We start from the raw sequence: 227,429 nt of genomic DNA on the forward strand, positions 1-227,429 counted from the left end.
GACTTTCTTCACAAAAATAAATGCGACTCGCCCTAGTTGAAACTGCGAGTAACGCCCCTCTTGGTGCAAGCTTGAGGACGCTTACGCGCAAACAAAGTTTGATTGCCAGTGAAACCAACTTTCGCTTTTTAGCTCGACTAACAGCACGTCGCGGCGGATTGCTTTGTACAGCGAAAATCTAGCCGCTTGATGCATCGGTTGACAGCGTTCATCGCCAGGCGCAAGGTCGAGGGACCGCACAGGTTGACTGTCCTAGCTGCGGCCCATGTCCGTGCAAATAGGGAGTTTTGCAATGAAACACTTTCTAGGAAGTTGCTGCATCGCAGCGTTGGCGAGTGTAAGTTTCGCAAGCAGTGCAACTGAGCTCACGGTAGCGAGTTTCGAGCCCGGGGTCATGCCAGTGCTTGTATCGGTTGACAAGCATGGAGATGTCACCCGTATTCAGAGCTCGCAGACTTTGAAACCGTCGCTCAACAGATTGCTGAGAAAAAATCTCAAGGAGATGATCACAGGCCCTGGTGTGAAAGATGATCACGCAATCAATACCCAGATGGTTCTGCGCATGACGCTTAAGCGCACACCGCTGGAAGATGGCCGAGTCGCGGTTAGTTTCGTCCCTGTAGACGGCAAGGTCGTCCCAAGAGGCGCTTGGGCATGGAAGCTGGATGATGGGCGTTACGCGCTGGTCGATGCTACGGATCCCAGCATTCGCAGCTTCATGAGCCCGGGCGATCCTCGTCTCGGGCCGTCGCCGTCGCAACCCGGCTTTTCTTCGCCTCCCTCGCAAGGCCCCTCCTCACCCTCTGCAAGTTCGACACCAAGCTCGCGCGGAACCTAAGCATGTAGGTGCTATCGCAAAGTGTCTCAAAGGCATGACCTTCGCACCTAACGATGGTCATGAGACGCAGGCACACTGGGGGCGCTCCGCGAGGGGCGCCTTCTTGCTTTTATGAGTGTGACTTGATGAGCCAGCACAACGACGACACGTCCAATCTTGACCGTCCTTTGGATCCACAACGCCGGCGCCTGCTCGGCGGTCTGGCGGCCGCAAGTGCGGCGCTGACGGTTGGGGCTGAAGCCAGCGCGGGTCCTGCCGCGCGAGGCACAAAGCGCAGCGCTCGCACGCCCGTCACCGATGCCCAACTGCGCGAGCACATCGACACGGTGGTGGTGCTGTTCGCGGAAAATCGCAGCTTCAACAACCTGTTCGCCGACTTTCCGGGGCTGGAGCAGCCGCTGGCGGATCTTCCGCCCGAGCGCGCCATCCAGCGCGACCGCGATGGCACGCCGCTGAAGACCCTGCCGCCGATCTGGGACGGCATGGTGCCCGAGGCGCAGGTGGTCAATCACCGCAGCTACCAGATCGGCGAGGAGGCGATCGTCGGCCTGCCCAACGCGCCGTTCGCACTGAAGACGCCCGAGGGCGCGCCGTTGCCGCACGGCCTGGTGACGCGCGACCTGGTCCATGAGTTCTATCGCAACCAGATGCAAATCAACGGCGGCAAGAACGACGGCTTCGTCGCCTGGGGTGACAGCGGCGCGCTGCTGATGGGCCACTACGCCGATTCGGCTGTGAACATGCGCCTGTGGCGCCTGGCCGAGCAGTACACGCTGTGCGACAACTTCTTCATGGGCGCCTTCGGCGGCTCGTTCCTCAACCACCAGTACCTGGTCGCCGCACAGCCGCCGTTCTATCCAGATGCGGACAAGAGCCCGGCGCGCCTGCACATCGCCAGGACGGCCGATGGCAAGCCGGATGGCAAGGCCCTGATCCCGGCCGACAACAGTCCTACCAGTGCGATGCAGGGCGTGGCCAAGTTCACCTCGCGCCCCACGCTGACCCCGGACTTCTTCACGGTCAACACGATCGGTCCGCCCTACTCGCCGGGCTTCAGCGTGGACCAGGCCAACCCGGCCCTGGCCGATGCCAGCAGCCCCAACACCTGTCCGCCGCAGACCCACGCACACATCGGCGACATGCTCAACGCGCGCGGGGTGGACTGGGCCTGGTACGGCGGCGCGTTCCAGGCCGCGCTGGACGGCGGAGGCGACAGCAATGACGGCAGCTTCCCAAGCCATCCCAACTTCCAGGCGCACCACCAGCCGTTCAACTATTTCGCCTCACTCGCACCCGGTTCCGAGGCGCGCAAGCGCCACCTGCGCGATGGCGGCACCGGAGAGACCGCAGCGACCAACAAGTTCCTGGCCGATGCCGCGGCCGGCAAGCTGCCGGCAGTGAGCTACTACAAGCCGCAGGGCAACCTGAACATGCACGCCGGCTATTCGGACGTGGAGGCCGGGGACCGCCACCTGGCGGCGGTGGTCCACGCCCTGCAGAAGAGCCCGCAGTGGAAGCGGATGCTGGTGGTGATCACCGTCGACGAGAACGGCGGCTGGTGGGACCACGTGGCCCCACCCAAGGGCGATCGCTGGGGGCCGGGCACGCGTATCCCGGCCATCGTGGTCTCGCCGTTTGCCAAGCGTGGGCACGTGGACCACACGATCTACGACACCGGCTCGATCGCACGCTTCCTGACCCGGCGTTTCGGGTTGGAAAAACTGCCTGGGCTGAAGTTGCGCGAAGACGCCATGGTCGCCGCCGGCGGCCCGCCGCCGGGCGACCTGACCGGCGCCCTGGACTTCAACCAGGGCTGATCCAAAGGACGGGCGCCAGGCCGTTCAATACAAAGGCTTGTCGAAGATGTCGTAGCCGCGTTCGCTCGCAGCGTCGTGGAGGCGCTGCGCGTCCTCGGGCAACAGCAGGCGCTGGCGGACCAGCGCCTGGGAGGCGGCATCGACGCGCCGGATCCACGCTTGGACCGTGCCATAGCGCTCCTCCAGCGAGAGGCGCGGATCGCCCGTGCGTTCGCGCTCGGCCCGGGTCCGGGCGAAGGGCAGGTAGCTGCCATCCAGGCTGGACAGCTCGCCTTCGGCAAAGCCTGGGCGGCGCGGGTTCCAGCCGGTGTGGGTGCCCAACGGCTCGGCCAGCAGCGGGTGGCGGATGCCGGCGATGTTGTTCCCGTCGGCGTCGTGGGCGGCCACCCAGACCGGATACGCCGCGCCGACCGTGCGCACGGCCGGATCGGTGTCGTCCTTCACCCGCAGGACGTTGGTGACGCCGTGATAGGCGAATCCCGGAATGGCGGAAAACGCCGCGCGCGGGTCCAGCGGTGGCACGAGCGTGCCATCGGCCACGCTGGGATAGCGGCTGTCAGGCGGCGGCACGTCGTCCACCACCCAGGCCTGCAGGTCCGACAGCAGCGCGCGGACCAGGTCACCGTTGTCCAGCGGGTTGGTCAGCTGCTGGGCCACTGGGTTGTGCGCGGGATGGTCCGAGGCCCCGTGCTGCGAGCCGCCGGTGAAATACAGGCGCACGTTCGATGGCTGCACGATGGGTTTGCCGTCGGCGGTGGTGCTGACCAGGGCCGCGCGCGCCTGGTAGATCTCGGTATCGGAGTCGATATGGAAGAGCCGGGGCTGGTCGGCCGGGGCCATGGCGGCCATGATCCCGCCGCTTCGTCCACTGACCGGATCGGTGGTGGTCGCGTAGGTGAAGGGGAACTGGTCACCGCGGGCCAGGTGGGTCTCGTGCTGGCGCGAGAAGTCGCCCGCCTTGGAGAAGGCCGCGTTGGCCATGGACTTGCGCGAGCCGGCGATGATCGCCATGACCCCGTCGAACACCCGCTGCCCGCTTTCGCCGTGGTTGAAACCCTGCGCCAGCACATCGCGCAGGAAGCGCCCGCTCTGCGACACGCCCAGGCCGATCGCATGCTGCACGCCGATCTGCCCGTGCGCGTCGAGCAGTGGGTTAGGCGTGCCGGCGTCATCGGCCGCACTGCGCCGCAGGAAATCGACCACATCGCGCGTGGCCGCCAGGCCGATGCCGGTGACCACCGGGTCGCGGGCCGGATAGATCAGCTCGTAGATGGCCCCGGCATCGAAGCCCTTGGGCCGATGGATGCGCAAGTGGGTCGCGTCGATCCATTCGAAGCCCAGGTCCTTCGGCGTCTGCTCCGCGTCGTCGACGCGCTCGCGCACAGTCAGGTGGGTGCGTGCTGGATCGAGATCGGCGGCCGGATAGGCCACCGTATAGACATCGCTGGTCGCGGTGTCGAAGACGATCTCCTCGCGCACGTCGGCAGTGACGCCCACGGCGGTGGGGAAGTGCCCGGCCAGCATGTGCGAGACGCTGCCATCGTCATGGCCGATGGCCCCGGAGGGCACGCCGTCCTGCCAGCCGCTCCATACCATCGTGTAGCCCTGGCGCATCAGATAGCCGGTGCCGATGGACGAAGCGAGCGCCGGGTCGCCCGAGCCGCGGCCATTGACCTGCCGGGTGAGCAGCAGTTGGCCGCCGCGGTTGGGCACGTCGTAGAGCAGCGTGCCGTTGCCACGCGCCAGGTCGACCGGGCGCACGAGCATGACGTCGGCGCGGTAATGGACCAGGCCCTGCGCGTCGGTGGCCACCTTGTCCAGGTTGACGATGCCGCGGTTGAGTGGCGAACGTGGGTCCAGCGCGCCTTCGACCTGCCCGGTCAGCAGCTGGTAGCGGCCCACGCCGGGGAAGTCGGTATTGCCGAAGGCCGGCTGCGGCGGCCCATCCCAGTGCAGGCCCGTCACCCGGGCCTGCGCCGGTGGCGCCAGCATCAACACGGTCAATGCGATCCACTTTCCCCACCCGTGGCGGGCCATCGCGCCGCCCGATGCCATCTCCATGCCAGCCCTCGCTTCATGCAACCGAAAAGGCGGGCCATCGCAGCCACGCCAGAGCCGCACACCTTGCCTGCCGCAGGCGCGCAGGTCGAGTGCGCGCGCTTTAGCACCAAGGTGGGCTGGACTGGGCCTAAAGCGCCGGAGCGTCGGCCGCGGAAGCGCGTAACGCCGCCAGGTCGGCATGCTGGCCAAAAATGCCCCAATTGGCTTCGGGCACCTCGTGGATCACCAGATAGACCGGGACACGCGCACCGATACGGGTATACCGACCGAAAATCTCGGTGACCCCCTGGATCATCTGGTGCTTGGCGGCGGCGTCCAGTCCCCCCTGTATGGTGTAGATCTGCGCCGAGACCACGTGAGCCGTGGCCTGCGCCTCGCCCATGAAAACCGCCGAGACAGGATAGTCATTGAAATACGTCCAGACCGTGCTTTTGACGAATGGCGAGGCAGGCAGCGCCTCGCACTGCAGACAGAAGACGGTCAATTCGGCCGCGACCTGCTGCTTGGCCTGGGCATCGAAGGTGCCCGCTGGACTATGGATGATGAGCTTGGGCATCTGCGGCCTTCTGGTCGGGGTTGACGCCGGACCCCCGCATTGAGCGGGGGATCCGGAGACGCAAAAAAGTGCCGATGGCGTCAGATGACCTGGCCGCCGGAGACCTCGATCCGCTGGCCGGTGACCCAGCGGTGTTCCGGCCCAAGCAGGCTGGCGATCATGGGGCCGATATCGTCTGGCACACCGACCCGCCCCAGCGCGGTCATGCCGGCGAACTGTGCATTGAGGTCGGGCATGTCGCGCACCGCGCCACCGAGGAAGTCGGTTTCGATCGCGCCGGGTGCCACGGTATTGACGGTGATCCCGCGCCCGCCAAGCTCCCTGGCCAGATAGAGGGTCAGGATTTCGACCGCGCCCTTGGCCGCGGCATAGGCAGAAAAGCCCGGGAAGGAGACCCGGGTCAGCCCCGAGGAGAAATTCACGATGCGTCCGCCGTCGGCCAGGACCGGCAGCAGCGCCTGGGTCAGGAAGAACACGCCCTTGACGTGGGTATCGAACAGACCGTCGAACTGCGCCTCTGTGGTCTCGGCCACACCGGCCATTTCGCCGTGGCCCGCGTTGTTGATCAGATGGTCCAGCGAGGACCGGCCCCAGTGGGTGGTGAGGGTATGGCGCACCGTGTCGGCGAACGTTGGCAGTGACCCGACCTCGGTGACATCCAGCGGCAGCGCCACGGCCTTGCGCCCCAGGCCCTGGATTTCCTGGACCACGGCCTGGGCCTGCTCGGCGCCGCTGCGGTAGGTGAGGATGATGTCGCCGCCGTGGCGGGCGATGCTCAAGGCGGTGTTGCGGCCCAGGCCGCGGCTGGCGCCGGTGACGAGCGAGATGGTGTTCATGGGCGTTTCCCGATGTGGTGGTGTTGGGACGCACACTGTCGAACCCAGGCCACGTGCCGTTTTGCAGGATTCCGGGCGATGTTTGCCTATTCGTGCAAACCTGGAACAGCCAGCGCCCGGTCCGCCACGCCTGCCGTGCTTCCGCCCGGCCCTATCGGCATCCATGCCCTGTTGCGTCCACGCACCTCTGCGTAGCCAGGATGGGAATCCACGGGCGCTGATTCCGCGCCGTCATGGTGCGGCCACGCGCCGCGAGTCGCTGCAACGCACAGATTGCTCGATGCTCCAGCCGAGCATTGCTGGACCGCCTGCCGCGCCCTAAGCTTGCCGGATGTCCCCGTCCCTGCTCGATCTGGCCCGACGCCACGCCGAGGCTTTCACCGATCCCGACGGCGTCGCGCCGACGCCAATCCCGGGACTGACGATCATCCGCCAGACCCGGCCCACCGCGTTGCAGTACGCGATCTCCAAGCCACTGGTGGCCCTGATCCTGCAGGGCGAAAAGCGGGTCAGCTTGGGATGCCAGACCCTGGAGTTCGGCGCCGGCCAGTCGCTGCTGATCGCCGCCGACGTGCCCAACGCGAGCCAGGTCACCCGCGCCGACCTGCTGCAGCCCTATGTCTCCCTGGTGATCGACCTCGACCCGGCGATCATCGAAGGGCTGGTGGTGGAGATGGACGGGCCGTCACACCCTGCACCAGGTCCGATGCGCGTGGATCCCACCGAGCAGGAGGTCGCCGGGACCGCGCTGCGCCTGCTCGGTCTGCTGGACCGTCCGGCCTCTCTGGCGCTACTGCAGGCCGCCCTGCTGCGCGAGCTGCACTACTGGCTGCTGGTGGGCCGCCACGGGCAGGCGATCCGTATGTTGGGCCTGGCCGATAGCCACGCGCGGCGTGTGGCCCGCGCGGTGAACATCATCCGCGCGGACTACGCACGCCCGCTCAGGATCGAGCACCTGGCCCAGGTCGCGGACATGAGCCCGTCGTCCTTCCATGCGCACTTCCGCGCCGTCACCACGCTCACGCCACTGCAGTTTCAGAAGCAGGTGCGCCTGATCGAGGCCCGGCGGCTGATGCTGGCCGAAGGCGCGATGATCGCCCAGGCCGCCAACGCGGTCGGCTACGAGAGCATCCAGCAGTTCACGCGCGAATACGGCCGGATGTTCGGGCTGCCGCCTGCGCGCGACATGCGCCAGGCACGCAGCCGGTTACAGCCAGCGGCCTGAGGCGCGCGAGTGCTCCAGCGCGCGCCGGCCGCCGACCGAACGGTTGCCTGATGCGGTGATGCGCCTGGCCTGCGTGACGACCGCACAGCCCAGGGAGCCTGGATCACCGACGCGACTCGGCTTGCTCATGGACCATGATCGCCCGCAGGAAGGCGACGATGCGCTCGCCCTGGCCCTGCTGCACCAGCTGCGCGGCGGTCATGCCGTCCAGCCCCTGGATCGGATCATGGTGGTACCAGTCCAGGACCATGGCCGGATCACAGCCCAGCATCCGCGCCAGCGACACAATCCGCTCGTACAGGCGCGCGTGCCGCGCTTGCGCGATCGGATGGATCACGTGACGGGCTCCGGCATGGGGATGCGCACCACGAAGCGCGCACCCGATGCGTCCGGATCCAGCGCGATGCACCAGCCGTGCGCCTCGCAGATCTCCTTGCAGATCGCCAGGCCAAGGCCCGCCCCGCCGGCATGGGCATCGGCGCCGCGCCAGAAGCGCTGGAACAAGTGCGGGCGATCCTGGGGACGCACCCCATCGCCCTGGTCCTGCACGCTGATTTCACCAGCGCCGACACTCAGCGTCACCACCGTCGCCGGGGGCGCATGGTGCAAGGCGTTTTCCAGCAGGTTCTTGAGCAGCACGAAGACCGCCCCGGCATCGGCCTGCAGCGTCGGATCCGGTCCTTGCTGGCGCAGGGCGATGTAGACCGCGCGCTGGTCCGCCAGGCGGGTCAGATACTCCGCCACGTCGGCGGCGGCGGCATGGAGCGAGAGCGGCGCCAGCGTGTAGTTGTGCCCTTCGCTGACTTCGGCCAACTGCAGCAGCTGATGCACCTGGCGCGCCATCAACCCGGTGTCGCGCAGCAGCAGTTCCGGATTGGACACACCTCCCAGCTCGATCTCGGCCTGGAGCAGGGCCAGCGGCGTCTTGAGCTCGTGCGCGGCGCAGGCCAAGAAGTCCTGCTGCACCCGGTAGCCGTTTTCCAGCCGGGCCAGCGCGGCGTTGAAGGCATCGATCAGCGGAATCAGCTCGGTGGGCAGGCCATCGGTCTGCAGTCGCGCGGACAGGTTGCGTGGGCCGATCCGCGCCGCGCTCTCCGAGGCGCGCCGCAAGGGGCGCAGCATCCGGTTGATCATCGCGAACGCCACCACCAGGAAGAGCAGCAGGGTCAGAAACGCGGTGAACACCACGGCCCGAAGGTAGCGCTTCCCGGTGTATTCCTTGAGCGTCAGCACCAGGCGGTCGCTGCGTGCCGCACGGATCACGTAGCGCCTGCCTTCCCGGACCACCTCGCGCTGGGCCACCTGCAGGTGCACCGCGCGGGTCTGACTGCGCACGGTCAGTTCCCGGGTATCGGCCGCCATGTGGCGCAGCGCCTGCAGGGCTGGGCCTTGGACACTGCGGGCCAGCTCGCGGCCGGACACGTCGGTCACCGTGTAGGCCGAGTCCACCGGCATGGCGTCGTAGAGATCGGCGTCACTCTGGGCGAGAACCAGCGCTACCCGGCCATGCGCGACACGCAGGCTCCGCTCCAAGTCATCCAGCTCACCGATCAACTCCTCACGCAGCGTCTTCTCGCGCGCATGCGGCCAGACCCGGATGGCGATCAGCGCGGCGCCAACCGCCAGCGCGGACAGGGACGCGACCAGCGCCGCCAGCATCAGCCGTTGGCGCAGGCTAGTGCGGCGCATCGACACCGCGCAGGGCGAAGCCCTGGCCGCGCAGGTTGATCAGGTCCAGGCCGGTGCCGATGGCGACCAGCTTCCTGCGCAATCGGTGCAGGGCGACATCCAGCGCATTGGGTGTGACCGCTTCGCCGAGGCCCCAGGCGGCCGCTTCCAGTGCGCCGCGCCGGACGGTCTGGCCGCCGGCGTGGACCAGGCAGATCACGATCTGGAGCTCGGCCGGGGCCAGGGTGATGGTCTGGCTGCCGCAGCTCATGCAGCCCAGCTCGGGCTTCACGCACAGATCCAGGTAGTCCAGCTGGAGATCACGCAGCACCGGCGGGCGCCGCATCAGCGCGCGCACCCGCGCCACCAGTTCCTCCAGGGCGAAGGGCTTGGGCAGGTAGTCGTCGGCGCCGGCCTCCAGCCCATCCACGCGATCGCGCAGGGCATCGCGCGCGGTCAACATCAGGCACGGGACGCGGTTGCCTGCCGCACGCAGGCGACGCACCAGCGCCAGTCCATCGCCGTCGGGCAGGCCGCGATCCACGACCGCCGCGGCATAGGCCCGCTCGACCAGCGGGTGCCAGGCCGATTCCATGCTCGGAAAGGTATCCACCGCGATCCCGGCCGCCCCCAGCCCACGCTCGACCAGGCCGGCCAGGCGCGGATGGTCTTCCAGCAGGGCGATGCGGTTCATCGGGTCGGGACCGTGTGGCTCGGGATGGAAGTCAGGGTAGGACGCGGACGTGGGCTAAACAGCGCCGCGAGGCTCAAAAGGTTCGGCTGATGCCGATCATCAGGCCGGCCGAGCCATCGGTGTCCGGTTCGATCAACGGGCTGTCGGTGATCTCGCTGGGCAGGAACTTGTAATCGATCCTGCCGAACAGCTTCCACTTCGGGCTCAGCGGCCGGGCCATGCCCACGCTGACCTCGGGCACCACCGCCGAGCCGGGTTGATAACGCGGTGCGCCGCGGGCGATCTCCTGGTCCAGGGTGCCGTAGTAGTAGTCCACCAGGTCGCCGGACATCCAGCGCACCCCGACCCCCGGGACCACCGTGGTGCGGCCCCATCGCCAGGCATAGCCGTAGTCGACCGCCAACTCGTAGCCGCCGCTGGTATCGGTGACATCGGCCAGCGCGCGCAATTTGAACTCGCCGGCCGGGCCGCGCCATGTCGCGGCCAGTCCGGCGTCCAGCCCGTTGTCGCGATCGTCCAGCACGCGGGCGTCCACGCCGTTGGCGGCCAGTTCGCTGCGGCCCAGGTCGCTGATATCGAACCCATCGAAGCGGCCGGCCACGATCGCATCCAGGTCGAAGCCCTCGCGGCGCAGCAGGTGCACGCCTCCGTAAAGGCCGCTCCAGAACAGGCGCTCGCCGCTGTAGCTCACCACGGGAAAGGGCTGGGTGCGGTTGCCTTCGCCCGCGTAGGGGCTGTCGCTGATCGACACCCCCAGGCCCAGGGTCCAATGCGTGTCGGACGACTTGGAAACCAGTTCCGCGCTGTTGGAGGCGATCTGGGCCAGGGCGGTACAGGGCAGCAGCAACGGAAGCAGGACGGCATAGCGTCTGGACATGGCGGAGGTCGGTTTGGTGGAGGGCCCGCAGTCTTGTCGCCCCCCTCTTACCGGCGCCTTACGGCGTCCGTGCCGTTTGCCCCTGAGCCAGGGCGAGCAGGTGCTGCAGCGCGGGCGAGGCCTGCGCCTGCCCGGGCATGGACGCCAGCGCCAGACGCGCCATCGGGACCTGGCCTTCGATCTCCAGATAGCGCACGCCCGGCAGCTGCACCTGAGCGGTGGACTCGGGCACCACCGACACGCCCAGTTCGGCCGAGACCAGGTTGACGATGGAGGACATCTGCGGCGCTTCCTGGGTGATGGCCAGGCTGAAGCCGGCCTGGCGACAGGCGCTGAGGATTTCGTCGTACAGGCTGTTGCCAAAGCTGCGCGGAAACAGGATGAAGGGTTCGCCGACCAGCGCCGACAGCGGCGCACGGGTCCGGGTCGCCAGCGGATGCGCGGCCGGCACGGCGATCTTCATCGGCTCGTCCGGGAACTTCACCAGCTCCAGCTCGGACGGGGTGGAGACGCTGTAGCGGATGAAGGCCGCTTCCAGGCGGCCGCTGGCAAGGGCCTCGAGCAGGCCGGCGGTATTGGTTTCCTCCAGGGCCAGCTCGACCGCCGGGCGGGCGCGGCGGTAGTCACGGATCAGCGCCGGCACGATCGGATTGAACGCCGCCGAGGCGGTGAACCCAAGGCGCAGGCGGCCACTTTCGCCACGGGCGGCGCGACGTGCCGATTCGGCCGCGCGGTCCACGTCGACCAGCACCCGGCGCACCTCGACCAGGAAGGCCTGGCCGGCGTCGGTCAGGCGCGCGCCCTGCGGGGTGCGCACGAACAGGGCCGTGCCCAGCTCCTTCTCCAGCGCCTGGATCTGCTGGCTCAGCGGCGGTTGGCCAATGCCCACGCGGGCGGCGGCGCGGGTGAAGTTGGCTTCCTCGGCCACGGCCAGGAAGTAGCGCAGGTGTCGCAGTTCCAATGTGGGGGTTCCGGTTGTGCGGCGCGGGCCCTAGGCCTGCCCGGGCAATGGCGCAATAGCCCGAAGTCGCTAAAGGCGTCCACGGCCGGCATGCGTACCTTACGAGGCTGCCATTGGTGACCTGGGAGGGACGCATGATGCAGCAAGACCTTGGAATCGAACCGCGCGGCCGTGGCCGCATCCGTGCCGGCAAGCTGGCCCTGGCCCTGTGCGGCGCATTGGCCGGCTTGACCGCGAACGCTGCCACCACCAAGCCGGGCGACGCGCCCGGGCTGGTGGATGTCTCCGGCGAAGCCGCGCCCAAGCCGGCGCCCTGCCCGTCCGACCTGCCCGACACGGTGACCTGCCTGTCCGGCCAGGACAGCGCCGGGGCGTACTACATGATCGCCAAGCCCCGCGACTGGAACGGCGTGCTGGTCATGCATGCCCATGGTGGCCCGACCCTGGGCGATCCCAAACTGGCACGCGCGCAGGCCGACCTGAAGCGCTGGGCGGTGTGGCCGCGCAACGGCTATGCGGTGGCGATGTCCAGCTATCACCAGGGGGGCGTGGAAGTGCACGCCGCCGCGCAGGACACCGAGCGACTGCGCAGGATCTTCCTGCGCGATGTCGGCAAACCGCGTCTGACCATCCTGCACGGCCAGTCCTGGGGCGGGAACGTGGGCGCGATCGCCGCAGAGCTGTACGGCACCGAACGCGACGGGGGCAAGCCTGCCTACGACGGCGTATTGCTGACCAGTGGCGTGTTGGCTGGCGGCACGCGCGCCTACGACTTCCGCATCGACCTGCGCGTGGTCTACCAGGCGCTGTGCCACAACCATCCACTGCCCAGCGAGCCGCAGTATCCGCTGTGGATGGGCCTGCCGCCGGACTCGACCCTGACCAAGGAGGAGTTGGCCAAGCGCGTGGACCAGTGCCTGGGCGTGGACCATCCGCGCGCCGAGCGCACCGCCGCCCAGCAGCAGCGCCTGGACACGCTGACCCGGGTCATCGGCATCCAGGAGGACAAGGTGGTCTCGCATCTCAACTGGGCGACCTGGCATTTCCAGGACATCGTCCAGCACCGCACCGATGGCAAGAACCCGTTCGGCAACATCGGCGTGCGCTACACCGGCTCGCCCGACGACGCCAAGCTCAATGCCGAGGTGGCCCGCTACCGGCCCGATCCGCAGGCCGTGGCCAAACTGCGCGCCGATACCGACCCCACCGGCAAGATCACCCTGCCCGAGCTGACCATGCACGCAGCCAACGACCCGACGGCCTTCGTGGAGATGGAGCACACCTACCACGACATCGTCGCCAAGGCCGGGCGCAGCGAGCACCTGGTGCAGGTGTTCACCAGCGACCACGAGCACAGCTACCTCACCGACGCCGATTACCTGGCGGCGATGGGCGCATTGCTGGACTGGGTGGAGCACGGGCACAAGCCCAACCCGCAGTCGGTGGCCCAGCGCTGCCAGGCCGGCGCGCCCTACGATCCGCCCTCCGAGTGCACCTTCCTGCCGGACTACCACCCGGCGGCCCTGGAGACCCGTTCGCCCGCGCGCGGCGGGTGAGCGTCGGCGGACGCCATATTTTTTGAGTATGGCGTCCGCCTGATCCATCTATTGGACCGGGGGTCTGGCCGGGGCAGATACTGCCCGCCCCTCCGTGGAAGCCCCACGTCATGCCCGGCCCTTCGGCTCCCACTTCCTCTCCCGCTCCCGCCTCGGTGGCGCCCGACGACACCGCCGCCCTGCCGATGGGCCGCATCCGCCTGGCGCTGTTCCTGGCCGGGTTTGCGACGTTCTCGCTGCTGTACTGCGTGCAGCCGCTGTTGCCCGAGTTCGCCCGCGACTTCCACGTCAGCGCCGCGGCCAGTTCGCTGCCGCTGTCGCTGGCCACCGGGGGGCTGGCCATCGCGATCTTCTGCGCGGGGGCGGTGTCGGAAAACCTGGGCCGGCGCGGCCTGATGTTCGCCTCCATCGCGCTGGCCGCCGTGCTCAACGCGGTGGCGGCCTTCATCCCGCACTGGGGGTCGCTGGTGCTGGTGCGCGCGCTGTCCGGCGTGGCCCTGGGCGGGGTGCCGGCCGTGGCGATGGTCTACCTGGCCGAGGAACTGCCCGCGCACAAGCTGGGCGCGGCCACCGGGCTGTACGTGGGCGGCAACGCCTTCGGCGGGATGATGGGCCGGATCGGGATGAGTTTTTTGACCGATCACTTCGACTGGCGCACCGCGCTGGCGGTGATCAGCGGCCTGGACCTGCTGTGCGCGATCGGCTTCGTCCTGCTGCTGCCGCCGTCGCGGCACTTCGTGCGCAAGGCCGGGGTCAACCTGCGCTACCACCTGCAGGCCTGGGCCGGGCACCTGCGCCATCCCCACCTGCCGTGGCTGTTCGCCATCCCGTTCCTGCTGATGGGCACCTTCGTCAGCGTCTACAACTACGCCGGCTTTCGCCTGGGGGGCCCGGAATTCGGCCTGAGCCAGAGCCAGATCGGCCTGATCTTCTCGGCCTATGTGTTCGGCATCGTGTCCTCCTCGATCGCCGGGGCGGCCTCGGACCGCTTCGGGCGCGGGCCGGTGGTGCTGGCCGGGACGGTCTCGGCCATCGGCGGGGTGCTGCTGACGCTCTCGCACACCTTGCCGGTGGTCATCGTCGGCGTGGTGCTGCTGACCATCGGCTTCTTCATCGCCCACTCGGCCGCCAGTGCCTGGGTCGGCCGGCTGGGCCAGGCCAGCAAGAGCCACGCCGCATCGCTGTACCTGCTGGCCTACTACGTAGGGTCCAGCGTGGTCGGCTCGGTCAGCGGCTGGTTCTGGGAACACGGCGGCTGGGGCGCGCTGGTGGCCTTCTGCCTGGTGCTGCAGGCGCTGGCGCTGGTCGCCGCGCAGGTGCTGCGCCGGGGCGCGGACGATTCCAGGCCCTACGGTCGCTTCGCCCCGCATCCTCCGCGCGGGGAGTGAGGGCCTGCCGGCCGCACGCGGCGGCCGGCAGGCGCGTGGCGCAGTTCAACGCGCCGCGTTGGCATCCATGACCGCATTGCGGCTGGCATCGAGGTACTGCGCCGGATCGCGCATCCCGCTGGTGTGGCACTGCCCGGTGGTATGCCCGCGGTTGATCGCACCGGGCAGCTGGCCGTAGGCCTTTTCGGTGGTGCCGTCCTCCGGATCGCTGAGCACCAGGTCCGAGGCGATGTTGCAGTAGTCGTTGACCCACCAGTGCGTGGTCTTGAACGAGGTCGTGTAGTAGTTGACCTTGGCCCGCGCCCAGTCCGGGATGGCCGCCAGCCAGTTGGCCGCCCCGTCGTAGGTCATGTCGCTGTTGGCCCCGCAGGCGATGCCGAACCACGAGCCCACCGTGGCCAGGATCCCCGACAGGTTGGTGCCCTGGTAGGGCGTGCCCACCGACTGCATCAGCCGCGCGCCGCTGGCCTGGTCCAGGCCGCTCCAGTAGTAGGTGTACAGGTGCAGCGCCGCCGCGCCGCCCTGGCTGTGGGCCACGGTGCCGAACGAAGTCCACTGGCTGCCAAACTGCCCCAGCAGCTGGGCGAACTGGTCATGGCTGCGGTTCTGGTTGGCATCCAGGAAGGTCGAGGCGTTGCTGAACTGGCTCTGCGGCCACACGCCCTCCGAGCAGTAGCCGTGCACCAGCAGCAGGCGGCCACCACTGGCCGCCTGGGCCTGCAGCCGGCTGGCCTGCGGTCGCGGGCCCATGCGCATGGCCTCGTCGATGGTCACCGCCGTGGCCGGCGTGCGCAGGGCCGTGGCCAGGGCGCGGCTGGCCGGCAGGGTGACCGGCAGATCAGCGGCCTGGTCCAGGACCACGAACTGGTCCGGGTCCTCGATCCGCACCTGGCGCAGGGTGAACGGCGCCCGCGCCCCGGCCCGCGCCGCCCAGCGCGGATCGAAGCCCACCGGCAGCCGCCCGTCGCGCGGCGCCACCATGCCGCCGACCCAGGCCACCGGCACCTGAGCGCCATCCCGCGCCGTGCCCCAGACCTGGGCATAGACGCGGTAGTGGTCTGTGGCGGCGGCCGTGGTCGCCACCGGCAGGTCCAGCAACAGGCGGCCACCGGCCGCATCGGCCGCCAGTGCGGTGTCGCCGGCCAGGCGCAACGAACGGGCAACCACCGGCACCACGTGCTCGGCGGTGCGCACGAAAGCTTGGCCATCGGCGCTGGTGCCGCGCACGACCACCTGGGCCACGTAGGTGCCGGGCGCCATCGCCGGGAAATCCCCGCCATAGCGCCCGTCCCCGGCCGCGCCGTCGGCATGGCGTCCATCGTCGAACATCGGCCAGGCGGTGATGGCGCCATCGGGCGCGATCACCCGCAACTGCGCGCTGCCGATCCTCCCGGCCTGCAGGGCCATGCGGGTACGGCCAGCCGCATCGCTGCCGGTCAGCACCGCGTCCAGGCCAATGCGCTGGCCGGCCCACTGCCCGCCGGCCTGGCGGTAGGAGGCCAGCTGGGTGCCGGCATCGCCTTCGGCCAGCACGTAGCCGTGGCCTGGCGCGGCGCCGCGCAGCTGCAGCGACCAGGTGCCGGGCGCGGCCTGGTCGAGGCGGAATTCGGTGCCGCGCTGGGCCTGCGGCCCCTGCCCCAGCACGGTGGAGGTGGCCGACAGCGCGCCAGCGCTCGCCGCAGCCCCGGCACGCGGTGTCATGACCTGGCCATCGGGTCCGCGCAGCGTGGACTGCCACGACGCATCGCCGGTGAACATCACCCATCGCAAGCGGCCGCCTTCGGCCGGCAAGTCGACTTGCGCCCGCGCCGGGGCGCTCGCATCAGACGGATCTGCGGTCAGTTCGACCGGCAACAGCGCGCTGCGCGAGAGGATCGGCGAGGCGGCCGGATCCGGGCGCCGCATCGCGGCGAAATCCTCCGGCGGGCCGGACAGCTGCTTGGGCACCAGGGGTGCCTGCTGGGCCAGCGTCGGGGTGGACAGGCATGCCAGCAGGCATGCGGCGGACAGGTTCCAGGTCCTGGACATCGGGCTCTCTCCTTTTGCGGATGTCCGGTGCGCAGGCGGGCACGGCGGCAGCCGGCCGGTGCGTCATCCGGGCAGCGCCCCCTCGCCACGCCCGGTGTGATACGCAGGTGCGCCCCCTTTTGCACGGCGCGGCGCAACACGCCGCGCCAGCGCGGCTGTGCTTGCGTTGCCATCGGCCGCGCCCAACATGCAAATGATCTTCCCGCGCCAAACCCCACCCGCGCGTGCGCTTTTTAACGCCTCGCGGGCGCGCGAGCCGCCGCTCCAGTCTCGAAGGCCAGGGATCGCGCCTTGCCCGGATCAACCTATTCGACGATGAAGCGCACTTCGACCCGGCGATTGGGCAGCAGGCATTCCAGCAGCGCCGCACGCGGCTTCACCCCGGTGCATTGCTGTACCTGCTGGGTGTCCCCGCGGTATTGGTCGTGGATGCGCTCGGCGGGGATGCCGCGGCCGATCAGCAGCGCGCGCACGGTGCGCGCGCGGCGCTCCGACAAGCGCTGGTTGTCGTCGTGGCCGCGGCCGTCCATCCGGTCAGCATGACCGACCAGTTCCACCCGCTGCAGGGTCAGCTTCTCCTCGGCGATACGCGCAAGCGCGCGGTCCAGGCTGTCCAGCGAATGGGTCCGGATGTCCCGGTATCCATCGCGGTCGAACTCGAACAGCACGTTGGCCACCAGCGGGATCGGCGCGGCGCCCGGTGCATCCGGCCGTTCGGGCCCGTCGCACTGCCGCGCCAGCGCCTCGGCGTCGTTGACCAGGTCCTCGGCGATCTGGATGTAAGGCTTGGCGTGGCGCCATTGCTGCTGGTTGAACTCGTTGCCGGCATGCACCAGTTCCACCTCGCCGCAGGCGGCCACCTGCTGCGCGCAGCTGAAGCCGGCGTTGCCATGCAGCGCGCGCAGGCGCTGCCACAGGTCGTCGCGCAGGTACTTGGCGTCGTTGACCAGCGGCGTCTCGGTCGGGATCGTCGCGGCGTCGTGCTCCATCAGTTGCACCAGCTTCTCCGATTCGCTCAGCGCACCTTGCGGAAACGCACTGCGGTCGTTACGCGTGTACTCGTGGAAGGACACATCGAGCCAGCACTGCGCCTTGGCCATGCCGTAGTCCCGGATCGGGCGCCCTCTGTCGTTGAGTCCCTGGATCCGGTCCTGCATCGCCTGATAGGCCTGCAGGTCGGCATCGATGGCCTGGTCGGTGATGCGCGCCTGCTGCGGCGACAGCCGGGTCTGCTGCGCGCTCGTCCCGGCGCACACGCCCAGCAGCAGGATCGTAGCCACGGTCCGCGACAGGGGAAGCGATTTGCGAGTGGTCGTCATGTCATGGCTCCTCAGCGCGCCGGGTCGCGGTAACGGACGGGATCCCGGCGGAACAGGTCCTCGTCGAATTTGAAACGCAGTCGCAGGAAGACGCCCTGCTGGGTGTACTCATAGCCGGTCAGGTCGGCGTCGCCGGCGAAGCCCGACCAGTTGTAGCCAGCCGACAGCCACAGGTTCTGACGCAGCAGCCGCCCGACCTCCAGGCCGTACGCGTACTGGTTGGCACCGCGCTGGCCGCGGAACGCGGAGCCCAGCACGCCGACGTCCCAGTTCTCGGTGAGGTCGTAGACCACGCGCCCCGATACCAGCACGGCGTGGAAGCGGCTTTCTACGCGCGCGCCGTCGGCGTAGGCGAACTGGTCGCGCTGCAACTTGCCGGCCACGCGGCCGGTCAGCCACCACGGGCGCGACGGATGCCAGTCGGCAAGAGTGGAGACGATGTGGGCACGTGTCCGCACGTCCTGGCTGGTGCCCTCCACCGCCTGACCATCCAGCAGGGTCAGCCCGCTGTCGTCGCGCTCGAGCTTGTACTCGTAGCGCGCCAGCAGGTTGATCCGGTTGGTATCGGTGTCGCGATAGGCGGCGCCCAGTTGGAACCGGTTCTGCAGGACATCTCCGCGCGCGGCATAGTCGGTGCTGAGCAGGTAGTTTCGCCCCAGCAAAGTCCAGTCGCGACTGAGCTTGCGCGCCACCATGAACTGCAGCAGCGTGGTGTCGAACGCTTCGTCGGTGTCCGTGGAGCCAACATCACCGGAGATGCGGTACTCGACGCGAGCCGAGCCATGCCACAGCGGATTGGCGCTGTAGTCCAGCGCCAGCGCCAGGCCGGTGGCATCGCCGGTGTTGCCGTCGTAGACCTTCACGTGCTCGGCCGAACTGCTCAGGCGCAGGCCTTCGCGCACGTCCCAGGTGTTGCGCACGCCGGAGGCGGCCTGCACGTCGCGGCCGCTGATCGCATCGCGCAGCCGGTACTCCGAGAACGCCTGGGTGTCGCGCATGTAGCTGCTGTCGATGCCGAACACCAGCGCATCGGCCTCACGGTCGGTGGTGGTGATGCCATAGGCGCTGGTCAGGCCAGTCTGCTTCTCGTAGCGGCCGTACACGCGGCTGCGCTCCAGGACCTGGTAGTCGACGCCGGCGGAGATGCGATTGCGGTCTTCCCCGGACACGCTCTGCTCGTATTCCGCGCCCAGCGACAGCTTCTCGCCGACGCGGTACCCGGCGCCAAGACGCGCGCTGTCCGATTCCAGCCGGGTCCCGATCGGAAGATCGCTTGCGGTCCCGGTCAAGGCGCTGCTGGCGCCGATGACCGGCAGGCCGGTCAGGGTATCCAGCGGCTGCTGGCCATAGCCCAGCGCTCCGCCGCCCGAACCGGTGGCAAAGCCGCCCGTCAGCCCACCGGCATCGCCATAGCCGGGAGAGGAGGACCAGGGTGAATATGCGCCGACCGTCTCGCGGATCGAACGCAGGCCGACATCCAGAGTCAGCTTCTCGGTCGCGCCGACGCGCACACCGGCGCCGCCGGCATCGCGCTTGCCGCCGTCCGGATTGCGATCCTCGCTGCGCAGTCCCTCGGCGTAGAGGTCCACGCGCTCGGTCAGGTGGTATTCGACCTTGCCGTTGTATTCGCCACGCCCGCCGTACAGCGGCGAGGCCGCGTTGTTGAACGCCGGATCGGTGCGTGCGGCAAAGACATTGGCATCCAGCTTCTCCCCATCGTGGCCGAACTCCAGGCGCCAGGCATCACCGCTGACCTTGCCGCTAAGATCCTGCAGGCCCGGTGTCACCGCCTGGTTGATGGCGTTGGTATTGATCTCGCTGCGGGTCTGGGCGAACTCGGCGACCAGGAACGTGTTGGGTCCGAACCGGTAGCCGGCATTGGCGCTGCCCATCTGGAACTCGGCGAACGGATTGCGGTCGTCAACCAGGTTGGCGCCCACTTCGAGCTTGTCGGTGACCTTGAATTGTCCGTCGGCGCCATACACCCAGAATTTCTCGGTGCCCTGGTCCAGTTCGTAAGTGATCCGCAGCGACACCGGATTGAGGCCGCTATCGAAGCTGGGCAGGAACTGGTTGAGCAGGATGCGTCCGGAGAACGGCTCGAAGCTGTAGTCGACCAGCCGCGCCAGCGGCTGCACCGAGACGATGCGCGAGGGCTGGTTGCGGTCGCGCACGATCACTTCTACCCGTTCGCTGCCTTCCAGCACGGCGTTGTTGCGTAGCGCATAGGGGCCGCTGCCCTGGCTGGCGAACTCCTCGATCACCTGCCGCAGCGAGTCCTGGATGGCGAACACGTTGGAACGCAGGCGCGCGTCCTCGTAGTGCCAACCCAGGCCGGTGGCGGTGCGGTTGTAGGTGCCCAGGGAGCGCTGCGGGATGCTGCCGCGCGTACCGATTCCGGTGGCCGTGGCCAGGGTGTCGCCGGTCTGGAAGTCTCCATACAGCAGGTAGCTGCGGCGGTTGTCCACGCGCACGTACAGGCGCTCGGCAGAGCGCGCATCGAAGCCACGCAGCGAGGCATCGCCGTAGACCGGATAGAACTCTTCGGGCTGGATATCGCGCAGCAGGCGCCCACGCACCTGCTTGTCCGAGTCGTAGGCGGCGGTGAGCAGGTACTCGCCCTTGATCCGGCCCTTGACGAAGAACGCGGTGCGCGCGGCGGCGCTGGCCTTGCCGTTGTTGAACTGCTTCTCCCAGCGGCGGATGTCGCGCTCGAAGACATCGTCGTGATCGACCGGCGCGAGGATGCCGCTGTTGTCGCGACGGCCGAAGTTGATGACCCCCTCGATCAGGCCGGTGGCGATCATCTCGCGCATTTCCGGCACGAACCCGATGGTGCCCTCGGCGCTCTGGCTTCCGGCGGTGACCCGCAGCACCACGTCCTGCGGCTGGTCGGGCGCAAGCAGATCGAACTCGGCCACGCCATCGTCCACCGGCAACTGCACCCCGGGAGTGACCTTGTCGGCGTCGGCAGCGCCCGGCCCCAACTCGTCGGTGCGCGAGCCGGGCAGCAGGATCCTGCCGCCGCTGTTTTCGATGGTGGCGAAGGAGCGTCCGGCCAGCGGTTGGCCGTCGGCACCGAGCAACTGCACCTTGACGTGGACCGGCGTCTGCCCGTCGGCCGGCGCGCCGTCGCGGTCCACCTCCACCAGTACTTGGTCCACGCCGTGATTGACGCGGTAGTCCACCTTGCCCGACCGCGTCGCCACGGCCTGCGGTGCGGCATCGACGGTCGTCGGCGAGCGCGGGTACAGCGTGCCGGCCTCACCCAGCACCGGCGTGAACCGGCTCGTGCCCACGTTCTGCTGGGCCATGGCCGGAAGCGCCGCGAGCACGCAGGCGAGCAGGGTCAGCCGCGGCAGGCGGCGCGTGGTGACAGGCCGGCTCATGGCTGCACCTCCGCAGGAACGGATGCATCGGGCGGTGGCGTGCCCCGCGGTTTGACGATGGGCTGCTGGTTGGATGAATCGGTGGCCTGCTGCGGCGCGCGCAGCGGCTTGCTGCTGAAGCGCAGTGGCGCCTGCCCGGTCTCGCTCTCCGGCGCGCGCACCTCGCCCTGCGTGCGCCGCGCCTTGACCTGCTCGATCACCGGGTTGGAGCAGCTGCCCTCGACGAAGTCGGCGCGATGCAGCTCGCCGTTCTTCAGATCGATGAACAAGCTGTCGGCATCGCCCAGGTTGCGGTTGCTGCTGGTGGTCAGGCGCGCGCCGACCGGCAGCGTGGACGCATCGACCTTGAGGGTGTGGCTCTGCGGCGGCAGGCCGCAGTAGCTGTACTTGCCTTCCGAATCGCTGACGACCCACGTGCCGTCCTCGAAATACAGGCGCACGCCGGGGATGCCGAGTTCCTCGCGGTCCTGGACGTGGTTGGCATTGCAGTCCACGAAGACCTTGCCGAGCACGCAGCCTTCATCGGTGAACACCCCACCGGTGACCCGCACGTGGTACTGGGCCTGATTGGAGGGCAGCGAGCCGGACAGGGGCTGCATCGTGACCGGATCGATGCAGCCACCGGCGATGGAGCAGCCGTGGGCCTGGGCGCGGTTGATGCCGTCGCCCTGCTGCGCGCCGACGCCGACGCGGACCCGGTAGGTCAATGCGATCTGCTGGCCGACCTGGATCGGCCCAGTGGTGAAGCCCAGGATCGGGCCCGGCTTGCCCAGCGGCTCGGGCGCGGCCGCGCCGTTGGCGCGCGCGGTGCCGTCGATGTAGGTAAAGCCGCGCGGCAGGCGATCGACCACGTTCACCGTCTGCAGCGCACTGCCGGCGGTCTGGCGGATGGTGATGGTGTATTGCACGGTGTCGCCCACTTCCGCGGTCTGCCGATCGCCGGTCTTGGTGATCGCCAGGCCCGTGGTCACCGCGGTATCCAGCGGGATGTGGTTATGGACGATGCCGGCGGTGGCCGACCCGGCGAACAGCCGCAGGTAGTACTGGGTCGCCGTGCCGACCGGTCCGGTCGGCGCCAGCGCGTTGGGCTGGACCTGGTAGTTGCTGCCCACCGCGCCGGACGGCGACAGCGAATTGCCTTCTGCCGGGATCAGCGTGGAGACGAAGACGTAGCCGCCCGGCGGGGTCACCGTCAGCGCGAACTCGCAGCGTGCCGGGGCCGCCGGGCCGAACAGGAACTGGTAATAGCCGTCGTTGCCGACGGTCATCGACACCGCATTGCCTTCGATGCGGTAGCCGCCGGCCGTGGTGTTGAGCAGGCTGGTGGCCGGGTCGTAGCCCGCGCAGACACCGACCGGGGCCAGGGTGACGATCGAACCGGGGACAGGATCGCGGGTGACCGCGTCATAGACCACGCCCGACGGATCCACCGGCAGGCTTTGCTGCGGCAGGTTCTCGCCGGCCTTGAGCACCACTTCCAGCTGGCTGACGCCGCCGTCGCTGACCCGGCACGAGCTGGTGCCGCCGTTGCTGATCGCCGCGTCGGCCGCGCACGAGGCGGCGGCGCCGGAAGCGGTCTCGCCGCTGACCGGGAACGCCCAGATCACCCCAGAGCTTGGATCGCGGAAGCGGATGTGCCACTTCTTCGCGGGAATCACATCGCCGAAGCGGTAGCTGCCGTCGGCGGCGCTGAGCGTGGTCTTGACCACCTGGCCGCTGGCCGGATCGACCAGTTCGACGATCCAGCTCTGCAGGCGCTGATCGCCCCCATCGAGCATGGTGTCCTCGTTGCCGATGTCGAACCACACCGTGCCCGACACCGAGGCGGCCAGCTGCACCTGCGTGGGCAGGCGGCAGGCGTTCTGGGTGATCGCCGGGTCGCACACCGGCAGCTGGGTCACGTCGCCGTCGAACGCGCCGCGTTCGGCCGCGCTCGGGCTGTGCGCGGCGTCTTCGCCGCCGCCCTGCACCAACACCGCGTTGTTGACCGGGCTGCCAGTCGCCGCCGCCGCACCGACCGCGACCTGCACCTGGATGCGGTCGCCTGCGGTCTGCCCGGGCGCGATCAGGGTGGTGGCCTCGCAGCTGAAGCGATCGGCGCCGACTGCGCCGGTGCAGGTCCAGCCACTGCCGGTAGGCAGCGCCGCCAGGGTCACGCCCGGCGGCAGGCGGTCCTGCACCTGATACACGCCCGCGGTCGGACGCGGGCCGATGTTGCGCACGCTGATGGTGTAGGTGGCGGCGTTGTTGACGGTGAACTTGACCGGGTCGGCGAGCTTGCTGACGACCAGGTCCGGGGTATTGGCGATCTCGCCGAAGTTGTTGTCGGTCGACTGCGCGCCCGGTGCCAGGACCACTGCGGAAATCGCAGACGGCACGGTCTCGCGCGGGGTCGCAGTCCCACGCGTGACGCTGCCGACGGTGCCGGCGGTGGTGAGACCATTACGGGTGTCGGCCGGCTGGTCCGGTTCGGTCACCGTGTAGGTGCCAGGACGCAGGTTCTCGAAGCGGTATTGGCCCTGCGCATCGGTCTGCACGCTCAGCTGCACCGCGGCGCCGAGGTCGTCGGTGCCGGTGAGTACCACGCGCACGTTGGCGATGCCCGACTCGTCGCTGCCGACCACGCCGTTGTCGTCGTTGTCGTAGTACACGCGACCGGACAGCGACGCCGCCGCCACTTCGCCGAAGTCGTAGTGCTGGCCCTGCTGGTTGGCGCCGAGCACAATGCTGGCGATCGCCGACGGGATGGTGGTCACGGGCGTGGCGGTGCCGCCCCTGTCGCCGGGTACGGTCTCCCCATTGAGGGTGCCGCTGGGTTGGTTCGGCTCGGTCACCGTGTAGGTGCCCGGCAGCAGGCCGAGGAAGCTGTAGTTGCCGGTCGCATCGGTCCGGGTGGTCAGGTTGACCGCTTGGCCGTTCTGGTCGGTGCCGGTCAGCACCAGCTCCACGTCGGCCAGGCCGGTCTCGGTCGGGTCGATCACGCCGTCGTCGTCGTCGTCGCGCCACACCCGTCCCTGGATCGCGCTGCCGCTGGGGTTCTCGCCGAAATTGAACTCGGTGCCGTCCAGGCCCGCGCCCAGCTGGATCTGCGAGATACGGTCGGTGCTGGCCGCGTCCGGGCCGCCGGGCGCGGCCACCGCCGTGCCGACCACGCAGCTGCCCGACGCGCACGCAGCGCCGCCGATCTGGCCAGGATTGATCGCGCTGGGACGGTTGCTGTACTGCCCGCTCGGCAGCGGCTCGCGCACGCTGTAGGTGAGCGTCGGATCCAGGTCGTCGAAGCGGTAGGCGCCGTTGCCGTCGGTGCTGGTGGTGGCCAGCACGGCCCCGGTGGAGGCATCGAGCAATTCCACGGTGGCGCCGGCGATCGCCGGATCGCTGCCGTCATGCACATTGTTGAAGTTCAGGTCCACATAGACCCGGCCGGACAGGCTTGGGCGACGCACTTCCGGGAAGTCATAGCGCAGTGCCGCGTCCGCCGCGCCGACCGGGATGGTGGTGTAGCCGGAATCGGGATTGCCGGCGGCGTAGGTGCCGCCCAGCGACGGCGCGCTGGCGCCCGCGGTCGGCGGGTCCACCGGCCCGTTGCGATAGCCGGTCGGCTGGGTCTGGGTCAGCGTGTAGCCGCTGACGCCCGCCGCGGCCAGGTTGTCGAAGCTGTAGCGGCCGTCGGCTGCGGTGGTGGTGCTGCGGTTGACCGCATTGCCGTAGGCATCGGTGCCGCTCAGCACGAGGGTGACGCCGGCGATACCGGGTTCGCCGTTCTGCTGGATACCGCCGTTGGCGCCGGCGCGGTCGCGGTCCTCGAACACGGTGCCGGCCAGCGACGCGCGGGTGACCAGGATCGGCGCGGTGGCGGTGTTGTTGCCCGGAACCCGATCGACCTGTTCGGTGGCGATGGTCGCGGTGTTGTTGATCGACGCCGCGCCCGGATAGGTATCCCAGCGCACCGGCACCACGATGCGCAGCTTGCCGCCGACGGTGATGTCGCCGAGGGTGCAGGTCAGCGTGGCCGAGGCCTGGGTGCAGCTGCCGGTGCCGTTGGGCACTTCGCCACCGCCGCCGCCGGGGACCGGCCCCTTCTTCTGCCAGGTGACCTGGCCCACGACCACCAGCCCGGCGGGCAGCGTGTCGCTGACCACGGTGCCGGTGCCGTTGAGCGGACTGCTGCCGCTGCGGTCGCGCGACAGGCTGGCGCCGGGGCCGTTGTTGATGCCGTCGATGACGTAGAAGAACGGCTGGCGCAGGCCCACCGAGGTGGCGTTGGCCGGCAGCGCCACGTCCGGATCGGCATCGGGCGCCGTGGTGACCACATGCTTGCTCACGCCCATATCGGCCGACGCGCGGATGGTGGTTTCCTGGCTGGCGCTGTTGTTGGCGGTATTGCTGTCGGTTTCAGCCGATGTGGCCTGGGCCAGGTTGGTGACCGTGTCGCCGGACGCGCCGGGCGCGGTGTCGTAGCGATAGCGCAGGTACAGCGTGCTGGTCTGGCCGGAGGCGACCACGCCGGCGACATTGGTGCTGAAGCCGATGCCGGGCATCACGCACTCCAGCACCTGCGCCACGCCCACGGTGGGATTGCTGCCGGAACTGATCGCGCAGGCGGTGGGATCGAAGCTGCCGGTCGGCGTGGGCGAGGCACCGATGAAGGTCACGGTGCGCCCCGACGGCGGGGTGAAGGTATCTGTCAGGCGCACATCGGTGGCGACCGACGGGCCATTGTTGCGAATGGTGACCCGGTAGGTGATCAGGTTCGCGCTGGGATTGATCGCGTCGTAGCCGAGCGGATCCACGCCGCCGGTGAAGCCGGTGTCCACCTTGTTGGTGATCAGGTCGACCTGGCCGGCCTCGAACGGCAGCTGCGCGCTCTTGCTGTCGTCGCTGGTGTCGGTATTGAAGTCGTAGGTGTTGCCATCGCCGTCGGTGCCCGCGGTGGCATCGCCGTTGCCGTCGCCATCGAGGTCAATCACGAAGTCGGCGGTGTTGTCGAACTGGCGGCCGGTGTTGCCGCTGTTGACGTTGGGCCGGATCACCACCTGCAGGGTTTCGGTCTGCTCGTTGGTGAGTGAGGCCAATGCCGGACACTGCACGGTGACCTGCGCCGGCGTACCAGTCGGGTTGGCATAAGAGGTGCCGCCGGCATCGACGGTGACGGTCACCCCGGCGCCGGCAGTGGCGGTGCAGGTGCGGTTGCCGGCACCGGTGCGCTGGGCAGACACCAGCACGAAGCCCGAATCGTTGGCCGGCAGGGTGAACACGTCGCGGAAGATCACCCCGGGCACCGTCGACGGGCCACGGTTGATGTAGGACATCACATAGGTGGTATTGACGCCGGCGCGGCCGGGCGTGCCCGAGGAAATGGTCTTGGCGGTGGTGGCGACGTTGGCCACGCGCGCGATGCGGATCCAGTCCGAGGCCTGGTTGTTGGCCCCATTGAGCTCGCCCACCGAGCCGGCCACGGCCGCGTCGATGCCCACACCGGCGGTGTTGCAGAAGGCGCCGCTGATGGCCACGCCGCCGCAGGTGCCGGCGGCCTGGTTGTAGCTATCGAACAGCGCGCGCTTGACCTGGATGACGATCTGCGCGGTGGCGCCGTTGCCCAGTGCGGTCGTGCCCGAACGGCACACGACCGAGGCGTTGTTGATGGTGCAGTTCCAACCCGCCGGGGTGGTGGTCACGCTGATCTGGGTGCGGCCGTTGACGAAGCCGGGCACGGTGTCGTTGACCACCACGCCGGTGGTGCTGTCCGGACCGTTGTTGGTCACGGTCAGGGTATAGCTGAGCGTGTCCTGGTTGGCCGCCAGCACGTTGTCACCGTCGCCGGGACCGTTGGTCTGCTTGGTGATGGACAGGTCGGCGCGCTCGTCGGTGGTGCGCGTGCCCGCGCCCGAGCAGTCGTTGCCCGTTTCCGGATCGCGGTCGATGCCGTTGCCGGTCAGCGGCTCGATCGAGCCGCCGGAACCGCCCGTACAGGCATTGTTGAGCAGGTTGGCCGACGAACTGCGTGCGCGCGTCAGCAACTGCAGGGTCGGTGCCTGGGCGCCCACCGCCAGCGGCAGCGAGCCGGCGCCCAGGTCGCAGCTCACGTGCTGCACGCTGGAGCCGCTGTAGGCCTGGTCCACGACACAGGTCCACGCGCCTGCGGCGAAGGCCACACCCGCCTGCGCCACAGTGCCGTCCGGCTGCAGCAACTCTTCGCCGCTGGCCAGCGTATCGACCGCCTGCACCTGGCCGGTCGCCGCGCGCGGGCCCAGGTTGCGGACCACGATGGTGCTGGTCATGCGGCTGTCCTGGTCGCTGCCGACCCCGCTCCACACCGGCACCAGCGCCGGAGTCTTGGTCTTCTGCAGCGACAGGTCGGCGCCGTCGGCGAGCACGGTGAAGGTGGTACTGCCGGTGTTGTCGACGGTGTTCGCATCGGGCGTGTCGGAGGTGACCGTGGCGCTATTGGTGACATCACCGCTGCTGTTGGTACCCGACGCCGGCACCATGCTTTCGATGGTGAAATCGGCCACGGCGCCCACGGCCAGGCTGCCGTTCAACGCGCAGGCGCGAGTGGCGTTGCCGTTGCTGTCGGTACAGGTCCAGCCGGTCGCGGCGGTGCCGCCGGTGACCACAAACCCGGTCGGCAGGTTGTCCACGAAGCGCGGGTTGACCGCCGCGCTGGGGCCCTGGTTACGTACCTGGATGTTGAAGGTGACCGGTTGGCCGGAGATCGCCGGCGAGGGATTGACGCTCTTGCTCAGCGCCAGGTCGGCGCCGGCGGTGACCGCAGTGGTCACGCTGCCGGTGTTGTTGTCAGGCAAGGGATCCGGCGTGCCGCCGGCCTCCACCCGCGCGGTATTGATGATGTTGCCGCTGGCGGCGGTGACGCGGGCGCGGAAGGTGAAACTACTGCTGCCACCGTTGGCCAGTGCGCCGGCATGGGTGGCGGTCATGCTGCCGCTGTTGAAGGTCCAGCCGCTGCCGTTGAAGCTGTTGGCCACGTACTGCACCGCCGCCGGCAACGTATCGACCACCCTGAAGCCGGCTGAGCTGCTGGGGCCGGCGTTACGCACGGTGACGGTATAGGTGACCTCGGCGCCGGCCACGACCGGATTGGGCGTGGCGGTCTTCTCCACGCTCAGGTCGCCTGCCGATTCCAGCGTCGTGGCTTCGAGGCGCCGGTTGTTGGCCGCGTTGCTGTCGCCGGCGAAGAACGCATCGGTATCGGCCAGGGAGGCGATCGGCGTGCTCGCCGCGGGCAGACCTGCTTCCACGCCAATCGCGCCGCGGATCTCGATGGTGCCTGGAGCCAGACCTACTGTGCTCACCGGCAACTGGAAGGTCACCGGCGCGCCGTCTGAGGAGAAGGTGCCGACCAGCGTGCCGACCCGGCATTCGATGCGCTGCGCGTTGCCGGCGGCGACGCTGCAGGTGCCCGGCAACGGCGTACCGGCCTGGGAGCCGGCGGGCAGGTCGAAGATCACCACCGCGTCGTTGACCGTATCGGCAGCGCTGTTCTCGACGGTGACGCTATACACCACCGTCGCACCTGCCGGACTGGGGTCATAGCCGGTGTCGGACAGATTGGTGAGCTGCAAGTCCGCCGCCGCGGCCAGGCTCGGCGTGGTCAGTGCGAACAGGGCCAGTGCAGCGCTCCGGAGCCACGTTCCGCGCTGCGCACCGGCCGCGGGGAACCCCGCACGCAGCCACGCACGCAGCGCCGCCGCACGGCAGCCGCTCATCAAATCCACCATGTCCCCGTTCCCCGCGTTCCAGTTCCTGATCGCGATCAGCGCAAAGGACCAGGCTCGAGGGAGTCCGGTCAGTCGTGATCGAAGATCAATCCGGGAACGGCGTGCCCCCCGCCCCGATTGACGGCGGCGATCTTGAGGCGAGGCAGCGGTTCAATCAGTAGCAGTCGCTGACACTTGCTCTCACTCGCTCACGGACCGCGCGATCAAGTCGCCTTGGCAGAGCAGCGGCCAACGCGCGGGGCGAGACCGCGACGGTGGACTCAGCGGATCGTCGATGGTGTGTCGTAGCGACGCGTCAGACAGGCGCATCGCATGGCCGAGGCGAATGCGACCTACTGCTTGCTCAGCATGTAGCCCTGACCACGGACCGCGCGTAGCGGCAGTGGTTGATCGAGCGTGCTCGCCACGCGGCTACGCAAGCGGTGGACGAGCACTTCCAGGCGATGGGGATCGAAGTCCAGGGGATGCTCGGTCAACGAGGCGATCAGCACTTCCCGATCCACGGGTTGACCACGGTCGGCGAACAGCACGGTGAGCAATCCGCGTTCCTGCTCGGTCAGGGCCAGGCCGCGCCGATCGGGGCCGTGTAGGGTCCAACCGTCCTTGCTCAGGCGCCAGTCCGATCGATCTGGCTGCGGGTCACGTTGCACCCGCCGCATCACACTCTGGAGCGCGGCCACCATCAGCGCGTGGTCGTGTGGCTTGAGCAGATAGACGTCGGCCCCCTGCCGCAGGCCAAGCGCCATGTCATTGACGGCGGCCCGCCCGGTCAGCATCACGATGCCGAGTTGCGGCGCGATCTGGCGCAGGTATTGGGCGGCCTTGTAGCCGTCCTCTCCCGGCAGGGACACGTCGAGGATCACCGCATCGCAGGGATCGCCCAGAAGATGGCGATAGAGCGCCTCGGCGCTCTCCAGGCCGAACGCCAGCGCGCCCTCCTGCCGCAGCTCGGCAACGAGGATGTCCGCCAGCTCCCGATCGTCCTCGACGATGGCGACCTTCAGGCCGGCCAGCGCGCCACCACGCTCGCCCGCAGGCGCATGGTCCTGTCCGGGCACGCTCAACCTCCGACTCCTGCCGGCAAGCGGGACCGGGTATGCAGGCAAGGTCCCTTCCCTGCGCAGCTGACAGCGCTAGACGGGCTTGGACGGGAGACAAACATGGGTCAGGCCTGCTCCTCGACCGTCGGGCTCGGCAGACGCGCCGCCTCGGACGAAAACTCCAACAGGAAGGCGCTGCCCACCTCGGTGCTGTCATCGAGCCAGATGCGGCCGGCGTGGCGCTCCATCAGGCCCTTGGCCATCGCCAGGCCCAGCCCCGTGCCGCCACCTTCAGGCTTGGTGGTGAAAAAGGGCTCGAAAATCTTCTCGCGGATGTCCATCGGAATGCCGCCACCGGTATCGGCGCAGCGCAGACGCACCCCGTCTCCCATCGGGGCTGCACTGATCTGGATCGTTCCACCCTGCGCCATGGCATCGTCGGCATTGGTCACCATGTTGAGCAGGATCAGTTCCAGCTGATGCGGATCGAACCAGACCTGCAGTCCCGCAGGAATGTCGCTGACGAGCTTGACGCTCGGCTTGGCCGCCTGTTTGAGCAATGGCAGCACATTGTCGACCAGCTTGGCCAGGTCCATCAGCTGGGGCCGCTCATCGCCCTGGCGGGTGAAGTTCAACAGCTTCTGGCTGACGGCCTGCGCACGCCTGGCGGCCGCGTCGATCCCATCCAGTGCGGCTTCGCGCGCCTGGGCGTCGGGTGCCTTGCGCGCCTGCCGCGCATAGCCCGACACCAGGCTCAGCAGGTGATTGAAATCGTGATTGAGTCCAAGGGCCAGGCGTGCAACCGCCTTGACCTTCTTCGTGTTGACCAGGTGGTCTTCCACGCGGTGGCGTTCTTCGATCTGGTGCTGCAAGCTGTCGTGTGCCAGACGCATCTGCTCCGAATAGCGTTGCGACTCGCGCAGGCTCTGTCGCAACGCTGCGGACGTTCTGTCCATGACGATGGCCAACAGCAGGAAGATCACCGCGCTGATCACGCCATCGCCAACCGTATCCGCAATGCCGAAGCTGCGCGCATCTGCCCGTACACCGATGACAAAAGCCAGCATGATCGACAGGAACATGCTCCACAGTGCCGCACGCCCCAGCGCAAGGGCGGCGATGGCGAGCGGGACGGCCAGGATGGGCTGTTCGAAGCGCTGTCCGGTGAAACCACTGGCGGCGTAACTGGCACACACCGAGATCGCGAAGACGGCCAGGAGCTGGTAGGTGGCCCAACGAAAGCGGCCGGTCCTGATGAGCCAGAAGCTCAGCAGGCAAACCGCACTGAACAGCAGGCTCAGACCGAGGCTTGCCAACTCTCCCTCGCGCCAGGGCACGGGCACGGCGATTCCCCTGTATAGCCACGCCATCGGCGGGAGCGTGACGAACAGCAGCAGCACAATCTGGAACATGGGCGCATTGCGCCGGTCCACCGGGTCGGAGACCGGAACGCTGCGCAACCAATCGCGCATCGATGCCACGGGCTTGTTCAGCATGCAGAAAATCCCATCGTGTGGTCGCGACCCTCGCGCCATTCCAGGCAACCCACCTGCGTCAACCTCGCCAGCACGAACGTCGGACCGCGCCAGCGCTGCGCTCGTAAGCTTAACCGCCTGCCGGCTGTTTTCATCGGCGGGACTGTATCGTTCCGCTCCATGATCACGCCGCCGTTGTCCCCATCGTGGGTCCATCATTGGGCCATGGTGTTTCGATTGACGCGTTCGACCGTGCATCCCGCGCTGCTCGCGCGCAGATGCGCCCATTGCCCGGAGACGCGAAGGTGAGCGCGCCGCAGGCACTGCAGGCGTTCGTCGAGCGCCACGACCGGATCTTCGTGCTCACCGGTGCGGGCTGCAGCACCGGCTCGGGCATCCCTGACTACCGCGATGCCGAGGGCCAGTGGAAGCGCGCCCAGCCGGTGACCTTCCAGGCCTTCATGGGCGAGGCCGCCACGCGCCGGCGCTACTGGGCGCGCAGCCTGGTGGGCTGGCCGCGGTTCCTGGCCGCCCGGCCCAATGGCGTGCATCGAGCGCTGGCTGCGTTGGAATCGCGCGGCCAGGTCTCGATGCTGCTCACGCAGAACGTCGACCGCCTGCACCAGGCCGCCGGTAGCCGCGAGGTCATCGACCTGCACGGGCGCCTGGACGTGGTGCGCTGCATGGGCTGCGAGCGCCGCACCCCGCGCGAGGCGTTCCAGGCCGAGTTGATCGCACGCAACCCCGGGTGGCTGGAACTGGAGGCCGGGATCGCCCCGGATGGCGATGCGGATCTGGAAGCGGACTTCGACGCCTTCGACATCCCGGCCTGCGCGCACTGCGGCGGCATCCTCAAGCCGGACGTGGTGTATTTCGGCGAGAACGTACCGCGCGAGCGCGTGCAGGCGGCCCGGCACGCGCTGGACGGCAGCGATGCGATGCTGGTGGTGGGTTCGTCGCTGATGGTCTATTCCGGCTTCCGCTTCGCCCAGTGGGCGCACCAGGCCGGCACGCCGATCGCCGCCGTGACCCTGGGCCGGACCCGCGCCGACGATCTGCTGACGCTGAAGGTGCAGCATGACTGCGCCGAGGCGCTGGGCTTCCTGCGCGACGACGTGCCCGCCTGACCGCAGGCGCCGCCATGGCGGTGTGAGCGCACCAGGCGCCGCCGCCTGCCGCACCGCATGCGGATCCGCGCCACACGCTGCCGTGCGCCCACCGCCAATGGCGCCAAAGTCCCTCCAAGCGTTCCGGATTCGGCGCGGCCGGGCCCGCGCCACGGCCTATACTGCGGTCCACCCGCCCGACGATTCGCCATGCGCCTTCGCGCCACCGCGGTCATCCTCGCTGTCGCCCTCGCGCTGACCACGCCGCGGGCGCATGCCGGCCAATCCGATCCCAGACACTGGGCCGACACCACGCTGAGCTACGACGGCGCCGCCATCGACAACCTGCATGGCGGGAGACGGACCGGCGGCACCTATGTCGGCAACCTGCACCTGCGCAGCCTGCTCGACCTGGAACACGCACTGGGCTGGCAAGACACGCACGTCTTCGCCGACGCGCTGTGGATTCACGGCGGCCAGCCCGACGCCCGAGTCGGCGACGCGATGGGGGTGAGCAACCTGGCTGCGCCGCCAAACCTGCAGCTGGAGGAACTCTGGCTGGAGCACAACGTGCAGACAGCCAACGTCTCGATCCTCGGTGGGCTGTACGACGTCAACAGCGAGTTCGACCGGCTGCAGTCGGCCGGGCTGTTTCTCAACAGCTCGTTCGGGATCGGCCCGGAATTCTCGCAGACCGGCATCGACGGTCCGTCGATCTTCCCGCGTACCGCACTGGGCCTGCGCTTGGCCTACAAACCGCTGGCCAACGTGGTGCTACGCGCCGCCGCCATGGATGGCGTGCCGCTGATCCGCGACCACGACCGGCTGCGCGCCTTCCAGCCCGGAGACGGCTGGCTCTATGTGGCCGAACTCGCCCTGCTCGAACGCCCCGGCGCGCGGCCCCCACCGGACGCGCGCCTGCGCATCGGCCGCAACGCCATGCTGCCGATGTACGCCGGCAAGTTCGCCGTTGGCGCCTGGCACTACACCACCACCTTGGACCGCTTGGTGCCCGACGAGGGCCGCACTACCCAGCACGGCGCCACCGGCTATTACGCCGTGGTCGATCGCACCGTCTGGCACGCACCGCATGATGGCGAGCGCAGCGTGTCGCTATTCGGCCAGTTCGGTGCCGGCGATCCGGAGGTCGCGCGCTTCGGTCGCTATTTTGGCGCGGGCGCGGTGCTGGCCGGTCCGTTTGTCTCGCGCCCGCAGGACGAGCTCGGCCTTGCCCTCGCGGTGGCGCGCAATGGCCGTCCCTGGCGGCAGCAGGCGGCGCGACCGACCACGGCCACCGAGCGCTCGATCGAGGTCACCTACCTGGCCCAGGTCTGCGACTGGCTGGCCGTGCAGCCGGACCTGCAATACGTGATGCACCCGGACACCGACCCGACCGTGCGCAACGCGCTGGTCTTCACCTTGCGCTTCGAACTGTCGACCTCGTTGTAGCGTGCCTGGCGCGATGGGCCCAGCTGCCTGAAATTGGCGCGTCTCGCCGCTCACCGTGCAGCACCGGTGCGCTGGTATGCGCGACAAGGCGACCACCTGGGAGGTGTCGCCACGCGGCCTGAACGCTTCGTCTTCATCGATGGGCTCTGGGCGTGACGCAGCGATCCAGCCGTCCCGGTTGATGCGTCGACGCGCAGCGTGCCCAATGGCACGCCCCCCTCGCTTCTGGAACCGCCCGTGAGCCAGCTGTTCTCGCCCCTGTCCCTTGGCCCCTTGACCCTGCCCAATCGCGTGGTGATCGCGCCGATGTGCCAGTACTCGGCCGAGGAAGGCCAAGCCACCTCGTGGCATGCGCAGCACCTGGGCAACCTGGCCCAGTCCGGCGCCGGGCTGCTGATCCTTGAAGCCACCGCCGTCGAGGCGCGCGGCCGCATCACCTGGGGCGACCTGGGCCTGTGGGACGACGCCACCGAGGCGGCGTTGCGCGGGGTGGTCGACAACCTCCGCGCCTGGTCGCCGATGGCGCTGGGCATCCAGTTGGCCCATGCCGGGCGCAAGGCCTCCACCCACAAGCCGTGGGAACACGGCGGCGCGGCCATCGCGCCCGAGGCGGAGCATGGTTGGCAGACCGTCTCGTCCAGCGCGCGCCCGTTCAACGCCGGCGACCCGGCCCCCGAGGCACTGGATCAGGCCGGCATCGACGCCATCGTGGCCGCCTTCGCCGACAGCGCGCGCCGCGCGCATGCGCTGGGGTTCGACCTGATCGAACTGCATGGTGCCCATGGCTATCTGCTGCACCAGTTCCTCTCGCCCCTGAGCAACGACCGCACCGACGGTTACGGTGGCGCGCTGGAACACCGGATGCGATTGCCGCTGGAGGTGTTCGACGCGGTGCGCGCGGCGGTGCCGGAAAGTGTGGCGGTGGGCATGCGCATCTCGGCCAGCGACTGGGTCGAGGGTGGCTGGGATGTCGCCCAGAGCACGGTCCTGGCCCAGGCGCTGGAGGCACGCGGTTGCGATTTCCTGCATGTCTCCAGCGGCGGCCTGGATCCGCGCCAGCAGATCACCCTGGGCAATGGCTACCAGGTGCCGTTCGCCCGTGACATCAAGGCCCAGCTCAAGGCGATGCCGGTGATCGCGGTCGGCCTGATCACCGACCCGCAGCAGGCCGAGGGCATCGTCGCCAGCGGCCAGGCCGATGCGGTGGCCCTGGCCCGCGGCGTGCTCTACGACCCGCGCTGGCCGTGGCACGCCGCCGCCGCGCTGGGCGCCAGCGTGCGCGCCGCCCCGCAGTATCTGCGCTGCCAGCCGCGCAGCGCGAAGGACTTGTTCGGCTGATCCCAGGCCGACGTCCGCGCATCGCTCACGGTGCGCGGATCACAGTGAGGCTTTCTCTTTGTTGGAGTCATGAAGATGCAGATCGGATTCCTGGGCCTGGGCAACATGGGCGCGGCAATGGCACGCAACCTGCTCAAGGCCGGCCACACGGTACAGGTGTGGAACCGCAGCCCCGCCTCGCGCGAGACGCTGGCCAAAGACGGCGCTCAGGCCTGCGACACCCCGCAGGCGCTCGCTGGCGCGGAGGTGATCGTCTCGATGCTGGCCGATGACGCGGCCGTGCGCGAGAGCGTGGTCGACAGCGGCCTGCTCGCGGCGCTGCCTCAGGGCACGGTGCACGTGAACATGGCGACCGTCTCGGTCGCCTTCGCCCGCGAGCTGGCCGCCCAGCACGCCGCACGCGGCGTGGGTTACGTGGCCGCCCCGGTGATGGGCCGTCCGGACATGGCCGCCGCGGCCAAGCTCAACATCATCGCCGCAGGCAAGGCCGACGACCTGGCCCGCGTGCAGCCGGTGCTCGACGCGCTGGGGGTGAAGACCTGGATGTTCGGCGAGGCCCCCGAGCAGGCCAACGCGATCAAGCTGGCGGTGAACTTCTGCCTGGCCAGCGCGGTGGGCACGATGGGCGAAGCCAGCGCCTTCGTGCAGGGGCATGGGCTGGCGCCGGCGGACTTCATCGAGCTGATCACCAGCACGGTGTTCGCCGCGCCGGTGTATCAGGGCTATGGCGGCCTCATCGCGCGCGAGCAGTACGCCCCGGGCGGTTTCAAGCTGGCCCTGGGACTGAAGGACGTGGGCCTGGCGCTGGCGGCGGGCGAAGCCGTGCGCGTGCCGATGCCGCTGGCCAGCACGCTGCGCGACGGCCTGCTGGAAGGCGTCGCACAGGGCGACGGCGACCTGGACCTGGCCGCGCTGGCCAGGGTCAGCGCGCGCCGCGCCGGGCGAGGATGATTTCGCTCCCTGGACCTGTTCCCTCGGGCAAAACGATGAAGTGCGGGAGTCTCCGCTTTTTGCTGTTGGCGGCGCCCGCCGGTTGCCCGACGCATCTTGATGCTCGCGCCGCCGGACAGCCGCGGTGGACCGCCGCCAGCGCGCGAGGCCGCAACCAGTGAACGCCTGCCCACGCTGTGCGCCGCGCCACGGATCGCCGCGGCGCGGCTTGAGCATGGCCATGCCCTGCCGCTAAGGTGCGATGCGGCGCGCACTAGGCGCGCGAGGTGTCAATGGAGGACACATGCACCATCGCCACGCCAGCCCCTGCCCAGGGCGAACGTCGCAATGACGGCGGCCACACCCGCGCAGGCCCACACCTCCGAGGTGATCGGCCCGGACCATCCCGAGCATCCCGAGCACCGGCTGTACGCGCAGATCGCACGCGGCGTGCACCAGCTGGATGCGGAAGTCGGGCGCGCGCCGGACGAGGCCAGCGCGCGCATGATCGCGCGGCTGATGCCGCTGGCCCGCGAGAAGGGCTTCCGCCGCGTCGACCACGTGGTGCTCAGCCGCCACATCGGCCTGGTCGAGCAGGGCGAGAACGTGTTCCTGGTGCAGGGCCGGCTGGACGATCCCGCGCACAAGCGCGCTTTCATCAGCACCGACGAGGCGACCGGCACGCCGGTGGCCGATTCGCTGCGCCGGCTCGATGCCGCCAACGCGCGGCGACGCCGGCGCAACAAGCGCGGCCACGCCGAAGAAGACGACGACTGAAACCGTCGCGACCGCGCGCGGGGTCCGCGTAAGATGCGCGGCCTATGCGTGACCACATCCTCACCCTGTCCTGCCCGGATCGCACCGGCATCGTCTACCGCGTCAGCGGCCTGCTGTTCGAGTCCGGCTGCAACATCCTGGACGCGCAACAGTTCGGCGACGCCGAGAGCGGCCGGTTTTTCCTGCGCGTGCATTTCGATCTGCCGCAGGCGCTGGACATCGAGGCGCTGCGCGCGCGCTTCGCGCCGTTGGGCGAGGCGTTCGGCATGGACTGGCAGCTGCACGACGCCAACGCCAAGGCACGGCTGTTGGTGCTGGTCAGCAAGCAGGGCCACTGCCTCAACGACCTGCTGTTCCGCACCCACAGCCGGCAACTGAAGGTGGAGATCGCCGCGGTCGCCTCCAACCACGCCGACTTCGGCCCGCTTGCGGCCTCCTACGACGTGCCGTTCCACCATCTTCCTGTCGATGCGTCCAACCGCCAAGCCCAGGAGCAGGCGATCATCGACCTGGTCGAACGCGAGCGCATCGACCTGGTGGTGCTGGCGCGCTACATGCAGATTCTCTCCCCGCATCTGTGCCAGGCCCTGGCCGGACGCGCGATCAACATCCATCACAGCTTCCTGCCCAGCTTCAAGGGCGCCCAGCCTTACCACCAGGCGCACGCGCGCGGGGTCAAGATCATCGGCGCCACCGCGCACTACGTAACCCCGGACCTGGATGAAGGCCCGATCATCGAACAGGACATCGCCCACGTGAACCATGCCATGACCCCGCGCGACCTGGTCCGCCTGGGCAGCGACATCGAGTCGGTGGTGCTCGCGCGCGCCGTGCGCCGCCATGTCGAGCACCGCATCCTGCTCAACGGCCACCGCACCGTGGTGTTCCGATGATGGGCTGGGGACAGCTGCTGAGCCTGGCCTTGATCGCGATGGCCGCCGGGCTGGTCATCGCCCTGGTGGCGGTGGGAATCAAGCTGCTGCTGGAGAAGCGCGGCAAACGCTGACCGCAATGCGCGTGGGAGTCGCCATGGCAGCGATGAGGCTTCCCCGGTGGGGCCTTTCGCCGCCATGGCGGCTCCCACACCGCGATCGCGCTAGGCTGGGGCATCCACGTCGTCTACGAGGATCACATGCACGAGCCGGTCTATCACATCGTGGGCAGCTACATCTCGCCCTACGTGCGCAAGGTGCTGGTGGTGATGGCCCACAAGGGCCTGCGCTACAGCATCGATCCCATTGCCCCGTTCCTGGGCGGCGACGCCTTCCAGCAGCTCAGTCCGTTGCGGCGCATCCCGGTGCTGATCGACGGCAAGCGGGTCATCAACGACTCCACGGTGATCTGCCAGTACCTGGAGGAGCGCCATCCGACGCCGTCGCTCTACCCGGCCGACCTGGGTGAGCGCGCGCAGGCGCGCTGGCTGGAGGAATACGCCGATGCGCGCCTGGGCGAAGTCATCGTCACCGACATGTTCTACCAACGCGGGCCCAAGCGATTCCTGTTCAAGGAGCCGCTGGACGAGGCGCGCTTCAACCGTGCGCGCGATGTGGAATTGCCGGCCAGCCTGGACTGGCTGGAGGCACAGATGCCGTCCGATGGCTTTGTGCTGGGGGCACTGTCCATCGCCGACATCACCATCGCCAGCTTCTTTCGCAACGCGGCGATGGTGCGCGTGGAGGTCGATGCCACGCGCTGGCCGTTGACCGCCGCCTGGCTGCAGCGGGTGCTGTCCCTGCCGGAGTTCGCGCGGCTGGCCAGGATCGAGGACGCCGTCGCCCGGGTGCCCCTGCCCGAGCAGCGCGACCTGCTGCTGTCGATGGGCGAACCGCTGAGCGCGGACACCCTCGGCACCATGACGCCCCGCAAGGGCGTGATGCGGCTGGATTGAGCGGGCCGGGAAGGCGTCGGGTGTTTCGGGGCCACGCGGGTAGCTGACCCACGGGCCACGACGCCGGAAGCAGAAGCCGGTCAATCGCAACCAAGCGTGGAGCGTGGCCTAGCCTGAATCTCCTGCCTGATTGACAGCCACCTCGACGAACTCCGCAAATGCGCGGGCCTTGGCCGTGGCCATGCGGCCGCTGGGGAACACCGCCCACAGGTCGATGTCCGGCAGCGACCAGTCCGACAGCACCGCCTGGACGCGGCCATCGGCGAGCTCGGGCGTGAACATCCATTCGGATGCGATGGTGAGGCCCATGTCGGCCAGCACCGCGGTGCGGATGCCTTCGGCGGCGCTGAAACGGGCCCGGCCGCGGACGCTGACCGAGACGCTGCGGCCGGCGCGCTGGAACTCCCAGGTGCTGTCCTGCTGGCTGAAGACCAGGGTCTGGTGCGCGGCAAGATCGGCCGGGGTCTTCGGTCGACCGGCGCGCGCGAGATAGGCCGGACTCGCGATGACCAGGCGTCGTGTCCTGGCAAGTCGACGTGCGACCAGCCCGGTGTCGGCCAGTCGGCCCATGCGCAGCGAGACATCGATGCCTTCGCCGATGAGGTCGATCGGCCGATCGTCCAGCACCACGTCGATCTCAAGCTCGGGATGTGCCTCCAGGAACCTGGGCAACGCCGGGATGACGTGCAGCCGCGCAAAGGTGGTCGCAGCCGAGACGCGCAGCCGGCCGGACAGGTTGGCGCCGGCACCACGCGCGGCCAACTCGGCTTCTTCCACCTCCTGCAGCACCACTTGCGCGTGCTCGTAGAAGCGCAGACCCGCTTCGGTCGGCGTCAGGCCCTGGGTCGAGCGCATCAGCAGGCGCACCTGCAGGTGCTGTTCGAGCTGGGCAATGGTCTTGGAGACCGCGGGCTGGCCCAGGCGCAACACGCGGGCGGCGGCGGAGAACGATCCGGTCTGGACCACCTGGACGTAGGTGGACATGGCCTGCAGACGATCCAATGGTATTCCTGCCGGGAATGAGGATTATCGATTCTACCTGTCTGCCATTCCGAGCACGTGGTGTCCAGACTTTGCTGCACCGGGCGCCCGCCGCCCTTCAAAGCACACGAGCCGGTCATGATCGAGGTCTACGCATTCGCCACCCCCAACAGCGTCAAGGTCCCGATCGCGCTGGAGGAACTGGGGCTGGACTACGCCCTGCACACGATCAACGTGAAGCAGGGCGCGCAGCGCCAGGACGCGTTCCGCGCGCTCAACCCCAATGCCAAGGTGCCGGTGCTGGTGCAGACCGATGCCGCCGGGCGGCGCCAGGTGCTCACCGAGTCCGCCGCGATTCTGGTGCACCTGGCCGAGACCGCCGGGCAGCTGCTGCCCACCGAGCCGCAGGCGCGTGCACGGGTCTTCGAACAATTGTTCTTCCACGCCTCGGCGGTGAGCCCGGCGTTCGGCAACGCCGGCTACTTCCGCACCCTTGCCCCCGAACCGCAGCCGCTGGCGCTGCAGCGCTTTGCCGACGAGGCCCGCCGCGTGAGCGCGCTGCTCGACGGCCTGCTGGCCGAACGCACCTGGGTCGCGGGCGACACCTATTCCATCGCCGACATCGCCCACTTCGGCTGGTTCTGGCGTCGCGCGTTCGCCGGCATCGCGCTGGAGGACTTCCCGCATTTGCAGCGCTGGTACGCCGCCATCGAGGCGCGTCCGGCCGTGCAGCGCGCCATCGCCCGCGTCAACGCCCTCGTCCCCGCTCCCTGATCCGTTCCCACCCCCAACCCCCACCAACCAAGGCACACCCATGTCCCGCTTCGATCGCTACCGCAACGCCTATCCCAATGCCCGCCTGACCCGTACGCCTGCCGGCGTGCTGGAGGTCGCCCTGCACACCGACGGCGGCAAGCTGGTCTTCAACGGCCACACCCACGAACAGTTCGTCGACCTGTTCCATGACATCGGCTCGGATCCGGACAACCGCGTGGTGATCCTCACCGGCAGCGGCGATGCCTTCATGGATGCGATCAGTCCGGATGGCTTCGACTTCTTCACCCCACGCGGCTACGACAAGATCTTCCGCGAGGGCAAGAAGGTCCTGATGAACCTGCTCGACATCGAGGTGCCGCTGATCGCCGCGCTCAACGGTCCGGTCCTGCTGCACTCCGAGTACGCGCTGCTGGCCGATATCGTGCTGGCCACGCCGGAGACGGTGTTCCAGGACAAGCCGCACTTCGACTTCGGCATCGTGCCGGGCGATGGCGTCAACCTGCTGTGGCCCGAAGTGGTCGGCAGCATCCGCGGCCGCCATTTCATCCTCACCCGCCAGGTGCTGGACGCGCAGACCGCAAAGGAATGGGGCGCGGTCAACGAGATCGTGCCGGCCGACCAGCTGCTGGTCCGCGCACACGACATCGCCGCCTCACTGGCAGCGCTGCCGCCGCTGACCGCGCGCTACACCCGCATCGCCCTGACCCAGAAGCTGCGCCGCATCGTCGATGAAGGCGCCGGCTACGGCCTGGCGCTGGAAGGCATCAGCGCCGCCGAGGTCGCCCGCAACGCAGCGCAGGCCGGCTGACCTCATGCGCGGCGTGGCTCCGCGCCATGCCGCGCGCTTCCCGTCCCGAGATCCCTGGAGTACACCCATGACCCTGCAAGACAAACTCGACGCCTTCAAGGCGGATTTCGAAGCCGGCAAGCCGCCTTACAGCGTGCCGCGCTCGGTCATCGACACCATGCACAAGGCCACGGCCGAGCTGATCGCCTCCGGCGCCGCACAGCGGGCACGCAAGGCCGGTGACCGCGCACCGGACTTCATCCTCAACGACCCCGATGGCAAGCAGGTCTCCTCCGCCGAGCTGCTGCAGCGCGGCCCGATGATCCTCAGCTTCTACCGCGGGGTGTGGTGCCCGTACTGCAACATGGAACTGCAGGCCCTGCAGGCGGCGCTGCCCGAGCTCAGTGCCACCGGCGCCAGCGTCGTGGCCATCTCGCCGCAGATTGCCGCCAACAGCCGCAAGTCGGTGCGACAAAACGGCCTGGACTTCCCGATCCTGTCCGATCCGGGCAATGCAGTCGCGGCTGCGTTCGGTTTGCGCTTCGCCCTGCCGGATTACTTGGTGGACCTGTATGCCTCCATGCGCAACGACCTGCCGGCGTTCAATGGCGACGACAGCTGGACCCTGCCGATGCCGGCGCGCTACGTGATCGCCCAGGACGGCACGATCGTCTATGCGGAGGTCAACCCGGACTACACCTTGCGCCCGGATCCCTCCGAACTGCTGCCTGTCCTGCGCCAGCTCGCCAGCCGCGTCGCCTGATCCATCAAAGGCACGCCCGCGGCATCGCGGGCGTGCCGCAAGGAACCCTCATGTCCCGTACTTTCCTGATTACCGGCGCCGGCAAGGGCATTGGCCTGGCGCTCGCCGGGCGGCTTGCCGCCGATGGCCACCATGTCATCGGCATGGCGCGGAACGCGCCACCCTCGTTTCCGGGAGCCTTCATCCCCGTCGATCTGGGCGACGATATCGCCGCCGCGGCCGCCTTCGCCGTGGTCGCCGAGCGCTTCGACCTGGATGGCGTGGTCAATAACGTCGGGCTGGTGCGTCCGGCACTGCTGGCCGACACGACGCTGGCCGATCTCGATGCGGTCATGCAGCTCAACCTGCATCCGGCGCTGCTGGCCGTCCAGGCCACGCTCCCAGGCATGCAGGCGCGTGGCTGGGGCCGTATCGTCAACATCGCCAGCCTGACCGTGCTCGGCACGACGCAGCGTACCGCCTATGCGGCCGCCAAGGCGGCGCTGGTCAGTTTCAGCCGCACGTGGGCGCTGGAGCTTGCGGGCACTGGCATCACCGTCAACACGGTCGCGCCCGGACCCACCGAGACTGAACTGTTTCGTGCCAACAATCCCCAGGGAAGCGCCGGCGCACAACGCTATCTCGCCGGTGTCCCGATGGGGCGCTTCGGGACACCGGAGGAGATTGCCGCAGCAATCGAATTCCTGTTGACCGAGGATGCGGGCTTCATTACCGGGCAGACGCTGCATGTCGATGGCGGCGCCTCCATCGGCAAGCTGGCAATTTAGCTGCGCTCGGTCATGACGTCTGCGCCCGGCGGGCTTCTTCGCAAGCCCCATGTTGAAGCGGTGGATCCGTCGAGCCGGACGCGTCCACGCCGCACCGGTGGCCGCTTCGGCCACGCATCAGCCTATCGGTCAATAGAACGCAGCCAGGCGCTTGCGATCGCGATGGCGTCCTGACCGTCATCGATCAGGACATCGGGGGTGAGCCCGCTCGGAAAGGCCTGACCGGTTCGGTCGACGTCCACGGTCGAGGTCAACAGGAGCCCGCTGCCATCAGGGAGCGGGAAAAGTCGATTCCCGGTGGAAAGTCCCGCGCTGGGTTTCCCGAAGAAGCGGGTGCCGGGACGCCCTTTGAACGCCGTCGCCACTGCCTCGCCCGAACTCACCGTGCCTCTCCCAATCAATACAGCCACGGGCATGGCCGTCATGTCGTCGCTGCAGGACGCCACGATCCGATCTTTCCAAGGCATGAGGTCCCCGTCCGCATCGCGGAAGGCACCGATGTCGCCGCTGCCAAGCAAGGGGAACAGGCCATTCATCATGGGCCACATGTTCCCGCCAGGATTCTGGCGAAGATCCAGGATCATTCCCGATGACGCCTCCCCCGCCATGTCCTCGAGTCCGCGGCAGACACGGGCGGAAAAGGCGCGGCCGGCGGCAGGGCCCTTCCCCATCAGTCCTGGCAGCCGTAGATAGCCGATCTCGCCCAGGACTTTTGCCTCGAGTTCCTGGGTCGGTCGCGCATCGGTCCGATACTGCTTCACCCCGCTCGTCGTCATTAGGGAACTGTGGCGATCGCCCAACTTTGCCAACACGATGTGGATCCTCGGATAGGCCTCCTGGGCCGGCAGTGCCTTCAGATCGGATGTCAGCAGTTGGGCACGCTCGGCTTGCCAGTCGACCTTGGCCCGGTTGAGCGCCTTGCTGCCCGTGATGGAGAGCGCCGCGTCCAGCACGTCGTATGCCGAAGCAGCACTCGTCGATGCCACCTCGTCGCGCAACATGAGCGAAGCCACGTTGAGGCTTCCCACAGCGTCGAGCGTGACACCGAACACCAGCCTCGTTGCGGACAACGGGACATACAGGCGAACCTCCCGTCGCTGTGCGCCGTCCTGATGGATCAGGGGGCTGTCGCGCGTGTTTTGAAAATTCAGCGGCTTTCCCGCCTGGTCGGCGCGAATCCAGATCGCGCCATTGCCCGCACCGCGCTCGACCTGGAGCAGGCCTGAGATGACCATGTCCCGGCCGCGATACGCGGTGGCATCCAACGAGGTGATGGATCCGGAGAATCCGGATTTGCCGATCTGCGTCGAGACCAGTACAAGGCTTGAGCCCGCGTCATCGAGCACGTCGCCCGAGCCATTGACCTGGGTCTCCACGCCAAGTGCGCGCCAGACCGTCTGCGCATTGGCCGTGGCATGCACGACGAGCAACATCAACACCCACAGCGCACGCGCCATCGCTCCAACTTCCTTGTCGTCGGGGAAGGGCATCGTAGGGGCGTTGTTTAGGATTGGCCAGCTTTCAAGGACAGTCCCCGGCGGGGCATCGATGCGCGCGGTGCCTGCGTGGGCGCGTCGACGAGGCGAGCCGGGTTGCCTCGGTGGAGATCGCGTTAGCGTCGACAAGCGAATGGGAACGTCCCTGACCGCGCACCGCCGTTGACGAGACGCCTGAGGCTTGTCGGCCGCTAGGGCGTGTGGATCTTGCCGGCGATGGTGCGCGTCCACATGGCCCGGCCGCTGCCGTCAGCGAACTGCGTCAGCGACCGGAGACCCACCGGCTCAAGGGGCCGATCAGGACTTGGGCGGCAAGCCCATCTTCTCCAGGGTCAGGGTCTCGTCGGCGCGACCCCAGCCACCGTCGGCGACTTCGTCGACCAGCACCATGGTGTAGGGGCGGACACCTTCGCCGAAGTATTCGACGAACATGGCGGTGGTGCGGTGGATGATCTCTTCCTTGCGGTCGGCATCGAGGAGGCCTTCGGGGAACTTGTAGTTGGCAAAGGGCATGGTGGTGAATTCCAAAGAGGGATTAACGGAAATTGCGCATGGATGCCGCCTGTCATGCGCCCTGCGCGGCCGGCGGCGTGCGCCGCGCAGGGCATGGCGCTCAGGCCGCCGTGCTGTTGTTAGGCACACGATGCGGAAGGCTTGCGGCCAACCAGCCGGCGATCGAGCCCAGCAGCACCGCTGTGGCCAGTTCCAGCAGCAGTCGCACCGAGGGCGGCTGGTGCGCGGCGAACCAGCAGACCAGGCCGAGGAAGTAAGCCAACGGATTGTTCAAAGGCGTCACGCGCGAGGCGGTCAGCACCACCAGCGCGACCACGAACACCACCATCGGCAAGGTGGCCGCGCCCAGTGACGGCACCAGTGCCGCCAATGCCATGGAGGCCACGACGCCGATCAGGAGGCCCGCCAGCACGCAGCTCAGGTTCGACAGGCCCTGGCGTAGGTTGAGACCGCGCGAGAAGTAGCCGATCCAGCCGATGAACATCGCCCAGACCGGGACCTCGATCAGCAGCGTGGCCGTGCCGGCGGCGGCCGCGGCGATCGCCGATTCGCCCAAGGTGCGCGGCAGGCGCTGGGCAGGTGCGGACATCACGCCACCTCGCGCGGGATCTGTGGGCGCAGCAGATCGCCTAGACCGATACGGCGCAGGAACTCGGCGCGCACGCGGTCGGCCACGGCATTGACCACCGCCGCGCCGTCATCGGACGGATCCACGTGCACGCGGAACGGACGCTGCCCCGCCGGCGTGTTGACGATGCCGACCATCGCGCTGGCGACCTCGGCCACGTCGCTGTCCGGTGGCTCGGCCGCCGCGAGACCGTCGTTGGCCTGCTGCGCCAGTCCACGCGTGGCGCCTTCGGCGTACTCGGCCGCGCGTGCGGTGTCGGCCGGTGTCCCGCTGTGGGCGAAGTGGTTGGTGCCCTGGGTGAAGGCGCCCGGGACCAGGATGCTGGTCTCGATGCCCCAGCGCGCCAGCTCGCTGGCGTAGCTCACCGCCAGCGCATCCATGCCGGCCTTGGCCGCAAAGTAAGGCGCCAGGAACGGCGGCGTGCCGCCGCGGGTGCTGGAGCTGCCTACCCACAGCAGCAGCCCGCTGCGCTGGCCGCGCAGGTGCGGCAACGCGGCGCGGTTGACCCGCTGGGTGCCCAGCACGTTGACGTCGTAGAGCTGAGCGTACTGCTCGGGCGTGAAGGCTTCGGCTGGACCGAACACCATGTGCCCGGCGTTGTGGACCAGCACGTCCAGGCGGCCGTGGTCGGCGATGACCTGGCCGATGGCGGCATCGGCCGATGCCTGCGATTGCACGTCCAGTTCCAGCGCGCGCAGGTCGACGCCGTGGCGGCTGGCGTGTTCGCGCAACGCCTGCACCTGCGGCGCGTTGCGGCCGGCGATGTCGCGCATGCTGGCGTAGACGGTATGGCCGGCGGCGGCCAGGGCACGGGCGCCCAGGGCGCCGAAGCCGCTGGAAGCGCCGGTGATCAGGATGACCTGCTTGTCTTGGTGCGTGTTCATGGCATGGGGACTCCGTCGACGCTGCCTGGCGGCAGCGCCTGTGTGGAATGCAGCGGTAGGAAGCGGCGTTGGTGCTTAGGCGAAACCGCCGTTGGCGCGCAGCACCTGGGCGTTGACCCAGCTGCCGTCGGTGCCGGCGAGGAAGGCCACGACCGCGGCGATGTCCTCCGGCGTGGCCAGGCGCTCCAGCGGCGGCAGCTTGGCCAGCTGGGCGATCTGTTCCTCGCTCTTGCCGGTCAGGAACAACTCGGTCCCGGTCGGGCCGGGGGCCACGGCATTGACGGTGATGTTGCGGCCGCGCAACTCGTTGGCCAGAACCTTGACCAGGCCTTCCACACCGGCCTTGGTCGCGATGTACGGGCCGTAGCCAGGGAAGGACTTGGCGATCACGCTGGTGGACAGCGCCACGATGCGTCCCCCCTCGGCCACGTGTTGGGCGGCCTGGGCCAGCACCAGGAAGGCGCCACGCAGATTGGTGGCGACCATCGCGTCGAACTTGTCCAGGCTCTCGGCCGTGACCGGCGCCATGTCCATCACCCCGGCGCTGTTGACCACCACATCCACGCGTCCGAAGCGCTCGACGGTCTGCGCGAACAGGGCCTCCACGGCCGCCGCGTCGGCCACATCGGCCTGCACCGCGATGGCCTGGCCACCGGCGCCGACGATGGCATCCACCGTTTCGGCGGCCTTGGCCGCGTTACCGGCATACCCCACCACCACGTTGAAGCCGTCGGCACCCAGGCGCTGGGCGATGGCGCGGCCGATGCCGCGGGAGGCGCCGGTGACCAGCGCGGTCTTGTTCGAAGTGCTCATGGCGAAATCCTCATCGTGTGCCGGTCGGGCCGGCGGGATGGGCACAGTCTGGCCATTGGCCCTGCTTGGATAAACCAGCGGCAGTTGCCAGAACCATTCAATCTGGGACAACAATAGTGCGTATGGACCGCTTCGATTCCCTGCACCTGTTCGTCCGCATCGTGGAGCTGGGCAGCTTCACCCGCGCGGCGGCCGAGCTGGACCTGCCCCGGGCCACCGCCACCCATGCGATCAAGCAGCTGGAGGCCCGCCTGGGCAGCCGCCTACTGGAGCGCACCACGCGCCAGGTGCGCACCACCGTCGATGGGCAGGCCTTCTACGAGCGCTGCGTGCACCTGCTGGCCGAGCTGGAAGAGGCCGAAGGCGCCGTGCGCAACGTCGCCGCCCGCCCGCGCGGTCAGGTACGCGTGGAGATGCACGGCAGCCACGCGGTGCAAGTGGTACTGCCGCGCCTGCACGAGTTCCACGCGCGCTATCCGGACATCGCGCTGGTGATCAGCAGCGGCGACCGGCTAGTGGACCTGGTGCGAGAAGGCGTGGACTGCGCGCTGCGCAGCGGGCCGCTGCGTGACTCCTCCCTGGTGGCCCGGCGCGTGGCCACGCTGCACGAGGTGGTCTGCGCCAGCCCGGCCTACCTGGCCGAACACGGCACGCCCACCCATCCCGAGCAACTGGCCCAGCACCAGGCGGTGGGCTTCTTCGCGCCCAACCACGACATCGACTATCCGTTTGCGTTTCTCGTCGACGGCAAGCCGCGCGACTTCCCCATCGGGGGCTGGTTGAAGGTCAACGAGTCGCGCAGCTACGTGGCCGCCGCCGTGCGGGGATACGGGCTGATCCAGATCCCGCCACTGGGCGTGGCCGATGAACTGGCCAGCGGCGCACTGGTGCAGGTGCTCGCCGATTGGGCCCCGCCGCCGATTCCCGTGCACCTGCTGCTGCCCAGCCGCAACCCGCCGCCACGCGTGCGGGTGTTCGTGGATTGGATCACCCAGGTGTATGCCGAGGCGCTGGGCTGACCGGCGCGTCGTTTGAGCGCAGAAGCGCACTGCCACGTGCAACGACGCGGCGGCGCCCACGGTCAGCGCGTGAGGTTGCGATCCAGGAATTCCAGCATCGCCTTGGCGATCGCATCGCCGTGCGTCTCGATCGCGAAGTGCCCCGTGTCCAGGAACTGCACCTGCGCCTCGGGGAGATCGCCCTTGAAGGCTTCCGCGCCCGCGGGGACGAAGAACGGATCATGCTCGCCCCAGATGGCCAGCAACGGCGGCTGGTACTGGCGGAAGTACGCATGCAGCTGCGGGTACTGCTTGACGTTCTCGCCGTAGTTGGCGAGCAGGTCGATCTGCGGCGCCTCGCCGATGCGGGCGATCGCCGCCGAGGCCAGCTGATACGTTTCCGGCGCGATCAGCGAGGGATCCTTGACCCCTTCCTCGTACTGCCACCGGATCATCTCGGGCGTGTTGAAGTGGCGAAGCGCCTCGCGGTTTTCGGCGGTCGGGTGCGCCCAGGCGGTGCGCGCATCGGCCCAGCCCTCGCTCAGACCTACTTCGTAGGCGTTGCCGTTCTGGCTGACGATCGCGGTGATCTTGTCCGGATGCTGCACGGCCAGCCGCCAGCCCACCGGCGCGCCGTAGTCGAAGACATAGAGGGCATAGCGGTCGACGCCCTTGGCTGCGGTAAAGGCGTCGATGACCGAGGTCAGCCGGTCGAACGTGTAGTCGAAGCGCGTCCCGGCCGCGACCTCGGTCTGGCCAAAGCCCGGCAGGTCCGGTGCCAGCACGTGATAGCGCTGCGCGAGCACGGGAATCAGGTTGCGGAACATGTAGGACGAGGCGCCGAAGCCGTGCAGCAGCAGGACAGTGGGCGCGTTCGCAGGTCCGGCCTCGCGATAGAACAGGCGAACGCCCTGCACGTCGAGCGTGTGGTGGTGCACCGGAACGGCGGCAGCCAGAGCGGGGGTGATGCTCATGAGGAATTCCTTTGCGGATGGGTTGAGAGTAACCTTTCAAAATCACTTTTTAAGGTTACTTGCCCGCAGTCTAGGCGTGCCCGTGATAACCTGTCAATCGGTATTTAAGAGGTTATGTTGATGAGCGAGGCACGACGCGATCCCGCCCCGGGTGAACCGCCGCTGGTGGGCGATCACTGGGCGATGGATCTGCTCAACACGCAGGTGCGCAGCCAAGGCCAGGACGTCGATCTGTGGCGCACGGGCGCGGACGTGAGCGCATGGCTGTCGCGCCTGGGGCTCGAAGCCGCCGAGCCGGACGCGCGCGGCCAGGCGGCGTTGCTGACGCAGGCCCGGTCGCTGCGCGCGCTCACGCGCGCACTTGTCGTCAGCCGCAAGGCGGGCCAGGCCGTGCAGCTCGATGACCTCAACCAGCATCTGCACGCGTACCGCAGCACGCCGCATCTGGCGCACGACATCGACGGCCACCTCGTGCTGCAGCGACGGGCGGCGGGTGACGATGCAGCGGCACGGCTTGGGCCGGTTGCCGAGTCAGTGGCCACGCTGCTGGTCGAGGGGGATTTCGCGCTCGTCAAGCAATGCGAGCACCCCGACTGCATCCTCTGGTTCTACGACCGCACCAAGTCGCACAAGCGCCGCTGGTGCAGCATGGCCCAGTGCGGCAACCGGCATAAGGCCGCACAATTCAGAAAACGCAACAGCGACACCGCGTCGTAACGGCGTCCGTTGCCGCAGCGCGTCAGTCGGTCGACGGCGCCTCAGTCGCCCACGCGCACCTTGCGTCCCAGCGCACGCAAGACGCCGTAGATCAGCACCAACACGAGCAGCGCGACGCCGATGGCGTGCCATTCCTTCGAGGAGAGCGTGGTGACGATGGCGGCCATCGCGGCCACCGCCAGCAGCGGGATCAGCGGGCCGCCCCACAGCACGAAAGGTTCGCCGCGCTCGCGCAGGTCCAGGCGCTGCGCCTGCCAGGCGGCGATGGAGACCAGTAGGTAGACCAGGCAGTTGGACCCGCCGGACACCAGCGCCAGCGCATCGAAGCTGCCGCCCAGCGCCAGCGACCATGCCAGCAGTGCGTGCACCACCAGCGCCAGCAGCGGCACGCGGTGGCGCGGCGTCACCTTGGCGAAGGCCGAGGGCAGGAAGCCGTCGCGGCCCAGCGCGAACAACGAGCGCGAAGAGGCCAGCAGGTTGCCCAGCAGGAAGCCGGCCATCGAGACACAGGCCGTGATCAGCAACAGCACCCGCGCTGGTGCCCACAACGCCGCGGCGGTCTCGGCCAGCGGCACGCCGCTGTTGGCCAGGGCCGGCCCGAGCAGGCCCTGGCCCACGATCTGCAAGCCCAGGTAAAGCGCCACCACCAGCAGGATGGCCACCATCGTCGCGCGCGGCACGTTGCGCGAGGGATCGCGCACTTCACCGGACGGAATCAGCGCGGTCTCCACGCCCGAATAGGCAAAGATCACCAGCACCATCGACATGCCCAGCGCGCCCCAGGACGGCACCTCCCCGGGCAGGAAGCTCACCTGGCTCCAGTCCACGAACCAGATCCCGCACGCCACCAGGACGAACAGCGGCGTCAGCTTGATCGTGGCCAGCGTGGCGATGGCGCGCGATCCCAGCTTCACCCCGAACGCGTTGAGCGCGAACATCAGCCCATAGACCGCGGTCAGGAATGCCATGCGTGCGGTCGGCGTGCCCAGCGCAGGGATCAGGTTGGCGACCTGGCTGGACAGGGCCGCGGCCACCCCCGCACTGGAAGCGACATTGCCGATCCACATCAGGGAGCCGGCGATGAACCCCGCAAAGGGGCCGAACGTGGTGCCCACGTAGGTATACGGCCCGCCGGTGGCGCTGGCGCGGCTGCCGATGGCGGCAAAGCACAGGGTCACCGGAATGATGGCCAGCGCCCCAGCCAGCAGCGCCAACGGCGCGGCCGCGCCCATCTGCAGCGAGAGGGTGGCCGGCATGCGGAAGATGCCGCCGCCGATGATGATGTTGATGACCGCCGCAGTCAGGGCGAAGGCGCCCACGGCGCGGATCAGGGCGGCGTCGCCCTGCAGGGGTTTGGTCGGCGTAGGAGCGGACATGGAGGGCGTGCGAAGAAGGACGCCGCAGCGTCGCACGCGCACGCCGTCGAAGGCGAGCGCTCAGGCTTCCAGCCGGTAGCCCATGCCGTTGATCGAGCGGATCGGGTCGCCGGCCAGGCCGGCCTCGTGCAGGTTGCGCACGTGGCTGTCGACGGTGCGGTCGGTGACGATGCGGTGGTCGCCGTCACGCGGCTCCAGCAGAGCTGCGCAGCATGCGGAACTCCGCTGCGGTCAGGTCCAGCGCCTGTGCAGCAATGCGCGGTTGCCGGCGGACGTCGATAGCCAGGCCACGCACCGGCGGGTCGAGCTGCCCATGGTGGATCGGGCGCGGCTCTTGTCTGGCCGATGCGCGCTGGCGCACTGGCGTGGACCGCGACCTGGACGCAGCGCTCGCTCTACAGCGCCCAGCAGAACCTGATCGGCCAGCGCCTGACCGAAGCCGACAACCGGGTGACGCTGGACGAGGTGCTCGGCGGCGACGCCGACGCGCAGGCCGGCGTCTGGCCCAGGCCACGCCGGGCACGCCCGACGAGGACGCCGCCTCAATGCTGGTCGGTCGGGCCATCATGGTGGCTGGAGTCATCGTGTTGATGGTCGCGGCCGCCGTCATGGCGTGGCGGCGGCAGGCAGGCAGGCAGGGTCATCACCGTGGCGGCCGACGACAACAAGGGGTGCGGGAACTTCATGGAGGTCTTGCCCGGGGTTGAGGTCCCCGATCCTGGCGGCACACGGTGGATGCGACATCACGCCGGTGTGGCCGCCCTTCGCCCGAAGCCGCCTCACGGCTGGCGTTCCGGCCCACTGCGGCGAGCGCCCGGGCTCGCTATGATGGCTCGCTTTGATCACGGAAGATCGGCGCATGTCGTCCCCCTCCCCGCCTGCCCTCGGCGTCCGCATCATCAGCAGCGGGATCTATGTCCCGCGCGAGCGGGTGGACTCGTCCCGGTTCGACCAGTCCTTGGGAAAGCCCGCCGGGTGGACCCAGCGACACATGGGCATGACCGAGCGGCCGCATGCCGGCCCTGGTGAAACATCTTCCTGGATGGGCGCCCAGGCCGCGCGCCAGGCCCTGGGCAGCGCCGGCCTGGAAGCGAACCAGGTGGATGTGGTGATCTCGGCCTGCGGCGTCATGGAACAGGCCCTGCCCTGCACTGCCGCACTCATCCATCGCGAACTGGGACTGGCCGGCAGCGGCATCGGGGCCTTCGATGTCAACGCAAGCTGCCTGAGCTTTCTGTCTGCGCTGGATCTTGCGTCGCTGGCCATCGCCGGAGGGCGCTATCGCCGCGTGCTGATCGTGTCCAGTGAGGTCGCCACAGCCGGTTTGAACTGGGACGATCCCGACACCGCACCGTTGTTCGGCGACGGCGCGGCCGCCGTCGTGCTGGAAGCCGACGCCACCGGCCGCTCGGCGGTGCTGGCCGCCCACCTGCAGACGTTCTCCGAGGGCGCCGACCACTGCCGCGTGCGCGCCGGGGGCACCCGCCTGCGCGTGGCCGATGACCCACAGGCCTATCTGGCCGCGGCGCGCTTCGAGATGGCCGGCAAGCCGACCTATCGCCTGGCCGCGCAGAAGCTGCCGAAGTTCATCGATGGGCTGCTGCAGCGTGCAGGCGTCGCACTGGGCGAGCTGCGGTGCATCGTGCCGCACCAGGCCAGCAGCAAGGCGCTGCGCCACCTGGAGCGCGCGCTGGGCCTGCCCTCGGCGCTGCTGGTCCGCATCCTGGACACCCATGGCAACCAGATGGCCGCTTCCATCCCCACTGCGCTGCATCACGCGCTCAGTGCCGGCCGGGTGCGACGCGGCGACACGATCGCCTTGGTTGGCTCGGGCGCGGGGCTTTCGCTGGGCGGCGTAGTGCTGCGCTACTGATGGGCGCGGTGCTGGTGACCGGAGCGTCGGGCTTCATCGGCCGGCACATCGTGCTGGCGTTGCAGGCGCGCGGTGAACAGGTGGTGGCCAGCGGGCGTGACCCGCAGGCGCTGGCACGACTGCCGGGCGGCATCGCGGTGCGCCCGGTAGACCTGTGCCGCGACGACCTGGACGCCTTGCTGCGCGGCTGCGAGGCGGTCATCCACCCGGCCGCGCGCTCGACGCCATGGGGCCCTGCCGCGGCCTTCGAACGCGACAACGTGCTGGCCACGCAGCGGCTGCTCGACGCGGCCAGGCGCGCCCAGATCAGGCGCTTCGTGCATTTCAGCTCGCCCAGCATCTACTTCCGGTACGCGGACCAGCACGCCGTCACCGAGGACTTCGCCCCACCCGCGCGCTGGATCACCGACTACGCGCGCACCAAGTGGGAGTCGGAGGTGCGCGTGCGCCAAGCAGCGGCCGAGGGCCTGCCCTGCGTGGTGCTGCGCCCGCGCGCCGTGTTTGGCGAAGGCGACCGTGCGATCTTCCCGCGCCTGCTGGCCGTGGCCCGGCGTGGGTGGTTTCCGCTGGTGCACGGCGGCCGCGCGATCATCGACACCACCCACATCGACAATGTGGTCGATGCCGCGCTGGCCTGCCTGTCCCCTGCGGTGCCGGGTGACGGACGCGCGTACAACCTGAGCAATGGCGAGCCGATCGCCGTGGCCGCGCTGCTACGGCAGGTATTCGAGGCTTGCGACCTGCGCGTGCGCATGGTGCCGGTGCCGCGCACGCTGGCGGTCGGGCTGGCTGGGGTGGGTGAAGCCATTGCACGGCGCCGTCGCGATTGCCCGGAGCCCCGGCTGACCCGCTACAGCGTGGGCGTCATCGGCTGGTCGCAGACGCTGGACATTGGCCGGGCGCGCCAAGAACTGGGCTACACGCCACGCGTCAGCATCGCCGAAGGCCTGGCGCGATTCGCGCGGAGCGTGCGGGCATGATCCGCTGGCGCCTGTTCGAGGCCGGGCACTGCCGGCACCCGGAGATCGCCACGCGCCGCGACGGTGCGTTGGGCGCTTGCGAATTTCCGTCCCTGGCCGCCCTGCTGCAGCATCCGCGGCAGGGTTGGATGTTGTTCGATACCGGTTACGCCGCGCATTTCCTCACCGCCACGCAGGCCTTCCCCGAGCGGTTGTATCGCTGGGTGACGCCGGTGCATCTGCAGCCACACGAACCGCTGGTCGAACAGCTGCGTGTCGCGGGCATCGGCCCCGATGACATCCGCTGGGTCGTGCTGTCGCACCTGCATGGCGACCACGTGGCCGGCATCGCCGATTTCCCGCGTGCGCGCATTGCGCTGTCGCAGGCAGCGTGGGACGACCTGCGCGGACGCAACCGCTGGTCGGCCACGCGCCAGGGCTTCCTGCCGCGGTTGCTGGAAGGCGCCACACCGCGCATGGACTGGTTCGAGCAGCGCCCCGCCTGCTCGCTGCCCGCGGCCCTGCAGGCCTTCGGCCAGGGATACGACCTGTTAGGCGATGGGCGCCTGCTGCTGGTGCCGCTGCCGGGCCACGCGCCGGGGCACTTCGGCCTGTGGTTCGAAGACGCGCAGGGGCCAGTGTTCCTCATTGGCGATGCGGCCTGGTCCAGCGATGCGCTGGTCGATGCCGCGCCGCCGCCGCGCCTGGTCAGCAGCTGGCTGGGCGACACGCCGCGCTACCTGGAGACGCTGGCGCACCTGCGTGAACTGCGCCGCGCACACCCACGACTGCGCATCGTGCCCTCGCACTGCCGGCAATGGCGCGAGCACACGCATGGCTAGGGCGCCAGGCGTGCTGATGACCGGCGCACGCGCGCCGATCACGCTGGACCTGGCGCGCAGATTCCATGCGGCCGGCTGGCGCGTGCACGTGGCTGACAGCCTGCCGGCGCACAGCACGGGCAGCTCACGCGCGGTCACGCAGCGGCATCGCCTGGCGCCGCCGCGGCAAGCGCTGGCGGCCTTCGCGCACGACCTGTCGCGCATCGCCCGCGAGCACGCCATCGACCTGCTGCTGCCCACCTGCGAGGAGGCGCTGTACGTGGCCCACGTGCGTCCGCAGCTGCCCGCGCAGCTGAGCGTGGCCTGCAGCGAATTCGCGCTGATGCGCCAGCTGCACAGCAAATGGGAGTTCCTGCAGCTGGCGCGAGATTGCGGCGTAGGCGTGCCCGACAGCGCGCGCGTGCAGATACTCGACGAGGCACGCGATTTGTGTGGACACGCGCCGGTGGTACTGAAGCCGGAGTTCTCGCGCTTCGGCACGTTCGTGCGGGTGCTGCCCGGCGGTATCACCGCCACTACCCCGCCGCTGGCCGGACATGGGCCTTGGGTCGCGCAGCAGCTGGTCCGGGGCAGCGAGTACTGCAGTTATGTGGTGGCCATGCGCGGGCGCCTGCTGGCGCATGCGGTCTATGCGCCGCGGTATCGCCTGCGGCGCAGCGCCAGTTACTACTTCGATCCGGTCACGCGGCCGGCCCTGCAGGCGTTCGCGGCCACGCTGGTCGGCAAGCTTGGTTACACCGGCCAGATCGCCTTCGACTGGATTATCGATGACGCCGGCACGCCGTGGGTCCTGGAATGCAATCCACGCGGCACCAGCGGCGTGCATCTTTTCGCGCCGCACGACCCGCTTCCTGCCGCGCTGGCGGGCCAGCGTGAGGGCGTGCTGACCCCCGGTCACGGCCGCGCCGCGATGCTGGGCGCGCTGATGTGGCTCGAAGCGCTGCCGCGTGCGCTGCTGCAGGGTGCGCTGCCCGCCTGGCGCGTGGACATGGCGCGGGCCGATGACGTGCTGGCCGTGCCCGGCGACCGCGCGCCGCTGCCGATGGTCGTGGCCGATCTCGCGGCCATCGCGGGCACCGCACTGCGCCAGCGCACCAGCCTGCGTGCCGCCGCCACCGCTGACTGCGAGTGGGACGGGGACCCGCTGGCGCCATGAGCCGCAGCTATCGCGAACAGGCCGAGGCCTTCGCCGCACTCCATGACGGCGGCGATGCCACGCAGCTGGCCGACAACCTGCACGCCCGCATCCACGTGCTGCGCGGCGGCGGCCTGCCGGTGCCGGCCATGGTCGCTGCGGTCGGGCGTGGCAATGCCTGGGTGTGTTCACCTCGCACCACCTATGCCGACTACGCCGCCGAGGAGGCGCGGCGCCTGCTGCCGCCTTGGCAGGCACGGCCGTTGTCGATGCTGTGCGCGGGCGTGGGTCGGCTGCTGGATGCCGCGCGCATCGACCGCGCGGTCTCGCTCAACAACTGGGGGCTGAGTACCAACCTCTACCCGGCGCTGGATCAGCTCGATCTCGCCGGTCTGATCGATGAAGCCCGCACGGGTTGGCCGGACCACGCACTGTGGTTCCGCTCGCTCAACCCGGTGCACGACGCCGACTGGCTGACCGCGTTGCGGGCGCGTGGTTTCCTGCTGGTGGCCAGCCGTCAGGTCTACCTGCGCGAAGCAGGCCTGCCGGCGTGCGGACGCGATCTGGTGGCCGATCTGCGCCTGCTGCAGCGCCAGGACCTGCGGCATGTCGCGGAGACCGCATTCGTCGAGACCGACTACCCACGGATCGCCGCGCTGTACGCGCAGCTGTACCTGGACAAGTACTCGCGGCACAACCCGGCCTACCACGCCACCATGCTGCGTGACTGGCATCGCAGGGGATTGCTGCAGCTGCGCGGCTTCCGCGACGACGACGGCCAGCTGCTGTGCATCGCCGGCATGTTCGGCACCGGGACCACCATGACCACACCCATCGTCGGCTACGACACCTCCCGGCCACAGCGCCTGGGGCTGTACCGCACACTGACCGCCTGCGGCTTCGACGAGGCGCTGCGCAGTGGCCGCCACCTCAACCTCAGTGCGGGTGCAGCGGGCTTCAAACGGCTGCGCGGTGCGACGCCTGCGATCGAGTACAGCGCGGTGTGGCTGCCACCGGCGGCGCGTGCCAGCCGCGCCGTGGTGTCGTTGCTGTCCAGCCTCACCTGTCGCCTGGGCGTGCCCTTGATGCGGAAGTACCAGCTGTGAATGGCTGGCATCCACGGTTGTTCCGACAGTGGTACGCGGTGGCGGGTGGTGCACGGCTGCGCACGCGTCCGCTGGCGATCCAGCTGCTGGGCCTGCCGCTGGTGCTGGCGCGCGACGCGCACGGCCGCCCCTTCGCGCTGGAAGACCGCTGCCCACACCGGCACGCGCCGCTGTCCTCCGGCTGTGTCGAACACGGCCAGCTGCGTTGCCCGTACCACGGCTGGCGCTTCGACCACGATGGCCGGCTGACCGAAGTGCCCGGCCTGCCAGCGGACCTGCAGGCGCCAGCGATCCGCGCCAGCGCATTTCCCGTCATCGAACACGACGGCCTGCTGTGGCTGCGGCCCTCACAGGAAGGCGAACCGGCGCCTTCCGCGCTGGTAATGGACGCGCGGCCAGAACATCGACGATTCCTGTGGCAGACGCGTTGGCAGGCGCACGTGCTGGAGGCGATGGAGAACTTCCTGGATCCGCTGCACACGCATTACCTGCATCCCGGACTCGTGCGGCGTGGTGGCGCGCGCGCGCCGATGCAGGCCCGCCTGCGCTGTGACCCTTCTGGCTTCGTGGTCGACTACCAAGGACAGCCGCAGCAGAGCGGGCTGCTGTATCGGCTGTTCGAATCGCCTCGCAGCCAAGAGCGCGCGTGCTTCGCGCTGCCCGGCAGCGCACGCATCGAGTACGGCTACGTCAGCGGCGCCGCGGTGCACATCACCCTGCACTTCAGCCCACGCGACGACACGCACACCGAGGTGTTCGCGTCCTTGCACGTGCAGGGACGTTGGGCACCACGCTGGGCGGTGCGTTGGCTGTTGTGGCCGTTCCTGCACCGCGTCGGCGAACAGGACAAGCGGATGCTGGCCCTGCAGTCCTGGAACAAGCAGCGCTTCGATGCGCGCGGCAGCGCCAGCACGCCGCTGGACCTGGTGCGTGCGCCACTGGAACGCTGGTGGCTGCATGGCGAAGTCCCGCACGCGGCGCAATCGCGCACGCAGGCGCTGCTGCTCTAGCACAGTCCTTCGCACATAAAAGCCACGAACACCCGCAGCTTGGGCGGCAGGTGCTCGCGCGCGGGGTAATAGAGTGGAAGCCGGCGAACGGTTTCTGCCAATCATCCAGATCCCGCACGCCAGTGGTCCCTGGGCGCCGACTAGGGGTCTACCCTCATCGGCAGGGAGCTGCCTCGACAGCGGCATCTTTCATCTTGGCTTCGTCGTGAAATGCCCGGCCGCAGGAAGGATGAAAATTCTTTCTCGAAAGTACTAGACGACCGGTCTACTTGAGTGTAAGGTAACCCGCATGGACGCCACTGCCACCCCCGACAACCACGATGTACGCGAGAGCTTGCTGGCCATCGGTCAGCAGACCATGGCAGCCAAGGGCTTCTCGGCGGTCGGGCTGAAGGAGATCCTGGCCAGTGCTGGGGTTCCGAAGGGCTCGTTCTATCACTACTTCGCGTCCAAGGACGCGTACGGCGAAGCGCTCCTCGAAAAGTATTTCACTGATTATCTGGCCGAGATGGACGCGACCCTGCACCAGCCTGGGCTGACCATGGCCCAGCGCCTGATGCACTACTGGCAGGCTTGGCAGGACAACCAGTCCGTCTCCGACTGCCAGGGCAAATGCTTGGCCGTGAAGCTGGGCGCTGAAGTGGCAGACCTGTCCGAATCCATGCGCCTGACCATGCAACGCGGCACCACTGGGATCGTTGATCGGCTGGCGTTGGCCATCAAGGCCGGTGCGGCCGAGGGATCGCTCAGTATTGAAGGCCAGCATCGCGATGTTGCCCAGAGCCTTTACCAGCTTTGGCTGGGCGCCAGCGTGCTGGTGAAGGTCACACGCACAACGGCCCCTTTCGACTCAGCCATGAACACGACCCGGCAGATCCTCCACATCGCGCCCTGATCTGGGCGCTGTGACCCGCACTTCTGACGAAGTGTTTTTTTATGGCCGATTACTAGACGACCGGTCTACTTGTAAACAAACCACCGACAGGAGCACCACCATGAAGATCCTCATCGTCCTTACCTCCCATGACACCCTGGGCAACACCGGCAAGAAGACCGGCTTCTGGCTGGAAGAGCTGGCCGCCCCGTACTACGTCTTCAAGGACGCCGGCGCCCAGATCGTGCTGGCCTCGCCCAAGGGTGGTCAGCCGCCGCTGGATCCCAAGAGCAACGAGCCCTCCTTCCAGACCGACCTGACACGCCGCTTTGAAGCCGACGCCGATGCCAATGCACAGCTGGCCACTACCGTCCGCCTGGACAGCGTGTCGCAGGCAGACTTCGACGCGGTGTTCTACCCGGGCGGCCACGGGCCGCTGTGGGACCTGGCTGAAGACGCCAACTCCGTCGCCCTGATCGAGTCCTTCATTGCTGCCGGCAAGCCGGCCGCACTGGTCTGCCATGCCCCAGGCGTGCTGCGTGACGTCAAGGCCGCCGATGGCCAGCCACTGGTCGCCGGTAAGCAGGTCACAGGCTTCACCAATACCGAAGAGGAAGGCGTAGGCCTGACCGAGGTGGTGCCGTTCCTGGTGGAAGACGTACTAAAGGCCAAGGGCGGCCTCTACAGCAAGGGCGCTGACTGGGATTCCTACGTGGTCAGTGACGGCCTGCTGATCACCGGCCAGAACCCGGCGTCCTCGGCAGAAGCCGCAGACGTGCTGATCAAGCAGCTGACCGCCAAAGCCTGAGCGCCCACGCTGCGACCTGCGAGCGCCCGTGCCCTCCGCACGGGCGCCTCCAGGCCACATCACAAGGCTTTGCTGGTACGGCCGGTCAATCCGATGACTGAGCGACCGTCCGTGCCGACGAAGCACATTCCACTTTCGAGCAGAAACAGGCCATGACCATGTTGAACCAACTCAAATCCGCAGGCTGGCTGCGCGAAGCCAACTACATCAACGGCGCCTGGACCGGTGCCGACGACCAGCGCACGCTGGCCGTCCAGGACCCCGGCACGGGGCAGGACATCGGCACAATCCCCTGGTCGGGCGCATCGGACACCCGGTGTGCCATCGATGCGGCGGACAAGGCCTTCAAAGACTGGTCGACGACCACCGCCGCCGAGCGCGCCGGATTTCTGCACAGGATGGCCGCGGTCATTCGCGAACACAGCGAGCAACTGGCCAGCCTGCTGACCCTGGAACAAGGCAAGCCGCTGGCCGAGGCCCGGGCCGAAATCGCCCTGGGCGCCGACTACGTGCAATGGTTTGCCGAAGAGGCCCGCCGCATCAACGGCCAGATCATTCCGTCGCCGTGGAAGGGCCGCCAGCTGCAGGTGACCTGCGAACCGGTCGGCGTGGTCGGCGCTATTTCTCCATGGAATTTCCCGTTCTCCATGCTCTCGCGCAAGGTAGCGCCGGCTCTGGCCGCGGGCTGCACCATTGTGGTCAAGCCGTCCGAGTTCACCCCGTACTGCGGCCTGCTGTGGGGCGTGCTGGCCGAGAAGATCGGCCTGCCTGCCGGCGTGGTCAATGTCGTCACCGGCGATGCGGCCGCCATCGGCGGCGAGCTGACAGGCGATGCGCGGGTACGCAAACTCACCTTCACCGGTTCCACCCGCATCGGCAAGCTGCTCTACCAGCAGTCGGCGGCCAGCATGAAAAAGCTCTCACTGGAGCTGGGCGGCAACGCGCCTTTCATCGTGTTCGACGACGCTGACCTGGAGCAGGCCGTGGAGGGCGCCATCGCCGCCAAGTTCCGTAATAGCGGGCAGACCTGCGTGTGCAGCAATCGGATCTACGTGCAGGACAGCATCTATGAGGTGTTCGCCCAGCGCTTGGCCGAACGTGTGGCAACCCTGCGCGTGGGCAACGGCTTTGATGCCGATGTCAAGCAAGGCCCGCTGATCAACGAGGCCGCCGTGACGAAGGTACAGGCCCACGTGGCCGATGCGCAGGCCAAGGGTGGACGCGTCCTGGTGGGCGGCAAGCGCCATGCGCTGGGCGGGACGTTCTACGAGCCAACGGTCATTGCCGGCGCCACCCACGACATGCTGATCGCCCACGAAGAGACCTTCGGCCCGGTCGCCGCGTTGTTCCGCTTCACCAGCGAGCAGGAGGCCATCGACGCCGCCAACGCCACCGAGTTCGGACTCTCGGCCTATTTCTACAGCCGTGACCTGGCCCGCGCCCATCGCGTGGCCCGCGCGCTGGAGAGCGGCATGGTGGGCGTCAACGTCGGCATCATCACCAGTGAGGTTGCGCCCTTCGGCGGCGTCAAGGACAGCGGCCTGGGTCGTGAAGGCGGCCGCTTCGGCATCGATGAATACCTCAACCTGAAGTACATCAGCCTGGGCGGTCTGTAACCGCGCCTTACCCCCGCACGCCGCAGCTGCAGGGCAGCGCCAGCGCCCCCTTCTGCTTGCTCATCTCTCCCAAGGGCATTGCTCATGACCACACTCACCACGCGCGACAGCACCCGCATCTTCTACAAGGACTGGGGTCCGAAGGAGGCGCAGCCCATCGTCTTCCATCACGGCTGGCCGCTCAGCGCTGATGACTGGGACAACCAGATGCTGTTCTTCCTGGCCCAGGGTTACCGCGTGATCGCCCACGACCGCCGCGGCCACGGTCGCTCCGATCAAACCGATTCCGGCAACGACATGGACACCTACGCCGCCGATGTCTTCGACTTGGCCAAGGCGCTGGATCTGCACAACGCGGTCCATATCGGGCATTCCACTGGCGGTGGCGAAGTGGCGCGCTATGTCGCACGCGCCGAAGCCGGCCGCGTGGCCAAGGCCGTGCTGCTTGGCGCGGTCACGCCGATCATGCTGCAGACGCAGGCCAATCCTGAAGGTCTGCCGATGTCGGTGTTCGACGGCTTCCGCAGTGCACTGCAGGCCAACCGCGCGCAATTCTTCACCGACGTGCCTGCAGGCCCGTTCTACGGCTTCAACCGCCAGGGCGCCAACGTCAGCCAAGGCTTGATCAACAACTGGTGGCGCCAGGGCATGGCTGGTGGCGCCAAGGCCCACTACGACTGCATCGCGGCTTTCTCTGAAACGGACTTCACCGAAGACCTCAAGGCGCTCAACCTGCCGGTACTAGTCATGCATGGCGAAGATGACCAGATCGTGCCAATCGCCGACTCGGCGCTAAAAGCGATCAAGCTCCTGCCGCAGGGCACCTTGAAGACCTATCCCGGCCTGCCGCACGGCATGTTTGCCACGCATCCGGAGCTGATCAATACCGATCTGCTGGCCTTCGTGCAGGCCTGAACGACCGATCACCTCGGCTGCCCTGGCCCGCTACATGGCAGCCGCCTGATGCACATACCTGCAAAACGCCCCGCGCACGGGGTTCGTGAAGCAGATCGCCCTCCAATGCCCCTTCAACGGCACCTCGCCGTTCCTCGGCCATGCGCGGCGCCTACAACCCACCCCAGGAGATTGTCATGAACAAGCGTTTCCCCGTACGTCGCACGTTGGTCGCACTGCTGCTCGCGCTGGCTGCATCCGGCACCCAGGCGGCCATTGCCGCGCCGATCAACAACATCGTGCTCGTCCACGGCTATTTCGCCGATGGCTCGGGCTGGAAAGCCGTCGCCGACCTGCTGACCCACGACGGCTACAAGGTTTCCATCGTCCAGGAGCCTGAGACTTCGTTCCAGGATGACGTCAAGGCCACCACGCGCGTGGTCGACATGCAGGATGGGCCGAGCATCCTGGTCGGCCACAGCTATGGCGGCGCCGTGGTGACCCAGGCCGGCAACAACGCCAAGGTCGCCGGCCTGGTCTACATCAATGCCTTCCAGCCAGACGCTGGCGAAAGCCTGAAGACCCTGGTCGAACAGATGCCTGGGGCCACCAAAGCGATCAAGCCGACGCAGGACGGCTTCCTGTACCTGGACCCGGCGGATTTCCACGCTGATTTCGCCGCTGATATCCCGGCACGTGAAGCCAAGTTCATGGCAATCTCGCAGGTGATGCCATCGGTTGAAACCTTCGGCGCGCCGGTCACCACTGCAGCCTGGAAGACCAAGCCAAGCTGGGCGCTGGTGTCCATGTCCGACCGCACCGTCAATCCCGCGCTTGAACGCTTCATGGCCAAGCGCGCCGGCAGCACGACAGTCGAGATCGACTCCAGCCATGTCGCTTTTCTTTCTCACCCAGCGGACGTGGCCAAGTTGATCGAACAGGCCGCCGGCCACCTCACCAAGTAAGCGCGGCGATGTCCCGATGTGCTTCGCCCCGGGCGGCGCACATCGACGCAGATCCTCCACCCACCCGTCGCCATGACCACAACGGCCGCCGTCCTGGCCGGGCAACGCTGCGCGCTGCTGAATCCCACGCCTCCGCGCCCCCCATCCCATCTCGGAGTTCCAGATTCGCCATGCAACATCCTAGCCTCTTCCAGCCGGTCACCCTCGGCCCGCACACCTTGCGCAACCGCATCGTCCTGCCACCGCTCACCCGGCAGCGCAGTGGCCAGCCCGGTGACGTGCCCACCGACCTGATGGCCGCCTATTACCGCCAGCGCGCAAGTGCCGGTCTGATCATCACCGAAGGCACCCAGATCGAACCGCGCGGCAAGGGCTATGCCTGGACGCCGGGCATCTACAGCGCCGCCCAGGTTGAGGGCTGGCGCAAGGTCACCGACGCTGTCCACGCTGAGGGCGGCACCATCTTCGCCCAGCTGTGGCACGTCGGCCGCGTGTCCCATGCCGAACTGCAACCCGATGGCGAAGCACCGGTGGCGCCCTCGGCACTGCAGGCCCAGCGTGTCAAGGCCTTTATCGAGACCGCACCAGGCACCGGCACGCTGGTGGATCCTTCGGTGCCACGCGCACTGAGCGTGGCCGAGATCAAGGACCTGGTCGAGCTGTATGCACAGGCCGCGCGTAACGCGCTGGCGGCCGGGTTTGATGGCGTGGAAATCCATGCGGCCAACGGCTACCTGGTCAACCAGTTCATTTCGGCACACGCCAACCATCGCACCGACGAATACGGGGGCTCGCTGAGCAATCGCTTGCGCTTCCTGCGCGAGGTTGTGGCCGCGCTGGCCGCCGTGGTCGGACCAGACCGGCTGGGGGTGCGCTTCACCCCACTGTTCACTAGCACCGACCAGGACAGGGTCTATATCGGCTTTGTCGAAGACGATCCGCATCGCACCTACATCGAAGCGATCAAGGTGCTTGAAGCGGCTGGCGTCGCGTATCTGTCCATCGCCGAGGCCGACTGGGACAACGCCCCCGACCTGCCCGCCGATTTCCGCCGCGACGTCCGCCAGTGTTTCAGCGGCCGGATCGTCTACGCCGGCCGCTACACCGCCGAGCGCGGCGCAGCGCTGGTGGACGCAGGCCTGGCGGATCTGATCGCCATCGGCCGTCCCTTCATCGCCAATCCGGATCTGCCCGCGCGGATCGCCAACGGTTGGCCACTGAACGCACTCAATCCGGCCACGCTTTACGGCGGCGCCGAACAGGGCTTTACCGATTACCCGGCCTATGCCGGCTCCACTGTCCCCACATCCAACGAGGTCCTGTCATGAGCAATGGCATTGAAGACAAAGTCATCCTGATCACCGGCGGCAGCACCGGCATCGGCGCCGAAACCGCACGCTTGCTGGCCGCCCGCGGCGCGAAAGTCGCCATCGCCGCACGCCGCAAGCAAAAGCTCGACACGGTCGTGGACGAGATCACCGCGCAAGGCGGGTCGGCCAAGGCCTACGCGCTGGACGTGACCGACAAGAACCAGGTCGAGGCAACCGTGGCTGCGGTCGTTGCGGATTTCGGCAAGCTGGACGTGCTGATCAACAACGCCGGCCTGATGCCGATCCGCCCGATGTCGGAAGTGAACACCGACGAGTGGGACGCGATGATCGACGTCAACCTGAAAGGCACGCTGTACGGGATCGCCGCGGCGCTGCCGCGCTTCATCGCCCAGCACAGTGGCCACATCATCAACCTGAGCTCGGTGGCCGGCATCAAGGTCTTTGCGCCGGGCGGCACCGTGTATTCGGGAACCAAATATGCCGTCAGCGCGATCACCGAAGGCCTGCGCCAGGAAGTAGGCGAGACGATCCGGGTGACCGCCATCGAACCGGGCGCGGTGGAGAGCGAGCTCAAACATGGCACGTCGGGCACCGCAAAGGACACCGTGCTGGATTTCTACAAGACCGCCATCCCCGCCGCGTCGGTGGCGCGGGCCATTGCCTTCGCGATTGAACAACCGGCCGATGTGGACATCAACGAGATCGTGCTGCGTCCCGTGCGCCAGGTCTTCTGAGTAGCGTAAGGCGCGACGATCAGGCAAGGATCTGGCGTCATTCCGTTTCGGCGGTGCGCGCAGGCGCGCCGCCGCCAGGGACACATCAGGGCCCGGCGGGCCCTTCGCGCAAAAAATCCACGAACACCCGCAGCTTCGGCGGCAGGTGCTCGCGCGCCGGGTAGTAGATGTGGAAGCCGGCGAACGGCTGCTGCCAGTCCTCCAGTACGCTGACCATCCGACCGGCCGCCAGGTCGGCCTGCGCGAATTCGCTGAAGGATTGCACCAGCCCCATGCCGCCGCGCGCGGCCGCGTAAGCGACCTCGCTGTCGTTGCTGATCAGCGGCCCGTGCACCTCGACCTCGAAATCGCGTCCGTCGCCGGTGAACTCCCACGGCATCAGCCGACCACTGGTGAGCCGGTGCACGATGCAGGCGTGATGCACTAGGTCGGCCGGCGTCTGCGGCACGCCGTGACGGGCGAAGTAGTCCGGCGTGCCGACCACCACCTGGCGGTGCATCGGTCCGATCGGCAGCGCCACCATGTCGCGCGCCAGCGACTCGCCCAGGCGCACGCCGGCATCGAAGCCCTCGGCCACCAGGTCGACCATGTAGCGGTCCACGAACAGCTCCACCTGCACCTGCGGATAGCGCGCGTGGAACTCGGGCAGGCGCGGCATCACCAGGCGTTCGGCCACCAGCCGCGGCAAGGTGATGCGCAGCAGCCCGGCCGGCGTATCGCGCACGGCGTCCAGGTCTTGGAAGGCCGCATCGATCTGGTCCAGCCCCACCCGCACCTGTTCCAGGAAGCGCGCGCCGTGTTCGGTCAGGCCCACCCGGCGCGTGGTCCGGTTGAGCAGGCGCACGCCCAGCTGGCGCTCCAGCGCGCGCACGGTCTGGGACAGCGCCGATGGGCTGATGCCCAGCTCGTCGGCCGCACGGCTGAAGCTGGCATGGTGGGCGACGCGGCTGAAAGCGACGACCGCGGGGAGCGGGCTGGGCGACATTGTGAAGCTGGACTTCAAGGCAGATGCGGATTGACCCAGTTTATCCACATGGCGCCCGGGGGCGATCCTGTTCACCCCTCCCCACGCGGTGACCGCCATGTCGCTCGACCATTACCGCCTGCTGGGCCGCTCCGGCCTGCGTGTCAGCCCGCTGGCCCTGGGCACGATGACCTTCGGCCAGGACTGGGGCTGGGGCGCGGATGAAGCCGAGGCCGGCCGCATCCTCGACGCCTATCTGGAACGCGGCGGCAACTTCATCGACACCGCCAACTTCTACACCTTCGGCAGCGCCGAAACGCTGCTGGGCAAGCTGCTGCGGCACCGGCGCGAGCGCGTGGTGCTGGCGACCAAGTACAGCCTGAGCATGGACGCGGCCGACCCCAACGCCGGTGGCAACCATCGGCGCGCGATGCTGCGCGGGGTCGAGGCCAGCCTCAAGCGGCTGAACACCGATGCCCTAGACCTGCTCTACCTGCACGCCTGGGACGGCACCACGCCGGTGGAGGAAGTCATGCGCGCCTTCGATGATCTGGTGCGCGCCGGCAAAGTCATGTACGCCGGCATCTCCGACACGCCGGCCTGGCAGGTCGCGCGCATGCAGACCCTGGCCGACCTGCGTGGCTGGAGCCCGCTGGTGGCGCTGCAGGTCGAATACAGCCTGCTCCAGCGCAGCGTCGAGCACGAGCTGCTGCCGATGGCCGCAGCGCTCGGCCTGGGCGTGGTGGCCTGGTCACCGCTGGGTGGTGGCGTACTGACCGGCAAGTACGGCGCGGCCGATCTCACGCCGCCGGCCGAGGCCGGACCGACCGGCACGCGCCGCGAAGTGGCCATCGCCAACGGCGCGCTCACCCCACGTGCGCTGGACATCGCCGCGGTGGTGCGCGCGGTCGCCGCCGAGACCGGCCACAGCGCGGCACAGATCGCCCTCGCCTGGGCCCTGCAGCGGCCCGGCCCGGGCGCGATCCCCATCATCGGGGCGCGCACGCTGGCGCAGCTGGAAGACAACCTAGGCGCGTTCGAGGTCCACCTCACGCCTGCGCAATGCGCGCGCCTGGACGATGCCAGCGCATGTCCGGCGCCATTTCCGCACGACTTCCTGCGCTCGCCCCTGGTGATGCGCAACCTGTTCGGCACCGCGCGGCTGCAGCCGCGTGCCTGATTCCGATTCCACGCAAAGGAGCATCGACATGAAGACCCGCACGCTGGGCCGCAACGGCCCCACCGTCTCCGCCCTGGGCCTGGGCTGCATGGGCATGAGCCACGCTTACGGCGGCTACGACGACACCGAGTCGCTGGCCACGTTGGACCGCGCGCTGGAGCTGGGCATCAACTTCTGGGATACGGCCGACATCTACGGCCCGCATAGCAACGAGCAGCTGGTTGGCCGGGCGCTGCAGGGCCGGCGTGAGCGCGTATTCCTGGCCACCAAGTTCGGCTTCATCGCCAACAGCGGCCAGTTCGGCACCGCGCAGGGGCCGAAGGTCGACGGTTCGCCCGCGTACGTGCGCCAGGCGGTCGAAGCCAGCCTGCAGCGCCTGGGCACTGACCATATCGACCTGTACTACCTGCATCGCCTGGACCCGGCCACGCCGATCGAAGACACGGTCGGGGCGATGGCGCGCCTGGTCGAGGAGGGCAAGGTGGGCTACCTGGGACTTTCGGAAGTCTCGGCCGACACCTTGCGGCGTGCGCACGCCGTGCATCCGATCACCGCGCTGCAGAGCGAGTACTCGCTGTGGACGCGCGAGCTGGAAGGCAATGGCGTATTCGACACGGTCCGCGACCTGGGCATCGGCCTGGTGCCGTTCTCGCCGCTGGGGCGCGGCTTCCTCACCGGCGCGATCACCGCGCAGGACCAGCTCGGCGAGGGCGACTTCCGCCGCAGCAATCCGCGCTTCCAGGCCGAGGCGCTGGCCGCCAACCTGCGTCTTGCCGACACGGTCAAGGCCATCGCAGCCGACCTGGGCGCCACGCCAGCCCAGGTCGCCCTGGCCTGGGTCCTGACGCAGGGCGAGCACATCGTGCCCATCCCCGGCACCAAGCGCCGCAAGTACCTGGAGGACAACGCCGGTGCCGCCACGCTGGTGCTCGATGCCGACGCGCTGGCGCGGCTGGACGCGGTGTTCCAGCCCGATGTCGCCGGCCCGCGCTACGGCGCGACTGAGCTGGCACTGGTCGATCGCGGCCATTGAGCTGCCCTTCCCCCTTTTCGTTCCGTCAGGAGTTTCCGCATGAAGACCCGCACGCTGGGCCGCAACGGCCCCACCGTCTCCGCCCTCGGCCTGGGCTGCATGGGCATGAGCGCCTTCTATGGCGGCCGTGGAGAGGACGCTGCGTCCATCGCCGTCATCCACCGCGCGCTGGAGCGCGGGGTCACCCTGCTCGACACCGCCGACATGTACGGCCCGCACACGAACGAGGTGCTGGTCGGAAAGGCGATCGCCAACCGGCGTGACCAGGTGTTCCTGGCGACCAAGTTCGGCATCAAGCTCGACCCGGACGATCCGTCGGTGCGCGGCATCGACGGCAGCCCGGCCTATGTGCAGGCCGCCGCCGAGGCCAGCCTCAAGCGCCTGGGCGTGGATCACATCGATCTGTACTACCAGCATCGCGTCGATCCGTCCGTGCCGATCGAAGACACGGTCGGCGCGATGGCGCGCCTGGTCGAACAGGGCAAGGTGCGTTACCTGGGCCTGTCCGAGGCCGGGCCGGAGACGATCCGCCGCGCGCATGCCGTGCATCCGATCACCGCGCTGCAGACCGAATACTCGCTGTGGTCGCGCGATCCGGAGGACAACGGCGTGCTGGACACGGTGCGCGAACTGGGTATCGGCTTCGTGCCGTACTCGCCGTTGGGCCGCGGTTTCCTCACCGGCGCGATCCGCTCGGTGGAGGATTTCGACGCCGATGACTACCGTCGCCACAGCCCGCGCTTCCAGGGCGACAACTTCGCCGCCAACCTGGCGCTGGTGGACCAGGTCAACGCCATCGCCGCCGACAAGGGCTGCACGCCGGGCCAACTGGCCTTGGCGTGGGTGCTGGCCCAGGGTGAGGATCTGGTGCCAATCCCGGGCACCAAGCGCCTGCAGTACCTGGAGGAGAACCTCGACGCACTGGACGTGCATCTGAGCGCGGCAGACCTGGCCGCGATCGAAGCGGTGTTCCCCACCAACGCCGCGTCCGGCACGCGCTATCCCGAGACGATGATGTCCTCGCTGAGCCGGTGATACCGGGTGCAGGCACGCGAACGCCCCGTGCTTGCGCGCGGAGCCGCGTGTTGCCGGTTTCGCCATCGATCAGCGGCGTGATGCCTGCGGATCCGGCCCGCAGGCACACCGGGTCCGGCCGCGCCACGCGCACCATCTGGAACAATGCGATTCGCGGTGATCGCCTTGCCTCGACGTCACCGGTCGGCGCGCGGACGGACAATACGCACCGATCCGTTCGACCCACAGGAGTTACCGCGATGAAGACCCGTACCCTCGGCCGCAACGGCCCCACCGTCTCCGCCCTGGGCCTGGGCTGCATGGGCATGAGCCAGTCCTACGGCAACCGTGTGGACGATGCCAGCGCGATTGGGGTGATCCACCACGCGCTCGACCACGGCGTGACGCTGCTGGACACCTCGGACATGTACGGCCCGCACACCAACGAAGTCCTGCTGGGCAAGGCCATCGCCGGCCGGCGCGACCAGGTGTTCCTGGCGACCAAGTTCGGCTTCACCTTCGCTCCCGGCGCGACGCGCCCCAGCGGCGTCAGCGGCCGGCCCGAGTACGTCCGCGCCAGCCTGGAGGCCAGCCTCAAACGCCTGGGCACCGACCATATCGATCTGTACTACCAGCACCGCGTCGATCCGACCGTACCGATCGAGGACACCGTCGGCGAGATGGCGCGCGCGGTCGAGGCCGGCAAGGTGCGGTTCCTCGGCCTGTCCGAGGCCGCCCCGGCGACCCTGCGCCGGGCGCATGCTACCCATCCGATCACCGCACTGCAGACCGAGTACTCGCTGTGGTCCCGCGATCCGGAGGACAACGACGTGCTGGCCACCGTGCGCGAGCTGGGCATTGGCTTCGTGCCGTACTCACCGCTGGGGCGCGGTTTCCTCACCGGCGCGATCCGCTCGCCCGAAGACTTCGACAAAGACGACAACCGCCGCAACCATCCGCGCTTCCAGGGCGCCAACTTCGCCGCCAACCTGGCGCTGGTGGACAAGGTCAACGCCATCGCCCGCGACAAGGGCGTCACCCCGGGCCAGCTTGCCCTGGCCTGGGTGCTGGCGCAGGGCGAGGATCTGGTCCCGATCCCCGGCACCAAGCGCATCGCCTACCTGGACGAAAACCTGGACGCGCTGAACCTGAGGCTGGACGCGAAGGACCTGGCCGCCATCGAAGCGGTGTTCCCAACCGGCGCAGCCTCGGGCACGCGTTATCCGGAAAGCGGCATGGCGGCGTTGAACCGCTGAGTGATGGCCGCGCTTTCGGACCTCAGAGGCCGGGCAGCATGCCGCCATCCACGCGCAGGTTCATGCCCGTGATGTAGGCGGCCTTCGTGCTGGCGAGGTAGGCCACCGCGTCGGCGACCTCGTCCAGCGTTCCCACACGGCCAACCGGCACTTGGGCGAAGTGCGGCAGGGCCATGCGCTCGACCTCCTCCCACGGTGCGTCCTCCGGCACCCCGCCGTCCCGCGCGACCTCACGAAAACGCTGGTCGAGCGCCGCACTGTGAATGGTGCCGGGTGAGATTGCATTGACCGTGATGCCCTCGCTGGCAACGGCCTTGGCCAGCGAGGCGGTCATGGCATTCATCGCCAGCTTGCTGGCCGCATACTCCGGCCGCGATGGCGGCGGCATCAACGCAGCCAGGCTCGAGATGTTGATCACCCGTCCCCAGCGTGCCTGGCGCATGTCCGGCAGGATGCGCGTGATGATGCGTACGGCAGCCAGTACGTTGCGGTCGTAGGAGGCCTGCCACGTCGCGGGCTGCGTGTCTTCCCAGGTTTGCTGCACGCCACCGGAACCCCCGGCGTTGTTGACCAGGATGTCGATTCGGCCGGCCTGCCGTCGTGCCGCGCTGAGCAGTTGGTCCACCGCCGCCTCATCCGTCAGATCACCGGTGACCACATGCGCCCGGCCACCTGCCTCCACGATCCCGCGCGCGATACGTTGCGCCTGGACCGGATCGCGCCCGTGCACCACCACCGTGGCGCCTTCATGGGCAAGCGTCCCGGCAATGGCGGCGCCGATGCCCTTGCTGCTGCCCGTCACCAGGGCCACCCTTCCAGCGAGTTGTAAATCCACAGGCCTGCTCCAATGTCTTCCGCTTCGAGACGCCATGGTTGGGTGATGCAGTGGGTGGGACAAGTACGCACGAAAAAGTGCCTATCGCGAGCGCGGCCCGATCCGCCTGCCTGGGGCCAGACGGCTCGGTGGCCCATGTCACCCGGGTGATCCGCATGATCCAGGGGCGATGGAAGTTGCCGATCCTGTTCCGCCTCTATGCCGATCCATCGCTACGCACCGCGCAGCTGCTGCGCGACGTGTTAGGGGTCTCGCAAAAGATGCTGACCCAGCACCTGCGCGAACTGGAGCAGGACGGGCTGGTCGAACGCATCGACTTCAGGGAAAAGCCGCTGCGGGTCGAATACCGCATTTCGGAGACCGGCAGGCAGCTGATGCCGGTCCTTAGTGCAGCGCGGGCGTTCTCGCAGGGCTGTCTGCCCTCGCTCCAGTCAGCGAAGCGCTCTCGTAAAATAAGCACATGAACACCCCCGAAGATTCCTTGCTCGGCCGTGAGGTCGCCTATCCGTCGCAGTACGACCCTGACCTGCTGTTTCCCATTCCCCGCGCCGCGGCACGCGCCGAGATCGGACTGGAGGCCGACGCCCTGCCCTTCACTGGCCACGACCGCTGGCATGCCTACGAGCTGGCCTGGCTGGATCTGCGTGGCAAGCCGCAGGTGGCGACAGCGACGCTGACAGTGCCAGCACAGGCGCCGAACCTGATCGAGTCCAAGTCGCTCAAGCTCTACCTCAACTCACTCAATGCTGCGCGCTTTGAAGATGTCCAAGCGGTCTGCGCGCGCGTGGCCGCCGACCTGTCGGTCCGCGCCGGTGGAGAGGTCACGGTGCAGGCTGGCCTGCCGCCGTTCGGTGAGCAGCCGGGCACGCTGATCGACACCCTGGATCTGGACATCGACGATTACGGGCCGCCGAATCCAACGCACCTGGTGGCCGACGCCGGGGACGCCGCCAGCGAAACCCTGGTCTCGCACCTGCTCAAATCCAACTGTCCGGTCACCGGCCAGCCGGACTGGGGCACGGTGGTGCTGCGCTATGACGGGGCGCGCATCGACCGTGCCGGTCTGCTGCGTTACCTGGTGAGCTTCCGCGACCACGCCGGCTTCCACGAGCAGTGCGTGGAGCGCATCTTCGCCGACGTGATGACGCGCTGCGCCCCGCAGCGGCTATCGGTGGAAGCGCGCTACACGCGCCGCGGTGGCCTGGACATCAACCCGTGGCGGATCACCCCAGGCTGGGACGCGGGCATCACCGCGCCAGTACGCGAGCTGCGGCAGTAGGTTATGGGGTGGGAGCCGCCATGGCGGCGATGAGGGCTTGCCGGTAGAGCTTCATCGCCGCCGTGGCGGCTCCCACGATCGCATCAGCGCAGGGATTTCCCACTGCGCGCCATGCTGGAAAACACGCCGTCGCGGCGCACCCAGGCATGGAACAGCGCCGCGCCCAGGTGGCCCAGCACGGTGGCGAACAGCACATAGGCCAGCACCGTATGCGCCGGCCGCAGCACGGCGTACAGGTCCGCGCTGTGCGGGGCGATGGCCGGCAGGTGCACGCCGCCGCCCAGGGTGATCGGGTAGCCGCCGGCCGACAGCATCGCCCAGCCGATCAGCGGCATGGCGAACATCAACCCGTACAGCACCCAGTGCGAGGCGTGCGCGGCCAGCTTCTGGATCGTCGGCAGGTCGGCCGGCAGCGGCGGCGGTGGGCTGCGCAGGCGGTTGACTAGGCGCACGACGACCAGCAGCAGGATGGCGATGCCCAACGGCCGATGCAGGTCAAGCAGGGTCGGCCGCCACGCCAGCGAGACCACCATGCCGGCGCCAATGAACAACATGGCCAGGATCGCGGCGGCCATCAGCCAGTGCAGCGTGCGGGCCAGCGCGTCGAAGTGTCCGTGGCGGTTCATTTCGCTTCTCCTTTGGCGCCCGTGGCGTCGGGCGCCTGGCCGGTGCCGATCTCATGTTCGCGGCGGTTGAAGGACACCGAGTACACGGCCGAGCGTGCGGCCAGGATCGGGTCATCGGACGGCGCCATGCCATCGGGCAACACGGTCGGGTCGTAGTTGAGGTCGCGGCAGGGGCCGGTGTCCTGCGGCTGCATCGCATTGACGGTCAGGGTGCCGGCCACCACCTGCGGACGCGCGTCCGGCCAGGGCTGAGACGGGTCGTCGATGGCATCGCCGTCCTGGGCCAGGGTTACCACCAGATCCCACTGCTGCGGGCCCTGGGCCAGGCGCGTGGCGAACTCCTCGCTGAGGAAGTCCGCGTCGGACTGGGCGCGCTGCTCGGCGCTGAGGTCCTGGAACGGCGCATGCGGCCGCATCGACCAGCGCACTGCGCGGCGCAGTCCCTGCGCGTTGGTGAACCAGAAGCTGTCCACGCCGTTGAACTGGGTGTTCGCCCAGCTGTTGGACCACGGCGCGGACTTGGCCCAGGCGATGAACTTCTTGGCTTCCGGATACTGCTGCAGGAAGGCCGCCATCTTGGCCGGGTCCGGCTTGCCGGTGGCCGGATCGGGCCGCGAGGCCAGGTTCTGCGCCTGGAAGCCCTGCGGGGTGGCGACCACGAAGAACGGGAAGCTATTCATCGCCGTGCGCCATTCCTGGCCATCGTCGGTCTTCAGCAGCAGCGCCAGGCTACGTACGCGCGCCTGCGCATCGGCGCCATGCGGGTCGCCGCCGGCGATGGACAGGCGCCCGACCACCGGCGTACTGGGCTGAGTGAAGATGCGCGCGCGCGACAGCTGCGGCGCCTGCGCGCTGGGCTGGAAGTTGCCCGCCACGCACACGCCTTTGCTGTGGGCACGGCGGAAGCCGGGATGCGGCTTGCCGTTCTCGATGGTGTCGGTCATCTGCTGCGGGGTCAGGCCGCGCCCGCCCAGCCAGCCGCCGACCCAGGCAAAGGCGCCGGCGATGACGGCCACGATCGCGGCGATGCCCAGCAGCGCAGGCCATGCGCTGCGCCGGGCCGGGGGTGGATTGGGGGGAAGAGGCTGCGACATGCGGGTTCCTGCCGTGGGGTGGGATATGGGTATGACGCGCCTGCGTGGACATTATTCCCGCCGCTGCACACGGCCCCGCGATCCACCGGCGGGAAGCGGGCGATGGAATATCCTGAGTGCCTGCGCGTCTCACCCAGGACGCCCCCTTCGGCCCCGACGATGCCTGCCGCCCACGACCTCGATGACGCCACCCTGCGCGCGCTGATTCCGCGCCTGCGCCGCTTTGCGCGCTCGCTGGTGCATGAGCCGGCCGCGGCCGACGATCTGGTCCAGGGCACGCTCGAACGCGCGCTTACCCATGGACGCACGCGGCACACGCCCGACGCGCTGCAGAGCTGGCTGTTTTCCATCCTGTACCGGCAGTTTGTCGATGAGCACCGCCGTGGGCAGCGCTGGCGCCGGCTGGCGCAGCTGTTTGGCGGGGGCGAGGCGGACACCGCGCCGTCGGCCGAGCGCGTGGCCAGCGCGCACGCCAGCCTGGCCGCCTTCGACACCTTGCCCAGCGAGCAGCGCGCGCTGCTGCTGCTGGTCAGCGTGGAGGGCTTCAGCTATCGCGAGGTCGCCGACACGCTCGGCGTGCCGGTCGGCACGGTGATGTCGCGCCTGGCCCGCGCCCGCCAGGCCCTGCGTGCGGCCAGCGAGACCGATCCCAAGCCGGCACGTCCCACGTTGAAGGTGTTGCGATGATCCACCTGGCCCCCAGCGAAGCCGACCTGCACGCCTACGTGGACGGGCAGCTTTCGCCCGAGGCACGTGCCGATGTGGAACGCTGGCTGGCCGCGCATCCCGCGCGCGCCGCGCGCGTGGCCGACTGGAAGCGCGATGCCGAACACCTGCGTGCGCAGCAAGCCTTGCCCGAGCATTGGCCGGCCAACCCGCAGCTGGACCCGGCGCGGGTGCGCCGCCAGGTGCGCGCACGTCGACGCACCCGGCTGGGCATCGCCGCCAGCGTGCTGCTGGCGCTGGGCGTCGGCACGGGCGTGGGCTGGCAGGCCAAGCAGGCCCAGGTCGCCGCGGCGCGGTTGCCGATGGCCGATGCGGTCTCGGCCTACCGCATCTTTGCCGCCAGCGACACCGTCCCGGCGCTGGACACCGCCTCGCGCGCGCAGCTGCAGGACTGGCTGGAACGGAACTTCGGCGCTGTAGGCACGGTGCCCAACCTGCAGGCGCAGGGCTTCCACCTGGTCGGCGGGCAGCGCCTGTCCACCGAGCAGGGCGCGGCGGCGATGCTGGTCTACGCCGATGCCCAGGGCGCGCGGATCGGCGTGTATCTGCGGCCCGGCGGCTGGTTCCGCGAACCGGGACAGCGTCGTGATGGTGACCTGCTGGCCCAGTACTGGTCCCATGGCAACACCAGCTTCGCGGTGGTCAGCCCGTTCGACGATGCGCGCGCACGCAATGTTGCCTCGGTCCTGGGGCCGCGCGGCTGAAGGCTGTTCCCGTGGGAGCCGCCATGGCGGCGGTGCGACTTCCCCGGTGGAGCCTTTCGCCGCCATGGCGGCCCCCACAGGAGGCCGACGGGCTTTATGTCGCCGGGGCTGCGTTGATCTCCACGGTGACGTGGACCAGTTCCTCGTGCACCGCCAGCGCCGCGCGCACGCCCTGGGGCGACAGCGGCACGCTGCTGACTAGGCTGACGATCACCGCGTACTGACCACGCCCGACGCGCCAGACGTGCAGATCGCTCAGGGCGGTGGGCTGCGGCAGCGCGGCGACCACTTGGCGTACCTCGGCCACGACGGGGGCGTCCATCTCCGCATCGAGCAGCACCCGCCCGGTGCTGCGCAGCAGGCCGATCGCCCACACCGTCACCAGCACCGCGCCGACGATGCCCATCACCGGGTCCAGCCACACCACGCCAAACAGGCGGCCAGCCAGCAGGGCCACGATGGCCAGGACCGAAGTCGCCGCGTCGGCCAACACATGCAGGTAAGCCGCACGCAGGTTCAGATCGGCGTGGTGGTCGTGCTCGTCGTGGGCGTGGTCATGCCAAGGGTGGTCATGGTGGGGATGTGCATGGCCGTGATCGTGCCCGTGGTGGTGATGGTGGTGGTCGTCTTTCAGCCACCACGCGCAGACCAGGTTCACCGCCAGTCCGACCACGGCCAACACGATGGCCTGGTCGTAGTGGATCGGCAGTGGCGCCACCAGGCGCTGGGCCGACTGCCACGCCATCAGCAGCGCCACGCACAGCAGCAGCACGGCGCTGGTGTAGCCGCCGAGGATCTCGATCTTCCACGTGCCGAAGGCAAAACGCCTGTCGCGCGCATAGCGACGCGCCGCCGCATAGGCCAGCAGCGACAGGCCCAGCGCCAGCGCGTGCGAGCTCATGTGCCAGCCATCGGCCAGCAGCGCCATGGAGTTGAACACCCAGCCGCCGACGATCTCCACCACCATCATCACCGCGGTCAGGATCACCGCGCGGCGGGTGTTGCGCTCCGCGGCGCTGTTGCCGGTGACGTACTGGTGGTCGTGGCGGTGGGCGGCGAGCGCGGCGTCGAGGGACATGGGGACCGGGAGGCGGGTGTAGGATACCCCCCCATGGTATGCGGAGCGGCCGCGCGATGTCCCACCTGATCCACGATGCGCCGCGCCTGTCGCCGCGCGTCAAACGCCTCAAGGGCCAAGTCGCCGCGCTGGAGCGCGCGCTCGCCGGCGAGCCGGAATGCCTGGCCGTGCTGACTCAGATCGCCGCGATCCGTGGCGCGGCGCAGAGCCTGTTGCTGGAAGTGCTCGAGGGCCACATGCAGTCCCATGTCGCCGACGAGCAGCACGCCGCCACGCGCCGCGAAGAGGTGGCGGCGGTGAACAAGCTGCTGCGCTCGTATCTCAAATAGCGGGACACCGGAAAGCAGCGTTGTCGGCATCGACGCGTGGGCACAGGCATCCTGTCGGCCTCCCCTGCGTTCGTGGATCCACGCGTGACCGACCTGCACTTCTATCGCCCTGCCGAAGGCCACCGCCTGGCGCACGACCCGTTCAAGGCCATCGTCGCGCCGCGCCCGATCGGCTGGATCGGCTCGGTCTCGCCCGACGGCGTGCGCAACCTGGCGCCCTACAGCTTCTTCGGCGCGTTCGGCGATACCCCGCCGCTGATCGGCTTCAGCAGTTCGGGCTGGAAGGACAGCGTGCGCAATATCGAGGCCACCGGGGTCTTCACCTGGAACCTGGCCACTGCCGCGCAGGCCACGCAAATGAACCAGAGCTCAGCGCCCTACCCGGCCCAGGTCGACGAGTTCGAACGCAGCGGCCTGCAGGCCTTGGACGGGCAGGTGGTCGACGCCCCGTTCGTGGCCGGCACGCCAGCGGCCTTCGAGTGCCGCCTGACCCAGCTGCTGCAGCTCACCGATGCACGTGGCCAGGCCCTGGAGCAGTGGCTGGTGCTGGGCGAAGTGGTCGGCGTGCACATCGACCCGCGCTACCTGGTCGACGGCGTGTACGACACCGCGGCGGCCGCGCCGATTCTGCGCGCCGGCGGCCCGGGCGCTTATGCGCGCATCGGCCCGGAGGCGATGTTCGACATGCGCCGGCCTCCTTCCGCATGAGTGCGCGCCCCGACCTGCTGCTGTTGCCCGGCCTGCTCAACGATGGCGAACTGTGGCGCGACCAGCTCGAGGCGTTGGCCGACATCGCCGACTGCCAGGTCGGCGACCTGACCGGTGCGGACACCCTGGGCGAGGTCGCCGAACAGGTTCTGGATGCCGCGCCGCCCGTGTTCGCCCTGGCCGGGTTCTCGCTGGGCGGCTATGTGGCCCAGGAGATCCTGCGTCAGGCGCCGCAGCGCGTGACGCGCCTGGCCCTGCTGGATACCTCGTACAAAGCCGACACGCCGGCGCGGGCGCAGCAGCGGCGCGCGCAGGAGGCCGCCGTGCGCAAGGGCGCCTTCCACGGCTTTGGCGACAGCCTCATGCGCGCGTACACCGATCCGGTGCACCACGGCGATACCGCCTTGATGCACCGCATCCGGGCCATGACCCAGCGCCTGGGCGCCGAGGTGTTCCTGCGCCAGAGCGGCTTGGAGCGCCGCGACGGCAGCGCGGTGTTGCGGGCCTTCGACCGGCCCGCCCTGGTGCTGGTGGGCGAGCACGACGGCATCACCCCGCCAGCCGTGCACGAACAGATGGTCGCCCTGCTGCCCGACGCCACGCTGGTCCGCATCCCGCAGTCCGGGCATCTCAGCCCGATGGAGCAGCCCGGGGCGGTCAGCACGGCGCTGCGCGACTGGCTCCTGCGCTAGCCACGCCGGCTCAGGTCCCGGGGACGGCGGCGAACGCCTGTCCGGTGATCGGGTCGCACGCCGGGTCCGGCACCGCGGCGATGACCGCCCGCACGTCGACACCGGGCACGTCGAGGTGCAGGTCCCATCGCTGGCCGGGTGGATACGCTCCCACCGCGCAGAAATCGCGCGTGGCCTGCAGGCTCCGATGTAGGGTGCCAGCGGGCAGCAGAAGCGCATCGCCCGGCCCCACGCGCAGCTCGATGCCCTCCGGGCCGCCCAGCTGCAGCAGTGCCTGGCCGGCGAACACACCCAGCGCCTCGTGCGCGTTGGCGTGATAGTGCTGCTGGCGGTACAGCCCCGAGCGCCACTGCGGACACCAGCCGTGGGCGATGAAACGCGCCTCGAAGCCGGCCGCATCCAGCGGCTCACCACCTTCGTCCAGCACGCCGCGATACAGGCGCACGGGCAGCCGTAAGTGGTCCGGCATCGGCACCGGCAGGAATTCGATCTGCATGCGGCAAGGCCTTCGATCGTCGAGGAAGGGGCCGCTCAGTCCAACGGCATGTCGGTCTCGATCCAGCGGGTGACCGAATCGTGGCGTGGCGCCCAACCCAGTTCCTCCCGCGCCCGCTTGGCGCGGACCCGCGCATTGGAGCCGAACAACGCAAGCGCCTGGTCATGGCCCCACTCGGCAGCCGCCTGTTCGAGCGTCCAGGGCTGCACCGGCCCCAGGTCCAGCCGATTGGCCAAGGCGCCGCCGATCTGGGCGAAGGAGGCCTCGCCGTTCTCCGCGAAATAGAACGCGCCGTTCGGGCCGTGTTCCAACGCCAGCAGGTAGAGCTCGGCCAGGTCGTCCACGTGCACGTTGGACCAGCGGTTGGCCCCTGCGCCCAGCACATGGACCATGCCATCGCGCTGGGCCGGCTTGAGCAGGCCGGGGATCTGGGTGCTGTGACGCTCCAGGCCACGCCCCTCGCCGTAGACCATGGCGTTGCACAGCACGATGCCGCGCAGGCCGCTGTCACCGCCGGCGAGTACGGCCTGGTCCAGCGCGCGGCGTGCCTGTCTGCCCGGCGCGACCGGCAGCGGGTCGTCCTCGTCGAAGATCCGCGCATCGCCGGCCTGGCCGCGTGCGTCGTCGGCGATCACGCCGATGCCGCTGGTATGGATGAGGGTCTTGCCGGTGTCCTGCAGCGCGGCGAGCAGGGCGGTGATGGCCGGGCGATGGTCGCTGCTGGCGGCATTGATCACCGCGTCGGCGCGGCGCGCCTCGCGGGCGAGGATTTCGCCGTCGTCCAGGGTGCCCAGCACCGGGGTGATCCCCGCCGCGCCGAGCCGCTCGGCCAGATCCGAGCGCCGGACCAGGCCACGGACCCGATGCCCGGCCGCCAGCAGCCGCTCGGCGACGGTGCCGCCGATATAGCCGGTGGCGCCGGCGATGAAAATGTTCATGTGCACTCCCATTGCAATGATCGGCCGCGTCCTGGCGGCAACCCGCACGGGTGCGACGCACGACGGGCGGCGGCCCGAGCTTCAAGCTTGGCCGCTCGTGCGTGATCGCGATGCGCAGGCGCGACCTGACCGGGAGCGCCCGGCCAGGTCGTGATCAGTCAGCCCTTGGGAGGCGGCAACAGCTCAAACTGCGCCGGTGTGCCGCTTGCCGAGCACTGGCTGACCCACAGGTCGAACATCCCCGGCTCGGCACCAAAGCTCAAATCCGCGCCGGTGAACGCCAGCAGGCTGCGGTCCAGGGTGAAGCTGACCTCGGCCGATTCGCCCGGCTGCAGGGCCACCTTGGAGAAACCCTTCAGTTCGCGCACCGGGCGGACCCGGCTGGCGACCTTGTCGTGCACGTACAGCTGCACCACGGTCTCGCCGGCGACCTGCCCGGTGTTGGTGACCGTGGCGGTGACGGTGAGCGTGTCGTTCCAGCCCAGCGTGGCGGTGGAAAGCCGCGGTGGGCCGTAGGCGAAAGTGGTGTAGGACAGGCCATGCCCGAACGGGTACAGCGCATCGGCGGTGATCTCGCGCCAGCGCGACTTGTATTCGGTCACGCCGGGCAGCTCGGGGCGGCCGGTGCGCGGGCGGTTGTAGAACAGCGGCTGCTGGCCCGAGTCCTGCGGAAAGCTCACCGGCAGCCGGCCGGCGGGGTTGTAGTCGCCGAACAGCACGTCGGCCACGCCATGTCCGGTCTGGCTGCCCAGGTACCAGGTCACCGCGATTGCCGCCGCCTCGCGCACCGCACCAGACAGCGCCAGCGCGCGGCCGTTGCGCAGCAGCACCACCAGCGGCTTGCCCGTGGCGGCCAGGGCCTCGGCCAGGGCCTGATGGGCCGGCGGCACGACGATCTGGGTGCGCGACTGGGCCTCGCCGCTGTAGCGCTGCGGCTCGCCGATGGCCAACACCACCACGTCGCTGGCCTGGGCCGCGGCCACAGCGGCCTCGATGCCGCCCTCGATGGGTGCTTCCAGTCCGCAGCCATCCTCGACCAGGAGCGAGGCCTGGTCACCCAGGGCGGCACGGACCCCGGCCTCCAGGGTGACGTAGCGCGACTTGTCGCCGAACAGCGTCCAGCAGCCCTCGATATTGTCGGTATCGCGCGCGAACGGCCCGACCAGGGCGATCTTCTGCCCGGTCTTCTTCAACGGCAGCACAGCGCCTTCGTTCTTCAGCAGCACGATGGAGCGGCGCGCGGCCTCACGACTGAGGGCCTCATGGGCCGGCAGGTGCGAGGTATCGGCCTCGCGCGCCGGGTCGAGCGAGCGGTATGGGTTGTCCAGCAGGCCGATGCGCTCCTTCACATGCAGGACCCGGCGCACGCCCTCGTCCAGCTGCGCCATCGACACCTCGCCGGTCTCTACCAGCTCGCCCAGGTGCTTCTCGTAGAAGCCGCTCTGCATGGACATGTCCAGGCCGGCGGTGAAGGCCTTGCGGGTGGCGTCGCGGTCGTCGGCGGCGTAGCCGTGGGCCACCAGCTCCATGTCGGCGGTGTAGTCGCTGACCACCAGGCCCGGAAACTGCCAGGCACCGCGCAGCAGATCGGTCATCAGCCAGCGGTTGGCGCTGGCCGGCACGCCGTTGATGTCGTTGAAGGCGCTCATCACGGTGATCGCACCGGCATCGAGCGCCGCCTTGAACGGCGGCAGATGGACATCGCGCAGGGTCTGCACGGAGATGTCCACGGTGTTGTATTCCATGCCGCCCGCCACCGCGCCGTAGGCGGCGAAATGCTTGGGCGTGGCCAGCAGGCAATCCTCGGCCTCCAGCCCGGCCTCGCCCTGGAATCCCTGGACACGCGCGGCGGCGAAGGCGCAGCCCAGCACCACGTCCTCGCCGGCGCCCTCGGCACCGCGGCCCCAGCGCTGGTCGCGGGCGATGTCCACGGCCGGCGCGAAGGTCCAGTGGATGCCCGCGGCCGTGGCCTCGACGGCGGTGGCGCGCGCTGTGCGGCGGGCGAGGTCCGGCTCGAAGCTGGCCGCCTCGCCCAGCGGGATCGGGAACACCGTGCGCATGCCGTGGATCACGTCCGACCCCAGCAGCAGCGGGATGCCCAGGCGCGACTCTTCCACCGCGATGCGCTGGGCCTCGCGGCCCAGGGCCGCGCCCACGCCGTTGAACAGCGCGCCGATGCGGCCGGCCCGGATCCCCTCGCGCACCTCGGCCACGCCCTGGGCGTTGGCCTCGGGATTCACATCCGGTGCGAACGGGCGCAGGGCATCGGCAAAGATGCCGAGCTGACCGACTTTTTCCTCGACCGTCATCTGTGCGATGAGGGTTTCAATCCGTTCCGAGTTTGACATCCCATCCCGCCGTGAAAACGTTTACATACATTCTAAGCCACGCTCCGTCGATGCCAAGCCCCGTGGGCTGGCAAGCATGGAAATCTGAACTGCTCCGCCTCGTCTGTCGAGCCCGGCGGGCGTGTTCAGTGAAGCTGGCCAGGATTGTCGGGATCGGTGGCGGGCGGGTCGCCGGCCTGGATCGGAGCGGGTCGCTCCTGCGCGCCGGGTGGCAGGCGCGGCAGTTCGCCCGGGTCGGACGGTGTCGGTTCGGTGCGGGGTGTGGGCATGGCGACCTCCATCGCCGCCCATGCACGGCCGGACGGCCGCAGGCACTCTCGCGCGCGCCGGGTAAGCGCGCGGTGGAGGCCGCGCGCCCTGGATCATGACGGGACATCAACCCGCGCTGGCCTGGTCCAAAGCCTGGAGTTGGTCGGCAGTGAGCTGCAGGGCGGCCGCCTTCATGATGTCCTGCAGCTGCTCGACGTTGCTGGCGCTGGCAATCGGGGCGGTGACCGAATCGCGCGCCATCAGCCAGGCTAGTGCGACCTGGGCCAGGGTGGCCCGCTGCGCGGCCGCCACCTCGTCCAGGGCGGCCAGGATCGCCTTGCCGCGCGGGTTGAGATAGCGCTTGACGACCTGCGCGCCGCGCGCGGCGCTCTTGGCGGCGTCGCTTTCCTGTCGGTACTTGCCGCTGAGAAAGCCGCTGGCCAGCGCGTAATAGCTGATGACCGCGATGTTTTCGGCCTTCACCAGCGGCTCCAGTTCGTCCTCGTAGCCGGCGCGATCGTAGAGGTTGTACTCCGGCTGCAGGCTCTCGTAGCGCGGCAAACCCTGCTCCTGGGAAACCTTGAACGCTTCGGCCAGGCGTTCGGCGCTGTAGTTGGAGGCACCGATGGCGCGCACCTTTCCCTTCTGGATCAACCTGGAGAATGCGCCCAGGGTCGCCTCGAGTGGGATGGAGGTGTCGTCCTCATGGGCCTGGTAGAGATCGATGTAATCGGTCTGCAGGCGACGCAGGGAATCGTCGACCGCTGCCTCGATATTGTCCGGCGATAGGCCCGGACGCTCCCCCCACTTGGCCACCTTGGTCGCCAGCACCACCTGGTCGCGCTTGCCGCTGGTCTTGAGCCACTGGCCGATCAGTGCTTCGGATTCACCCCCTCGATTGCCCGGCACCCAGGCGGGATACACATCGGCGGTGTCGATCAGGTTGAAGCCGCCCTCGACGAAGGCATCGAGCAGCTTGCCGGCGCCGGCCGCGTCCTTGACGCTCCAGCCGAACACATTGCCGCCGAGGGCCAGAGGCGCCACGGTGATGCCAGAGGCGCCCAGGGGACGCTGGATAGGCTTGGACATGAAGGATCTCCTTGCAACGGGGGGAAGCAACACCGCTCACCGTAAGACGCCTGCGTTTAACCTGACGTGCATGCAAGGTCTGACGCGCCCTTGCGTGCTAGCTTCGGATCCCACCATCTTTTGAAGGAAACGGGTCATGCGACGATCACTCGCGGCCTTCGCGCTGTGCGCGCTGATAGCTCCGACCAGCCTCCCGGCACAGACCCCCACCCCCGCTTCGGCCTCGCTGCAGGCGGCGGTGGACGGGCCCTGGCGCCCCGCCGATGAAACCGCTCGCGACCGCTACCGCCATCCGGCGCAGACGCTGGCCTTCTTCGGCATCAAGCCCAGCGACACCGTCGTGGAGATCACGCCCGGCAGCGGCTGGTATTCGGCGATCCTGGCCCCGTACCTGAAAGACGCCGGCCACTACGTGGCGGCGGTGGTCGACCCGGCGGCGGTGGCCGAGGGATCGCGGGCCTACCAGCAAAAATCCCGGGACAGCCTGCAGGCCCGCTTCGACGCGGCACCGGCGCAGTTCTCCGGCGCGCGGATCGTGGGCTACGCTCCGGCCACCCCGGTGTTCGGCCCGGCCGGCTCGGCCGACGTGGTGCTGACCTTCCGCAACGTGCACAACTGGCGCATGTCCGACAACGCCGAGGCGATGTTCAAGGCGTTCTTTGCCGTGCTCAAGCCCGGCGGCACGCTGGGCGTGGTCGAGCACCGGGCCAAGGACGACGTCGCCGACGATGACAAGAGCGGCTACGTCGGCCAGCAGCAGGTGATCGCCCTGGCGACGGGCGCCGGCTTCAAGCTGGCCGGCCAGAGCGAGGTCAACGCCAATCCACGCGACACCAAGGACTATCCGGGCGGCGTGTGGACCCTGCCGCCGACCAATCGCCACGCGCAGGCCGAGGACGCCAAGTTCCAGGCCATCGGCGAAAGCGACCGAATGACGCTGAAGTTCGTCAAACCCTGAGCGATGGCGCAGATCCAGTTCAGCACCGAAGAGAAGGCCGCCATCGTTCGGCGCATCCAGCTGTATTTCGACCAGGAGCTGCGTCAGGAGATCGGCCGCTTCGATGCCGAATTCCTGCTGGATTTCTTCACCGGTGAAATCGGCGGGTACTTCTACAACCGGGGTCTGTACGACGCCCAGGCCGCGGTGTCGTCGCGTCTGGACGACCTCAACGAGGCGATCGTGCAACTGGAGATGCCGACCGAGTTCCCGCGCTGACCCCAGGCCGGTCAGGGGCCGCCGCGGACCGGCGGCGCCTGGCTCGGTGACTCGGGTTGCCCCAGCGCCTGTTGCGGTGCGCTGGTGTGCTGGGCCGGCGCAAGCGACTGCAGCTGGCGCATGGATTCCTGGATCGGCGGAGCCGGCTGCGACAGGTCGATCTGCGCGCGGTAACCGGTCGTGGTGCCGACCACCCACAGGCGACCTTCGCGCTCGACCGCGCCGCCCAGCGCCCCCGACACGATGCCTTCGCGGCGCGCCTGCACGGTGGCCTGCATGACCCGCTCATCGGCCATCGTGGCGGGCAGCTGCGCACGCAGGGCCTGGTAGAGCGCGGCATCGGCATGGGCCATGCCAGCGGTGGGCGACGCCGGGACCGGCGCGGGGCGCAGGTCGCTGGACGTGGGCGCCGGCACCGGGACACCGACGCCGACCGCCTGGCGCTCGAAGCGAGCGCGCAGGGCCGCATCGACCGGCTCGGCGTTGTAGGCGTCGGGCACCTTGTCCACCTCGCGCTTGGGGACCAGCCGCTCCACGTAGCCTTCCGGTTGCAGCCGGTCGACCTTGCTGCCGATCCGGTAGATCAGCATGCCTTCCTCGGAGCGGTGGATGACATCGCGGCGCGGGTCGTCCATCACCGGGCGCTTGTCCAGGTAGGGCCGGTCGCTGAGCGCGTTGAGGTAGTCGATCATCAGATTGCCGCTGCGCGTGGACAGCCCGTCGCGGTGATAGCCCCCGCCAACATCCGAATGCGCACCCGGCACATAGACGCCCAGGAAGCGTCCATCGGCTGTCTGCCCCGGATCGATGATGTGCGTGGACTTGAACAGACCGCGCCGCTCATCCTCGGAGATCAGCTGGAAGCCGGAGATCACCGAAGGCGGCAGGCGTCGATCCTGATGCTTGACCGGATCGCCCGTGCCCACCGGGTCGAACAGCCCCACCGCCTGCGCCACCTGCCCCGGCGCGACCAGCGGCGGCTTGGTGTAGGTGACGCCCTTGATCTGGCCATCGCTGTCGCGCTCATAGCGCGCCCCGGACGGATCCTGGATGCCGCGCTCATCCACCAGACGCGAGAACCCCGCCGCCTGCTCGGCGCCGCGGCTGAAGCCGATGTCGGCGACACGGATCTGCGCGTTGGGATTTTCCAACTTCCACTGCGCGGCCTGCTCGATGAGCTGGCGATACATGTCTTCCGTGCGCGCGTGGTATGTGTAACCGCGTGCGCCGTCCAGGGTCCGTTCGAGGAAGTTGTCCTGGGTCCCGGGACCGGCGACATACCCGACGCCGATGGACTCCTGGCCCAAGCGCTGGGCCTTCATGAGTTGCGCCCTGATCAGCGCAACGTTGGTCGCATGTTCCGGATCGTGGATCGCGTCGTTGCCGGTGCCATCGAATGCTGCGACAAACAGCTTTTCGTCAGGGCTTTTACGATGCACCAGGATCGGCGCGGGGAAGTCAGCTAGGGCCCGCCCCGCGCTGGAAAAGCGCTCCATGTCCCCGGCATTGGCCGGACGAAAGGACACCCCGTCCTCCAGCAGTCCATCGTTTGCGCGCTTGTGGTCTTCCGCCATCTCCTTGGCCTCCCCGCGTCCTAGTAATTCTGGTGCCAGACCTCAACGAGGTCATTACGGAAGTGACTGCGCGGGTTCCCGGGGATCTGCTCCTGCTTCGTCGCCAGAAACGCGCGGGTAAACAGGGAAAGCGTGTGATCGTTCACTTCAAGCACGATATCCACACTACCGCCAAAGGACCCCTCCGCGTAATCGTCCCGGCTCACGTGGTGGCGAACCAGCTCATCGCCGAAGAGCGCGGCAATGTCCACCTGCGCCTGATGCTGGGTGCCATCCAAGGCGGTCCAACGGACCTGTGCCGGCGGCGGAAAGTTCTGGATGCCCAACACCGAGGCGCGCGGCCAACGCTCCCGATAATTCGTGCTTGGAGGCGCCGCGCTCGGCTGATCGACATCCATCGCCGTGACGTTCATGCCGTTGTAGAGGACCGAACAACGCTGGGTGTTGTAGCAGAACGCATCAAACGCGTGGCGCTTGAAGCGCAATGGCCATTGAGCGCTGGTGGATTGATTTGGCATGGTCTCGGCGTATGCGGGCATGGTGGCATGACATCCTGTGAGAGCCGCGGTCAGCGCGAGCGCGGCGGTCCGTAAGAACACACTGGAGGATCTCCGCGAGCACTGTTCATCACCTTGCCCGACCCTGCGTGCTCGCAGATGCATGGGCAGGGCAGCAGTGCTGTGAAGCGATGATGTCGAATCGATCGGAGCCATTGGAGATCCTTGGCGAAAGCGTGCGGCCGGTGTGACGACGTGCGTCGTTCCTGGACGCCAAGGAAAGCTAAAGCGTCGACGGCGAAGGGTCAATGGCAGACGCTGTGATGGAGGCCGCCACTTGATCACCGCATCATGTCTATCGAATCCGCGCGCCTCACCGCTGCCAGACATCGGCGCCCGCCACATCGGGACGGATCCCGCTGCTTCAGTACGTCCTGCTCCACGCCTTGATGAGGTCATCGCGGAAATAGCTGTTCGCGTTTCCCGGAATCTGTGGTTCCTTGGTCGGGATCAGCATCTTCATGTAGACCGAAACCGTTCGGTCGTTGACCTCGATGAAGATATTGGGTTCGCCGGCCGGACCTTCGAAGCTATGGTCGGGAATCTGCGCATCCGGCACGGAGTACAGCACGCGTTCGTTGGCAAAGATCTTGCTCAGATCAATGCTGTCTTCGTGCGTCTGCCCGTCGAGCGAAGTCCATTTCAGCTGCGCAGGCGCGGGGAAGTTCTTGACGTCCAGATACGAGGCTCCTCCCCAGGTTCGCTCCTTGTCATTGGCCGAAGGGGGTGGACCAGAGCGCTGGCCGGTCGAAGTGCGCGTGTGATTCGTGCCGTCGTAAACGACTTGGCAATCCAGGGTGTTGTAACAGTACGCGTCGAAGTTGTGTCGTTTGAAGCGCAGGGGCAGCGTATTGCTGGATGCAGACTTAGACGCGTAAGCGGTCCGCGCGTAGCTTTCCGACTGACAGGCAGCGATTATCAACAGACCGGCGATGAACACCCGCGATGCACACCATGCTGGCGGGCTGGCGCGCGCAGCGCTTCTTTTCGTCGATTGATACATGCAGGTCATCCCAATCCTTCGAAACATCCCTGGCGCCGAAGGGGCGCGAGGTGCGGGCTTCTCCGAGCCGGGAAGCAACGCTAGGAGCCTTCCACGTACAGGTCAAATCCACGCCCCTGGCCTTGACCGATAATGCGGCGCCCGTCCCACCGAGCCCGCAGCGCGTGCTGATTGCCTTCAACAAGCCCTTCAATGTCCTGTGCCAGTTCACCGACCGCAGCGATCCGCCACGGCGCACGCTGGCCGGGTTCGGCTTGCCAAAGGACGTGTACGCCGCCGGACGACTGGACTACGACAGTGAAGGCCTGTTGCTGCTCACCGATGACGGCGCGCTGGCCCACCGGCTCACCGATCCACGCCACAAGCAGCCCAAGACCTATCTGGTGCAGGTGGAGGGCGCGCCCAGCGAGCCGCAGCTGCAGGCCCTGCAGCAGGGTGTGCAGCTGAAGGACGGCCTGACCCGGCCGGCGCACGTGCGCCTGCTGGCCGAGCCCCCCACGCTATGGACGCGCGACCCGCCGGTGCGCATGCGCAAGACCGTGCCCGATGCCTGGCTGGAGCTGACCATCAACGAGGGACGCAACCGGCAAGTGCGACGCATGACCGCAGCCGTCGGCCTGCCCACGCTACGCCTGGTGCGCGCGTCCATGGGCGAAGTGGCACTCGGCAAACTCCAGCCCGGTGAGTGGCGCTTCGAGCAGTCCTAGCGGCTCTGCACAGCACAACGCCCCGCTTAGGCGGGGCGCCGGGATGGTCATGACACTGGCTCGACCACGTCGCCCCGCGGTGGCGAAGCGGCGTGGTCGAGGACTCAGTTGCGATGATCAGGCGTCGGTCGGGGCCTTCGGCGCCGCCCGCGTATAGCGGGTGGCCCGGGCTGCACGCACGCCCGCGTTGCCACGCGTGGTCGCCGGCTCAAGGCGGCGCGAGGTGCTCTCGATCGCCTGCGCCTGCTTCTGTTTGTAGCGCCGGAACACGGCATACCCAAGCAAACCAACGCCCACTGCCGCCACGGCGCTGACAGCCACCGGATTGCGCTTGACGAACGTGCCGGCGGCCTTGCTGCCTGTGCGCACCGCGCCGATGGCGGCGCTGTTGCGGATGAATTTCTGCGTCTTGGAGCGACGCGACGGGATCATGTCGCGCACGCTGCTGCCCGCACTGCGCAGACCGCCGCTTGCCTGGTGGACCAAGTCCAACGCGGTTTCCAGCGCGCGGTCGCTGATATTGGAAAGCTTGCTCATTGCCGGGCCCCGTGAGGATGGAAGAAGTTCAGTCTCGCCCCGGGTGTGTGGACAAGGCGTGTGCGGGCACGGGCACAGCCTTCCGCAAGCTGAACCGGCCCGTCAGGTGCCGCGTGGCTTGGCCCGGTGCGTGGCCGTTGCACTCCAGGGGTCATCGGGCCAGGGATGCTTGGGATAGCGCCCCTTCATTTCCTTGCGCACCTCGGCGTAGGTGTTGGCCCAGAAGCTGCGCAGGTCCTGGGTGACCTGCAGCGGCTTGCCGCCGGGCGAGAGCAGATGCAGGGTCAGCGCCACGCGACCGTCGGCGATCCGCGGGGTGTCGCCCAGGCCGAACAGCTCCTGCAGCTTGACCGCCAGCACCGGTGCGCGCGGGCTGCCGTCGTGCTCCACCCCATAGTCGATGCGGCGCTCCAGGCCGGACGGCACGATGATGCGCGTGGGTGCCAGTGCGTCGATGCGCTGGCGCAACGACCAGTCCAGCCCAGACCGGAGGGCTTCGCCCAGTTCGCTTTCGTCCAGGGCATCCAGTCGGGTCTTACCGGCGAACGCGGGCTTGAGCCAGTCATCCAGCGTGTCCAGCAAGGTCGCGTCGGACAGGTCGGGCAGGTCCAGCTCGGGCATCCACCGCCGCAGATTGCGCACCCGGGCGCGCCACTGCTGCAGGCCTTCGGTCCAGGGCAGCGCGTCGATGCCGAGCTCGCGCACCGCCGCGGTCAACGCGTCGGCGGCCTGCGCCGGGTCGACCCGACCGGCCGGTCGTGCATCCAGCACGATCGCATCGAAGCGCGACTCGCGCTGCGCCACCAGCGCCCGCCGCTCCGCATCCCAGCGCACGTGGTCGCCAATGGAGAACCGCGCGGGAAAGGCGTCGCGCAACGCCGTTTCGTCCACCGGCGCACCGCGCAGGATCAAGCCATCGCGCGCTTCGAAACGCAGTTCGCTGGCCACGATCCACGGCTCGCCGCGCAGCGTGCTGTCGTCGAACAGGCGCGCGGTGCGGCCGTTGCTCAGGGCATAGCGCAGCGGATCGTTGGCATGGCGGAAACCGATGCGATCGGGAAAAGCGTGGACGAGCAGGTCGCCCAGGACGTGCGCGTCCAGTTCGCGTGGCGCGACGGCATCCTCGCGCACCCGGCGACGCCATTGCCTGGCGGCGGCATCGATGGCCGCCAGGCCGCCGCGATGCGCATCGCCGGGCACGCGCCCGCCGCTGAATGCGGCCAGCGCACGCCAACGTGCGGCCAGGCCGTCGCCGGCTTGGCGCAGCGGATCGCGCGCCTCGATGAGTGCGGCCAGATCGCACGCTGCTGCACGCTGCGGACCGGCCGGTGCAGCCAGCAGCATGGCCGCCAGGCGCGGATGGGTGCCCAGGCGCAGCATCCTGCGGCCGGTCTCGGTGATGGTGCCGGCGTCGCTCAGCGCACCCAGCTTGCGCAGCAGGTCGCGCGCGGCGGCCAGGGCGCCAGCCGGCGGTGCATCGGGAAAGCGCAGGGCATCGCTGCCCCAGGCCGCCAGTTCCAGCGCCAGCGAGGCCAGTTCCACCTGGGCCAGTTCCGGACGGCGCTGCGGCTCCAGCCGCTGCGAGGCAGGCCACAGTCGCCAGGCGACGCCTTCGGCCACACGCCCGGCGCGGCCGGCACGCTGGTCGGCCGAGGCCTGGGCGATGTGGACCACATCCAGCCGCGAGAAGCCGCTGTTGGGGTCGAAGCGCGGCTCGCGCGCCAGGCCGCTGTCGATCACCACGCGCACGCCGGGGAGGGTGACGGAGGATTCGGCCACATTGGTGGCCAGTACCACGCGGCGGCGACCGTCCGCATCGGGCTGCAGGACTTCGGACTGGCGCTCGACCGGCAGCTCACCGTGCAGGGCCAGCACGCGCACCTCGCCCAGCGCGCTGCTGTGGCCCAGCGCGGCCTCAACGCGGCCGATCTCGCGCTGGCCGGGCAGGAACACCAGCAGGTCGCCGGGCTGCTCAGCCAACGCCTGTTCGACCGCGCGGCGTACCTGCGACTCCAGGGCTTCTTCGCGACGCGCGGGGAAGTGCGACACCGCCACGGGAAAGCTGCGGCCGGCGCTGGTCAGGCGCGGGGCGTCCAGCCATTGCGACAGGCGCTCGCCATCCAGCGTTGCCGACATCACCACGATGCGCAGGTCTTCGCGCAGGCCGGCCTGCACGTCCAGCGCCAGGGCCAGGCCGAGGTCACCGGCCAGATGGCGTTCGTGGAACTCATCGAACAGCAGCGCGCCAACGTCTTCCAGCAGTGGGTCGTCCTGCAGCATGCGGGTCAGGATGCCTTCGGTGACGACTTCGATCCGCGTGCGCGGCCCGACCTTGTTCTCGAAGCGGATGCGATAGCCGACGGTCTCACCGACCGCCTCGCCCAGCTGCTTGGCCATGAAGCCGGCGGCCGCGCGCGCGGCCACGCGGCGTGGTTCGAGCATCACGATCCTGCGATCCTCCCGCCACGGCGCGTCGAGCAGGGCCAGCGGTACCTGGGTGGTCTTGCCGGCGCCGGGCGGCGCTTCCAGCACCAGGCGCGGATGCGTGGCCAGCGACGCGGTGATCTGCGGCAGCAGCGGGGAAATGGGAAAGGACGGCGCGGACATTGCGCACAAGGATAAGGGGCGTGGCGCCGACGCCCTACAATTGGGCACCCCACGTCACGTTTCGCCCTGCATGCAGCTCATCGATATCGGCGCCAACCTCACTCACGATTCCTTCGACCGCGACCGCGACGCCGTGCTACAGCGCGCACGCGAGGCCGGCGTGGCCCAGCTGGTGGTCACCGGCGCCAGCCGCGAGCACTCGCCCAAGGCGCTGGAACTGGCACGCGCGCATCCGGGGTTCCTGTTCGCCACCGCCGGCGTGCATCCGCACCACGCGGTGGAATACACCGAGGAGTGCGATGCCGAAATGCGCGCCTTGCTCTCCCAGCCCGAAGTCGTCGCGGTGGGCGAATGCGGCCTGGATTACAACCGCGACTTCTCCCCGCGCCCGGCGCAGCGCAGGGCGTTCGAGCGCCAACTGCAGACCGCGGTGGACACCGGCAAGCCGCTGTTCCTGCACCAGCGCGATGCCCACCAAGACTTCATGGCGGTGATGAAGCAGTTCGACGGCCAGCTGCCGCCGGCCGTGGTGCATTGCTTCACCGGCACCCGCGAGGAGCTGTTCGACTATTTTGACCAGGACTGGCACATCGGCATCACCGGCTGGCTGTGCGACGAGCGCCGCGGCGCGCACCTGCGCGAGCTGGTGCCGCATATCCCGACGCACCGGCTGATGATCGAGACCGACGCGCCCTATCTGCTACCGCGTACGCTCAAGCCCCTGCCGAAGGATCGTCGCAACGAGCCGGCGTTCCTGGCCCACATCGCCGAGGAAGTGGCGCGTGATCGTGGTGAGGCACTGGCGGTCACGGCCACGCACACCATGGAGACGGCGCGGACGTTCTTCGGACTGCCGGCCGCCTAGCGCGGCACCGGCATCGGCTCACTCCACCTCGTCATCTTCGCGCTTGGCGTCTTCCATGGCTTCGGGCTCCAGCGCTTCGGCGGCGCAGTTGAGCTTGACGAACACGCCCCAGGCGATCAGCAACGCCGCGGCGGCGAGGCCAATGGCCCCTGCATAGGGCAACTTGCTGGGGTCCTCGTGGACCAGTTCGAAGGTCATGACCAGCGTTTCGATCGACAGCGCAATCACGACGACCACCATGAAACGCGACAGGTAGCGACGCACACGGGTCGGCCCGCTGACCTTGACGTCGCGCATCACCTCTTCTTCGAAGATGGTCTGGGCCAGCTCCATCGACACCAGCGCGATGGTCAGCAGGCCGATGCATTCCAGCACCAGATTGAAGCGCGCGCGGGTGTTTTCCACATCTTGCTGGAAGGCGTGCAGCAGCTCGGCGCCGGCCATCCACATCAGGCCCACGCCGCACAGCACGAACAGCGCGATCACGGCCACGTGGCCGATCAGAAACACCTTCTCGAACGCCTTCATTGCCGTGCTCCACGCCGATCTTGGCGTCGGAGCATCGGCAGTGCAGCGTCACCGCCGCGCGAAGACCTCAGCGGGCAGCCGCCGCCTGGAACACCTGCAGATGGATCCAGGCGGTTTCAAGGCGCGGCGTGCGCAAACCCGCATGCGCGGCGCGATGGACCATGTCGCCCACGATATGCGCCGCCTCCACGCGCTGGCCGCTCTGCAGGTCGCGCAGCATCGAGGCGCTCAGCGGGGAATCGGGCTGGGTCAGCAGTTCCAGCATCGCGGCCCGGGCGCTTTCCGGAATCGGCGAGCCAGACGCATCGGCCACCTCCAGGCACTCCCCGTATAGACCGGTCATGAAGTCGTGCCCGCCCTCGCTGGCCACGATCTGGCCGATGCTGCCGCGCATCAGGCACGTCGCCGCCGCCAGCGCGGTGAGGAAGCTGTACTTGGTCCATTGCGCCACCGCGATATCCGTGCGGTATTCGTAGTCCACGCCCGCCTGCTGGCAGGTGCGGGCCAGGGCCTGCAGCCGTGCATCGGCTGCGCCGTGCCGCTCGCCGAAGGTGAGCGAAGCGCGCTTGCCCAGGTGCAGCACTTCGCCGCGCTCGCCCTTCGTCGCACTGATGAAACACAGCCCACCCAGCACATGGTCCGCGCCGAAGCGCGCATCCAGCGCGGCGTAATGCAGCAGGCCATTGAGGATCGGCAGGACGGCGGTGTGCGGACCGACGGCCGGAGCGATGGCGTCGATCGCGCTGTCCAGGTCATAGGCCTTGCAGCTCAGCAGGACCAGGTCGAACGGCTGCTCGGCCGCCAGCGCAGGCAGCGCATCGGCGGTGACATGTGCCACCGGGAACTGTGCATCGCCCAGCGGGCTGCGGACCACCAGCCCATCGCGTTGCAGCTGGGCCGCCCGCGCCGGCCGCACCAGGAAGGTCACGTCCACACCGGCCTGGGCCAGTCGCCCACCGAAATACCCGCCGGTCCCACCGGCGCCAAGAACCAGAATGCGCATGCACGTGCCTTGCTGTAGGGGACTCCCATGGAATCACGCAACGGCGGCCAGGGCGACCTGCTGTGTTCAACACAGCGGGCCACCACACATCATGCTCAGCGCTTGACCAGTTCCACGCGCCGGTTCTGGGCCTTGCCCGTTTCGGTCGTGTTGTCGGCGACCGGATCGGCATCACCGAAGCCGGCCGCGCTCAAGCGCGAGGCGTCGATTCCCTGAGCCGTCACGGCGGCCACGACGGCCTTGGCCCGGCCTTCGGACAGGTGCGTGTTATGCGCCGGGTCACCGGTGTTGTCGGTATAGCCGTTCACCGCCAGCTGCAAGGCGGGGTCATCCTTGAGCAGCTGCACCACCTGGGCGATCTGCGGCTGCGAGTCGGGCAGGATGTCGGTCTTGTCGGTGGCGAAGTTGACGCGCAACGCGACCTTGCCGGCCTTGTCGATCTGCGCCTTCATCTCCGCCGCCGGCAAAAGACCTGCAGTGATCTGGAGCGGCTTGGTCTCGGCGATGACCAAGCCGGCGCCGAACTGATAGCTGGCCAGATTGATCCAGATGTCTCGGTCGGCACGATGGACCACGAAGACCTCGACCTGGTTGCCCAGCACGTTGCCCAGGCCATCGTTGAACCGCACGAGCGGCTCGCCGGGCCAGGACTGGAGCTTGTCCTTCGCTTCGTCGGGAATGTTTCCGTCGAAGATTTTCTGACCGCCCATCATGGTGACGGCACGCTCGATGTTGCGGATCAGCTCCAGGGGGGAAAACGTCTTGCCATCGACTGCACTGACGCCGCTCCACCAGATCTTTCCCTCGACGGGTTCAAGTCGATCGCCGGTCCACAGCGGCACTTGATCAAAGTCCGCCTGTTCGGTCTTGTTGGTCGGCTGATAGCCATCCGGCAGCCTGAGATAGGGAAATTCCCCCAGCGCCACGGTCGACACGGGCAGGCTGGCTGGATCGAAGGGCTTGGCGGCAGGCAGCGCGGTGTCCTTCGACGCGGCAGAGGCCGGCTCGGCCGGTGCACTGGCCGCGGGTGCGGCAACGTCCTGTGCTGGCGGGCGCTGCGGCTTGCACGCGGCCAGCGCCAACGCGCCGCCCAGCACCGCCATGGTCATGACCAGTTGCCTCATGTCGCACTCCTTTGCCTTTGGGGATGGCCGGCAAGTGTAGTGCGCTGCGGCGCGGCACTGACAGGCCGTGCGTCCAGGACGCGCGGCGCTGGGCGGATCTCAGCTACGCAAGCCCACGCCGCGCTTGAGCAGCCACAGGCCCAACGCGCCCAGCGCGACCACGAAGCCCAGCATCAGGGTGTAGGCCACCCACAGCGGCACGTCCGAGGTGCCTAGCAGGCCGTAGCGGAAGGCGTTGACCATGTAGAAGATCGGGTTGAGATGCGTGGCGGCCTCAGCCCAGCCCGGCAGCAGCTTGACCGAATAGAACACGCCGCCCAGGTAGGTCAGCGGGGTCAGGATGAAGGTCGGCACGATGGCGATGTCGTCGAACTTGCGCGCGTAGGCGGCGTTGACGAAACCGGCCAGCGAGAAGATGGTCGCGCCCAGCAGCACGGTGGTCAGCGTCACCAGCGGATGCGGCACGCGCACCGGGGTGAAGAACATCGCGATCACCAGCACGATGGCGCCAACCATCAGCCCGCGCAGCACCGCGCCGGCCACGTACCCCAGCAGGATCACCCAGTTGGGCATCGGGCTGACCAGCAGCTCCTCGACGTGGCGGCCGAACTTGGCCCCGAAGAAGCTGGAGGAAATGTTGCCGTAGCTGTTCTGGATGACGCTCATCATCACCAGGCCCGGCACGATGAACTGCATGTAGGTGAAGCCGCCCATGTCGCCCACGCGCGAGCCGATCAGCCCGCCGAAGATCAAGAAGTACAGGGTCATGGTGATTGCCGGCGGCACCAGGGTCTGGCCCCAGATGCGCAGGATGCGCGCCACTTCGCGGCGGGCGATGGTCCATAGCGCGGTCAGGTTGCGCTGGGTGTTGCTTGGGCTTGGCGCCAGCTGTTGGGAATTCATGCGGTGGCCTCCTGGGCGGTGGCGGGCGTGGCGGTCATGCGCACGAACAGCTCCTCCAGCCGGTTGGACTTGGTGCGCATCGAGCGCACGCGAATGCCGGCATCGGCCAGCGCAGCGAACACGCGGTTGAGATCCATCTGTCGCGGCATGTCCAGGTCCAGGGTGTGCGGATCGGCCGCGATCAGCACGGCGCCTTCGATCTGTGGCAGCTGCGCGGGCAGTTCGCCATCGATGTCCAGCAGGAAGCCTTCCACGTCCAGCTGCGCCAGCAGCGCGCGCATGGGGCCCTGCTGGACGATGCGGCCGTGGTTGATGATGGCCAGGTTGCGGCAGAGGCTTTCGGCCTCTTCCAGGTAGTGCGTGGTCAGGATGATCGTGGTGCCGGCGGCGTTGATGTCCTTGAGCGTCTTCCACATGCCGCGGCGGATCTCGATGTCCACCCCGGCGGTCGGCTCGTCCAGGATCAGCAGGCGCGGACGGGTCATCATGGCGCGGGCGATCATCAGCCGGCGCTTCATGCCGCCAGACAGGGTGCGGCTCATCAGGAAGGCCTTGTCCCACAGCTGCGCGCGCTTGAGCTCTTCCTCGGCCCGCGGACCGGCCTCCGCGCGGGGAATGCCGTAGAACCCGGCATAGTTGACCAGGATGTCGTAGGGCTTTTCGAACAGGTTGAAGTTGATTTCCTGCGGCACCAAGCCAATCAGCTGCATGGCCGCGCCGCGGTCGGCGTTGATGTCCACGCCGAACACCTTGGCCGAGCCGGAGGTCAGGTTCACCAGCGAGGAGACGATGCCAATGGTGGTGGACTTGCCCGCGCCGTTGGGACCGAGCAGAGCGAAGAAATCGCCGGGCTCGACATTGAGTGATACACCCTTGAGCGCCTCTACACCGTTGTCGTAGCGCTTGGTGAGATCGACGATGGACAGCGCCGGCACCGTGCCGGCGGCGGGGGAAACAGTCATGAAAGAGGCCTTTGCGCGGGCGCCGCGGCCCGCTTGACAGTCGACCGCCTATTATAGGCGTCCCGTCCGGCGCGCCCGGGCATCACACCGTTCCATCGCCTTGGCCATCGTCCAGTTTCCGCTCAAGCTCGTCGAACGGCGCATGATCGCGCCGAGTGTGGGCCATTACGTGTTCGCGCGCGATGACGGGCAGCCGTTTGCCTTCACCGCCGGGCAGTTCCTGCAGGTGCATTTCGACTATGCCGATGGGACCGCGACGCGGCGCAGCTATTCGCTCGCCAACGTCCGCGCGCCGGACGCCACCGCCGATCCCCAGGTCGAGATCGCGGTGAGCTATGTGCCTGGGGGTGCGGCGACGGCCTTGTTCGAGGGCCTGGAGATCGGCGAGACGATCCAGGCCAGCGGGCCATTCGGACGGTTCTGCCTGCAGCCCGGTGACCAGAACGCACGTTACGTGCTCATCGCCACCGGCACCGGCGTGACGCCCTATCGCTCGATGCTGCCCGCGCTGGACGCGCTGATGTCCACGCGCGAGGTCGAGGTGGTCCTGCTGCAGGGCGCACGAACGGTGCAGGAGATGCTCTACCACGACGAGTTCCGCGCCTTTGCCGATGCGCATCCGGGCTTCCGTTACCTGCCCTGCCTGTCGCGCGGCCTGCCCGGCCAGGCCCATCCGGAGATGCGCCACGGCTACGTGCAGCAGGTTCTGCCGGAGATTGCACCGGACCCGGCCCGCGATATCGCCTACCTGTGCGGCAATCCGGACATGGTCGATGCCTGCTTCGAGGCGCTGAAGGAGGCCGGCCTGCCGGTCCCGCAGGTCCGTCGCGAGAAGTACGTCAGTTCGAAGTAGTCGGCGACATGTAAAGCACACTTGACACGCGCAGAGAGCGGCGTGCAGGATGGTGTCAACTTTCCTTGACACGGCGATCTTCCGCACATGCTCTCCGGCAGCACACTCCATCTCCATCAAGTCCTGGTCGGGCTTGCGCTTGCCGCGGGCGCCATCAAGCTGGCTTCGACGGGTTATCTGGTGCGCCATGCGGCGCATGCGCCGCAACGCATGCAAACTGCACGTGGCGTGGCCATCTGGCATGCAAGCAAGTGGTCGGCGCTCGTCTTGGTGTTGGCGGCCTTCCTGGACGCATGGCTGAGCGGAAGCCACGCAGACGCGCTGCGCTTTGGTGCCTTGCTCGCTGCTGTGATCGTCCTGATGCCGGTTCTGCTCCAGCTGCGCAGGCGCGGCCGGTGGCTCGGAATTGCGCATGCACTGCAGCGCACCTTCGCACGGGCGCGCCGTTGATGGACCTGTTGTTCACCCGTCTCCCTGCCCTTCGGATGACCTCCCGTGAATGACATCCGTCCCCCCCGCTCGCTGCGCTGGCGCCTGCCACTGATCGCGGCCTGCGTGGTGCTCAGTGCGATCTTCGCGTTTGTGCCGGGCCTGCTGCCTGCCTCCCAGCACGAAACGATGCGCGGCATGGCCGCCGGCATGGCCAGCGTGTTCGCCGTTGTGCTGCTGGTGCTGGCCGTGCCAGCCGCGCGCCGTACCTACTTCCAGCTGTTGGAGACGCGCGAGTCGGGCTGTGCACGTGACAGGCGCGTGGCCTGGCTGTCCTGGGCCGCGGTGGCGCTTTACGTGGCCACCTTGGTGCTGGCGCGGTGGGCGGTGCCGCACGCGGCCACGCCGGCCACGGTCATCGGCCTGGGCCTGCTGCCGCTGCTGGCCATGGGCCTGTATACCGCGGCCATGGTGCTGCACCTGCGCCAGCTGGACGAGTTGATGCGCAAGATCGAGATGGAAAGCTGGGCGTGGGCGGCGCTGGTGGTGGCGCAGGTCTACTTCGCCGCCTGGGTGTTGCTCAAGGCCGGCGTGGTCCATGTGGATGCCAGCAACGCGTTACTGTGGCTGGGCGTCTGGCTGTTGATCGTGCGCACCGGCTTCTACGTCCGCTTGATGCGGAAGTACCTGTGAACAGCCGCGTGCGCGAACTGCGCGAGGCACGGGGCTGGTCGCAGGCGGCGCTGGGGGAGCGCCTGGGGGTTTCGCGCCAGACCATCAATTCCATCGAGACGGGCAAGTACGACCCCAGCCTGCCGCTGGCCTTCCAGATCGCCCGGCTGTTCGGGGAGCCGATCGAGGCGATCTTTCTGTTCGAGCCGTAATCCGCGGCCGGGCCTTCTGTCACATCTGCCGGTCCGCGGCGTCATGTCAGCATCCAACACCGGATCGTGATCTACCAAGGAGAGAGTCCCATGCAGCAACGATGGTGGTTTCCCGTCCTGCTTCTGGCCGCCTGCGCGCCCGCGGCCCAGGCCAGGACCCTGGGGAAACTGGAATTCAAGCCCTGTGCGCTCAGCAGCCCGCTGATGCCCACGGTGGTGGAGGCGCAGTGCGCCACCCTGCAGGTGCCGGAGGATGCCAAAGCCCCCCAGGGCCGCAAGATCGGCCTGCGCATCGGCTGGATCCCCGCCGAGCAGGACGCCTCGGCCGCGCCCGATCCGGTCTTCATGATTGCCGGCGGCCCCGGGCAATCGGCGCTGGACAGCTATCCGCAGGTGCAACCGGCCTTCGCCAAGGTCACCAAGCTGCGCAACATCATCCTGGTCGATCAGCGCGGCACCGGCGGCTCCAATCCGCTGCAGTGCCCCGAGCCTGAGAAGGCCTTGAACACCGACACCGCACAGGGCGCTGCTGACTATGCGCGGACCTGCATGCAGATCCTGGAAAAGAAGGCCGACCTGCGCGACTACACCACCGGCGATGCCATCGCCGATCTGGACGCCGTGCGCCAGGCGATCGGCGCGGACACCATCGACCTGGTCGGCGTGTCCTACGGGACGCGCGTGGCGCAGCAATATGCGGCCACCTATCCGACTCACACCCGGGCGGTCGTGCTCGATGGCGTGGTGCCCAACTCGCTGGTGCTGGGCAATGAGTTCGCCAAGAACCTGGAGGACGCGCTGGACCTGCAGTTCGGCCGCTGCGCCAAGACGCCGGGCTGCACCGCCAAGCTGGGGGATCCGCGTGAGCGGCTCAATGCCTTGATGCGCACCCTGAAGGACGCGCCGCCAGAGGTGGATTTCCGCGACCCCGTCACCGGCCAGGCACGCCACGAGACCCTGCATGCCGGCGACGTGGCGATGCTGGTGCGCATGTCCGCCTACATGCCGCTGATGTCGGCCACCTTGCCGCTGCAGTTCGCCGAAGCCGCGCAGGGGCGCTACGACACCCTGGCGGCCACGGCCAGCATGATCGGCGGTTCGCTCTCCGATGCGATGGCCATGGGCATGCAGTTGTCGGTGATCTGCGCCGAAGATGCCGACGAGCTCAAGGAGGATCCGACCCAGGACGGCTCGCTGCTGGGCAATACGATGGTCGATGCGCTCAAGGCGCAATGCGCGGTGTGGCCGAAGGGCACGCGCGCGGCCGACTTCCGCAAGCCGCTGTCCGCCGACGTGCCCACGCTGCTGCTTTCAGGTGAGTTCGATCCGGTCACCCCGCCACGCTACGGCAACGAGGTGGCCAAGGCGCTGCCCAATGCCCGCCACCTGGTGCTCAAGGGCCAGGGTCACAACGTGATCGCGGTGGGCTGCACGCCGCAGCTGCTGGGCGAATTCCTCGACAAGCGTGATCCCAAGGCGCTGGATGCCAGCTGCCTGGACAAGCTGACCTATACCCCGCCGTTCACCGGCTTCTATGGATGGGATCCATGATCACCCTGCAGAACCTGCACAAGACCTTCAAGACCAAGAAGACCGAGGTCAAGGCCGTCAGCGGGGTGGACTTCACCGCTGCCGATGGCCAGATCACCGGTCTGCTCGGCCCCAACGGCGCCGGCAAGACCACGACCCTGCGCATGCTCTACACCCTGATGCAGCCCGATAGCGGCCAGGTGCTGGTCGACGGCGTGGACGTGGCCGCCGACCCGGAAGCCGCACGCCGCGCCCTGGGCGTGCTGCCCGATGCGCGTGGCGTCTACAAGCGCCTGACCGCGCGCGAGAACATCGCCTACTTCGGCGCGCTGCACGGGCTGGACAAGGCCACCATCGATGCACGCACCGAGCGCCTGGTGCAGGCGCTGAACATGCAGGACTTCATCGACCGCCGCACCGAGGGCTTCAGCCAAGGCCAGCGCACCAAGACCGCCATCGCCCGCGCCCTGGTGCATGACCCGCGCAACGTGGTCCTGGACGAACCCACCAACGGCCTGGACGTGATGACCACCCGCGGCCTGCGCGAATTCCTCAAGCAGCTGCGCGGCGAAGGGCGCTGCGTGGTGTTTTCCAGCCACATCATGCAGGAGGTCGCCGCGCTGTGCGATCGCATCGTGATCATCGCCAAGGGCACCGTGGTGGCCGCCGGTACGCCGGACGAGCTGCGCGCGCTCTACGGCGAGGACAACCTGGAGGAGGCCTTCGTCAAGGCGATCGGTTCTGAGGAGGGCCTGCTGGCATGAACAGTCTGAAGACACTGTGGGTCGTGATGCGCAAGGAGCTCAAGGACTTCTTCCGCGACCGTCGTACCGTGATGCTGTCGTTGGGCTTGAGCCCGATCCTGGTGCCCGTGTTGTTGATCGGGATCTTCACCCTGACCGAGCACCGGATCAACGACCTCACCGACAAGCCGTTGGACCTGCCGGTGATCGGCCGCGACAACGCCCCCAACCTGGTGGCCTGGCTGGAAGGCCAGAACGTGGCCATCAAGCCGGCACCCAAGGACGTGGCCGATGCCATCGGCTCGCAGCGGGCCGATGTGATCCTGCGCATCGGCGATGACTACGGCGAGAAGTGGCGCAAGAGCGAGCCGGCCCCGGTGGAAATCCTCAGCGACTCGACCCGACAGAACGCCGAGGTGCCGGTCAAGCGGTTGAAGGCATTGCTTGGCGCCTACAACGGTCAGGTCGGTGCGCTGCGCCTGCTGTCCCGCGGCGTTAGTCCCGCCGCCGCCGCGCCGCTGCAGATCAGCGATACCGACATGGCCTCCGAGGCCGCCAAGCGCGGGCGCCTGGTCGGTATCCTGTTGCCTTACCTGCTGATCCTCAGTGCGTTCATCGGTGGCGCCTATCTGATCATGGACGGCACCGCGGGCGAGCGCGAGCGGCAGTCGCTGGAACCGCTGCTGGCCACGCCGGCCGCACGCGGCGCGGTGGTCAGCGGCAAGGTCGCCGCGGCGTGCGCGGTGGCCTTGCTGTCGCTGGCGCTGACCCTGCTCGGCTTCAAGCTGGCGGCGGTCTTTTCGCCCACCGTGGGGCGGCAGCTGGTGGTGAGCTTCGGCACGATCGTGGTGCTGCTGCTGATCCTGATGCCGATGGTCTTCATCGGCACCACCCTGCTGACCTTCCTGTCGGCCACGGCCAAGAGCATGAAGGAGGCGCAGAGCCACATGAGCTATCTCATGCTGCTGCCGATGCTGCCTTCGATCATTCTGATGGTGAATCCGGTCAAGACCCAGCTGTGGCAGTTCGCCGTGCCGTTCCTGGCGCAGAACCAGCTCATCCTCAAGGTGGTCCGTGGCGAGGTGGTCAGCGTGGTCCAGTGGGCCATCTACCTGGGCGCGAGCTTCGGCCTGGCCGCGGTGATGTGGCTGCTGGCGGTGCGACGCTACCGGGGCGAGCAGTTGGCCATCTCCGGCTGACAGCGCATCGGACTGGGGAACAAAAAAGGGCCGGGGAATTCCCCGGCCCTTTGCGTTGATCGGCGCGGTGCGCGGCGCCTCAGCCCGGCTTGAACACGATGGTGCGCCGCGTGGTCATGGTGCTGCCGATCGGCTCGAACTTCCAACGGCGCACGGCGTTGATCGCCTCGCGATCGAACACGCGCGTGGGCGTGGCCCGGACCACGCGGGCATTGGACACCGACCCGTCCGGGCCGACGGTGATCTCCACGACCACCTCGCCACTGGTCCCGGCGCGGAAGGCGTCGGGCGGATAGCGCGGCGCCGGCGCACTGACGATGCGCAGTTCCTGCGCGGCCTGGGCGGCGGCCACCGGGGCCGGCGGCGGTGGTGCGGGCTGGGGTGCTGGAGTGGCGGGCTGTTTCTGCTGGGCGGTCCGCTGCGCTTCGGCGGCACGGGCAGCCGCGGCCTGACGCTCCTGTTCGGCCTGTTGCGCCTGCTGAGCGGCCAGCGCCGCGGCAGCCTGCCTCTGCTGTGCCGCCTGTTCGGCCAAGCGCTGAGTCTCCTTGGTCTTGGCTTCAGCCGCGGCCTTGGCCTTGGCCTCGTCGCTGACCACTTGCTGGGCGGCAAGCTTCTCCCCGGCCTCGATGGCATGGGTCAGGCGCGGCAGCGACGGCGCCTTGGGATCGGCCTTGGCGATCAGCCCGGCCAGACGCTCGGCTTCGCCGAAGTCCTTGCGGTTGATGCTCTGCTCGGCGGCAATGACCGTGTAGGGCATCAGGTCGGTCAATGCGCTGGCGGTGGCCGCATCGTCGGGCTGCTTGTCGCGCAGGACCAGGTAGTACTCCACGGCGTTGTCGCCGCCCGGCGCGTAGATACGGTTTTCGCTGAGTGCCTTGCGCGCGGCTTCGCGCAGGTCGTCGACGCTCATCGCCTTGACCTGGGTGGAGGCCTCGGCGGCGGGGCGGGTGGCATCGGCCGGGGCAGGCGTGGATGAGGTCTGCGCTGCGGTCGGCGTGCTGGCTGCCTCCCCCGTCGCGGTCTCCGGCTGCTTCGGCGAACAAGCCGCCAACAGACCGAGCAGCGAGAACGCTGCCACGGGCCGCAGAGCGGTCGGTGTGTGCTTGGACATCTGGTGATTTCCCCTGGGTGCGCACTTCTTGACGAATGCCTGCGCCTGAAAAGTCGCGGCAAGCACCTGGTGTTGTCAACAGGCGAGGGCCAGCTACTTGCCGATGCAGAACGTGGAAAAGATCCTGCCCAGCAGCATGTCCGGCGAGATCTTCCCCGTGATCTCCCCCAATGCATCGTGGGCAAGCCGCAATTCTTCAGCGGCCAGCTCAAGAGTTTCGTGATCCACTTCGCGTTTTGCATGATGCACGTGCGCCAACGCCTGGTCCAGCGCCAGCACGTGCCGGGCCCGGGCGGAGAACTCGCCCTCCGCCGCGTCGCCGGCCTCGCCGGTGACCAGCGCCTGCAGCGCGTCCACGACCTGGCCGATCCCCTCGCCGCTCCGGGTCGACATTCCGTAGGCGCCGTCCGGCACGCGATGAGCCGGGAGCAGATCGAGCTTGTTGTGCAGCCAGAGCTGGCGCGTCGTCGGATCCAGCACATCGGCCACGGCGGCCGCGCCGGCCTGCGGGTCGGCGGCGTCGACCACCACCAGGGCGACATCGGCCCGCTGCAGTTCCTCCCCCGCGCGGCGCATGCCTTCGCGTTCGATCGCATCGCCGCCCTCGCGCAGTCCGGCGGTGTCGACCAGGGTCAGCTCCAGGCCATCCAGGCGGATGGTTTCGTGCAGGGTGTCGCGCGTGGTGCCCGCCACGTCGGTCACGATCGCCCGCTCGCGCCCGGCCAGTGCGTTGAGCAGCGAGCTCTTGCCGGCGTTGGGCGGGCCGACGATGACCACGTGCAGGCCATCGCGCAGGCGGCGGCCACGCTCGGCCTGCGCCAGCAAGGTCTGCAGGTCCTGGGTCAGGGCTTGGAGCCCGCGCTGGACGGCGGCAAAACCCAGGGTGTCCAGCGACTCATCGACGAAGTCGATCGCCGCCTCTACGTGGATCCGCAGGCGCACCAGCTGTTCGGAGGCGGCGTCCACCTTGCGCGAGAACACGCCGTCCAGCGACCTGCGGGCCGCGCGTGCCGCGCGCAGGTCGGCGGCGGCGATCAGGTCGGCCACGGCCTCGGCCTGGGCCAGGTCCAGCTTGCCGTTGAGGAAGGCGCGCTCGGAAAACTCGCCCGGCCGCGCGGTGCGCGCGCCCAGCGCGCAGGCCCGCTCGACCAGCGCCCGCAGCACCACCGGACTGCCATGGGCTTGCAGCTCGACCACGTCCTCGCCGGTAAAGCTGGCCGGGGCCGCGAATGCCAGGGCGATGCCGTCGTCGATCACCGTCCCGTCGCCATCGAGCATCCGGACGTAGCGCGCCTGGCGCGGCTGCAGTCCTGGCGCGCCCATGGCCGCGGCAATCTGCAGTGCCTGTGGCCCGGACAAACGCACGATGCCGACCCCGCCCGCACCGGCGGCGGTGGCCACCGCCGCAATGGTGTCGGTGTGCATCACAGCTGCTCGAGCTGGCTGCGCACATGCGCCGATGCGTCGCCATCGGGCTGCAGCGCCAGGTACGTGGTGTAGGCCTTGCGCGCACGCACGGGGTCGCCCGCCTTGGCGTAAGCGTCGCCCAGGTTGAGGTAGGCCACCGCACGCGAGGGATCGATCTTCAAGGTGTTCTCCAGCCAGCGTGCCGCTTGCGCGTATTGACCCTGCCGGTAATACACAAAGCCCAGGTTGTTGGCCGCCAGGGCGAAGTCCGGACGCAGCTTGAGCGCTTCGGTGAACTGGGCCGCGGCCTCGTCGTAACGCTTTTCGCGATAGAGCTGCAGGCCGCGGTCGTTGGCGCGCTGGGCCAGCTGCCGGTCGCTCTGTTTGACCGCAGTGGGCAGGACCAGACTGGCGGTGCCGCCTTGCAGGTCGTTCACCTTGACCGGTGCCGGACTGGGCTGGCCGGGCTCGGTTGCGGCAGCGGGGCGCGAGGCATCGACACGGTCGTTCAAGGCGATGGCCTCGGCCGACAGCTGGGTGGTATCGGCGGTCAGGAACTCCTCGCCTTCCGGCACCTGGAACACGAACTCCCCTCCTTGCGAGCCCGGCAAGCTGCCAAACGCGGGGGTCTGCGCCGACACCGCCGACACCGCGGGCGCAACATAGGCGGCCAGCTCGGTGCCGGTGATCAGGCCATCGCCGTTGAGATCGCCCTTGCCCGACAGTGCCTGCAGCAGCACCCAGGTAAACACCGAATGGCCGCTGGGTCCGCTGTCGGCCACCTGCTGGTCGGCACCGCCGGCGGTGAGCATCTGCCGGGCGATGCGGCGGGCGTTTTCGCGCAGGTACGCCGATGACGACGGCCCGCCGCGGGTCAGCCCCAGGCCGCTGTAGCAGGCGTCCATCACGAACAGCACGTGCTTGGCTTCCAGGCTCTCGGCGATGTTCTGGATCTCGGTCATCGGGATGGCGTCGGTGGCCAGTTCATCAGGCTGCGCGTCGGCCGGGATGATGTAGCCCAGGTCGCGGCCGGAGGCCAGCTTGCGCGTGGCGCCGTGGCCTGCGAAGAACACGAACACCCGGTCGTTCTTCTGCGCGCGGCCATCGGCCAGGCGGTCGTGGAAGGCGGCCAGGATGTTGTTGCGCGTGGCCTGCCCGTTCTTCAGCACGATCACCTGCGAGCTCGGAAACTTGAAGGCACCGGTCAAGGTCTCGGCCACGGCCTGCGCGTCGTTGGCGGCGTACTCCAGCCTGGGCCAGTGCGCGTAGTCGTCGATGCCGATCACGATCGCCCAGGATTTTTCGTAGCCGGTGGTGACCGTGGCCGTGCTGGCCGCGCGATTGCGCGCACGCGGCACGGTGAACTCGCGGCCGTTCCAGCCGGCAAATTGGTAGCCGTCGGCGATCAGCCGGTCCAGGATCTGCGGCAGCGCCTTGACCGCGCGGTCGTGGATGTCATGGAACAGGATGATCCCGCGCTGCTGGTGGTTCACCTGGTCCAGCACGCGCTGGACGATGGACTCGGGCACCGGGTCGGCCCAGTCCAGCGAATCGATGTTCCACATGATCGATTTCAGCCCTGCCGCGCCCAGCACCTGCAGGCCTTCGGCATTACGCGCGCCATAGGGAAAGCGGAACAGGGGCGCACGCTTGTCGTCTACCGCGCGCAATAAAGCATCGGTATCCAGGACCTGATGCTTGAGCGCATCGCCGGTCTGCTTGGAGAGCTGGACATGGGTCAAGCTGTGGTTGCCGACCGCGTAACCGGCCTCCATGAGGTTGCGGCTGACCTTGGACAACGGCGCCAACTCGGTCTTGCCATCGGCATCGAGCTTGCCTAGGTTGCGGCCGACTTCAAAGAACGCGCCGGGCACGTCGTAGCGCTGCAGGATGGCCACGATCTCATCGGTGTATTCACGATGCGGGCCATCGTCGAAGGTCAGCACCACGGTCTTGGCCGGCAGGTCGGTGCCGAAGATCTCGCGGTCGCTGTCCTTCATCGACATGGGATAAGGCTGGATCACCCCGTAATCGCGCAGGATGCGGTCCCGGTCATAGATCGTGCGCAGGTGCGCCACGTAGTCGGCCCACTTCTCGCGCTTGAGCGGAATCGCACGGGTGCGGTCGAAGCGGCTGAAGATGCGGGTGAGTTCGTCGTTGTAGTTGCGCTCGATCTCATCCAGCGCCTCCAGGTCTTCACCGATGCGCTTGTGCAGCTTGACCGCCGGCAAGGCCGAATCCTGGCCCACGCGTTCATGCAGATCGCGCAGCGTTTCGCGGAAGGCCAGGCGATCGGCGTCGAACAGGTCCGGTGCCGATTCCACCTCATCGAGCACCGTCGACAAGGTGTCGAAGCGGCCTGGGCCTGCGCTGGATAGCAAGGCGTCAAAGCGCTTGGACACCGCCTCACGCTGCTCCAGACCTTCATGAAAAAGCTGCTGGCCCACGCTGTTGGCTGCTTGCTCGGTCGACTGCGCTGGGTCATCGAGCAGCACGATGATCTTGCGCTGGCGTGCGAGCTGTTCGCGCAGCATCCCAATCAACGCCGTGGCCTGCGGATCGACGGCAGGCGAGGCGGCAGCCGCGTTCGACGTCGCCGCGCCCGTCGCGGCGGCCGCTTCCACCGGAGGCGTGCGATGGCAGGCACACAGCGCAAGGCTGACGGTCAGCAGCAGCCCACCGCAACGTGTGGCCAGGGGTGAGAGGTTTTTCATCAACAGGCGTCCAGGCATCGGGCGGCAGCGCCGCTTTTCCAGAGGTTACATAACGAAAGCCCGCCTTGCGGCGGGCCTTCGTCCAATCTCATGCAGGGCGGCGCGGGCTTACTTGCCCTTGTCCGCGTCTTTCCCATGGCCCTTGCCATCGGTGCCGGGCTTGGCCAGCGCCGGCTGGCCGTGGGTCTTGCCCATCCACCACTGCTGCAACAGGCTCAGGCTGCCGTTGGTGACCCAGTACAGGACCAAGCCCGACGGGAAGAAAGCCATGGTCACGCCGAAGATCAGCGGCATGAACTGCATCATCTTGGCCTGGGTCGGATCCATGCCGGCGTTGGGCGTGAGCTTCTGGGTGAGGAACATCACCGCCACATTGATGATCGGCAGGATGAAGTACGGGTCACGCGCGGTCAGGTCCTGGATCCACAGGATCCACGGCGCCTGGCGCAGTTCGACCGACTCGTTGAGCACCCAGTACAGGCACAGGAAGATCGGCATCTGGATCAGCACCGGCAGGCAGCCGCCCATCGGGTTGATCTTCTCCTTCTTGTACAGGTCCATCATGGCCTGCTGCAGCTTGGCGCGGTCATCGCCGTAGCGCTCGCGCAGCTGGGCGATGCGCGGCTGGAACCGGCGCATCTTGGCCATCGACTTGTATTGGGCCGAGGACAGCGGGAACAGCACCAGCTTGATCACCACCACCAGGCCGATGATCGACCAGCCCCAGTTGCCCAACAGGGTATGCAGGTGGCTGAGGATCCAGAACAGCCCCGAGCCGATCACCGCCAGCGGCGCGAAGCGACTGTAGTCCACCGCGCTGTCCAGCCCGGCGATGCCGGAAGCGTGAATGGCCTTGACCAGCTTCGGGCCGACCCACAGACGCGCATCGGTGGCGCTGGTCTGGCCCGGCGCCACGGTCAGGCTGGGGCCGGTCTCGCTGATCAGGTAGCGGTGGGTGCCGCGCACGGTGCGCTCATCCAGCGACACCAGGGCCGGCTGCTTGGGATCGGGCACCCAGGCACTGAGGAAGTGATGCTCAAGCATCGCCACCCAACCGCCTTTCATGTCGTGGTTGAGCTTGCCGTCTTCCAGGTAGTCCTCGCCGAACTTGCGCCGTTCGTAGGCACCGCTTGCCGTGCGCCAGGCCGAGCCGACCAGGCTGAAGCTGTGCGGGTTGGTGAACCCCCCCTTGACCGGCGGCGGGGGGGTGCGCTCGAGCTGGCGGTAGACCACGGCCGTCCACGGCGCAGCGCCGCTGTTGGTGATCTGGTCGGACACCCCGACCAGGTAGTCCCCGCGGTGCACGGTGAAGGTGCGCACGATCCGCACGCCGTTGCCTTCCCACACGAAGGGAATGCTCAGGCTGTCCTGGCCGGCGGCCAGGCGGTAGTCACGCTGCGACTGTTCGGGGCGGAACACTGCGTCCGGCCCCGGCGCGGTCCCGGCCTGGTTGGTCCAGGCCAACCCGGCGATATAGAGGTGAGCCGGGTTGTCGTCGAACAGTTCCACCGGCGGCGAGCCGGCGTCCTTGGTCTGCGGGTACTGCAGCAGCTGGGCGCGCAACACCTTGCTGCCATCGATGGCCAGCTTGAGGGTGTCGGTGGTGACCGTGACCGTGGTGGCCTGGGAGGCCGGCGCGGCGGCGGCAGCGTTGGCCGGGTCGGTGGCCTGCGCCGCGGTGGCGGTCGACGGCGTGGCCAGCCCCTCGGTGCTGGGCACGCCGTTGCCGGCATCCGGCACGTTCGCCGTCTCGGCGGCGACCGGGGTGACGGGCTGGTCCTGGGCGGTCTTCCACTTGCCCCACTCCATCCACAACAAGGTCGCCACCATCAGCCAGGCGAAGATCAGGAAAACACGGGTCTGGTTCATCAGGCAGGCAGTCTCAACCGGTTGCAGCGTCCGGCGTGGAATGGGAAGAAGGTGGCGTCATCTGCGCGGGGCGCATTGTGCCGTCGGGGCCCGGAGCGGGCAACGCACCGGCGCGTTGCAACAGGCCGTCGAAGGCCGCGCGCAGCTGCGCGGGCGAGGCCTTCGCCGCCGGTGGGCGGGCCACCAGCACGTAATCGCCCGCGGGCAGACGCGGACGCAGGGAACGGAAATATTCGCGCAGCGCACGCTTGATCCGGTTGCGGCCGACTGCATGTCGGTCGACCTTGCGCGACACGGCCAGTCCCAGCCGGGCGCCCTCGCCGCCCGCCGCGAAATGCAGGGCCAGCATCGGCGCCGCCGTGCGACGTGCGACATCGAACACCCGCGCATACTCCGCCGACGTCCGCACGCGGGCGGATCGGGGAAAGGTGCGACGGGTCGATTCAGGACTCATGGCACGACAAAGCCCGCACCGTTGCGCGGCGCGGGCTTGGTGTGCAAACGCAATGCGGTGGCGGAGCCGCGCGCCGGGCGCGGCACCGGCATCAGGCGCAGAGCGTCTTGCGGCCCTTGGCGCGACGACGGGCGAGAATCTTGCGGCCGTCAGCGGTCTTCATGCGGGCACGGAAGCCGTGGTCGCGCTTGCGCTTGAGGTTGCTGGGCTGGTAGGTGCGCTTGGTGGCCATGGGGCACTCTAAGGCGTATGCGTGGAAAGAACCGGAAATTCTACGGGGCGATATTTCCGCGCGTCAAGTCTGGCTGTGGATGAGACTGTGGATGAGCCGTGGGTAGGTCCATCGGGCGTGGTAACCTGCCCCGCCCATTTTCCCACGTGCCACGCTGGTTCCGCGACGGATCCGGCGGGGTCGGATGATTGATCTCAATGGAAGCCTGGCCCCGCTGTCTCGAACGCCTGGAAGCCGAACTGCCGGCCGAAGACGTCCATACCTGGCTCAAGCCGCTGCAGGCCGAACAGCGTCCCGACGCGGTCGTGCTGTACGCGCCCAACGCCTTCATCGTCGACCAGGTGCGCGAGCGCTACCTGCCGCGCATCCGCGAACTGCTCGACCACTACGCCGGTTCGGCGCAGGTGTCGCTGGCGGTCGGGTCCCGGGCCAAGGCGCCCGAGCCGGCCACGCAGGCGCCCGCCCCGGCCTCGCTGGGCACCACGGCCACCGCCTCGTCCGAGCCGTTCGCCGGCAACCTGGATTCGCACTACACCTTCGATAACTTCGTCGAGGGCCGCAGCAACCAGCTGGGACGCGCCGCCGCCTGGCAGGCCGCGCAGAAGCCCGGCGACCGCTCGCACAACCCGCTGCTGCTGTACGGGGGCACCGGCCTGGGCAAGACCCACCTGATGTTCGCCGCCGGCAACGAGCTGCGCCGGCAGAACCCGGCTGCGCGCGTGCTGTACCTGCGTTCGGAGCAGTTCTTCAGCGCCATGACCAAGGCGCTGATCGAACGCTCGATGGACCAGTTCAAGCGCCGCTTCCAGCAGGTCGATGCGCTGCTGATCGACGATATCCAGTTCTTCGCCGGCAAGGACCGCACCCAGGAAGAGTTCTTCCACACCTTCAACGCGCTGTTCGATGGCCGCCAGCAGATCATCCTGACCTGCGACCGCTATCCGCGCGAGGTCGAAGGCCTGGAGCCGCGACTGAAATCGCGCCTGGCCTGGGGCCTGTCGGTGGCCATCGACCCCCCGGACTTCGAGACCCGCGCGGCGATCGTGCTGTCCAAGGCGGCCGAGCGCGGCACCCACATCCCCGACGATGTGGCCTTCCTGCTGGCCAAGAAGATGCGCTCCAACGTGCGCGACCTGGAAGGGGCGCTCAACACGCTGGCCGCGCGCGCCAACTTCCTGGGTAAGGCGATCACGCCCGAGTTCGCCCAGGAGACCCTGCGCGACCTGCTGCGCGCCCAGCAGCAGGCCATCGGCATCCCCAACATCCAGAAGACCGTGGCCGACTACTACGGCCTGCAGATCAAGGACCTGCTGTCCAAGCGCCGCACGCGCTCACTGGCGCGTCCGCGCCAGATGGCCATGGCCCTGACCAAGGAACTGACCGAACACAGCCTTCCCGAGATCGGCGATGCCTTCGCCGGGCGCGACCACACCACCGTGCTGCACGCCTGCCGCCAGATCCGCACGCTGATGGAGTCCGACGGCAAGCTGAAGGAAGACTGGGACAAGCTCATCCGCAAGTTGAGCGAATGAGGCGCGCCCCGCGCCCGGCCAGTGGCTATGCTGTGCGCACCACGCCGGGGCTGAACAAGCAGTGGGTGGCAGGGGGTCCAAGCTGTGGATAAGAGGTGGATGGAATCGAAGCGCAAAACTGTCCACAGCTTTTCCCGCAGGAAGTACCGCCGCTATGCACCGGGTTTCATTGCTAAAAAGTGGATACGAAACAGCAAGTTAGGTGAGTTTTACCGTTAAGTGCGGGCCACCATCACCACCAGCTTTTAAGATTTATACACTTCTAAAAACCTAGAGCACCGGGACATCACACGATGCGTTTCAGCCTTCAGCGAGAAGCTTTCCTCAAACCCCTGGCGCAGGTCGTCAATGTTGTGGAGCGTCGTCAGACCCTCCCCGTGCTGGCCAATTTCCTGGTGCAGGTGCAGAACGGCCAGCTTTCCCTGACTGGCACCGATCTGGAAGTGGAGATGATCGCCCGCACCGCGGTCGAGGATGCCCAGGACGGGGAAACGACGATTCCGGCGCGCAAGCTGTTCGAAATCGTGCGCGCCCTGCCCGACGGCAGCCGGATCACTGTCACCCAGACTGGGGACAAGATCACCGTGGCCGCTGGCCGCAGCCGGTTCACTCTGGCGACTCTGCCAGCCAATGACTTCCCCTCCGTGGACGAGGTCGAGGCGACCGAACAGGTCACCGTGCCGGAAGCGGCGCTGAAGGAGCTGATCGAACGCACCGCGTTCGCCATGGCCCAGCAGGACGTGCGCTACTACCTCAATGGTTTGCTGTTCGACTTGCGCGATACCGCGCTGCGCTGTGTGGCGACCGATGGGCATCGCTTGGCGCTGTGCGAGTCGGGCCTGGAGACCGGCGGTAGCCTGACCAAGCGGCAGATCATCGTGCCGCGCAAGGGCGTGACCGAGCTGCAGCGCCTGCTGGAAGGCGGGGACCGTGTGCTGGAGCTGGAAGTGGGCCGTAGCCACATCCGGGTCAAGCGCGACGATGTCACTTTTACCTCCAAGCTGATCGATGGACGCTTCCCCGATTACGAGGCGGTGATCCCGATCGGCGCGGATATCGAGGTGAAGCTCGACCGTGAAGTGCTGCGTGCCGCGTTGCAGCGCGCCGCGATCCTGTCCAACGAGAAGTACCGCGGCGTGCGTGTCGAGGTGTCGCCGGGACAGTTGAAGATCAGCGCCCACAACCCCGAGCAGGAAGAAGCGCAGGAAGAAATCGAGGCGGACACCAAGGTGGACGGCCTGGCGATCGGCTTCAACGTGAACTACCTGCTGGACGCGCTGTCCGCCCTGCGCGGGGAACACATCGTGATCCAGCTGCGTGACGCCAATTCTTCAGCTCTGGTGCGGGAGGCCGGCAGTGACCGGTCCCGGCATGTGGTCATGCCGCTGCGCCTCTGACGCGACGCAGTTCCACGTGAAACACCCTGCAACGCCCGGATTCGTCCGGGCGTTGCGCTTTCCATCCCAGGCAGACGGTTCGATATGCAGGTCAGGCGACTCACAGTGGCAGGTCTTCGGCGATTCGAACACGTCGAGCTAGCTCCTGCCCCGGGTTTGAATCTCATCACCGGCGATAACGGGGCCGGCAAGACCAGCCTGCTGGAAGCGCTGCATCTGATGGCCTGGGGACGGAGCTTCCGCGGGCGTGTTCGCGACGGGCTGATCAGGACGGGGGCGACTGCGGTCGAAGTCTTTGTCGAGTGGGACGAAGGGGCCGAGGCGCGGGTGCGCCGTGCGGGACTGCGTCATTCGGGGCAGGAGTGGACAGGCCGCCTGGACGGGGAGAAGGTTCACCAGCTCGGCGATCTGTGCGCGGCGCTCGCGGTCGTGAGCTTCGAGCCCGGCAGCCACGCGCTGGTCACTGGCGGCGGCGAACCGCGTCGTCGCTTTCTGGACTGGGGCCTGTTCCACGTGGAACCTGACTTCCTGCCGGTCTGGCGGCGTTACAACCGCGCCTTGAAGCAGCGCAACGCGCTCCTGAAAGCCGGTGGATCCACGCATCAGCTGGACGCCTGGGACGCGGAGCTTGCCGATAGCGGCGAAAGCCTCACCCTGCACCGTCTGGCTTACCTGGAGCGCCTGTCTCCCGTGCTCCAGCAGGCGGCTGGCGACCTGGTCGGCATGCTGGGCGAAGCCGCGCTGCAGTTCTCACCCGGCTGGAAACGGCAGGAACTCGGGCTGGCGGACGCGCTGTTGGTGAACCGCGAGCGGGATCGTCAGTTTGGCCACACCGGCGTTGGACCGCATCGCGCGGACTGGCATGTCGGCTACGCGACCCTGCCCCAGCGCGAACCGTTGTCCCGGGGGCAGGCCAAGCTCACAGCCCTGTCCTGCCTGCTCGCACAGGCAGAAGACTATGCCTCGGTCCGCGGTCAATGGCCCATCGTCGCCCTGGACGACCTGGCCTCGGAACTGGATCGCCGCCATCAGGCGGCCGTGCTGGCGCGGTTGCAGGCCACCGGCGCCCAGATCTTCCTTACCGGGACCGAGCCGCCCCCTTCCCTGGATCCGACGACCGTCCAGGCGCGGTTCCACGTGGAACACGGACAGGTCACTGCCCCGTAACCTGCTATCCGGTGTTCTGAGGGGTACCGAGGGCGCAGTGGTACAATTCACGTTCCCTTTCAAAGCCCTGGACCTGCCCGCACGCCTTGCGGGGTCGGGACGCGGCGCAGGCGATCGATACGCGAATGACCGAAGAGACCACCCCCGCCGTCCCCAGCCCGAACGGCAATTACGACGCCAACAGCATCACGGCCCTGGAAGGCCTGGAGGCGGTGCGCAAGCGTCCAGGCATGTACATCGGCGATGTCCATGATGGCACTGGCCTGCACCATATGGTCTTCGAGGTCGTGGACAACTCGGTGGACGAGGCGCTTGCCGGCCACGCCGACAGCGTCGAAGTCGTCATCCATGTGGATGGCTCGGTCTCGGTCTCGGACAACGGGCGCGGCATTCCGGTCGGCAAACACGCCCAGATGAGCGCCAAGCTCGGGCGCGAGGTCTCCGCGGCCGAGGTCGTGATGACCGTGCTCCACGCCGGCGGCAAGTTCGACGACAACAGCTACAAGGTGTCCGGCGGCCTGCACGGCGTGGGCGTCAGCGTGGTCAACGCACTGTCGGAAAAGCTGTTGCTGGACGTGTTCCAGGGCGGTGCGCACTACCAGCAGGAATTCAGCAACGGTGCGGCCGTCGCCCCGCTCAAGCAGATCGGCGAAACCACCAAGCGCGGCACCACGGTGCGCTTCTGGCCTTCGACCGTCGCATTCCACGACAACGTCGAATTCCATACCGACATCCTGGCCCGGCGCCTGCGCGAACTCTCCTTCCTGAACTCCGGCGTCAAGATCGTCCTGATCGACGAGCGTGGTGAAGGCCGCCGCGACGATTTCCACTACGAAGGTGGCATCGCCAGCTTCGTCGAGCACCTGGCCAAGTCCAAGAACCCGCTGCACCCCCACGTCATTTCCACCACCGGTGAGCACAACAACATCACCGTGGAAGTGGCCCTGCAGTGGACCGACTCCTACCAGGAAACGATGTACTGCTTCACCAACAACATCCCGCAGAAGGATGGCGGCACGCACCTGGCCGGCTTCCGCGCCGCCCTGACCCGTGTGCTGAGCAATTACATCGAGCAGAACGGTATCGCCAAGCAGGCCAAGATCAGCCTCACCGGCGATGACATGCGCGAAGGCATGATCGCGGTGCTGTCGGTCAAGGTGCCCGACCCGAGCTTTTCCTCGCAGACCAAGGAGAAGCTGGTCAGCTCGGACGTACGCCCGGCGGTCGAAAACGCCTTCGGTGCCCGCATGGAAGAATTCCTGCAGGAAAACCCGAACGAAGCCAAGGCCATTGCCGGCAAGATCGTCGACGCCGCCCGCGCCCGCGAAGCCGCGCGCAAGGCGCGTGACCTCACCCGCCGCAAGGGCGCGCTGGATATCGCCGGCCTGCCGGGCAAGCTGGCCGACTGCCAGGAGAAGGATCCTGCGCTGTCGGAGCTGTTCATCGTCGAGGGCGACTCGGCTGGCGGCTCGGCCAAGCAGGGCCGCAACCGCAAGAACCAGGCTGTGCTGCCGCTGCGTGGCAAGATCCTCAACGTCGAGCGCGCGCGTTTTGACCGCATGCTGGCCAGCGCCGAGGTCGGCACGCTGATCACCGCCCTGGGGACCGGTATCGGCAAGGACGAGTACAACCCGGACAAGCTGCGCTACCACCGCATCATCATCATGACCGACGCGGACGTGGACGGCTCGCACATCCGCACCCTGCTGCTGACCTTCTTCTACCGGCAGATGCCCGAGCTGATCGAACGCGGCCATGTGTATATCGGCCTGCCACCGCTGTACAAGCTCAAGCAGGGCAAGAGCGAGCTGTACCTCAAGGATGACGCGGCGCTCAACGCCTACCTGGCCAACAGTGCGGTCGAAGGCGCAGCCCTGGTCCCGGCCACGGACGAGCCGCCGATCTCCGGCGAGGCCCTGGAAAAGCTGTTGATCCTGTTCGCCAATGCGCGTGACACCATTGCGCGCAATGGGCATCGCTACGATCCAGCACTGCTGGAGGCGCTGATCGACGCCGCGCCCTTGGACGCCCTTCAGCGCGCTTCCGAAGACGACCAGCGCGTCCAGCTCACCAGCCTGGAGCGGGCGCTCAACAGCGCCAGCATCGGTAGTCCTCGTTACACTCTGGAGCTGCAGCAGGCCAATGATCAGCGCCCCGCGGCCCTGCTCGCAACCCGCCGGCACATGGGCGAGGAGCTGACCCAGGTCCTGCCCCTGTCGGCCTTCGAGTCGGGCGAGTTGCGCTCGGTGCGTGACGTCGCCGCCCAACTCCATGGCTTGGTCCGTGAAGGCGCGCAGATCCAGCGCGGCAATCGCAGCCAGGAGGTCACCACCTTCGCCCAGGCGCAAGCCTGGCTCCTGGACGAAGCCAAGAAGGGGCGCCAGATCCAGCGATTCAAGGGCCTGGGCGAAATGAATCCGGAGCAGCTGTGGGACACCACGGTCAATCCCGATTCCCGACGCCTGCTGCAGGTGCGGATCGAGGACGCGGTGGCGGCCGACCAGATCTTCAGCACGCTGATGGGCGATGTGGTCGAACCGCGCCGCGAGTTCATTGATGCCAATGCGCTGAAGGTGTCCAACCTCGACGTCTGACGCCGCGCTCGCGCACGCAAGCCCGCGTCGTCATGGTCCCCACGCCATTAGACCCGCCCCCGCTGCCGCTGGGCCGTGCCCTGCGACGCTTTGCACTGGACGTGCTGATCGTGTCGGTGTTGTTCGCCCTGCTCTCGCTGCTGGGCGGCGTGGGCTGGGGCGTGTGGCGCGGCGTGATGATCGCGCTGCACGGCGAAGCGAGCGGCCAGGACGCGCATGCCATCATGGCCGCGGTCGGCCAGCCCGGGCCACTGGCCACGATGCTCCTGAGCATCGTCGGGGTGGGTGGAACGGCCTTGATTGCCCTGCTGTGGCGCGCCCCGCCCCGGGCGTCCGAGCGCCAGGTTGCGCGTCAGGCCATGCGTCTGCCCGCCACGTGGTTGTTGGCGCTGATGGCCGGCAGCGTGGCGATCCTGTGCAGCATCGTCGTCGGCCAGGTCGCGGCCTCGATGCAGGAACAGCTGGATCCATCGAACATGAGCCTGGTGCGCGGCACGCTGGGGCGCTACCCCGCGCTGCTGGTGCTGTTCGCGGTGATCCTGGCGCCGATCTACGAGGAGGTCCTGTTCCGCCGCGTGCTGTTCCGTCGGCTGTGGCAGGACGGCTGGCCGATCCTGGGCATGGCGGCCAGCGGGCTGCTGTTTGCCTTCATGCACGAGCCTCCGCTGCTGGGCGGCAAGTCCCTGGCCGCCGCGCTTCCGCTGTGGGCGGTCTACACGGCGATGGGCATCGTCTTCGCCTGGGTCTATCGTCGCACCGGGTCCCTGGCCGCCTCCATCCTGGCCCACGGACTCAATAACGCGTTCGCGATCGGGATGATGCTGGCGTTCGGCATCTCCACCTGATCAATGGCGTTGACGCCGATTTCAGCACGGCATGGCAAGACTGACACGCTATGACAAACTCAAAAACTCGCCTTCGCTCAGCCCTAACCGGCCTTTCACTCGCCCTGCTGGTGACGGCCTGCGCGACCACTACCTCTTCGACCGGCCGCCGCCAGCATGTGGGCGGGGTGTCCGAGCAACAGCTCGAACAGCTGGGCGCACAGGCCTTCGCCGAGGCCAAGCAGAAGCAGGCCCTCAGTCGTGATCCGAAACAGAACGCCTATGTGCGCTGCGTCGTTGACACCCTCGTCGCCCAGCTTCCCGCCCAGCAGCGCGGGATCGGCTGGGAGGTGGCGGTGTTTGCCGACCCGGAGGCCAATGCCTTCGCCCTACCCGGCGGCAAGGTCGGCGTGAACACGGGTATTTTTCCGGTGGCCAAGACACAGGATCAGCTCGCCGCCGTTGTCGCCCACGAAATCGGGCATGTGGTCGAACATCATTTCGACGAGCGTCTGACCAACCAAGTTGGCGCCTCCACGGCACTGCAGGTTCTCGGGGCACTGGCTGGCGACTACGGCAGCCTGGTGACACAGGGCGGCGGCATCGCCGCCAATACCTTGTTCCTGCTCCCCAATTCCCGAGCGCAGGAAAGCGAAGCGGACATCGTGGGCCAGCGCCTGATGGCCCAGGCCGGATTCGATCCACGCCAGGCGGTGACCCTGTGGCAGAACATGCTGGCCGCTGGCGGCAACCGTCCGCCCGCGTGGCTGTCCACGCATCCCGATCCCCAGGCGCGAATCCGTGAACTGGGGAGCCGCGCGGCCAGCCTGACCCCGGTCTGGGAGCAGGCCCGCGCCGCCGGCAGGCGTCCCACCTGCAGCTGAAAACCGCGTGCGGTCCTACGCATCGGGTTAACAACGAAATCCGTACACATTGTTAAGACGATTCTGCTAGTTTCGCCGGCCCGGTCGATTCCCGGCCCGTCATCCAGCCCCCCGCATCCACGCTGCACCGATCCATGTAAGAGGTGATCCATGTCCTTGCGCACTCCGAAACACGCCTTGCTCTCCCTGGCCGTCATTGGCCTGCTCGCCGGTACCGTTGCGGTCGACGCTTCGGCGCAGACGCGTGAGCGCGCAGAACGCAGCAAGAAGGGGGGCGACTCCAAACAGGAGGAGATGTACCCCAACGCCACGCGCAAGGCGCCGGAAGCCAAGAACTCGCGCAAGATGGCGTCCAAGGCCAGCAAGATGATCGACGCCTACAACGACCAGGACTGGGCCAAGGCCCGAACCGACGCCGACGAGATCATCGCCAACAGCGACTCGAACGATTACGACAAGGCGCTGGCCGCGCAGATCGCCTCGCAGGCCGCGTACAACACCGACGACGAGGCCGCGACCAAGGCCTATCTCAAGCAAGCCATCGACCTCAACGCCCTGGACAACAACGGCCACTACCAGGCCATGTACATGCTCGCCCAGCTGCAGCTGCAGGACGAGCAGTACCAGGAAGGCCTGGCGACGCTCGACAAGTACATGACCGAGACCCAGTCCACCAAGCCGGAGGATCTGGCGCTCAAGGGGCAGGCGCTCTATCAGGCCGAGCGCTACGCCGAAGCGATCCCGCCCATGAAGCAGGCCATCGAATCCTCGCCCGAGCCCAAGGCGCAGTGGGTGCAGGTGCTGATGGCCAGCTACGACGCCAACAACCAGAGCGGCGAGGCGCTGAAGCTGGCCGAGCAACTGGCGGCCAAGTCACCGGACGACAAGAACGCGCAGATGAACCTGGCGGTGATGTATTCCCAGAACGACCAGCCCGACAAAGCAGCCGCGATCCTGGACAAGCTGCGTACCTCGGGCAAGCTGACCGATCCCAAGGAGTATCGCCAGCTGTACGCCACCTACAGCAACATGGACGGCCACGAGAAGGACACCATCGCGGTGATCAACGATGGCCTGTCCAAGGGCGTGCTGCAGCCGAACCTGGAGGTCTATCAGATTCTGGCGCAGTCGTACTACTATTCGGATCAGCCTGCACAGGCCATCGATGCCTGGCAGAAGGCGGCTCCTTTGGACAGCACGGGCGAGACGTACCTCAATCTCGCACGCGTGCTGATGCAGGAGAATCGTCCCGCAGAGGCCAAGAAGGCCGCCCAATCTGCGCTGGACAAGGGGGTCAAGAAGCCGCAGGACGCGAAAGCGATCATTTCCGCGAAATGATCGTTTGAAACCGCTTTCAAGACAGCGAATAACTGTTGTCAAAGCGGCGAGAAATTGGGTTAAGCTGGGGATTCCCCTGCACTTCTGCAGTGGAATCCAACCGAACCGACACCGGTGTGTGTACTCCACGCACACCCCGTTTCCATTGAGTCCACTGGCGCATGGCTGAACAATTTGTCATTAATCGCTACAGAGAGCAGGAGGCCCCGTCCGGGCTGAACTGGTCCCGCATCATCGGCATGGCCTTCGTCATCGCCCTGCACGTTGCGGTGTTCCTGCTGCTGTTGATCCCCGCCGTCGCGCCGCCGGCGCAGCAGGAGGAGGAGCAGAAGATGCTGGTACAGATCGTCGATCCGCCGCCGCCTCCCCCGCCGCCGCCGCCGCCGCCGCCGAAGCAGGAAACCCCGCCGCCGCCGGTCAAGGAACTGTCGCCGCCGAAGCCGACCCCGGTTCCGCCGCCGCCGGAAGCACCGCCGGTGGAAGTGCCCGATCCGCGTCCGGTCGATACCTATACCCCCCCGGCCCCGCCCGCCCCGCCTGCTCCGTCCCCGGACATCGGCGCCAGCGTGGACATCTCCTCGAAGAACATGAATCCGCCGCGCTATCCGCCGTCGGCTGCGCGTTCGGGCATCGAGGGGACGGTGATCCTGATCATCGACGTGGATGCCAATGGCAACGTCACCAACGTCTCGGTCGAGAAGTCCAGTCGCAACCGCGATCTCGACCGTGCCGCGATGGAAGCAGCACGCAAGTGGCGCTTCAACCCCGGGACTTCCGGTGGCTCGAAAGTCGCAGGGCGCGTCCGCGTGCCGGTCGACTTCAGCATGGGCCGCTGATCCCGAACCGTTTCACCAAAACAAGCGTCACCTAACCTAATCCACCAAATTTCCAACAAAGGTAAGCGTCATGCTGCAGGAAACTCTGATCGTTGCCGCCGCGGGGGGTAACAACGCCGCCGCAGCCCTGAACCAGATGGGCTTCTCCCACCTCATCGGTGAGATGACTTCCAACCCTGGCGCCTTCGTGGTGTCGTGGGTCGTGCTGCTGGCCCTGATCTTCATGTCGGCCGGCTCCTGGTACTGGACCATCGTGAACATCATCAAGGCCGTGCGTCTGCGTTCGCAGGCCGACCGCGTGACCACCGCGTTCTGGGAAACCAGCAACGCCCAGGACGCCATCCGCATCATGGAAGAGCAGCCGCGCAACGAGCCGTTCTCCAAGATCGCGCTGGACGCCGCCCAGGCCGCCGCCCACCACCAGCGTGCCGAAGGCACCGGCACCGGCGAAGCCCTGAGCCGTTCGGAGTTCGTCGACCGCGCCCTGCGTCAGGCCGTGACCCGTGAGAGCACCAAGATCCAGAGCGGCATGATCTGGCTGGCCACCGTGGGTGCGACCGCGCCGTTCGTGGGTCTGCTGGGTACCGTGTGGGGCATCTACGGCGCGCTGATCCGCATCGGTGCCACCGGCAACGCCGGCATCGACGCGGTGGCCGGCCCGGTGGGTGAGGCGCTGATCATGACCGCCATCGGTCTGTTCGTCGCGATCCCGGCCGTGTTCGCCTACAACTTCTTCAGCAAGATCAACGCCAGCACCATCGCCAAGTTCGATACGTTCGCGCATGACCTGCACGACTTCTTCGCCACCGGCGCCCGCGTGCGCTGATCCGGCGTAGAACCGAACTTTACGATACGCATCCGGAGGCCATATGGCATTCAGTAGCGGGGGCGGCAGTGGCGGCCCCATGGTAGACATCAACGTGACGCCCCTCGTGGACGTGATGCTGGTGCTGCTGATCATCTTCATCATCACCACGCCGCTGATGCAGCAGAAGGTCAAGGTCCAGTTGCCCGAGACGACCTATCTGCCGAACCAGGATGATCTGGCCAAGCGCGCACCGCCGGTCAACATCGCGGTGCTCGAGGACGGCTCGATCTACTGGAACGACGAGCCGGTGACCAAGGATGTGCTCGAGTCGCGCTTCTCCTCGGCGGCCCAGCAGACGCCACAGCCGTCGATCAACCTGCGTGGCGACAAGACCACCAAGATGTCCACGATCAACGAGATCACCCGCATCGCCCAGAGCCAGGGCATGCTGGACGTCGGGTTCGTGTCCACGAAGCCGAAGAAGGGGGGCTGAGCCATGGCCTTCAGTAGTGGAAGTGGCAAGGGCGCCATGGCGGAGATCAACGTCACCCCGTTGATCGACGTCATGCTGGTGCTCTTGATCATCTTCATCGTGACCGCACCGATCATGACTTATCCGATCGACGTGGCCCTGCCCCAGCGGTCGCAAACGCCACCGCCGACGACAGACCCGCCGCCGCCGATCGACCTGCGGATCGATGCGTCCAACACGGTGTATTGGAACAACAGCCCGGTCGCCGTCAGTGCGTTGCAGAGCATGATGGAGAACGAGGTCCAGAAGGACCCGACCAATCAGCCGCAGTTGCGCATCGACGCCAACCCGGACTCGCAGTACCAGACCATGGCCCAGGTGCTTGCCGCGGCCAAGAACGCGAACATGCTCAAGATCGGTTTCATGCAGCAGTAACCGCTCGGCGCATTGTGTTCACGAAAACGCCACCCGCGAGGGTGGCGTTTTTGTTGATGCGCGACGGACGGCAAGCGCCACGTGGAACGTGCGCTTTACGCCGGCGTCGGACGACCAGGACCAGGCGATACGCGGAGAACACTCCGGTCCTCACCGATCAGTCGGCCTTGGTGGACATTGGGTCGCGCGGCCCAGGTTTGAGGGGCAAACACGCCGCGAGCGCCATCCCGAGGGGGCTCCAGCCACAGCCCGGCGATGCCTTCATTAACCTCAGGCAGCGGCGCGGACCGACTGGGCGATGATGGCCAGATAGCGCTGGATCGTGATCTCCAGACCCTCATAGAGCGCCTCGCCGATCAGCGCATGCCCAATCGACACCTCCCTGACGGCCGGCAGGGCGCTCAGGAAAGGCCCCAGGTTGTCCTGGCTGAGGTCGTGGCCGGCATTGACCGCCAGCCCGAGCGCGGTTGCCTCCGTGATCGTGGCCTGGCAGGCCGCCAAGGCTTGCTCGGGCGCGCCGGCGGCCCATTGCGCAGCGTAGGGCCCGGTGTAGAGCTCGATGCGGTCCGCGCCCATCTGCGCCGCGCGTGCGAGTCCGACACACCCGGCATCGACAAACAGGCTGACGCGGCAGCCGAGCGCCTTGAAGCCTGCGATCAGCTCGGCCAGCGCGCTGGTGTCGGCGGTGAAATCGAAACCGTGGTCCGAGGTCAGCTGTCCATCCGCATCGGGCACCAGGGTGACCTGGGCCGGCCTGACCTGTTCGCACAGGGGGAGCAACCCGGGATATCCGGCCCTTGGTGGCGCGAACGGATTGCCCTCGACATTGAACTCGACCTGGAACTGGTTGGTCAGCGCCGACAACGCCACCACGTCCTCGGCGGTGATGTGCCGGCGATCGGGACGCGGATGCACGGTGATGCCCTGCGCGCCCGCGGACAGGCAGGTGCGCGCGGCGCGCAGCACGTCCGGTTCGCCCTCTCCGCGCGAATTGCGCAGGACCGCGATCTTGTTGACGTTGACGCTCAGGGCCGCGCCGGGCTCAGACACCATCACGCGACTCTCCGCTCAGCGGGTCAGTGCCGCCGGCCTGCTGCGCGGCGCGGCGTGCCTCGGCCTGTTGGCGCAGCCGGTGGAGTTCCACCGGGTCGACCATGCGCCGGCCGCCGTCGCCCTGGTTGCCCACCAGGGCCGAATACCACCCCATCGCCCAGGCCAGCAGCAGGCCCAGCGCCGCCAGCAACGCCACGACCATCAGGGCCATCGAGGTCGTGCGCAGGGCCACAGCCATGGCCCCGAACGAAAGCAGAAGGAAGAGCCAGTACATGGAGCCGGTCCGCATGGGAGACGCCGCCGATTCTACCCATCCCGGCACGCGGCGCGAGGCTTAGAGGAAGGGCGAACCCAGCCGGGCGAGCGCCTCGGGCAGGCGGTTGCGCCAGAGCGAGCGGTTGCGCTCGTTGTGGACCTTGGACGCGCGCTCGAACTCGCCTTCCAGCAGCTCCGACAGCCGTGCGTTGAACGCCGGCTCGCGGAACAGCAGGGCGACTTCGAAGTTCAGCCGGAAGCTGCGGTGGTCGAAGTTGGCGCTGCCAAGGATGGCCAGGTTGTCGTCACAGATCAGCGCCTTGGTGTGCAGCATGCGCGGGCTGTACTCGTAGACCTTGACCTTGGCGGCGAGCAACTCGTCGAAGTAGGAGCGCGCGGCGAAGGTGACCAGCCTGGAGTCGCTCTGCTTGGGGACGAGCAGGCGCACGTCCAGCCCGGCCAGCGCCGCGGAGGTGAGCGCCATCGTGGCGGCCTCGCCGGGGACGAAATACGGCGTGACCAGCCAGACCCGCTCCTTGGCCTCGTGGATCGCCGAGACCTGCACGCGGTGGATGGCTTCCCAGTCCGAGTCGGGACCGGAGACGAGCACCTGGACGGCAATATCGCCCACCGGTGCGTCGGCTGCCGGCGCCCACAGCACCGTGCCCCTGAAGTGGTCCCGCCCGTGCCCGGTGGCGTAGATCCAGTCTTCCACGAACACCTGCTGCAGGCCGCGCACGATCTCGCCTTCCAGCCGCAGGTGCAGGTCACGGTAGGCATTGGGATTGAGCCGCTCGTTCTCTTCGTCGGTGATGTTGATGCCACCGGCGAAGGCGACGGTGCCATCGATGACCGCGATCTTGCGGTGGGTGCGCAGGTTCACCCAGGGTCGGGTGAAGGGGCGGAACTGGGTGGGATGGAACCAGGCGTGCTCGGCACCGGCGTCCAGCAGCGGTGCGAGGAAGCGCTTGTTGACCTTGCTGGCGCCGACGGCATCCAGCAGCAGGCGCACGTGCACGCCCGCCCTGGCGCGCTCGATCAGTGCGTCGCGGATGCGCGTGCCGGTGCGGTCGCGCTCGAAGATGTAGTACTCCAGGTGGATGTGGTTGCGCGCCTGGCCAATCGCCTCGACCAGCGCGTCGTAGGTCGCCGCCCCATCGATCAGCAGGTCCGCGCGCGTGGCCGAGGAAGGCGGCAAGCCGGTCACGGCCTGGCCCAGCAGGGACAGCTCGGTGCAGACCTCGTTGGGCGGGCAGATTGCCTCGTGTGCATCCATGCCATCGCGCGAGCGGTTGCGGCGCAGGCGTTGGCGCTTGATCTTCTGCGGGCCCAGCAGGAAGTAGATCAGAAAGCCCAGATAGGGCAGCGCGGCCAGCGACAGAACCCAGCTCAGGGTGGCGACCGGTTCGCGCTTTTGCAGGATGATCCAGCCGCCCAGCACCAACAGATAGGCCAGCCAGGCCGTGGTGAGGTAGGTCTTGAGGTGCGGGATATCCGCGATGTCGTGCCACAGGGTGGCGAGCAGGGCGAGCATGTCCGGATTCTAGGGGGAGCCGGGTGACATCGCATGGCGTGAGACCACCGCCGATTACCCTGGCGCGATGGGCGAGGCGATCAAAGGGCGCGGTTCGACCGGCTGGCTGCCGGGACGATTCGCCGTGACCACCAACGAGGCCAGCGACGATGGCTGGCACGACCGCGACCAGGAGGGCGAGCCCGACCTGCTGCCACGCACCCGGGTCACCGAGGAACGGGCGCGCAGCATCATCAGCCGCAACCGCTCGCCGGACATTCCCTTCTCCCAGTCGGTCAATCCGTATCGCGGGTGCGAGCATGGCTGCAGCTACTGCTTCGCGCGCCCCACGCACAGCTATCTGGACCTGTCGCCGGGGCTGGACTTCGAGACCCGGCTGTTCGCCAAGACCAACGGCCCCGAGCTGCTGCGGGCCGAACTGGCCCACCCGCGCTACCAGGTCAGCCCGATCTCGCTGGGCATCAATACCGATGCCTATCAGCCGCTGGAGCGGCGCCTGCAGCTCACGCGCCGCCTGATTGAAGTCTTCGCCGAAACCCGGCACCCGTTCACCGTAATCACCAAGAACGCGCTGGTGACCCGCGACCTGGATCTGCTGGCACCACTGGCGGCCGACAACCTGGTGCACGTGGCGTTCTCAATAACTTCCCTGGACAACCAGCTCTCGTCCAGGCTCGAACCACGCGCCTCGGCACCACATGCGCGGCTGAAAGCCATGCAGGCCCTGAGCGAGGCGGGCGTGCCGGTGGGCGTGATGTTCGCCCCGGCCATCCCCTGGGTGAACGATGCGCACCTGGAAGCGGTGCTGGAAGCCGCGTCCCAGGCAGGTGCGCGTTCGGCCGGTTACGTGCTGCTGCGCCTGCCGCACGAGGTCTCGCCGCTGTTCCGGGACTGGCTGGAGACCCACCTCCCGGATCGCGCCGCGCACGTGATGAGCACGGTGCGGCAGCTGCGCGGAGGCAAGGACTACGACAGCGCTTTCGGTAGCCGCATGCGCGGGCAGGGCGTCTATGCGGACTTGCTGGAACGCCGCTTCGCCCTGGCCCACAAGCGCTTTGGCTATGACCGCGCGCGCTGGCCGGCGCTGGATTGCAGCAAGTTTCTTGCGCCGAAGACGCCTTCCCCGCAGGGGGATTTGTTCTAGTCCGAGCGGGAGCTACCACCACAACAGCGATGAGACGTGCAGTAGGCCAGTTGCCGCCACGTCGGTTTCCATAACGAAAACGGCGCCACCAGGGCGCCGTTCCGCATGCAACACCAAGAAGGTGTTACATGTCCTTCTTGCCGACCATCAGCTTGCCGGCCTCGACCTTCTTGACGCCCTCGATGCCCTTGGCCTCGGTAATCGCGCGGTCCTTCTGGTCCTTGGTGGCCACGTGACCGCTCAGCCAGACCACGCCGTTCTTGGTCTCCACCGAAATGTCGGTGCCCGGGGTCTTGCCGCTGGCGAGCAGATCGGCCTTGACCTTGGTGGTGATCCAGGTGTCGGTGCCTGGTTGGCTGGAGTCGGCCGCGTGCTCATGGCTCATCTTGTCGTGGTCCATGTTGCCGTGCTCCTGCGCCAGCAACGGCGCGGACAGGCCCAGGGTCAACAGGGCGGACAGGACGAGCGGAGTGTGGTTCCTTTTCATGATGCGCTCCTTGGGATGCGCGATTGGGTGAGGCCATCCTGCCGATCGGGCGGTTCACCAGCTGTGTCCGGAAACGGTTGCGGTTCGTCGCACCGTTTGAACACGCCCGGCACTCAGGTCAGTCCGGGCTCGTCCAGGCGCAGGGTCAGGCACTTGGCCGAGCCGCCCGCCTTGAGGAACTCGTCCAACGGCGTCTCGCGCACGCGATACCCATGCGCGGCCAACGCCTCGCGCAGGGCGGGCGTGGCGCGATTGAGGATCACCACGTTGTCCAGGTTGACCGCATTGCAGGCGAAGGCCAGCGCGTCTTCCTCGGACACGGCGATGCGCTGGTCCTCGGGCACGCGCGCGGCGATGGCCGCCTGCGCGGCTTCGTCGAACGCCGCCGGGAAGTACAGCAGCTGACCGCCGGCGAGCGGGCACAGGCAGGTGTCCAGGTGATAGAAGCGCGGGTCGACCAGGCGCAGCGGCACCACTTCGATGCCCAGGCGCGCCTGCAGTGCGATGGCCGCGCGCGCATCACTGCGATGGCCGTATCCGAACCACAGCCGTGGCGCGGCGCGGTCCAGCAACGCGTCCCCCGCACCCTCGAACTCGATCCCGTCCAGTAGATCCACCGCGAAGCGCTGCTCGGAGAACCACTGGGTGAAGTGGGATTCCTCGCCGGCGCGCTCGGCGTGGCGGAATCGGCTGGGCACGGCCAGGTCGCGATAGACCAGCCCCGCGTTGGCGGTGAACACCATGTCCGGCAGGCCGGCCACGTGCGGGATCAGTTCCACCTCGGCCGCGTCGGCCACCAGCGCATGCAGGTCGTCCCACTGGCGCTGGGCGCGGGCCCGATCGGCCTGGTCGCGTTGGCCGGTCATCCAGGGGTTGATGTCGTAGTCCACCGAAAAGTGGGTGGGCGGGCACATCAGCACGCGGGGGCGGGGCGAAGTCGACATGGTCAGGACGTCTCGTGTTTGGCGTTATGCCATCCTAGGCCGCGCGGAAATCAGTCTGAACCACGCAGATCGCCAGTTTTTCGCGAGATTCTGTCAATCTGGTGACAGGCAACTCCCGGATCGAAAGAACCACCGCCATTGGCAGGACATTCGCATGACCGACGCCCTCGACACCCTGGACCAGGATCTCATCGCCTTGTTACGCGCCGACAGCCGCACCCCGGCGGCGCTGCTGGCCAAGCAGCTCAAGGTCTCGCGCGGCACCGTGCAGAACCGCATCACCCGCCTGCAGCGCAGCGGTGTGCTGCTGGGCTTTACCGTCAAATTGGCCAGCGAAGGGTTGCGCGGCGTGCGCGCCATCACCCAGATCGAGGTGCGCGGCGGCGCGACCGACAAGGTGGTAGCCGCGCTGCGGCGCCTGCCGGAGGTGGTCAGTGTCTACTCCACCAACGGCCGCTGGGACCTGGTGGTGGAAGTGCGCACCGAGGACCTGCTCGGCTTCGACCAGGCGCTGCGCCGCCTGCGCGACATCGAAGGCATCGCCGCCTCGGAAACCAGCCTGCTGTTGGCCGAACAGCGCTGAGGTTCAGCGGCGCGCGTGGCGTCGCAGGCGGGCGAGCCGGCGCGCCTTGTGCCCGGCCATCCACACCAGCTGGCGCCGGGCGCGGACTTGGCCGACGCACAGCCAGGCCACCAGGCCGGCGAAATAGAGAGACCTGCCCAAACCAAGTCCAAAGACATGCCACAGCGCGAAGCCGACCACGCTGGCGCCCAGACTGAGCCAGGCCAAGGGCGAGCGCCGCAGCTGATGCTGGAGCGCCTCCTGCTTCATCTCCACGACCAGGGGCATGGGAATCCGCAGGCGCGCGACCAGTTGCCAGACCAGGCTACGTCGCCTCGTTGAAAGACCGTTGGCACACAGGCGTGGGGAAGGAGCAGGGGAGAGATCCACATCAAGTTCTCCGGGAAACCGCTTCAAGAGGCCACGGAGGTGCTGCGTCCACGCAGACCGCGGGCCGACAGTGGCAGCAGCAGCAAGCCTGCCGCACCACAGGCCAACAGCAGCCAGTCGCGCGCATCCAGCTGGCTGTGGGCCAGACCGATAGCGCTTAGCGCCAACACGGCTAGCGCGAACAGTAAAACGAGCATGGCAAGTGATCGGGCAAGCATGGGATCTTCCTTGTGAGGTGTTGAGGTAGCGAGTGGGTCAGACGGCGCGGCGCAACAGGCGCAGGCCAAGTCCGATCAGCACCACGCCGGTGACGCCCAGCGCGGACATGAGCAACTGGCGTGCGTCGAAGCCGGCGTAGAGCGTCGCGTCGCCATGCTGCTGGACGCCGACCAACATCACGGTGGCCAGCAGTAGGCCGCCGCTGCCGATGAGTGTCGGCGCCTGCCAAGTGTCGCCATCGGCCAGGGTCGGGCGGCGGGCGATCCAAGGCTGTGAGCGGTGGTCGATGCGGCGGCGTAGGCGGCCAAGTGCCACACCGGCGGCGACCAGCATCATGGTCCAGCCCACCAGCGTAGCCGAGGTCGGAACGCGGGAGCCCATGATCGAAGCATTGGCGACCAGTAGCGCGATCGCTTCCACGCACATCAACAGTCCCAGCACCATGCCGTGCATCCCACCGCGCGCCACGCACCACAGGGCGACGCAGGCGTTGACCAGCACGCTCGCCAGGCCGGTGCCCAGCAGGACTGAGTAGTACGCCAGGGGCGCATTGCTCAGCATGCCGTAGCCGGCCATGATCGCGGTGGTGATCGACGTGCTGGCGACCATGCGGGTGAGCAGCAGCGAAACCAATGCCCGGCCACGTTCTGATGCGGCTGGCAGTCCCGGCAACAGCGCCAGATCGTGCAGGCCCAGCTCAGGCTTGCGGAACAGCGTCCACAGGCGCATCAGCGCGTGCACCGCCACGGAGGCCACGATGAAGGCCGGGAAGAACAGCGACACCCGGTCCGCCCGGGAATCGTCGCCATGGCTGGACAGCCACCACATCGCCGGCAGGATCAGCAGCCACAGATGGCCCTGCAGCAACGCCGTCAGCGTCGGGGTGCCCAGGCCCGGGCCCAGGCTCACGCCGAGGGCGGCCCGGGCGCGCCCGGTGTCGGGCAGCGTGAGGGCGGGCGGCACGTTGCCGCCAAACCAGCGCTGGGTCTGCTGCTGGCGCATCTGTTCCAACGAAAAGGCACCCGTATTGGTCTGCAGGGCGATGGCGATGGGCCGCCGCCATTGCGTGGTAGGCGCTCCGTGGCGAAACAGCGGCCACCAGCACGCGGTGATCGAGGCCAGCAGCAGGCACGGCAGCCACACCGTGTTGCTGGAGGCACCAAAGCTGATCGCGAACGATATTCCGGCGATTTCCAACACGCGCGGGACCAGGGCAACGGCGGGCAGCAACACCATCACCACCGGCGGCAGACTGGTGACCAGTATCGTGCCCAGCGCGACCACGCTCAGGATCCACACGTTGGACAGCACCGGCGCCTGATCCAGCCACGTAAACAGCAGGGCCGGAAGCACGGCCGTGACCACCCAACTGGGCAACAGCAACCGTGCCAGCGTGCTCCAGACTTTGGGCAGGCGCATTCGGTGCATCTGCCAGGCCGCGCCCAGCAGATGGCCGCTCATCAGCAGCCACCACAGGCCAATGCCGCCGCCTGCGAGGACCAGGCGCAAGATGTGGGCCTTGTCCGGGTCAAGAGGAACCAGCGCCGCGCCGATCATCAGAACCAGCCACAGCCCATGCACCAGCCACGTGCCCGCATGGCGGTTGAACACCACCGTGGCCGGCAGGGACAACATGCGCGCGCTCATCCTGCCACCTCCACGAACAGGTCCTCCAAGCCCAAGTGCACGCTGCGCACGCCGGGTAGCGCGGCCAGCTGGGCGGGCGTGTGACCATCGTCGATGAGCACCAGCTGCAGCGCGCCGCCAGGCTGGGGACGGCGTGAGAGTTCGCCGGGCAGGGCTTTGGGCAGCTGGGCGGCGACCTCGGTCGGCAGGTGCAGACGGCTGACGGTCTCCTTCGCCGCGTCCAGCTCGGTGTGTAGCAGCAGCGCGCCTTCATGCAAAAAGGCCACGTGCGAGGCCACGCGCTCCAGGTCCGAGACGATATGCGTGGAGAACAGTACCGTGCCGCCTTCCTCGCCGGCCTGCGTGGCAATCTCACGCAGCAGCTGGCGGCGTGCGACCGGGTCCAACGCTGCGGCTGGCTCGTCCAGTACCAGCAGGGCCGGGCGCGGGGCCAGGGCGCGGACGATGGCCAGGCGCTGGGCTTCACCCGGTGAGAGCTTGGCCAGCACCTTGTCCGGGCGGACGTCCCAGCGCGCCAGCAGCGCCTCGGCGTGAGCCTGGTCCCAGCCGGTGTAGAGCTGGGACAGGAAGCGCATCAGCTGGCGCGGCGTCATCCACTGGAAGGCCAGCGGCTGCTGCGGCACATAGCCCAGCCGCTGCTTGGCCGCATCGTCCATGCGCAGCGCCGGCTGGCCGAACACCAGGGCCTGCCCGGCGTCGGGTTCGTCCAGGCCCAGCAGCAGGTTGAGCAGGGTGCTCTTGCCCGCGCCGTTGCGGCCGATCAGGCCCAGCACCGTGCCCGACTCCAGCTGCAGCGAGACCTCGCGCAGCACCTCCTGGCGACCGTAGCGCTTGGACAGGCCCTGTGCGCACAGCGGCATGGTCGTGGCGGCGGGCAGGGCGTGGGCGAGGTGCAGCGATCCAGCGGCGGTGTTCATGCTCAGGTCTCCTCATCGAGCAAGGCGGCAAGCCGGGCGAGCACCTGCTCGGCCGGCAATTCCAGTTGGCGGGCGTGGTCGGCCACGGTGCGCAGAGCCGGGTCCAGCAGGTCCAGGCGCGCGGCCAGGCTGCCGGCGGCGCGGGACTGTTCGGCTACGGCCATGCCCTTGCCGCGCTGGCGCACCAACACGCCTTCGCCTTCCAGCAGGCTGTAGGCCTTGGACACGGTCATCGGGTTGATGGCGTGGACTGCAGCGACCTCGCGCACCGAGGGTAGGGTGTCGCCAGGGCGCAGCTGGCCGGCGCTGGCCAGACGCTGCACCTGCTCGACGATCTGCCGGTAGATCGGCACAGCCGAGGTGGGTTGGATCGAAAGAAGATCTGCGTCCATGTGTATCAATACTCTAATACACTTGGTATAACGTCAAGCGGGCGGCGAATCGCGCATTAACCGAAGGTGGGGACCTGAGACAGCCACGCGGCGGCGAAGGCCAACAGCAGGTGCAGCGCGAACAGCCCGTAGGCGACTCCCCGGCGCGTCCAGCCATCGCGGCGCCAAGCGATGGCCAGGCCGCTGGCGAGCAGGCCGATGCCCAGCGCCGGTACCAGCAGCCAAGGTTCGAACCAAGGTGGCTGCTGGCGAGGGGTCAGCGGAATCACGAACAGCGCCAGGGCGGCCAGCCGGAGCGCCTGGGCGCTTGCGAAACGTCTGCCGGCTTCATCCATGAAGCGCTCCAGTGGAAGCTCAGTTGGTGCCGTAGAGCTTTTCGGCGGGCTGGAACAGCGCCCAGCTGGTGGCGATGTACTTGTCGCCCCCCTGCGGCCGGTTGCCGCGATGGGTATGGGTGAAGGCGGCCGGGGCGATCAACAGGCTGCCAGTGCGCGGGACGACCTTGCGCTGCTGGTGGAAGAACTCGGTCTCCCCGGCCTCGAACCCGTCGTTGAGATACACCGTCCACAGCAGGTGGCGATGCAGGGTCTCGGCGTGGCGGTCCTTGGGATACAGCTCGCAATGCCAGTACGGATAACCGCCTTCGCCCGCGCGATAGCGCTGCAGGTTGATCCGGCCCGGACGCAGCACGGCCATGAGCAGTTCGGACAGGGTGGCATCGTCCAGGTCCAGCACGTCCTCGTATTCGATGCGCCGCGGTGTCCCGCCCGGCGGGGCGTGCTGCAGCATCACCGGCGCGATCAGGCTGAAGGGGTAGCGCCGCAGGTAGTCCAGCAGGCCGCGGAACACCGCCTGGTTGAGCGCCTGTTCGACATCGCCCCAGCCATGCTGGCCGCTGATGCTGATGTCGCTGCTGCGCTTGAGGTCGGGATGGTGGCCACCGCCGACCAAACCCGGATGCTCCTGGCCGCTGGCCTCGAAGCGCTCGACGATCGCCCGGCAAACCTCGGCTGGCACCGCCTGGTGATAGACCTCGATGAAATCGGACTGCGTCATCGCCCCTACGATAGCAGCGTGCCGACGCCGCGCTGATCGCTTGTGTCGATGCCCTCCATTGAGGCCCTGCATGGTGCGCTGCAACTGCTCGCGGGTGATTGGCTCGGTCCGGAGATCGCGCGCCCGCAGGCAGACGTGCGATGTGATGCACGCTGGGCGCCGCGAACCTGCCATGGAATGGAAGGCCTGATGTCGTCGAACCAGAAAAGGGCCCTCGACGTTGCCGTTCCGCCAGGACAGATGAGCAGGATCGAGCAGACGAAACCTTCCCTGGCCCAACAGGTCGGCGCGGGACTGGCCCGCCGGACGTCTTCCAAGGCGTCGGAGCGTGGCAGCAGCCTCGAGCCGGCTGATGCGGCGGCCTCGCGCACGTCACTGTCTGGCTGCATGCCGGACAACCGCGTGGAGGGTCAGCTGCAACCGGCTGCGCGCGGCTGGGGGAGGTAACGCCGGTCCAGCGGCTTGGGCACTGGTCGCGTTCGGAACGCTGCTCGACCTGACCATGCCCGCACCGCCGGTCGTGGGTCACACGGCGGCTACGTTGCGGCGCCTGGGCCGGGCGCCGCCCGACCCAGACAGCAAGGGCCTTCAGCCCTGCGCGTGGTAGCGCTCGGCGGCCTCGACTTCCTCGCGCGAGCCGATGAATACCGGCACGCGCTGGTGCAGCTGGTCCGGCTGGATGTCCAGGATGCGTTCGCGGCCCGTGCTGGCCAAGCCGCCGGCCTGCTCGACCAGCATGCCCATCGGGTTGGCCTCGTACATCAGGCGTAGCTTGCCCGCCTTGGACGCGTCCTTGGCATCCCACGGATAGATGAAGATGCCGCCGCGGGTCAGGATGCGGTGCACGTCGGCCACCATCGAGGCGATCCAGCGCATGTTGAAGTCCTTGCCGCGCGGGCCGTCCGTCCCGGCCAGCAGGTCGCCCACGTAAGCCTGCATCTGCGGCTCCCAGTGGCGCTGGTTGGACATGTTGAGGGCGAATTCCTTGGTCGCCGGCGGCACCTGCATGTCGCGCTGGGTCAGCACGAAAAGACCCTGCTCGCGGTCCAGGGTGAAGGCATGGGTGCCATGGCCGGTGGTCAGCACCAGCATGGTCTGCGGCCCGTAGATGCAGTAGCCGGCAGCGACCTGCTCACGGCCGGGCTGCAGGAAGTCCTCGTCCTTGGGCTCGGTGCAATCGTCCGGGCAGCGCAGGACCGAGAAGATCGTGCCGACCGAGACGTTGACGTCGATGTTGGAGCTGCCATCCAGGGGATCGAACAGCAGCAGGAAGTGGCCCTTGGGGAATTCGTCCGGCACCGGCTGGCAGTGGTCCATCTCCTCCGAGGCGCAGGCGGCCAGATGGCCGCCCCAGGCATTGGCTTCCAGCAGGATCTCGTTGCTGATCACGTCCAGCTTCTTCTGCGCCTCGCCCTGTACGTTGCCGGTGCCGGCTTCGCCCAGCACGCCACCCAGCGCCCCCTTGCCCACCGCGATGGAGATGGTGGTGCAGGCGCGCACGACCACCGAAATGAGCTGGCGCAGCTCGGCGCTGATGCGCCCGGCGCGTTGTTCTTCGACCAGGTAGCGGGTGAGGGTGACTGGCTGCATCGTGGACGGGGCCTCTGACGACGTGGGGGGCCCGCATTGTCGCCGCATTCGTGTGACCGTGGCGGTGTGTCCCGTGCCAACCCCGTCAGATCACCCGCAGGGTGATCGCCTTGAGCACGGCGCGGGTGCGGTCGCGGGTGCCGAGCTTGTCCAGAATGTTGGAGACGTAGTTCTTCACCGTGCCCTCGGCCAGGAACAGCGTGCGCGCGATCTCCTTGTTGGAATAACCACCGGCCAGCAGGCGCAGGATGGCGACCTCGCGCGGGTTGAAGGCATCGGCCGGGGCGTGCTGCTCGTGGTACTGGTAGCGTGCACGCACCGGGTCGGTGCTGACCGGCTGCAGCAGGGTCTGGCCGCCGGCCACCTGGACGATGGCTTCGCGCAGGTCTTCGGGCGCGGCATCCTTGAGCAGGAAGCCCTGCGCCCCGGCCTGGGTGGCGCGCAGCAGCAGTTCGCTGTCGTCGAAGGTGGTCAGCAGCATGAGCGGCGTGCTGTTGCCGGCCGCGCGCAGCCGTACCAGGGCCTCGATGCCATCCACGCCGGGCATGCGGATGTCGCTGAGGATCACGTCCACCGGCGTGTCGGCCAGGCGCGCGATCAGGTCGGCGCCGTCGCTGGCCTCGAAGGCCACGACGATCCCCTGCTGTTCCAGCAAGGCACGCAGACCGGCGCGGACCAGCGCCTGGTCGTCGGCCAGGGCGACGGTGATGGCAGGGGTCTGGTTCATGCGGGCATCCTGGCGGTCAGGCGCAGCGCGCCGGTCGGGGTGTGGTCCAGCTGCAGGGTGCCGTGCGCGGCGGCGATGCGCTCGCGCATGCCCGCCAGGCCGTTGCCCTCGCGCAGGCGGATCGCGCGCTGGCCATTGTCCTCGATGCACAGGAGCAGGGCGTTGCCGTCGCGGCGCAGCTGCACGTGCAGGGTGTCGGCTTCGGTATGGCGCGCGGTATTGGTCAGCGCTTCCTGCACCACCCGCAGCAGCGTCTCGGCCAGGGCCGGATCGGACACGGTGACCTCCGGGGCGATGTCCAGCGCCAGGGCCGGGCGCGGCAATGGTGCTGCCAGGGCACGCAGTGCCGTTTCCAGGTCCAGCCCCCCGGTATCACGCAAGGCCTGGACCACGTTGCGGATGTCATCGAGCAGTTCGGCCGAGAGCTGCTGGGCGATGCGTACCTCGCTGCGTCCAGCCAGTACCGGGTCGCCGGCCAGCGCACGCAGGTTGAGCTTCATCGCGGTGAGCTTGTGCCCAGCCACGTCGTGCAGCTCGCGCGCCACGCGCAGGCGCTCGGCATCGCGCGCACTGTCGGCCAGCAGGGCGCGGGTGGCCAGCAGGTCGGCGTTGACCAGGGCCAGGGTGTCGCGGGCTTGACTGGCGCTGATGGCGTAGTGAACGCACAGCGCGGCAAACACCTGGAAGCTGGCATTGATCAGCACCACGGTCAGCGGATTGCCAAAGCCCGCGTGGCGCAGGATCAGGTAAAAGCCGACGTTGGCCGCCACCGCAGCGGGCAGCAGGGCGCGGCGCGGCCAGCGCCCCATCGCCACGGCGATCCAGATCACCAGCAGGACCGGCGCCACGCCCGGCCGCGGGTCCACCGCGATCAAGGCCAGGGCCAGGAGCGGCATGGGCACGCTGGCGGCCCACATCAGGCGGCCACGCGTGCAGCTCTGCGGTAGCGCGTTGACTAGCACGAACAGCGCGCCGAAGGCCGCGAGCAAGACCCATCCCATCGCACGTGACGCAGCGGTGTCCAGATACCGGATCACCAGCGCCACCGCGCCCAGCGCGAAATAGCCGGCAAGCGACAGCGGTTCCAGCAAGCGGCGCACGACTTCGTTTTCGTTCATCGCCAGGATGCTGAGGCCGCCCGTCGCCCTTCTGCAATGGGTGCACGGCAAGAGGTGACTTCTGGCAGGTGATGGCGATGACTTCCGACCATGATGACGGACAGCTCGGGGGAGCATGCTGGCCTCGAACCTCAGCAGGTAGGTCATCATGCATTCGCCAGATTTCGCGAGAACTTCTCGGTTCCTCCGGACACTGTTGGTTCGCGCGCCGTGTACGACCGTGACACTGGCCCTGATCTGGTCGATGTTCATCGTCGAACTGGTGTTTCATGCGCCGGAACACCAGGATGTCTTGCTGCGCCTGGGCGCGCTGCCAGGCGCCGGTATCACGCTGACACAATCCTGGCGTCTGCTGGCCCACGCCCTGTTGCATGCAGGCTGGTGGCATATCGCGCTCAACACCGCTCTGCTGCTGATCGCTGGGCCACCGCTGGAGCAATGGCTGGGCCGAGGGGCGTGGATTGTCACGGTGATGTTGGGAGCAGTTCTCGGCGGTGTCGCGACACTGTTGGCGCAGCATGGTGCTGGCTCGGTCAGTGTGGGCGCTTCGGGTGCCTTCTTTGCTCTCCTGTTCGCAGCGTGTTTGCTCAGTGGTACCCGCAATGCGTCGTTCGGCTTGCGGCGTCGGCTCTGGATCACCTTGACCATTGGCTTGGCGTATTCGTTCATGCCCGGGGTTGGTCTGGCCGCACACCTGGATGGCATGGCGGTTGGAGCGGCCGTGACCCGGGCCCGGCCTGCGCATCGCCGATTCAAGGAGGAAACTGTATGAGGTTCGACCTGCCCCAGCTCTTGTTCTGGATCGCCTGCGCCATCTGGTGGGCGATGGAGATGCTCCTCAGCCATCGCCTGCGCAGCCAGGACGATCCGACCCGGGACGCCGGCACGCTGCGTCTGCTGTGGACGGTGCTGTATGCGGCCATCGCCGTGGCGGTTGTGCTGGCCATGCAGGGCATCGGCCGCTGGCCGCCCGGTGCGCGTGTGCCGCTGCTGTGGGCCGGCACGGCGCTGGTCGTGGTCGGCCTGGGCTTCCGCCTGTGGGCGATCCGGGTGCTGGGGCGCCGGTTCACCGTGGACGTGGGCATCCAGCCCGGCCATCAGCTGATCACCGCCGGGCCGTACCGCTGGCTGCGGCATCCGTCCTACACCGGCGCGCTGGCCTGCTTCTATGGGCTGGGCGTGGGGCTGGGCAGCTGGGCGTCGCTGGCGGTGATCGGGGTGGCCGTGACTGCGGCCTTCGCCCGGCGCATGCAGGTGGAGGAGGCGGTGCTGGCGTCGGCCTTCGGCACGGAGTGGCAGGCCCACGCGCGAGGCACCTGGCGGGTCTTTCCCGGACTGTGGTGACGCGCAGCCAATTGGTCATACCAATAAGCGCGCGATACGGTGACGGGTAGCGGAGAGGCCGCATCAAGCGCTTTAATAGGGGCATGCACGCAAAAATTGGTCAGACCAAACAACAGGGCGCACGGGCCTCGGACCGGGCCGCCGCGCAGCTGCAGGCGCTGATCGCGCGGCGTGGCCTGCAACCGGGCGACCGCCTGCCGGCCGAGCGCACGCTGGCACTGGAGCTGTCGGTCTCGCGCCCGGCCCTGCGCGAAGGCATTGCGCGCCTGGCCAGCCAGGGGCTGCTGGTCAGCCGGGGCGGCGGTGGCACCTTCGTCCAGGCACCGGCGGCGGAGCGGGGCATGGGCGCTACGCTGGCGCCTTACCTGCCGCTGTTCCAGGACGATCCGGAATACCGCTTCGACGTGCTGGAAATCCGCCACGCGCTGGAAGGGGCAACCGCCTGGCATGCGGCCCAGCGCGCCACCGACGCCGACCGCGCGCGCATCGTCGCGGCCTTCGAAGCGATGCTGGCTGCGCACGGTCACGACGATCCGGCAGGCGAGGCCCGCGCCGACGCGGCCTTCCACCTGTCCATCGCCGAGGCCTCGCACAACTTGGTCCTGCTGCAGGTCATGCGCGGGCTGTTCGAGCTGCTGCAGTCCAACATCTCGCAGAATCGCGAAAAGCTTTACACCTCGCCGCGCACCTTCGAACCGCTCTCGGTCCAGCACCGCGAAATGATGGACGCGGTGCTGGCCGGCGACCCCGAGCGTGCGCGCAACGCCGCGCAGGACCACGTGGAGTTCGTCCACGGCTCGCTCAAGTCGCTCGACGAGGACGAGGCGCGCCGCGCCCGGGCCTCGCGCCTCCCTCCGCATCCGGCCCGCCCATGATCATTTCCTCCTCCACCGACTACCGGGCGGCGGCGCAGCGCCTCCTGCCGCCGTTCCTGTTCCACTACATCGACGGCGGCGCCTATGCCGAGCGCACGCTGCAACGCAACGTGGCCGACCTGGCCGACATCGCCCTGCGCCAGCGCGTGCTGCGCGACATGTCCCAGCTGGACCTGTCCACGCGGCTGTTCAACGAGACGCTCGCCCTGCCGGTGGCGTTGGCACCGGTCGGGCTGACGGGCATGTACGCGCGCCGCGGCGAAGTCCAGGCCGCGCAGGCGGCCGCGCGCAGGGGCGTGCCGTTCACCCTGTCCACCGTGTCGGTGTGCCCGATCGAGGAAGTCGCGCCGACGCTGGACCGGCCGATGTGGTTCCAGCTCTACGTGCTGCGCGATCGCGGCTTCATGAAGCACGCCCTGGAGCGCGCCCAGGCCGCCGGGGTGGAGACGCTGGTGTTCACCGTGGACATGCCGGTGCCCGGCGCGCGCTACCGCGACATGCACTCGGGCATGAGTGGGCCGAACGCGGCCATGCGCCGCTACTGGCAATCGGTGACGCATCCGCGCTGGGCCTGGGACGTGGGCTTGCACGGGCGTCCGCACGACCTGGGCAATGTCTCGCGCTACCTGGGCAAGCCGACCGGGCTGGAGGACTACATCGGCTGGCTGGGCAACAACTTCGATCCGTCGATCTCGTGGAAGGACCTGGAGTGGATCCGGGCATTCTGGAAGGGCCCGATGCTCATCAAGGGCATCCTGGATGCGGACGATGCACGCGATGCGGTGCGCTTCGGCGCCGACGGCATCGTGGTCTCCAACCACGGCGGGCGCCAGCTCGACGGCGTGCTCTCCAGCGCCCGCGCGTTGCCGGCGATCGCCGATGCGGTGAAGGGCGAGATCACCCTGCTGGCCGATTCGGGCATCCGCAACGGTCTGGACGTGGTGCGCATGATCGCCCTGGGCGCCGATGCGGTGCTGCTGGGGCGCGCCTGGGTCTACGCGTTGGCTGCAGCGGGCGGGGCCGGTGTGGAACATCTGCTGGGCCTGATCGAGAAGGAGATGCGCGTGGCCATGACCCTGACCGGTGCCCGCACCATCGCCGAGATCAGCGCCGATTCGCTGGTGCGGGAAGGCCTGTGAGCGCGGCCGTGTCCCCGGCGGGCGACGCACTGCTGCAGACCCTGCGCGGCATCGTCGGCGCCGCGCACGTGCTGACCGACGACCGGCGCACGCGGCGTTTCCGCAAGGGACAGCGCTTTGGTGAAGGGCCGGTGCTGGCGGTGGTCCAGCCCGGCTCGCTGCTGGAGCAGTGGCGCGTGCTGGAGGCGGCGGTGGCCGCCGATGTCATCGTCATCATGCAGGCGGCCAACACCGGCCTGACCGGGGGCTCCACGCCCGACGGCGACGACTACGACCGCCAGGTGTTGCTGATCAGCACCCTGCGCCTGACCGGCGTGCAGGTGATCAACGACGGTGCCCAGGTGGTGTGCCTGCCCGGCGCCACGCTGGACCGGCTGGAGCAGGCCCTGGCGCCGCTGGGGCGCGAGCCGCACTCGGTGATCGGCTCCTCCTGTATCGGCGCCTCGGTCCTGGGCGGGGTGTGCAACAACTCCGGCGGTGCCCTGGTGCGTCGCGGCCCGGCCTACACCGAGCTGGCCCTGTACGCGCAGGTCGGCGCCGATGGCGTGCTGCGCCTGGTCAACCACCTGGGCATCGCCCTGGGGCAGACCCCCGAGGAAATCCTGCCGCGCCTGCAGGCCGGGCAATACACGTCGGAGGACATCGTCAACGACCCGGCCAGGGCGGCCTCGGACCACACCTACGCCGCGCACGTGCGCGATGTGGATGCCGCCACGCCGGCGCGCTTCAACGCCGATCCGGCGCGCCTGCACGAGGCGTCCGGCTCGGCCGGCAAGCTGGCCGTGTTCGCCGTGCGCCTGGATACCTTCCCCAAGGAACGGACCGAGGTGTTCTATATCGGCAGCAACGACCCGGACGACCTCACCGCCGTGCGTCGCCACCTGCTCACCGCGCTGCCCTCGCTGCCGGTGGCCGGCGAATACATCCACAAGGACGCCTACGACATCGGCGAGCAGTACGGCAAGGACACCTTCCTGCTGATCGACCGTTTCGGCACCGCGCGCGTGCCCAGGGCCTTTGCCCTGAAGAGCCGCGTGGATGCCTTCTTCGAGGGCCTGGGCCTGCGCGGGGTCACCGACCATGTGCTGCAGGCGCTGACCCGGCTGCTGCCGAGCCATCTGCCCAGGCGCATGACCGCGTTTCGCGCGCGTTTCGAGCATCACCTGCTGCTGCGCGTGGCGGTGGACAGCGCGCAGGCCACGCGCGACTTCCTGCAGCGGCACTTCGACGCGCGCGAGGGCGACTGGTTCCACTGCGATGCCGAGGAGGGCCGCAAGGCGTTCTTGCACCGCTTCGCCATCGCCGGGGCCGCGATCCGTTACCGCGATGTGCATCGATCAACGGTGGAGGACATCGTGGCCCTGGACATCGCCCTGCGTCGCGACGAGCGCCGGTGGCAGGAGCACCTGCCCGAGGCGCTGGAATCACAGATCATCGCCAAGCTCTATTACGGGCACTTCTTCTGCCACGTGTTCCACCAGGACTACATCGTGCGCAAGGGCGCCGACCCGCTGACCATCGAGCACGCCATGTGGACGCTGCTGGACGCGCGTGGCGCCGAATACCCGGCCGAGCACAACGTCGGCCACCTCTACCGCGCCAAGCCGGCGCTGTCCGGGTTCTACCGCCAGCTGGACCCGACCAACCAGTTCAATCCCGGCATCGGGCAGACGCCCAAGGCCAAGCACTGGGGGCGGTGCGCGCACGAGCCCTGAGCGTGCGCGCTGGCCAGGCGCCAAACAAAAACCCCGCCATCGCTGGCGGGGTTTTTGCTGTGGGCCAGCCCGCATCCCGAAGGATGCCGGCGAGCCGATTCAGTCCTTGACGACCGCGGCGATCGCGGCGGCCACGCGGTCCAGGTTGCCCTGGTTGAGCGCGGCCACGCAGATCCGGCCCGAGCCCACCGCGTAGATGGCGTGCTCCTCGCGCAGGCGGTCGACCTGGGCCTTGGTCAGGCCGGAGTAGCTGAACATGCCGGCCTGCTGGCTGATGAAACTGAAGTCACCGGCGCCGGCTTCGGCCAGCTTCTGCACCAGGCCCGCACGCAGGGCGTGGATGCGCTCGCGCATGGCGGTCAGTTCCAGCTCCCACTCGCCGCGCAGCGCCGGGTCGGTCAACACGCCGGCCACCAGAGCCGCACCGTGGTTGGACGGGCTGGAGTAGATGGTGCGGATGATGCGCTTGACGTGCGACTGCACGGCCTTGGCCTGGTCGGCGGTGGCCGCCACGATGGACAGCGCGCCCACGCGCTCGCCGTAGAGCGAGAACGACTTGGAGTAGGAGCTGGCGACCACGAAATCGGTGATCCCGGCCTCGACCACGACCTGGATGGCCGCGGCGTCCTCGGCGATGCCCTTGTCGAAGCCCTGGTAGGCCATGTCGATGAAGGGGAACAGGTCGCCGGCCTTGAGCACCTGGGCCACTTCCTTCCACTGCTCGACGGTCAGGTCCGCGCCGGTGGGGTTGTGGCAGCAGGCGTGCAGCAGGACCACGGTCTTGGGCTTGAGCGCCTTGAGGTCGGCCAGCATGCCGGCGAAGTCCACCCCGTGGGTGGCCGCATCGAAGTAGGTGTATTCGCCGACCTCGTAGCCGGCGGCTTCGAACACGGCGCGGTGGTTCTCCCACGACGGCTTGCTCAGCGCCAGGGTGGCGTGCGGCAGCAGCTTGCGCAGGGTTTCCGCGCCGACGCGCAGCGCGCCGCTGCCGCCGACGGTCTGGGTGGTGGCCACGCGGCCATCCTTGAGCAGCGGCGAGTCCTTGCCGAACAGCAGTTCGCGGGTGGCCTGGGTGTAGGCCGGCAGGCCGTCGATCGGCAGGTAGCCGCGCGGCTTGCCCTCGCGCGCCAGGGCGTCCTCGACCTTGGCCACGGCCTTGAGCAGCGGGATGCGGCCGGATTCGTCGTAGTAGATGCCCACGCCCAGGTTGACCTTGCCCGGGCGGGTGTCGTGGTTGTAGGCCTCGGTCAGGCCCAGGATGGGATCGCCCGGGACCTGTTCAACGGATGCGAAAGAAGACACGGCGTGACTCGATATGGCGGGAGGAAGGGGCCGCGCACTGGTGCGCGCGTTTCGCATCGCCAGCAGCGGTCGCCACCGGTGCGCGAAAGGGCGCCAATCGTAACAGGCCGATGCCGCCCGGACCGGCCAACGGCGCGGGTTTTGTCCCACTTTTGAATGGTTGCAGGCGACAACGTTCAGTCGGGCGCGCGATTGCCGGCGGGCCGGCGCGGGACCACACTGGGCCGCCTGCCGCGCTGGAGCCGTCCATGCATTTCCTGCTGCTGTACCAAACCGCCCCCGACTACCTGCAGCGGCGCCCGTTGCATCGCGCCGCCCACCTGGCTTATGCCCAGGCTGCGGTCGCGCGTGGCGAACTGGTGCTGGGCGGCGCGGTCGGCGATCCACCGGAGTCGGCGCTGCTGTTGTTCCAGGGCGAAGACGACAGCGCCGCACGTCGGTTTGCGGAAGGCGATCCCTATGTGGTCGAGGGCGTTGTCACCGGCTGGACGGTGAAGCCGTGGACCACGGTGGTCGGCCCCGACGCGGCCCATCGCGTGTCGCTGGACTGAAGGCGCGCGCGATGGACACCGCGAACCTGGTGTGGGGGATGCTGTTCGGTGCGATCGGCAGTGGCTACCTGATCTATGGCGTGCGCCAGCGGGCACTGGTGCCGGCGCTGGTCGGGGTGTTGCTGGGGCTGTTCACCTGGTTTGTGGACAGTGCGTGGTTGACGGTGGTGATGGGGGTGGGGTTGATGGCGGTGCCGTATTTCGTGCGGTTTTGATTTTCTGTTGCAGTCGTTTTTCTTTTTGAAGCAATGGCACGCGCTTGCAGCGCGCTCGGTGCAAGGCTTTCGCGCCTAAAGTCACCAAAACCGCGACTCGCCGGACACTCGCCGCCGCTGTGCGGCGGTCCCCTGCGCTTCTCGAAGAAGACGGCACGTCGCCCAAACTCGCTTCGCTCAAACAGGGCGACTCTTCGGCCGTCTTCCTCCGCGATGCTCGGCTCGCTTTACGGCTCAGACAGGGAAAGCTGCCAGCAACAGCAACAGCAACAGCAACAGCAACAGCAACAGCAATAGCAATAGCAATAGCAATAGCAACGCTCATCGCATTGCGGTTATTACTACGTAAGAGAGGAATCAAAGCCGCTGCTCTGGCTTTGCGTTGTGGCTTTCAAATCCCCGTAAGGCACGGCGAAGCGGCGAGGACAAGACCCGCAGGGCGCCGCACAAGGATGTGCGGCGTTTTTGGATGGGACAGGATGTCCCATCCAAAAATCCCTCGTCGCGTAGCGGACCCGCGAAGCGGGCGTGCCGCCCGGGGCGTGCTTTCTTTGCCTACTCTTCTTTGCACGAGCAAAGAAAGTAGGTCGGGCCGCGAAGCGGCACGAAAGCTCTTGCTTGAGAAAGTCGTGCGGTCTCGCAGACAACAGACAGCAGAGGCGGACCTAAACCTTCCCCTCCAACTTCAGCGCCGCAAACTCCTCGTCGGTGAACAGCCGCGAGCGCACCAGGAAGCGCACCCCCTCGCCATTCTCCAACGAGAACATCCCCCCACGTCCCTCGACCACGTCGATGATCAGCTGGGTGTGCTTCCAATACTCGAACTGCGAAGCGCTGATGTAGAACGCCGCCCCACCGATCTCCCCTAACTGCACGTCGCGGTCGCCGACGATGAAGTCGTCGGTCGGGAAGCACATCGGCGAGGAGCCATCACAGCAGCCGCCGGACTGGTGGAACAGGACCGGTCCGTGGCGTCCGCGCAGCTTGTCTATCAGCTGCAGGGTAGGGATGGTGGCGATGACCTGACGGGTGTCCATGGTGATCTCCTCGCGGATGTGGTGCAGATGGGCTTCAGCCGTTGTCGCCGCCCCAGGTCCAGCGGGCGCCGACCATCACTCCGCGCCCGGTGCCGGGCTCGTAATAGCGACCGTTGCCTTCATTGACGATGACCGAGCCGATGTAGTCCTGGTCCAGCAGGTTGTCCACGCGGACAAAGCCATCCAGCGCGCCGCTGGCGAACCGCCAGCGATAACCGGCCTGCACGTTGGCCAGGAAGTAGCCCGGCGCCTTGGCACTGCCTTCATCGTTGGCCGTGACATCGCTCACGCCTTCGCCTTCCAGCGAAGCGTTCCAGGCCCCGTGGCGCCAGCCCAGCGTCGCATTGAATTCGTTGCGCGCCGTGCCGGGGATGCGCGTGCCGGCGCCGACCAGCGTGGTCGGGTCGCTGCAGCCGCTGCCGGTGCAGATCGGGAAGCTGTCGCGGAAGGTGGCATCCAGATAGGTATAGGCCACGTCCAGCGACCAGTCCCGGGCCAGCGGCAGGCCGGCGCTCAGCTCCACGCCCTGGCGCCGGGCGTCGCCGACGTTGCGATAGGTGCTGCGGCCGGCCAGGTTGGTCGCCACGGCCAGCTCGTCCTCGGTGTTGGCGCGGAACAGAGCCAGTTCGGCATGCGCACCGGACTGGGCGCGCCACTTGGCGCCCAGCTCATAGTTGCGGCTGATCGAGGGCTCCAGGTCGAAGGCCAGGCCGGCGCCGCCGTCGGCGCGGTAGCCGATCTCGTTGAAGGTCGGCGTCTCAAAACCGCGCCCGGCCGACACATACAGGCGCAGGTCGTCGGTGGCGGCAAAGCTCAATCCGGCCACCGGCGTGGTTTCCGAATAGGTCTTGTTGCCGCTGTCGTCCGGATTGGCGCCGACGATGTACAGATCGTGCGAGTCAAAGCGCACCTGGCTGTGGCGCGCGCCCAGCAGCAGCGACCAGCGCGGGACGAACTCCCAGTAGGCCTGCGCGTACTGGTCGAAGTTCTCCACCGTATCGCGCTCGTTGCGGCGCAGGTCGCCGCGCACGCCCAGCACGTCGCCTACGTAGTTCTCATAGCCGGTGCGATGCTGGCGCTGGCGCTCGAAATTGGTCCCGGCGGTGACTTCCAGCGGGCGGCCGGCCAGCTCGCCCTCGTAGGACCAGCGGCCATCGGCGCCGCCGTAGTCGTTGTCCAGGTCGATCACCGCGCCGTTCTGCTTGGGATTGGCCTGGGCGCCGATCGGAATGGACAGGTACTGCACCACCTTGCGGTTGCCGCCCCAGGCGGTCACGCGCAGCTTCTGATGATCGGTGAGCGGCAGGGTGTACAGCGCGCCGAGCTGGTTCTGCTGGATCGACTTGCGGGTGTCGTATTGCTCGGCCTGCGGGGTGGCCTGGGTGCGGTCCTCGTTGACCTGGTCCTTGGTCAGGCCTAGCGGGTCCTGCGCGCCGGAGAAGAAGCTGTTGCCGACCAGGTCCAGCGTGCCGGCATTCCCCAGGTCGAAGGTGAACCTGGCATTGCCCGAGTTGCGGTCCGCCGCGCTGTGCTCGCGGTAGCCGTCGGTCATGAAGCGCTGCACGGCCACGTTGTAGCCCACCGCGCCGGAGGTGCCCCGCACGCGCGCGCCAGCGGTCCAGCTGTCGTCGCGGCCGTAGGTGGTCTGCACGGTGAGTTCCGGCGCCTGCGTGGGCGCCGCGCTCCACAGCTGGATCACCCCGCCCGAGGAGTTGCCGTACAGCGCCGAGAACGGCCCGCGCAGCACTTCCACGCGCTCGCCGCCGAGCAGGTTGAAGTGCGAGACCTGGCCCTGGCCGTCGGGCATGGTGGCCGGGATGCCGTCCGAATACAGGCGGATGCCGCGCACGCCAAAGGTCGCCCGCGCGCCGGCGCCCCGGATGGAGATCTGCGTGTCCTGCGCGTAGTTCTGGCGGTCGCGGGCCAGCAGGCCGGGCACGCCGCCCAGATAGTCGGAGACATTGACGTCGTTGTGGCCGCCCTGGCCCAGCTCCACGGTGCTGGTCGAGGCCGGCACGTCGAAGGCCGGCACGCGCTCCAGGCGCGTGGTGACCACCACGCGGTCCAACGTCACCGGATCGATGGCGGGGGAATCGGGAGCCTCGGCCGCCAGGGCGGGCAGGCCGGTGAACAGGGCGGCCAGGCAGGCGGCGTGCAGCAGCGTCTTGCGCGGAGAAGTCATGATCGGCGTGTCTTTGCGTTGCGAAAGGGCGGTGTCTCACCGGCTTGCCGCCGGGGCGCGGCGCGGATGGGCCCGATGGCCTGGCCGGTGTGCGGCGCCATGCTACGCCCGGCCGCACCACGATGCCGTATGGACCTTGGTGGTATCTCGTCCGTTCCTGGCCGGCCTGACCCCATGCGGACGCGCCGTCAGCCGAAGACGAACGTGCCCTTCATCATCGAGGCGTGCCCGGGAAACGAGCAGAAGAAGACGTAGTCCCCGCCCTTGGTCAGCTTGGCGGTGGAGAAGGTGATCGTGTCCGATTGCCCGCCGCCAATGACCTTGGTGTGGGCGCTGACGCGGTCATCTCCAGCCTTGAGGAAGCCGGCCGCCATGCCGGCCTTGTGGCCATCGGCCTCGATGCCGGCCATGTCGGCGGCAGTGGACAGCACCCAGTCGTGGCCCATGACGTTGGCGGCCAGCTTGCCACCGTGGGTCAGGGTGAGCTTGACCTCGGTGCAGCTGGCATCGACCTCGAGCGCGTGCTTGTCGTAGGTCATCGCGTCGGTGCCGTCGATGGTCAGGGCGGGAAACAGCTTGCGCATGGCGTCGTGCTCCAGGTCCGGGTGGGGAACAAAGAAGACCCACGCCGCACGCATCCCCCGCGGACGCGCACGGCGTGGGGTGGAACGCTAGAAGCGCCGGATGCCGCCTGCCAACGCCCCGGCCATTACTGGGCCGACCTGGCTGTTGTGGCCCACGCGCGCGTGGGTTCGTGGCGGTGATGGGCGCCTGGTGTCGTGCATGTCGCCTTTCTCCTTGGGATGGCACGTCGGTGTGCCGGTCTTGCTGGGACGGCTGTCGCGTTGAGGCGGACGGGCTAGTTGTCCGTACCGCGGTAGACCAGCGGTTCGGTGGACGCCTTGGCGTCATCGAAGGTCAGCGCCTTGCTGCCGGCCGGATAGCCGTTCTCCTGCAGCAGGAAGGCCATGATGTCGGCGTAGACCTGGTGGTCCAGGCTGGCCGGCTGGGTGGCGGGCATGTTCTGCGAGACGATGGTGAAGATGTCGCTGACATGGAAGTTGGCCGCCGGATTGGCGAAGTGCTTGCCCTTGAGCGCCGGACCGGCGCGTCCGGCCAGGGTGTCGCCGTGGCACTGCGCGCAGTTCTCCTGGTAATCCGCCCGGCCTTTGTCGGCCTGCTCCTTGGTGTAGAGCTTGGCGGCCGGCGCAGCCGACATGGCGGTCGTCGCATTGCTGGCCAGCTGCGTGCCCCGTTGCAGCAGCGACAGGGTCATCGCGTTGGCCTTGCCCTCGCCAGCGCGCGCCGGCGTGGCCAGCACCGCGTAGGGATCCAGCAGCTTGCCCAGCGTGCCATCGCCGCTGAGCGTGGCGACACTGGCCTGGAAGGCCTGCGCGGCCGCGGCGTTGGCCGGATCGTAGAGGGCGACCAGGTTCCAGCGCGCATGCGGTTCGTCCAGTTCGGCATAGTCGAATGGCGCAGCGTCCCGGTGCTGGTTCAACCAATCCACCACCGCCGGCCGCCACAGCATGGCCGCGCTGACCTTGTGCTGCTCCAGCGCCTCGATGGCATCTTCGTTGGTCAGGTGCACGTCGGCTTGCAGCTTTGGGTAATCGGCGAAGTACAGGTTGGGCGTGGTCTGGTAGGTCACCGCGACCTGGCTGCCGGCCGGGAGCGTGGACAAGGAGGGCGTGTGTTCGCCCTTGGGCGTGACCAGCACGAAGCCGGTGCGGCCGTAGGCGGCGGTGGCCTTCAGCCCCTCGGGCAAGCCCGAGGCGCTGGCATCGACCGGAAAGCCCATCACCAGCTGGCAGTCCCTGGTGGCCATGACGTTGAACTGCTTCAGGTCGAAGCCTTCGTCATCGCCACTGCCATCGAATGCATGCACCGACAGCGTGGTGTGTTGCTGTTTGGCCACCGCCGCGGCGATGGCCTTGTCCATCGCCATCGTCGGGCTGGAGGTGTCCACGCAGACCGAGACCGCGGCGTGGGCGGCGCCGATGCCGCTGGCGCAGAGCGCCAGCGACACCACGGTGCGCAGGAGGGAGGAGTGCGTGTGTTTCATCTTCCTGGCTCCGGTTCGCTTACAGCGAGAATACGTACAGATGTCCACCCAGCGGGATGTTGCGGACCGCCGGGTCCTTGGCCATCTCACCGCCCCAGATCGGCACGCCGCCGCCCCAGCCGGCCCACACGCCCACGTACTGCTTGCCGTCCACGGTCCAGGTGCTCGGCACGCCCAGCACGCCGGAGGCCATCTTCGGGCTCTTCCACAGGACCTTGCCGGTCTTGGCGTCGAAGGCGTACAGGTAGCCATCGGCGCTGCCGGAGAACAGCAGGCCACCGGCGGTGGACAACATGCCGCCGTTCCACGGCAGCTCGGAGGGGAAGGTCCAGGCCTGCTTGCCGGTGTTCAGGTCGATGGCCTGCACCGAGCCCCAGTGGTTGGGGAAGGCCGGGTCGCGCCTGACCAGGAAGGTCTCGCCCAGGAACGGCAGGCCCGCTTTGTAGCTGACCGCCGCGCCCTTCATGGTCATGCAGGTGTGCAGCGTCGGCACGTAGGCCATGTGCGTGTCGGGGCTGACCGAGATCGGCCACCAGTTCTTGCCGCCCAGGAAGCTGGGGCAGGTGAACACTTCCTTGTCCACGCTCGGGCGCATCGCCGGGTCGGTGACCGGCTTGCCGTCCTTGAAGCCGCTGACCGAGGTGGCCGTGGCGAACTTCTCGGCGTAGATCAGCTCGCCGTTGGTGCGGTCGATCGCATAGAACCAGCCGTTGCGGCTGGCGCTGACGAGGGCCTTGTACTGCTTGCCCTGGTAGGCGAGGTCGGTCAGCACCGTCTCGTTGGTGCCGTCGTAGTCCCAGGTGTCGTTGGGCGTGTACTGGTAGTGCCACTTGATCTTGCCGTCGGCCGGGTTCACCGCGATCACCGAGTCGGTGTACAGGTTGTCGCCCGGCCGCAGCGTGGCCAGCCACGGGCCCGGATTGCCCACGCCCCAGAACAGGGTGTCGGTGTCGGCGTCGTAGCTGCCGGTCAGCCAGGCCGCGCCGCCGCCGGTCTCGGCCGCGCCCTTGGGCCAGGTGTCGCCGCCCGGCTCGCCCGGCAGCGGGATGGTGTGCAGCTTCCACAGTTGCTTGCCGGTCTTGGCGTCCAGCGCCTCGATGAAGCCGCGCGCGCCGTATTCGCCGCCGGACACGCCCACGATCACCTTGCCCTTGACGATCAGCGGCGCCAGGGTCATCGCATAGCCCACGTCCGGGGCGTTGAGCTGCTCGTTCCACACCACCTTGCCGGTTTTGGCGTCCAGGGCGACCACGCGGTTGTCCAGCGTGGCCATGTAGACGTTGTCTCCGTACAGGGCCACGCCCCGGTTGACCACGTCGCAGCAGATGGTCTTCAGGCCGACCTCGGACAGGTCGTGGGCGTACTCCCACAGTTGCTTGCCGGTGCTGGCCTGGAAGGCGATCAGGTGGTTCTTGGGGGTGGTGATGAATAGATAGTCGCCATTGACGATCGGCGGGGCCTCATGGCCCATGTCCAGCGGACTCTTCCAATCCCAGGCGGGCTTGAGCCCGGCCACGTTCCTGGTGTCGATGGTCTTGAACGGGGCATAGCCGCGGCTGGTGTAGTCGCGGCGGTACATCAACCATCCGTTGTCGGACGCGGCGTTCCTCAGGCGCGCATCGGTGACCGGCGCGTAGTCGGCATCGGCCGCATTGGCTACGCCGATGCCGGTGCAGGCCAGCACGGTGGCCACAGCCAGCGCCTTCAGCGCCTGGGTGGTGGGACGATGGACGTTCATGTGTTGCTCTCCTGGGTGATGTGCATGCCTGGGATCAGCGGTTGGTCAGAAGCGGTAGCGGGCCCCCACCCAGCCACCACGCGGGGCGCCGGGCCCCAGGAACCGGGGATCGGAATCCCCGGGGAAGACTTCATCCGGCTCGCCCAACGTGCCGAAGCTGGCGTAGCGCTTGTCGGTCAGGTTTTCGATGCGCGCGCTCAGCTGCAGGCGCGGGGTCACGTCCCACGTCGCATGCAGGCCAAACAACGCGTAGCCGCCGATTGGGGCGAGCTGGTTGGATTCATCGCCCCGCAGATACTGGCTGCTGCGGTACTGGCCATCGGCGCCGATGCGTAGCGCATCGGTGATCGCAAACTCGATGCCGGCCTTGAGCTGGTGCCGCGACAGGCCGGGGATGCGATCACCGCGCTGCACGGTGATCAGGCCGTCGTCGTCGGCTTCCGGGTGGTGGACGGCGTTCTCGGTGAAGCCGTCCTGGTAGGTCGCATCCAGCCAGGTGTAGCTGGCCGACCACGCCAGGCGCTCCTGGGCCAGGCGCCCTTGCGCGGACAGTTCCAGGCCTTGGCGGCGGGTGTCGCCGACATTGGCGAAGAAGCCTTCGTTGGACGTGGCCCCGCCGATGGCCTGGAACAGGATGTCGTCATGGGCGGTGGTGCGGAACACGCCGGCCTGCCACTGCAGGCCCGCGCCGCGGCCGCGCAGCCCGGCTTCCCAGCTCTTGGCCACGACCTGGTTGAGCGGCGGATCGGCGACGAACTGGTTGGGCAGCTTGCACGGCGCGTCCTCGTCCGAGCAGGTCAGCTCGACCGGCGTGGGCGCGCGGGTCGATTCGCTGTAGCTGCCGTAGGCGGTGACTGCATCGCTCATTTTCCAGGCCAAGCCCGCGGCCGGGTTGAGGCGCGAGAACACATGGTTGCCGTTGAGATCCGGGTTCTCGCCGGAGCGGTCGGCGATGCGCGTGCGTGTTTCGTTGTAGCGGGCCGAGACCGTCAGCGCCAAGGCATCGGTGACGTTGAAGGTGTCGGTGGCATACCAGGCGTAGGTGCGCGTGCTGGCGAATACGTCCAGCGCGTCCTCTGGAATTTCCAATCCCGAATCGCGCGAGGTGCTGCGGTCGTCCAGCAGCACGGCCGGCTCGACGATGCTGGAATAGCGCACGTGGCCGCTCAGCCAGTCGCCGCCGACCACCAGCTGGTTGTCGTGGCCGCCCAACGGGCGCGAGAACACCAGCTGCACGTTGCCGCCGTGCGCGCGCTGGCGCCGGTGGCCGATGTTGTTGATGGCATCGTATTCGGAGGAGACCGGATCGCCGTTCTGGTCGGTGACGAACTCCTGCTCGCCGGCCTCGTCTTCCTCCTCGCACAGGAAGTCCTCGTCGTCCTCGCATTCCTCCGCATCGCTGCCGTCGCCGTTGAACGAGCGCGTCTTGACCGTGCGGTCGTAGACCATCGCGCTCAGCACCAGGTCGTCGGCGAAGGTGTAGCTGCCGTGCAGGCTGGCCTGGGTCAGGTCGTTCTCGGTCTGGTCCGGCGCGGTGAAGATGCTTTCGTAATCGCGCCGCAGCGCCTCGATCGACTGCGCGCCGTTGCCGGTCAGGTTGGTCCTGGCCTTGGACAGGTTGAGGTCCAGCGAGGCGCGCTCGCCGCGCCAGCCGACGTTGGCCAGGTAATGCCGCGCATGGGTGGGCGACAGGTCGCGCCAGCCCTGTTCGTAGAGGTTGTCGGCCAGCAGGTAATAGCCCAGCGTGCCGTTGTTGCCACCGCTCTCGACGCTGGCCACTTCGCGCCCGAACGAGCCGGCCTCGTAGGACAGCGCCGTGCCCGGATTGTCGAAGCCGTTCTTGGAGTGCAGCACGATCGCGCCGCCCAGGGTGTTCAGGCCGAACACCGGATTGGCGCCGGTGACCACGTCCAGCCGCTCGATGCCCTGCTGCGGCAGCAGGTCCCAATTAACCGTGTCGCCGAAGATCTCGTTGACCCGGACGCCATCCTGGTAGACCGCGATGCCCTGGGCGATGCCCAGCAGCGGCGAGCCGGTGAAACCGCGGAACTGCACGTCCGGCTGCAGCGGATTGCCCTGCACGCTGTTGAGGCTGATGCCGGGCACGTTGCGGTCCATGGCCTGCGTCAGGTCGACCGAACGCATCCGGTCCAGTTGGTCCGCATCCAGGCCGCGCACCGGGTACGGCGACTTGTCCGCCGGCAGCGTGGCATCGCCGTTGGGCGTCACCCCGACCACGTCGAGCGTGGGCAGGGTGGTGATGCTGGCGGGGGTCTTGTCGGCGGCCAGGGCGGGCATGGTCAGGACACAGGTTCCTAGCAGGGCCAGCGATAGCGCGTTGCACAACGCGCGCCGACACGGCCTGTGAAGGGGGATGAAAGCGGGGACGGAAGACGCATCGCGCGCCATGCCGGTGGCATGGGACGTGCGCGCGCAATACTCCTGCTGCGCGGGGCGGCGGAAGGCCATGTGATGCTCCTGGACAACGGTTGCGGGGAGACCGCGCAGTTGCCAGGCCCGTGACGACCCCACGCCTACGCGGCTGTTGGTCGCACCCCGACGCGGGGAGGAGGCAGTGCGAGCAACAGTCAACCGATCAGAAGAACCCGAGCGCCTTGGGCGAGTAGCTCACCAGCAGATTCTTGGTCTGCTGATAGTGGTCGAGCATCATCTTGTGGTTCTCACGACCGATGCCGGACTGTTTATAGCCGCCAAAGGCCGCGTGTGCCGGATAGGCGTGGTAGCAATTAGTCCAAACCCGGCCGGCCTGGATGGCCCGCCCCATGCGGTACAGACGCGCCGCGTCACGGCTCCACACGCCGGCGCCCAGGCCATAGAGGGTGTCGTTGGCGATGGCCAGGGCCTCGGCCTCGTCCTTGAAGGTGGTCACCGAGACCACCGGCCCGAAGATCTCCTCCTGGAAGATGCGCATCTTGTTGTGGCCCTTGAACACGGTCGGCTTGACGTAGAAGCCGCCTTCCAGGTCGCCGGAGAGTGGGTTGCGCTCGCCGCCGGTGAGCACCTGCGCGCCTTCCTGCTTGCCGATGTCGATGTAGGACAGGATCTTTTCGAGCTGCTCGCCGGAGGCCTGCGCGCCGACCATGGTGTTGGGGTCCAGCGGGTTGCCCTGCTTGATCGCCTCCACCCGGGCGATGACCTTCTCCATGAACTTGTCGTAGATCGATTCCTGGATCAGCGCCCGCGACGGACAGGTGCAGACCTCGCCCTGGTTGAAGGCGAACAGCACGAAGCCTTCCACCGCCTTGTCCAGGAAGTCGTCGTCCTCGCTCATGATGTCGGCGAAGAAGATGTTCGGCGACTTGCCGCCCAGCTCCAGGGTCACCGGGATCAGGTTCTGCGAGGCGTACTGCATGATCAGCCGGCCGGTGGTGGTCTCGCCGGTGAAGGCGATCTTGGCGATGCGCGGGCTGGAGGCCAGCGGCTTGCCCGCTTCCAGGCCAAAGCCGTTGACCACGTTGAGCACGCCTGGCGGCAGCAGGTCACCGATGACTTCCATCAGCACCAGGATCGAGGCCGGGGTCTGCTCGGCGGGCTTCATCACCACGCAGTTGCCGGCGGCCAGGGCCGGGGCCAGCTTCCAGCACGCCATGAGCAGCGGGAAGTTCCACGGGATGATCTGGCCGACCACGCCCAGCGGCTCGTGGAAGTGGTAGGCGATGGTGTCCTTGTCGATCTCGGAGATGCCGCCTTCCTGCGCGCGCACCGCGCCGGCGAAATAGCGGAAGTGGTCCACGCACAGCGGCACGTCGGCGTTGAGCGTCTCGCGGATCGGCTTGCCGTTGTCCCAGGTCTCGGCGTAGGCCAGCAGTTCCAGGTTCTGCTCGATGCGGTCGGCGATCTTGAGCAGGACGTTGGCGCGGTCGGTCGATGAGCTTTCGCCCCAGGCGGTCTTGGCGGCATGGGCGGCGTCGAGCGCGGCCTCGATGTCCTCGGCGTTGGAGCGCGGGATCTGGGTGAACGCCTTGCCGCTGATCGGGGTGATGTTGTCGAAATACTGGCCACTCTTCGGCTCGACCCACGCCCCGCCGATGAAGTTGGCGTAGCGCTTCTTGAAGATGGACTGCGGATCGGTGGACAGGGGCTTGGTGCTGGTCACGGCATTCATCTGCGATCTCCTGCTGCGGGGTGTCGGGTCGTTGCCCGTTCGGTCTCCCCATTAGCGCAAGGGCGATGCCAAAAAGCCGGTGCTGCGGCGCGTCACGGTGTTTTTCCTGCGCGTTCGGGAGCACGCACCTCGCGACTGTTGCGGCGCATCACGCCTGCCCGTTGCACGGACGCCCCGGCTGTGATGTTTATTGGGACGGCGCGCTGTTTCGGTGTCGCAGAATGCGACACCTAAGGAGGGGACGTGGCACACCCGCAATCGCAGTCCGAACGACATCTGGGCCAGGCCCGGCGGGCGTTCTTCGAGCACGGTGGCGCGCCGGTCGGCAAGGTGCCCGACACGATCCTGCGCTCCTGGATGCGCTGCCAGCGCCTGGGCCTGGAGTCGGCGGGTGCGCCGCAGATCGAACCGGTCACCGCCGCGCGCCTGAAGGAAATGCGCGAGCGCCACGAGAAGCTCTGGCGCCTGGCCCGCGCCGAGCTGGAACTGCTGTCTTCCGATGCCGCCGCCACCGGCAGCATCGTGATCCTCACCGACGAGGACGGCTGGATCCTGGATGCTGAGGGCAGCGCCAAGTTCCTGGATCGCGCCGGCCGCGTCGCGCTGATGCCGGGCGCCTGCTGGAACGAAGCCCAGGTGGGCACCAACGCCATTGGCACAGCCATTGTCGAAGGCCGCTCGGTGGTCGTGCATGGCGGCGAGCACTACCTGGTGCCGCACGGCATCCTGAGTTGCTCGGCCTCGCCGATCTACGACCCGTACGGCACCCAGGTCGGCGTGCTGGACATCTCCGGCGACGCCAAGGTCCAGCACATGCACGCGCTGGGCCTGGCGCGGCTGGCGGTGGCCAACATCGAGCATCGCTATTTCGACGACGGCATCCCCGATGCCGAACTGCTGCGCCTGCATCGCGACCCGGCGCTGTTGGGCACCGCGCGCGAGGGCTTGCTGGCGTTCCGCAACGGGCGCCTGGTGGCGGCCAACCAGGCCGGCCTGCAGCTGTTCGGGCTGGAGCGGGGCGAGCTGGGCCGGGCGTCGTATACCGGGCTGTTCGAGGATGCGCCGGGCAAGCTGCGCGACGATGGCGTGCTGCTGGACCGGCAGGGGCGCGCGCTATACGGCCGGGTGGAAGACGGCCAGGCGCGTCCCAAGCGTCCGGCCGCGCGCCCGCCGATCACCGTATCAGCGGCGGCCAACCCACCGCCGGCCGACGCGCCCTTGTTCGACGCCGCGCAGGAAGCCGAACTGGTGCGCGCCTGTCGCGTGCTGGACGCGGGCCTGCCGGTGCTGGTGCAGGGCCAGACCGGGACCGGCAAGGAAGTCTTCGCGCGCGAACTGCATCGACGCTGCGCGCGTGCCGGCAAGCCGTTCGTGGCGGTCAACTGCGCCGCGCTGCCTGAGGGCCTGATCGAGGCCGAGCTGTTCGGTTACGAGGACGGCGCCTTTACCGGCGCGCGCAAGAACGGCAACCCGGGATTGGTGCGCCAGGCCGATGGCGGGGTGCTGTTCCTGGACGAGATCGGCGACATGCCGCTGGCCTTGCAGCCGCGGCTGCTGCGCGTCCTGCAGGAGCGAGAGCTGTCACCACTGGGCGGCGGCAAGCCGATCAAGCTGGATTTCGCCCTGGTCTGCGCGACCCACCGCGAGATGGACAGCGCCATCGCCGAGGGGCGTTTCCGTCCCGATCTGTACTACCGCATCGCGCACCACACCGTCCGCATCCCCTCGTTGGACGCGCATGGCGACCGGGCTGGGCTGGTCCGCGCGCTGTGGCAGCGCCTGGGCCAGGGGCGTCGCCTGACCGATGAAGCCCAGGCCCAGCTGGCCGCCTACAGCTGGCCGGGCAACCTGCGCCAGCTCAGCGCCTGTCTACGCACCCTGGTGGCGTTGAGCGATCCGCAGGACGTGATCGGCATCGAGCTGTTGCCGTCCTATCTGCACGACGCGCGTCCCGCGTTGCCGGGGCCGTCACTGGCCATCGGCGTGCCACCTGGCACCGACCTGGAGAGCCTGACCGAAGCGGCCATGCGCGATGCGCTGGCGCGGTGTCAGGGCAACATCACCCACGCCGCGCGCATGCTGGGCATCAGCCGCAGCACGCTGTACCGCCGCCTGGGACAGGACGTGCGCGACAAGCAGCATTGAGTCGTTGATCGGGCAGCCCGGCTCCCGATCGGTCAGGCGGCGTTCGCTTGCGCCACCCGGCGCCGGAACATGGCATCAAGCAGGGCGCGCATGCGCTCCAAGTCGCGTGCGGCCTTGACCGATGAGGTCTCGTCGGTCGCGTCCATGACCCGCTGGGCGGCATCGGACAGGTCATGCAGCACCGCGGCCGCATGGATATCCAGGAAGATCCGCAGGCTGCGTACGTGGCGCTGCAGGGACTGCTGGAGCGGCAGGTCCGCGCTGCCCGCCTGTTCGGCGATGGCGTCCAGGGTCAGGTCCAGCTGCGAGAGTTCTTCGAACAGCTCATCGGCACTTGGGCGCATTGGGTCGTCTTCCATCGTGGGCCCCCGTCATCCGCCTGAGCGAACGGGGTTTTCGCGATCCTCAGGTCAGGCACGTGAACGCCGGGTTAGGACGCCGGGCGCTGTTCAGCGACGCACGTCCAGCCGGCCTTCGACCATCAGCGCGCGGATCTCGGCCTCGCTGGCCAGGTTGAAGTCCCCCTCGATGGAGTGCTTGAGGCAGCCGGCGGCCAGGCCGAAGGCCAGGGTTTCGGCGTCGGGCAGCGCGCGCAACAGGCCATGCAGGATGCCAGCGGCGAAGGCATCCCCACCGCCGATCCGATCCACCACGCCAGGCAGTTCGCGGGTGGGCGCCTCCAGGCAACCACCGTCGCGGGTCATCAGCATGGCGCCCAGCCCGTGGTGGTCCACGCTGTAGGTGGTGCGCAACGTGCACGCCATGTAGCGCAGATGCGGGAAGGCTTCGAACGCGGCCGCCGCCGCGGCCCGGTTGCGGGCCGGGCCTTCGGCCTGCGCGAAGTCCTGGCTCAGGACCACGGCCATGTCGCGGTGGTCGGCGAACAGCACGTCGGCCTGCTCCATCAACTGGCGCAGGATGCCGGGCGCATCGCCCCCCCAGGCCTCCCACAGCTTGGGCCGGAAGTTGCCGTCGAACGACACCCCCAGGCCCGCCTGACGCGCGGCCCGGGCCGCGTCGAGGGCCGTTTCGGCGACTTGGGGCCCCAATGCGGGGGTGACCCCGGACAGGTGCAGCCAGCGTGCCCCGTCGAGCAGCGCCGGCCAGTCGTAGTCGGCCGGCGTGCCCCGGGCGAAGACGGAATCGGCCCGGTCGTAGACCACCTCGCTGGGCCGCTGCAGGGCGCCGGTGGTCAGAAAGTACAGGCCCATGCGTCCAGGCACCGCCTGGACCGACGCGGTCTGCACCCCGTGCCGGCGCAACTCGCCCAGCGCGGCCTGGCCCAGCGGGTTGTCGGCGACCCGGCCGAGCATGCGCACCGGATGGCCCAGTTGCGCCAGCGACACACCGACATTGGCTTCGGCACCCCCAATGTGGACGTCCAGCTGCGGCGATTGAAGCAAGCGCTGACGCCCTGGTGCGCCCAGGCGCAGCAGCAGCTCGCCGTAGCAGGCGATGGTTCCGGTCATCTCTGGTCTCCTCCCGAAGGCCCTGGCCACCGCGCGGTGGCGCATCTGGTTGCGGACGATAGCCTGCCACAAGCCATGACCATCGGTGTCATTCAGGGCCGCTTTGCCGCGTGGAATGGAGCCCTCAAACACAGAAACAGCGATTTAGGAGGCCAATTCGGTAGCTCATGGTGCGCCGCAAGATGCCTAGTCGTTACGACCCTGTTAGCTTTTTGACCAGCGGTGTCATTTCGCGAAACCACCGGCGTCTGATGCCGGCCTTGCGCAAAAAGATTCGGCTTCATGCGCCCTGGGAGGGGATCTCATGCAACAGACACGTCGTTCACGCCTGCCGGTCACCGTGCTGGCCCTGTCCGTAGGACTGGCCCTCCATGGCACTGGTTGGGCCCAGCAGACCCCGGCCCCGGACGCGGACAGCGCGGTCCAGGCCGCGCCAGCACCCCCGGCCGACGCGCCGGCCCCGCAGGACCCGACCGCAACCTCACAGGATGCGGCGGTCAGCCTGGAGACGGTGACGGTCACCGGCTATCGCGCGAGCCTGGAGAAATCCATGGACATCAAGCGCGCCGAAAAAGGCATGGTCGATGCCATCGTCGCCGAGGACATCGGCAAGTTCCCCGACAACAACCTGGCCGAGTCCCTGCAGCGCATCCCGGGCGTGGTGATCACTCGCGATGCCGGCGAGGGCCGCAACATCTCGGTGCGGGGCCTGGGCCCTGACTTCACCCGTGTGCGGATCAACGGGATGGAGGCGCTGACCACCGTGGGTGCCAGCGACCAGAGCGGCGGGACCAATCGCGGTCGCGGTTTCGACTTCAACGTGTTCGCCTCGGATCTGTTCAGCCAGCTGGTCGTGCGCAAGACCGCCTCGGCCGACGTGGAGGAGGGCTCGCTGGGCGCCACGGTCGACCTGCGAACGGCGCGCGCGTTCGACTACGACGGTTTCACCTTCGCGGCCAATGGCCAGAGCAGCTACAACGCCATGGCCGGGAAGGCCGATCCGCGCGTGGCCGCGCTGATCGCCAATACCTGGGCCGACGGCACCTTCGGCGCGCTGCTGTCGGCGGCCTATTCCGAGCGCAATGTGCTCGAGGAAGGCAGCGGCTCCACGCGTTGGGCCAATGGCACGACCAACAACGGCTACAGCCCGGCGTCGCCGTTTGCCGAGGCCAACAGCGCCTCGGTGTTCAGCCCGCGCATCCCGCGCTACACCCAGATGGAGCACGACCAGAAGCGGCTGGGCATCACCGGTTCGCTGCAGTGGAAGCCGGGCGACAACACCGAGTTCTCGCTGGACGGCCTGTATTCGAAGATCGACGCCAAGCGCTACGAGCACTACATCGAGGCGATCAGCTTCAGCCGCGGCCGCTCGCAGAACGGCAAGCCGGAGATGGTGGTCAACGATGGCTACGTCGATCCGGACAGCGGTGCGCTGCTCTACGGGCAGTTCGACAACGTCGACGTGCGCTCGGAGAATCGCTACGACGAGTGGGACACGGTCTTCAAGCAGCTCAGCCTCAACGGCGAGCACCGCTTCAGCGATACGTTCAATATCACCGGGCAGGTGGGCACGTCCAGCTCCAAGCATCGCAATCCGATCTCGACCACGGTCATCATGGACAAGCTCAATGTCGATGGTTACAGCTACGACTACCGCGACAGCCTGACCTCGCCCAGCTTCGACTACGGCATCGATCCCACCGATGGCAGCGGCTGGACGCTGGCCGAAGTGCGCATGCGGCCGCAGTACGTCAACAACGACTTCGACACCGGCTCGCTGGACTTCGAATGGAACTTCGGCCCCAGCTTCACCCTGAAGGGCGGCGTGCTGGCGAAGAACTATTCGTTCGACACCAAGGAATTCCGACGCAGCTCCGAGTCCTCGGTCCCCAACTTCGCCGACGGCACCAGGCTCATCCCGGAGCAATACACCGAACTGGCGAGCCTGGGTGGCATCAGTGGCGATCCGGGGACCTGGGTGGTGCCCGACCTGGGCGCGATCGCCGATCTGCTCGACATCTACAGCGGCACGGGGACCTGGGCCCTGGCCGAGCGCGCCAGCAACACGCGCAGCGTGGAGGAAAAGGATCGCGGCGGCTGGCTGATGGGCGAGTTCGGCTTCGATATTGGCAACATTCCGTTCTCGGGCAACGTCGGCGTGCGCTACGTCAAGACCAACCAGTCCTCCACCGGCTTTGCCACCGTGGGCAGCGCGTTGGTGCCGACCACGGTCGAGCGCAGCTACGACGACACCTTGCCCTCGTTGAACCTGGTGGCCGAGGTCACCCCGGATTTCCTGATCCGCTTCGGTGCGGCCAAGGTGATGTCACGACCGGGCCTGGGCAGCCTGACCCCGGGCGTGACCGTGAACGTCTCCGGCGGCTCGCGCACGGTCAGTGGCGGCAATCCCAACCTGGATCCGATCCGCGCCAAGACCGCCGACCTGGGCTTCGAGTGGTACTTCCAGGAAGGGGCGATGTTGGGCCTGGCCCTGTTCTACAAGGACATTGAGAGCTTCGTCCAGACCACCCGCACCGTGGCGTCCTACGCCAGCAGCGGGCTGCCGGTGAGCCTGCTCGACGGCACCGGCGCGGCGGCCAGCGACGACTTCGTCTTCAGCGTTCCGCTCAACACGCCGGGCGGCAAGCTCAAGGGCGCCGAGTTCAACTACACCCAGCCGTTCACCTTCCTGCCGGGCAAGTGGGCCAACTTCGGCACCCAGCTCAACTACACCTACGTGGACTCGCAGATCCAGTACGTCACCAGCAGCGGCGCCAATTCGTTCAACACCGACCTGACCGGCTTGTCGAAGAACTCCTACAACGGCACGCTGTTCTATGAAGGCGACAAGATCAGCGGTCGCGTGTCCTACACCCATCGCGATGGCTACCTGACCCAGGTGCCGGCCACCGAGGCAGGCTTCGATGTCCACGGCATGAATGCCTCCAACACGGTCGATGCCAAGCTCACCTACAAGGTCGACGAGAAACTCGACATCAGCATCGAAGGCAGCAACCTGACCAATCAGCCCTACGACGAATGGGTGCAGGTCAGTGGCTCGGGTGCGCGGCTTCCGTTGACCTACGCCGAAACCGGCCGCCAGTACTCCATCGGCGTGCGCTACAAGTTCTGATCCGACCGGAACGCCCAGCCGTGCCATCGCCGCCGTCGCGGCCATGGCGCGGCCGGGTGAGCTGCGTCATGTCCAACCAAGACAGGCATGTCCCCGGTGTCGTCACCGCCTCGGTCCGGCCTGAACAACCAACAAGGAATCACCATGACCATCATGAACTCCGGCACCCCCACCGGTGGGCGTGGAATCAGGCGTGCGGTGCTCACCGTGGCCGTTGGACTGGCGCTGCAGGCCGGCGCCGCCAACGCCCAGGACAACGCCGGGCAGGACCAGGCCGCGACGGCGCCCACCCAGGACGAACAGGCCGTCAACCTGGATGCGGTGTCGGTCACCGGCTATCGGGCCAGCCTTGAGAAGGCGATGGATATCAAGCGCGCGGAGACCGGCATGGTCGATGCCATCGTGGCCGAGGACATCGCCAACTTCCCCGACCTCAACCTGGCCGAGTCCCTACAGCGCATTCCCGGCGTGGTGATCACCCGTGATGCGGGCGAGGGGCGCAACATCTCGGTGCGTGGCCTGGGGCCGGACTTCACCCGCGTGCGCATCAATGGCATGGAAGCCTTGACCACCGTGGGTGGATCGGATCAGAGCGGCGGCTCCAATCGCAGCCGTGGCTTCGACTTCAACGTGTTCGCCTCGGACCTGTTCTCGCAGCTGGTGGTGCGCAAGACCGCGTCCGCCGATGTGGAAGAGGGCTCGCTTGGCGCCACCGTGGACCTGCGCACCGCCCGGCCGTTCGACTACGACGGCTTTACCTTCGCCGCCAGCGGCCAGGCGGGCTATAACGACATGGCCGACAAGGTCAATCCGCGGGTGGCGGGGCTGATCGCCAACACCTGGGCCGATGGACGCTTCGGCGCCTTGCTCTCGGTGGCCTACTCCGAGCGGCAGGTCCGCGAGGAAGGCAGCAACTCCGGTCGCTGGTACAGCGGCACCAGCAACCGGGGATTCAATCCGGATTCGCCGTACTCCCAAGCGGTCAGCCCGGATGTGTATGCGCCGTACTTTCCCCGCTATACCTTGCTTGAACACGATCAGAAGCGGCTCGGGGTGACCGGCTCGCTGCAATTCAAGCTGGACGATGACACCGAGTTCTCCCTGGACGGCCTGTACTCGAAGATCGATGCCCGGCGCGTGGAGAAGTACATCGAGGCCATCTCCTTCGCCTATCCCAATCAGAAGCCGAACATGGTGGTCACCGATGGCGAGATCGATCCGGTTTCCGGCGGCTTGCTGTACGGACAGTTCGATAATGCCGGGATTCGCTCCGAGCAGCGTCTGGACAAGTGGAATACGGTGTTCAAGCAGTTGTCGCTGAGCGGCGAGCATCGGTTCTCGGACAGCTTCAAGATCAACGGCCAGGTAGGCACGTCAAGCTCCAAGCACGACAATCCCATCCAGACCACCATCATCATGGACAAGGTGGGAGTGGATGGCTACAGCTACGACTATCGCGACAGCGCGAAATTCCCGGTGTTCGACTACGGCGTGGACCCCACCGATCCCAACGGCTGGTCCCTGGCCGAGATCCGCCTGCGGCCGCAGTACGTGGAAAACCAGTTCGATACCGGCAGCCTGGATTTCACCTGGAACATGGGCCCCTCGTTCTCGCTCAAAGGCGGCATCCTGGCCAAGAACTACACCTTCCGGACCAACGAATACCGCAGGAGCGCCGAGGCGGTGGTGCCGACCTTCGCCGACGGCACCACGACCGTGCCGGCCGAACTGACCGAGTTGGCCAAGCTGCAGGGCATCACCGGCCATCCGGGCAGTTGGGCCATTCCGGACCTGACCGCCATCTCCGACCTGCTGGACATCAACAGCGGCACCGGCATCTACACGCTGAACCAGCGCACCGCCAACGTGCGCAATGTGGGCGAGAAGGACCGGGGTGCGTGGCTGATGGCCGACTTCGGCTTCGACGTGGGGTCGGTGCCGGTCTCCGGCAATGTCGGTGTGCGCTATGTCCAGACCAGCCAGACCTCGACCGGCTACGCCACGGTCGGGACCTCGTTGCTGCAGACCACCGTGTCGCGCAAGTACGACGACACCCTGCCCTCGTTGAATCTGGTCGCGGAAATCACCCCGGATTTTCTGATCCGCTTCGGCGCGGCCAAGGTCATGGCCCGTCCCAGCCTGGGCAGCCTCAATCCCGGCGTCGCGGTGAGCGTCACCAGTGGCCACAACTACGTCAATGGCGGCAACCCCGCGCTGGATCCCATCCGCGCCGACACCGCCGACCTGGGCTTTGAGTGGTATTTCCAGGAAGGGGCGATGCTGGGACTGGCGCTGTTCTATAAGGACATCGCCAGCTTCGTCCAGGGCACCAGCACGGTGATGCCGTATTCGCAAAGCGGACTGCCGGCCGCGTTGTTGAATGGCACCGGGGCCACGGTCAACGACGAGTTCACCTTCACCGTGCCGCTCAACACGCCCGGCGGCGAACTGAAAGGCGCCGAGTTCAACTACACCCAGCCTTTCAGCTTCCTGCCAGGCAAGTGGGCCAACCTGGGCGCGCAGCTCAACTACACCTACGTCGATTCGCAGATCCAGTACCTGACCGCCACCGGGGCCAGCTCACTGAAGACAGACCTCACCGGACTGTCGAAGAATTCCTACAACGGCACCCTGTTCTACGAAGGCCAGCGTCTGGGCGCGCGCGTGTCCTACACCCATCGCGATGGCTACTACACGCAGGTGCCGGCCAGCGTCCCCGGCTTTGACTTCCACGGCATGAATGCGGTCAATACCGTCGATGCCTCGCTATCCTGGAAGCTCAACAAGCGCCTGGAGCTGAGCCTGGAGGGCATCAACCTGACCAATGCGTCGTCGTACGAGTGGGTGGGCACCTCGTCCTGGAAGCTGCCGTTGACCTACACGGAGACTGGACGCGAAATTCTGCTCGGCGTGCGCTACAAGCTGTGAGGATGCGCCTCGACATGCTGTCCAACCTGTTCCACCGGTCCCTTGCGCGCCCACGCCGGCGTTGGCGCCAGGCTGCGCTGCTGATCACGCTGGCGGTGCTGGCCAACCCGGTCCTGGCCAAGGACTGGCTGGTCGCCCCCGACGGCTCCGGTGATTTCACCACGCTGCAGCAAGCCCTCGACGCAGTGCCCGATGGCAACCGCACACGCCAGGTGATCCGCCTGCGGGCGGGCTTCTATCCGGGCGTGGTCACCGTGGGCAAGGCCAAGTCGATGGTCAGCATCGTGGGCGCCGGTGCTGGCGCCACGGTGCTGAGCTGGAACAACTACGCCGACCGGATCGACCCCAAGACCGGCAAGGCCATGCGCACCAGCGGCTCGTCCACGATGTACGTGTACGGCGACCACTTCATTGCCGAAGACCTGACCATCGAAAACACCGCCGGCAACGTCGGCCAGGCCCTGGCCCTGTCGGTGCAGGCACCGCACGCAGCCTTCAGGAACGTGCGTCTGCTGGGCAACCAGGACACGCTCTACACCCATGTCGGCAGCGTGATCCATTTCAAGGATTGCTACATCGAAGGCACCATCGACTTCATCTTTGGCGGGGCCACGGCGCTGTTCGACGACTGCACCATCGTGGCCAAGGGCAGGATCAGCTACATCACGGCCGCTTCCACGCCGGAAGGGCAGCGCTTTGGCTATGTCTTTCGCCGCGCCATCGTCCGCGGCGAGGGCGTTGGGACCACCTACCTGGGCCGGCCCTGGCGGCCTTACGCGCGCACGGTGTTCATCGATAGCGACCTGGGCGCGAACATCGTGGTGCCGGGTTGGCACAACTGGGACAAGCCCGACGCCGAAGCGACGAGCTACTACGGCGAATTTGGAAGCCGTGGCCCCGGCGCCGCCCCGGAAGAGCGGGTGACCTGGTCCCATCACCTGTCCGGCGAGGAGGCCTTGGCCTATACCGAGCAAGCCATCCTAGGCGACTGGCAACCCTTTGCAGGGCCCTGAAGCGGTCATGCGTAGACCGGATCGAACACGCCGCCAGCACATGCAACGGGTCGGCAGATCCCATCGGAGAACATGATGTTGAAAGCAGTTGCGATGCACCTCGTCCGCCTGGCCTGCCTGGGATCGGCGATGACGCTGTCCTGCCCGGTGATGGCAGCGCAGGCGCCGCAGCTGCTGTTTCGCGTGTCGGCCGATCACGGCTTCGATGCCGATGTGGCCGGCGGCCAGGCGGTGCCCAACTTCCGCGACAAGGTGAAGCTGGTCGACACCGGCAAGTCCGGCAAGGCGATCGAATGGGCAGACGATGGCGTGCTGTCCTGGGAGGCGCCGGGCAACCTCTACACCCAGCGCGGCACGCTGGCGTTCTTCTGGCGCCCGCGCTACGCGGTGGGACAGGCGCCGTTCGTGATCTTCCGCGCCGGCTACGCCGACCACAGCAGCTGGGACATGGCCTGGCTGCGCATCGACTGGAACGGGCATGGCTTCGATGCCTTCGTCACCGACGCCAACCTGGCCCGGGCGCGGGTGTCCTTCGACATGCCCACCCCGCCGGCGGCCGATGCCTGGACCCACATCGCCTTCGCCTGGGACGAGACCCTCGGGGTACGCCTGTACGTGGACGGCCAGGAGGTCGCGCGCAAGGACGCCACCCTGGACCTGGATGCGGGGCTGGACCAGTTCGGCCTGGCCGGGCGGGTGATGTCGCCGCACCAGGTGCAGAGCCGCTACAACTTCCTGCGCGGCAGCGACTTCGACGAGCTGCGCGTCTACGACCACATGCTCGACGCCGCCGGCGCCACTGCGCTGGCCCGGCTGCGCGAGCCGACCACCGCGGTGGCCGCGCGCGATGAAGGCCAGGTGTGGCGGCATCGCTATGGCTGGGATCGCGGCGCACCGCCGGTGCTGGATGCACCGGTGACGCGCATCCGCAAAGTCGAGTTCGCCGATGCGCGCGACCGGAAGGAATGGATGTTCAAGGGCACCGACGGTATCGACGAGACCACCTGGCCCGGCGTGTACAACCGCTCGCGCCTGCCCGGGCGCACCGACTATTTCGAACTGCCGGACTGGAACGTCTACGTGGAAGGCGGCAAGGCGCTGGACCTGACCCTGCCCGACGAGCCGTTCAACCGCATCGAACTGCGCGGCGCGGCCTACGGCCAGGCCAGCTACGCACCAGACAAGGCCGGCGCGCGGTCGCCGCTGTTCCAGCGCCCCGAAGGCGTGGTGCGCAGCGTCGACCAGTTCGCCACCCACCGCGGCGGCCACCTGCGCTTCACCAACGTCGCGCAGGAAACGCCCATCCAGGAAATCTGGGCTTATAACGTGACCGCCGGTGAAATACCCAAGGGCAGCGCCCGCCTGGATTACACCGTGCAGGCCGATATCGCCCCGGACTACGACAACCTGGCCGAGCTGCGTGCCTACATCGCCGGACGCTACCCGGCCGCCGAACGCAGCACCGTGGTGGCCCTGCCGCAGCGCGCCCCCGCGCGTCCGCGCCCTACGGCCAAGGCTGCTGGCGACCTGCGCCCGCTGGTGCACGTGCTGATTCCTTCCACCTTGGGCGATCCGCCGCCGGACCAGCCGCTGATGCGTAGCTGGGCCTATGGCTGGACCAACATGCACGATGGCCTGGACGGCATCGCGCTGGACCTGCCGGCGTTGAACCTGCCGGCTGCCGAGGATGGCCTGATCCCGCTCAACATCAGCGTGGCCGACCCGATCTGGCCGGCGCGCAAGCTGATCGATGTCAGCGTTTCGGTGAAGCCCGGCCAGGCGCGCACGCTGTGGCTGGACACGCGCGACCGCATCCTGGACGACCACAGCCTGATGCTGTCGGTGGCCTCGGCCGCGCCGGGCTTCGATGCGCGCGCGCTGGACGGCGCCGGCGTGCATCTGGTGTTCAAGCCACGCGCGCAGGCCCTGGCCGAGCACACCGCCGACCGCTTCAACCAGGCCCGCGACAACTGGGGCTTCCTGGTCGAGGAACACACCACCTCGCGCCGGCAGCGGCTGTACCGGCGCCTGGAACGCGACATGCACGACCTGCTGCGCGTGGACCCGGACCACGCCCTGGGCCGGGTGTTGTGGAACGACATCAGCTACGACAACCAGGCCCCGCTGCCGGTGGAGCAGCCCACGCCGCCCAAGGGCGTGCCGGACTGGGCGTTCTGGCAGCTGGAGGACCTCAAGCTGTCGCGGGCCTTTGCCAACTGGTGGATCGACCAGCGCCAGGTGGACTACGGCGATTTCGGCGGGGGCATCTCCGATGACACCGACCTGACCCAGCAATGGCCGGGCCTGGCGCTGATGGGCGTGGACCCGGACAAGCTCAACGCCTCGCTGCTGGCCCTGTCCGCGGCCAACTACCGCAACGGCATGTTCACCAACGGGCTGTCGACCATCGAGACCGACGAGCTGCACAGCTACGAGGAGGGCATCAACCTCAACAGCGAGCTGCTCTACCTCAACTGGGGCGATCCGCGCACGGTCGAGCGGATCATGAAGACCGTGCATGCGCTGACCGACATCATCACGGTCAATCCGCACGGCAACCTGCTGTTCTCCAGCAACTGGTTCGGCGGGCGCAAGGTCTATCGCGAGCCCAACTGGCAGTGGCAGAAGCCGTACTCGTTCCCCATCGTCCACCCGATCATGCAGCTTGGCGCCTACAACGCCGACCCCACCGCGCGCGGCATGATCACCGGCCTGGCCGATGGCTATCTGGCCCACGCCTACACCAATGCCAAGGGCCAGTGGGCACTGCCCAACGAGATCAACTGGGCCACTGGCGCCACCCGTGGCGGCGAGCTGTTCGACGGCAGCGGTGGCTCGGAGCTGATGCACACCTTCTGGGCGGCCTGGCGCTTCAGCGGCGATGACAAGTACCTCAAGCCGCTGGACTACCGCGTCGACCGCGCCGGCCCGGGTGGGCTGTCGCTGTTGACCGAGAACTACCTGGACGTGCTGGGCAAGCGCGACACCTGGGGCGCGAAGATCGCCGCTGGCGCGAAGCGCGACGACGCCTCGCCCTTCGCCCGCTACGTGGCCTGGCAGGACAGCGGCGACACCGCGCAGCTGGCGGCCCTGTTCCGCGAGGAAGCGCGCGCCAAGCAACGCGACTTCTACCTCAACACCGACGGGCAGTGGTGGAGCGACCGGGTCGAATCCCCGACCGAATGGCTGCAGCATGTGCGCCTGGGCGGGGTGGGGCTCAAGCGCAACCAGACCTGGCAGGGCAATACGGTGAGCTGGCGCTTCGACGATCCGCAGGCGGCCGTGCAGGTGGCCCTGCTGGTGCCGCGGCCCACGCGCGAGCGTTTCACCGTGATCGGCTACAACCTCTCGGACCAGGCGCAGGCCGCGCAGATGGCCGGCTGGAACATCGCCGCCGGACGCTGGCGCATGACCACCGGCGTGGACCGCGATGGCGATGGCAAGATCGACGGCAAGGGTGCAACACGCGAGTTCGACTGGCAGAAGAGCGGGACGGTCGATGTGCGATTCCCGCCGGGCGCGCAGTGGGTGATGCAGCTGGAGCTGGTCACGCCGGCAGCCACGCCGGTCGAGCAGCGTGCCGATCTAGGCATCGGCTTTGGCGATGTGCAGACCACCGATGGTGCGCTGACGGTGACCGTGCACAGCCTGGGCCACCTGGACGCACCGGCGGGGCAGGTGCTGCTGGAAGACGCCAAGGGCAAGGTCCTGGCCCAGGCGGCGTTCCCGGCACTGCAGGCGCCGCGCGACCTTCAGCCCAAGACGGCCCAGGTGCGCCTGGCGCTGCCGGCCGGCCTGGACATCTCAGGCGCGCAGTTGCGCCTGGTCACCGAGGGGCAGGTGCCCGAGGTGACTCTGCGCAACAACCGCGTGGGGTTGCCGCAGCGCCAGGGAACCGCGCCAACCGCGGAGTCCCCGTAGCGCGGCGCTTGCGCCGCTGCCCTTTTCGACCGGATCCTCGCGAGAGCTTCAGCGCAGCAAGCTGCGCTCTACAGGGAACAGGACCACCCACGAGGGGAACAGGACCGCTCGCCTCAGCCTGCGCGCTCGCGCAGCTGCAGGCCGGCTTTGCTGGCCTCTGCCTGTAGGCCGAGGAAGTCACGCGCGCTGCGGTGTGGGGTGTCCACGTGCCCGGCATGGGTAGCGGTGATCACCAGCACCTCGGCACCGGCGGCCTCGGCCGCGCCGATGCCGGCCGGCGCGTCTTCGAAGATCAGGCAGTGCGCGGCGTCCACGCCCAGGCGCTGGGCGGCCAGCCGGTAGCCGGACGGGTCGGGTTTGCCGCGTTCCACGTCCTCGGCGGTGACCATCACCGGGGCGGGGGGCAGTCCGGCGGCCTGCAGACGGCGCAGGGCCAGTTCGCGCGGGGCGGAAGTCACGATCGCCCAGGCGTGCGCCGGCAGGCTGGCGGTGAAGGCTGCCGCGCCGGCGATGGCTTCCACGCCGTCCACGTCCTCGATCTCCCAGGCGGTGATGCGCGCGGCCTCGGCCTGCGCGTCGGCGTCGGGCAGCACCCGGCGCACGGTGTCCAGCGCCCGCGCGCCATGGATGCTGGGGACGAAACCCGGGTCCAGCCCGTGCAGCTGCGCCCAGCGCGTCCACACGCGCTCGGCCGCGGCGATGGAGGTCAGCAAGGTGCCGTCCATGTCGAACAGGAAGGCGGGGTAGGTGCGTTCCAGATCCAAATCGAGCTCCGGGCAGGGGGCGCATCAGCCTAGCAGCGGGGCTGCGAGCGGACGGTGCAGGCGGTTGTCTCGGCGGTGGTGGCCACGCCGATGCGCATGCGCCGCACAGGTTTGCTCGTCGCAAAGCATTTCCTGATGCGGGCAGTGCGACTGACCCACGAAGCGGACTGGGGAGCGTCGTGCACATCGTCCCACCGCAGTTGAGCGCGTCGCCGTCGATCAGGAATCCAGGCCGCCCGCCGGCATCGTGGGAGATGCAGGGCGGATCATCGCAAGGCGGATGTCACCGACCCGGCGCAGAAGGATTCGCCCGGCGCGCGCGTAAGGCCGCTCAGCGCGACTGGACCGTGACGCGATACCCCAGCCGATGCCGGGCACCCGGCGCCAGCACCACCACGTCGTCACCGGCATTGGCGGTTTCCAGGCACACGTAGTGGCGCCAGCCGGAGCCGATGTCCGGACTGCGGGTCTGCGCGTCCACGCCGGGATTCCAGGTCACCAGGCTGTGGCTGCCGGTGGTGTCCAGGACGATGCGCCGGTCCAGCACCGGATCATCCAGCACGTAGTGGCTATCGGTGCCGGTGTAGATCCGGTCCACCTGGCCCCCGGCGGCGGTGAGCGACCAGGGGCCCTGCTGCACGTAGGCGGCGGCGAAGCCTTCGGCCTTGTTGCGGTACGTGGCCCCCTGCAGCCCATCCACGCGAACCTGCATCGCATCGCCCACCCGGTAGTAGCTGTGCAGCGCCTGGGTGAAGCGCACCGGCGTAGTCCCGGTATTGGTGGTGGTCAGGGTCTGCTCGAGCGCCTGGCCCACGCGCAGGGTCATGCGCAGCGCCAGGCCGGGCACCGGCTGCGGGGGGGCCAGCACCAACGTCAGCGTGCCGTCGGGCGCGCGCCTGGCCTCCACCACCTGCCAGCGCAGGGTGCGCACCAGTCCGTGCGCGGGCAACGCCGCGGTCTGTCCCTGCCTTGAGAAGTACGGCCACAGCACCGGCACGCCGCCGCGGATGGGCTGCGGTGGCAGCGCGGTGTCGGGCGACAGCCACAGCACATCCTGCCCACCGCGTGGCACCCACGACAGCAGGTGGCCGCCGAACAGGGCCACGACCGCGGTGCCGCCGGGCGCCTCCAGTCGCAGCGCGTCGAAGCCGGCGAAGGTCACCCGGCTCAGGCCTTCCACCTGGGGGAGCGGCGCTTCTGCAACCGGCGCGGCTGCGGCGGGCAGGACGAAGGCGGTGTGCGGTGGGAAGGCGTGCCCCGACTCGCGCGTCGGCATCGGCGCGCAGGCCGCAACGGCCGCCGCCAGCAGCAGGCAGATCCCCGCCGTGCGCGTCGCCCTGGCCGCCATCAGAACGTCCCGCGCTGGACGAACGGCGCCTGCGCGTAGAGTCGGCGTTCGCCGCCGCGGGGATCGTGCGCCTGGCGGCTGGGGGTGTCGAAGACCATGGTTTCGCGCTGGGCCAGCGAGTACGGCGCCCAGGCCGGCAAACCGGCGTGGTTGGGGTCGCCGTGGCGGGCGAAGGCCAGCAGGGTGTCGCGCATCTGCCTAGCCATGCGCTGCGCGCCTTCGCCCGTGCCGGTGCGCGAGCCAGGCTGGGCGATGTTGTCGAACACCAGCGGGATATCCAGGGTGTGGAAGGCGCGCAGCTTGGCCGCCTCGCCGTCATGGTCGTACCAGTCCAGCTGATAGGCCCAGGTCGGCGCGCCCTGGCGTGCACGCGCCTCCAGTTCCTCCACTGCCCCGCGCCACGAGCGCCCGGCCGTGGTCGCGGCGAAGAACACCTCCGAGGGGCTGTAGTGCGGATACAGCTGGCGGTAGCCGGCCACCACGATCGAGGGCAGCAGGTCCACGTACTGCTGCCGCTCCAGCAGCGCCGGCACCTCGTCCCAGCTCAGCTCGAAGTGGTGCGGATCGCGGCCCAGAAAGGCGCGGGTCTCGTCATGGGTGTTGCCGATCACCATCGGCAGCCGCGCCGACTGCAGCGGCGCGGTCGGCCAGAACGGATGGCTCGGCAGCACGCCGCCATCGAACACCGGGCCGACGTACAGCGCGGTGTCCTCCACCCGCGAGGGATCGCGCGTGGCCATGCCGTCGAGCAGGCGCTGGGCCGGCAGGGTGCGCAGCGCGGCGGCGTCCTTGACTCCGAGCGCGTCCATCAGCAGTCGCGCGCGCTGGGTGGCCGCGCGCGGGCCGCAGGCGGTGACCTGCTGGCCGCTCATCGTCCAGGCGCGGTGGAACAGGCCCTTGGCCGCGGGCATCGCCATCAGCGTGGCGATCTTGGCCCCGCCGCCGGACTGCCCGAACAGGGTGACGTTGCCGGCATCGCCGCCGAACTCGTCGGCGTGGCGCCGCACCCACTGCAGCGCCTGCACCAGGTCCAACTGGCCCACGTTGCCCGACTCGGCGAAGGATGCATCGCCCAACTGCGCCAGATAAAGGTAGCCGAAGGCGTTGAGGCGATGGTTGACAGTGATCACCACCACGTCGCCGGCCCGCGACAGGTTGACCCCGTCGTAGAGCGGGTCGCCGCCCGAGCCGTTGTTGAAGGCGCCGCCGTGGATGTAGACCAGGATCGGCCGCTTGCCGCCATCGCGCAGCGCCGGGGTCCACACGTTGAGGAACAGGCAGTCCTCGCTGGTCGGCTCCTCGGTTCCGGTCTGCGGTGCGGCCGCACCCAGCGTAGTGGCCTGGCGCACGCCCTTCCAGGGCTGCTCGGGCAGGGCGGGCATGAAGCGGCGCGCCGTGGTGTCCGCGCCGTAGGGCACGCCCTTGAACACGGCGATGCCCTGATCGAGCTCGCCGCGGATCTGGCCGCTGCGGGTGGTGGCGATAGGTGCGTCGCCCAGCGGGCGAGCCGCGGCCGGCCACAGGGGCGCGGTGGCCAGGGCCAGGCCGCCCAGCGAGGCCTGGCGCAGAAACGCGCGGCGGCTGCCGTCTTCATGGTGCATGGGAATCCTCCTGCTTGTTCGTATCGCGCGTGGCGTATTGCCAGCGCATCCAGTCCAGGGCCAGCCGCGGCCAGGCGGCCACGGTCAGGCCGGTCGTGCCGCGCACGCCAAAGCCGTGCCCACCCTGGGGAAACACATGCAGCTCGGTCGAGACGCCGTGCGCCAGCAGCGCCTGCGCGTAGACCAGCGTGTTGGCCACCGGGACCACGTCATCATCCTGCGCGTGCAGCAGGAACGCCGGCGGGCTGGCGGCGGTGACCGTGTTCTGGGCCGAATAGGCGCGCATGCTCGCCGGGTCCGGGTGCGCGCCCAGCAGGCGCTGGCGCGAGCCGGGATGGGCGATCAGCGGCCCCAGGTCGATCACCGGGTACACCAGCAGCTGCAGGTCCGGTCGCGCGGACAGCGCATCGGCGGCGTCCACGCGCGGATACACGCGCGCATCGAAGCGGGTGGCCAGGCTGGCCGCGACGTGGCCGCCCGCGGAAAACCCCATCACCCCGACCTTGTGCGGATCGACGCCGTACTCGGCGGCATGGGCGCGGATCAGGCGGATCGCGCGCTGTGCATCGGCCAGCGGCACCTCGCGCGGATCGGGATGGCCCTCGGCCGGCAGCCGGTAGCGCAGCACGAACAGGGTTACCCCGCCGCGCGTGACCAGGTCCGGCACCAGCGCGCTGCCTTCCTTGTCCAGGACCACGCGCTGGTAGCCGCCGCCGGGGACGACCAGCAGGGCGCTGCCATCGGGCCGCGCGGGCCGGTAGACGACAAGATAGGGATGGCTGACCCGGTCGATGTAGCGGTCCGGCATCGCCGGGTCGGCGCTGCGTTCGACGATGTGCTCGGCGCCGGCCAAAGCGGTGTCGCCAGGCGCCAGGCGGCCGGGCCACAGCATCAGGCGCGAGGCCTGTTCGGCGGGCGTCTCGCCTCCTGCCGCCGGTACGGGCCTGGCGTGCGCCGCCGCCGCGGCCAGCAGCCCGCCGAGCAGGCACGCCAGCACGCGGTGGACGATTCCGGTCTGCTGCATGGCAACCCCTCCCAAGGTCGTCGACGCCAGGTCCGTCATGCGGCGATGTCGCAGTGCACATTGCCAATGACACCGGTTTACCATATACATCGACCACAGGCGCTGTCGATGGGCAGTGCAGCAACGCTCGCCGCCAACGGGGACATCGCCTTGAGCCAGGAACGCCATTCTTCCGCAGCACTGCCCGCCGACGCCGAGGCGATCGCGCACGCCTTCGTGCAGGCACGCCAGGCGGGGCAATCGTTGCCGGATTTTCCTGGCACCATTCCGCCAGACTTGGTCAGCGCGTATCAGGTGCAGGACCTGGCCATTGCCCAGTGGCCCGATACGGTGGTCGGCTGGAAGGTCGGCTACATCGCCGCCGAGCGCCGCGACGCCAGCGGCGACGAGCGCCTGCTCGGCCCGATCTACGCGCGCCAGCTCTGGAATGCCACCGGTGCCATCGTGGAGTTCCCGGTATTCGACGGCGGCTTTGCCGCAGTCGAAGCCGAGTACGTGCTGCGCCTGGAACAGGACGCGCCGGCCGACCAGCTGCACTACACGCCCGAGCAGGCCGTGGCCATCGCCTCGACCCTGCTGCTGGGCGTGGAGATCGCCAGCAGCCCGCTGGCCACCATCAACCAGCTGGGCCCGCGCGTGGTGGTCAGCGACTTCGGCAACAACAACGGCCTGATCCTGGGGCCACAGGTGCCCGACTGGCAGGCCCTGGATGAGGACGGCCTGCGCGCGGAGACCTTCATCGAAGGCACCCGCGTCGGCACCGGCGGCGCGCGGCTGCTGCCCGGCGGCCTGCGCGCGGCCTTCGCCTTCGCCCTGGGCCGCTCGGCGCAGCGCGGACGTCCGCTCAAGCAGGGCGACCTGATCGCCACCGGCAACGCCACCGGCATCCACGACATCCGCATCGGCCAGCAGGCATTGGTGCGGTTCGAGGGATATTTCGACATTCCATGCAGGGCCATCGCCGCCTAGGGTTGCGGACGATGGAGTGAACACGCGCGGGAGGGCGCCATGATCACTCGCAGGACCATGCTCGGCGCCGCCGTCGGCGCGCTGGCCACCTTGCCCACGCTGGGCCGGGCGGTCACGCGCCTGGACGGCGGCGGCCAACTGCTGACCGCCAGCGATGTGCACGTGGCCGACTATCCCACGGTGCAGGCGGTGAACTGGATGGGCGAGCGCCTGGCGCGCGAGACCGACGGCCGCCTGCGCCTGCGCATGTACCACGCAGGCCAGCTGGGCCGCGAGGCCGAGGCCATCGACATGGCCCGTTTCGGCGCCATCGACATCACCCGCGTGTACGCCGGGGCGCTCAACAACGCCTTCCCGCTGACCAGCGCGCTGTGCCTGCCCTATGTGTTCGACTCGACCGAGCACCAACGCCGCGCGCTGGACGGCGGGGTGGCCGACGCGGTGCTGCGCGGCTTCGAGACCCGCGACCTGGTGGGTCTGGCGATCTACGACTCGGGCGCGCGCAACTTCTACAACACGCGCAAGCCGCTGGTGGAACCGGGCGACCTGCACGGACTCAAGCTGCGCGTGGCGGCCTCGGACATGTTCATCGAGCTGATGCGCATGCTGGGCACCAACCCCACGCCGATGTCGCTGGGCGAGACCTTCCAGGCGATGGAGACGCACATGCTGGACGGCGCGGAGAACAACATCCGCAGCTTCCACTCCAGCCGCCATTTCGAGGCCGCGCACTACTGGTCGCGCAGCCAGCATTCCTTCGCCCCGGACGTGCTGTTGATGTCGCGGCGCAGCTTCGAGCAGCTGCGTCCCGACGACCGCGCCCGCGTGGTCGCGGCCGCGCGCGACTCGGTCCCGGTCATGCGCCAGCTGTGGGACGCCTCCGAAACGGCGGCGCGCGAGGCCGTGCAGGCCGCCGGCGTGCGCTTCAACGACGTGGACATGGAGGCCTTCCGCGCCGCCGCCGCGCCGCTGGTGCAGCGCTACCGGCAGCTCCCCGGCATCGAGCCGCTCTACCGTCGCATCCGCGACTTCGCCTGAGGATTCCATGCGCATGCCCCACGTCCATGCCGCCTCCTCCGCCCCGCCGCTGGTTGGCGTGCAGCGCGCGCTGGACCGCCTGGCCTCGGCGGCCATCGCCATCGCCGCCGCCGCCCTGCTGGCCCTGGTCGCCGTGCAGGGCTGGCAGGTCTTCGCCCGCTACGTGCTCAACGATTCGCCCAGCTGGACCGAGCCGGTGACCCTGCTGCTGCTGAGCACGGCAATGAGCCTGGGCGCGGCCTGCGGCGTGCACGAGGCGCGGCACTTCGGCTTCTTCCTGCTGGCACAGCGCACCCCGGCCGCCCTGCGCCGGGTGTTCGAGGCCATCGCACCGCTGGTGATGCTGGCCCTGGGCGTGGTGCTGGCTGGCTGGAGCGCGGTGCTGCTGGCCGACGGCTTGCACATCAAGACCGCTGGCGCGCCGCTGCCGCAGAGCATCAACTACGCGCCGCTGTGCCTGGGCGGGGCGCTGATCGCGGTGTTCGCGCTGTTCCGCCTGGTGCGGGTGCTGGTCGGCGTGGGCCAGGACAAGGAGGCTTAAGCGATGGCGATCGCATTGCTGTTTGGATTGTTCATGGTGTTGCTGGTGATCGGGGTGCCGGTGGGCTTCGCCCTGGCCGGTGCCGCACTGGCGACCCTGCTGTACCTGGACCTGCCCTCGGTGGTGCTGGTCCAGCAGATGCAGGCCGGGGTGGGCTCGGCGTCGCTGATCGCCATCCCGCTTTTCATCTTCGCCGGCGAGATCATGCTGCGCGGCGGAATCTCCGAGCGCCTGATCGCCTTGGCGGCCTCGCTGGTGGGGCGTTTCCGTGGCGGCCTGGGCCAGGTCAGCGTGCTGTCCTCGCTGTTCTTCGGCGGGGTCTCCGGCTCGGCCATCGCCGATGTCTCGGCGGTGGGCGGCACGATGATCCCGCAGATGGTCCAGCGCGGGTACGGACGCGATTTCGCGGTCAACGTCAGCATCACCGCCGCGCTGGTGGCGCTGCTGGTGCCGCCTTCGCACAACCTGATCCTGTTCTCGGCCGCGGCCGGCGGCGGGTTATCCATCGCCGACCTGTTCGCCGCCGGCATCGTCCCGGCGTTGCTGATGACCGTGGCGATGATGGGCACCGGTTATGCGGTGGCGCGCCGGCGTGGCTACGGCACCGAGCCTTTCCCCGGTGCGCGCGCGGTGCTGCTGCGGCTGGTCTCGGCGCTGCCGGGGCTGGGGCTGGTGGCGCTGATCTTCTTCGGCATCCGCGCGGGCATCTTCACCGCGGTGGAGAGCGCTGCGCTGGCCGTGCTCTATGCGCTGGGCGTGACCGCGCTGCTGTACCGGCAGCTGGGCTGGCGCATCTTCCTGGCCACGGTGTCGCACGCGGCGCGCACTACCGGGGTGATCCTGTTCGTGATCGCCACCGCGGCGGTGTTCGGCTGGCTGCTGGCCTATCTGCAGGTGCCCACCCACGCGGTGGAATTCCTGCAGTCCTTCGCCCACGACAAGATCACGGTGCTGCTGATGATCATCGTGATGCTGCTGGTGCTGGGGACCTTCATGGACCTGGCGCCGATGATCCTGATCTGCACGCCGATCTTCTTGCCGGTGGCCAAGGCCTACGGCATCAACCCGATCCACTTCGGCCTGGTGCTGGTCCTGACCGGCGGCATCGGCCTGGTGACCCCGCCGGTGGGCTCGGTGCTGTTCATCGGCACGGCCATCGGCAAGATCTCGGTGGCCGAGTGCATGCGCAGCATCTGGCCGTTCTGGCTGGCGGCGCTGGCAGTCCTGCTGGTGGTGGCCTTCTTCCCGCAGCTGTCGATGTGGCTGCCGGAGCTCATGCGGGCCTGAGTCACCAACGCGCCTGCGCTTCGAGGCGCATCCCGACGGCAAGACCTGGGCGAAGCCGCCGGTCCGAATCGGGCAGGTGCCTGTCGTGATGTCCGCCACCGCGCGCCGGATCGCGCCGGCGCGGCGCCGGCGACCGGCTAGAATCTCTCCCTTCCACGCTACGGGCCCCGCCATGCCGCGCAAGAAAGCTGCCGATGCGCCTTCGCCCACGCTGCCGAGGCTGCCGGACGGGCGCGTGGCGACCATCAACGACATCGCGCGCCTGTCCGGGGTGTCCAAGAAGACCGTGTCGCGGATCATCAACGATTCGCCGCTGGTGCGGCCGGATACCCGCGAGAAGGTCCAGGCGCTGATGCGCGAGGTGGGGTATTCGCCCGATCCGCTGGCGCGCGGCCTGGCGTTCCGTCGCTCGTTCCTGATCGGCATGGTCTACGACAATCCCACCGCGCAATACGTGGTGGACATGCAGAACGGCGCCCTGGATGCCCTGCGTGGTTCCAGTTACGAGCTGGTGGTGCATCCGTGCGATACGCGCAGCCCCGGCTACATCGAGGGCGTGCGCCGCTTCGTCCAGGCACAGAAGCTGCACGGGGTGATCCTGGTGCCACGCGCCTCCGAGGACCAGGCCCTGGCCGACATGCTGGCCCAGATCGGCTGCCGCTACGTGCGCATCGCCTCGCTGCCGCTGGATTCGACCTCGCCGACCGTGGTCACCCACGACCGCGAAGGCGCCACCGAGGCGGCCGATTACCTGCTCTCGCTGGGCCACCGCGACATCGGCCTGATCACCGGTCCCAATGTCTACCGCTCCAGCCAGGAGCGCACCGCGGGTTTCCTGGAGGCGCTCAACCGACGCGGCATCGAGCTGCCCAAGGCGCGGGTGATCGAGGCCGGCTACACCTTCGAATCCGGCGTGGCCGCGGCCGAGAAACTGCTGCTCAAGGGCGCACGGCCCACGGCGATCTTCACCGGTAACGACGAGATGGCCGCCGGCGCCTACAAGGTGGCCCTGCGCGCGGGGATGACCCTGCCGCGCGAACTGTCCATCGTCGGCTTCGACGACAGCCCCCTGGCCTCGCGGCTGTGGCCGCCGCTGACCTCGGTGCGCCGCAACACCCGCGATACCGGGCGCATGGCCGCGGCCATGCTGATCCAGCCGGAAGGCTCGCCCACGACCCTGCCGGCCGCCAGCGTGCGCCCGCACCTGGTGGTGCGCGATTCCTGCCAGCCACCGGAAGACTGACCTTGCCGGCGGATGGTGCAGCGCTCCCTGGACTGCTCCGTGGGAGCGGCTACAGCGGCGATGAAGCTTTCATGGGGGAGTGACCGCGACCCAAGCCCCATCATCAAAGCCAGATCGCATCCCAGTACGGATAGTCGCCCACACGCTTCACGATCCCGGCCCGGACGGGATTGGCCACGAGATAGCGGGCGATCGCCAGCGCGTCCTCCTCCCGTCGCAATGCATGGTCGTGGAATCCTTGCGCCCACAACGGCGTTCGATCACGCCTCTCGGCACGCCAGGCCCGGCTCGCGGCCGCCTTGGCCCGGCCCACCGCACGGCCCAGCGATTCCTCTCCAAGCTCCAGAAGGCCATGCCAGTGATCCGGCATCAGCACCCAGCACAGCAGACGGGCGCTTCCCCAGTGTGCCGGGTCGGCGAGATGACGGGCGGTGTTGCTGGCGTGGCACCAGTGGCGAAAGTGGGGGAGGCGTCGGTACGTGGTGAAGGTCACCAGATAACGTTGGCCGGGCGAGGAAAACCGTCCCTTGCGCAGATGGTGGGAGTGAGGAGGCGGCATGCACGCCAGGCTAGGTGCATGCGGCAGCGGCGGGTATCGGGATCGTTCGCAGGAGTCGGTCAGAACTTTCCGATGTGCCAGCGGGCACCAGAGCCTGAGGATTGCACCGGGAGAGCCGCATCGCTGCTGTAGCAGCTCCCACACAGGCGCCCAACCCGCCTTCCTACCTCAGACTCAAAATCGCCGGCACGTCGTGCACCGCGCAATGACACCGGTAGCCAAAGATCGTTAGACTGACGCGGTCCGCCCACGGCCGGCGCCGATTGCCGGTGCCCGCCCCCCGCTACGGAGCACGCCATGTACTGCAAGACCCACTACGCCACCCACCCGGCCGCCATCGAGGGCGTCGACAACGATGCCTTGCGCGACCTGTACCTGCTCGACGGTCTGTTCGAGCCCGGCAAGGTGGTCATGAAGTACACCCACTACGAGCGCTTCGTGCTCGGCGGCGTCAGCCCGGGTGCCACGCCGCTGCGCCTGCCCGACCAGACCGAGCCGGCCTCGGCCGCCGGGCATCCGTTCCTGGAGCGGCGCGAGCTGGGCGTGATCAACGTCGGTGGCGGCACCGGCACGGTCACGGTCGACGGCACCGAGTACACGCTGACCCCCAAGGATGGCCTGTACATCCCGATGGGCAGCAAGGACGTGAGCTTTGCCTCGGCCGATGCGGCCAACCCGGCGCTGTACTACCTGGCCTCCACGCCGGCGCATGCGCGCTTTGAGACCAAGAAGATCTCCATCGCCGACGCGGTCCCGCTGGAAAGGGGCGCGCTGGAGACCAGCAACGAGCGCACCATCTACCAGTACATCGTGCCGGCCACCTGCCAGTCCTCGCAGCTGCTGCTGGGCCTGACCATCCTCAAGCCGGGCAGCGTGTGGAACACCATGCCGCCGCACCTGCACGACCGGCGCAGCGAGGTGTACTTCTACTTCGACCTGTCCGACAACGACCGCGTCTATCACTTCATGGGCAAGCCGGAAGCCCAGCGCCACATCGTGATGAAGAACAACGAGGCCGTCGTCTCGCCGCCGTGGTCCATCCACATGGGCGCGGGCACCTCCAACTATGCCTTCATCTGGGCGATGGGCGGGGAGAACCTGGACTACACCGACATGCACGTGCTGGACATCTGCCAGCTCAAGTAAGCCCCCGCGTCCGCTACGGAGTCATGTACATGGCAAGTCATCCTTTCAGCCTGGAAGGCAGGGTCGCCTTGGTCACCGGCGGCAACGTGGGACTGGGGCAGGGCATCGCCGTGGCGCTGGCCCAGGCCGGCGCGGACGTGGTGTCGGTCGCGCGGCGCCCTTCGGAGGAAACCGGTGCGCTGGTGCAGGCGGCCGGCCGGCGCTTCCTCGGCATCGAGGCCGACCTGGGCAGCCTGGACCCCATCGCCGGCATCGTCGCCAAGACGCTTGAAGCCCTCGGCGGCCTGCACATCCTGGTCAACAACGCCGGCATCATCCGCCGCGCCGACGCGGTCGACTTCACCGAGGACGACTGGGACGCGGTGATGGACGTCAACCTCAAGTCCACCTTCTTCCTGACCCAGGCGGTGGGCCGGCACTTCATCGCCCAGGGCCACGGCAAGGTGATCAACGTGGCCTCGATGCTGTCCTTCCAGGGCGGCATCCGGGTGCCGTCCTACACGGCCAGCAAGTCCGGCCTGGCCGGCATCACCAAGCTGCTGACCAACGAGTGGGCCGGCAAGGGCATCAACGTCAACGCCATCGCCCCGGGTTACATGGACACCGACAACACCGCCCAACTGCGCGCCGACCCCGCGCGCAACCAGTCCATCCTGGAGCGCATCCCCGCCGGACGCTGGGGCACCCCGGGCGACCTGGGCGGGGCGGCGGTGTTCCTGGCCAGCGGCGCCTCGGATTACGTCAACGGCGCCATCCTGCCCGTCGATGGCGGGTGGCTGGCGCGCTGACTTTAAGAGCCCCTCTCCCCCGGGACATTAGTCCCCTCTTGTTGAGAGGGGTTGGGGTGAGGGTCGGGGCGAAGCGGTCCTTGTGGGAGCGGCTCCAGCCTCGATCAGGCCCGCACACCGCCAGGGGAATAACACCTCAGTGCAGCAGTTCGATGGGAAGGCTCCATCGCGGCTGAAGCCGCTCCCACGACGAGCCTTGTGACCAGTTCGGCGTGGGCAATGTGCTGCTCTCAGGTCGTGCCTGACCCATCAATCTCCCAGGCCCAGCTGCTTCCACTCCGGTGAATCCAGTCGATAGCGGAACTGCGCGACATCTGCCGGATGGAAATCAGGTCCGCTCAGGAAATACACGCTTCGGCTGCCCAGCTTGAGCCTGATCTCCTGGCCGAGCTTCTTGTGCCAGCCACCCCATTCGTTGACTACCAGGACTGCGGGCACGTGCGTGGCATTGGTCTTGAGCACGTCTTCGACATGCAGCTTGTAGCGGATCGCGTTGGTCGATCCTGGCCCGGTCACGGCATCGCGATCAGTGACCTGCCGCCCGTGTTGATCGACCATGTCCACCTCGACAATGGTGGCGACTAACACATGGTCGGCCTTTGCCAGTACCGCATCAATCGGAATGCGCACGATTGACGTCGCTGCGGCGGTACCAGCCAACAGCCACAAGGCAAATACGATCCATCGTGTCATCTTTCCACTCCTTGGTTTGCGTAGAGTCTGAGCCTAATGCAGGCTCAGACTGCTATACCAACCGGGCCTCTGGAAATTTGGCTGAGGCGTACAAGGTATCCGCCGACGAGGATGAGCACGTAGCGCCTTAATGGATTGTAGACCCCGCGCCCATACGAGCTCGCCTGCTGGTCTCCGTTCTCTCAAGTCAACCTGAACCTGTTGCTCGGAGCCGAACTGCTCCATGGCTGTTCGGATAATAGAGCTATCGGAGTTTTATGGCGGCCTGAAGCCGGCAACCTCAAGCCAACCAATATCGTCACGTAAGTAAAGTTGGCCATATCCCCAGCCGATCCTTTGTCCGCGCTTGTTGAAACAATCTGCGCACATGCACGCCCATGCACCTCCTAAATCCTTCACCGCTCCGTCGATCATGTACTTATCAGTCGCCAGAGACCTTTGGCACAGGTCACATTGAGTCGGCGGGGAACTGAAATAGAGTTTATTTTTCTTGCCCCTAGCTAAGTCGACGAGGGAGTCGAGTGAGGCTGAAGGTGCGACCAACGCCGACCGACTAGCGGCCGATTCCTTTATGGCGTCTTCAAGTGGGCTATGAGGAAGCCCAAGAACCCAAGGCGTCGCCGTGACGATCCTTGTCTCGTAATCAACTCCAGTAACACGCCCGATGCCAGCAAAAACACTTTGACCCGAAGATGGTCGAAATAAAGTAAAGGCGGTGGAGGTCGTTATCCACCGAGGATCTATAAGCATGACCAGTTTAAAATCACCAAGCTGGCAGTAAATGTGGGGATCCTTCGTGAGGGAGCCCGTGAACTTCCGCAGCTTTGATGGATCATTAAGAACGTCCATGGGTACGTTCTTTGTGCGTACGCGCTGCCGATCAAATGAGATGGCTGCACCCACTGCTGCTTCATGCAGAATCAGGTCTCGTACTGGAATCGCGTCTATGGATAAATGGCTGAGAACCGCTTGGAAGGCGGCCATAACACGATTCAACTCCCATCCAAGACTGTGAAGTGTTTGATTATTCTTGTAGCTACTCAAGTCAACGTGATAGCCACACATCTCCGCCTGTTCGCACAGGCGAGGAACATTAATGTATGTAAGTTGTGAAATATTTGAGCGCCATGCGCGAGGTTTTAATAGGCTCGACGCAACCCATGCAAGGTGTTCTTCTTTAAGTTCGTGTAAGACTTCGACAGGATATGTCACCGGGCTGTCGTCTACGATCTTGTGATGGTCACGGCAAAGCAGAAGAAGGTTCGCCGAATCATTCCTTTCCTTTAAAGAAAGGGATGATGTGCCGCGCGCCGCAACCTCGGTCTCACCCACGATATGGGCGACCTCTCCGATTAGCGAAGCTATAACTCCGTCGACTTCGAAGAGAAGATCGTTTTTGCATATGCAGCACCTAGCAGCACATTGACCCCAGACAATCTTTGATGTGCGCTCTGAGATGGCCATACAAAAATTCGTCCTCTAAATATCTAGTTAAGACAAGTTTTAGCCGTCGCTTGCTTAATTATGCAGAAATTTATTCGAAATGTGTTTAACGAGGAATAAGGCCAGCTCAGCTCAAATTACAACTTCTAGGGTCGGAAGCGTTGCATGCCAGTGCGCATCCTTCAGCAAATGGAAATAAGCCAACCTGGCTCATAACCCATCCCTCAAACATCCCCACCCTCGGCCCAGCCTTCGCCCGTGCCACGGTGGAACACCTGGTCGCCCTCCTGCACCCGTCCGGCCGGCAGCGCTTCACGCGGGGCCTGGCGGGCGTAGAGCGGGGTGAAGTCCACCGCGGTGGCCTGGATCAGTTGCTCGAAACTGTCGATGACGAAGTAGGTCTTCTGGAAGTCGTCGATGCGGTAGCGGGTGCACATGATCCGCTCCAGGTCGAACCCGATCCGGTTCGGCGCGGGCGACTCCAGCGAATACAGCGACTCGCCCTTGGACGAGACGATGCCGCTGCCGTAGATGCGAAGCCCCTCGGGCGTGTTGATCAGGCCGAACTCCACCGTGTACCAGTACAGGCGGGTCAGATTGACCAGCGCCTCCGGGCCGATGGCATGGGCCTTCACCCCGCCGCGCCCGTAGGCCTGCATGTAGTCGGCGAACAGCGGGTTCATCAGCAGCGGTACATGGCCGAACAAGTCGTGGAACAGGTCCGGCTCGGCGATGTAGTCGATCTGCTCGGGCCGGCGGATCCACCAGGTCACCGGGAAGCGTCGGTTGGCCAGGTGCTCGAAGAAGGTCAGCTCCGGCAGCAGACCTTCCACGCCCACCAGCTGCCAGCCGGTGGCCGCCCCCAGCACCACGTTGAGGTCGTCGAAACGCGGAATCTCCAGCGGCGTCATCCCCATCGCGTCCTGCGCGGTGAGGAACTCCTCGCAGGCCCGGCCCACCAGCAGCGCGCGCTGGCGCTCGAACAGCTGGCCCCAGGTGTGGTGGTCGGCCGCACTGTAATCGCCCCACGGCTGGTCTACCACCGCGGTGGTGTAGACCGGCACGTAGCCCTTGTCGGTCAGCTGGTTTTCGACGCGGCGCGGGGCGCTGTTCATGGCGGAACTCCGATACGAATCCGGCCTTCCACCGTACCGACAAGGCCGCGCAACAGGCTTGCGAAACTTGCGCGCTATGCGCAGATTGGCGCAATCTTGTTGCGTCAATGAATGTTGCGGCGCGCCATATGGCCGAAAAAGTCGAGCTGGACCGCACGGATCTTCGCCTGCTGGCGCTGCTGCAGACCCAGGGGCGGGCCAGCAATGCCGATTTGGCCGCGCAGATCAACCTGTCGCCCTCGGCCTGCCTGCGGCGCACTCAGCGGCTGGAGGCGGCCGGCGTGATCGCCGGCTACGGCGCGCGCCTGGATGCGCGCGCGCTCGGACTGGGCCTGCAGGCCTTCGTGCGCGTGCAGCTGGCCGAGCACGATTCGCCGGCCATCGATCGTTTCGCCGCGGCGGTGACCAGCTGGGACGAGGTGGTGGCCTGCCACGCCCTGACCGGCGACATGGACTACCTGCTGCACGTGGCCGTGCGCGACCTGGATCATTTCTCGCGCTTCCTGCTGGACAAGCTGCTGGCGGCCTCCGGGGTGTCCGACGTCAATTCCAGCTTCGTGCTGCGCACGGTCAAGGACGCCGCCGGCCTGCCGCTGCCGGCGGCTTGAGGCCCAGCGGACGGACACCACAGGGTCGAACCCGCTGTGATGGTTCGTGCCCGGCCGCGCCGACGACGGCGCCAGCCGAGGGTCGTTCGCCGCGCTGGATTTCGTCGAGGTAGGGGACGCCGGCGAGGTAAGCGAATGTCGTGGCGAGTCTGAGTCCTTCATCCCGCAGGACTTGTACCAGGATCACGTGGCCCACCCCGATGCTGCGCATCGGCGTGGCCAAAGTGCAGCCGAGGGAGGCCGAGTTTCCCGGGCACGGGCGGGCCGACTTCCCCTGGGGCCACGAAATGCACATGATCGATCTGGCCGGCGTGTGCCGGCACAGCGCCCGCGACTGAGCCACCTCGATGCTGAAACTGCTGGGCAAGCCGACCTCGATCAACGTGCGCAAGGTGCTGTGGCTGGGCGAGGAACTGGCGCTGCAGATCGATCATGCGCCGATGCAGGCGCCCGGCGATGCCGAATCGCTGCGGCGGCTCAATCCCAACGGCCTGGCCCCGGTGCTGATCGATGGCACGGCGGTGTTGTGGGAGTCCAACACCATCTGCCGCTACCTGGCCGCGCGCCAGCAGCGCCACGACCTGTTGCCGGCCGAGCCCCTGGCGCGTGCGCGGGTGGAACAGTGGATGGACTGGCAGGCCACCGATCTCAACAGCGCCTGGCGCCCGGCGTTCATGGCGCTGGTGCGGCACAGCCCGGCCTTCCAGGATGCCGCCGTGATCGACCACAGCGTCGCGGCGTGGAATCGGCTGATGACCGTGTTGGATGCGCAGCTGGCCACCACCGGCGCCTTCGTGACCGGCGCCGACTTCACCTTGGCCGATATCGTGCTGGGTCTGTCGGCGAACCGGTGGCGGATGACGCCGATGGCGCGTCCTGCGCTGCCGGCGGTGGACGCCTGGATCGCACGTTTGGAGACGCGGCCGGGCTATCGTGCGCACGCCGGCAACGGCATTCCCTGATCGAGGCACTCAGATGGCGACTGACGCGGACTTCATCGACTACGTGCATGCCCAGGCTGGGCTGGGTGCGGCGCTGGAAGCAAAGAAGATGTTCGGCGAATACGCGCTGTACCTGGACGGCAAGGTGGTCGCGCTGGTGTGCGACAACCAGGTCTTCCTCAAGCCCACCGCCGCCGGTCGCGCGCTGCTGCACGAGGTGATCGAGCAGCCACCTTATCCATCGGCCAAGCCGCATTACCTGTTGGCCGACGCGCTGGAAGACACCGACGCCCTGCAGCGCCTGCTGCGCGCCACGGCCGACGCGCTGCCGGTACCCAAGCCGAAGGCGGCAAAAAAAGCCCCTGCCAAGCAAGCCGCGGCCCGCAAGTCGCCTGCCAAGGTTCCGCCTGGCGCCTGACGCGCGCGCGGTTGGCTACCATCGGGCGCTTCCGATGACCAGGCGTGCCCCATGCATGGACCCAGCCCCGACAACGCGCATCCGATGGCCGGCTTCCCGCAGGTGTGCTTCATCCGCAACATCGTGCGCAATCCGTTGATCGAGGTCGGCGAATACACCTACTACGACGATCCGGAGGATTCGGAAGGCTTCGAGCGCAACGTGCTTTACCACTTCCCCTTCATCGGCGACCGGCTGGTGATCGGCCGCTTCTGCGCGATCGCGCGCGGCGTGAAGTTCATCATGAACGGCGCCAACCACAAGCTGTCCGGCCTGTCGACCTATCCGTTCCAGATCTTCGGCAATGGCTGGGAGAAGGTGATGCCGCAGCCGGGCGAGCTGCCGTACAAGGGCGACACGGTGATCGGCCACGACGTGTGGATCGGCTACGAAGCGCTGGTGATGCCCGGCGTGCGCATCGGCAACGGCGCGATCGTCTCGGCGCGCTCGGTGGTCACCGCCGACGTGCCGGCCTACACCATTGTCGGCGGCAACCCGGCCCGGCCGATCAAGGCGCGCTTTTCGCAGGCCGAGATCGCCCGGCTGGAGGCCATCGCCTGGTGGGACTGGCCCATCGAACACCTCACCGCGCATCTGCCCCTGGTGGTGGGCAGCGATCTCGACGCGCTGGAGCGCGTTGCGCCATGATCCGGCACACCCCGTCCCGCAGACCGGAGCCATGGCCCATTCCCTGATTCCCCAGCTTATGTTCCAGCACGGCGAGTCGGAGGCGGCGATGGCGCTGTATACCGGCCTGTTTGCCGATTCGCGCATCGACGAGGTGCTGCGCTATGGCGCGCAGGGCCCGGGGCCGGAAGGCAGCGTGATGCGCGCGCGCTTCACCGTGGCCGGGCAGGCGCTGGCCTGCATCGATTCGCCGGCGACGCACGCCTTCGATTTCACCCCGTCCTTGTCGCTGTTCGTCGAATGCGCTGACCTGGCCGAGTTGGAGCGCGCCTGGGCGGCGCTGTCCGAAGGCGGCACCGCGCTGATGCCCCCGGGCGATTACGGCTTCAGCCAGCGCTTCGGCTGGGTGAACGATCGCTTTGGCGTGAGCTGGCAACTCAATCTGGCCTGACGGCGCCTGGGAAAGCATCTCGATGCTGCGTCAGCGGTAACTTCGCAGCCGAAGCCGAAGCCGAAGCCGAAGCCGCAGCGACAGGGCTCAGCAAGCCGAACCCCTCAGCTCGGTCGATCCGATCTCGCACATGCGCGCGCCCATGATCCGCATGATCTGGTCGGGCTAGCGCACGTCGACCGGCAGCACCGGAGCCAGGCGCCTACGCGCCTTTTTTGCCGCGCACGCCGCGCCACATGTTGGCCAACAACGATCCCGCCCCGCGCGTGGCTTCCGTCGGACCGGGTGTGCCGGCCTGGGGCGTGCTGGATTCCACCTGCGCGTAACCGGTCAGCCAGGCGGCATTGAAGAACGCGCGCGCGGCGCCGGTGTCCACGTCCAGCGCCTGTCCGGCCTCGGCGGCGGTACAAGGGCGGTGCAGCAGCAGCGAGCACATGCGGAAGTCATCGTGGCGATGGGCCAGCACGCGGAAGTCCGGCCAGCGCGCCAGGCGCATCCGGCAGCCTTCGTGCAGGGGCTCCAGCAGCACTGGCTCGACCTGCATGCGCAGGGTGGCCTGCCACAGCAGCGGGATCAGCGGCACGCTGGGCAGGTCCACGAACAGCGCCGAGTAGCGCGACGCCTGCAGCGCATGCTGCGACAGCCGGAAAAAGTGCCGGCCCAGGAACTGCTCGGGCGACCGGCCCTGCAGATCGGCACCGGGAGCGGCCAGCGCAAGCAGGCGGCGGAAATCCAGCAGCAGGCACACCTTCCCGTCCAGGGCCAGTGCGCTGACCGTGTCGGCCGCGATTAAGCGCGACCGGATCGATTCGCCCAGGGGGCCGGGATCGGCCGGTGGCGGCGCCTCGATGGCCAGTGCTGATGGCTGGGGCGACCGCGCCGGGACGGGCTCCACGGGGCGCGGCGGTGTCGCCGGGGCTTGTGCCTGCACCGCGTCCGGTTCCAGGGCACGCAAGGTGGCGCGTACCTGGGGCAGGTCCAGCGCACGCGGAGGATCATGCAGGGCGTCGAACAGTTGGCCGTCCTCGGCCAGCGACCACATCGGCAGGTGCGGATGACTGACCAGGATGCGCCGTGCCGCCTTGCGCAGCACCGGGTTGTCGCGGACCACCATCAGGTCGCAGTCGGCCAGGTCGTGGCACAGGTCCAGGACCAGGCCTGGCGCATCGGCCGTGGCCTGCAGCTCCTGCAGCAATGCGAGCTCGCTCTGCAGATCCGAGCCCATGATCAACACCTTGGCCACGAAGTCCCCCTTAGCTCTTGATGGCGCATTCGGACCAGCCGCCACCCGGACGACCGCTGTCCGGGTGAGGCTATTGCAGCGTCAGGGCAACACAGGGTGATGAAGTCTCCACCATCGCAGCACCGCCTTGCGCGGTGAGCTCACGCGGCACGCCCACCCGCCGGCCCCGGTCCGGGGCCGACAGGCGCGCGCGTGTCCTATTTGCCCAACTGCGCCAGCGCGTCGTTGAAGGTCTTGCTGGGGCGCATGGCCACCGCGCACTTGGCCAGGTCCGGGTGGTAATAGCCACCGATGTCCTGCGGCGTGCCCTGGGCGCCATTGAGCTCGCCCACGATGGTGGCTTCCTGCTCGGCCAGGGTCTTGGCGAGCGCGGTGAACTTGGCCTTCAGCTCGGCGTGCGCGTCCTGCGCGGCCAGGGCCTGGGCCCAGTACAGGGCCAGGTAGAAGTGGCTGCCGCGGTTGTCGATCTCGCCCACCTTGCGCGCCGGCGACTTGTTGCTGTCCAGGAACTGGCCGTTGGCCACGTCCAGCGCCTTGGCCAGCGCGGTGGCGGCCGGGTTGTCGTAGGCCTGGCCCAGATGCTCCAGCGAGGCGGCCAGGGCCAGGAACTCGCCCAGCGAATCCCAGCGCAGATAGCCCTCTTCCAGGAACTGCTGCACGTGCTTGGGCGCCGAACCACCCGCGCCGGTCTCGAACAAGCCGCCGCCGGCCATCAGCGGCACGATGGAGAGCATCTTGGCGCTGGTGCCCAGTTCCATGATCGGGAACAGGTCGGTCAGGTAGTCGCGTAGCACGTTGCCGGTCACCGAGATGGTGTCCTGGCCCTTGCGGATGCGCTCCAGGGTGAACTTGGTCGCTTCCAGCGGCGGCAGGATGCGGATGTCCAGGCCGTTGGTGTCGTGGTCCTTCAGGTAGGTCTCGACCTTGGCGATCACCTGCGCGTCGTGGGCGCGGGCGGCGTCCAGCCAGAACACCGCCGGGGTGTCGCTGAGGCGGGCGCGGGTGACGGCCAGCTTGACCCAGTCCTGGATCGGCGCGTCCTTGACCTGGCACATGCGCCACAGATCGCCGGCTTCCACCGCGTGCTCGAACACGGTCGCGCCCGAGGCATCGGTCACCACCACCTTGCCGTCGCCGGCGATCTGGAAGGTCTTGTCGTGGCTGCCGTATTCCTCGGCCTTCTGCGCCATCAGGCCCACGTTGGGCACCGAGCCCATGGTGGCCGGGTCGAACGCACCGTGCTCACGGCAGTCATCGATGGTGGCCTGGTACACGCCGGCATAGCAGCGGTCCGGGATCACCGCCTTGGTGTCCTGCAGCTCGCCCTTGGCATTCCACATCTTGCCGCTGTCGCGGATCATGGCCGGCATCGAGGCATCGATGATCACGTCCGAGGGCACGTGCAGGTTGGTGATGCCCTTGTCCGAGTTGACCATCGCCAGCGCCGGGCGCTGGGCGTACTCGGCCTCCACGTCGGCCTTGATCGCCGCGGCCTGCTCGGCCGGCAGCTTGGCGATGACCGTGTACAGGTCGCCGATGCCGTTGTTGGGGTTGAAGCCGACCGAGGCCAGCGCGTCGGCGTGCTTGGCCAGCACGTCCTTGTAGAACTCCTCGACCACCACGCCGAACAGCACCGGGTCGGAGACCTTCATCATCGTGGCCTTCAGGTGCACCGAGAACAGCACGCCCTGGGCCTTGGCATCGGTGATCTGCGCATCGATGAAGCTGGCCAGCGCCCGCTTGCTCATCACCGCCGCATCGACGATCTCGCCGGCCTTGACCGCCACCTTGTCCTTGAGGACGGTGGTGCTGCCGTCGTTTCCGACGAAGCTGATCTTCAGCGCGCCCGCCTCCTTGAGGGTGGTCGACTTTTCGCTGCCGAAGAAGTCACCCGACTCCATGTGCGCCACGTGGGTCTTGGACTCGGTGGACCACTTGCCCATGCGATGCGGGTGCTTGCGGGCGTAGTTCTTGACCGACAGCGGCGCACGGCGGTCGGAGTTGCCTTCGCGCAGCACCGGGTTGACCGCGCTGCCCTTGGTCCGGTCGTAGCGGGCCTTGATGTCCTTTTCTGCCTCGGTCTTGGGTTCATCCGGGTAGTCCGGCAGCGGATAGCCCTGGTCCTGCAGCTCCTTGATGGCCGCCTTGAGCTGCGGCATGGAGGCCGAGATGTTGGGCAGCTTGATGATGTTGGCTTCCGGCGTGGTCGCCAGCTCGCCCAGCTCGGTCAGATCGTCGGAGACCTTCTGCGCATCGCTCAGCAGGTCCGGGAACTGGGCCAGGATGCGTCCGGCCAGGGAGATGTCGCGGGTCTCCACCACGATCCCAGCCGTATCGGTATAGGCATCGATGATGGGCAGCAGGGACTGGGTGGCCAGGAACGGGGCTTCGTCGGTCAGCGTGTAGAGGATCTTGGGCGTGTCGGACATGCGGGATCGGTCTCTCTTGCGAAGGCGGGGATAGGCGGCGGGGACGCGCACGGCGGGGGACGCGCGCCACCCTTGGCCGGAACGGCCCCGGACACCGGTGTCGTCGACCCGGCGAGGAGGACCGACGAAGCGGCCAAGCACGCCATTGTCGCGGCTAACGCGTGACGGGGCAAAGCGCGCGGCGTGCGCCGCAGTGTTGCGGGCGGGACGATTTGGTTGCCGTCGCAATCGTCCAGACACATTTGTATGGGAGCTGCTCCACCAGCGACAGGGCGTTACAGGAGAGTCCCATCGCCGCTGTAGCGCCTCCCACCAAGCGGTGAGGCGTCGCCACTGGAACCATCCCGTGGGAGCCGCCATGGCGGCGATGGGCTTTCCCTGGAGGGCTTCATCGCCGCCATTGGCCGAAAAGGCCACAAGGGCGACTCCCACAGCACACGAAGGCGGTGGCCTGGCCAGCACGCGAGATCGGTTCCAAGCGCCGCGGCCTTCTACAATAGGCCGATGAACATGCCCAATCCTGCCGTCCGCCTGAAGAACGCCTGGCGTTCCAGCCACCCGTGGATCTTCCAGAAACTGGTGGACAAGCCGCCGCAAAAGCCCAAGCCGGGCACCATCGTCGATGTGTTCGGCGTGGACGGCGACTGGGTCGGCCGCGGCTTCTACAACGGCCATTCGCGCATTGCCGTGCGCATCCTGGAGACCGATCCGGACGTGCAGGTCGACGCGGCCTGGTTCCACGCCAAGATCGCCCAGGCCGTCTCGCTGCGCCGCGAGGTGCTCAAGCTGGACGCCACCACCGATGCCTGGCGCGTGGTCCACGCCGAGGGCGATGGCCTGTCCGGCCTGGTGGTGGACCGCTACGGCGACCTGATCGTGGTGGAGTTCTTCGCCGCCGGCATGTTCCGCCACCGCGAGTGGATCTACGACGCCTTGCGCGCGCAGTTCCCCGGCTGCCGCTTCCACAGCTTCGCCGACGAGCACGTGCAGAAGCAGGAAAGCTTCGACTTCCACAACACCGCCGGCACCGAGGCCGAGGTGATCACCGAGTATGGGGTGAAGTTCCGCGCCGACCCGGCGGGCGCACACAAGACCGGCTTCTTCGCCGACCAGCGCGAGAACCGCCAGTGGCTCAGCCAGCACGTGGAAGGCAAGACCGTGCTGGATCTGTGCTGCAACACCGGCGGCTTTGCCGTATACGCGGCTGCGCGCGGGGCGACCGAGGTGCTGGGCGTGGACATCGACCAGGACGTGATCGCCATCGCCAAGGGCAATGCGCGGCTGAACAACGTGCGTCCCAAGTTCGTGCAGGCCGACATCTTCCCCTACCTGCGCGATGCGGCCGCGCGCGGCGACGCCTATGACGTGGTGATCCTGGACCCGGCCAAGATGACCCGCGACCGCGAGCAGGTCATCACCGCGCTCAAGAAATACCTGGACATGAACAAGCTGGCCCTGGGCGTGGTCAAGCCCGGTGGGCTGTTCGCGACGTTCTCCTGCACCGGCCTGGTGGCCGAGGACCAGTTCCTGGACATGCTGCGCCGCGCCGCCTATTTCTCCGGCCGCACCATCCAGATCCTGAAAGTCGCCGGGGCCGGTCCGGACCATCCGTTCATGGCCCACGTGCAGGAATCGCGCTACCTCAAGGCGGTGTTCTGCCGGGTGTTCTGATCGGCGGCGATGGCCCGGGGCTTCAAGCCTTGGGCCACTCGCGGAAGTTCACGCACACCGTCGTCGGATCCAACATCGCAAACTCGCGCGTGCCCCACGGCCGGCACTGCACCGTGCTGGCGTTGGGATGCAGCCGCTCCGGCGCGCGCGCGGCCATCTCCCGATACACCGCGTCCACATCATCCACCTCGATCCCCAGCTCCGGCCGGTCCTTGGCCGCGTATTCGGGACTGGCGACCAGATAGGCCTTGGCCCCATCGCGGGCGATCACCGCCATGGCATCGTCCTGGTACAGCACTTCAAAGCCCAGCGCATCGACAAAGAACGCCAGCCCGTCCTCGAGCCGGTCGTAGAAGATCTTCGGGATCAGGTTGTGGAATCGCATCGCGATAAGGGTCCTATCGACTGGACACTCATGGTGCCAGCCGTGCCGGGGCCTGCACCGGAGCAGACTGCTGCGGGGAATCCAGCGCCTGGGCGGAGGTATTGACCTGCTCGATCCGCTGGATCGATGCTTCCTGTGGAGTCTGCATGGCCTGACTGGCATCGATCCAGGCGCGGCGCTGGGCGGGATCCTGCAGCTTTCCCTGGATCAGGAACACATTGACCTGTCCGCCCTCGCCGCCGCCGCCACGCACCACATGGTCGGCGCGGCTGATGCCCTGCTCCTTGGCGAGTGCGAGCAGGCTGTGGCTCATGCGGTCGGCGTCCTCGCCATGGGCCAGTTCCTGCGCCGCCACGCCGGCCTCGATCTGCTTGAATAGCGCGTGGTCGGGATGCCCGGGCCGCGAGGGGCCCTCGCGTGTGGCCTCTGCCACCGGTAATGGAAGCCCCTGGAAGACGATGGGAATGTGGGTGAAGGTTGTGGCGGTATGGTTGAAGCGGTGCGTCGTGGGCGGGGTGGTGCTGGTGTCGCGATAAGGCATGGGGGAGGTGTCACTGCCTAGGTTGAGCCCGTTCTGCTCCATCAGCCTTTCAGATAGATGCAGCTGCTTCAGATTCATCTCCAGCTGCGCCTTGCCGTCACCATAGGCGCGCTCGGACTGTACGACCACGCCCGTGCCCCAGGCCCCATAGTAGTTGGCGTAGTCGGAATTGCCGTGGTGACCCAGCCCAGCCTGGGCCGGCGGGTGATCGAAGTAATTGCGGCCCATGCCCTCGATGTTGGACGCCGTCGGCTGCATGTGCAGGTCCTTGTCCAAGGCGATATTGGGCTTGGCGGCATAGTGGTAGTTGGGCGGGGTGCCGGTGCGGTCGATCAAATCGCCAGCGCGGAATGGATTTGCGTTGTAGATATCCTCCAGCGTCGCCCTGGGCTTGTCATGCTGAACCCTGCTGGCTAGCGCGTTCCAGCCGGCCACTTCCGCGCCGGCCTCGTCGCGCCGGTTGGCCGCGATCAGCGCGCCGAGCGCGGCAGTGTAGTCGTGCGTCGGCCCTTTGCTCTGCGCCACCTGTTTGGTGTCGGCGATAAAGGTCGTAGTGGCCTGCTCGGTTGCGGCGTGGTTGAAGCCGTGCTGCAACTCGTGCTCAAGCACGAATGTGGGTTCGCCGGCGTCGAAGGGCACGCCTTTGGGCGGGCTGGTCAGCATCGACAGGGGCAGACGCATCTCCTTGGCTGCGCCGTTGTACTCGCCGCCGGCATGCGTGCCCAACGGCAGCGGCACGATCTGCTTGAGATGACCGAGCTTCACGGCCTCGTTGATCTGATCCACCAGCGTCGGCGAATGGTTGATCACTCCCGCGAGGTTGGCGGCCTGGTCGACGGTGACGCCGGGCTGCCTGGCGAATGCGTCGACCAGCGCATGTGCTTCCTTGGTCAGTGGCACGTTCGCACTCCCTGGCCGTTAGGGCATCGTCACCGTGCGTACGCAGCGATGCTCGGCGGATTCGTCCGACTCACCCTGAGGGTAGACGCTTACCCGCAAGCCGGGCTTGTCGAACCACGCCTTGACCAGGCGCCCGTGCTCAGCGTTGTATGGCGTGCGGGTGAAGCCCAGCGCCTCAAGCCGGCGGCTGAAGGCATCAAAGTCCATCTGACAGATCGGGCTCATCGACGCATCTGGCGAGGACGACATGAAGTTGAACGCGAACTTGGCGGCGTCCGGCGACGTGGAATCCAATTCGATCGTGTAGGACCAAGACGAATCCAGTGCGGCGCCAAAGCCGTAGCGCGCGCTGCCATCGCGCGCGCGCTCCAGGCTGACGCCCATGACCTGGCCGACCCGTGCCGGGGTTAAATCCGCCAGCGCATGGGTGCCCTGGATCAATTCGAGCATGCGCTGCAGAACAGCGGTCGCTTCCGGTTGCGATGAAGCAACGGCGGAAGGGGTCGCGGTGGTCATGGCGGGTTCCTCCTTGGAAGGCGCAGACATCGAAGCCTGCGAACAAGCCGGCAGCGCCACGCAGGCCGCCAGCAGGGGAGTGATCGAGGCGGCAAGGCGCATTGGGGCGGGCAATCCTCACACAGCGGAAAGGTCGCTACTGGCCCCAAAATGGCTTCCAGCCAGGCGAGGAACCGAGTGAATCACCATCGTCCTCGGCGCGCAACTTCGCACGCCGCTCTCCAACCGAGCCTTGGCCTAGGATCGTCCAAGAACTCACTGCGCCGGCCAAGATACCCAACAAGGCCATCCGTGCGTTCTAACTCAGCATCAAGCGCGGTCCAGCGGGCTCACCACCCCGCGGCCGCCGCGATTTAGGACGTGCGTATAGATCTGCGTGGTCGCCACGTCCTTGTGGCCCAGCAGCTCCTGCACCGTGCGGATGTCGTAGCCGGCTTCTATCAAGTGCGTGGCGAAGCTATGCCGAAAGGTGTGCGCGGTGACCGGTTTGAGCAAGCGCGCACGGACCCGGGCGGCCTTCAAGGCGCGGGCCAGGACCGCGTCACCAAAATGGTGGCGCCGCTCCACGCCGCCACGCGGATCGCGCGCGCGGTGGAGCGAGGGGAACACGTATTGCCAGCCGCGCTCCCGGTTGGCGTTTGGGTATTTGCGTTCCAGCGCATGCGGCAACCACACCTGACCGAAGCCTTCGGCCACATCCTGCGCATGCAGCATCAGCGCCCTGTCCACCTCGCGTTGCAGCGGCTCAACCAGGGACCGCGGCAGCACGGTGTGGCGGTCCTTGCCTCCCTTACCGTCACGGACGGGAATTTCGCCGCGGCCAAAATCCACGTCCTTGATGCGCAGGCGCAGACATTCCATCAGTCGCATCCCGGTGCCATACAAAAGGCTGGCCACCAGCCACGCACGGCCTTCCATGCAGGCGAGCAGCGTCCGTGCCTCTTGGGCCGACAGCACCACAGGCAATCGTTGCGGTCGCTTGGCCCGGGTCAGATTCTCCAGCCAGGGCAGGTCCAGTCCAAGCACCTCCCGGTACAGGAACAGCAGCGCCGCGAGCGCCTGATTCTGTGTGCCGGCTGCCACCTGATGATCGTTGGCAAGGCGGGAAAGAAACAGCTCCACCTCTGCTGCGCCCATTTCCCCGGGATGGCGCTTGTCATTGGCCAGGATAAACCGCCGGATCCAGCCGACGTACGCCTGCTCAGTACGCAGGCTGTAGTGCTTGGCGCGTAACCTTTGGCGGACCTGCTCCAACAGGCGCGGCGGACGCACCGCGACATTTCCGCCTGTTACACCCACGTCCCGTTGTGCGTAACTCATACACCCATGCTTCCATCAGATTCCACGCCAGGGTGGACTGCTTCCGCGCTGCCAACGATCAGGTAACTGATCGGTTTTAGGTAGGAAAACGCCTTGACGCCACAACATCCGCACATGAACAATCAGAGCAACACCCCGGAACTGGGGTCCAATAAGTGTTAGGCGTGTGGCATCTTTCCTTGGCATGGCGCTCCTGCTTGCACCGTTCATCGCGCCGCCTGACACTTGGCAGGTCACCTCATCGGACGGACAACGTGGCAAGCCCTGCATCGGACGCAGCACAAGACAATCGGCCAGTCGGCTTGCACAGTCTGCCGGCAATCTGCTTTGGGCCGCCCTGGCCTAACAAGTCAATCAAGCCGAAGCCGCTTCGCGGCTCGGCTTATTTCCAGCGTTAGGCGTGTGCCTTCCTCTTTGGCTTGGTGCTCCCGGTTGCACCAGCCATCGCGCCGGCTGACACTTGGCAGGTCACCTCATCGGATGGTCAACGTGGCAAGCCCTGCATCGGACGCAGTACAAGACAATCAGCCTGTCGGCTCGCAAGCTCAGGCGGCCGCCTGCGTTCGGCCGTCCTGGCCTAACAAGTCAATCAAGCCGAAGCCGCTTCGCGGCTCGGCTTATTTCCAGCGTTAGGCGGCCATGACCCTACCCGTACCAGTTGAGTACGAGCAATTCCTCGCAACTCACGGCGCTTTTGAGGGTTTCACTGTCGGTGACGAGATGCCCGGCTATGTCGCCCTTTGGCCGCTGGCCGAGATTTCTGGCAACAACTCCGACATTGAGATACAGAAGTACGCACCAGGGTACTTGGCGTTCGCGGGCAACGGCGGCGGTGAAGTGCTGGCGTTTGACGCGACTGGCGCTGTGTACATGCTGCCACTCATTGGCATGGATCCGCGCTACGCGGTTAAAGTGGCAACTTCGTTCGGGGAGCTGGCGGCTAGATTTGAGCTGGCCGCCTAACAATTCATTCAAGCCGACGCCGCTTCGCGGCGCGGCTTAATTCAAGCGTTAGGCCGCACATGAGAATTACTTGGCGAGAGTTGGCAGTAGACCTCTCCGGTCAGTCATCTGATGACCTGATGACTGAGTGGCGCTGGCTCGTCCCTGAGGCTCTGTCGCTTCGGATGGTTTCAGCTTTAGGTGATGCCTTCTTGGAGGATGCCGCTGGCGCCATCTACTGGCTTGATACTGGTGGAGCCGAGCTAATCCGCATTGCAGATAGCAAAAAGCAATTTGACAATTCGCTCCAACAACCGGAGCTAGCCAACCAATGGTTTGCACCTCAACTCGTTGGCGATCTATTGTCGGCAGGCCACACCCTTGGCCCTGGTCAGTGCTTTAGCTACAAAGTTCCCCTAACTCTCGGTGGTGAGTTCCAACCTGACAACTTTGCACCATGCGACCTATCAATCCATTTTCATGCTCTCGGCCAGATTCAGTCGCAAGTAAAAGATCTTCCCGTGGGCACGCCAATTTCGTCAGTCACACTCAGCGAGTAGTGCGCCCTAACAATTCATTCAAGCCGAACACGCTTCGCGTGTCGGCTTAATTCAAGTGTTAGGCCGCGTATCGACATGACCGCAAAGAAGCACACAGCACGAGTTGCGCTCCAGCAGGCATCTGCGACGCTTATCACCGAAGTGGTTATTGGCAAATGGAGTCATGTTCCTGGCCTCAGCGGCGAGCCAATAGAGCAATGGGCGGAGGTTCTCGCCAAGCTGGAAAAGCTATGTCCCGGCCAAACCAAGGATGAGTACATAGCCGCACTCGCTCGCGCCATCAGGGATAATCGGTGAGCGTGCTGCGGCCTAACAAGTCAATCAAGCCGAAGCCGCTCCGCGGCTCGGCTTATTTCCGGCGTTAGGCGTGTGGCATCTTTCCTTGGCATGGCGCTCCTGCTTGCACCGTTCATCGCGCCGCCTGACACTTGGCAGGTCACCTCATCGGACGGACAACGTGGCAAGCCCTGCATCGGACGCAGCACAAGACAATCGGCCAGTCGGCTTGCACAGTCTGCCGGCAATCTGCTTTGGGCCGCCCTGGCCTAACAAGTCAATCAAGCCGAAGCCGCTTCGCGGCTCGGCTTATTTCCAGCGTTAGACCACAGGAGAGGCATCATGGAAGGTCCACTCAAGAGCATACTGGCGGGCACTTTTTCCGGGGTCTTCACTTGCGGCCTGGCGGTCCCGGCGATAGGCGCCACCGCCGCTATAGCCATGCCAGCTGGATGGTCCGTCACTCTATGGGACGCTCTCATAGTGTTCGGCCTAGGGGCCTTTCTGCCGGCTCTGATCATCCACTCCTCTGCGCTGCTCATTACGCGGGCTAACGCACTCAACGCGCTCGCCAGCTTCTGCGTTGCAGTGATCGCCACCACTGCTCTCACCTCCGGCCTGACTTACGCGGGTAACGCACTCGCCGCATTTGGGGTCGGCGCGATTACAGCGACACTTTTGACCAGCACTCTGTGGTCTAACAATTCATTCAAGCCGAACCCGCTTCGCGGGTCAGCTTAATTCAGGCGTTAGGCCTCAAGGAGCAACATCCGAATGACCGTCTCACAAGACCAAGTGTTGGCGTTCGCCGTCTACGAGATTCGGCAGTTGCTCGCACACCACTTAGGTAGCGGTGACACTCCTGATCCGGCCGCCCGCGCTGCAGCGCATCTTGCATATGCGCTTCACAATCAGGCTGACGCTGTTCTGCACGGTGGCAAGTTTGATCCGCAGCAGGCCGCTGAGGCTCTTGGCGCAGTAGATCGGATGCTAGCAACCAATTTTCAGGCGAGGCTCTCAGAGGCTACTAGCCATGAGGCCTAACAATTCATTCAAGCCGAACCCGCTTCGCGGGTCGGCTTAATTCAGGCGTTAGGCAGCTATGGAAGCAGTCGATGTCTTTGGACCAAAGCTAAGCGCTATGCTCGCCGCGCTTGCTGTCGTCTACTTTCTAATTTCGTTCGCGCCGGTATGGTGGCCTGCGCTCAAAGCATTACGGGCCAAGCCCCGACTGCCTCGACCACTTTTGTTTGTCTCCACTGTGGCTGCGTTGGTCTATGGCGTCTTTTCGTTCTTGGTCTTTGCAGTCCTGCTCCCCGTCGAGGCGTACGGCATCTTCATTGCGCCGTCGCTAGAGACCGCCAATTTGGCCTACGGCGCCGGCCTACTCCGCATCTCAGGGTTCTTGGCAGATTACTGGTGGGTCTTGGTTCCTCCGGCTCAGATCTTGCTTACTTGGTACATTACGGCCCAAGTCGGTCGGCGGTGGGTGCACATTTGCGCAGCGCCGTCTAACAAATCATTCAAGCCGAAGCCGCTTCGCGGCTCGGCTTAATTCTGGTGTTAGGGCTCACATGGAAGTAGTCATGCAACCTTTAGCCAATGATCTTGGCGACCGCATCATCAAGGTCAATCACGCCGGTGAGCATGGCGCTATAGGTATCTACACCGGCCAAATCCTCATGGCCACGCTGACCGCGCCAAAGATGCTTGCTGAGCTTCGCGAGTTCCGCTCACACGAGCAACGGCATAGGGCAATTTTTGGCGCTGAACTGGAGCGGCGCTGCCGTCGTCGCTGCCGTAGCTACTGGCTTTGTGGCATGGGTGGCTTCGTACTCGGGGCCATAACTGGCTTGCTGGGTAGCAGTGCTATTGCAGCAACCACCACAGCCGTTGAGAGCGTCGTGCTTCGCCACCTTGAACATCAGCTCGTTGTGCTGCAGGGCCATGATCCTCTCGCCGTATCAGCAATCTCATCCATTGTCGCTGAGGAGCAGCAGCACCACGACCAGTCTTTAGGGCACGTACAAGCCGGTACATTCTGGCCCAGGGTTCTCACGCCCATTGTGTCCGCCTCGACAGAGGCAGTAATTTGGCTAGGCATGCGGCTGTGAGCCCTAACAATTCATTCAAGCCGACGCCGCTTCGCGGCGCGGCTTAATTCAGGCGTTAGGCGGCAAGGAGGCAGCAATGCGAATTCTGTTACACGCAATCTGGGGCGTCGTGATCTTTCTCTCGCTTATGGGGCTCACTACATTAGTGATTGCGTCTGCGCTTGATTCGGCCGTGTCCCCAGAGCAACTTGGCTATTTGGTCGGGCGCAAGATCTTCTGGCTTCTTGGCGGCACAGGACTGATCTTATTTATCTTCTCTAGACGTGGGTGGCTACCTGGACTCCAACAGCCCGGGCAAGCCGCCTAACAATTCATTCAAGCCGATGCCGCTTCGCGGCACGGCTTAATTCAGGTGTTAGGCCGCATGAGAGATTTCCGCAAGATGCTCAGATGGATTCTCTTGACTGCCGGGATTATCTGGGGCCTTTTGCAGCTCAACGGTGCCATTTTTGCTGCATGGGTCGCGGGCGGGCCGCCTTCATCCAACCCAGACGGCTGGTTATTTGTCGCAGGCAACCGTTTGGCCTGGGCCGCCGCATCTTTCTTGGCGGGAGTCGGTCTGTTCATCCTGCTGCGCCGCGATCGCCCTGCCAGCCACTATGCTTTAGTGGCACTGGTGGCAGCTGTTCTTCTTACAGCCTTGCCATATATCCGCGAGTTCATCGGCTCGGATTCTTGCTTAGACTCAGGTGGTCGCTGGTCGGATCTGCAGTGTGTACATAGTGATCCGTCTGCGGCCTAACAATTCATTCAAGCCGACGCCGCTTTGCGTCGCGGCTTAATTCAGGCGTTAGGCCTCATGAAAACCGTTCTCAGCGATTTGGATGTCCTAGTCACCTCCAGCTATGTCAGCCTGGATTCAATTTTCTACGAAAGCAAAACCAATCGCTGCACCGTATTGGCATCTGATAGCCACACTCGCTACCAGCTCATCTTTGATGACACGATCGCGTTTCGTATGATGGACGAGCGGGAGATGTATGAATTTTGGTCTTCAAACATAGAGATGGTCACAAGTATTGAGGGCGCCGCCCTGCAAAAGGTTGAGGCAGGTGGATGGCAAGGCGCTGACGACCATATTCGCTCCTCTATCGAGGACGGCTTTTTTTGTCGGACCCCAGGGAGAGTTGCGGAATATCTAATGGTGACGGGCTATGAGTGTCTAAACATAATCTCGCTTCAGCCACTAGTTACAGCCGTAGCCCTACAGGCCCCTGGCGATGAGGTCTAACAATTCATTCAAGCCGAACCCGCTTCGCGGGCCGGCTTAATTCCGGTGTTAGGCGGCACAGTTGGATTTCGGCAACGTGGAGTGACAGGCCATGAATTACGATCAAACCCGTATCGAGGACGCGGTTCTTGCCCTCCTAGCCACTTTCAGCTTTGATGGTGGCCGAGCGTGGAAAGGCTTTGACTTTGACGTAATGGACCGCCTGCATGCACAAGGACTAATTGATGACCCGAAAGGCAGGTCCAAGTCGGTCTATCTCTCGCCAGAGGGCCTTGAACGAGGCCTCAAGAGCGCGGAGCGTCTGTTCGGTGGCGACCATGCAAGTGCCGCCTAACAGTTCATTCAAGCCGATGCCGCTTCACGGCACGGCTTAATTCAGGCGTTAGGCGTGTGACTTCTTCTTTGACTTGGCGCTCCCGGTTGCGCCAGCCACCGCGCCAGCTGATAGTTGGCAGGTCACCTCATCGGATGGTCAACGTGGCAAGCCCTGCATCGGACGCAGCACCAGACAACACGCTCGTCGCCGCATCGTCTCGGCGCGCCATCTTCGTTGGGCCGTCCTGGCCTAACAAGTCAATCAAGCCGAAGCCGCTCCGCGGCTCGGCTTATTTCCAGCGTTAGGGCGCACATGGCAAGATCATCGCAACCGCTCAAGTTCTGGAAGATCGCGCTTGCCCAGCTAGTTTTCGCAGTTACTTGCTCGGCAACTTGGTTCTACTTCAGGACGGCGGCATTTCTTGCTGGCCCACCCAGTGGCGATCTTTACGCTAACAACTGGGGATTCCAATTTGTTGTATTTGCAATCGTCTGGCTTCCAGCTACGCTCTTGTTCGTGGGTATCGCTTTGGCAATTCAGCGTGCTTGGCTTTTTCGCAATCGCGGCTAAAAAGTGGGCGGCAGTTCGCCCTAACAATTCATTCAAGCCGACGCCGCTTCGCGGCGCGGCTTAATTCAGGCGTTAGGCGTGTGCCTTCTTCTCTGGCTTGGCGCTCCCGGTTGCGCCAGCCACCGCGCCAGCGGATAGTTGGCAGGTCACCTCATCGGACGGTCAACGTGGCAAGCCCTGCATCGGACGCAGTACAAGACGGCCACTCTGTCGGCGCGCACGCCTCGCCGGCCACCTGCGTTGGGCCGTCCTGGCCTAACAAGTCAATCAAGCCGAAGCCGCTCCGCGGCTCGGCTTATTTCCAGCGTTAGGCGTCACATGAAACAACGCATAGTATTTGTAGATGTTGATGACACGCTGATCCGCTCTGCCGGCACCAAGCGCACTCCAATGTCTCCGGTTGTCGCTCGAATTCGTGAGCTGCACGCCCAGGACGTTGCCCTCTATCTGTGGAGTTCAGGCGGCGTGGAGTACGCCCGCGCCTCAGCTGTTGAACTGGGCATTGATGACTGCTTCGTGGCTTTCTTGCCAAAGCCTGACGCTTACATTGATGATCAAGCAGTTCATGAGTGGCGCTACTGCCAGCACGTGCTTCCCGGCAATGCAGGTGACGCCTAACAATTCATTCAAGCCGAACCCGCTTCGCGGGTCGGCTTAATTCAAGCGCTAGGCGGCAGAATGGGCCATCTCGCCAAGTACTCCTCTAGATCAGCTCTCGCTTTCGCATCCCCAATTATGGGGTGGCTATTTTTGACTCTATCCTTCCATGTTCCCGACGCGAACCCCCTCGGAGTAGCAATGGTGGGTGGGGCTGCGCTTCTCCTCTCTGTTGCTATTGGCTTCTGGCTCGCAATCTTTGCTTTGTGCTACAGCGAGAGACCAAGATGGGCAGCCATCTCTGCTCTGATATTCAATGTTCTATTTCTTCCATGCTGGATCGTTCTGTAAAGTGCGGCCTAACAGTTCATTCAAGCCGAAGCCGCTTCGCGGCTCGGCTTATTTCCCGCGTTAGGCGTGTGACTTCTTCTTTGGCTTGGCGCCCTCGCTAGCACCAGCCATCGCGCCGGCTGACACTTGGCGGGTCACCTCAACGGACGGACAACGTGGCAAGCCCTGCATCGGACGCAATACAAGATAATCGGCCAGTCGGCTCGCACGGTCTGCCGGCCACCTGCGTTGGGCCGTCCTGGCCTAACAAGTCAATCAAGCCGAAGCCGCTTCGCGGCTCGGCTTATTTCCAGCGTTAGGCGTGTGCCTTTTTCTTTGGCTTGGCGCTCCCGGTTGCATCAACCCTCGCGCCGCCTGACACTTGGCTGGTCACCTTATCGGATGGTCAACGTGGCGAGCCCTGCATCGGACGCAGTACAAGACGATCTGCCTGTCGGCTCGCACGCCTCGACGGCCATCTGCGTTGGGCCGTCCTGGCCTAACAAGTCAATCAAGCCGAAGCCGCTTCGCGGCTCGGCTTATTTCCAGTGTTAGGCGTGTGGCGTCTTCCTTGGCATGGCGTTCCCGCTTGCATCAGCAATTGCGCCGCCTGACACTTGGCAGGTCACCTCATCGGATGGTCAACGTGGCACGCCCTGCATCGGACGCAGTACAAGACAATCGCCGTGTCGGCTCGCGCGCCCTGTCGGCCATCCGCGTTGGGCCGTCCTGGCCTAACAAGTCAATCAAGCCGAAACCGCTTCGCGGTTCGGCTTATTTCCAGCGTTAGGCGTCAGATGACCGTTACCTCGAAACCATCGCCTTATCGTTGGAGAACCGCCTTAAGGCGGCGTTTGCCGTGGCTTCTGATTGACCTAGGAGTCGCAGACAAAGGAGTGGATTGTGAGGCCGCGGGCGGGACCCATTCTTGGTACAACGTGGACGGCAAGAGCAGTGGGTGCTACCACTGCAAGGTCATCCGGACGGGGCGCCTGTGGGAGTCGGCTGATGCCTAACCAGTCAATCAAGCCGAAGCCGCTTCGCGGCTCGGCTTATTTCCAGCGTTAGGTGCCAGGGATGAGTTTCCGGCGGCTTTTAAATTTCGTTGCCATCCTTGTTGGCGGCACTCTTGCGGCAGTGGGTGTGCTGCTGCCGGCGATTGCTGCGTTCGGAGATGTTCGTCTTGGCCAGACAGGCTTGGCACTTAGCGGCATGGGGTTCCTGCTCGCAGCAGCCCCGGCTCTCGCGGCCCCCTTCTCGGCTCGCTTTGCAAAGCTGCTGCTTCTCTTAGCCGCGGCATGTTTGGCTGCTTTTGCCGTCCGGCTTACCTTCTGGCCGCAGGCTGGTGTAAGTCCGACGCCGCTGGTAAGGGTTGCTGTCGTAGCATTCGCTGTGTTGCTCGTTCTACGGGTGTTCTTGGGTCGGCGCGGTAAGAGCGCCGGCCTTGGCACCTAACCATTCGTTCAAGCCGAACCCGCTTCGCGGGTCGGCTTAATTCAGGTGTTAGAACTCAATGGCCGGCTTACGGAAAATTGTTCTTCACTCGCTGCGAGGCTATCGCCCCGAGCTCGACGGGATCGTGGCGCAATGGATGAAGGAGGATGTTGGCTATGTCGGCGTTGTAGGAGCTGACGCGGCAAGAATCGAAGACGCAATCGATGAGTTGTGCGTCGGAGACGGTTCCCATCCATACTTCATGCTCACAGCCTCCCATGGCGCAGACGAGTCCCTTCAAGATGCTGTCTTCCTTGCGGAGCAACTATCAGGCGAGCTCGCTGGCGATGTCCGCATCGTCGAGTTCTAACATTTCGTTCAAGGCGGACACGCTGACGCGCGCCGCTTAACTCCAGCGTTAGGCGTGTGGCTTCTTCCTTGGTATGGCGCTCCCGCTTGCACCGGTCATCGCGCCGCCTGACGCTTGGCTGGTCACCTCAACGGATGGTCAATGTGGCAGGCCCCGCATCGGACGCAGCACAAGACGATCGTCGTGTCGGCTCGCAAGCGCAGCCGGCTACCCGCGTTGGGCCGTCCTGTCCTAACAAGTCAATCAAGCCGAAGCCGCTTCGCGGCTCGGCTTATTTCCAGTGTTAGCAGTCATGAAGATTTCGACAAGAATTGTTTTATTGGTTGTTCTTCTAGGGGTTCCTCAGCTGGCTTTGGCTTCCGATTTTAGGGGCGTACTTACACTATTCATATTTCTTCCATTGCTTGTTGTTGCAAACATCTTGGCGGGTGTGCTTATGCTTTCTCAGCGTTGCAGGATCTTCACTGCGTCGAGATGGATATCTATTCTATTATTTTTTCCATTTGCAGCATTATCGGCGGCGGTTTTCTTCGTTGACGCCATGCCCACCCTGCTCGACTGGAATATGGCAGATCTAAGAGATCCAAATGATCACGCCATTGCCTTTGTTGTTGGATACTTTTTTCTTATTGCGTCCCTGTCAATTATGTCCGTCAAGCTGGCCAAAAGGCCCCGCAAGCTCAAGTCAGGTGACAGCTAACAATTCATTCAAGCCTATGCCCATTCGCGGCACGGCTTAATTCAGCGACTGTCTTCCGATGAGTGGTTAGCAGGCCATTGCGGTCTCTTGCGCTGGCTCGGCGCGAGGGGCGCTTTGACGATCTTCGATAGCTTGCGCATACATACAACCAGCGTAGCTTGGCCAGCTTTTGGCATTCCCGCGGTTGCTGAGGACACACCTTCATCTCGGGGGCCAGCCCACGGCCGAGATCTTGGGTCGTGTCCTCGCTTTTTTGATTCGCTCGAAGATGGTGGTAGCGAATGATGCCATCGCATATTCGGGGGAAATTCCCCGGCAGGTGCTGGTTGGAGCAATGGTGGCATTGCAGGGTTTCCCATCCTCGGTGGTGAACCTTGTGCAGCAAGTTGAAAGCGTTGCGGTCGAAGCACGCTCGACCTTCTGTCGGTCGCATCGCAGAAAGGATCCCGCGGCGGTTGACAAGGCTGCTCACTGTCAGCAATCTCTAAAGCACGGAGCGTAGAAACTCCTCTCATAGCGGTACCCACCTCCGAAAATCCGGTGGGTTTTTTGTGCCTGCCTCGCGCAGGGACAAGCCGACGCGATGCCTGCGTCGGGAGGGCGGCCAATACAACACCCGCAAGGGGAATACGCCCGCCGTCTATGAGCGGTTTCTAACCTCCCGACTTCCCGTCCGCCGTTCATGGCGGGCGGTCACTTCATGGTGAAAGGAGAAGCGGCGATGACGGAACAGACGTTTGACGATCAAGATGCGGGCGACTTTCTGCGGGAGAACAGCGGGCTGTTGCTGAAGCAGGTCAGGAATCACATCCACTTTCTGGCGCGGCTGGCCCAGTCAAACGCCATGGGCGGGACCCAGGACGTGGCACCGGACGTGGGCATGGCCGAGGTGTTGTCCTGCCTGGACCAGTTGTCTGAGCAGCTGGATTTGTTGCTCAAGGACGTGACCGCTTACGGGCGTAGGGGTCACCCACAGATGGCGGACCTTGCCGATGTCATTGCGGCGCACAGCGACGCTTCCGGAGAAGATGAGGAAGACGACGAAGAAGAAGCGTCATCGCCGGACCACCCAGGGGATGAAGAACGCGATGACGTCCCCGCATCCCCTGCCCGCCATGACACCTACGCGCAGCGGCTGGTCTTCGGCGTGACCCTGGCGCAGATCGACACGCTCCAACAGCTGATTGCGGGTATCAAGGCGTATGCCGATGCGGTGTTCGCCGATGGCATGGCGGACTTCGCACCCGGCACGTTGGCGACGTTGGGCAGCACGATCTTCGACCGGGCCAACGATGTGTCTGAGATCCTCAGGGAGATCAATGCGCAGTCGCTGCAGCAGGGTCGCGCGGGCTTTGCGGTGGAAGAGACCGCGCCCGCCTACCTCGTCCAGGGGCGGGCCGGAAGAAGCCATTTGTCGCGCGGCACGCAAGCGTGGGAGATGCCGGTGACACCCGTGGCGCGACACACCGATCCACTGCACCTGCACTGAGCGAGTGGCGAACGAGGACAGCCGATCTCGTTAATGATGCGGACCAGCGGCGGTCTCTGGGACGCCGCTGGTACGTCGCCCCAGGGTGAACGTCATCCCCGTCATATCCATGTGCGCGGTGGGCGTTCCCATTGGCTTCGGGCTCGAACTTGCAGCCGTCATCGCCGACTGGCTGCCGCGGGTGCCCCATCAATGGACGCGCGGTCACCGCCGTGGCGATGGGGCGACATTGTGGATTCCACACCGGGCCCGCTCGCACATGCGAGCGGCCGTACGGTCCGGCGCTTATGCGGACCTGCGCGCAATAAACTAGGGCGCTGATTCACACGTAGCGACCGACCACGCCGTCTTGGCTTGGGCGCCAGGCGCCAGGAGAAGTGTCATGGCAGGTGCGGCATCGGGGGGTATACGGATCTTGCTTCGCCTTGAGGGGCTCTGCGTCTTCGTCGTCAGCCTGCTGGCCTATGCAAGGTATGGCGGGACTTGGGGAGCATTTGGCCTGTGCCTTCTCGCGCCGGACCTGTCCTTGTTTGGCTATCTGGCCGGACCCAAGGTTGGTGCCATGGCCTACAACGTCGCGCACTCCCTGATCGGCGCGCTGGCGACGCTGGCGGCGGGAATCATGCTGTCCGCGCCCCTGGCCGTCATCGCCGGCATCATCTGGGTGGCCCACATCGGCCTCGACCGCGCGCTAGGGTATGGTCTGAAATATTCGAATGGATTTGGAGTGACCCACTTGGGTCTGATCGGGCGTACGCGGGTTGACGCCTGAACTTCAGTCAAGCCGAAGTCGATTCGTGGCTCGGCTGGGTGGGGAGCCGGGATTGAGGAGGTGAAGGTCCAGCGTTCGCAATCGTCCAGGTCTGATGCGTTACCCACGCTCGCGCCCAGTGCCAAGTCGCGTCAAAAAGCATTGCAGTAGACTGAAAGCATGCAACGCGACGCGCTTTCCCTGTCCCAGTACATCGTCTATCGCAACGGGGTCCCTGCGGGCGCGCGCGGCGGTCTGCGGAACATGTTTCATCGCGCGTTTGGTGCCGCGACGTTTGCGGGTTTCTGGCGGCACTGGAACCCCATCTTTGGCTATGTGCTGGGCCGTTACATCTACTCGCCGCTGCAGCGTGTTGTGCCAAGGCCGCTGGCGCTCATCCTGACGTTCGTGGTCTGTGGCGCGGTCCATGACCTGGTGACCATGGCGGTGCGTGGAGCGCCAGCGTTCTTCTTCGTCCCCTGGTTTGTTCTGCTGGGCACTGGCGTCGTGCTCGGACGCGCCGTTGGGCTGGATCTTTCAGGGCGGCCGTGGGTCGCAAGGGCCGCGGCCAACCTCGCCTATGTGCTGGCCTGCTTGGCCATCACGCTCGCTGGGGAGTGCTTCATCTGGTAGGGCTGCGCCCCGCTCGTCCCCTCAATCCTGGGCCGGGCTTCGGCTTGCTCCCGTCAGCGTCAGCCAGAGCGGACCAGGCCCGACGCGCCGCAGTCCTGAAGCGATCGTTCGCGGCGCGACAGCAACTCGTGCTTATCAATCGACGCTGTGGCTCGCGCGCGAGGTCTTCATGGAGCAAACGCGCCACGCGCTGCTGCGCCTTTGGTACGCCTGGATGGCGCTGCCTGGTGGCCTCGCGATGAACGCGGGCCGTGTGCCCGGTGCGCCGGATTTGCACGCCATCGCCGGCTGCGGCACAGTGCGCGGCCTTTTCGCGCAGGCACGGCGGGCGTCATGAAGCTCGGCATCGATTTCGGCACCAGCAATTCAGCGGCAGCAGCGGTCGTGGAGGGCGCGGTCGTGCCGGTGCTGTTCGGTGAGCAGGGGCAGTTCAAGACCTCGGTGTATTTCCCCGAGGTGATGCAGGAGCTGGATCAGTTCCAGCTCACCGCCGCGCAGGAATACGAGCTGCAGCAGCTGATCGAAGTCGGGCGGCGTGACGCGCTGGCCGCCGGCCAGGACCGCGGCGAAGACGCGTTGCGCCGCGACGCGCTGCGCGCGGTGCGGCGCGAATGGATGGAAGACCAGATGCGCCAACCGCGCAGTTCGGCCGCGCTGCTGCAGAATGCGGTCTATGGCGACGACGCGCTGGACGCCTATTTCGCCGAAGGCCAGGGCCACCTGGTGCAGAGCCCCAAGTCGATGCTGGGTTACGACCTGCATCCACGCGCGCGGCAGACCATCACCGGCATCGCCACCCACATCCTGGAGCACATCCGGCTCACCGCGCAGCGCCAGTTCGGCCAGCCGGTGCGCGCGGCCACGCTAGGGCGGCCGGTGCAGTTCCGCAGCTCGCTGGGCGAGGCCGGCAACGGCCAGGCGCTGGAGATCCTGCGCGAGGCAGCGCTGGCGGCGGGCTTCGATGCGATCGACTTTCTGGAAGAGCCCTCGGCTGCGGCGATGGGCCACCACGCCGCCAGTCCGACGCGCCACGAAGTCGTGGTGGTGGATATCGGCGGCGGCACCAGCGACATCGCCCACGCCGATGTCGGCGGCGCGCAGGCTCCGCAGGTGCGTCGCGCGTGGGGCGTGGCGCGTGGTGGCACCGATGTGGACCTGGCGCTGAGCCTGGCCGGCTTCATGCCGCTGTTCGGGCGCGGGCTCACGCGCGTGCCCAACCATCACTACACCGATGCGGCGACCATGCACGACCAGACCCGGCAGCGGGACTTCGCCCGCGCCCGCTTTGGCGAACGCGTGCCGCAGCCGTTCCGCGACCGGCTGCAAGCGCTGCAAGACACCGGCAACACCGCGCGCCTGTCGCGCAGCGTGGAGCGCAGCAAGATCGCGCTGAGCGCGGCCGACGCGCATGTCGACGCGTTGGAGTACATCGAACCTGGCCTGGCGGTGTCGCTGCAGGCCGCGGGCCTGGCGAGCGCGGCCGGCGGATTCGTAGGCGAGCTGCGGGCGCTGCTGGCGCAGGTGGCGGCCGACATCGGCCATGCCCCGGACGCGGTGTTCCTCACCGGCGGCATGTCGCGCGCGCCTTACGTGCGCCAAGTGGCGGCCGAGGCCTTCCCCAGCGCGCGGCTGGTGCACGGCGATCCGTCCTTCGGCGTGGTCCAGGGCCTGGCCCTGGCCGCGGCACAGGGCTAAAGCGCGGTCAGCGCTGGCTCGGCAGCGCGGGCAACAGCGTCGGCGATCAGGCGCGCGGTGCGTTCAACGTCAGGGGGTAGCCGGAGAACGGTTTGACCTCGTCCATCAGGAAGTGGGAGACGATCTTCTCCACGCCGTAGTCGCCGCCCAGCAGGGCGCGGGCGATGTCCTTCCAGTGGTGCACGTCGTGCACGATCACCCGCAGCAGGTAGTCGTAGGACCCGGAGACGCGGCTGGCCTCGACCACCTCGGGCATCTCAAGGATGCGGCGGTCGAACTCGGTGAACTCGTCCAGGGCGTGCTGCTTGAAGCTCACCTGCGCCAGCACGATGGTCGCCGAGCGGATCCGGTCCACCGCGACATGGGCGCGGTAGCTGCGGATCAGGCCGCGTTGCTCCAGCGCCCGCACCCGCGCCAGACACGCGCTGGGCGACAGCGCGACCCGGTCGGCCAGGGCCTGGTTGGTGATCCGTGCATCCTGCTGCAGCACGTCGAGGATCTTCAGGTCGGTGCGATCGGGCAATTTGGCTGACATGGCGGGGTTCTTGTGGCGGTGGGGCCGCCCGCCACGCTGCACGATGTGCGCAATTGGCGGGCCGGGACTGCAGATCCTGCGTTATTGCCGATGGTAACCCGCCGTTCCTGCGGCGTGCGCGGAATAAATTCCTTTCTAGATCAATTAATTGAGCGCGTGAAAGGCTCCGTGGTTTCTGCTGGACGCGGTTTGTAATTTCACCTACTACTGGTCTCGAGCAGGAGTTCGCTGCCAGGCGATGGGGAGGTCGCGCTGGCCATCAGGGGGACATCGGAGGTTCCGCCAACCCGCCAACCGTCCAAAGGGGACCGTCCGCCATGAAGTCGTTGCCGATCACCGCTCTCTCCCGCGCCGTGCGCGCCGCCTGTCTGCTTGGTTTCGCCGTGTCCAGCGCCACGCCAGCCTTCGCCCAGGACAGCGACAGCGCCGCCACGCCGCAGACCAAGGAGCTTGAGACCATCGTCGTCACCGCCGGCAAGCGCAACGAGTCGGTGCGCGAGATCGCCGGCTCGGTCAGCGCCGTCACCGCGGCCGAACTGGACGCGCTGGGCGCGCAGAGCCTGTCCGACTACATCCAGCGCACCCCGGGGGTGGTGTTCAACAGCTACCAGCCGGGCGTGTCGCAGGTGGTGATGCGCGGCATCGCCACCAGCGCGGGCAACGTGCAGGGCCAGGCCACCACTGGCTTCTTCCTCAACGAGGTGCCGCTGACCGAGCCGGGCTGGACCATCGTGGTGCCCGACATCGACACCTTCGACCTCAACCGCGTCGAGGTGCTGCGCGGCCCGCAGGGCACGCTGTTCGGCTCGGCCTCAATGGGCGGCGCGATCAACTACATCGCCAACGTGGCCGATACGAGCGGCTTCGACGCGGCGGCCGAGGCCACGGTGAGCCAGACCAAGAACGCCGATGTCGGCTTCGGCGCCAAGGCCATGGTCAACGTGCCGGTCAAGCAGGACCTGCTGGCGTTCCGCGCCGTGGCCCAGTACCGCGACGATCCGGGCTACCTGGACAACATCGGCACCGGCAAGCAGGGCGCCAACACCACCAAGCTGGCCGGCGGGCGCTTCTCCGCGGTGCTGACCCCGGCCGAAGGCACCACGCTATCGTGGTTGAGCCTGCTGCAGAACACCGACTCGGACGATAACGCCTACCAGATCGAGGGCCTGGCCGACCTGACCCGCAACACCGCTGTCCCCGAGTACACCAACACCAAGGTGGCCGTGCACAGCCTGCGCCTGGACCAGGACCTGGATGGCATGACGCTGACCGCGCTGCTGGCCTACCAGAAGAAGAAGCAGGACTGGCGCTTCGACTACACGCCGATCCGCGGCGCCTACAACGCCGACCTGGATCTGGACCTGACCAGTCCGCTGGCGATCTATTCCGGCGGCGAGAGCACCGGCAAGAGCCTGGAAGTCCGCCTGGCCTCTGACACCGGCAGCCGCTTGGAGTGGCTGGTCGGCGGCATGTACTTCGACACCAGCAAGGACCTGTACGAAACCATCGGCGCCGACGGCGCGGCCGCGGCCTTCGACAACTCCTCGCTGTACGGCCCGGGCGCCGGTGCGGTGATCGCGCCGGATGGCCGCATCTTCAATGCCTTCTACACGCACCTGGACGGCTCGGAAGCGGCGCTGTTCGGCGAAGGGTCGTTCTCCTTCACCCCCGAGTGGAAGCTGACCGTCGGCGGCCGCCTGTTCCGCACCAAGATCGAGTCGATCTCCACCCAGGTCGGCTTCTCCACCTATCCGGGCAATCCGATCGTCACCCCGTCGCAGACCAAGGAGGACGGCTTCAATCCCAAGGTCTCGCTGTCCTACACGCCCAACGGGAACGTCATGTTCTACGGCCTGGTGTCCGAAGGCTTCCGCTTCGGCACGCCCAACACCAGCGGGCTGAGCGCCTATCCGATCCCGTCCGGCTCCAAGTCCGACAGCCTGGTCAACTACGAGCTGGGCACGCGCACCAGCTGGGCAGATGGCCGCTTCCTGCTGGATGCCACCGCGTTCTACGTCGACTGGAAGGACATCCAGCTGCGCCTGCAGACGCCGGATTTCTACAACTACGCGGCCAACGGCGGCAAGGCGTACAGCCGCGGCATCGAGCTGTCCACGCAGTGGCGCCCGAGCGGCCAGTTCGAGTGGGCAAGCAGCGTGACCTGGCAACACGCGCGCCTGGATGAGGATCTGTTCATCCTCTACTACGGCACCGCGCCGGCTGGCTCGCAGCTGCCGGGCTCGGCCGACTGGTCGGTCAACAACACGCTGCGCTACTACTTCGATGCGGCCTATGCGCCGACCGTATCGCTCTCGCACCAATACCTGTCCAGCGGCATCAGCGACCTCAACTCGGCCGTGCCGGGCGTGACGCCGAACGTGCAGGGCAACTACAACCTGTTCGACCTGCGCTACAGCATGACCTTCGGCGGTACCGAGGTCAGCCTGTGGAGCACCAACCTGACCGACAAGCGCGGGGTCACCCGGGAAGTGGCCGAGGTCAACGGCATCGGCCAGGGCATCGTGCGGCCGCGCACCGTCGGCATGACGGTGCACTGGAAGTACTGAGCCGCCAGCGGGCCGATGCGTCGCCGCGTCGCGGCGCACCGGCCCGGATCGATTCGATGCGCCGCTTGAGCTTCCACGACCTGTCCGTCTCCTTCGCCATCGATGCGCGCGACAGCGCACGCACGTCCCATGACACCCAGGATCCCCGCCATGGCTGATGCCTCCCGCCCGCTGGACCGCTGGCGCCAAGCCCTGCACCGCAAGTCGATCGACGTGGTGGTGGCCGATACCGAACGCGCCGGCCTGCAGCGCAAGCTCGGTGCCGGCAGTCTGTTGATCCTCGGCATCGCCAACATCCTCGGCGCCGGGATCTACGTGATGACCGGCGAGGCCGCGGCTAGCTTCGCCGGCCCGGCGGTGCTGCTGTCCTTCATGCTGGCCGCGCTGGCCTGTGGCTTCACCGGGCTGTGCTACGCCGAGCTGTCCTCGGTGATCCCGGTGTCCGGTTCGGCCTACAGCTATTGCTATGTGACCCTGGGCGAGGGCTGTGCCTGGGCGCTGGGCTGGATGGTGATCCTGGAATACGTGCTGTCGGCCTCGGCGGTGGCGGCGGGTTTCGCCGGATACCTGACCAGCCTGCTCGGCGATGTCGGCGTGCACGTGCCGGCATGGCTGGCCACCTCCACCCTCACCGCGCTCCAGCAGGACGGCCATACCGTGCTGGCCGGCAGCGGCGGCATCAACCTGGTCGCGGCGCTGGCGGTGCTGGTCACCGCCTGCGTGCTGATCGCCGGGGTCAGCCAGTCGGCGCTGGTCAACGCGGTGCTGGTGGTGATCAAGGTCGCCGTGCTGGTGTCGTTCATCGTGGTCGGCGCGCGCTATGTCGACGGCGCGCACTGGCAGCCGTTCCTGCCGCCCAACGAAGGCGGCTTTGCGTACGGCTGGCCGGGCGTGCTGCGTGCGGCGGCGATGCTGTTCTTCGCCTACCTGGGCTTCGAAACCGTCTCGATGGCTGCCTCGGAGACTCGCAATCCGCGTCGCGATGTGCCGTTCGGCATCCTCGGTTCGCTGGTGGTGTGCACGCTGCTGTACATCGCCGCCGGCGCGGTGCTGACCGGCATCGTGCCGTTCCGCGAGCTGGGCGTGCCCGATCCGGTCGCGGTGGCGGTGGATCGCATGGGCTGGCCGTGGTTCGCGGTGTTGATCAAGATTGGTGCGCTCACCGGGCTGGGTTCGGTGTTGCTGGCCAATGGCTATGGCGTGTCGCGTGTGGCGGTGAATATCGGCCGCGACGGCCTGCTGCCCAAGCTGTTCGCCCATGTGCACAAGACCCGTCGCACGCCGTGGCTGGGCAACCTGACCTTCGGCGTGATCGCCGCCGTGCTGGCGGCGCTGCTGCCCATCGGGGTGCTCGGTGACCTGATCTGCTTGGGCATCGCTTCGGCCTTCATCGTGGTGTGCATCGCGGTGATGTGGCTGCGCTCGGTGCGCCCGGAACTGGTCGGCGGCTTCCGCGTGCCGCTGGGCGGTGTGTGGATCGGCAAGGCCTGGATCGGCACCGTGCCGGTGCTGGGCATCGTGCTGTGCCTGACCATGATGGCGCCGGTGCTGGGCGACATGATCCAGCAGGTGCGTCGCGGCGATCCGCTGCCTGCGCTGATCCTGGCCGGCTACGTGCTGGCCGGCGCGCTCATCTACTTCTTCTACGGCCAGCGCCACGCCCGGCGCCTGGCGCATGTGAACCCGCCATCCCCGGAATCCTGATGTCTTTCCCTGAAGTCCCCTTGTCCCAGGCGTGCTCGCTGGGGCGCCTCGATGCGCACGACCAGGCCGCGTTGCTCGCACGTGGCGAACTGTCGCCGGCCGAACTGACCGCCGCGGCGATTGCCCGCGCGCGGCACTTCGCGCCAACGCTGGACGCGCTGAGCCATACCGATTTCGCACGCGCGCTGGCGCAGGCCGACGCGCTGTCGCGTCCCGATGCGCAGGCCCCGATGCGCGGCGTGCCGTGGCTGCCGAAGGACTCGCTGCGCGTGATCGGCATGCCGACCCGCGGCGGTTCGCGCAGCCGCACCAGCGCGCCGGCCACCGACCAGCACGCCTTCGCGCAACGCTGCGCCGACGCGGGCCTGGTCGCGCTGGGCAAGAGCGCGATGCCGGAGTTCGGCCTGATGGGCGTGACCGAACCGCTGCTCGGTCCGGTCACGCGCAACCCGTGGTCGCTGGCGCATTCGCCGGGCGGCTCCAGCGGCGGTGCGGGCGCGGCATTGGCCGCAGGCGTGGTGCCGCTGGCGCATGGCAGCGACGGCGCCGGGTCGATCCGCATTCCCGCCTCGGCCTGCGGCGTGGTGGGCCTCAAGCCCGGCCGCGGCACCACGGTGCGCGTACGGGCGCGCCATCCGATCGAGGACCTGATCGTCGCCGACAGCCTGATGTCGCGCAGCGTGCGCGACAGCGCCTGGGCCTTCGCCGCGTTGCATCCGGACCGGCCCGCAGCGGTGAGCGCGCCGCTGGCACGACCGCTGCGCATCGCGCTGGCGGCCGACACGCTGCAGGGCGTGGCGCCCGATCCGCAGGTCGCCGACGCCCTGGCGCAGGCCGTCGGGCTGTGCGAAGCGTTGGGCCATCGTGTCGAAGTCGTGCCGCTGCCGCTGCCTGGCGCGCAGGTGTTCGAGGCGGCGATGACGCTGTGGTCGCACCTGGGCGCCGATGCGCTGGAAACCGCCGAAGCCGCGTTCGGCGCGGCCGGCGCGCGCGCGGCGCTGGAACCATTCACCGTTGGCCTGTCGGACTGGAACCGCGCCCACTGCGGCGTGGCCGAGCTGGAACGGGCCTATGCGGTGCTGGCCGCGCTGCCGGGCGCGTTCCATGCCTTCCACGCACGCCATGACGTGCTGCTGACCCCAACCCTGCGCACGCCGCCGCCGCGGATCGGCCGCTTCGCGCCGGACGGCGACTTTGCCGCGGTGTTCGCCGGCATGTTCGACTGGATGGGCTATACGCCGCTGCAGAACCTGGCCGGCACCCCGGCGATCAGCCTGCCCCTGGCGCATGGCGCCGACGGCCTGCCGATCGGCGTGCAGTTCGCCGCCGACCGCGGCCAGGAGCCGCTGCTGCTGGCCCTGGCCTTGCAGCTCGAATCGGCCGCGCCGTGGCGCGACCGCTGGCCGCCGGTGTCGGTGACCACCCCAGAACTTGGCAAGGACACACACTGATGGGACATGCCCGCGACAGCCGCTTCGCCGCGCGCGACAGCAACGACCTGCTGCGCCTGCTCGCCACCCAGCCGCTGGCCTGGCTGGTGTCGGCCGGCGGCGAGGATGCCTGCTTCAGCCCGCTGCCGTTGCGCGCGGAGCTGGACGCCTCCGGCGAACTGGTCGGCTTGATGGGCCACCTGGCCAGACGCAATCCGCACGTCGCGCGCCTGAAACGCGATCCGCAGGCCACCGCGCTGGTGCTGGGCCCGCAGGCCTACGTTTCCCCGAGCTGGCTGGACGACCGCACCCAGGCGCCGACCTGGAACTACGCCGCGGCGGTGTTCCAACTGGAGGTGACGCTGAGCGAGGCGCCGCAGGACATCGCGGACGAACTCGATGCCTTGGTCACGCAGATGGAAGCCGGGCGCGCCCGCGCCTGGGCGCTGGAGGAAATGGGCGAGCGCTATGCACGTCTGGCGCTGGGGGTGACCGCGCTGCGCGGCCGCATCGTCGCCCGGCACTCGACCTTCAAGCTGGGCCAGGACGAGGCCCGCCACGACTTCGCCCAGATCCTGGCCGGGCTGAGCGCCGGCGGCGAGGACACACTGGTGGCCTGGATGCGCGACTTCGCCGCGCGCGAACATGGAGACACGCCATGAGCGCGGCACTGGATGCGCTGGACCTGCAGCTGCGCCGCTTCGTCGAGGACGTATGCGAGGAGGGCGCGCGCCTGCGCGCAGGCCGCGCGCTGGACTGGCCGCAGCGACGCCAGATCGCCGCGCAGGTGCGCGCGCCCTGGTGCGCGGGCGGTCCGTCGATGCAGCAGGTCCAGGAGCATTGGCTGGAAGCCGACGGCCACGCCTTCCGCGTACGCGTGTTGCGCCCGGCCACGGCGCCGGTGGTCGCTCCGGCCCTGTTCTATCTCCACGGCGGCGGCTGGTGCATGTTCAGCATCGACACGCACGACCGGCTGCTGCGCACCTATGCGCACGAGGCCGGCGCGGTGGTGGTGGCGATCGATTACGCGCTTGCGCCCGAGCATCGCTATCCGTTGGCGCTGGACCAGTGCGTGGCCGCGCTGGCCTGGCTGCGCGCGCAGGCGCAGGCGCTCGGCATCGATGCCGCGCACCTGGCGCTGGGCGGCGATTCGGCCGGCGCCAACTTGGCCGTGGCGAGCGCGCTGCGGCTGCGCCAGGCGCAGGCCCTGTCCGGCGTGCGGGCGCTGCTGCTCAACTACGGGGCCTTCGACACGCGCATCTCGGACACCGCCGCGCGGCTGGGCACCCCGGAGGATCTGCTGACCGTGGCCGAGATGGAAGAATTCTGGACCAGCTACCTGGGCCCCGACGCGATGACCAACGACGACCCCCTGGCGCAGCCGCTGCGCGCCGACCTGCACGACCTGCCGCCAGCGCTGCTGCTCTATGGCGACCGCGATGTGCTGGGCGAACAGAGCGTCAGCATGGCCCAGCGCCTGCGCGAGGCGGGCGGCCAGGTCGAACTGCGCCGCTACCCGGGCGCCCCGCACAGCTTCGTCGAGGCGATGGTGGTGTCCGAGCAGGCGCGCGCGGCAGTGGCCACGGGCGCGGCTTGGCTGCGTCGCCATCTGGTTCCTTCCTCGCAGGAGAGCGCCGCATGAAGCGGATCGTGCTGCGCTGTCTGTTTGCCGTGTTCTACGGCATGGGCGCGATGTCCGCGGGGGCGCAAACGCCCACGGCCCCGCATCGGCCGACGCCGGCCGACTTCGTCGCGCTGGCGCAGGTGGGCGATCCGCAGATCAGCCCGGACGGCACGCGCATCGCCTACGGCGTGGCCACCCCGCAGGGCGATGGCAAGCCCGCGCATCGCCAGCTGCAGCTGATCGCCGCGACCGGCAAGGCCGCGCCGCGGCCGCTGGACGGCGCCGGCACGGCCGACGACAGCACGCCGCAGTGGTCGGCCGATGGGCGCCAGCTCCTGTTCCTCTCCGATCGTGCCTTGCCTGTTGCCGAGGCGGCGCCCAAGCCCGCGGCGACCCAGGTCTGGCGCGTCGATGCGCAGGGCCACGACGCCAGGGCGCTGACCCGCGCGGCCAGCGACGTCGCCAACTTCGCCCTATCGGCCGACGGCAGCCAGCTGGCGTATCTGGCGGTGGATCCGCCCTCGCCGGACATGCAGGCGCGCATCGCCGCCAAGGACGATGCGGTCGAGGTCGATCATCCCCGCCTGTTCAAGCGCCTGTGGGTGCAGGACCTGGCCAGCGGCACGGCGCGTGTGCTGAGCCCGCCCGGCCTGCAGGTGCAGGACGTGGCCTGGGCACCGGATGGCCGGACGCTGGCGCTGCGCGTCTCCGACGACACCACGCTGAACGGCTACTGGTATCAATCGCGCGTGGTGGTGCTGTCGCTGGCCGACGGCACGCTGAGCCCCCCGCTGGAAGCGTTGGCCTCGGCGTTCCCGCTGCAGTTCTCGCCCGACGGCACCCGGCTGCTCTACGGTCACATCGCGCCCTACGGCATCGTCGCCACGATCTACGTCCATGACTTGGCCAGCGGCAAGCGCGTGGCCCTGGCCGAGGACTGGCCCGGCACGCTGTGGCTGGCGCGCTGGCAGGACCGCCGCACGCTGGTCGCGCAAGGCCTGCATGGGGTGCGTGGCGAATTCCTGCGCGTCGACGCCGCTAACGGTGCCTGGCGTACGCTGGCGACCCCGCAGATCGCCTATCCCAGCTTCAGCACCGCGCGCACGGGCCGCACCGCCTTCATCGGTCTGCGCGACGACCAGCCGGCCGAGGTGTGGACGCTGGATGGCGGCAAGCTGGCCGCACGTACCGACAGCAACCCGCAGGTGGCCGGCTGGGCCCACGGGCAGGTGCGCGACCTGGCGTGGACGTCATCCAAGGATGGCCGCCGCATCACCGGGGTGCTGGTGACTCCGCCCGGCTGGAAGGCGGGCACGCCGCTGCCGACCCTGGTCCAGGTGCATGGCGGCCCGGCCGAGGCCTGGTGGTCGGGCTGGATGGGCTCGTGGCACGACTGGGCGCAGCTGCTGTCCACGCGCGGCTATGCGGTGTTCCTGCCCAACCCGCGCGGCTCGGAAGGCCAGGGCCATGCCTTCGCCGAGCTGGTCCGGCACGACTGGGGCGGGGCCGACTTCCAGGACCTGCTCGATGGCGTGGACATGCTCGAACGCGAAGGCGTGATCGACCCGCAGCGCCTGGGCATCGGCGGCTGGAGCTACGGCGGCTACATGTCGGCCTGGGCGGTGACCCAGTCCAAGCGCTTCAAGACCGCGATCGTCGGTGCGGGCGTGATCGACATCGGCGCGGCGGCGCTGACCACCGATGTGCCGACCTACGCGCCGGGCTACTTCGGCGATCCGGTGACCAACCGTGCCGAGTACGACGCGCATTCGCCAATCCGCTACGTGGACCGGGTCAGCGCGCCGGTGTTGATCCTGCACGGCGAGGCCGACGCGCGCGTGCCGCTGAGCCAGGGCCAGATGTTCTATCGCGCGCTCAAGTTCCATGGCACGCCGGTGGAGATGGTGACCTATCCGCGCGGGCCGCACTGGTTCACCGAGCAGGCCGCCGGCCGCGACGTCCAGCAGCGCGTGCTGGACTGGCTGGACACGCACCTGCGCTGAGCGCTACGGCGGCGATGGCGTCCAGGTGAAGGTCGCCAGGCTGCGGCCGGGCAGGGTGTAGCGGAAGCCCTGATTCCCATCGCGCACCGAGAAGGTGCGCGGCACCGGCGCGCTGTTGGCGACCACCAACACGCGGCCGCCATCGGGATTGACGAAGGCCACGTTGTCCACGCCGTCCATCGCCGCGCTGGAGGCGACGCGATGCGCGCCGGGCGGGACGAAGCGGCTGGCGTGGGCCAGGGCGGTGTAGTCGTCGGTGCGGGTGACCTGGCCGCTGGCCGGGTCGATGGTGACCACGCCGCGACAGGTGCCGCAGCCGCCGGCATGCGGGCCGCCCTGCGGATCCAGGGCGAGGTTCCAGAACAGGACCCCGCGCGCGTCGTGACGCACCGAATCGATGATCAGCCGCCGTGCCTGCAGCACCAGGCCGCCGCTGCGCAGCGGCTCCCAGTCGCCGCCGGAACACTCGGTCATGTACACGTCCTTGTCCGGGTAGGCGGCGTGCACGGGCGACTGCGCGTCCGGGCTGCCCTCGTAGCAGTGCCAGGCCACGGCATCCACGTAGCGCCTGGCGTCGGGATCGGCGAGCACGGCCAGCGGCTCCTCGGGCTTGCTCCAGTTGTGGTCCCAGTCGAACAGCATCGGCGAGGCAGCGCCACGCGCGGCCAGCAGTGGGCCGAGGTGCTGGCCGATGAAGCGCGCGCGGGCCGGTGCGTTCAGACGCATGCCGGGGTAGCTGCTGGGTTCGAAATCCGGCTCGTTCTGCACGGTCAGCGCCCAGATCGGGATGCCCTGTCCGTCCATGGCATCGACATAGCGCAGCAGGTAGCGGGCGAAGGCGTCGTAGGCGGCCGGGTCCAGCGTGCCCTGGATCAGGCTGCGGTTGGACTTCATCCACGCAGGCGCGCTCCACGGCGAGGCCATGACCTTGAGCTGCGGGTTGATGGCCAGCGCCGCGCGGGTGACCGGCACCACGTCGGCCAGGTTGGGCGCGATGGAGAAGTGCGCCAGCGTCGGATCGGGCGCGTTGTCCGGCGTGTCGTCGAGGGTGTAGTGGCGACGGGAGAAGTCGGACGCCCCGATGGTCAGCCGCGCAAAGCTCAGGCCGATCCCGTCGCCGTCGCGCCCGAACAGTTCGTCCAGCAGCGCGGCGCGGGCGTGCGCGGGGAGCTGCTGGATCAGGTCGGCCGAAGCGTCGGTGATCGAGGCCCCGAAGCCGACCATCGCCTGCTGCGGTGACCCGGCATCGATCTCGACGGCGATGGGCAAGGCATGCGGCTCCCCCAGCGTGGCCGGCGCCATTGGCGCCAGGGTGTACTGATGGGAATTGGTGCTCAGCCAGACCCGGGCCTGCCGGCTTGCGCCCAGGGCGCTGGCGGACACAAGCGCGGTCATCAACACGGCACAGCGAAGGAGACGGGACATCGGAACGGGGGCTGGCGGGCGGGCCAACACCCTGCCGCAGTGGCGCGCGCAAGACATGCTGCGTCGCCGCATATCCGCACATCTGGCCGAGGCATACACGGCGCAAGCGGTTGGCCTGACTGGAAACGATTTTTGCCGGGAGCTAAAACGTTTGACACGCTCTGTCACGGTCTCGTATGACAGCGTTGTCAGCTCAACGCCCTGGGAGGGGACATGACCAAGACTTCCATGCGGAGGCCTCGTGCTTCCGCGTCCGGCGTGCCCGTTGCGCGCCGCCTCGCCACCGCCTGCTGCCTGGCCCTGCTGGCCGTGCAGGCGCAGGCCCAGCAGGCCAGCGATCAGACCCGGTCCGCCGACACGCAGGACCAGGCCACCACGCTGGACAGCGTCAAGGTCACCGGCATCCGCGCCGCCATCGCCAATGCGGTGGAGAAGAAGAACGAGGCCACCTCCATCGTCGAGACCATCTCGGCCGAGGACCTGGGCAAGCTGCCGGACGTGTCCATCGCCGACTCGCTCTCGCGCCTGCCGGGCCTGGCCACCCAGCGCGTGGACGGCCGTGCGCAGGTGATCAACATCCGCGGCATGTCCGAGCAGTTCGCCGGCACGCTGCTCAACGGGCGCGAGCAGGTCAGCACCGGCGACAGCCGCGGTGTGGAGTTCGACCAGTACCCGTCCGAGCTGATCAACGCGGTCACCGTGTACAAGACCCCGGACGCCGCGCTGATCGGCCAGGGCCTGTCGGGCACCGTGGACCTGCAGACCATTCGCCCGCTGGACCTGAGCGAGCGCCGCGTGGTCTTTGGCGGTCAGGGCGAATACAACTCGCTGGGCGACCTCAGCGATGACGGAAAATCACGTGGCTATCGCGCCAGCGCGTCCTACGTGGACCAGTTCGCCGACGACACCTTCGGCGTGGCGTTGGGAATCGCGCGGCTCAACTCGCCGTTCCAGGAACAGCACTACAAGTCGTGGTGGTGGGCGGACCTGGATCGCGTGGACTGGGATGGGCCGTACCAGGCCGGTCGTCCGCTCAATGCCATCGCCCTGCAGGGTGACGAAGCCTGGATCAAGTCGCGCGACCTGCAGCGCGACGGCGTGATGGCCGTGTTCGAGTTCAAGCCCAACGACCAGTTCCATTCGATCCTGGACCTGTATTACTCCAAGTTCGACCAGGACGAGGTCATGCACGGGACCATGTGGTCCAACGCCTCGGATTTCGTGGGCGAAAACGGCCTGGGCACCAGCTACACCAACGCCCAGACCACCGACAAGGACGGCTATCCGGTCGTCACCAGCGGCACGCTCAACAACGTGCAGCCGATCGTGCGCAACGACAGCAACCAGCGCCAGGACAAGCTGTTCTCGGTCGGTTGGAACAACGCCTTCAAACTGGGCGAGCGCAGCACCTTCACCGCCGATCTCAGCTACTCGCGCGCCAAGCGCAACCAGTCGGCGCTGGAGCTGTACGCCGGCCGCCTGGACGGCCAGAGCATCGACTTCGACCTGATGACCACGCCGGGCTATTCGCAGTTCGCGCTGCCGGACATGGCCGACGCCGGGGCGGTGTACCTGTGGGACCCGCAGCACTACAACCATGACGGCCGCCTGGAATACTCCCGGCAGAAGGACACCATCAAGGCCGGTCGCTTCAATTTCAGCCATGACCTGGACAACGAGGTCATCCGCAGCGTCGATGTCGGTGTGAACCTCAACAAGCGCACCAAGGAGAAGTCGGCCGACGTGTTCTTCGCCTTCCTGCCGGGCGAGACCCCGACGCTGGTCGATCCTTCGCTGCTGCAGTCGCCGGTGTCGCTGGACTTCACCGGCATGGGCAATGTGCTGGCGTTCAACCCGTGGGCGCTGCTGGACCCATACTACGACGTGGTGCTGAGCGAATCCAACGACGACCAGCGCAAGGATTTCGTGGTCGAGGAAAAGGTCAACACGTTCTACGTGCGCGCCAACATCGACATGGACCTGACCGACCGCATCCGCGTGCGCGGCAACGCCGGCATGCAGTACATCACCACCGACCAGTCCTCGACTGGTTTCAACGCCTCCAACACCTCGGTGATCACGCCGTTGACCAATGGCGCGCAGTACAGCGACTTCCTGCCCAGTGCCAATCTGATCTTCGACTTCGGCGAAGGCTGGCTGATCCGCGCCTCGGCGGCCAAGGTGATGATGCGCCCGCCGATCAACTACCTCAGCGCCGACGCCGGCGCCGGCGTGGCCACCACCGGGCCAGAAGCGGGCCTGTGGTCGGGCAGCGGCGGCAATCCGACCCTGGAGCCGTACCGGGCCAATGCCTTCGACCTGTCCTTCGAGAAGTATTTCGGCGAAGGCAGCTACGTGGGCCTGGCGCTGTTCCGCAAGAACCTGCAGACCTACATCTATCGCCAGAACCTGCAATGGGATTTCAGTGGCTATACGCCCGACCCCGATGCGCCGACGCCGATCTCCAACATCGGCACGTTCAACACCTGGGCCAACGGCACCGGCGGCTACATGCGCGGCGCCGAGCTGTCCACCGCGCTATCCGGCAGCCTGCTTGGCGACTGGCTCGATGGCTGGGGCACCCAGCTCAACGTGAGCTATACCGAGTCGTCGATCGATCCGGACCCCAACGATGACTCGGCAGGCACCGACACCATTCCGGGCTTGTCCAAGGTCGTGGCCAACGCGACGGTGTACTACGAGAAGCACGGCTTCTCCGCACGCCTGAGTCAGCGCTACCGCGACGGCTACCGGGGCGAATACAGCGCGCTGTTCGGCCAGCGTCAGTACCGCAACACGCTGAGCGAACGCACGCTGGATTTCCAGCTCAGCTATGCTTTCCCCGAAGGCAGCGCGCTGGCGGGCCTGACCCTGATCGGCCAGGTCAACAACCTCACCGACGAGCCGTTCCGCACCGAGGTCAGCGAGAGCACCGGCACCGGGCTGTTCTTCCCCGAGGAGTACACCAAGTACGGCCGCCAGTACCTGCTGGGCTTCCGTTACGAGCTGTAGGCGACGCGGCGGTCGTGGGAGCCGCCATGGCGGCGATGTGGCGCAACCGGGAAAGCCTCGTCGCCGCCGTGGCGGCTCGCACTCACTCACAGGCGGCAGCGCGGTTCGTGCAACACTGCTTGAACCGCTGACAGAATCGTCAGCGCACTGTCAGGAAGGCGTTGGGCCCCGGTGGACACACTGGCCCGGTACCTTCCGACAGGACCGCCGCATGAGCATCGCTCCCGCCACCTACCACGACGCCATGAAACTGCTGATCATCGAAGACGAGCCCAAGACCGCCGGCTACCTGACCCGGGGCCTGGGCGAGCAGGGTTACAGCGTCGACCACGCCGCCAACGGCGTCGATGGCCTGCACCTGGCCCTGACCGGCGACTACGACGCGATCGTGCTGGACGTGATGCTGCCGGGCATGGACGGACTGCAGGTGATGCAGTCCCTGCGTGCCCAGCGCGACACGCCGGTGATCATGCTCACCGCGCGCGACCAGGTCGACGACCGCCTGCGCGGCCTGGGCGCCGGTGCGGACGATTACCTGATCAAGCCGTTCTCCTTCCTGGAACTGCTGGCGCGCGTGCAGGCCATCACCCGCCGCGGCCGCGCCCACGAGTCCACCCAGATCCAGGTCGGCGACCTGCACATCGACCTGCTCGCGCGCCGCGCCACCCGCCGCGGCCGCCGTTTGAACCTGTCGGCCAAGGAGTTCGCGCTGCTGGCCGCGCTGGCGCGCCGCCGCTCGCAGATCCTGTCCAAGACGGTGATCACCGAGACGGTGTGGGACATCAACTTCGACACCAACACCAACGTGGTGGAAGTGGCGATCAAGCGCCTGCGCGCCAAGCTGGAATACCCGGGCGAAACCAAGCTGCTGCACACCGTGCGCGGCATGGGCTACGTGCTGGAGCAGCGCGAGGAAGACGCGGCGTGACCACGCGCTCCATCGCGGCGCGCCTGGGCCTGATGTTCGGTCTGGCCGCCACGGTGGTGCTGGCGATCCTCGCCGTCTCCCTGTTCCTGTTCCAGTCCTA

Annotated in this window: 206 protein-coding genes and 4 pseudogenes (1 of these 210 cut by a window edge); 119 read left to right on the top strand and 91 right to left on the bottom strand. The window is 67.5% G+C overall.

Annotated elements, in window-relative coordinates; translation table 11 throughout:
• Positions 1-292: 292 nt before the first annotated feature.
• Together PJ250_RS06800 and acpA are read left to right on the top strand one after the other, a co-directional pair.
• Positions 293-838 (top strand): hypothetical protein, encoded by a 546-nt coding sequence (locus tag PJ250_RS06800; RefSeq protein ID WP_271647827.1) that lies wholly within the window; start codon positions 293-295, stop codon positions 836-838.
• 125 nt (positions 839-963) lie between these two features.
• Positions 964-2,655: an acid phosphatase gene (gene acpA / locus PJ250_RS06805; RefSeq protein ID WP_271647828.1), complete on the top strand. Its 1,692-nt coding sequence runs from the start codon at positions 964-966 to the stop codon at positions 2,653-2,655.
• Positions 2,656-2,679: 24 nt separating this feature from the next.
• Here acpA and PJ250_RS06810 read toward each other — a convergent pair whose 3' ends face one another.
• The 3 genes from PJ250_RS06810 to PJ250_RS06820 all read right to left on the bottom strand — a co-directional run bounded on the left by PJ250_RS06810 (position 2,680) and on the right by PJ250_RS06820 (position 6,108).
• Positions 2,680-4,716, bottom strand: coding sequence for an alpha/beta hydrolase domain-containing protein (locus tag PJ250_RS06810; RefSeq protein ID WP_271647829.1), 2,037 nt, complete (start codon positions 4,714-4,716; stop codon positions 2,680-2,682).
• 127 nt (positions 4,717-4,843) lie between these two features.
• Complete coding sequence (locus tag PJ250_RS06815; RefSeq protein ID WP_271647830.1) at positions 4,844-5,272, bottom strand: tautomerase family protein; 429 nt, start codon at positions 5,270-5,272, stop codon at positions 4,844-4,846.
• A gap of 80 nt (positions 5,273-5,352) precedes the next feature.
• Positions 5,353-6,108, bottom strand: coding sequence for an SDR family NAD(P)-dependent oxidoreductase (locus tag PJ250_RS06820; protein WP_271647831.1), 756 nt, complete (start codon positions 6,106-6,108; stop codon positions 5,353-5,355).
• A 331-nt stretch (positions 6,109-6,439) separates the two neighbouring features.
• Here PJ250_RS06820 and PJ250_RS06825 point away from each other — a divergent pair, with 331 nt between their 5' ends.
• Positions 6,440-7,333: an AraC family transcriptional regulator gene (locus PJ250_RS06825; RefSeq protein ID WP_271647832.1), complete on the top strand. Its 894-nt coding sequence runs from the start codon at positions 6,440-6,442 to the stop codon at positions 7,331-7,333.
• A gap of 103 nt (positions 7,334-7,436) precedes the next feature.
• On the opposite strand, the gene PJ250_RS06830 is transcribed toward PJ250_RS06825, so the two are convergent.
• From PJ250_RS06830 to PJ250_RS06850, 5 genes are all read right to left on the bottom strand, one after another.
• Positions 7,437-7,670, bottom strand: a complete 234-nt coding sequence (locus tag PJ250_RS06830; protein WP_271647833.1) for a hypothetical protein — start codon at positions 7,668-7,670, stop codon at positions 7,437-7,439.
• Positions 7,667-9,022: an ATP-binding protein gene (locus PJ250_RS06835; RefSeq protein WP_271647834.1), complete on the bottom strand. Its 1,356-nt coding sequence runs from the start codon at positions 9,020-9,022 to the stop codon at positions 7,667-7,669. Before PJ250_RS06835 ends, PJ250_RS06830 begins: the two co-directional genes overlap by 4 nt.
• A complete protein-coding gene (locus PJ250_RS06840) occupies positions 9,009-9,695 on the bottom strand; it encodes a response regulator transcription factor (protein WP_271647835.1) in 687 nt (228 codons plus the stop codon). Before PJ250_RS06840 ends, PJ250_RS06835 begins: the two co-directional genes overlap by 14 nt.
• Before the next feature lie 73 nt (positions 9,696-9,768).
• Positions 9,769-10,572 carry a MipA/OmpV family protein gene (locus PJ250_RS06845; RefSeq protein ID WP_271647836.1) on the bottom strand — a complete coding sequence of 268 codons (804 nt, stop codon included), beginning with the start codon at positions 10,570-10,572 and terminating at the stop codon, positions 9,769-9,771.
• Between the two features lie 58 nt (positions 10,573-10,630).
• Positions 10,631-11,533 carry a LysR family transcriptional regulator gene (locus PJ250_RS06850; protein ID WP_271647837.1) on the bottom strand — a complete coding sequence of 301 codons (903 nt, stop codon included), beginning with the start codon at positions 11,531-11,533 and terminating at the stop codon, positions 10,631-10,633.
• Positions 11,534-11,667: 134 nt separating this feature from the next.
• Here PJ250_RS06850 and PJ250_RS06855 point away from each other — a divergent pair, with 134 nt between their 5' ends.
• Both PJ250_RS06855 and PJ250_RS06860 read left to right on the top strand, forming a co-directional pair.
• Positions 11,668-13,089 (top strand): hypothetical protein, encoded by a 1,422-nt coding sequence (locus PJ250_RS06855; RefSeq protein ID WP_271647839.1) that lies wholly within the window; start codon positions 11,668-11,670, stop codon positions 13,087-13,089.
• 185 nt (positions 13,090-13,274) lie between these two features.
• Entirely contained in the window at positions 13,275-14,477 is a 1,203-nt protein-coding gene (locus tag PJ250_RS06860; RefSeq protein WP_271648561.1) for an MFS transporter, read from the top strand.
• 45 nt (positions 14,478-14,522) lie between these two features.
• Here the strand turns inward: PJ250_RS06860 and PJ250_RS06865 are convergent, their stop codons facing one another.
• From PJ250_RS06865 to PJ250_RS06890, 6 genes are all read right to left on the bottom strand, one after another.
• Positions 14,523-16,505 (bottom strand): choice-of-anchor X domain-containing protein, encoded by a 1,983-nt coding sequence (locus tag PJ250_RS06865; protein ID WP_271647840.1) that lies wholly within the window; start codon positions 16,503-16,505, stop codon positions 14,523-14,525.
• A gap of 305 nt (positions 16,506-16,810) precedes the next feature.
• Entirely contained in the window at positions 16,811-17,824 is a 1,014-nt protein-coding gene (locus tag PJ250_RS06870) for an OmpA family protein (protein WP_271647841.1), read from the bottom strand.
• Positions 17,825-17,835: 11 nt separating this feature from the next.
• Positions 17,836-21,213 (bottom strand): hypothetical protein, encoded by a 3,378-nt coding sequence (locus PJ250_RS06875; RefSeq protein WP_271647842.1) that lies wholly within the window; start codon positions 21,211-21,213, stop codon positions 17,836-17,838.
• The gene (locus PJ250_RS06880; protein ID WP_271647843.1) at positions 21,210-28,940 is read right to left on the bottom strand and encodes an SdrD B-like domain-containing protein; all 7,731 of its coding nucleotides are present in this window, start codon (positions 28,938-28,940) and stop codon (positions 21,210-21,212) included. The genes PJ250_RS06875 and PJ250_RS06880 overlap by 4 nt, the downstream gene beginning before the upstream one ends.
• 344 nt (positions 28,941-29,284) lie before the next feature.
• Positions 29,285-30,010 (bottom strand): response regulator transcription factor, encoded by a 726-nt coding sequence (locus PJ250_RS06885; RefSeq protein WP_271648562.1) that lies wholly within the window; start codon positions 30,008-30,010, stop codon positions 29,285-29,287.
• Between the two features lie 107 nt (positions 30,011-30,117).
• A complete protein-coding gene (locus PJ250_RS06890; RefSeq protein WP_271647844.1) occupies positions 30,118-31,683 on the bottom strand; it encodes a sensor histidine kinase in 1,566 nt (521 codons plus the stop codon).
• An 89-nt stretch (positions 31,684-31,772) separates the two neighbouring features.
• On the opposite strand from PJ250_RS06890, the gene PJ250_RS06895 reads away from it, so the two are divergent.
• The 7 genes from PJ250_RS06895 (at position 31,773) to PJ250_RS06925 (ending at position 38,955) form a co-directional block, all read left to right on the top strand.
• A complete protein-coding gene (locus PJ250_RS06895) occupies positions 31,773-32,594 on the top strand; it encodes an NAD-dependent protein deacetylase (RefSeq protein WP_271647845.1) in 822 nt (273 codons plus the stop codon).
• Positions 32,595-32,783: 189 nt separating this feature from the next.
• A complete protein-coding gene (locus PJ250_RS06900; protein WP_271647846.1) occupies positions 32,784-34,022 on the top strand; it encodes a carbohydrate porin in 1,239 nt (412 codons plus the stop codon).
• A gap of 237 nt (positions 34,023-34,259) precedes the next feature.
• Positions 34,260-35,360 carry an NADH:flavin oxidoreductase/NADH oxidase gene (locus tag PJ250_RS06905; RefSeq protein ID WP_271647847.1) on the top strand — a complete coding sequence of 367 codons (1,101 nt, stop codon included), beginning with the start codon at positions 34,260-34,262 and terminating at the stop codon, positions 35,358-35,360.
• A 75-nt stretch (positions 35,361-35,435) separates the two neighbouring features.
• Positions 35,436-36,311, top strand: coding sequence for an NAD(P)-dependent oxidoreductase (locus PJ250_RS06910; RefSeq protein WP_271647848.1), 876 nt, complete (start codon positions 35,436-35,438; stop codon positions 36,309-36,311).
• Between the two features lie 327 nt (positions 36,312-36,638).
• On the top strand, positions 36,639-37,067 hold the full coding sequence (locus PJ250_RS06915) for an XVIPCD domain-containing protein (protein WP_271647849.1): 429 nt from the start codon (positions 36,639-36,641) through the stop codon (positions 37,065-37,067).
• A gap of 44 nt (positions 37,068-37,111) precedes the next feature.
• Positions 37,112-37,960: a formyltetrahydrofolate deformylase gene (gene purU, locus PJ250_RS06920; protein WP_271647850.1), complete on the top strand. Its 849-nt coding sequence runs from the start codon at positions 37,112-37,114 to the stop codon at positions 37,958-37,960.
• Between the two features lie 239 nt (positions 37,961-38,199).
• Entirely contained in the window at positions 38,200-38,955 is a 756-nt protein-coding gene (locus PJ250_RS06925; RefSeq protein WP_271647851.1) for a glutathione S-transferase family protein, read from the top strand.
• A 108-nt stretch (positions 38,956-39,063) separates the two neighbouring features.
• Here the strand turns inward: PJ250_RS06925 and PJ250_RS06930 are convergent, their stop codons facing one another.
• Positions 39,064-39,939 carry a LysR family transcriptional regulator gene (locus tag PJ250_RS06930; protein ID WP_271647852.1) on the bottom strand — a complete coding sequence of 292 codons (876 nt, stop codon included), beginning with the start codon at positions 39,937-39,939 and terminating at the stop codon, positions 39,064-39,066.
• A gap of 135 nt (positions 39,940-40,074) precedes the next feature.
• On the opposite strand from PJ250_RS06930, the gene PJ250_RS06935 reads away from it, so the two are divergent.
• From PJ250_RS06935 to PJ250_RS06950, 4 genes are all read left to right on the top strand, one after another.
• Positions 40,075-40,710, top strand: coding sequence for a glutathione S-transferase family protein (locus tag PJ250_RS06935; RefSeq protein WP_271647853.1), 636 nt, complete (start codon positions 40,075-40,077; stop codon positions 40,708-40,710).
• Between the two features lie 40 nt (positions 40,711-40,750).
• Positions 40,751-41,521 (top strand): enoyl-CoA hydratase/isomerase family protein, encoded by a 771-nt coding sequence (locus PJ250_RS06940; RefSeq protein WP_271647854.1) that lies wholly within the window; start codon positions 40,751-40,753, stop codon positions 41,519-41,521.
• Between the two features lie 67 nt (positions 41,522-41,588).
• Positions 41,589-42,263 carry a peroxiredoxin-like family protein gene (locus PJ250_RS06945; RefSeq protein WP_271647855.1) on the top strand — a complete coding sequence of 225 codons (675 nt, stop codon included), beginning with the start codon at positions 41,589-41,591 and terminating at the stop codon, positions 42,261-42,263.
• 50 nt (positions 42,264-42,313) lie between these two features.
• Positions 42,314-43,030: an SDR family oxidoreductase gene (locus tag PJ250_RS06950; RefSeq protein ID WP_271647856.1), complete on the top strand. Its 717-nt coding sequence runs from the start codon at positions 42,314-42,316 to the stop codon at positions 43,028-43,030.
• A 122-nt stretch (positions 43,031-43,152) separates the two neighbouring features.
• Here the strand turns inward: PJ250_RS06950 and PJ250_RS06955 are convergent, their stop codons facing one another.
• From PJ250_RS06955 to PJ250_RS06975, 5 genes are all read right to left on the bottom strand, one after another.
• Positions 43,153-44,520, bottom strand: coding sequence for a S41 family peptidase (locus tag PJ250_RS06955; protein WP_271647857.1), 1,368 nt, complete (start codon positions 44,518-44,520; stop codon positions 43,153-43,155).
• 303 nt (positions 44,521-44,823) lie between these two features.
• Positions 44,824-45,039, bottom strand: coding sequence for a tautomerase family protein (locus tag PJ250_RS06960; RefSeq protein ID WP_271647858.1), 216 nt, complete (start codon positions 45,037-45,039; stop codon positions 44,824-44,826).
• Positions 45,040-45,139: 100 nt separating this feature from the next.
• A complete protein-coding gene (locus PJ250_RS06965; RefSeq protein WP_271647859.1) occupies positions 45,140-45,628 on the bottom strand; it encodes a DUF1097 domain-containing protein in 489 nt (162 codons plus the stop codon).
• A complete protein-coding gene (locus tag PJ250_RS06970; protein ID WP_271647860.1) occupies positions 45,628-46,551 on the bottom strand; it encodes an SDR family oxidoreductase in 924 nt (307 codons plus the stop codon). Before PJ250_RS06970 ends, PJ250_RS06965 begins: the two co-directional genes overlap by 1 nt.
• Positions 46,552-46,626: 75 nt before the next feature.
• On the bottom strand, positions 46,627-47,364 hold the full coding sequence (locus PJ250_RS06975) for an SDR family oxidoreductase (RefSeq protein ID WP_271647861.1): 738 nt from the start codon (positions 47,362-47,364) through the stop codon (positions 46,627-46,629).
• A gap of 122 nt (positions 47,365-47,486) precedes the next feature.
• On the opposite strand from PJ250_RS06975, the gene PJ250_RS06980 reads away from it, so the two are divergent.
• The gene (locus tag PJ250_RS06980; protein WP_271647862.1) at positions 47,487-48,383 is read left to right on the top strand and encodes a LysR family transcriptional regulator; all 897 of its coding nucleotides are present in this window, start codon (positions 47,487-47,489) and stop codon (positions 48,381-48,383) included.
• Between the two features lie 62 nt (positions 48,384-48,445).
• Here PJ250_RS06980 and PJ250_RS06985 read toward each other — a convergent pair whose 3' ends face one another.
• Positions 48,446-49,336, bottom strand: a complete 891-nt coding sequence (locus PJ250_RS06985) for an alpha/beta fold hydrolase (protein ID WP_271647863.1) — start codon at positions 49,334-49,336, stop codon at positions 48,446-48,448.
• Between the two features lie 120 nt (positions 49,337-49,456).
• Between PJ250_RS06985 and PJ250_RS06990 the strand changes: the two genes are divergently transcribed.
• Positions 49,457-50,053: a CGNR zinc finger domain-containing protein gene (locus tag PJ250_RS06990; RefSeq protein ID WP_271647864.1), complete on the top strand. Its 597-nt coding sequence runs from the start codon at positions 49,457-49,459 to the stop codon at positions 50,051-50,053.
• Positions 50,054-50,094: 41 nt separating this feature from the next.
• On the opposite strand, the gene PJ250_RS06995 is transcribed toward PJ250_RS06990, so the two are convergent.
• Both PJ250_RS06995 and PJ250_RS07000 read right to left on the bottom strand, forming a co-directional pair.
• Positions 50,095-51,429: an APC family permease gene (locus PJ250_RS06995; protein WP_271647865.1), complete on the bottom strand. Its 1,335-nt coding sequence runs from the start codon at positions 51,427-51,429 to the stop codon at positions 50,095-50,097.
• Positions 51,430-51,489: 60 nt separating this feature from the next.
• Positions 51,490-51,676 (bottom strand): annotated as a pseudogene (locus tag PJ250_RS07000) (two-component system response regulator BaeR); the annotation flags it as partial.
• Positions 51,677-51,767: 91 nt separating this feature from the next.
• Here PJ250_RS07000 and PJ250_RS07005 point away from each other — a divergent pair.
• From PJ250_RS07005 to PJ250_RS07070, 14 genes and pseudogenes are all read left to right on the top strand, one after another.
• Positions 51,768-52,020: pseudogene (locus PJ250_RS07005) on the top strand (hypothetical protein); the annotation flags it as partial.
• Positions 52,021-52,288: 268 nt separating this feature from the next.
• Complete coding sequence (locus PJ250_RS07010; protein ID WP_271647866.1) at positions 52,289-53,302, top strand: 3-oxoacyl-[acyl-carrier-protein] synthase III C-terminal domain-containing protein; 1,014 nt, start codon at positions 52,289-52,291, stop codon at positions 53,300-53,302.
• A complete protein-coding gene (locus tag PJ250_RS07015) occupies positions 53,302-54,282 on the top strand; it encodes an NAD-dependent epimerase/dehydratase family protein (RefSeq protein ID WP_271647867.1) in 981 nt (326 codons plus the stop codon). Before PJ250_RS07010 ends, PJ250_RS07015 begins: the two co-directional genes overlap by 1 nt.
• Positions 54,279-55,103, top strand: a complete 825-nt coding sequence (locus PJ250_RS07020) for an MBL fold metallo-hydrolase (protein ID WP_271647868.1) — start codon at positions 54,279-54,281, stop codon at positions 55,101-55,103. The genes PJ250_RS07015 and PJ250_RS07020 overlap by 4 nt, the downstream gene beginning before the upstream one ends.
• On the top strand, positions 55,096-56,259 hold the full coding sequence (locus tag PJ250_RS07025) for an ATP-grasp domain-containing protein (RefSeq protein WP_271647869.1): 1,164 nt from the start codon (positions 55,096-55,098) through the stop codon (positions 56,257-56,259). The genes PJ250_RS07020 and PJ250_RS07025 overlap by 8 nt, the downstream gene beginning before the upstream one ends.
• Positions 56,256-57,344: a hypothetical protein gene (locus PJ250_RS07030; protein ID WP_271647870.1), complete on the top strand. Its 1,089-nt coding sequence runs from the start codon at positions 56,256-56,258 to the stop codon at positions 57,342-57,344. The genes PJ250_RS07025 and PJ250_RS07030 overlap by 4 nt, the downstream gene beginning before the upstream one ends.
• A 17-nt stretch (positions 57,345-57,361) precedes the next feature.
• Complete coding sequence (locus PJ250_RS07035; RefSeq protein WP_271647871.1) at positions 57,362-58,354, top strand: Rieske 2Fe-2S domain-containing protein; 993 nt, start codon at positions 57,362-57,364, stop codon at positions 58,352-58,354.
• A 289-nt stretch (positions 58,355-58,643) separates the two neighbouring features.
• Positions 58,644-59,249, top strand: coding sequence for a TetR/AcrR family transcriptional regulator (locus PJ250_RS07040; RefSeq protein WP_271647872.1), 606 nt, complete (start codon positions 58,644-58,646; stop codon positions 59,247-59,249).
• Positions 59,250-59,349: 100 nt separating this feature from the next.
• Positions 59,350-60,036, top strand: coding sequence for a type 1 glutamine amidotransferase domain-containing protein (locus PJ250_RS07045; RefSeq protein ID WP_271647873.1), 687 nt, complete (start codon positions 59,350-59,352; stop codon positions 60,034-60,036).
• A gap of 152 nt (positions 60,037-60,188) precedes the next feature.
• A complete protein-coding gene (locus tag PJ250_RS07050) occupies positions 60,189-61,652 on the top strand; it encodes an NAD-dependent succinate-semialdehyde dehydrogenase (RefSeq protein WP_271647874.1) in 1,464 nt (487 codons plus the stop codon).
• 84 nt (positions 61,653-61,736) lie between these two features.
• Entirely contained in the window at positions 61,737-62,567 is an 831-nt protein-coding gene (locus PJ250_RS07055; protein ID WP_271647875.1) for an alpha/beta fold hydrolase, read from the top strand.
• Positions 62,568-62,743: 176 nt separating this feature from the next.
• On the top strand, positions 62,744-63,511 hold the full coding sequence (locus tag PJ250_RS07060) for an alpha/beta hydrolase (RefSeq protein ID WP_271647876.1): 768 nt from the start codon (positions 62,744-62,746) through the stop codon (positions 63,509-63,511).
• Between the two features lie 170 nt (positions 63,512-63,681).
• The gene (locus PJ250_RS07065) at positions 63,682-64,839 is read left to right on the top strand and encodes an alkene reductase (RefSeq protein ID WP_271647877.1); all 1,158 of its coding nucleotides are present in this window, start codon (positions 63,682-63,684) and stop codon (positions 64,837-64,839) included.
• The gene (locus PJ250_RS07070) at positions 64,836-65,576 is read left to right on the top strand and encodes an SDR family oxidoreductase (protein WP_271647878.1); all 741 of its coding nucleotides are present in this window, start codon (positions 64,836-64,838) and stop codon (positions 65,574-65,576) included. Before PJ250_RS07065 ends, PJ250_RS07070 begins: the two co-directional genes overlap by 4 nt.
• A gap of 85 nt (positions 65,577-65,661) precedes the next feature.
• Here PJ250_RS07070 and PJ250_RS07075 read toward each other — a convergent pair whose 3' ends face one another.
• A complete protein-coding gene (locus PJ250_RS07075; RefSeq protein ID WP_271647879.1) occupies positions 65,662-66,561 on the bottom strand; it encodes a LysR family transcriptional regulator in 900 nt (299 codons plus the stop codon).
• A gap of 97 nt (positions 66,562-66,658) precedes the next feature.
• Here PJ250_RS07075 and PJ250_RS07080 point away from each other — a divergent pair, with 97 nt between their 5' ends.
• From PJ250_RS07080 to PJ250_RS07095, 4 genes are all read left to right on the top strand, one after another.
• On the top strand, positions 66,659-67,720 hold the full coding sequence (locus PJ250_RS07080) for an aldo/keto reductase (RefSeq protein ID WP_271647880.1): 1,062 nt from the start codon (positions 66,659-66,661) through the stop codon (positions 67,718-67,720).
• Between the two features lie 28 nt (positions 67,721-67,748).
• Complete coding sequence (locus PJ250_RS07085) at positions 67,749-68,753, top strand: aldo/keto reductase (protein WP_271647881.1); 1,005 nt, start codon at positions 67,749-67,751, stop codon at positions 68,751-68,753.
• A 39-nt stretch (positions 68,754-68,792) separates the two neighbouring features.
• On the top strand, positions 68,793-69,788 hold the full coding sequence (locus PJ250_RS07090) for an aldo/keto reductase (protein ID WP_271647882.1): 996 nt from the start codon (positions 68,793-68,795) through the stop codon (positions 69,786-69,788).
• 239 nt (positions 69,789-70,027) lie between these two features.
• On the top strand, positions 70,028-71,023 hold the full coding sequence (locus PJ250_RS07095; RefSeq protein WP_271647883.1) for an aldo/keto reductase: 996 nt from the start codon (positions 70,028-70,030) through the stop codon (positions 71,021-71,023).
• A gap of 22 nt (positions 71,024-71,045) precedes the next feature.
• On the opposite strand, the gene PJ250_RS07100 is transcribed toward PJ250_RS07095, so the two are convergent.
• Positions 71,046-71,858, bottom strand: a complete 813-nt coding sequence (locus PJ250_RS07100; protein ID WP_271647884.1) for an SDR family NAD(P)-dependent oxidoreductase — start codon at positions 71,856-71,858, stop codon at positions 71,046-71,048.
• Between the two features lie 128 nt (positions 71,859-71,986).
• On the opposite strand from PJ250_RS07100, the gene PJ250_RS07105 reads away from it, so the two are divergent.
• Both PJ250_RS07105 and queF read left to right on the top strand, forming a co-directional pair.
• Positions 71,987-72,322: a winged helix-turn-helix transcriptional regulator gene (locus tag PJ250_RS07105; protein WP_271647885.1), complete on the top strand. Its 336-nt coding sequence runs from the start codon at positions 71,987-71,989 to the stop codon at positions 72,320-72,322.
• Positions 72,319-73,137 carry an NADPH-dependent 7-cyano-7-deazaguanine reductase QueF gene (gene queF, locus PJ250_RS07110; protein ID WP_271647886.1) on the top strand — a complete coding sequence of 273 codons (819 nt, stop codon included), beginning with the start codon at positions 72,319-72,321 and terminating at the stop codon, positions 73,135-73,137. The genes PJ250_RS07105 and queF overlap by 4 nt, the downstream gene beginning before the upstream one ends.
• Before the next feature lie 83 nt (positions 73,138-73,220).
• On the opposite strand, the gene PJ250_RS07115 is transcribed toward queF, so the two are convergent.
• Positions 73,221-73,763, bottom strand: a complete 543-nt coding sequence (locus tag PJ250_RS07115) for a cytochrome b (RefSeq protein ID WP_271647887.1) — start codon at positions 73,761-73,763, stop codon at positions 73,221-73,223.
• Positions 73,760-74,857 carry a catalase family peroxidase gene (locus tag PJ250_RS07120; RefSeq protein WP_271647888.1) on the bottom strand — a complete coding sequence of 366 codons (1,098 nt, stop codon included), beginning with the start codon at positions 74,855-74,857 and terminating at the stop codon, positions 73,760-73,762. Before PJ250_RS07120 ends, PJ250_RS07115 begins: the two co-directional genes overlap by 4 nt.
• 159 nt (positions 74,858-75,016) lie before the next feature.
• Here PJ250_RS07120 and PJ250_RS07125 point away from each other — a divergent pair, with 159 nt between their 5' ends.
• Both PJ250_RS07125 and PJ250_RS07130 read left to right on the top strand, forming a co-directional pair.
• On the top strand, positions 75,017-75,544 hold the full coding sequence (locus tag PJ250_RS07125) for an RNA polymerase sigma factor (protein WP_271648563.1): 528 nt from the start codon (positions 75,017-75,019) through the stop codon (positions 75,542-75,544).
• Positions 75,541-76,287, top strand: a complete 747-nt coding sequence (locus PJ250_RS07130; RefSeq protein ID WP_271647889.1) for an anti-sigma factor family protein — start codon at positions 75,541-75,543, stop codon at positions 76,285-76,287. The genes PJ250_RS07125 and PJ250_RS07130 overlap by 4 nt, the downstream gene beginning before the upstream one ends.
• Before the next feature lie 94 nt (positions 76,288-76,381).
• On the opposite strand, the gene dmeF is transcribed toward PJ250_RS07130, so the two are convergent.
• Entirely contained in the window at positions 76,382-77,365 is a 984-nt protein-coding gene (gene dmeF / locus PJ250_RS07135; RefSeq protein WP_271647890.1) for a CDF family Co(II)/Ni(II) efflux transporter DmeF, read from the bottom strand.
• A 56-nt stretch (positions 77,366-77,421) separates the two neighbouring features.
• Here dmeF and PJ250_RS07140 point away from each other — a divergent pair, with 56 nt between their 5' ends.
• The 3 genes and pseudogenes from PJ250_RS07140 to PJ250_RS07150 all read left to right on the top strand — a co-directional run bounded on the left by PJ250_RS07140 (position 77,422) and on the right by PJ250_RS07150 (position 79,094).
• Positions 77,422-77,694 carry a metal/formaldehyde-sensitive transcriptional repressor gene (locus PJ250_RS07140; protein WP_271647891.1) on the top strand — a complete coding sequence of 91 codons (273 nt, stop codon included), beginning with the start codon at positions 77,422-77,424 and terminating at the stop codon, positions 77,692-77,694.
• Positions 77,695-77,778: 84 nt separating this feature from the next.
• A pseudogene (locus PJ250_RS07145) lies at positions 77,779-78,261 on the top strand (flavin reductase family protein); the annotation flags it as partial.
• On the top strand, positions 78,231-79,094 hold the full coding sequence (locus PJ250_RS07150) for an alpha/beta fold hydrolase (RefSeq protein WP_333909506.1): 864 nt from the start codon (positions 78,231-78,233) through the stop codon (positions 79,092-79,094). The pseudogene PJ250_RS07145 and the gene PJ250_RS07150, both read left to right, overlap by 31 nt.
• 10 nt (positions 79,095-79,104) lie before the next feature.
• On the opposite strand, the gene PJ250_RS07155 is transcribed toward PJ250_RS07150, so the two are convergent.
• The 5 genes from PJ250_RS07155 to PJ250_RS07175 all read right to left on the bottom strand — a co-directional run bounded on the left by PJ250_RS07155 (position 79,105) and on the right by PJ250_RS07175 (position 84,214).
• Positions 79,105-79,590: a cupin gene (locus PJ250_RS07155; RefSeq protein ID WP_271647894.1), complete on the bottom strand. Its 486-nt coding sequence runs from the start codon at positions 79,588-79,590 to the stop codon at positions 79,105-79,107.
• A gap of 35 nt (positions 79,591-79,625) precedes the next feature.
• Complete coding sequence (locus tag PJ250_RS07160; RefSeq protein ID WP_271647895.1) at positions 79,626-80,528, bottom strand: NAD-dependent epimerase/dehydratase family protein; 903 nt, start codon at positions 80,526-80,528, stop codon at positions 79,626-79,628.
• Positions 80,529-80,686: 158 nt separating this feature from the next.
• Complete coding sequence (locus tag PJ250_RS07165; protein WP_271647896.1) at positions 80,687-82,876, bottom strand: glycoside hydrolase family 3 N-terminal domain-containing protein; 2,190 nt, start codon at positions 82,874-82,876, stop codon at positions 80,687-80,689.
• 125 nt (positions 82,877-83,001) lie between these two features.
• A complete protein-coding gene (locus tag PJ250_RS07170; protein WP_271647897.1) occupies positions 83,002-83,145 on the bottom strand; it encodes a hypothetical protein in 144 nt (47 codons plus the stop codon).
• A gap of 106 nt (positions 83,146-83,251) precedes the next feature.
• Complete coding sequence (locus PJ250_RS07175; RefSeq protein ID WP_271647898.1) at positions 83,252-84,214, bottom strand: aldo/keto reductase; 963 nt, start codon at positions 84,212-84,214, stop codon at positions 83,252-83,254.
• 136 nt (positions 84,215-84,350) lie between these two features.
• Here PJ250_RS07175 and PJ250_RS07180 point away from each other — a divergent pair, with 136 nt between their 5' ends.
• Positions 84,351-85,172: a class I SAM-dependent methyltransferase gene (locus PJ250_RS07180; protein ID WP_271647899.1), complete on the top strand. Its 822-nt coding sequence runs from the start codon at positions 84,351-84,353 to the stop codon at positions 85,170-85,172.
• Between the two features lie 3 nt (positions 85,173-85,175).
• The gene (locus PJ250_RS07185; RefSeq protein ID WP_271647900.1) at positions 85,176-85,430 is read left to right on the top strand and encodes a DUF2164 domain-containing protein; all 255 of its coding nucleotides are present in this window, start codon (positions 85,176-85,178) and stop codon (positions 85,428-85,430) included.
• Positions 85,431-85,441: 11 nt separating this feature from the next.
• Here PJ250_RS07185 and PJ250_RS07190 read toward each other — a convergent pair whose 3' ends face one another.
• The 3 genes from PJ250_RS07190 to PJ250_RS07200 all read right to left on the bottom strand — a co-directional run bounded on the left by PJ250_RS07190 (position 85,442) and on the right by PJ250_RS07200 (position 88,573).
• Positions 85,442-87,004, bottom strand: coding sequence for a phospholipase effector Tle1 domain-containing protein (locus PJ250_RS07190; RefSeq protein ID WP_271647901.1), 1,563 nt, complete (start codon positions 87,002-87,004; stop codon positions 85,442-85,444).
• 20 nt (positions 87,005-87,024) lie between these two features.
• A complete protein-coding gene (locus tag PJ250_RS07195; RefSeq protein ID WP_271647902.1) occupies positions 87,025-87,543 on the bottom strand; it encodes a hypothetical protein in 519 nt (172 codons plus the stop codon).
• Between the two features lie 382 nt (positions 87,544-87,925).
• The gene (locus tag PJ250_RS07200; RefSeq protein ID WP_271647903.1) at positions 87,926-88,573 is read right to left on the bottom strand and encodes a hypothetical protein; all 648 of its coding nucleotides are present in this window, start codon (positions 88,571-88,573) and stop codon (positions 87,926-87,928) included.
• A 155-nt stretch (positions 88,574-88,728) separates the two neighbouring features.
• Here PJ250_RS07200 and PJ250_RS07205 point away from each other — a divergent pair, with 155 nt between their 5' ends.
• Positions 88,729-89,271 carry a pseudouridine synthase gene (locus tag PJ250_RS07205; RefSeq protein WP_271647904.1) on the top strand — a complete coding sequence of 181 codons (543 nt, stop codon included), beginning with the start codon at positions 88,729-88,731 and terminating at the stop codon, positions 89,269-89,271.
• 117 nt (positions 89,272-89,388) lie between these two features.
• Here the strand turns inward: PJ250_RS07205 and PJ250_RS07210 are convergent, their stop codons facing one another.
• Together PJ250_RS07210 and hrpB are read right to left on the bottom strand one after the other, a co-directional pair.
• A complete protein-coding gene (locus PJ250_RS07210; protein WP_271647905.1) occupies positions 89,389-89,808 on the bottom strand; it encodes a hypothetical protein in 420 nt (139 codons plus the stop codon).
• Between the two features lie 102 nt (positions 89,809-89,910).
• Positions 89,911-92,415 carry an ATP-dependent helicase HrpB gene (gene hrpB, locus PJ250_RS07215; RefSeq protein ID WP_271647906.1) on the bottom strand — a complete coding sequence of 835 codons (2,505 nt, stop codon included), beginning with the start codon at positions 92,413-92,415 and terminating at the stop codon, positions 89,911-89,913.
• A 70-nt stretch (positions 92,416-92,485) separates the two neighbouring features.
• Here hrpB and PJ250_RS07220 point away from each other — a divergent pair, with 70 nt between their 5' ends.
• Positions 92,486-93,280 carry a TatD family hydrolase gene (locus PJ250_RS07220; RefSeq protein WP_271647907.1) on the top strand — a complete coding sequence of 265 codons (795 nt, stop codon included), beginning with the start codon at positions 92,486-92,488 and terminating at the stop codon, positions 93,278-93,280.
• A gap of 18 nt (positions 93,281-93,298) precedes the next feature.
• On the opposite strand, the gene PJ250_RS07225 is transcribed toward PJ250_RS07220, so the two are convergent.
• The 5 genes from PJ250_RS07225 to PJ250_RS07245 form a co-directional block, all read right to left on the bottom strand.
• Positions 93,299-93,808 carry a hypothetical protein gene (locus PJ250_RS07225; protein WP_271647908.1) on the bottom strand — a complete coding sequence of 170 codons (510 nt, stop codon included), beginning with the start codon at positions 93,806-93,808 and terminating at the stop codon, positions 93,299-93,301.
• A 67-nt stretch (positions 93,809-93,875) separates the two neighbouring features.
• Positions 93,876-94,811, bottom strand: coding sequence for a 2-dehydropantoate 2-reductase (gene panE / locus PJ250_RS07230; RefSeq protein WP_271647909.1), 936 nt, complete (start codon positions 94,809-94,811; stop codon positions 93,876-93,878).
• A 95-nt stretch (positions 94,812-94,906) separates the two neighbouring features.
• Positions 94,907-95,935, bottom strand: coding sequence for an OmpA family protein (locus tag PJ250_RS07235; protein ID WP_271647910.1), 1,029 nt, complete (start codon positions 95,933-95,935; stop codon positions 94,907-94,909).
• A gap of 99 nt (positions 95,936-96,034) precedes the next feature.
• Positions 96,035-96,838, bottom strand: coding sequence for an ABC transporter permease (locus PJ250_RS07240; protein WP_271647911.1), 804 nt, complete (start codon positions 96,836-96,838; stop codon positions 96,035-96,037).
• Entirely contained in the window at positions 96,835-97,800 is a 966-nt protein-coding gene (locus tag PJ250_RS07245; RefSeq protein WP_271647912.1) for an ABC transporter ATP-binding protein, read from the bottom strand. Before PJ250_RS07245 ends, PJ250_RS07240 begins: the two co-directional genes overlap by 4 nt.
• Before the next feature lie 53 nt (positions 97,801-97,853).
• On the opposite strand from PJ250_RS07245, the pseudogene PJ250_RS07250 reads away from it, so the two are divergent.
• The 7 genes and pseudogenes from PJ250_RS07250 (at position 97,854) to PJ250_RS07280 (ending at position 103,438) form a co-directional block, all read left to right on the top strand.
• Positions 97,854-98,653, top strand: a pseudogene (locus tag PJ250_RS07250) (ferredoxin--NADP reductase).
• Between the two features lie 87 nt (positions 98,654-98,740).
• Positions 98,741-99,103: a hypothetical protein gene (locus tag PJ250_RS07255; protein ID WP_271647914.1), complete on the top strand. Its 363-nt coding sequence runs from the start codon at positions 98,741-98,743 to the stop codon at positions 99,101-99,103.
• 45 nt (positions 99,104-99,148) lie between these two features.
• Positions 99,149-99,775 carry a hypothetical protein gene (locus tag PJ250_RS07260; RefSeq protein WP_271647915.1) on the top strand — a complete coding sequence of 209 codons (627 nt, stop codon included), beginning with the start codon at positions 99,149-99,151 and terminating at the stop codon, positions 99,773-99,775.
• Positions 99,772-99,966, top strand: a complete 195-nt coding sequence (locus PJ250_RS07265; protein WP_130534184.1) for a type II toxin-antitoxin system RelB family anti-toxin — start codon at positions 99,772-99,774, stop codon at positions 99,964-99,966. Before PJ250_RS07260 ends, PJ250_RS07265 begins: the two co-directional genes overlap by 4 nt.
• 90 nt (positions 99,967-100,056) lie before the next feature.
• Positions 100,057-101,517: an alpha/beta hydrolase gene (locus PJ250_RS07270; protein ID WP_271647916.1), complete on the top strand. Its 1,461-nt coding sequence runs from the start codon at positions 100,057-100,059 to the stop codon at positions 101,515-101,517.
• Positions 101,514-102,260: an ABC transporter ATP-binding protein gene (locus tag PJ250_RS07275; protein WP_271647917.1), complete on the top strand. Its 747-nt coding sequence runs from the start codon at positions 101,514-101,516 to the stop codon at positions 102,258-102,260. The genes PJ250_RS07270 and PJ250_RS07275 overlap by 4 nt, the downstream gene beginning before the upstream one ends.
• The gene (locus PJ250_RS07280) at positions 102,257-103,438 is read left to right on the top strand and encodes an ABC transporter permease (RefSeq protein ID WP_271647918.1); all 1,182 of its coding nucleotides are present in this window, start codon (positions 102,257-102,259) and stop codon (positions 103,436-103,438) included. Before PJ250_RS07275 ends, PJ250_RS07280 begins: the two co-directional genes overlap by 4 nt.
• A gap of 79 nt (positions 103,439-103,517) precedes the next feature.
• Here PJ250_RS07280 and PJ250_RS07285 read toward each other — a convergent pair whose 3' ends face one another.
• The 6 genes from PJ250_RS07285 to rpmH all read right to left on the bottom strand — a co-directional run bounded on the left by PJ250_RS07285 (position 103,518) and on the right by rpmH (position 111,225).
• A complete protein-coding gene (locus tag PJ250_RS07285) occupies positions 103,518-104,549 on the bottom strand; it encodes an energy transducer TonB (protein WP_271647919.1) in 1,032 nt (343 codons plus the stop codon).
• Between the two features lie 93 nt (positions 104,550-104,642).
• Positions 104,643-105,974 carry a tRNA uridine-5-carboxymethylaminomethyl(34) synthesis GTPase MnmE gene (gene mnmE, locus PJ250_RS07290; protein ID WP_271647920.1) on the bottom strand — a complete coding sequence of 444 codons (1,332 nt, stop codon included), beginning with the start codon at positions 105,972-105,974 and terminating at the stop codon, positions 104,643-104,645.
• The gene (locus PJ250_RS07295) at positions 105,974-108,670 is read right to left on the bottom strand and encodes a polysaccharide deacetylase family protein (protein ID WP_333909507.1); all 2,697 of its coding nucleotides are present in this window, start codon (positions 108,668-108,670) and stop codon (positions 105,974-105,976) included. The genes mnmE and PJ250_RS07295 overlap by 1 nt, the downstream gene beginning before the upstream one ends.
• A 108-nt stretch (positions 108,671-108,778) precedes the next feature.
• The gene (gene yidC / locus PJ250_RS07300) at positions 108,779-110,539 is read right to left on the bottom strand and encodes a membrane protein insertase YidC (protein ID WP_271647921.1); all 1,761 of its coding nucleotides are present in this window, start codon (positions 110,537-110,539) and stop codon (positions 108,779-108,781) included.
• 13 nt (positions 110,540-110,552) lie between these two features.
• Entirely contained in the window at positions 110,553-110,993 is a 441-nt protein-coding gene (gene rnpA / locus PJ250_RS07305; RefSeq protein WP_271647922.1) for a ribonuclease P protein component, read from the bottom strand.
• A 91-nt stretch (positions 110,994-111,084) separates the two neighbouring features.
• Positions 111,085-111,225: a 50S ribosomal protein L34 gene (gene rpmH, locus PJ250_RS07310; RefSeq protein ID WP_014162171.1), complete on the bottom strand. Its 141-nt coding sequence runs from the start codon at positions 111,223-111,225 to the stop codon at positions 111,085-111,087.
• Positions 111,226-111,422: 197 nt separating this feature from the next.
• Here rpmH and dnaA point away from each other — a divergent pair, with 197 nt between their 5' ends.
• From dnaA to PJ250_RS07365, 11 genes are all read left to right on the top strand, one after another.
• A complete protein-coding gene (gene dnaA / locus PJ250_RS07315; RefSeq protein ID WP_271647923.1) occupies positions 111,423-112,757 on the top strand; it encodes a chromosomal replication initiator protein DnaA in 1,335 nt (444 codons plus the stop codon).
• 293 nt (positions 112,758-113,050) lie between these two features.
• Complete coding sequence (gene dnaN, locus PJ250_RS07320) at positions 113,051-114,154, top strand: DNA polymerase III subunit beta (RefSeq protein ID WP_271647924.1); 1,104 nt, start codon at positions 113,051-113,053, stop codon at positions 114,152-114,154.
• Between the two features lie 84 nt (positions 114,155-114,238).
• Entirely contained in the window at positions 114,239-115,321 is a 1,083-nt protein-coding gene (gene recF, locus PJ250_RS07325; RefSeq protein ID WP_271647925.1) for a DNA replication/repair protein RecF, read from the top strand.
• Positions 115,322-115,446: 125 nt separating this feature from the next.
• Entirely contained in the window at positions 115,447-117,915 is a 2,469-nt protein-coding gene (gyrB, locus tag PJ250_RS07330; protein ID WP_271647926.1) for a DNA topoisomerase (ATP-hydrolyzing) subunit B, read from the top strand.
• A 32-nt stretch (positions 117,916-117,947) separates the two neighbouring features.
• Positions 117,948-118,760, top strand: a complete 813-nt coding sequence (locus tag PJ250_RS07335; protein ID WP_271647927.1) for a CPBP family intramembrane glutamic endopeptidase — start codon at positions 117,948-117,950, stop codon at positions 118,758-118,760.
• 50 nt (positions 118,761-118,810) lie between these two features.
• Positions 118,811-119,623: a M48 family metallopeptidase gene (locus PJ250_RS07340; protein ID WP_271647928.1), complete on the top strand. Its 813-nt coding sequence runs from the start codon at positions 118,811-118,813 to the stop codon at positions 119,621-119,623.
• A gap of 150 nt (positions 119,624-119,773) precedes the next feature.
• Positions 119,774-120,961 carry a heme biosynthesis protein HemY gene (locus tag PJ250_RS07345; protein WP_271647929.1) on the top strand — a complete coding sequence of 396 codons (1,188 nt, stop codon included), beginning with the start codon at positions 119,774-119,776 and terminating at the stop codon, positions 120,959-120,961.
• A 161-nt stretch (positions 120,962-121,122) separates the two neighbouring features.
• On the top strand, positions 121,123-121,797 hold the full coding sequence (locus PJ250_RS07350) for an energy transducer TonB (RefSeq protein WP_271647930.1): 675 nt from the start codon (positions 121,123-121,125) through the stop codon (positions 121,795-121,797).
• Between the two features lie 70 nt (positions 121,798-121,867).
• Positions 121,868-122,623 (top strand): TonB-system energizer ExbB, encoded by a 756-nt coding sequence (gene exbB, locus PJ250_RS07355; protein ID WP_271647931.1) that lies wholly within the window; start codon positions 121,868-121,870, stop codon positions 122,621-122,623.
• Between the two features lie 43 nt (positions 122,624-122,666).
• Positions 122,667-123,098: an ExbD/TolR family protein gene (locus PJ250_RS07360; RefSeq protein WP_271647932.1), complete on the top strand. Its 432-nt coding sequence runs from the start codon at positions 122,667-122,669 to the stop codon at positions 123,096-123,098.
• A 3-nt stretch (positions 123,099-123,101) separates the two neighbouring features.
• Complete coding sequence (locus PJ250_RS07365; protein WP_271647933.1) at positions 123,102-123,512, top strand: ExbD/TolR family protein; 411 nt, start codon at positions 123,102-123,104, stop codon at positions 123,510-123,512.
• A gap of 270 nt (positions 123,513-123,782) precedes the next feature.
• Here the strand turns inward: PJ250_RS07365 and PJ250_RS07370 are convergent, their stop codons facing one another.
• The 3 genes from PJ250_RS07370 to cls form a co-directional block, all read right to left on the bottom strand.
• Complete coding sequence (locus PJ250_RS07370) at positions 123,783-124,565, bottom strand: pyridoxine 5'-phosphate synthase (RefSeq protein WP_271647934.1); 783 nt, start codon at positions 124,563-124,565, stop codon at positions 123,783-123,785.
• Complete coding sequence (locus PJ250_RS07375; protein ID WP_271647935.1) at positions 124,555-124,803, bottom strand: hypothetical protein; 249 nt, start codon at positions 124,801-124,803, stop codon at positions 124,555-124,557. Before PJ250_RS07375 ends, PJ250_RS07370 begins: the two co-directional genes overlap by 11 nt.
• Positions 124,804-124,899: 96 nt before the next feature.
• Positions 124,900-126,354, bottom strand: coding sequence for a cardiolipin synthase (cls, locus tag PJ250_RS07380; protein WP_271647936.1), 1,455 nt, complete (start codon positions 126,352-126,354; stop codon positions 124,900-124,902).
• Positions 126,355-126,421: 67 nt separating this feature from the next.
• Here cls and PJ250_RS07385 point away from each other — a divergent pair, with 67 nt between their 5' ends.
• Positions 126,422-127,498 carry a PA0069 family radical SAM protein gene (locus tag PJ250_RS07385; protein ID WP_271647937.1) on the top strand — a complete coding sequence of 359 codons (1,077 nt, stop codon included), beginning with the start codon at positions 126,422-126,424 and terminating at the stop codon, positions 127,496-127,498.
• Between the two features lie 124 nt (positions 127,499-127,622).
• Here PJ250_RS07385 and PJ250_RS07390 read toward each other — a convergent pair whose 3' ends face one another.
• Together PJ250_RS07390 and PJ250_RS07395 are read right to left on the bottom strand one after the other, a co-directional pair.
• Positions 127,623-127,985 (bottom strand): BON domain-containing protein, encoded by a 363-nt coding sequence (locus PJ250_RS07390; protein ID WP_333909508.1) that lies wholly within the window; start codon positions 127,983-127,985, stop codon positions 127,623-127,625.
• A 113-nt stretch (positions 127,986-128,098) separates the two neighbouring features.
• Positions 128,099-128,929, bottom strand: coding sequence for a dimethylarginine dimethylaminohydrolase family protein (locus PJ250_RS07395; RefSeq protein ID WP_271647938.1), 831 nt, complete (start codon positions 128,927-128,929; stop codon positions 128,099-128,101).
• Positions 128,930-129,083: 154 nt separating this feature from the next.
• Here PJ250_RS07395 and PJ250_RS07400 point away from each other — a divergent pair, with 154 nt between their 5' ends.
• On the top strand, positions 129,084-129,512 hold the full coding sequence (locus PJ250_RS07400; protein ID WP_271647939.1) for an Lrp/AsnC family transcriptional regulator: 429 nt from the start codon (positions 129,084-129,086) through the stop codon (positions 129,510-129,512).
• A gap of 3 nt (positions 129,513-129,515) precedes the next feature.
• On the opposite strand, the gene PJ250_RS07405 is transcribed toward PJ250_RS07400, so the two are convergent.
• The 7 genes from PJ250_RS07405 to PJ250_RS07435 form a co-directional block, all read right to left on the bottom strand.
• Positions 129,516-129,779 carry a hypothetical protein gene (locus PJ250_RS07405; RefSeq protein ID WP_271647940.1) on the bottom strand — a complete coding sequence of 88 codons (264 nt, stop codon included), beginning with the start codon at positions 129,777-129,779 and terminating at the stop codon, positions 129,516-129,518.
• 125 nt (positions 129,780-129,904) lie between these two features.
• Positions 129,905-130,099, bottom strand: a complete 195-nt coding sequence (locus PJ250_RS07410; RefSeq protein WP_271647941.1) for a hypothetical protein — start codon at positions 130,097-130,099, stop codon at positions 129,905-129,907.
• Between the two features lie 37 nt (positions 130,100-130,136).
• Complete coding sequence (locus PJ250_RS07415; protein ID WP_271647942.1) at positions 130,137-131,735, bottom strand: hypothetical protein; 1,599 nt, start codon at positions 131,733-131,735, stop codon at positions 130,137-130,139.
• A gap of 8 nt (positions 131,736-131,743) precedes the next feature.
• On the bottom strand, positions 131,744-132,664 hold the full coding sequence (locus PJ250_RS07420; RefSeq protein ID WP_271647943.1) for an ABC transporter ATP-binding protein: 921 nt from the start codon (positions 132,662-132,664) through the stop codon (positions 131,744-131,746).
• Between the two features lie 2 nt (positions 132,665-132,666).
• A complete protein-coding gene (locus tag PJ250_RS07425; RefSeq protein ID WP_271647944.1) occupies positions 132,667-133,056 on the bottom strand; it encodes a GntR family transcriptional regulator in 390 nt (129 codons plus the stop codon).
• Positions 133,057-133,112: 56 nt separating this feature from the next.
• Entirely contained in the window at positions 133,113-133,391 is a 279-nt protein-coding gene (locus PJ250_RS07430; protein ID WP_271647945.1) for a hypothetical protein, read from the bottom strand.
• 19 nt (positions 133,392-133,410) lie between these two features.
• Positions 133,411-134,112: a 2OG-Fe(II) oxygenase gene (locus PJ250_RS07435; RefSeq protein ID WP_271647946.1), complete on the bottom strand. Its 702-nt coding sequence runs from the start codon at positions 134,110-134,112 to the stop codon at positions 133,411-133,413.
• 48 nt (positions 134,113-134,160) lie between these two features.
• Between PJ250_RS07435 and PJ250_RS07440 the strand changes: the two genes are divergently transcribed.
• Positions 134,161-134,559: a hypothetical protein gene (locus tag PJ250_RS07440; RefSeq protein WP_271647947.1), complete on the top strand. Its 399-nt coding sequence runs from the start codon at positions 134,161-134,163 to the stop codon at positions 134,557-134,559.
• A gap of 141 nt (positions 134,560-134,700) precedes the next feature.
• Here the strand turns inward: PJ250_RS07440 and PJ250_RS07445 are convergent, their stop codons facing one another.
• From PJ250_RS07445 to PJ250_RS07455, 3 genes are all read right to left on the bottom strand, one after another.
• Positions 134,701-135,702 (bottom strand): class 1 fructose-bisphosphatase, encoded by a 1,002-nt coding sequence (locus tag PJ250_RS07445; RefSeq protein ID WP_271647948.1) that lies wholly within the window; start codon positions 135,700-135,702, stop codon positions 134,701-134,703.
• 85 nt (positions 135,703-135,787) lie between these two features.
• Positions 135,788-136,429, bottom strand: coding sequence for a response regulator (locus PJ250_RS07450; protein ID WP_271647949.1), 642 nt, complete (start codon positions 136,427-136,429; stop codon positions 135,788-135,790).
• Positions 136,426-137,547: a sensor histidine kinase gene (locus tag PJ250_RS07455; protein WP_271647950.1), complete on the bottom strand. Its 1,122-nt coding sequence runs from the start codon at positions 137,545-137,547 to the stop codon at positions 136,426-136,428. The genes PJ250_RS07450 and PJ250_RS07455 overlap by 4 nt, the downstream gene beginning before the upstream one ends.
• Before the next feature lie 244 nt (positions 137,548-137,791).
• On the opposite strand from PJ250_RS07455, the gene PJ250_RS07460 reads away from it, so the two are divergent.
• The 5 genes from PJ250_RS07460 (at position 137,792) to dld (ending at position 142,620) form a co-directional block, all read left to right on the top strand.
• The gene (locus tag PJ250_RS07460; RefSeq protein ID WP_271647951.1) at positions 137,792-138,319 is read left to right on the top strand and encodes a rhomboid family intramembrane serine protease; all 528 of its coding nucleotides are present in this window, start codon (positions 137,792-137,794) and stop codon (positions 138,317-138,319) included.
• Positions 138,316-138,891, top strand: coding sequence for a methyltransferase family protein (locus PJ250_RS07465; RefSeq protein ID WP_271647952.1), 576 nt, complete (start codon positions 138,316-138,318; stop codon positions 138,889-138,891). The genes PJ250_RS07460 and PJ250_RS07465 overlap by 4 nt, the downstream gene beginning before the upstream one ends.
• 83 nt (positions 138,892-138,974) lie before the next feature.
• Positions 138,975-139,766 carry a transcriptional regulator LldR gene (lldR, locus tag PJ250_RS07470; protein WP_271647953.1) on the top strand — a complete coding sequence of 264 codons (792 nt, stop codon included), beginning with the start codon at positions 138,975-138,977 and terminating at the stop codon, positions 139,764-139,766.
• Positions 139,763-140,905, top strand: coding sequence for an FMN-dependent L-lactate dehydrogenase LldD (gene lldD / locus PJ250_RS07475; protein ID WP_271647954.1), 1,143 nt, complete (start codon positions 139,763-139,765; stop codon positions 140,903-140,905). The genes lldR and lldD overlap by 4 nt, the downstream gene beginning before the upstream one ends.
• On the top strand, positions 140,902-142,620 hold the full coding sequence (gene dld / locus PJ250_RS07480; protein ID WP_271647955.1) for a D-lactate dehydrogenase: 1,719 nt from the start codon (positions 140,902-140,904) through the stop codon (positions 142,618-142,620). Before lldD ends, dld begins: the two co-directional genes overlap by 4 nt.
• A gap of 99 nt (positions 142,621-142,719) precedes the next feature.
• On the opposite strand, the gene PJ250_RS07485 is transcribed toward dld, so the two are convergent.
• A complete protein-coding gene (locus PJ250_RS07485; RefSeq protein ID WP_271647956.1) occupies positions 142,720-143,922 on the bottom strand; it encodes an amino acid aminotransferase in 1,203 nt (400 codons plus the stop codon).
• Between the two features lie 248 nt (positions 143,923-144,170).
• On the opposite strand from PJ250_RS07485, the gene PJ250_RS07490 reads away from it, so the two are divergent.
• A complete protein-coding gene (locus tag PJ250_RS07490) occupies positions 144,171-144,473 on the top strand; it encodes a YciI-like protein (RefSeq protein ID WP_271647957.1) in 303 nt (100 codons plus the stop codon).
• Positions 144,474-144,484: 11 nt separating this feature from the next.
• Positions 144,485-144,688, top strand: a complete 204-nt coding sequence (locus PJ250_RS07495) for a hypothetical protein (protein WP_271647958.1) — start codon at positions 144,485-144,487, stop codon at positions 144,686-144,688.
• Between the two features lie 665 nt (positions 144,689-145,353).
• Here the strand turns inward: PJ250_RS07495 and PJ250_RS07500 are convergent.
• From PJ250_RS07500 to adh, 7 genes are all read right to left on the bottom strand, one after another.
• The gene (locus PJ250_RS07500) at positions 145,354-145,725 is read right to left on the bottom strand and encodes a DUF779 domain-containing protein (protein ID WP_271647959.1); all 372 of its coding nucleotides are present in this window, start codon (positions 145,723-145,725) and stop codon (positions 145,354-145,356) included.
• Positions 145,726-145,759: 34 nt separating this feature from the next.
• Positions 145,760-147,907 carry a TonB-dependent receptor family protein gene (locus PJ250_RS07505; RefSeq protein WP_271647960.1) on the bottom strand — a complete coding sequence of 716 codons (2,148 nt, stop codon included), beginning with the start codon at positions 147,905-147,907 and terminating at the stop codon, positions 145,760-145,762.
• 188 nt (positions 147,908-148,095) lie between these two features.
• A complete protein-coding gene (gene azu / locus PJ250_RS07510; protein ID WP_271647961.1) occupies positions 148,096-148,491 on the bottom strand; it encodes an azurin in 396 nt (131 codons plus the stop codon).
• Between the two features lie 275 nt (positions 148,492-148,766).
• Positions 148,767-149,972 (bottom strand): c-type cytochrome, encoded by a 1,206-nt coding sequence (locus PJ250_RS07515; protein ID WP_271647962.1) that lies wholly within the window; start codon positions 149,970-149,972, stop codon positions 148,767-148,769.
• Positions 149,973-149,991: 19 nt separating this feature from the next.
• Positions 149,992-151,710: a methanol/ethanol family PQQ-dependent dehydrogenase gene (locus PJ250_RS07520; protein ID WP_271647963.1), complete on the bottom strand. Its 1,719-nt coding sequence runs from the start codon at positions 151,708-151,710 to the stop codon at positions 149,992-149,994.
• 45 nt (positions 151,711-151,755) lie between these two features.
• Positions 151,756-154,179 carry a TonB-dependent receptor gene (locus tag PJ250_RS07525; protein WP_271647964.1) on the bottom strand — a complete coding sequence of 808 codons (2,424 nt, stop codon included), beginning with the start codon at positions 154,177-154,179 and terminating at the stop codon, positions 151,756-151,758.
• Between the two features lie 127 nt (positions 154,180-154,306).
• Positions 154,307-155,836, bottom strand: a complete 1,530-nt coding sequence (gene adh / locus PJ250_RS07530; RefSeq protein ID WP_271647965.1) for an aldehyde dehydrogenase — start codon at positions 155,834-155,836, stop codon at positions 154,307-154,309.
• 243 nt (positions 155,837-156,079) lie between these two features.
• On the opposite strand from adh, the gene PJ250_RS07535 reads away from it, so the two are divergent.
• The gene (locus PJ250_RS07535) at positions 156,080-157,981 is read left to right on the top strand and encodes a sigma-54-dependent Fis family transcriptional regulator (protein WP_271647966.1); all 1,902 of its coding nucleotides are present in this window, start codon (positions 156,080-156,082) and stop codon (positions 157,979-157,981) included.
• A 32-nt stretch (positions 157,982-158,013) separates the two neighbouring features.
• On the opposite strand, the gene PJ250_RS07540 is transcribed toward PJ250_RS07535, so the two are convergent.
• Both PJ250_RS07540 and PJ250_RS07545 read right to left on the bottom strand, forming a co-directional pair.
• A complete protein-coding gene (locus tag PJ250_RS07540) occupies positions 158,014-158,340 on the bottom strand; it encodes a hypothetical protein (protein WP_271647967.1) in 327 nt (108 codons plus the stop codon).
• Between the two features lie 90 nt (positions 158,341-158,430).
• Positions 158,431-159,450: a sugar kinase gene (locus PJ250_RS07545; RefSeq protein ID WP_271647968.1), complete on the bottom strand. Its 1,020-nt coding sequence runs from the start codon at positions 159,448-159,450 to the stop codon at positions 158,431-158,433.
• A gap of 304 nt (positions 159,451-159,754) precedes the next feature.
• Between PJ250_RS07545 and PJ250_RS07550 the strand changes: the two genes are divergently transcribed.
• From PJ250_RS07550 to PJ250_RS07565, 4 genes are all read left to right on the top strand, one after another.
• Positions 159,755-162,583 (top strand): TonB-dependent receptor, encoded by a 2,829-nt coding sequence (locus PJ250_RS07550; protein WP_271647969.1) that lies wholly within the window; start codon positions 159,755-159,757, stop codon positions 162,581-162,583.
• A gap of 153 nt (positions 162,584-162,736) precedes the next feature.
• Entirely contained in the window at positions 162,737-165,511 is a 2,775-nt protein-coding gene (locus PJ250_RS07555) for a TonB-dependent receptor (RefSeq protein WP_271648565.1), read from the top strand.
• 14 nt (positions 165,512-165,525) lie between these two features.
• Positions 165,526-166,524 carry a pectinesterase family protein gene (locus tag PJ250_RS07560; RefSeq protein WP_271647970.1) on the top strand — a complete coding sequence of 333 codons (999 nt, stop codon included), beginning with the start codon at positions 165,526-165,528 and terminating at the stop codon, positions 166,522-166,524.
• Between the two features lie 93 nt (positions 166,525-166,617).
• The gene (locus tag PJ250_RS07565) at positions 166,618-170,445 is read left to right on the top strand and encodes a LamG-like jellyroll fold domain-containing protein (protein ID WP_271647971.1); all 3,828 of its coding nucleotides are present in this window, start codon (positions 166,618-166,620) and stop codon (positions 170,443-170,445) included.
• A gap of 113 nt (positions 170,446-170,558) precedes the next feature.
• Here PJ250_RS07565 and PJ250_RS07570 read toward each other — a convergent pair whose 3' ends face one another.
• The 4 genes from PJ250_RS07570 to PJ250_RS07585 all read right to left on the bottom strand — a co-directional run bounded on the left by PJ250_RS07570 (position 170,559) and on the right by PJ250_RS07585 (position 175,182).
• Positions 170,559-171,209 (bottom strand): HAD-IA family hydrolase, encoded by a 651-nt coding sequence (locus PJ250_RS07570; protein ID WP_271647972.1) that lies wholly within the window; start codon positions 171,207-171,209, stop codon positions 170,559-170,561.
• Positions 171,210-171,540: 331 nt separating this feature from the next.
• Positions 171,541-172,557 (bottom strand): D-hexose-6-phosphate mutarotase, encoded by a 1,017-nt coding sequence (locus PJ250_RS07575; RefSeq protein ID WP_271647973.1) that lies wholly within the window; start codon positions 172,555-172,557, stop codon positions 171,541-171,543.
• Positions 172,557-174,158 carry a carboxylesterase/lipase family protein gene (locus tag PJ250_RS07580; protein WP_271647974.1) on the bottom strand — a complete coding sequence of 534 codons (1,602 nt, stop codon included), beginning with the start codon at positions 174,156-174,158 and terminating at the stop codon, positions 172,557-172,559. Before PJ250_RS07580 ends, PJ250_RS07575 begins: the two co-directional genes overlap by 1 nt.
• Positions 174,148-175,182, bottom strand: coding sequence for an alpha/beta hydrolase (locus tag PJ250_RS07585; RefSeq protein ID WP_271647975.1), 1,035 nt, complete (start codon positions 175,180-175,182; stop codon positions 174,148-174,150). Before PJ250_RS07585 ends, PJ250_RS07580 begins: the two co-directional genes overlap by 11 nt.
• A 108-nt stretch (positions 175,183-175,290) precedes the next feature.
• Here PJ250_RS07585 and PJ250_RS07590 point away from each other — a divergent pair, with 108 nt between their 5' ends.
• The 5 genes from PJ250_RS07590 (at position 175,291) to PJ250_RS07610 (ending at position 180,260) form a co-directional block, all read left to right on the top strand.
• Complete coding sequence (locus PJ250_RS07590) at positions 175,291-176,151, top strand: 2-keto-4-pentenoate hydratase (RefSeq protein WP_271647976.1); 861 nt, start codon at positions 175,291-175,293, stop codon at positions 176,149-176,151.
• Positions 176,152-176,190: 39 nt separating this feature from the next.
• Positions 176,191-177,189, top strand: a complete 999-nt coding sequence (locus PJ250_RS07595; RefSeq protein WP_271647977.1) for a TRAP transporter substrate-binding protein — start codon at positions 176,191-176,193, stop codon at positions 177,187-177,189.
• Positions 177,190-177,202: 13 nt separating this feature from the next.
• The gene (locus PJ250_RS07600) at positions 177,203-177,730 is read left to right on the top strand and encodes a TRAP transporter small permease (protein ID WP_271647978.1); all 528 of its coding nucleotides are present in this window, start codon (positions 177,203-177,205) and stop codon (positions 177,728-177,730) included.
• Positions 177,731-177,733: 3 nt separating this feature from the next.
• On the top strand, positions 177,734-179,017 hold the full coding sequence (locus tag PJ250_RS07605) for a TRAP transporter large permease (RefSeq protein WP_271647979.1): 1,284 nt from the start codon (positions 177,734-177,736) through the stop codon (positions 179,015-179,017).
• Positions 179,018-179,189: 172 nt separating this feature from the next.
• Complete coding sequence (locus PJ250_RS07610; protein WP_271647980.1) at positions 179,190-180,260, top strand: LacI family DNA-binding transcriptional regulator; 1,071 nt, start codon at positions 179,190-179,192, stop codon at positions 180,258-180,260.
• A gap of 103 nt (positions 180,261-180,363) precedes the next feature.
• On the opposite strand, the gene PJ250_RS07615 is transcribed toward PJ250_RS07610, so the two are convergent.
• The gene (locus PJ250_RS07615) at positions 180,364-180,819 is read right to left on the bottom strand and encodes an REP-associated tyrosine transposase (protein ID WP_271647981.1); all 456 of its coding nucleotides are present in this window, start codon (positions 180,817-180,819) and stop codon (positions 180,364-180,366) included.
• A gap of 297 nt (positions 180,820-181,116) precedes the next feature.
• On the opposite strand from PJ250_RS07615, the gene kduI reads away from it, so the two are divergent.
• Both kduI and kduD read left to right on the top strand, forming a co-directional pair.
• Positions 181,117-181,965: a 5-dehydro-4-deoxy-D-glucuronate isomerase gene (kduI, locus tag PJ250_RS07620; protein WP_271647982.1), complete on the top strand. Its 849-nt coding sequence runs from the start codon at positions 181,117-181,119 to the stop codon at positions 181,963-181,965.
• A 29-nt stretch (positions 181,966-181,994) separates the two neighbouring features.
• Entirely contained in the window at positions 181,995-182,753 is a 759-nt protein-coding gene (gene kduD, locus PJ250_RS07625; RefSeq protein WP_271647983.1) for a 2-dehydro-3-deoxy-D-gluconate 5-dehydrogenase KduD, read from the top strand.
• Positions 182,754-183,002: 249 nt separating this feature from the next.
• On the opposite strand, the gene PJ250_RS07630 is transcribed toward kduD, so the two are convergent.
• The 3 genes from PJ250_RS07630 to phhA form a co-directional block, all read right to left on the bottom strand.
• Positions 183,003-183,446: a hypothetical protein gene (locus tag PJ250_RS07630; protein WP_271647984.1), complete on the bottom strand. Its 444-nt coding sequence runs from the start codon at positions 183,444-183,446 to the stop codon at positions 183,003-183,005.
• Between the two features lie 255 nt (positions 183,447-183,701).
• Positions 183,702-184,910: an HNH endonuclease gene (locus tag PJ250_RS07635; protein WP_333909509.1), complete on the bottom strand. Its 1,209-nt coding sequence runs from the start codon at positions 184,908-184,910 to the stop codon at positions 183,702-183,704.
• A gap of 203 nt (positions 184,911-185,113) precedes the next feature.
• Entirely contained in the window at positions 185,114-186,004 is an 891-nt protein-coding gene (gene phhA, locus PJ250_RS07640) for a phenylalanine 4-monooxygenase (protein ID WP_271647986.1), read from the bottom strand.
• Positions 186,005-186,132: 128 nt separating this feature from the next.
• Here phhA and PJ250_RS07645 point away from each other — a divergent pair, with 128 nt between their 5' ends.
• The 6 genes from PJ250_RS07645 (at position 186,133) to PJ250_RS07670 (ending at position 189,088) form a co-directional block, all read left to right on the top strand.
• A complete protein-coding gene (locus tag PJ250_RS07645) occupies positions 186,133-186,612 on the top strand; it encodes an Lrp/AsnC family transcriptional regulator (protein ID WP_271647987.1) in 480 nt (159 codons plus the stop codon).
• 200 nt (positions 186,613-186,812) lie between these two features.
• Positions 186,813-186,950, top strand: coding sequence for a hypothetical protein (locus PJ250_RS07650; RefSeq protein WP_271647988.1), 138 nt, complete (start codon positions 186,813-186,815; stop codon positions 186,948-186,950).
• A 9-nt stretch (positions 186,951-186,959) separates the two neighbouring features.
• Positions 186,960-187,574, top strand: a complete 615-nt coding sequence (locus tag PJ250_RS07655) for a glutathione S-transferase family protein (RefSeq protein ID WP_271647989.1) — start codon at positions 186,960-186,962, stop codon at positions 187,572-187,574.
• A 13-nt stretch (positions 187,575-187,587) separates the two neighbouring features.
• Positions 187,588-187,971: a TfoX/Sxy family protein gene (locus tag PJ250_RS07660; RefSeq protein ID WP_271647990.1), complete on the top strand. Its 384-nt coding sequence runs from the start codon at positions 187,588-187,590 to the stop codon at positions 187,969-187,971.
• Positions 187,972-188,022: 51 nt separating this feature from the next.
• Positions 188,023-188,658: a Vat family streptogramin A O-acetyltransferase gene (locus PJ250_RS07665; RefSeq protein WP_271647991.1), complete on the top strand. Its 636-nt coding sequence runs from the start codon at positions 188,023-188,025 to the stop codon at positions 188,656-188,658.
• A gap of 31 nt (positions 188,659-188,689) precedes the next feature.
• Positions 188,690-189,088 carry a VOC family protein gene (locus PJ250_RS07670; protein ID WP_271647992.1) on the top strand — a complete coding sequence of 133 codons (399 nt, stop codon included), beginning with the start codon at positions 188,690-188,692 and terminating at the stop codon, positions 189,086-189,088.
• Between the two features lie 202 nt (positions 189,089-189,290).
• On the opposite strand, the gene PJ250_RS07675 is transcribed toward PJ250_RS07670, so the two are convergent.
• Positions 189,291-190,331, bottom strand: coding sequence for a hypothetical protein (locus PJ250_RS07675; RefSeq protein WP_271647993.1), 1,041 nt, complete (start codon positions 190,329-190,331; stop codon positions 189,291-189,293).
• A 197-nt stretch (positions 190,332-190,528) separates the two neighbouring features.
• Positions 190,529-192,760 carry an NADP-dependent isocitrate dehydrogenase gene (locus PJ250_RS07680; protein ID WP_271647994.1) on the bottom strand — a complete coding sequence of 744 codons (2,232 nt, stop codon included), beginning with the start codon at positions 192,758-192,760 and terminating at the stop codon, positions 190,529-190,531.
• 504 nt (positions 192,761-193,264) lie between these two features.
• On the opposite strand from PJ250_RS07680, the gene PJ250_RS07685 reads away from it, so the two are divergent.
• Positions 193,265-194,431 (top strand): class I SAM-dependent rRNA methyltransferase, encoded by a 1,167-nt coding sequence (locus PJ250_RS07685; protein ID WP_271647995.1) that lies wholly within the window; start codon positions 193,265-193,267, stop codon positions 194,429-194,431.
• A 22-nt stretch (positions 194,432-194,453) separates the two neighbouring features.
• On the opposite strand, the gene PJ250_RS07690 is transcribed toward PJ250_RS07685, so the two are convergent.
• The 4 genes from PJ250_RS07690 to PJ250_RS07705 all read right to left on the bottom strand — a co-directional run bounded on the left by PJ250_RS07690 (position 194,454) and on the right by PJ250_RS07705 (position 198,093).
• Complete coding sequence (locus PJ250_RS07690) at positions 194,454-194,816, bottom strand: VOC family protein (protein ID WP_271647996.1); 363 nt, start codon at positions 194,814-194,816, stop codon at positions 194,454-194,456.
• A 28-nt stretch (positions 194,817-194,844) separates the two neighbouring features.
• Positions 194,845-196,257: an XVIPCD domain-containing protein gene (locus tag PJ250_RS07695; protein WP_271647997.1), complete on the bottom strand. Its 1,413-nt coding sequence runs from the start codon at positions 196,255-196,257 to the stop codon at positions 194,845-194,847.
• Between the two features lie 18 nt (positions 196,258-196,275).
• Entirely contained in the window at positions 196,276-196,875 is a 600-nt protein-coding gene (locus PJ250_RS07700) for a hypothetical protein (protein ID WP_271647998.1), read from the bottom strand.
• A gap of 207 nt (positions 196,876-197,082) precedes the next feature.
• Positions 197,083-198,093 carry an integron integrase gene (locus tag PJ250_RS07705; protein WP_271647999.1) on the bottom strand — a complete coding sequence of 337 codons (1,011 nt, stop codon included), beginning with the start codon at positions 198,091-198,093 and terminating at the stop codon, positions 197,083-197,085.
• A gap of 639 nt (positions 198,094-198,732) precedes the next feature.
• On the opposite strand from PJ250_RS07705, the gene PJ250_RS07710 reads away from it, so the two are divergent.
• From PJ250_RS07710 to PJ250_RS07750, 10 genes are all read left to right on the top strand, one after another.
• Entirely contained in the window at positions 198,733-199,056 is a 324-nt protein-coding gene (locus PJ250_RS07710; RefSeq protein ID WP_271648000.1) for an SMI1/KNR4 family protein, read from the top strand.
• A gap of 119 nt (positions 199,057-199,175) precedes the next feature.
• Positions 199,176-199,595, top strand: coding sequence for a T6SS immunity protein Tdi1 domain-containing protein (locus tag PJ250_RS07715; RefSeq protein ID WP_271648001.1), 420 nt, complete (start codon positions 199,176-199,178; stop codon positions 199,593-199,595).
• A gap of 75 nt (positions 199,596-199,670) precedes the next feature.
• Complete coding sequence (locus tag PJ250_RS07720) at positions 199,671-199,892, top strand: hypothetical protein (RefSeq protein ID WP_271648002.1); 222 nt, start codon at positions 199,671-199,673, stop codon at positions 199,890-199,892.
• 321 nt (positions 199,893-200,213) lie between these two features.
• On the top strand, positions 200,214-200,612 hold the full coding sequence (locus PJ250_RS07725) for a hypothetical protein (RefSeq protein ID WP_271648003.1): 399 nt from the start codon (positions 200,214-200,216) through the stop codon (positions 200,610-200,612).
• A 33-nt stretch (positions 200,613-200,645) separates the two neighbouring features.
• Positions 200,646-200,915 carry a hypothetical protein gene (locus PJ250_RS20610; RefSeq protein WP_333909510.1) on the top strand — a complete coding sequence of 90 codons (270 nt, stop codon included), beginning with the start codon at positions 200,646-200,648 and terminating at the stop codon, positions 200,913-200,915.
• A 530-nt stretch (positions 200,916-201,445) separates the two neighbouring features.
• Positions 201,446-201,985, top strand: a complete 540-nt coding sequence (locus PJ250_RS07730) for a demethoxyubiquinone hydroxylase family protein (protein WP_271648004.1) — start codon at positions 201,446-201,448, stop codon at positions 201,983-201,985.
• Positions 201,986-202,349: 364 nt separating this feature from the next.
• Positions 202,350-202,727: a hypothetical protein gene (locus PJ250_RS07735; RefSeq protein WP_271648005.1), complete on the top strand. Its 378-nt coding sequence runs from the start codon at positions 202,350-202,352 to the stop codon at positions 202,725-202,727.
• Positions 202,728-202,784: 57 nt separating this feature from the next.
• A complete protein-coding gene (locus PJ250_RS07740) occupies positions 202,785-203,216 on the top strand; it encodes a hypothetical protein (RefSeq protein ID WP_271648006.1) in 432 nt (143 codons plus the stop codon).
• Between the two features lie 91 nt (positions 203,217-203,307).
• Positions 203,308-203,550, top strand: a complete 243-nt coding sequence (locus tag PJ250_RS07745; protein ID WP_271648007.1) for a DUF6429 family protein — start codon at positions 203,308-203,310, stop codon at positions 203,548-203,550.
• 870 nt (positions 203,551-204,420) lie between these two features.
• A complete protein-coding gene (locus PJ250_RS07750) occupies positions 204,421-204,720 on the top strand; it encodes an HAD family hydrolase (RefSeq protein ID WP_271648008.1) in 300 nt (99 codons plus the stop codon).
• Positions 204,721-206,551: 1,831 nt separating this feature from the next.
• Here the strand turns inward: PJ250_RS07750 and PJ250_RS07755 are convergent.
• Positions 206,552-206,764 carry a hypothetical protein gene (locus PJ250_RS07755; RefSeq protein ID WP_271648009.1) on the bottom strand — a complete coding sequence of 71 codons (213 nt, stop codon included), beginning with the start codon at positions 206,762-206,764 and terminating at the stop codon, positions 206,552-206,554.
• A 361-nt stretch (positions 206,765-207,125) separates the two neighbouring features.
• On the opposite strand from PJ250_RS07755, the gene PJ250_RS07760 reads away from it, so the two are divergent.
• The 6 genes from PJ250_RS07760 to PJ250_RS07785 all read left to right on the top strand — a co-directional run bounded on the left by PJ250_RS07760 (position 207,126) and on the right by PJ250_RS07785 (position 212,101).
• Complete coding sequence (locus tag PJ250_RS07760) at positions 207,126-207,533, top strand: hypothetical protein (protein ID WP_271648010.1); 408 nt, start codon at positions 207,126-207,128, stop codon at positions 207,531-207,533.
• A 682-nt stretch (positions 207,534-208,215) separates the two neighbouring features.
• Positions 208,216-209,022: an XAC0095 family protein gene (locus tag PJ250_RS07765; RefSeq protein ID WP_271648011.1), complete on the top strand. Its 807-nt coding sequence runs from the start codon at positions 208,216-208,218 to the stop codon at positions 209,020-209,022.
• 382 nt (positions 209,023-209,404) lie between these two features.
• Positions 209,405-209,794: a DUF4260 domain-containing protein gene (locus PJ250_RS07770; protein WP_271648012.1), complete on the top strand. Its 390-nt coding sequence runs from the start codon at positions 209,405-209,407 to the stop codon at positions 209,792-209,794.
• A gap of 159 nt (positions 209,795-209,953) precedes the next feature.
• On the top strand, positions 209,954-210,406 hold the full coding sequence (locus PJ250_RS07775) for an MBOAT family O-acyltransferase (protein WP_271648013.1): 453 nt from the start codon (positions 209,954-209,956) through the stop codon (positions 210,404-210,406).
• 169 nt (positions 210,407-210,575) lie between these two features.
• The gene (locus PJ250_RS07780) at positions 210,576-210,743 is read left to right on the top strand and encodes a hypothetical protein (RefSeq protein ID WP_271648014.1); all 168 of its coding nucleotides are present in this window, start codon (positions 210,576-210,578) and stop codon (positions 210,741-210,743) included.
• Positions 210,740-212,101 (top strand): Hsp70 family protein, encoded by a 1,362-nt coding sequence (locus tag PJ250_RS07785; RefSeq protein WP_271648015.1) that lies wholly within the window; start codon positions 210,740-210,742, stop codon positions 212,099-212,101. Before PJ250_RS07780 ends, PJ250_RS07785 begins: the two co-directional genes overlap by 4 nt.
• Positions 212,102-212,147: 46 nt before the next feature.
• Here the strand turns inward: PJ250_RS07785 and PJ250_RS07790 are convergent, their stop codons facing one another.
• Positions 212,148-212,636 (bottom strand): Lrp/AsnC family transcriptional regulator, encoded by a 489-nt coding sequence (locus PJ250_RS07790; protein WP_271648016.1) that lies wholly within the window; start codon positions 212,634-212,636, stop codon positions 212,148-212,150.
• A 317-nt stretch (positions 212,637-212,953) separates the two neighbouring features.
• Between PJ250_RS07790 and PJ250_RS07795 the strand changes: the two genes are divergently transcribed.
• The 6 genes from PJ250_RS07795 to PJ250_RS07820 all read left to right on the top strand — a co-directional run bounded on the left by PJ250_RS07795 (position 212,954) and on the right by PJ250_RS07820 (position 221,964).
• A complete protein-coding gene (locus tag PJ250_RS07795) occupies positions 212,954-215,203 on the top strand; it encodes a TonB-dependent receptor (RefSeq protein WP_271648017.1) in 2,250 nt (749 codons plus the stop codon).
• 150 nt (positions 215,204-215,353) lie between these two features.
• On the top strand, positions 215,354-216,907 hold the full coding sequence (locus tag PJ250_RS07800; protein ID WP_271648018.1) for an APC family permease: 1,554 nt from the start codon (positions 215,354-215,356) through the stop codon (positions 216,905-216,907).
• Positions 216,907-218,358, top strand: coding sequence for an amidase family protein (locus PJ250_RS07805; protein ID WP_271648019.1), 1,452 nt, complete (start codon positions 216,907-216,909; stop codon positions 218,356-218,358). Before PJ250_RS07800 ends, PJ250_RS07805 begins: the two co-directional genes overlap by 1 nt.
• Entirely contained in the window at positions 218,358-218,999 is a 642-nt protein-coding gene (locus PJ250_RS07810; protein WP_271648020.1) for an FMN-binding negative transcriptional regulator, read from the top strand. The genes PJ250_RS07805 and PJ250_RS07810 overlap by 1 nt, the downstream gene beginning before the upstream one ends.
• A complete protein-coding gene (locus PJ250_RS07815; RefSeq protein WP_271648021.1) occupies positions 218,996-219,979 on the top strand; it encodes an alpha/beta hydrolase in 984 nt (327 codons plus the stop codon). Before PJ250_RS07810 ends, PJ250_RS07815 begins: the two co-directional genes overlap by 4 nt.
• Positions 219,976-221,964 carry a S9 family peptidase gene (locus PJ250_RS07820; protein WP_271648022.1) on the top strand — a complete coding sequence of 663 codons (1,989 nt, stop codon included), beginning with the start codon at positions 219,976-219,978 and terminating at the stop codon, positions 221,962-221,964. Before PJ250_RS07815 ends, PJ250_RS07820 begins: the two co-directional genes overlap by 4 nt.
• Before the next feature lie 3 nt (positions 221,965-221,967).
• Here the strand turns inward: PJ250_RS07820 and PJ250_RS07825 are convergent, their stop codons facing one another.
• On the bottom strand, positions 221,968-223,359 hold the full coding sequence (locus PJ250_RS07825) for a glycoside hydrolase family 30 protein (protein ID WP_271648023.1): 1,392 nt from the start codon (positions 223,357-223,359) through the stop codon (positions 221,968-221,970).
• 243 nt (positions 223,360-223,602) lie between these two features.
• Between PJ250_RS07825 and PJ250_RS07830 the strand changes: the two genes are divergently transcribed.
• The 3 genes from PJ250_RS07830 to PJ250_RS07840 form a co-directional block, all read left to right on the top strand.
• Positions 223,603-226,401: a TonB-dependent receptor gene (locus tag PJ250_RS07830; protein ID WP_271648024.1), complete on the top strand. Its 2,799-nt coding sequence runs from the start codon at positions 223,603-223,605 to the stop codon at positions 226,399-226,401.
• A 244-nt stretch (positions 226,402-226,645) separates the two neighbouring features.
• Positions 226,646-227,329 (top strand): heavy metal response regulator transcription factor, encoded by a 684-nt coding sequence (locus PJ250_RS07835; RefSeq protein ID WP_271648566.1) that lies wholly within the window; start codon positions 226,646-226,648, stop codon positions 227,327-227,329.
• Positions 227,326-227,429: the start of a heavy metal sensor histidine kinase gene (locus PJ250_RS07840; protein ID WP_271648025.1), read on the top strand. The gene runs 1,348 nt beyond the window's last position; only the first 104 of its 1,452 coding nucleotides appear in the window; its start codon is at positions 227,326-227,328; the stop codon falls past the right edge of the window. Before PJ250_RS07835 ends, PJ250_RS07840 begins: the two co-directional genes overlap by 4 nt.

The organism is Pseudoxanthomonas sp. JBR18 (assembly GCF_028198165.1).
Lineage (GTDB): Bacteria > Pseudomonadota > Gammaproteobacteria > Xanthomonadales > Xanthomonadaceae > Pseudoxanthomonas_A.

Bases quoted from the DNA above. Each gene is read 5' to 3' on its own strand.
- acpA (WP_271647828.1), top strand. From the start codon at position 964: ATGAGCCAGCACAACGACGACACGTCCAATCTTGACCGTCCTTTGGAT.
- PJ250_RS07425 (WP_271647944.1), bottom strand. From the start codon at position 133,056: ATGGACGCAGATCTTCTTTCGATCCAACCCACCTCGGCTGTGCCGATC.
- PJ250_RS06825 (WP_271647832.1), top strand. From the start codon at position 6,440: ATGTCCCCGTCCCTGCTCGATCTGGCCCGACGCCACGCCGAGGCTTTC.
- mnmE (WP_271647920.1), bottom strand. From the start codon at position 105,974: ATGCACACCGACACCATTGCGGCGGTGGCCACCGCCGCCGGTGCGGGC.
- recF (WP_271647925.1), top strand. From the start codon at position 114,239: ATGCAGGTCAGGCGACTCACAGTGGCAGGTCTTCGGCGATTCGAACAC.
- PJ250_RS07700 (WP_271647998.1), bottom strand. From the start codon at position 196,875: ATGCGCCTTGCCGCCTCGATCACTCCCCTGCTGGCGGCCTGCGTGGCG.
- PJ250_RS07450 (WP_271647949.1), bottom strand. From the start codon at position 136,429: ATGAACCAGACCCCTGCCATCACCGTCGCCCTGGCCGACGACCAGGCG.
- PJ250_RS06800 (WP_271647827.1), top strand. From the start codon at position 293: ATGAAACACTTTCTAGGAAGTTGCTGCATCGCAGCGTTGGCGAGTGTA.
- PJ250_RS07785 (WP_271648015.1), top strand. From the start codon at position 210,740: ATGAAGCTCGGCATCGATTTCGGCACCAGCAATTCAGCGGCAGCAGCG.
- PJ250_RS06820 (WP_271647831.1), bottom strand. From the start codon at position 6,108: ATGAACACCATCTCGCTCGTCACCGGCGCCAGCCGCGGCCTGGGCCGC.
- phhA (WP_271647986.1), bottom strand. From the start codon at position 186,004: ATGAACAGCGCCCCGCGCCGCGTCGAAAACCAGCTGACCGACAAGGGC.
- PJ250_RS07415 (WP_271647942.1), bottom strand. From the start codon at position 131,735: ATGTTGTCCCTGCCGGCCACGGTGGTGTTCAACCGCCATGCGGGCACG.
- PJ250_RS06985 (WP_271647863.1), bottom strand. From the start codon at position 49,336: ATGAGCATCACCCCCGCTCTGGCTGCCGCCGTTCCGGTGCACCACCAC.
- PJ250_RS07685 (WP_271647995.1), top strand. From the start codon at position 193,265: ATGAACATGCCCAATCCTGCCGTCCGCCTGAAGAACGCCTGGCGTTCC.
- PJ250_RS07285 (WP_271647919.1), bottom strand. From the start codon at position 104,549: ATGTCCAAGCACACACCGACCGCTCTGCGGCCCGTGGCAGCGTTCTCG.
- PJ250_RS07075 (WP_271647879.1), bottom strand. From the start codon at position 66,561: ATGTCGCCCAGCCCGCTCCCCGCGGTCGTCGCTTTCAGCCGCGTCGCC.
- PJ250_RS07235 (WP_271647910.1), bottom strand. From the start codon at position 95,935: ATGAGGCAACTGGTCATGACCATGGCGGTGCTGGGCGGCGCGTTGGCG.
- rpmH (WP_014162171.1), bottom strand. From the start codon at position 111,225: ATGGCCACCAAGCGCACCTACCAGCCCAGCAACCTCAAGCGCAAGCGC.
- PJ250_RS07830 (WP_271648024.1), top strand. From the start codon at position 223,603: ATGACCAAGACTTCCATGCGGAGGCCTCGTGCTTCCGCGTCCGGCGTG.
- PJ250_RS07360 (WP_271647932.1), top strand. From the start codon at position 122,667: ATGGCATTCAGTAGCGGGGGCGGCAGTGGCGGCCCCATGGTAGACATC.
- PJ250_RS06845 (WP_271647836.1), bottom strand. From the start codon at position 10,572: ATGTCCAGACGCTATGCCGTCCTGCTTCCGTTGCTGCTGCCCTGTACC.
- PJ250_RS07805 (WP_271648019.1), top strand. From the start codon at position 216,907: ATGTCTTTCCCTGAAGTCCCCTTGTCCCAGGCGTGCTCGCTGGGGCGC.
- PJ250_RS07585 (WP_271647975.1), bottom strand. From the start codon at position 175,182: ATGCAGCAGACCGGAATCGTCCACCGCGTGCTGGCGTGCCTGCTCGGC.
- PJ250_RS07160 (WP_271647895.1), bottom strand. From the start codon at position 80,528: ATGAACATTTTCATCGCCGGCGCCACCGGCTATATCGGCGGCACCGTC.
- PJ250_RS07810 (WP_271648020.1), top strand. From the start codon at position 218,358: ATGGGACATGCCCGCGACAGCCGCTTCGCCGCGCGCGACAGCAACGAC.
- PJ250_RS06980 (WP_271647862.1), top strand. From the start codon at position 47,487: ATGGACCGCTTCGATTCCCTGCACCTGTTCGTCCGCATCGTGGAGCTG.
- PJ250_RS07220 (WP_271647907.1), top strand. From the start codon at position 92,486: ATGCAGCTCATCGATATCGGCGCCAACCTCACTCACGATTCCTTCGAC.
- PJ250_RS07790 (WP_271648016.1), bottom strand. From the start codon at position 212,636: ATGTCAGCCAAATTGCCCGATCGCACCGACCTGAAGATCCTCGACGTG.
- PJ250_RS07710 (WP_271648000.1), top strand. From the start codon at position 198,733: ATGACCCTACCCGTACCAGTTGAGTACGAGCAATTCCTCGCAACTCAC.
- PJ250_RS06965 (WP_271647859.1), bottom strand. From the start codon at position 45,628: ATGTCCGCACCTGCCCAGCGCCTGCCGCGCACCTTGGGCGAATCGGCG.
- PJ250_RS07370 (WP_271647934.1), bottom strand. From the start codon at position 124,565: ATGGTGTCTGAGCCCGGCGCGGCCCTGAGCGTCAACGTCAACAAGATC.
- PJ250_RS07580 (WP_271647974.1), bottom strand. From the start codon at position 174,158: ATGCACCATGAAGACGGCAGCCGCCGCGCGTTTCTGCGCCAGGCCTCG.
- dmeF (WP_271647890.1), bottom strand. From the start codon at position 77,365: ATGTCCCTCGACGCCGCGCTCGCCGCCCACCGCCACGACCACCAGTAC.
- PJ250_RS06960 (WP_271647858.1), bottom strand. From the start codon at position 45,039: ATGCCCTTTGCCAACTACAAGTTCCCCGAAGGCCTCCTCGATGCCGAC.
- PJ250_RS07130 (WP_271647889.1), top strand. From the start codon at position 75,541: ATGATCCACCTGGCCCCCAGCGAAGCCGACCTGCACGCCTACGTGGAC.
- PJ250_RS06970 (WP_271647860.1), bottom strand. From the start codon at position 46,551: ATGAACACGCACCAAGACAAGCAGGTCATCCTGATCACCGGCGCTTCC.
- PJ250_RS07515 (WP_271647962.1), bottom strand. From the start codon at position 149,972: ATGAAACACACGCACTCCTCCCTCCTGCGCACCGTGGTGTCGCTGGCG.
- PJ250_RS07575 (WP_271647973.1), bottom strand. From the start codon at position 172,557: ATGGCGGCCAGGGCGACGCGCACGGCGGGGATCTGCCTGCTGCTGGCG.
- PJ250_RS07430 (WP_271647945.1), bottom strand. From the start codon at position 133,391: ATGGATGAAGCCGGCAGACGTTTCGCAAGCGCCCAGGCGCTCCGGCTG.
- PJ250_RS07615 (WP_271647981.1), bottom strand. From the start codon at position 180,819: ATGCCGCCTCCTCACTCCCACCATCTGCGCAAGGGACGGTTTTCCTCG.
- PJ250_RS07635 (WP_333909509.1), bottom strand. From the start codon at position 184,910: ATGGCCATCTCAGAGCGCACATCAAAGATTGTCTGGGGTCAATGTGCT.
- PJ250_RS07720 (WP_271648002.1), top strand. From the start codon at position 199,671: ATGACCGCAAAGAAGCACACAGCACGAGTTGCGCTCCAGCAGGCATCT.
- PJ250_RS07225 (WP_271647908.1), bottom strand. From the start codon at position 93,808: ATGAAGGCGTTCGAGAAGGTGTTTCTGATCGGCCACGTGGCCGTGATC.
- PJ250_RS06915 (WP_271647849.1), top strand. From the start codon at position 36,639: ATGACGGCGGCCACACCCGCGCAGGCCCACACCTCCGAGGTGATCGGC.
- hrpB (WP_271647906.1), bottom strand. From the start codon at position 92,415: ATGTCCGCGCCGTCCTTTCCCATTTCCCCGCTGCTGCCGCAGATCACC.
- PJ250_RS07465 (WP_271647952.1), top strand. From the start codon at position 138,316: ATGAGGTTCGACCTGCCCCAGCTCTTGTTCTGGATCGCCTGCGCCATC.
- PJ250_RS07195 (WP_271647902.1), bottom strand. From the start codon at position 87,543: ATGCCCGCATACGCCGAGACCATGCCAAATCAATCCACCAGCGCTCAA.
- PJ250_RS07060 (WP_271647876.1), top strand. From the start codon at position 62,744: ATGAACAAGCGTTTCCCCGTACGTCGCACGTTGGTCGCACTGCTGCTC.
- PJ250_RS07120 (WP_271647888.1), bottom strand. From the start codon at position 74,857: ATGTCGCAGCCTCTTCCCCCCAATCCACCCCCGGCCCGGCGCAGCGCA.
- PJ250_RS07345 (WP_271647929.1), top strand. From the start codon at position 119,774: ATGTCCTTGCGCACTCCGAAACACGCCTTGCTCTCCCTGGCCGTCATT.
- PJ250_RS07395 (WP_271647938.1), bottom strand. From the start codon at position 128,929: ATGTCGACTTCGCCCCGCCCCCGCGTGCTGATGTGCCCGCCCACCCAC.
- PJ250_RS07140 (WP_271647891.1), top strand. From the start codon at position 77,422: ATGTCCCACCTGATCCACGATGCGCCGCGCCTGTCGCCGCGCGTCAAA.
- PJ250_RS07820 (WP_271648022.1), top strand. From the start codon at position 219,976: ATGAAGCGGATCGTGCTGCGCTGTCTGTTTGCCGTGTTCTACGGCATG.
- PJ250_RS07490 (WP_271647957.1), top strand. From the start codon at position 144,171: ATGCATTTCCTGCTGCTGTACCAAACCGCCCCCGACTACCTGCAGCGG.
- PJ250_RS06975 (WP_271647861.1), bottom strand. From the start codon at position 47,364: ATGAGCACTTCGAACAAGACCGCGCTGGTCACCGGCGCCTCCCGCGGC.
- PJ250_RS07555 (WP_271648565.1), top strand. From the start codon at position 162,737: ATGAACTCCGGCACCCCCACCGGTGGGCGTGGAATCAGGCGTGCGGTG.
- rnpA (WP_271647922.1), bottom strand. From the start codon at position 110,993: ATGAGTCCTGAATCGACCCGTCGCACCTTTCCCCGATCCGCCCGCGTG.
- PJ250_RS07705 (WP_271647999.1), bottom strand. From the start codon at position 198,093: ATGAGTTACGCACAACGGGACGTGGGTGTAACAGGCGGAAATGTCGCG.
- PJ250_RS07765 (WP_271648011.1), top strand. From the start codon at position 208,216: ATGGCGGGCGGTCACTTCATGGTGAAAGGAGAAGCGGCGATGACGGAA.
- PJ250_RS06875 (WP_271647842.1), bottom strand. From the start codon at position 21,213: ATGAGCCGGCCTGTCACCACGCGCCGCCTGCCGCGGCTGACCCTGCTC.
- PJ250_RS07280 (WP_271647918.1), top strand. From the start codon at position 102,257: ATGAACAGTCTGAAGACACTGTGGGTCGTGATGCGCAAGGAGCTCAAG.
- PJ250_RS06955 (WP_271647857.1), bottom strand. From the start codon at position 44,520: ATGCCCTTCCCCGACGACAAGGAAGTTGGAGCGATGGCGCGTGCGCTG.
- PJ250_RS07590 (WP_271647976.1), top strand. From the start codon at position 175,291: ATGGGCAGTGCAGCAACGCTCGCCGCCAACGGGGACATCGCCTTGAGC.
- PJ250_RS07630 (WP_271647984.1), bottom strand. From the start codon at position 183,446: ATGACACGATGGATCGTATTTGCCTTGTGGCTGTTGGCTGGTACCGCC.
- PJ250_RS07835 (WP_271648566.1), top strand. From the start codon at position 226,646: ATGAAACTGCTGATCATCGAAGACGAGCCCAAGACCGCCGGCTACCTG.
- PJ250_RS07800 (WP_271648018.1), top strand. From the start codon at position 215,354: ATGGCTGATGCCTCCCGCCCGCTGGACCGCTGGCGCCAAGCCCTGCAC.
- queF (WP_271647886.1), top strand. From the start codon at position 72,319: ATGAACACCCCCGAAGATTCCTTGCTCGGCCGTGAGGTCGCCTATCCG.
- PJ250_RS07030 (WP_271647870.1), top strand. From the start codon at position 56,256: ATGAGCCGCAGCTATCGCGAACAGGCCGAGGCCTTCGCCGCACTCCAT.
- PJ250_RS06930 (WP_271647852.1), bottom strand. From the start codon at position 39,939: ATGTCCACCTACGTCCAGGTGGTCCAGACCGGATCGTTCTCCGCCGCC.
- PJ250_RS06815 (WP_271647830.1), bottom strand. From the start codon at position 5,272: ATGCCCAAGCTCATCATCCATAGTCCAGCGGGCACCTTCGATGCCCAG.
- PJ250_RS07080 (WP_271647880.1), top strand. From the start codon at position 66,659: ATGTCGCTCGACCATTACCGCCTGCTGGGCCGCTCCGGCCTGCGTGTC.
- PJ250_RS07420 (WP_271647943.1), bottom strand. From the start codon at position 132,664: ATGAACACCGCCGCTGGATCGCTGCACCTCGCCCACGCCCTGCCCGCC.
- PJ250_RS07350 (WP_271647930.1), top strand. From the start codon at position 121,123: ATGGCTGAACAATTTGTCATTAATCGCTACAGAGAGCAGGAGGCCCCG.
- PJ250_RS07750 (WP_271648008.1), top strand. From the start codon at position 204,421: ATGAAACAACGCATAGTATTTGTAGATGTTGATGACACGCTGATCCGC.
- PJ250_RS07240 (WP_271647911.1), bottom strand. From the start codon at position 96,838: ATGAATTCCCAACAGCTGGCGCCAAGCCCAAGCAACACCCAGCGCAAC.
- PJ250_RS07600 (WP_271647978.1), top strand. From the start codon at position 177,203: ATGCCCCACGTCCATGCCGCCTCCTCCGCCCCGCCGCTGGTTGGCGTG.
- PJ250_RS06995 (WP_271647865.1), bottom strand. From the start codon at position 51,429: ATGTCCGCTCCTACGCCGACCAAACCCCTGCAGGGCGACGCCGCCCTG.
- PJ250_RS07690 (WP_271647996.1), bottom strand. From the start codon at position 194,816: ATGCGATTCCACAACCTGATCCCGAAGATCTTCTACGACCGGCTCGAG.
- dnaA (WP_271647923.1), top strand. From the start codon at position 111,423: ATGGAAGCCTGGCCCCGCTGTCTCGAACGCCTGGAAGCCGAACTGCCG.
- PJ250_RS07065 (WP_271647877.1), top strand. From the start codon at position 63,682: ATGCAACATCCTAGCCTCTTCCAGCCGGTCACCCTCGGCCCGCACACC.
- PJ250_RS07445 (WP_271647948.1), bottom strand. From the start codon at position 135,702: ATGCAGCCAGTCACCCTCACCCGCTACCTGGTCGAAGAACAACGCGCC.
- PJ250_RS07565 (WP_271647971.1), top strand. From the start codon at position 166,618: ATGCACCTCGTCCGCCTGGCCTGCCTGGGATCGGCGATGACGCTGTCC.
- PJ250_RS07795 (WP_271648017.1), top strand. From the start codon at position 212,954: ATGAAGTCGTTGCCGATCACCGCTCTCTCCCGCGCCGTGCGCGCCGCC.
- PJ250_RS07770 (WP_271648012.1), top strand. From the start codon at position 209,405: ATGGCAGGTGCGGCATCGGGGGGTATACGGATCTTGCTTCGCCTTGAG.
- PJ250_RS06870 (WP_271647841.1), bottom strand. From the start codon at position 17,824: ATGACGACCACTCGCAAATCGCTTCCCCTGTCGCGGACCGTGGCTACG.
- PJ250_RS07405 (WP_271647940.1), bottom strand. From the start codon at position 129,779: ATGCCCCTGGTCGTGGAGATGAAGCAGGAGGCGCTCCAGCATCAGCTG.
- PJ250_RS07365 (WP_271647933.1), top strand. From the start codon at position 123,102: ATGGCCTTCAGTAGTGGAAGTGGCAAGGGCGCCATGGCGGAGATCAAC.
- PJ250_RS07165 (WP_271647896.1), bottom strand. From the start codon at position 82,876: ATGTCAAACTCGGAACGGATTGAAACCCTCATCGCACAGATGACGGTC.
- PJ250_RS07650 (WP_271647988.1), top strand. From the start codon at position 186,813: ATGCTGCGCATCGGCGTGGCCAAAGTGCAGCCGAGGGAGGCCGAGTTT.
- PJ250_RS06990 (WP_271647864.1), top strand. From the start codon at position 49,457: ATGAGCGAGGCACGACGCGATCCCGCCCCGGGTGAACCGCCGCTGGTG.
- PJ250_RS07495 (WP_271647958.1), top strand. From the start codon at position 144,485: ATGGACACCGCGAACCTGGTGTGGGGGATGCTGTTCGGTGCGATCGGC.
- PJ250_RS07610 (WP_271647980.1), top strand. From the start codon at position 179,190: ATGCCGCGCAAGAAAGCTGCCGATGCGCCTTCGCCCACGCTGCCGAGG.
- adh (WP_271647965.1), bottom strand. From the start codon at position 155,836: ATGAATGCCGTGACCAGCACCAAGCCCCTGTCCACCGATCCGCAGTCC.
- PJ250_RS07440 (WP_271647947.1), top strand. From the start codon at position 134,161: ATGCCCTCCATTGAGGCCCTGCATGGTGCGCTGCAACTGCTCGCGGGT.
- PJ250_RS07375 (WP_271647935.1), bottom strand. From the start codon at position 124,803: ATGGCTGTGGCCCTGCGCACGACCTCGATGGCCCTGATGGTCGTGGCG.
- PJ250_RS07180 (WP_271647899.1), top strand. From the start codon at position 84,351: ATGCGACGATCACTCGCGGCCTTCGCGCTGTGCGCGCTGATAGCTCCG.
- purU (WP_271647850.1), top strand. From the start codon at position 37,112: ATGCGTGACCACATCCTCACCCTGTCCTGCCCGGATCGCACCGGCATC.
- PJ250_RS07270 (WP_271647916.1), top strand. From the start codon at position 100,057: ATGCAGCAACGATGGTGGTTTCCCGTCCTGCTTCTGGCCGCCTGCGCG.
- PJ250_RS07550 (WP_271647969.1), top strand. From the start codon at position 159,755: ATGCAACAGACACGTCGTTCACGCCTGCCGGTCACCGTGCTGGCCCTG.
- lldR (WP_271647953.1), top strand. From the start codon at position 138,975: ATGCACGCAAAAATTGGTCAGACCAAACAACAGGGCGCACGGGCCTCG.
- PJ250_RS07055 (WP_271647875.1), top strand. From the start codon at position 61,737: ATGACCACACTCACCACGCGCGACAGCACCCGCATCTTCTACAAGGAC.
- PJ250_RS06835 (WP_271647834.1), bottom strand. From the start codon at position 9,022: ATGCGCCGCACTAGCCTGCGCCAACGGCTGATGCTGGCGGCGCTGGTC.
- PJ250_RS07045 (WP_271647873.1), top strand. From the start codon at position 59,350: ATGAAGATCCTCATCGTCCTTACCTCCCATGACACCCTGGGCAACACC.
- PJ250_RS07740 (WP_271648006.1), top strand. From the start codon at position 202,785: ATGAAAACCGTTCTCAGCGATTTGGATGTCCTAGTCACCTCCAGCTAT.
- PJ250_RS07775 (WP_271648013.1), top strand. From the start codon at position 209,954: ATGCAACGCGACGCGCTTTCCCTGTCCCAGTACATCGTCTATCGCAAC.
- dnaN (WP_271647924.1), top strand. From the start codon at position 113,051: ATGCGTTTCAGCCTTCAGCGAGAAGCTTTCCTCAAACCCCTGGCGCAG.
- PJ250_RS07825 (WP_271648023.1), bottom strand. From the start codon at position 223,359: ATGACCGCGCTTGTGTCCGCCAGCGCCCTGGGCGCAAGCCGGCAGGCC.
- panE (WP_271647909.1), bottom strand. From the start codon at position 94,811: ATGCGCATTCTGGTTCTTGGCGCCGGTGGGACCGGCGGGTATTTCGGT.
- PJ250_RS07605 (WP_271647979.1), top strand. From the start codon at position 177,734: ATGGCGATCGCATTGCTGTTTGGATTGTTCATGGTGTTGCTGGTGATC.
- PJ250_RS06925 (WP_271647851.1), top strand. From the start codon at position 38,200: ATGCACGAGCCGGTCTATCACATCGTGGGCAGCTACATCTCGCCCTAC.
- PJ250_RS07435 (WP_271647946.1), bottom strand. From the start codon at position 134,112: ATGACGCAGTCCGATTTCATCGAGGTCTATCACCAGGCGGTGCCAGCC.
- PJ250_RS07400 (WP_271647939.1), top strand. From the start codon at position 129,084: ATGACCGACGCCCTCGACACCCTGGACCAGGATCTCATCGCCTTGTTA.
- PJ250_RS07540 (WP_271647967.1), bottom strand. From the start codon at position 158,340: ATGGAAGACGACCCAATGCGCCCAAGTGCCGATGAGCTGTTCGAAGAA.
- PJ250_RS07385 (WP_271647937.1), top strand. From the start codon at position 126,422: ATGGGCGAGGCGATCAAAGGGCGCGGTTCGACCGGCTGGCTGCCGGGA.
- PJ250_RS07545 (WP_271647968.1), bottom strand. From the start codon at position 159,450: ATGACCGGAACCATCGCCTGCTACGGCGAGCTGCTGCTGCGCCTGGGC.
- PJ250_RS07190 (WP_271647901.1), bottom strand. From the start codon at position 87,004: ATGGCGGAAGACCACAAGCGCGCAAACGATGGACTGCTGGAGGACGGG.
- PJ250_RS06865 (WP_271647840.1), bottom strand. From the start codon at position 16,505: ATGTCCAGGACCTGGAACCTGTCCGCCGCATGCCTGCTGGCATGCCTG.
- PJ250_RS07455 (WP_271647950.1), bottom strand. From the start codon at position 137,547: ATGAACGAAAACGAAGTCGTGCGCCGCTTGCTGGAACCGCTGTCGCTT.
- PJ250_RS07500 (WP_271647959.1), bottom strand. From the start codon at position 145,725: ATGGACACCCGTCAGGTCATCGCCACCATCCCTACCCTGCAGCTGATA.
- PJ250_RS07155 (WP_271647894.1), bottom strand. From the start codon at position 79,590: ATGCAGATCGAATTCCTGCCGGTGCCGATGCCGGACCACTTACGGCTG.
- azu (WP_271647961.1), bottom strand. From the start codon at position 148,491: ATGCGCAAGCTGTTTCCCGCCCTGACCATCGACGGCACCGACGCGATG.
- PJ250_RS06810 (WP_271647829.1), bottom strand. From the start codon at position 4,716: ATGGAGATGGCATCGGGCGGCGCGATGGCCCGCCACGGGTGGGGAAAG.
- PJ250_RS06860 (WP_271648561.1), top strand. From the start codon at position 13,275: ATGGGCCGCATCCGCCTGGCGCTGTTCCTGGCCGGGTTTGCGACGTTC.
- PJ250_RS07090 (WP_271647882.1), top strand. From the start codon at position 68,793: ATGAAGACCCGCACGCTGGGCCGCAACGGCCCCACCGTCTCCGCCCTC.
- PJ250_RS07505 (WP_271647960.1), bottom strand. From the start codon at position 147,907: ATGACTTCTCCGCGCAAGACGCTGCTGCACGCCGCCTGCCTGGCCGCC.
- PJ250_RS06935 (WP_271647853.1), top strand. From the start codon at position 40,075: ATGATCGAGGTCTACGCATTCGCCACCCCCAACAGCGTCAAGGTCCCG.
- PJ250_RS07040 (WP_271647872.1), top strand. From the start codon at position 58,644: ATGGACGCCACTGCCACCCCCGACAACCACGATGTACGCGAGAGCTTG.
- PJ250_RS07410 (WP_271647941.1), bottom strand. From the start codon at position 130,099: ATGCTTGCCCGATCACTTGCCATGCTCGTTTTACTGTTCGCGCTAGCC.
- PJ250_RS06890 (WP_271647844.1), bottom strand. From the start codon at position 31,683: ATGGACCCACGATGGGGACAACGGCGGCGTGATCATGGAGCGGAACGA.
- cls (WP_271647936.1), bottom strand. From the start codon at position 126,354: ATGCTCGCCCTGCTCGCCACCCTGTGGCACGACATCGCGGATATCCCG.
- PJ250_RS07295 (WP_333909507.1), bottom strand. From the start codon at position 108,670: ATGAAAAACCTCTCACCCCTGGCCACACGTTGCGGTGGGCTGCTGCTG.
- PJ250_RS07735 (WP_271648005.1), top strand. From the start codon at position 202,350: ATGAGAGATTTCCGCAAGATGCTCAGATGGATTCTCTTGACTGCCGGG.
- PJ250_RS07210 (WP_271647905.1), bottom strand. From the start codon at position 89,808: ATGAGCAAGCTTTCCAATATCAGCGACCGCGCGCTGGAAACCGCGTTG.
- yidC (WP_271647921.1), bottom strand. From the start codon at position 110,539: ATGAACCAGACCCGTGTTTTCCTGATCTTCGCCTGGCTGATGGTGGCG.
- PJ250_RS07525 (WP_271647964.1), bottom strand. From the start codon at position 154,179: ATGGCCTTCCGCCGCCCCGCGCAGCAGGAGTATTGCGCGCGCACGTCC.
- PJ250_RS06950 (WP_271647856.1), top strand. From the start codon at position 42,314: ATGTCCCGTACTTTCCTGATTACCGGCGCCGGCAAGGGCATTGGCCTG.
- PJ250_RS07185 (WP_271647900.1), top strand. From the start codon at position 85,176: ATGGCGCAGATCCAGTTCAGCACCGAAGAGAAGGCCGCCATCGTTCGG.
- PJ250_RS07335 (WP_271647927.1), top strand. From the start codon at position 117,948: ATGGTCCCCACGCCATTAGACCCGCCCCCGCTGCCGCTGGGCCGTGCC.
- PJ250_RS07780 (WP_271648014.1), top strand. From the start codon at position 210,576: ATGGAGCAAACGCGCCACGCGCTGCTGCGCCTTTGGTACGCCTGGATG.
- PJ250_RS07125 (WP_271648563.1), top strand. From the start codon at position 75,017: ATGCCTGCCGCCCACGACCTCGATGACGCCACCCTGCGCGCGCTGATT.
- PJ250_RS07660 (WP_271647990.1), top strand. From the start codon at position 187,588: ATGGCGACTGACGCGGACTTCATCGACTACGTGCATGCCCAGGCTGGG.
- lldD (WP_271647954.1), top strand. From the start codon at position 139,763: ATGATCATTTCCTCCTCCACCGACTACCGGGCGGCGGCGCAGCGCCTC.
- PJ250_RS07560 (WP_271647970.1), top strand. From the start codon at position 165,526: ATGCTGTCCAACCTGTTCCACCGGTCCCTTGCGCGCCCACGCCGGCGT.
- PJ250_RS07170 (WP_271647897.1), bottom strand. From the start codon at position 83,145: ATGCCCACACCCCGCACCGAACCGACACCGTCCGACCCGGGCGAACTG.
- PJ250_RS07665 (WP_271647991.1), top strand. From the start codon at position 188,023: ATGCATGGACCCAGCCCCGACAACGCGCATCCGATGGCCGGCTTCCCG.
- PJ250_RS07340 (WP_271647928.1), top strand. From the start codon at position 118,811: ATGACAAACTCAAAAACTCGCCTTCGCTCAGCCCTAACCGGCCTTTCA.
- PJ250_RS07520 (WP_271647963.1), bottom strand. From the start codon at position 151,710: ATGAACGTCCATCGTCCCACCACCCAGGCGCTGAAGGCGCTGGCTGTG.
- PJ250_RS07670 (WP_271647992.1), top strand. From the start codon at position 188,690: ATGGCCCATTCCCTGATTCCCCAGCTTATGTTCCAGCACGGCGAGTCG.
- PJ250_RS07275 (WP_271647917.1), top strand. From the start codon at position 101,514: ATGATCACCCTGCAGAACCTGCACAAGACCTTCAAGACCAAGAAGACC.
- PJ250_RS07050 (WP_271647874.1), top strand. From the start codon at position 60,189: ATGACCATGTTGAACCAACTCAAATCCGCAGGCTGGCTGCGCGAAGCC.
- PJ250_RS07095 (WP_271647883.1), top strand. From the start codon at position 70,028: ATGAAGACCCGTACCCTCGGCCGCAACGGCCCCACCGTCTCCGCCCTG.
- kduI (WP_271647982.1), top strand. From the start codon at position 181,117: ATGTACTGCAAGACCCACTACGCCACCCACCCGGCCGCCATCGAGGGC.
- PJ250_RS06840 (WP_271647835.1), bottom strand. From the start codon at position 9,695: ATGAACCGCATCGCCCTGCTGGAAGACCATCCGCGCCTGGCCGGCCTG.
- PJ250_RS07200 (WP_271647903.1), bottom strand. From the start codon at position 88,573: ATGACCTGCATGTATCAATCGACGAAAAGAAGCGCTGCGCGCGCCAGC.
- PJ250_RS06880 (WP_271647843.1), bottom strand. From the start codon at position 28,940: ATGAGCGGCTGCCGTGCGGCGGCGCTGCGTGCGTGGCTGCGTGCGGGG.
- PJ250_RS20610 (WP_333909510.1), top strand. From the start codon at position 200,646: ATGACCGTCTCACAAGACCAAGTGTTGGCGTTCGCCGTCTACGAGATT.
- kduD (WP_271647983.1), top strand. From the start codon at position 181,995: ATGGCAAGTCATCCTTTCAGCCTGGAAGGCAGGGTCGCCTTGGTCACC.
- PJ250_RS07245 (WP_271647912.1), bottom strand. From the start codon at position 97,800: ATGACTGTTTCCCCCGCCGCCGGCACGGTGCCGGCGCTGTCCATCGTC.
- PJ250_RS07085 (WP_271647881.1), top strand. From the start codon at position 67,749: ATGAAGACCCGCACGCTGGGCCGCAACGGCCCCACCGTCTCCGCCCTG.
- PJ250_RS07595 (WP_271647977.1), top strand. From the start codon at position 176,191: ATGATCACTCGCAGGACCATGCTCGGCGCCGCCGTCGGCGCGCTGGCC.
- PJ250_RS07760 (WP_271648010.1), top strand. From the start codon at position 207,126: ATGAAGATTTCGACAAGAATTGTTTTATTGGTTGTTCTTCTAGGGGTT.
- PJ250_RS07730 (WP_271648004.1), top strand. From the start codon at position 201,446: ATGGAAGTAGTCATGCAACCTTTAGCCAATGATCTTGGCGACCGCATC.
- PJ250_RS07715 (WP_271648001.1), top strand. From the start codon at position 199,176: ATGACTGAGTGGCGCTGGCTCGTCCCTGAGGCTCTGTCGCTTCGGATG.
- PJ250_RS07070 (WP_271647878.1), top strand. From the start codon at position 64,836: ATGAGCAATGGCATTGAAGACAAAGTCATCCTGATCACCGGCGGCAGC.
- PJ250_RS07255 (WP_271647914.1), top strand. From the start codon at position 98,741: ATGCTCTCCGGCAGCACACTCCATCTCCATCAAGTCCTGGTCGGGCTT.
- PJ250_RS07175 (WP_271647898.1), bottom strand. From the start codon at position 84,214: ATGTCCAAGCCTATCCAGCGTCCCCTGGGCGCCTCTGGCATCACCGTG.
- exbB (WP_271647931.1), top strand. From the start codon at position 121,868: ATGCTGCAGGAAACTCTGATCGTTGCCGCCGCGGGGGGTAACAACGCC.
- PJ250_RS06900 (WP_271647846.1), top strand. From the start codon at position 32,784: ATGCGCCTTCGCGCCACCGCGGTCATCCTCGCTGTCGCCCTCGCGCTG.
- PJ250_RS07655 (WP_271647989.1), top strand. From the start codon at position 186,960: ATGCTGAAACTGCTGGGCAAGCCGACCTCGATCAACGTGCGCAAGGTG.
- PJ250_RS06945 (WP_271647855.1), top strand. From the start codon at position 41,589: ATGACCCTGCAAGACAAACTCGACGCCTTCAAGGCGGATTTCGAAGCC.
- PJ250_RS07815 (WP_271648021.1), top strand. From the start codon at position 218,996: ATGAGCGCGGCACTGGATGCGCTGGACCTGCAGCTGCGCCGCTTCGTC.
- PJ250_RS07015 (WP_271647867.1), top strand. From the start codon at position 53,302: ATGGGCGCGGTGCTGGTGACCGGAGCGTCGGGCTTCATCGGCCGGCAC.
- PJ250_RS07020 (WP_271647868.1), top strand. From the start codon at position 54,279: ATGATCCGCTGGCGCCTGTTCGAGGCCGGGCACTGCCGGCACCCGGAG.
- PJ250_RS07025 (WP_271647869.1), top strand. From the start codon at position 55,096: ATGGCTAGGGCGCCAGGCGTGCTGATGACCGGCGCACGCGCGCCGATC.
- PJ250_RS07460 (WP_271647951.1), top strand. From the start codon at position 137,792: ATGTTCATCGTCGAACTGGTGTTTCATGCGCCGGAACACCAGGATGTC.
- PJ250_RS07115 (WP_271647887.1), bottom strand. From the start codon at position 73,763: ATGAACCGCCACGGACACTTCGACGCGCTGGCCCGCACGCTGCACTGG.
- PJ250_RS07390 (WP_333909508.1), bottom strand. From the start codon at position 127,985: ATGAAAAGGAACCACACTCCGCTCGTCCTGTCCGCCCTGTTGACCCTG.
- PJ250_RS07680 (WP_271647994.1), bottom strand. From the start codon at position 192,760: ATGTCCGACACGCCCAAGATCCTCTACACGCTGACCGACGAAGCCCCG.
- PJ250_RS07645 (WP_271647987.1), top strand. From the start codon at position 186,133: ATGGCCGAAAAAGTCGAGCTGGACCGCACGGATCTTCGCCTGCTGGCG.
- PJ250_RS07725 (WP_271648003.1), top strand. From the start codon at position 200,214: ATGGAAGGTCCACTCAAGAGCATACTGGCGGGCACTTTTTCCGGGGTC.
- PJ250_RS06940 (WP_271647854.1), top strand. From the start codon at position 40,751: ATGTCCCGCTTCGATCGCTACCGCAACGCCTATCCCAATGCCCGCCTG.
- PJ250_RS07010 (WP_271647866.1), top strand. From the start codon at position 52,289: ATGTCGTCCCCCTCCCCGCCTGCCCTCGGCGTCCGCATCATCAGCAGC.
- gyrB (WP_271647926.1), top strand. From the start codon at position 115,447: ATGACCGAAGAGACCACCCCCGCCGTCCCCAGCCCGAACGGCAATTAC.
- PJ250_RS07745 (WP_271648007.1), top strand. From the start codon at position 203,308: ATGAATTACGATCAAACCCGTATCGAGGACGCGGTTCTTGCCCTCCTA.
- PJ250_RS06910 (WP_271647848.1), top strand. From the start codon at position 35,436: ATGCAGATCGGATTCCTGGGCCTGGGCAACATGGGCGCGGCAATGGCA.
- PJ250_RS06855 (WP_271647839.1), top strand. From the start codon at position 11,668: ATGATGCAGCAAGACCTTGGAATCGAACCGCGCGGCCGTGGCCGCATC.